The sequence below is a fragment of the Dyella marensis genome, assembly GCF_900112865.1.
GTDB classification, from domain to species: Bacteria; Pseudomonadota; Gammaproteobacteria; order Xanthomonadales; family Rhodanobacteraceae; genus Dyella_D; species Dyella_D marensis_A.
The window spans coordinates 226,384-449,108 of the sequence record NZ_FONH01000002.1 but is presented as its reverse complement, the minus strand read 5'-3'; the positions used below and the strand labels follow the sequence as shown (position 1 = coordinate 449,108).

The following is a 222,725-nucleotide window of genomic DNA, read 5'->3' as shown; positions in this document are numbered from 1 at the left end:
GGCCGGTGCGCGCTTGTCGGTCGAGCCGTGGATCACCAGCAGGAAGAACGCGGTGAGCACCAGTTCGGCCACGATGGCGGCGTGCAGCGAATAGCCGTTGGGCGAATGCTCGCCATAGCCGTTGGAAGCGAAGCCCGCGGTGGCGTCGAAGCCGGCCTTGCCGCTGGCGATCACGTACAGCACGGCCGCGGCGGCGATCGAGCCGATCACCTGCGCCACGATGTAGGGCACCACGTCCTTGGCCGGGAAACGGCCGCCGGCGCACAGGCCCACGGTCACGGCGGGATTGAAATGGCCGCCGGAGATGTGGCCCACGGCATAGGCCATGGTCACCACGGTCAGGCCGAAGGCCAGCGCCACGCCGGCGAAGCCGATGCCGAGTTCCGGATACGCCGCGGCCAGGACCGCGCTGCCGCAGCCGCCGAATACCAACCAGAAAGTGCCGAAGAATTCGGCGGTCAAACGCTTGCCAATGCTCATGAGCAGGTCTCCTTGCGAAGGCGGGAAGGGAAAAAGCAAAAAGTTCTTGTAACCCCTACGGCCCCGGTCGTCCTGTCCGGCGCGGCGCTAGCCTACGCAAACGTTGGAGGCATTGGAACAGCTGCGATGCTAGGTGGCCCCGAACCCGCCGTCATTCCGGCGCAGGCCGGAATCCAGTGGCGAAGCGCTTCGCAAGGACATGGAAGTCACGCATAGAGCTTTGTGCGCCAGGCGACCATCGAGCGATATCGCTACTGGATTCCGGCCTGCGCCGGAATGACGGCTTTGGGGCAGCATTCCGCTGTAGCGAGTGCTATGTTCCGCCAACTCCTTTCCCGCACGCCGTCTTCACGATGACGCAAGCCGCTCCGTCCGTTTCCCCGCTGGATTCCTCCGCACCGCGCTTGAACCGCAACGACCTGCGCACCCTGGCCCTGGCCGCCCTGGGCGGTGCGCTGGAGTTCTACGACTTCGTGGTGTTCGTGTTCTTCACCAAGGCGCTGGGCCAGCTGTTCTTCCCGGCCGACATGCCGGAGTGGCTGGCGCAGGTGCAGGTCTACGGCATCTTCGCCGCTGGTTATCTGGCGCGCCCGCTGGGCGGCATCGTGATGGCGCATTTCGGCGACCGCACGGGACGCAAGCGGATGTTCACGCTGAGCGTGTTCCTGATGGCCTTGCCCACGCTTTGCATCGGCCTGCTGCCGACCTACGCGCAACTGGGCGTGTTCGCGCCGATGCTGTTGCTGCTGCTGCGCGTGGTGCAGGGCGTGGCCATCGGCGGCGAGGTGCCGGGTGCATGGGTGTTCGTGGCCGAGCATGCGCCGCCCGGACGCGTGGGCTTCGCCTGCGCCAGCCTCACCTCGGGCCTGACCGCCGGCATCCTGATCGGCTCGCTGGTCGCGGCGGGCGTCACCGGCATGGGCGCGGAGAAAATGCTGGCCTACGGTTGGCGTCTGCCTTTCATCCTGGGCGGCGTGTTCGGCTTCTTCGCGGTGTGGCTGCGCCGCTGGCTGAGCGAGACGCCGGTGTTCGCCGAGCTGCGCGAGCGCAAGGAACTGGCCAGCGAGCTGCCGCTGAAGCGGGTGATGACTGGGCACCTGGGCGGCGTGCTGCTCAGCATGCTGGTGACCTGGATGCTTACCGCCGCGGTGGTGGTGGTGATCCTGATGACGCCGACCCTGGTGCAGAGCAGTTTCCATCTGCCGCAGAAGCTGGCGTTCCATGGCAACAGCCTGGCGGCGCTGATGCTGTGCTTCGGCTGCATTGCCGGTGGCGTGGCGGTCGATCGATTCGGGCGCGGCTGGTCGCTGCTGGTCGGGTCGGTGGCCCTGCTGGTCACCACGTACCTGCTGTACCGCGACCTGGGGCAGGGCGCCGAGCATTTCATGCTGCTGTATGCGCTGGCCGGCTTGTGCGTCGGCGTGGTCGGCGTGGTGCCCGCGGTGATGGTGGCTGCCTTCCCGCCGGCGGTGCGGTTCTCCGGCCTGTCGTTCTCGTACAACATCGCCTATGCGGTGTTCGGGGCGATCACGCCGCCGCTGATCGCATACCTGGCGGCGAAGCTGGGGCCGATGGCGCCGGCGCATTACGTGGCGGTGACGGCGGCGATCGGCGTGCTGTGCGCGGTGTATCTGCTGACGACGCGCCGGGAATTCCACGAGCGCTGAAAAGCGTCGGCGCGTAGGTTGGGGTGAGCCGCAGGCGAACCCCAACAGACCTCGCACGAATGCAGCCATGTTGGGGTTCGCCTGCGGCTCACCCCAACCTACGCCGGATGTTTTTCTCTAGAAATCGAGTTCCTGCGTAGCGCACAGATAATCGATCATCGGCGCCAACCGCTTATAGGTCTCCACCAGCCACGGCCGCAGCTCCGCCGAACACGCCAGCTTTTCGTCGAACCCTTCGCCCGCCGCGAAATCCTTCCGCTTGATGTCCTCGATCAGCTCGTGCGCCGGATCGAAGCCCCGCGGCGGCCGCGTCAGCGCCTCGCCCCAGAAGCCGAAATGCTCGCGGAAGGTCTTGCTCTGCGTCGCCCGCTTCCACGCCGCCGGGTTGTCGGCCAGGAACGCGCGGATGCGCTTGAGCGCATCCGATTCCGGATGCCACATGCCACCGCCGGCGAAGCAATCGCCCGGCTGGATATGCACATAGAACGACGGCGCCGGAATCTCATGCCGCCGCTCGTGGAAGAAGCGCGCCCCTTGCCACGGCTTGTACGGCTGCTTGTCGTTGGAGAAGCGCGTATCGCGATGGATGCGGAACAGCGAGCCGCCGTTCTTGCGCGCATCGGCGCGGTAGTGCGCACTGATTTTGGTCAGCGGCGCCTGCATGTCGGCGATCAACTGCAGGAACGGGTCGCGCACGTCGCGCTCGTATTCCGGCTTGTGCGCCAGAAACCATTCGCGGTTGTTGTTGCGGTCGAGGGCGCGGAGGAAACGGAAAGTGGCAGGCGTGAAATAAGCGTTGGCCATGGTCGATGAAAGTCAGGCGGGCAGGGGCGCAAGGTCGGCGGCGAGCTGTTCGCCCCAGACCTGCAGTTGATCGAGCAGGGCGAGCTTGCCGGCGTCGCTCGCCAGTTCGCCGCGCAGTTGCTCGATGCGGGCGAAATAGTCGGGCAGGGTGAGGCCGGTCAGCGCGGTGGACTTGAACAGGCGGTCGCGACGGAACGCATCCCAGCGTTCGCGTTCCTCCGGCGCCAAGGTCTCGGGCCAGTTGCGCGCGCGGTAGCGGAACAGCAGCTCGGGATAGCGCGGATCGCGGAACGGGAACTGGTGCGTGCCCAACTGTTCCGGCGGCGTGGCGCGCACCTCGGCCAGCAGGCGCTTGTCCGCGTCCGGCAGGAAGCCGCCGTAGATCGCCAGCTCCGGATCGGCCGGCGGCGGCAGGTCGCCCGCGCGCTGGAACACGCGGCGCAACTTCTCGGCCAGGCCTTCGGCGGCGGCGAGGATCTCGCGATTCGCCAGGCAGGCCTCCACGTCCAGCTGCAGGCGCGCGGTGTCCGCACCCTTGAGCACCGACAGCGGCGCCAGCGCCGGCGAGCGGTTGGCGCGTACGGTGCGCAGCGGAATGCGTTCGACGCCTTCGGGCAGGTCGGCGCGGGCGGTGAACACGCGGTCGGCGATTTCTTCCTCGTCCAGCGCGAGCAGCAGCGAGGGATCGCCGGAGAGGTCGTACACGATGACCTCGCCCGGCCGGGTCGGATGCGCCGCGATCGGTGCCACCATGGCCAGGCAGTAGCGGCTGGCCGGATAGCGCGAGGAGACGTGCAGCACCGGCGTCATGTTCACCACGTCGAGCAGCTCGAACACCTTCTGCTTGCGGCGCAGGGCAAAGTGCCAGTCCCACAGGCGCGGCTGGCGCACGCGGATCAGCCGGGCCAGGTCGATCAGCGCGTGCACGTCGGACAGCGCATCGTGCGCACGTTCCTGGGTCAGGTGATTGGCGGCGGCCAGGTGCTCCAGCCGGAAGCTGAGCGTGCCGTCCTCGCGGGTGGGCCAGGCGATGCCCTCCGGGCGCAGGGCCGCGCACATGCGCACCAGGTCGATCAGGTCCCAGCGCGAATTGCCGTTCTCCCATTCGCGCCCGTAGGGCTCGTGAAAGTTGCGATACAGCATCTGCCGGGTGAACTCGTCGTCGAAGCGCAGCGAGTTGTAGCCCACGCCGCAGGTGCCCGGCGCGGCCAGCTGTTCGTGCACGCGGGCGGCGAATTCGGCCTCGCCCACGCCGTCGCGCTCGGCCTGCTGCGGCGCGATGCCGGTGATCAGGCAGGCCTCGGGGCTGGGCGGCATCTCGCGCGGCGGCTTGCCGAAGAACATCACCGGCGCGCCGACGATGTCCAGGTCCATGGTGGTGCGGATGCCCGCGAACTGGAGGGGGCGGTCGCGCCAGGGATCGGCGCCGCTGGTCTCGTAGTCGTGCCAGAAGAACGTCTGCATGCGGGGATGATCGCATGGCCGTCCAGGTGTGTCCGCTCGCACAGCACGACCGGCCAATGGGCATACGCCGCCCAGGGCGGGCTTCCGCTGCTGCTAGACTGCGCGCCCAGGAGGGAGCATGAGCCTAGCGAACGAAGAAAATCTGATCTGGATCGACCTGGAAATGACCGGTCTGGATACCGATAACGACTCGATTCTCGAAATCGCCACCATCGTGACCGACAAGGAGCTGAACATCCTGGCCGAGGGGCCGGTGTTTGCCATCCGCCACGAGCTGGAGCGCCTGGAGGCGATGGACGCCTGGAATCGCAACCAGCACCGCAAGTCCGGCCTGTGGGAGCAGGTCCTGGCTTCCGCCGACGACCATGCGGCGGCCGAGGCGGCCACGCTGGATTTCCTCAAGGCCTGGGTGCCGGCGGGCAAGTCGCCGATGTGCGGCAACTCGATCTGCCAGGACCGCCGCTTCATGCACCGGCAGATGCCGCGGCTGGAGCGCTATTTCCATTACCGCAACCTCGACGTGTCCACGCTCAAGGAGCTGTCGCGCCGCTGGTCGCCGAGCATCTGCAAGAACTTCAGCAAGGAATCCGCGCATACCGCGCTGTCGGATATCCGCGACTCCATCGAGGAGCTGCGCTACTACCGCCAGTTCATGGGCGCGCTGGGCGGTGCGGGTTGACGGCAGTACTGACCGGCAAGGAGTGACCATGTCCGTCGACGAACTCTTCGCCACCGTGCTCGACTGCGCCGGCCGGCGCCTCGTGCTGGACCGGCCGCGCGTGGTGGGCATCGTCAATGTCACGCCGGACTCGTTCTCCGACGGCGGCAGCCACGCGACCACGGAAGCCGCGGTCGCGCACGGCCTGCGGCTGGCGGAAGAGGGCGCGGACATGCTCGACATCGGCGGCGAATCCACCCGTCCCGGTGCCGCCGACGTGCCGTTGGAAGAAGAGCTGCGCCGGGTGATCCCGGTGCTCGAGCAGCTGGCCGCGCGCACCGCGCTGCCGCTGGCGATCGACACCTCCAAGCCGGAAGTGATGCGCGCGGCGGTGGCCGCCGGCGCGGGCATGATCAACGACGTCTATGCCTTGCGCCGCGAAGGCGCGCTGGATGCGGCCGCGGAACTGCGCGTGCCGGTATGCCTGATGCACATGCTGGGCGAGCCGCGCGGCATGCAGGACGATCCGCGCTACGACGACGTGGTGGGCGAAGTGCACCGCTTCCTCACCGACCGCCTGTTCGCCTGCGAGCTGGCCGGCATCGACAAGCGCAAGGTGCTGGTCGACCCGGGCTTCGGCTTCGGCAAGACGCTGGAACACAACCTGGCCCTGCTGCGGGCGCTGGAGCGCTTCGGCAACCTCGGCAGCGGCTGCTACGTCGGCCTGTCGCGCAAATCGATGATCGGCAAGCTCACCGGCCGCGAAGATCCCGCGCAGCGTGCGGCCGGTTCGCTGGCCGCGGCGCTCATCGCCGTGCAACGTGGCGCCCGTATGGTGCGCGTACATGATGTGGCCGCTACGGTCGATGCTTTGGCAGTATGGCGGGCCGTGGCTGCAGGGGAGCCCGCGGTGCGCCGGGACACGCGTCCGGCCGCGCCGCGCTGGCCGGACGACGAATAACTCAATCGCGCAGGCAGCGCGTCGAAAGGACCCCCATGAGCGAACGCAAATACTTCGGCACCGATGGCATTCGCGGGCCGGTCGGCCAGTGGCCGATCAGCGCCGATTTCATGCTGCGGCTGGGCCGCGCCGCCGGCATGGCGCTGGCGCGCGATACGCGCGAGGGGCGGCCGAAAGTGCTGATCGGCAAGGACACCCGCGTCTCCGGCTATATGTTCGAGGCGGCGCTGGAAGCCGGCCTGGTCGCCGCCGGCGTGGACGTGGGCCTGCTCGGCCCGATGCCGACCCCGGCGGTGGCCTTCCTCACCCGCTCGCTGCGCGCGCAGGCGGGCATCGTGATCAGCGCCTCGCACAACCCGCACCAGGACAACGGCATCAAGTTCTTCTCCGCCATTGGCGAGAAGCTGTCCGATGACGTGGAAGCGGCGATCGAGCTGGGCCTGGATGCCGAGTTCACCACCGAGGCGCCCGAGCGCCTGGGCAAGGCCAGCCGCATCGACGACGCGGGCGGGCGCTATATCGAGTTCTGCAAGCGCACCCTGGTCGACAGCGAGTTCACCCTGCGCGGCCTGCGCATCGTGCTGGACTGCGCCAACGGCGCGACCTACCAGGTGGCGCCGAAGGTGTTCGCCGAACTGGGCGCCGAGGTGATCGCCATCGGCCACAAGCCGGACGGCTTCAATATCAACCGCGGCGTCGGCTCGACCCATCCGCAGACCTTGCAGCTGGCCGTGCTGGAACATCACGCGGACATCGGCATCGCCTTCGACGGCGATGGCGACCGCGTGCAGCTGGTCGACCGCGAAGGCGTGCTGGCCGACGGCGACGACATGCTGTTCATCCTGGCCCGCGCCTGGGCTGCGCAGGGCCGCCTGAAGGGTCCGGTGGTCGGCACGCTGATGAGCAACTACGGCCTGCAGCAGGCGCTCGCCGCGCTGGACGTGGATCTGATCCGCGCCAACGTGGGCGACCGCTACGTGCTGCAGAAGCTGAAGGAACACGGCGGCCAGCTCGGCGGCGAGACCTCCGGCCACATCCTGTGCCTGGACCGCGCCACCACCGGCGACGGCATCGTCTCGGCGCTGGCGGTGCTGGAGGCGCTGGGCGGGCGCGACCTGGCCGAGGCCCGCCAGGGTCTCTACAAGATGCCGCAGATCATGATCAATGTGCGCGCCAACGGCGCGCGCGAGTCGCTGCACAGCGACGAGGTGAAGCAGGCGCTGGCCGAGACCGAGGAAGCCCTGCGCGGCCGCGGCAGGGTGGTGCTGCGCGCCTCCGGCACCGAGCCCCTGGTGCGGGTGACGGTGGAGGCCGCCGACGAGGCCGAGGTGAGGCGGATGGCGGAGCAGCTGGCGGAAGTCGTAAAATCCGCGGCCGAACGCTCGTGAGCCAGTGGGGGCGGCCGTAACAGGCCTTGCCCCACCCAGGTCGCCAAGGATTGGCCCGACGTGCCCCGCCCCTGCGGTGGCGGGTTCGACAAATCGACCGCACGCCTACCTGTGGATCACGACACCATGAATACGACCGTCAAGCGGGTTCCCACCCTCGACATCCGCCGTTACGACACCGACCGCGAGGCCTTCGTAGCGGAGCTCGGCGCTGCCTACCGCGAGTACGGCTTCTGCGGCATCAGCGGCCACGGCATCCCGACCGAGCTGATCGACAACGCCTACCAGGCATTCCAGCAGTTCTTCGCACTGCCGGCCGAGACCAAGCTGAAGTACCACGTGCCCGGCAGCGGCGGCGCGCGCGGCTACACCCCGTTCAAGGTGGAAACCGCCAAGGACAGCAAGTACGCCGACCTGAAGGAGTTCTGGCATGTCGGCCGCGAGATCCCGCGCGACTCCCGCTTCGCCGACGTGATGGCGCCGAACCTGTGGCCGGAGGAAGTGCCGGCGTTCAAGCCGTACGGCTACGGCCTGTTCGAGGCGCTGGACCAGCTCGGCACCCGCGTGCTGCGCGCCCTGGCCCTGCATATCGGCCTGCCGGAGAACTACTTCGAGGACAAGACCGACCTGGGCAATTCCATCCTGCGTCCGATCCACTACCCGCCGATCACCGAGGAGAACATCCCGAACGTGCGCGCGGGTGCCCACGAGGACATCAACTTCATCACCCTGCTGGTCGGCGCCAGCGCCGAGGGGCTGGAAGTGCTGGGCCGCGACGGCGAGTGGCTGCCGATCACCACCGAGGGCGACGCCATCGTGGTGAACATCGGCGACATGCTGCAGCGCCTGACCAACCACGTGTATCCGTCCACCACGCACCGCGTGGTCAATCCGCAGAACGCGAACGCGCGCAAGCCCCGCTATTCGGTGCCGTACTTTCTGCATCCGAATCCCGACGTGGTGCTGGACCCGCTGCCGCAGTGCGTGACGCCGGATAACCCGAGCCGCTACGACACCTCGATCACCTCGCACGAGTACCTGCTGCAGCGGCTGCGCGAGATCAAGCTGATCTGACGGTCATGCATGACTTCCGGTCGGTTCGCACCGGCCGGGAGTCCGCTAGCCTCGCGGCACTGGATCCTGGGATGCCGCGATGCGTGTTGGATTCTTGTTCGTCCTGATGCTGGCCGGCGGTGCTGCCTGCGCCGCGGATGCGCCGACGTCCATGCAGGCCATGCAGCCGCTGCTGGGCAGCTGGCATTGCGACGGGGTGTTCCCCGCCAGCGGCAAGAAGATCGCTTCGACCATCCGCTTCGATACCGATCTGGGCGGCGCCGGCCTGCTCAAGCATCACGACGACATCGCGCCGAACACCTATCGCGCGGTGGAGGCATGGACCTACGACGCCAAGGGCAGGCAGTTCAACGCCGCCATCGTCGACAGCTTCGGCGGCGCGCGACGTTTCAGCTCTGCGGGCTGGGAGGGCGACACGCTGACCTGGACGTCGGCGCCGGAAGTACAGCCGGCGCAGAAGTTCGTCTATGCGCGCACGGCCGATGGCACGTTGCGGGTGGATTGGCAGGTGCAGCGCAACGGCAGTTTCGCGGTCGGCGATACGCTTACCTGCAAGCGCGAGTAACTCACTGCGGCGCGGCGTGCCGGTAGCGCCGCGATTCGCGCGCCGACAGCCACAATCCCATGCGGTCCGGCATCAGCTTGACCAGCGACTTGATGAAGCGATTGACGCGACCGGTGACGCGCACGATGTCGCCGCGCTCGGCCGCGTCGCAGCCTTCGCGCACCACGTCTTCCGCGGTCTGCCACATGAAGCGCGGCATCTGGTTCATCAGCTCGCGGGTGCCGGTGACGTCGTGGAACTCCGACCAGGTAAAGCCCGGGCACAGCGCGCAGACGTGCACGCCGAGGTGGCGGTTCTCCAGCGCCAGCGATTGCGAGAACTTGATCATGTAGGCCTTGGATGCGCCGTACAGCGTATGTCCCGCGGTGCCCGGCACGTGGCCGGCCAGCGAGGCGACATTGACGATGCGGCCATAGCCGCGCTCGCGCATGCCGGGCAGCACGCGCCACGCCAGTTCGGTCGGCGCGGTCATCAGCACCTGGATGAAGGCCGCATGGTCTTCCCAGGCATTGGCCTCGAAGGTGCCGGGCAGGCCGTAGCCGGCGTTGTTGATCAGCCAGTCCACGGCCAGCTTGCGTTCGGCCAGCGCCTGCTGCAGCTGTTGCGGTGCGGCGGGGTCGGCCAGGTCGGCCGGCAGCACCGTCACCTGGCAGTGGTGCTTGCCGCGCAGTTCTTCCGCAAGCGCCTCCAGCCGCTCCGTGCGGCGGGCGGTGAGCACCAGGTCGTGGCCGCGCGCGGCCAGTTCGCGCGCAAAGGCGGCGCCGATGCCCGCGGAGGCGCCGGTGATCAGACTCAGGGGGCGGGACTGCGGCATGCCGGTTCCTTCGGTGCGGTGTGGAGAGCGCGATCTTGCTGTCAGTTGGCCGAACGCGCCAGCGGGCGCTACGTTGCCGGCCCCGGGGACGCTCGCTAAGCTGCCGCGTTTTGAACGAAGGGAGACGTGCCGTGCGCAAGAAGCTCGTTGCCGGTAACTGGAAGATGCATGGCAGCCGCTCGATGGCCGCCGCACTGGCCAGCGACATCGCGGCCGGCATGCCGGCGTCGGTCGACGCGGTGGTGTTCCCGCCGTTTCCCTATATCGCCGAGCTGGCCGCACAGCACGCCGGTTCCGGCCTCGGCTTCGGCGGCCAGGACGTAAGCGAGCACGAAGGGCAGGGCGCGTACACCGGCGAAGTGTCCGCGTCGATGCTGCAGGACGTCGGCGCGCAGTGGACCCTGGTCGGCCATTCCGAGCGCCGCCAGTACCACCACGAGAGCGACGAACTGGTGGCGCGCAAGTTCGCCGCCGCCCGCGCCGGCGGCCTCACGCCGGTGCTGTGCGTGGGCGAGACGCTGGCCCAGCGCGAGGCGGGCGAGACCGAGGCGGTGATCGCCCGCCAGTTGCTGGCCGTGCTGGCGCTCAACGGCGTGGCCAGCTTCGATACCGCGGTGATCGCCTATGAACCGGTCTGGGCGATCGGCACCGGCCGCACCGCCACGCCGGAGCAGGCGCAGCAGGTCCACGGATTCATCCGTAGCCAACTGGCCCGGGAGGATGCTATGATCGCCCGTCTGACTCGGCTGCTTTATGGCGGCAGCGTCAAGCCGGCCAATGCCGCGGAATTATTCGCGCAGGCGGATGTGGATGGGGGGCTCGTCGGGGGTGCATGTCTGACCTCGGCCGATTTCCTCGCAATCTGCGCCGCCGCGCACTGAGCGCACGGACTCCCTGGAAACCATGTTCGTCATCTTCAGCGTCTTCTACATCCTGATCGCCGCCGCGATGATCGTGCTGATCCTGATGCAGCGCGGCGCGGGTGCCGACGCGGGTTCCGGCTTCGGCGGCGGCGCGTCCGCCACCGTGTTCGGTGCACGCGGTTCGTCCAGCTTCATGACGCGCGCCACCGCCGTGCTCGCCGGGCTGTTCTTCCTGCTCAGCCTCGGCATGGGCATCTATCTCGGCCGCCATGGCGCGCCGCAGAACAATGGCGCCGATCTCGGCGTGGTGTCCGGTCTTGCCAACCAGCCGGCCGCCACGCAGAATGCGCAGCCCTCGGCGCCGGCCACCGGCGACGTGCCGCAGGCCACCAAGCCGGCGGCGAGCAGCGAAGTCCCGGCGGCCACTCCGGCCCAGAGCGCGGAAGTCCCGGCGGCGACCGCCCCGGCCAAGCCGACCAGCGCCGGAAAGAAGTAACAGCAAAACACCTGCCCAGGTGGCGGAATTGGTAGACGCACTACCTTGAGGTGGTAGCGACGCAAGTCGTGGGGGTTCGAGTCCCCCCTTGGGCACCAATTGAAGTTCCATAGCGTCCAAGGACGTCCACGGAATACACGAAACCCCGCGTAGCTGCGGGGTTTTTTGTTTCTAGGCGTCCAGGGGTGTCCAGTGGAGTCTTGGACTTTTGGGTAGGAATTTGGGCATGATTTGCTCAATCCTACCCAAAGCGGTCCCTCCCTATGCCACGCCTAGCTGACCCGCTTACTGAGCTTCAGATCCGCAAAGCCAAGGCTGCGGCCAAGGCCTACGCCCTCTCTGACGGCAATGGCTTGTCCCTACTGGTCAGCCCAGCGGGCCGTAAGACCTGGTCAGTGCGCTATCGCCTTCTGGATGGCACCCGGCCCGCGCCCTGCGTGATTGGGCACTACCCGGGCATGTCCCTGGCTCAAGCTCGCGTGCGCGCGATGGAAATACAGCGTGACGCGGCCCAGGGGAGGGCTACTCAAGGCCTGCGCAGCGTGGCCAGGAGGGCAGCCGCCGAGGAGACCGCGGAGGAGCAGGCCGAGGCCTTTGCCAAGCAGGAGGCTCAGAACGCGTCGCTCCGGTCCGTGTCCGGGCGTTGGCTTTCAGAAAAGCGCCCCACCTGGGCTGCTGAGACCTATCGCAAGGCACTCCTTGTCGTGGACTCCTACCTAGTGCCAGCGATCGGCGACATGGACATGCGAACGCTGGAGACCAAGGATGTCCGTCCCGTGCTGCTCAAGATGGCGGCCGAAACGCCTCAGCTGGCGCGCAAGGCTCGGCAGTACATCGGGAGCATCGTTGACCAGGCGATCAATGAAGGTCTGCGTAGAGATGAGAGCCGGCTCCGGCTTGATCGCATGCTGCCCAAGTTCCGCACTGGCCATATGCCGGCAGTGACGGATGACGAGAAAACCCTTGGCGAAATCATGCGGGCGGTCTATGACTACCCCAATCGCACAGTACGCGCGGCCCTCATCCTCGCATCCCTCACAGTGATGCGTCCTGGTGTCGTGGCCAGTGCTCGATGGCCAGAGATAGATCTGGATGCAGGGGAATGGAAGATTCCCGGCATGAACCCTGACGGCAGCAATCGAATGAAGACGGGTGAGGATTTCACTACCTCGCTGCCCGAGCAGGCGCTAGTGGTCCTGCGGGAGATGAGGGAGCGGACGGACGGGAGTGAGTATGTGTTCCCGCCGCAGGGACGTCAGAGCAGCCCTCACCTCAGTCGCGATGCCCTGAGCAAAGCCCTCCGGGACCTCGGATTCCAGGGCAAGCACACGCCACATGGTAACCGGGCCTCCCTGCGTACCTTGGGGCGGGAGCGGTTGGGGATCGATGTGGATGTGCTGGAGGCCCAGCTGGCGCATGCTCCGAAGGATGAGGTGGAGGCGGCCTATGCCCGGGTGAAGTTCCGAGAGAAGCGCCGGGAGGTCATGCAGGCCTGGGCGGACTACTTGGATGGGCTAATGGCGAGCGGGCAGGTTGTGCCGATAAAGGCGCATGTGGCCCGCTAGGCGTGGTGAGAGGGATCGAAAATCCTTATCTGGCGCGGTTCAAAAGGGTTCTTATGAAAAATAGCCCCAAAAATACCCCCGAGGCATCGGTGCTAGCGGCCGTTTAAAGGGCGAGTGCGCCTGCATCGCATTTTAACCCTGGTGAAATTTGATGTCGTCGGGGCGGGCTGTGTTACGTGATCCAGTCCAGGCTAAGCGCCAGTTGTCTCAACTATTGCAATGGAACTATTTAATGCTTGGTCATCGGTCGAAATGGTGGCGATGCATATATTGAAAAAAAACAATGACTTATGTCGAGGTTGGTTGGCGACACATTTGTCTGACGGCGGTATTGTGGACCACTTCGCAAAATTTCTGAGTTCAGTGATACTGCGAATTCAGGGACCGACACCAGGGGAATGCCGTGGCAGCGATGAACGCTGTTCGTGCTTGCAACTACTGGCTAGTTGCATGCCGGCAATACGCGGACGCATACTCACTCCGAGCGGGGCGGTGACGCGTGTCGCAGTTGAGGAAGCTGCTCGATCGGCTAGCGTCGTCCCCGCGGGATTTTACGTGGGACGAAATGTGTGCGCTGCTAGGAAAGCTCGGATTTCAGCAGTCAGGCGGAGCTGGTTCCAGAGTTTGCTTCTATGACCCCCGAGACCCGTCGAAGGTGATTCATCTACACAAGCCGCATGGTCGAAATCCGCCGACCGTACTGGTTTGCTATGTCAACGATGTAGCAAAGCGTCTAAGGGAATGGGGCTACTACAATGACTAAGTTTGTCTATAGAGGCCTGAGGGCCGTGATTGAGTATTCGTCGGATGACGAACTACTCATCGGTAAAGTTGCCGATATCGACAGCCTGATACTGTTCTCCGGAGTGTCCTTGGAGGAACTCCAGGAGGAGTTCGTGAGGGCGGTGGACGAGTACGTTGCCCATTGTGAAGCAATGGGGGTGGCGCCTGAAAAGCCGTGCAAGGGGACATTCAACGTTAGGGTCGGAGCTGACGTCCATCGTCAGGCTGTAACAGTGGCGAAGACAAGACATGTTTCACTTAACGAATTTGTCAAGGACGCACTGTGCCAAGCGATCGAGCGGCATATGCATCAAGAAGCGAGCGAAAAGATCTTCGCAAGCGCGGATTTCTTGATTGCCAGTGCACCCAGCAAGCTTAAGTCTGCTTGGCGAGAATCAAGAGAAAGTGTGGTCACGGTTTCAGAGATATCTGGCGAATCCACCTACCGGCATTGAGGGACAGGATGAGCGGGTCGAATCGCTTCCGGCTTGTTGGACATCGTTTTCAATCCATTAGTTTGGATGAAAGTATCATTCGGGCAGCCCTAAAAAAGGCTGGCGGAGAGATTGATCTGACGGTTTCAATTGGATACAGCAATGCAGGTCTGTCGGACGACACCTTTAATGAGCGGCCAGTGGTTGAGTTGGCTCAGCGAGTAAGAGTACAACTCCCTCGTCCCACCTCAGATGAAGGTGAGCATTCTGAAGTTGCTGTAATTTCTTATGTGGCTGGCTTTGTTGGCAGGGAAAAAGATGATGATGGTAATTTGGATATCTTCAACGAAGATATCTACGACTACCGGAGGCTACTCTTCTGGGCGACTCGTCCCTCGGCGCAATTGATCCTTTCGCTGAGTATGCTAAGAGATGTGGTCCTGCCATGGGATCCAGCTCAAGAGAAACGTAAATCGGCTACTAAGCCAGGAAAGCCTATTGGTAATCGTAAGCGAAAAGGTTCCTAAGACTAACGCGATTCTGTCGACACACCTGAGCGATTTTTCTAAGTGTAAGGATTGGCTGAAGACTGCTCGCTAAGAGGCGCCTGAATCGGTGGATTTCGACTTGAGTTGCGAGAGGCACCGTGAGTTAGTGCTTTGGTTTGCGAGCTATTCCTGATCAATCGCTCCCATCTTCCGAAAGATCCGAGACCAGAACGCGATGCGGTCGGAATGTGCGGTTTGCGCTACGCCCGGTGTTTCCGTCGCGATCCCATGGAGCAGAGTGTTCGTGCTGGCCTCGGCGGCCATCTGCCGAAACGCTTCAGCAGCCTTCTCGATGTTCGGGTGTGCTATCAACAGCGCCCCAATGACCAACTGGTCTACCCGCTGCTGAGCATCCAGTCGGAGTATGGCCTCTAGGGCCGTATTCGTTTGCTGCGTGAAGAAATCCGCAGCCTCTTCCCAGTTCGTTAGACCCACTTCCTTCTTCATGACGATCCTCGTAGGACTAGGCACTTAGACGAGGCAACAGTAACTGCCTTGCCGCCCTTATCGATATCGTGATCGACGCTAATGAGCAGGACAAGGCCGATCATCTGGTAACGTGACGATTCCTTGGTCATCTCCCCTTGCGTGTGAACAATCGAATCAGGCACATCCGTGAGCTTAATGGGCTGTCCCTGGAGGATCTCGCCAGGGCAGCAGGGACCACAAACCAACAGGTCAGTCTGTTGGAGACCGGCAAGAGACGGCTTACTGTTGAGTGGCTTTTCAAACTCGCTGGAGCGCTCGACTGCCATCCCTGGAGCCTAGTCGAGGAGCGTCAGGTTCCTGGCCTTGTAGATGCCGAGTCGCAGCTGCTGAAGCTTTTCGAATCTCTTCGTCCGCAGCAGCAGCGGACATTGCTCAAATTCCTCGGGGTAATGGTTAGTCCGCCCTCCGTCTGACTATCACTTTGTTGACAAACTCCAACATTTTGTATAAATGGTGGAAGTTGGTGGCTGCGTCAGTGGCGGCTCATGGGATACAGCAGGCCCCAAACGGCAGAACGCGTGAGGGGAGGGCGACCTATCCGGGCCGCTCAGTACGTTCGCATGTCAACCGATCATCAGCGCTATTCGACAGAGAATCAGCGCGAAGCCATCCAGCGGTATGCCGCGCAACACGGCATGGAAGTCGTCCGCACTTATACCGACGAAGGGAAAAGTGGTCTCAGCCTAGAAGGGCGCGACGCCCTCAAAAAGTTGATCGCTGACGTACAGTCGGGCGACGCGGATTTTAATGCCGTGCTCGTCTATGACGTCAGCCGCTGGGGCCGGTTTCAAGATGCGGACGAGAGCGCCTATTACGAGTACCTATGTCGACGCGTAGGCATCCAAATCTTCTATTGCGGTGAGCCCTTTGAGAATGATGGAACCCCCATGGCGACCATCATGAAGAGTATCAAGAGGGCGATGGCTGGCGAGTACAGTCGTGAACTCTCGCACCGGGTCTTTCTAGGGCAATGTCGCCTTATCGAACTGGGTTTCCGGCAGGGAGGGTCGCCTGGCCCAGGGCTGCGTCGCATGCTCGTAGATGGACATCGAAAAGAGAAGGGACTTCTGTCTGCGGGGGAGTACAAAAGCCTGCAGACAGATCGAGTCATCTTGGTTCCTGGACCACCTGAAGAAGTAGCCATTGTCCGAAACATCTATACACAATTTCTCGTGCTTCGGCGCAGTGAGCAGGAGATAGCTCGTGATCTTAACGCCCGAGGACTGCTCACTGATCGTCAGCGCTCATGGACGAAGGGTACCGTCCACACAGTCCTCACAAACGAGAAGTATTTTGGCGAGAACGTCTACAACAAGAACTCGTTCAAGCTCCAGCAACGGCACGTCCGCAATGGACACGATATGTGGGTGAGGTGTAAAGAGGCGTTTCAACCCATTGTGCCGAAGCAGTGGTTCCTTGAGGCACGCAAGATCATTCTCCGTCGTGCCAGATGCTGGAGCGATGACGAAATGCTTGCGCGTCTTCGAGATGTCTATGAAAAGACCGGATGGCTTTCCGGTCCAATCATTGATGAACAGGAGGGCATGCCATCCAGCAGATCATACGCTCGCCGGTTTGGCGGCTTACTTCGAGCGTACGAGTTAATCGGTTTCGACACTGGCCACGACTATCGATACCTAGGAGCGAAAGCGGATTGCTGCGCAAAGTGCGTGGAGAAGGTTTGTGGTGATGATAATTGAGAGATACCTACATTCAAGTTTGACGGTGTGGTGGATGTTGTCCTTGCCAATCGGCAAAGGTGTCGCATGACCTCTGGTCGAGGGCATCCCTGCGCGGGAGTCATCACCTGTTTCGTGGCTATCTTGGGCTCCCGCCCCTATTTCGGCGCTTTCGCGTGCGCGGAGGCATGGGCACATCATCGATATCGCCTAGGCCTAAGCCATCGAAGCCAGCCGCATTCATCAGGATGGTTAGGGTTTCAGGGTGGTCACGCGCCAACCATATGACGACATCCTTGCGGTCCATGATCTGGAGCATCAGGCGCCTGGTCACTGCGAGCCTGAGCATCTTCGCACCCTGAATATCCGTGGGCTCCTCAAGAAGCTGCTTGGCTATCGAGGACAATCGGAAGGCATCTTCTCCCAGTATGTCCTCATAGATTGGGTCTCGTTGAAGGTGCATTGCGGCAGCAGCGATGGCCCTACATTGCTTTCCACAAAGAAATCCAACCATGTCGAGAGAAGCGATCATCTGCTGCTCGCGTATCCAGCGTACACTGTTACCGCCTGGCATCGTCTGGTGCCCTCCTTGAAAGGTTGGCCAGATCGCGAAGCACTTGAAGTGATTCGAAGAGGTAGAAGCGAGCGCCTGCGCCCGGTTTCTCCTGGATAACATCCGGCCATGTCTTAGCGCTGATCGCCGGCAAGATCAAATAATCGATGGGTCGGTCTCCTTTCATATCCATACGGATGCCCACCAAGATATCCGCAGCAACCCGAAGGCTAGGCAGTATCCATCGAATCTTTTTCGGGCCGCCTGCACTGGAAGACTGCATTAGATAGAACGAAGCGGTCCATGTTTCATCAATGCGGAGTGCTCGCCCTTTTTGAGTGACACTCGATCCATCATCCTCCAGCGCGTCGCGGACACATCCCATCACGCTAGGTAGCCATACTTGAATGCGGTCACGCACGTCGCCGTACCCGAGGTATCGATCTTGGGTATAACCGATACGTCTGTAAGCATATCGAAGGCTGCCAAAACGATGGAGATATGTTTGTGCGGTGGGCACTTTGGGGTCTGCGTTCATTAGGCGGGTTGTGATACGGCCATCGCGCTTCCATAGGACGCGCAGTGCTTCAAGCAGCTCGTCGTCAGTTAGCTTCCTTACCCTTTCCTCGCGCCTTGCTTGTGCCGCTTGAAACAGCTCATGGGTCACTATCGCGGGGAATGCATTGTCGACACGGATCGGCTCCCTAGGTGGATCTTGTGCGTCAGGCTTAATCAGCCCGCGCGGGTTAGGTCGACCAAAAATAATGGTTCCGGTATAGCGCAGATCGTTGAGCATGTCGTTGATTGTGGACATGCGCCATGGTTCGCCGTTGGCATTCCGTTTGCCGCGTTTATTGAGCCGTTCGGTAAGGTCTTTAATGCTCGCGCCTGCGGCCGACTGCCTAAACATCCATTGGACCACCTCCACCTCTTCCGGTGGACCTGGCACCAGGCGCACGCGGTCAGTGGCAATGCTTTTGCGTTCTCCACGCTTCAAAATGCAGCGTGGTTTTCCCGATGCATCGACCAGCAAGCGGCTTAGGCCATATGCAGCTGGGCTGCCCATAACGAAGCCTTGGCGAACCAATCTAGCTTGGCCAGCAAAGACTTTGGCTGACAGCTCCCGGCTGTACTCCGCGGCCATCGATCGCTTGAGGCTCTTTAGGACTGATTGAAGCGGTCCATCATTGTCCCCGAAAGGCTCGGCCACATAGATAACGCGAATGCCATGCTGAGTACACAGGAACTCATAGAAGGCTGACTCATCGACGTTCTGGAACCGGCCCCAGCGGCTAACGTCTAGAACTAAAATGGCCACGCAGCCAGTGCAGTGATTCTGTACATCACTTAGAAGCCGCTGAAGGCCGGGGCGTCCTTCGACATCCAGACCGCTACGCCCCTCGTCCACGTAGCTTTGAGCAACGCGCATGTTGTGATCGGCAGCGTAACTAGCGATGGCGGTTCGTTGGTTGTCCACAGACATGTCCTGCTTGTCTGTAGACATACGGATGTACTCGGCCACGGGGACGGACGAGCCATCCTTGCCATAGCGGTGTTGGGCAGACATGGGTTTTTCAACGCTGGCGGGCTAGGATCGACGCTACGCCTTAGAAGTTGCAGTAGTTAGTCGGACTCTTCCGGAAGTGGACGGAATGAGGATTGTTCTGCTTCGGTGCACAAGCTATCGGTAGGGAGTTCCATGGTCGGGTGTCACTTTTACTTAGAAATCTACGCTCCTCTTGGCCTCAGTGGTATTGAGCCATATTTGCCCGAATGCCAGTTGTCGTTGGAGCCATGGGTCTCCGGCTTCAACGGCCAAGTGATATTGCGCTACACGGGCGGCGACGGCACGGAGTTCGACATGGATCCCTCAACGCGCGAAGTCATGAATGCGTCGGGTATATTGAATACCGGTTGGGCGGAAGCATGGCGATTGCTGGAATCACTTTCACATGTCCTATGCCGTGCAGGATTTCCGCACCAAATCGGAGCAGATGATCCGGCTACTGATAGGACGTTCTGGTTGACATACAAGTACACCCAAAGCGGTTCGGTACTTGAGTCATAGCACCAGCTCAGAAGTCCGTCACTGCCTTGCCAGCGAGGCTTTCCATTGCATGAACCACTCGCGGAGAGCTTTCAACGCCCGTTTCGTATCGCTTGAACTTCGGATGCGCCTGCTTGAACTCATCGAAGATGGGTGTTCTCTTATGCGCGACGCCACGAGGGAGGTTTCTGGCTGACCTATGGAAGAGTGATGTTCTCGTTCCATCGCCGGATGCAATTCATGAAGCGCGAAGAAATCTACCAGGCAATTTGGGCGACCCCGATGACCAAGCTCTCCAAAGAGCTTGGCGTTTCCGGAAGCTATTTGACTCGCGTTTGCGAAATTCTGAATGTGCCGAGGCCGGGCAGAGGGTATTGGGCCAAGCTTCAGGCCGGCGCGAATATGAAAGTTCCTGCTCTTCCTCCACAACGATTTGGTGAGCCCTTGGAGTGGTCCAAGGAGGGCGGGTATCAAGGTACGCAGCGCTTCACGGAGTCGGCGCCGGAGCCATCAGAGCCGCGGCAGAAACGCAGGGCATCGGGCACCGGAACGCACGCTTTGATTAATGGAGCACGGAAGCACTTTGAGTCTGGAAGGCCAGCTAGCGAAGGGGCCTTGGGCGAGGGAATTTTCCTGAAGCCTTATAAAAAGCTGCTTGTCGATATAACGACATCATCGCCAGCTTTGGTTAGAGCGCTTAGTGTGTCCAACGAACTATTCAACTCGCTTGAGTTGCGAGGTTTTCGTGTGGCTATAGCGCCTCACGCTGGAGGGTTGAGTCGGCCAGGTATCGATTGGCACGAGATACCCAAAGAGCCTCGATCTTACTATCCGACTATTTGGAAGCCATCTCGCCCGACAGTGGTGTATGTCGGTGAAATCGCTATAGGGATAGCAATTCTCGAAATGGCTGAGTCGGTGCTCATGCGGTATGTGGGTGGAGATAAGTACATCAGGGATTCCGACTACATTCCGCCGAAGTTGCGTCGTGGTGAGAGAGATTGGTCCTGGACGACAAACAAAGACCGACCTACAGGGCGATTTCGTCTCCAACTCTATGCGCCATACCATCATGTTTCTTGGACAAGGCATTGGCAGGAGACAGAGACTGATTCCTTAGAGAGCCAGATTCCCAGCATCGTCAATGAGATGAGGGCCATGGGCGATGAGCTGTCGAAACTCGTCCTGGCGGCGGATAGGAAGGAGGAGCTTAGGCGTCAAGAGTGGGAGCGAGAACTAGAGCTCATCGATCGCCGCGATGATCGGCTCGAAGCCAAGGAGTCGAGAGAGCAAAGTAGAGCCTCCTTAATCAAACTCATAAGGATGTGGGAACGCGCTGAGAGCACTAGGCGTTTCTTCGAATCCATTGAGGTGCGTTTGGGCGAATTGCCAGAAGAGATGAGGGAAGAGGTTTCCGCTCGGATAGCGCTAGCTAAGGAGTTCGCTAAGACTTCGAGTCCTTGGGACGTGTTCCTGGATTGGAGGACGCCCACGGAGCTATATGCCCCGCGCTACCCGAGAGACGATTCCGAAGAGTAGGTACTTCAAACATAATGCTCTTGACTGCATTAGGCAGTCGGCGCATATTTAGGTTGTCGCCGCCAATTCGGCGACCAGGTTTGGCGACCTGAAGAGATCAAGGCGCAACGGCGCCGAAGGCGCTTTTTTTGTGCCCGTTGCGCGCATGCCCGTCTTTTGCGGTGGGCGTGCAGGGCAGCCTTCGGGCTGGCCGGGTTTCCTTGATCCCCGGTTCGCCAACCCTGCACGTCCGCCACCTTGCCGCAACGGCGAGGCTGGTCCCGAAGACCTATGCAAGAGGTGGGTTATGACCGTGAAACCGAAGTCCGGATCCCGTGCCGTAGAGGCCGCCATTTTGGATGGTACGCGCCAAAACATCGACAACGAAATGAGCCTCACTCGCGAGGAAGTCAGTTGGATTCGCGAGGCTCTGTTGATTGGACTCTCGTGCCTGGGGCAGGTGGAGAAGGTCATCAGTGTCAGGCAAGTGGCGACACTAGCCGGGCATCAGTGGATGGATGTACTCGATGATATCCGTCACCCGACAGGCTCGGGCGGCGATGCCGTGTCTGCCTTCGCCACTGCTCTCACCACCATCGACCGCTGACTCTTTGAGCCGCGCAATGCAGGCATAGGGGCGACATCATGAGCAAGCAAACCAGCGTCAAACCCGTAACAGTCGGGCAGGGCTTCTGCAATATCCCCGTGGCGCAGTGCGACCTGATGCGGGTGGAGGATGGGGTGCCGCTGGAGTTCGCGGTCACTCAGCTCAATTGCATTCTTGATTGCATCAAGGAGCTGGCCGGCGACGGTGTCCAGGATGATGGCATCAGCTCGCGAAAAGCTTGGCTGATCGAGTTCTGCTTGGATGTGGCGCAGGGGCTCGGTCATACCATCGAGGTGTCCATTGAACGGGGTGGCACGCCATGATCATTGTGCCTACCGCTGTGATTCTGCAGTTCCCGCGCGGGGCGATCGTCCGCGAAGTTCCAGCCGGCGGGTTTCCCAAGCATTGGACTGGTTGGGACCAACACTTCTACGAGCACCTCCAGTGCTGCGACGGGTTAAGCCCGAAAGAGGCGTGGGCCAGGGTGGAGCAGGACATCGCCGATGAGCGGGCAGCTGATGCGCTGCCGCCGGGAGGGGACACGCTACTGTTCCTTGCGCGCATGGCTATGAGTCGGCTGCCGCGGCTTTAGTCTGTGTGGTTGGCAATGGTTTTGAAAAACAAGGGAATTTTTCCGCTGTCTGGCTGGGAGGCGCGTCTTGAATTGGTCCCCTCTCGTTGCATTTAAAATGGCGCTGCCGCGTCTAGGACGGCCATCCGAAACCCGGGCACCTTCCCCGGTTGGCGCGGCACCCCTTGAAGGGCGTAGAGGTGAGCGCAGATGAAAAAACCGCTTGAGCTTGTGCAGGAGGCTGGAAGGAACCTTCCAATCGCGGATCTTGCGCAAAGTGTCAGAGGCGCACAGGTCGTATCGAAAGCGAGCTGCGAGGTGAGGTGCGTGAATTCACGGCGCTTGAGAAGAGCATGGTTGATCGGTTGTTTGGATATTTTTCGAGTGAGGCCTACCAAAGGACCGCCGACAATGTCGCCCTGTTGTACTGCTACCTTTTCATCAGGTCCGATATGAAGATGGGGGATCTTCCTGAATGCTATGACCGTGCATTGATCAACCAGCTAGATTTTTCCCAGACCGCCGCTTGTGTGGGGCTGTACTCGATACTTATGTCTAAACGCGTTGGTCTGCAAGATGGCCAGCTAACAGATGTAGGTGGGTTTATTGTAAGAACTGCATTTGAGGCAGCTTCGCTGCGTCAGGCGGAGTCGCATCGCGATAGCACGGTGGCTAAAGCGCGCAAAGCAGTTAACGCTAAACACGGCGCACCTGGCGGCAGTAGATCGAAGCGAGATGCTATACGGGATATCTGGGCTTCCGGTAAGTACGATAGCCGAGACCGTTGCGCAGAAGAGGAATGCGGAGCTTTAGACATTTCCTTCTCTACTGCCCGCAAGGCACTTCGTAATACCCCGGAGCCAGGGCTAGCCGATGCGTAGTACGGGCTAGCCTGTGCATTGCAAGGAGCATTCTGCCGAACCTTCTGGGCGGGCAACCTGGGCACACCTAACCCAAGGGTGTATCCATGGAATCCATTCCCGTCCCAATCCGTTTCCTCCGTCTCCCCGATGTTCTCTCACGCACGCGCCTTAGTCGCTCCCAGATCTACCGCCTTGAGGCAGCCTCTCGCTTCCCGCGGCATGTGAAACTCGGCGCCGCCGTCAGTGCCTGGGTAGAGTCTGAGGTTGACCAGTGGTGTGCCGATCGCATCACCGCTTCCCGCGAGGTGGTGGCATGAGGCCGCGCCATCCAGACACGCGACCGCTGGCGCTTCTTCTCTGCGCCGTGCTGGCCCTGCTGCTATTGGGGGTGACGCGGTGACCGCTGCCCCCCTTCTTTCTCGCCTTAATGGCGTCCGGCAGCACGGCAATGGCTGGCGTGCGGACTGTCCCAATGGCCACGGCAAAGCCCGGGGCTCGCTCAGCATTACTGAGGCCGATGATGGCCGCGTGATGCTTCATTGCTTCGCCTGCCATGACACGCCGGGAATTCTCGGAGCACTTGGCCTGGAAATGGCGGACCTATTCCCTGAGCGAATCAAAGACCTGAGCCTAGAGGGCCGCAGGAAAGCCTCTGAGGCGTTCAAGCAGAATGGCTGGCGAGCCACCCTGGGCGTCCTGGCACGCGAAGCCACGGTGGTGGCTATTGCTGCGCAAGACATGCTTGGCGGTCGCACCCTGGTTGGTCCTGATCATGACCGCCTTAGGGTGGCCGAGGGGCGGATTCTGATCGCCCGGGAGGTTCTGGTATGAGCGCCCCCAATCCCGCAATTCGGTCCATTGAAGAGCGCGCCGAGCGCGACTTGGCGTTGCTGGACAAGATGACGCCGCGCCCGTTGGCGGATGCCATTCGCCGGGCAGGGGATGCCGTTGGACAGCATGAGACGACCTATGAGAGTTGCACGATTGCAAACACTAGGAATGCAACGCTGCAACAACATGCTGATGCGCCCGTCGCGCCACCTGTCATCCTGTCGATAGCGGAGCTGTTGGGGCGGCCCTTCCCAATTCGGGAGGTGCTATTGGCCCCGTGGCTCACTACACAGTCCCTGTCCATGATCTACGCCACCCGTGGCACGGGTAAGACGCATGTTGCCTTGGGCATCGCCTATGCGCTTGCCTCGGGCGGGGAGTTCATTGGCTGGCGAGCAAGCCAGCCCGTACGAGTGCTGTATATCGACGGAGAGATGCCCGGGGCGGATCTTCAGCAACGCCTCGCTGCGATCATCGCCAGCCGGATAGAGGAGGCTCCGGCCGACTATCTACGCATCATGACACCGGATGCGCAGCCCCTTGGGATCATGCCCAATCTGTATAGCCTGGAAGGTCAGGAGGCAATCAACGCGTGCATGGGAGACGCTCAGGTTGTCATCGTGGACAACATCTCTTGCCTGGTCCGCGGGGGCAAAGAGAACGAGGGTGAGAGCTGGGAGCCTGTGGCCTCCTGGGAGCTGGCACAACGTGCGGCGGGCCGTGCGGTGGTGTTTATCCATCACGCCGGCAAGGGTGGGGCGCAGCGAGGCACCAGCAAGCGCGAGGACTTGCTAGATATCGTTATCAAGCTAGGGCGACCGGCGGACTATGTGCCCAATGAGGGGGCGCGCTTTGAGGTCTATTTTGAGAAGGCTCGGTCACTGAGTGGTGATGATGTTGAGCCGTTTGAGGCAAAGCTGGAAACGCTACCGGACGGCACGCAGGCCTGGGCTACTCGGAAGGTCATAGATGCGACCGACATGCAGATCATCGAGATGCACGACCTTGGTATGACGATGGCTGAGATTGCCAGCGATCTTGGCGTGAATAAGTCCACTATCTCCCGAGCGGTGCGCCGCCTTCGGGACGAGGGCAAGTTGCCGTCCGATAAGACTAAGCCGAAGGCGCGCCATAACACGGGACAGGGGGCGGATGATGACCGCGATTAACATTCCCGACGCCCGTTGCACAGTTGCACGCCTAGAGAATGCAACAGCGAAACTTTCGCTAAAGCAGCTGGCTTGGCGGGCTTTATCCCCTTCAGCTGTTGCGGATGTTGCACACGTTACGCCAGTTGCATGTGTTGCAACAGTTGCGGATAGACCGGTCTACGATCTTCGGCTAGCCCTTTTAGCATTAGCCGGTCGCCACGGATTCAATGCCGTCCATATCCATAGGCTGCAAGATCCGGACGTGGCAGCTTGTGCTGGCCTGGATGACGCCCAACTTGTGGCTTATCTAGCACTGCTGGATGACTCGGCCGCGAGGTGGGCGGGGAAGAGGCCCGCTGGCCACGATGCCGCGATCCTGTGTCATCACTGCGGGCCGGTATGGGCCCATCCCGACATAGCTGCGGTACTACCCATTGTGGGCGGCTGGCCACGTGCTCTGGGATGTCCTTGGTGTGCGATTCGGAAGGCGGGAGCCTACATCCCCCGTCCGTCAGTGCAGTGCATGGGGTGCAGTGGCCACCAGTCAAGCGCGATCAATCAGGAGGCGGCTTTAGGGCAGTGCACCCACGGTAAGGGTTCGTACTATCCGATGCAGAAGCACACATGCGATTTGTTCTCGCCATCCGGCGGGGATTGAGCTATGGCCAATGGTGGGCGGACCATTGACGAGCGGGAGCGAGCAATCATCGACTTGGTCGCACAGCGGTTGGGAACGGCCATGTCTGTCCAATCGAGCTGGCGGACGTTCGATATCGATTGGGCTGACGGAGGCGGTCTTTCTGCGCGCTCAACGCGTGACTCAGAGTACTTCGCCGATAGGGAGCAGTATCTATCGGTACTGAAGCGCGAACGGCGACGCTTCATGCTGGCCGAAGACAAAGACGAGAACGATGAGACTGATGACACCGTTTCTAACACTGGGCAAGTTGCGCTGCTCGCAAAGCAGGCGAGTGCCATTCTTAAGAAGGTCAAGCACCGCAAGCCTAAGAAGTGGAAGCATCAACACTTTCAGGTTGCCCCGAGGATACGGCGAGACGTAGACGCCATTGCTGCTTTGGGATTCGCCAAACTGGCGGCACCCGAGGAGGCCATCCTCATGCTTTACGCAACGGAAGATGTGCCGCGGTATTGGCCCGTGGTGAAGCGGTGCGGACTTCGGGGAAATACGTCGTCGGCCCATATTCATGCCATCACCGACGCCATGCAGGCGATCCTGTTCGGGAACGCGGAGCTTGCCCAAGACAGGCGGGCGAAGGCATTGCACATGCGCGCTTCGGCCTACAGGGCGATCCTGGCCGACTACCTATCCCTCCTATGGATTTGGATCAGACGGGCCGCTGACGCCTATTCGCGTTCGCTTACGGGCCTATCTATCGGCCAGGTTCGGGCGGCCATGGATCGGATGGCAGGGCAGGCTTATGGCGATACCGCCGCCAACCTAGCTATCGCGCCATTGCAGACAACAGTAAACAACAACACCGATCCGGCGAACGAGGCTGGATTAAGAGGAGTGGGCCGCTGAGGTTTGTCAGGCCTAGTGCTAACACTTCATTGAGAACAATCGATATCAATGGTGCAATTCAGTTCAATACCTCCTTTGCTAAAGTAGATTTAAGTAGAAAATGGTGGCCTTTCTGTGGTCTCGATCACTCAATTTATCCGCATGCGAAGCGGACAGTTTGCGGACATTGACGCCAGACTGCTTGAGCTGAACGGGACTGAAAAACACCACGTCGCGACCTATGTATATAGGGGACAAGCCCGCTCGCTTGCCTCCTCCCGTCGCCGTGCCGGGTCATGCACGGCCCTTTGTAGTAACGGCATGTTCAAACCAAAAACCATTTATCGCTATGAGGACTTGACCATGGGCGGCAGCAGCCAACCGAAGAACACGACGACCACCACAATCACCTAGATCCCCGACTGGTTGAAGAGCGACTATCAGAACTTCATCAACCAGACCAACGCGGTGAACTAGCTTCCCTACTAGTCCTACCCGGGGCAGCTCAATGCAGCCCCCACCGAAGACCAGTACAAATCCCTCTGGCTGGCCCAGCAGGGCGCAGCGGGTCAGCTCGGCAGCCAGCAGAATCAGCAGAACGCCCTGCAGCAGATCTTGGGCGGCCAGTACAGCGTCAACCCTGGTGCCAATCCCCTCACGGGACAGACCACGCAAGTGGGGACGAACCAATACGCCGGACAGAACCCCTACCTCGGCCAGATGGTGAACCAGGCGCAGCAGAGCATCGTGGACAGCTACAACAAGAACACCTCTCCGGCGCTGGCGGCTTAGTTCGCCTCCAATGGGGCGTTCGGTGGTAGCGCCTACAACGATGCCATGCAGCAGTCCCAGAACACCCTCGCCTAGAACCTTGGGCAGGTATCTACGAGCCTCTACGGCCAGGACTACCAGAACCAGCAGCAGTTGGCAGAGAACGCCCTAAATCGCAATGTGCAGGCCCAGCAGACCGACCTGGCACGTAACGCCGGCCTCTATCAGCAGGACATCGCCAACCGCATGGGGGCTGCCCAGTAGAACGCAGGGCTCATCCTCAATGCCTCGCAAGGCGTCACGGGTGCGAATGCGCTGCAGAGCCAGTTCTTGGGGCAGTACGGCAGCTTGTCGCCGTTGATCCAGGACTACAACCAGGGCGCCATTAATCAGAACTACAACGACTGGTATATGCGCAACTATGGCTATGCCCAGCAGCAGCTCAACAACTATGGCAATGCCTTGAACTCGATCTCTGGCAACTTCACCGGCTCTGCGACCAGTGGCCTCAATCCCGCCTATAAGCCCCGTACTGCTGGCGGTGCGTTGGCCTCGGCTGGCGGTGGTGCCGCCGCGGGTGGTGCCATCGGCTCCATGATCGCTGGCGGTGCAGCTGGTTCCGTAGCTCCTGGCTGGGGTACGGCTATCGGCGCCGGCGTCGGCTTGCTCGGCTACTACTTGTGAGGTGACCTATGCCATTCAATTTCCTCACCGGTTAGCCGTAGATGGCCTATGACCCGTCGTCTCTCTCGCCCTATATGCCTCTTTGGGACACTGGCAACACTTAGGGTATGAACTATTCAAACGTCCTTGGCGGCGGAAATGCTGTGCCCGCATCGCAGGGAATCGATTGGTCGTAGCTGGGGCCATGGGCCCTCTCCCAGCAGGGCAGGCAGAGCACGGACATCTACGGCCTCCTTTCCGCTCTTGCGGGCGGTACGTCCGGCCTGCCAACTGGAGGCCAAGCGCCAACTGGATTGCTTGGCGGCGCTCTTCGGCGTCCACAGCTTGGCCAGGTCAATGGTCAACCGGCCGGCTACATCGGTCCTGGCTTGAACATTGGCACGCGCCCGGTAGGGGCTGCCGCTCGCCGAGCGATCCGCGGTCAAGGCTACTTTGGCAACTGAAAGGATTGACGACTATGGAAAACACACAGATCGCTGGCATTGACTACGTGAAGCAATACCGCGTCATCATCGATGGCACGTCACCACTTGCCTAGCTGCACAAAGAGGGAGCATCTGCATTCATGCAGTTCCCTCAGGAGGTTGGTTAGGAGGGTGGGTCTAGCCATCCGGTGCTGCATTGTTCTGGCATAAACATCCTTCACTCAAGTTTGCTTGGCTTCACTGTCGCCGGCTATGAAGATGATCCGTCGCCACTGACGGTATGGATCCCATATGCGCACGTCCTCGGAATCATTGAGGCGTGGGTGCCGGTTCCGAAGGTGGTTACCGATGGTGACGAGGACGGGAAGGTTGTCGCTATTGGCAGTGCCAGCGGAAAGTCGGCGTCCAGGCAGATCCACTAAATCCGTACTTTGATTCTCAATCAAAGCAAATCAAAAAATTCATTCGCTGAGGATAGACACATGTACAACATTCGACAGAACGGCTAGGAGGTATGAGCCATGGGACTCTTTGACTCAATGTTTGGCAGTGCCTAGCCTACGACCACGGGTTACGGTCTGGGCTTGTCTAAAGACGACTAGCGAGTACTCATTAACCAGGGCCTGCTTCGCGCAGGTTTGGGCATTCTCTCTGCGAACGGCCAGCCTGGCGTCACGCCTTTCTAGGCGATCTCCAGTGGCCTTCTCGGCGGCCTAGATAGTGTCCAGTCGGGCGCGGACGACCTACAGCGTCGCCGCTACACGGGTGCCATCGAGCAAGCGACCCTGGGGAATATGCAGTTTGCACAAGCCAACTCGAAGCGTGAGGCAGACCAAAAATTTGCGCTCCGGCAAGCCATCGCTAACAACACGGACGCCAACGGCAATGTAGACGTTGCATCAGCTGTCCGTGAGTACGGCAAGTCTTATCCCGAAGACGCTACGAATGCACTGTTCATGCTCCATGGCGGAAAGCCTGAATTGAGAGACACGCCCAAGGGAGCGATGCAGGTGTATCCAGATGGATTCAACTCATACCTTCAGGACGGGAGCGCTCAGCAATAGAGCAGTCGCCCCTCGCTATCTCTGCCGATCACCAACAGCGAGTCACCGTACGATGTTTCGCCGCAGATACTTGCTCGCGTCCAGCAGGTAGAATCTGGCGGCAACCCCGATGCCGTGTCCCCCAAGGGCGCAACTGGTTTACTGCAGGTGATGCCGTCCACAGCCGCCAGCGCCGGATTTGGTATCGCGCCTTCTAACGGAACGCCGCGGGACACGTACCGCGTTGGCCAGCAGTATCTTGGGGCACTTACCAACAAATACGGTACGGCGGGTGGTTTGGCCGCTTACAACTGGGGGCCGGGTAATTGGGACAAGGCTCTTGCGACTAATGGCGGCAATACGCAGGCCGCTCTGGCGAGCGCTCCTGCAGAGACGCAAAATTACGTACCCAAGGTATTGGAACTGGCTGGGCGGTCAGACGCCTCATCCGATGCCAACCTGCCACCGGGCCGCATTAGCTTTCAAACTCCGTCCAAGACGATCAATGCCGAGGATGAGAAATACGCAAAGCTGCTTAAATTTGGCGTGCCTCAGCCTGCCGCACTTGAGGCTGCTTATGGGGTAAAGCCGTAGACGGTCATGGGTAACGCCACAGCCGTACCCATGCCTGATGGCAATCTTCCTACCGGTCAACAATATTTGGATACGCTCCCACCTGCCAGGAAGCAGCTCGCACAGTCTGTTATTGATGGCCGTTATCCGATCCCAAAGGGATTCTCGTTGAAGAATCCGCAGTCTTGGCAGCTCATGCAGGATGTTGTGCAGGCTGACCCCGATTTCGACGCCACGAATTACGATGCGCGAGCCAATGCGGCGAAGCAGTTCACTAGTGCCACGTCGCCGAACGCTCCAGCCAATCAAATTCGGTCTGTATAGACGATTGCAAATCATCTGCAGACTATCTCAAGCATCATGCCCAAGCTCGACCTGAGCAGCGTTGCAGATTACAACCGAGCGAAAAATTGGTGGGCGACCAAGCAAGGAAAGACCGATCCTTAGTACACGCGTGCACTTGGTGCCTATCAACAGGCCGCCAAGTCCATAGGTGACGAAACGGCAAAGCTGTTTGCGGGGACGGGATCCGCACTGGCCGACCGCGAGCATGTCGCTCAGATGCTTGATCCGTCGCAGCCGATCGAAAAGCTCCAAGGATCCTTGGGCACCCTTGCGGATCTTGTTCAGGGGCGCCTTACGGCGATCAATGATCAAGCCGTAACCGCTCTTGGTCCAATGGCAGCTTCTCGGCTTAACATCCTTTCCACTGATCAACAGAAAGTGCTGGACGATATCAAGTCGCTTGCCGGCAATGCTCTCTATGGAACAGGAAAGGATCAAGGCAAGGCACAGCAGGGTAGTGCTCAGATGCAAAGGAGCGATGTCAAAGCCAAGCGCTACATGATTGGACAGGTACTCACTGTCAATGGCAAGAAATGGAGGGTGATTGGCTTGTCTGATCCGACCGATCCCGAAATGCAGGAGGTGCAGTGATGCCCAAGTTATCTGAACTCAACGGCCAGACTCAGAAGCTGTCCGATCTTTAGAGTCAGCCCGGAACGAGCGCTGTTGTTTCTTCCGAGCTGGCGCCGCCCGAGCGCTCGCTTTACCAAAGAGTCAACGACTTCGGCAACAATATGGGGGATGCCGCGCTTCATCATCTTGGCAATCTCCCTCTTGGCATTGCCTAGGGCGTCATGCACCTCAATGCCGCCAGTCCGATTGGTGGTGGCCTGAAGGGAATGACGCGCGACCTCGACAGCTATATCCAGCGACGCGAGCAGGCCTACCAGCAAGCCACGCCAGATACGGCAGGTTCGTATATTGGCGCCGGTGTAGGCGAGACGCTTCCCTGGCTGACTGGAATTGGCGAGCTTCGCGCGCTCGGTGTGCTGCCCAAGGCAACCACGTACCTAGGCAAGCTCGGCACTCTGGCAACGGAGGGGGCCTTGATTGGCGCCTCCCAGCCCGTCACCAGCGGCCCGCAGAACAACCTGCAGGATTTGGTGGAGGGTAAGGCTCCTACGCCCTCCTACGCTGACCAGAAGGCCTTGCAGATTGGGTTTGGCGCGGCCACGGGGCCGCTGATGAAGGTTGGCCTAGATACTGGCGGCCTACTGGGAGGTGGTGTCAAGAATGCCGTTCAACACATCACAAATCCCAGCGCCATTGCTAACGCCAATGTGGCGCGTATGACTGGTAACAATCCGGTGGTGGCCGGGCTCCTGCGTAGCGCGCCTCAGCTCGTGCCGGGAGAAAGCCCTTCGGTTGCTCAGGTGTTGCAAACGCCGGAGGCGGTGTAGGTAGAACGTGCGCTGCGCAACAACCCCGCGACAGCTCCGTCCTTTGCTGCCCAGGATGCAGCGAACAATAATGCACGCTTGTCGCTGGTGCAGCAGCTTGCCGGCACGGATGCTGACATGCAGGCTGCCAAAGCAAATCGCCGTACCGCAGTTGATCCGTTCGTGCAGCAGTACTTGACGGACTCACGCCCCATTGTTCGGTGGGCCGGAGCATAGGATGCATTCGACTCGATATTGAACAAGCCGGGGCGCATGTCAGCCAATGACTTTGACTCGCTCAAATCGGCCAGGAGTGTCGTTGACCAGGTGAAGAGCGGTGCCATGCAGGAGGATGATGCTTGGGCTGCGCTCAAGGATCTCGAAGACGGCGTGTTTAGCAAGAAGACGCAAGATGCATTTGCTCAGGCACGTCAAGCGATCGACAACAACATGGTTAACCCCAAGCCTGTTCTGGATGTCCTGCATACACTCAAGAATGGTCCGCTAGGCGTTCTTGGAAACAATGGTGCCCGGTTCGGTGAACTCATTGACTCCATCAATGGGGCTGCAAATATCCGTGGTAAGGTTGGAACGGACATGCTGGACGCCGTGAGGCAAGAGGCGTCCAAGATGCTCGCCAACACCAACGGCTAGGGTGCGCTCGGTTATGGGCCTGCTAGGGATTCGATTGTCAACGCTATCGAACGCGTCGCACCGGGCTATCGTGATTACTTGGCCACGTATGCAAGGGCGTCCGAGCCCATCAATACGATGGAAGCAGTTGGTGGGCTTCTTGACCCTAATGCTCCAGGTAGCCTTAACGCTTCTGGTGATCCGTAGCTTGCGCTGGCGAGGGTGAAGCAATTGCTTCGTCAGGACGACGACGCCTAGTACCCAATGGCACAGGCTGCTCGCACGTAGATGGAGAACCTACGCGATAGCCTTATGCGACGCTCTATCTCGGATGCCAAGGTAGCCGCATCGGGTCCGAGCACGGCGGCCGATTTATAGGCTACCGGGTTGCTCTCAAAGGCTATCTATGGGCCTAGCCTCGGGGTGAAGGGCGGCTTCCTAGGTCGCGCCATTGGTGCCGCCGCGGGCGGGATTCTCGGATCCTCGTTCGGTCCTGTCGGGACTGCCCTGGGTACCGCAGCCGGCCTTGGCGTTTCGGACACCATCGGAGCGATCAACAGCCGCATTGCCAATAGGGTTGGCTAGAAGATGGCCAACTCCACTGCGGCGGCTGATGCGATAGATGCCTACTTTGCTCGCCAGAGAGCGACGTAGCAGCAGGGCTTGTTGGGCCACTATGTCTATGGATTGCCGGCTATTGCCACGACTAGAAATCCGTAAGCCTCGCCATGCCTGGGAAATTCAGTGGCACTTTGTCTCACTTTGCGATCCGGGCAGCAAAGTGACGCCTCGCCGCTCGACCCGGTGGCTACGCTGCCGGACTCATGTTTTACCTCAAGCGAAAACTTAGGGGCCAAACCGCCAGTGCCGTGCGGCTGGCCCCTCCTTTTTTGCGTTTAAAGCCGCATGTCGTAAATCTGGTTGTCGATAACCATTTTTACTTGCCTGCCGTCAGACAGGATGACCGCTTTAGGGTGGTAACCGTATTGATACCGGTAGGTTGCGCAATGCAGAACCTTGCCGTCCGTGAAGACGATGGTTCTATCAAACTCGCATCCCTCGAAGGAATCACCTTTCTTCCCATCGGGGTCATACCACCCATCAATAGTCTTGCTGGCAATTATCGTGTAGCCGACGAAGTCGCCAAGATCGTCAGCAAGGCCTGCGAACGCAGGAGAGGTGACAAATAGGAAGCCTGCAATAAGGCTATGCAGGCCTATGCGTTTGCTCTTAGTGCGCATACGGGTTCTTCGTCCCTGCTTTTCCTGTATAGGGATTGACGTTGCCCTTGGTGGACCAGTTGTTTGACTTGGAGCTGTCGGCCCCGGTGCGATAATGGGACGGGACGTAGGTGCCAGTCTTGGTCGTGTGCCCGCTGACATGGACGACCGAGGCATGGCTACCGCCGTGACCACCGCCTTTGGCAACTGCGGCAAAGGAAAGAGTCAACAAGCAGCCCGCCAGCAAGATGCTGAGTTTGCGCATGAGTTGTTCCCCTGTGGTTGACCTGGCCGTTGCAGCCAGTTAGGGCCAATCCTATGCCCTGGCTAGCTGGGCCGGGTAGTGCCCATTAGACGATGCCGACTATAGGGGGTTTCCTACACGGGGTTTATTTGACTAGTGGAACCAATGCACCTTTGGCCTTATTGGCCCCCGTCTTGAATTACCCAAATCGGTTAATGTCAGCCCACTCACGAATGGGGGAGGGGGTATGGCAGAGGAACAGGGAGTGGAGGCGGCTGGTTTGCCGCCCCAGGGCGATAGTCAGATGGGAACGCCGACAGTTAGCCAAGTTTTGAAAGATTCAATCTCTGTAGAAGATTCAATCGGGCTGGCGCTAACCAAGATTGATGAGGCGCGACGCGCAGCTGAAGCAGTATTGATAGACATGAATAGTAAGGCTGACGCCTTGAATCTACTAAGCGGTACGGCGAGTTCGTCAGCGGCGCGAGTGGATGCTGTACAGACAACGGTTGAGGGGCAGCTTAAGGTAGTTCAGGCGGCGCAGGCAGAGTCCGAGAGACTTCGCGGGGAGCTTGCGCAAGCGGTAGCTAAGGCGAATGCAGATGTTTCGGGGATTGATGGTCTTAAATCGAGAGGTCAGTCTGCGTCCGACGATGTAGTGCGAATGGCTGCGGAAATATCCTCGGCTAAGTCCACGGTGGATGCTTCTTCCGGAGCCATTGCTGAGGCTTTAAAGACATCTCAGCAGGCATCCAAAGATACAAAGGCCCTTGCGGACAAGGCATCTAAGCTTGAAGCAGAAATTCTCTCTTATGAGCAGCGCCTGAAGAAGCTCATAGAGGAATCAGATCAGCAGTTAAAGACAATTGTTGGATTACTTCCTGGCGCAACGAGTGCTGGACTGGCGCACGCGTTTAATTCAAGGGCCGAAACATTCAAGATGCCTCAGAGGCGTTGGCAGTGGGTATTCATCGGATCGCTGTTCGCCCTGATTGCTTTAGGGTTGACGGGGCTTTGGCATGCTCTTACGTCGCAGACGGTACTTTCGTACGACGAGTTGGTACGTCTTTGGTTAGCCAGATTCCCTGTTGCGGCGGCTCTACTTTGGCTAACTCTGCACTCTGGTCGAGAGTCTGCGCTCGCCAAGCGACTGGAGGAGGACTATGGCTACAAATCTGCGATTTCGTCTTCCTTTGAAGGTTTCCGGCAGCAGATGAAGGAGGTGGGAGAGTTAGCCGGCGAGGGAAGTCCGTTGGCAAAACTTTGCCAGGACACGCTAGCCACAGTCTCCAACCCACCTGGGCGGATCTATGACCGGCATAAGCTGACAATTTCTCCGAGTCAGGAGATATCCACCATAGTGGCGGCTGTTGTGGCCACCATTAAGAAAGAATCAAAGAAGGACGACGGGTGATGAAGTGGGCTTGGGTGGGTCATGCTGCTTGATCGCCAAGACCTTTCCGCCGCTGTGTAACTAGTGTTATCTGACGTAGAAAGGGCGCCACATGGCGCCCTTCGGTGCAACGCCGATTAGCTCCTTAAGTTTCGTCAACCACGGGAGCCGTTGGCCCAACGGTTTTGGTTGCCTCGATGCCGCCGTCCCTTGCGCCAGTGGATGAATAGGTCTCACTGGTGCCGATGGGCTCGCCGTTGGCGGCCTTCAGTACGAAGTAGGGGCTTCCATCTTTCGCGGTAAGTCGGTTGTACCGCGCATCGTTAGGAGAGTTGACGCGTACAGAAGCGATGCCCGCTTCTGCACTTTGCTTCGTCGTATAGCGTTCGCTGGTAATGAGGGTCTGATAGTTGGCTGCTTGCAGTACAAAGTCGTACTGAGTGCCCGAACGCCTTAAGAGATATCGACCTGCCATGGCACGCTCCCTGTTCACTGAGGCAACTCCGGCCCCGACCACCGAGACCGGTAGCGCTCGGCGAACCTATCAGCTATCTATGGGGCAGGGGATAGGTCATGGGTTCTAGGGTAGTCCCGATGCAAGCGACACCCTTTGGGCATGAATTTGGGCATGAATTTGGAAGGCTGCTCATTTTTTATCTTGAAAATCAAGATGTTGACTTTCATATTGGGTCTCCCCTTGGCACCAATTGAAATTCCGGGGTGACATCCCGGTTCCAAAAAACCCCGCATTGCTTGCGGGGTTTTTGTTGCCGGACATCCAAGGTATTCAGAGACTGTCACCGACTTCCGCGACACCAGGAAAGCGGGGCCGCTTCACAGCGGCCCCGTGCATGCGAGCGGCGGGTTTATTTGCCTTGCTGCTCGCCTTGATCGGGCTGGCGCTGTCTGGTGTCCTTTTGCTCCTGAGACTGTTCATCTGCCTGCTTCTTCTGCGGATCGTTGGTCGGGTCGACCGGCGGTGCCTTCTGGGGAGGATTGTTGGGGTTGTTGGGGTTGTTGGAATTGCTCATGTCGTACTCCGCTGCGGCGAATGCCGCAGCTCGCACCGTGGCATAGTCGAAGTTGCCCCTGGGTGACGCGCTCGTTGTGAGGTCAACACGGTGCGCATAGGGCTGTGACGCTTGGGCGGGGTGTCGAGGATGTCAGCTCGGTTGCTGCCGAGCCTGGACGGAAGAGGCATAGCCATGGAAGCCGATCGATCTGCGATATTTCGAAGTGCCGCCGAGGTGGTGGGGTGCTTGATTGCTCCAATTTCCATCATTGTCGTCGGCATGGTGGAGTCGATTTTTTACGCGAGCTTCGATGTTGTAACCAGTGTCGTGTTTTCGTTGATTGCTTATGCGATGGCTCTCGGATTCACGGTGTTACTCGGTTATCCGCTTTATCGCCTGGTGGTGCGGATCAACGCTTTTCGCTGGTGGACCAGCATGCTGTCGGGCGCGGCCGTTGGAGCGCTGGTAACGATGCTTATCGCCCACCCCACGCACATTCTCTCAAGCGATGTTCCGATCAACGCTGCGGCCGCCGCCGTATCGGGCTTGTTGTTCTGGACGGTTCAATGGCGTGCCGAAAGAGCGAAGGCGGCAAGGGAGCAGTGACGGGCCTGCTCCGATCGATATGGACCCGTGATCAACCTCCCGTCTGGCCATGCGGCGCATCGACGGGCTTGGACTGCGGAGAGTCTTTCTGGTGCAGGAAGATCGACAGCACGATCAGCGAGAAGACGGCCAGGAATTCGCTCTGCCAGTTCTGGAAGGATTCGAACCAGAACGATGGATCGGTCGCATACGCGCTCAGCGTCATGGCCGGCTGGGCATGCGCGATGGCTTCTTCCAGGGCCTTGCGCCAGCTGCCGAGCAGGTGCCCGGCGAAGCACAGGCCGAACAAGGCGATGAAGGCGATCGACAGCGAATTGGCGTAGAGCCAGCGCAGGATGCCGCCGTGACGCCATGCCCTGGGCTGGAGATGCAGAGGCGTCGGTTTTGGCGTTTCGTCGTCGTCATCGAATGGCCGCGACTCGGCCGAGCCTTTCTGGCGCAGCCATACCGTCAGCAGCACATAGACACCCATCTGCAGGAATTCGCTCTCCCAGTTCTCGAACGTAGCGGCCCAGAAGTCGCCGCTGGCCAGGTAGGCGGCGAAGCCTATGCCCGATTGTCCGTGCCGGTGCAGCTCATCGTTGTGCGCGGCATGTCCGGTCAGGGCCTAGCCGAGCCAGGAGGTAAGCATCATCAGGATGACGGCGATGCTCAGGCCGTTGCGTTTCAGGAACGAGGCGTCGGTCATGGCGATCTCAACGTGGCCTGGTCGGGCCATCTTGGGCGCCATGCCGCAACGGGAATGCGCAGGTCGCACGAAGGCGAAATGAAGGTGGGCGGATGAGGCCGGCTTTGCCCTGGGCAGTAGCGGCTGGCGGCCTGTCATCCCTGTTTGTAGGGGTTCCCCTACACAACGACGCGCCTTTCACCTCTACACCTACCTACGACAAATCCGCAAACTATCTCTCGTCCGGCAAGTCAGGCTCCTTTGCCGATGCCCCGGACACTAAGGACGAAGCGGCTACGGATGGCTGCAAGCCCCACGGATGGGGCTTTTCTTTTTGGGGCACAGGAGTGCAGCCGGATCACGGCAACCCCGCATTTCGTGCCTGGAAGCGCAGCCCGCCTTATGGCGGGTTTTTTATTGCCCGATCCATAGGCCCGCGCGGCTGGTAAGGCTGTGCTGACGGGCTGTTCGATGGCGCACTCCAGCCGCTCCGGCGGCGATGCCGACGACGCTCATCGGAAATCCCTTACAAAGACTCGCGCTGTTCGCCGCTACGTGCTCATTGCGAAAAGGCGCAATCTGAATTCGTCCCGCGAGTCAGGCGGTGAGCTTCCCGCTCGCGCCAGCCGATGACCGGGGCGTTCTTCTGTATGGCTCATGCCCCTGAGCCCCAGGCTTTGGCGCCCCGCACCCCGGGGCGCCTTTTTGTTTGCGCGGAATAATCCTGGCAGTGCCCGCGGGCATGGCAGCGTCTCGCTGCCATGACATCAAAAGCCTAGGCCAAAACCCGTCTTGGAGGGCAAAACTGAGACTTGGCCCACAAATACGTAGTCCATCGCCTACACATCGCGGTGCCGCTCGCCGATAGGACGCATCCCCAAGCCAATGCATGCTTGTCATGCTGGCGAAGCGGGCGTTTGCACGGATGCGCGACCGATGGCCGGCGTACTTCATCCCAAAGGGGGCACGCACGATGATCATCTACGCGCTCAAGCCATCGACCGAAGGCCAGTGGAATATCTGCCGTTCGGGATTCTGCCTGTTCAGCGATCTGCGCCTGGGGCCGGCCATCACGCTGGCGCGGGAAGTCGCGCGCGACGAGCACTCGCGTTCCGGCCGCGCGGTCTGCGTGGAGATGCCGGGGCTCGGTTCGGCGATCCGGCTGGCCCAGTACGAAACCCGCGCGATCGGACCGCGTGCGGTCGGAGCGTTCGCCGTCGCAGGCTGATCCGCCGCCGCGACACCATCCGCTTCTTGTCATTCCTGCCCGGCCGCGGGCAAAGTGGCGCGATTCCCTCCCCAGGACGCGCCCATGCACCTGTCCCGCCGTCTCGCCGCCGCCGTGCTGCTGGCGTTCGCCATCGCACCCCTGCAGGCCGCCACGCTGCTCGTCAACGCCCGCGTGCATACGCTCGATCCGTCCAGACCGGAAGCCACGGCACTGGCCTGGGACAGCGAAGGCCGCCTGCTGGCAGTAGGCGATACCGCCGATCTGCAGCAGAAGTTCGCCGGCACCGAGTCGGTGGATGCCCACGGCGCGACGGTGATCCCCGGCCTGATCGATGCCCATGGACACGTGCTGGGACTGGGCATGATCCGCGGGCAGGCCGACCTGGTCGGTGCGCATTCCAAGGCCGAGATCGTGCAGCGCCTGAAGGATTTCGCGGCGAAGCTGCCCAAGGACGCCTGGTTGATGGGCCGCGGCTGGGACCAGAACCTGTGGCCGGATAAGCAATTTCCGAGCGCGGCCGATCTCGATCAGGCTTTTCCGGATCGCCCGGTCTTCCTCGAGCGCATCGACGGCCATGCTTCCTGGGCCAATACCGCCGCGATGAAGAAGGCGAGCAAGTCGCTCGACGGCGACTGGCAGCCGGACGGTGGCCGCATCGTGCGCGTCGGCACGCGCGCCACCGGCGTGCTGATCGACGGTGCGCAGCCGCTGGTGGGCAGTGCGGTGCCGCCGCGGACCCCGGCGCAGACGCGCGAGATGTATCGCCGCGCCTTCAAGGAACTGGTCGCGCAGGGCCTCACCGGCGTGCACGACGCCGGTGTCAGCCTGGACGATTTCCGCGTGCTGCAGCAGATGGTCAAGGAAGGCGATATCCCGCTGCGCCTGTATGAAATGGCCGACGGCAACCATGCCGCGCTGGAATGGCTGTGCATGCAGGGCGGCCAGTGGAGCGATGCCAGCGGCCGCCTGCGCATGCATACGGTGAAGCTGTACATGGATGGCGCGCTGGGCAGCCGCGGCGCGGCCCTGCTGCAGGACTACAACGACGACCACGGCAACCGCGGCATCTTCGTCACCTCGCCTGAGGATTACCGCGTCGCGGTGGACAAGGCGCACAAGTGCGGCGTGCAGGTGGCCACGCATGCGATCGGCGACCGCGGCAATCGCATGGTGCTGGATACCTACCAGGCAGCGCTGGGCAAGGACGCGCAGGGCGATCACCGTTGGCGTGTCGAGCATGCGCAGATCCTGGCGCTGGAGGACATCCCGCGCTTTGCCCGGCTGCACCTGATCGCCTCGATGCAGCCGACCCACGCCACCTCCGACATGCCGTGGGCGGCGCAGCGCCTGGGCGTGGAGCGCCTGAAGGGCGCCTATGCCTGGCAGCGCTTCCTGCACGAGCAGGTGCCGCTGGCCTTCGGTTCGGATTTCCCGGTGGAAAGTCCCAACCCGATGCTGGGCATCTATGCGGCGATCACGCGGCAGGATCTGAAGGGCCAGCCGCCGGGCGGCTGGCTGCCGGACCAGAAGGTCAGCCGCATCCAGGCACTGGCGGGCTTCACCCGCACCGCGGCCTACGCGGCTTTCATGGAACGCGAGGTGGGCATGCTGAAGGAAGGCATGCGCGCCGATTTCGTGGTGCTCAACGCCGACCCGCTGACCATCCCGCCGCGCCAGATCGCGGACCTGAAGCCGCTCAGCACCTGGGTGGACGGCAAGGCCGTGTACGAGGCCGGAAAAAACTGATGCCGCGAGACGGAACGGCGCAGCATCCATGGGATGCTGCGTAGGCCTTGGTCGATATCCCGACGAATGGTGCGTGGCCCAGCCGCGCGCGCAGGCAGGGCGGTATGGGAGAACGGGGAGATCAGGTATCTGGCGGAGAAGCTGTATCACGGAGACCCGGTTCGTCCAGGCGAGGGAGTCCCCGTCTGGACGATTTTCGGGACCGAGATGATGCGCAAGCTGGAAGACCTCGGCTTTGTGGCAAGAGCCTGGAACCTATACGAGCCGTCCAGCGGCATCGTGGGTAACTGCAATACCATTTTCGAGGCAGTCAAGCCCGGCCAGGGCGGGTGACCATCTGGCTTGCGCAGGCCCCGTGCCGTTCGGCACGGGGCCTTTTTACATCCGGCGGCTCCAGATTGCTGAGTCTCGGAACCTTCGATGGAGGTGCTGGGGTCAGCGGAACTCAAGCGGCCTTGCGAGCCACCACGCCGATGCTCGCCTGCGCCGTCTTCAGCGCCTCGGTCTTGTGGTCCGCGCTGACGTTCACGCCTTCGGCGCGGACGAATTCCACCTCGGTGATGCCGAGGAAGCCCAGCACCGCGCGCAGGTAGGGCTCCTGGAAGTCGAACGACTGGGCGGCGCTGCCCTGGCCGTAGAAGCCGCCGCGGCTGGAGGCGATGATCACGCGCTTGCCCTTGGCCAGGCCCTCCGGACCGTTGGCGGTGTACTGGAAGGTCTTGCCGGCGACCGCCACGCGGTCGATCCAGGCCTTCAGGGCGCTGGGCACCGAGAAGTTGTACATCGGGGCGCCGATCACGATCACGTCGGCGGCCAGGAACTCTTCCAGCACCTCGCTGCTGAGCACGGCGGCCGGATCGGCGGCGTCGGCCACCGGGCTCCAGTGCGGCAGCGGCTTGGCGGCCAGGTCGCGATAGCTCACTTCGACGCCCGGCTGTTCGCGGACCAGCTCGGCTACGATGGCGGCGGTCAGGCCGCGGGAGACCGAGTGGCTGCCCAGGGCGCTGGAATCGATATGCAGGAGTTTCATGGCGCTATGCCTCGTTCGGGGGCCGGTCGGTATGCCGGCGACGGGAATAACGATATTCTTGGAACAATCTCCCGATAAGACGGGTGATGACGAACTAATTGTTTCATATTGGAAACGACGATGAGCGTACTCGACGGCGCCCTGCAGGACCTCAACGACCTCTATTTCTTTGCCGCGGTGGTGGAGCACGGCGGTTTCTCGGCCGCCGGACGGGCCCTGGGGATTCCCAAGTCCCGCCTGAGCAAGCGCATCGCGCAGCTGGAGGACCGCCTCGGCGTGCGCCTGCTGCAGCGGACCACGCGGCGCTTCGTGGTGACCGAGGTGGGCGAGCGCTTCTATTCGCATTGCCGCGCCGTGCTGGAAGAAGCGCGCGCCGCCCAGGACGCCGTGGACGAGCTGCGCACCGAGCCGCGCGGCGTGGTGCGGGTGAGCTGCCCCAATTCGCTGGCGCAGACCATCGTCGCCCACGTGCTGCCGGACTTTTTGGCGCAGTACCCCAAGGTGCAGGTGCGCCTGCAGGCCACCAACCGCCGCGTCGACCTGATCGGCGAAGGCGTGGACCTGGCGATCCGCGTGCGCGCCAAGCTGGATACGGACGCCACCCTGGTGATGCGCACCTTCGGCCAGTCGCGCGTGCTGATCGTGGCCAGCCCGAAGCTGATGGAGCAGACGGGGCGCCCGAAGCTGCCGTCGGATCTGTCGACGATTCCCGCGCTGGCCATGAACGAGCACGAGGGCGCGCACAGCTGGGAACTGCTTGGCGCGGACAACGAGCGCGTGGTGGTGGACATCCAGCCACGACTGATCTGCGGCGATTTCTCCGTGCTGCTCGAATCCGCCCGCCGCGGCATCGGCGTCACGCTGCTGCCGGAATTCGTCTGCGCGCCGGCCATCACCAATGGCGACCTGGAAGTATTGCTGCCGGATTGGAGCGTGCCCGAGGGCACCATGCACTTCGTCTATCCGAGCCGCCGCGGCCTGCTGCCGGGCGTGCGCGCCTTCGTCGATTTCCTGGCCGAGCGCCTGCCGCAGGCCACGCTGCAGAAGCACGAGCAGTGCCGCAAGCGGCCATGCCCGGAAGTCTGAAGGCGGCCCCGCCGGAAAGCCGGCAAGCGCGCGCGTGCTAGCATCCCGTTTGGCCTTCCAAACCCTTAGAGCATCGATGCATATCGACACCAAGCTTCCGAAGGTGGGCACCACCATCTTCAGCGTGATGAGCCAGCTCGCCGTCGAGCACCAGGCAGTGAACCTGGGGCAGGGCTTTCCCGATTTCGAACCGCCGCAGGCATTGCGCGAGGCGATCGCCCGCGCGATGGCCGAAGGGCGCAATCAGTACGCGCCCGGCATCGGCCTGCCGACCCTGCGCGAACAGATCGCGCTGAAGACCGAGCGCATGTATGGGCGCCGCATCGACGCCGCCGGCGAGGTCACCGTCACCTCCGGCGCCACCGAGGCGCTGTTCGCGGCGATTGCCGCGGTGGTGCGCGCCGGCGACGAAGTGATCGTGTTCGACCCGGCCTACGACAGCTACGAGCCGGTGATCGAGCTGCAGGGCGCGAAGGCGGTGCACATCCCGCTCACCGTGCCCAGCTTCGGCGTCGACTGGCAGCGCGTGCGCGACGCCGTCACGCCGCGCACGCGGATGATCCTGATCAACAGCCCGCACAATCCTTCCGGCGCGGTGCTGTCCGCGGCCGACCTGGACCAGCTGGCCGCGATCGTGCGCGACACCGAGATCGTGGTGCTGTCCGACGAGGTGTACGAGCACATCGTGTTCGACGGCGCGCTGCACCAGAGCGTGCTGCGCCACGCTGAGCTGGCCGCGCGCAGCATCGTGGTGTCCTCGTTCGGCAAGACCTATCACTGCACCGGCTGGAAGCTCGGCTACGCGGTGGCGCCGGCGGCGCTGTCGGCGGAGTTCCGCAAGGTGCACCAGTACCTCACCTTCTGCACCTTCCATCCGGCGCAGGTGGCGTTCGCCGAATTCATGGCGAGCACGCCGGAGCATTACCTGGAACTGCCGGCGTTCTACCAGGCCAAGCGCGATCGTTTCCGCGCGCTGATCGCGCCGTCGCGCTTCAAGCTGCTGGACGTGCCGGGCGGTTACTTCCAGCTGGTCGATTATTCGGCGATCCGCGACGAACCCGACGTGACCTTCTGCGAATGGCTGGTGAAGCAGGGCGGCGTGGCGGCGATCCCGCTGGCGCCGTTCTACGAGACCGCGCCGGATACGCGTCTGGTCCGCCTGTGCTTCGCCAAGAGCGATGCCACCATGGACGCTGCGGCGGAGCGCCTATGCAAGCTCTGACCGTCAGCCTGGTGCAGGGCGCCACGCGCTGGCACGACGCGCCGGCCAACCGCGACTACTACGGCGCGCTGGTGCGCGGCGTGGCGGGGAAGAGCGACCTGATCGTGCTGCCGGAGACGTTTCTCTCCGGCTTCAGCAACGACACCCGCGCCAGCGCCGAGACCATGGACGGCGAGGGCGTGGCATGGCTGCGCGCGCTGGCGCAGGAAGTTGGCGCCACCCTGTGTGGCAGCCTGGCCATCCGCGAAGGCAACACGGTCTACAACCGCCTGCTGTGGGTGCGCCCGGACGGCAGCTTCGCGCAGTACGACAAGCGCCATCTGTTCCGCATGGCCGGCGAGCACACCCGCTACGGCGGCGGCCGCGAGCGGCTGGTCGTGGAGCTGAAGGGTTGGCGCATCCTGCCGCAGGTCTGCTACGACCTGCGCTTTCCGGTGTGGCTGCGCAACCGTCGCGCGGAAGCGGCGGCGGGCGGCATGGACTACGACCTGGCCGTGTTCGTCGCCAACTGGCCCGCGCCGCGCCGCCAGCCATGGCGCACGCTGCTGCGCGCGCGTGCGATCGAGAACCTCAGCTATGTGATCGGGCTCAATCGCGTCGGCGTGGACGGCAACGACTTGCCGTACGCGGGCGACAGTGCAGTGCTCGATGCCGTCGGCGAGCCGCTGATCGAGCTGGGCCCGCAGGAGCAGGTGGCGACGGTGACGCTGGATCCGGCGCCGCTGCTGGCGCATCGCGAGCGCTTTCCGGCGTGGATGGATGCGGATGAGTTTTCGCTGCAGCCGTGAGAGCGGCTTCGTTCCTCAAGATGCCGTAGCCCGCTTTTTGCTCGTCATTCCGGCGCAGGCCGGAATCCAGTAACGGTAACGCTCGATTGTCGCCCTGATGGCCCAGCCGGTTGCCGGCCACGCTATCGCGACAAGCAGACGATATCGAAACTGGATTCCGGCCTGCGCCGGAATGACGGAGAGGGTTTGCGACCTGTGCCCAAAAAAGCCGCCGAAAGGCGGCCTTTTCGTAGGTTGGGCTGAGCGCAGCGAACCCCAACAGACCTCGCACCGCCAGCGTCACGTTGGGGTTCGCTGCGCTCACCCCAACCTACGCCGTGCGTGTCAGAGGATACCCAGCACCGACTCCGGCGGACGCCCGAGCTTCGCCTTGCCGTTGGCGACCACGATCGGCCGCTCGATCAGCCGCGGGTACTGCGACATCGCTGCAATCAGGTCATGCTCGCTCAGCGCAGGATTGTCCAGGCCCAGCTCGGTGTATTCCGCCTCGCCCGTGCGGATCAGTTCGCGCGCCGTCATGCCGAGCTGGTCCAGCAACTGGACCAGCTCCTCCACGCTGGGCGGCGTGTCGAGGTAATTGATCACCTCGCACTGGCAGCCGCGCTCCTGCAGCAGCGCCAGCGTCGCGCGCGACTTGGAGCAGCGGCTGTTGTGGTAGATGCGGACCGCGTTCATCGCCGGAGCGATCCTCAGCGGTTGCCGCCGCGCGGACCGCCGCGGCCGCCGCCGTGCGGACGAGCGCCACCGCCGCCGTGGCGATTGCCGCCGCCCTGGGTCGGGCGATTGCCGCCCTGGCCGCCCGGACGGTTGCCGCCGCCGCTGCGTGCCTGCGGACGGCCGCCCTTGTTGCCCTGAGCGCCCTGGCCGCCGCCATAGCCGCGATTGCCGCCGCCACCGCCACCGCCGAAGCCGCCGTAGGGATTGCCGCCGCCCTGGGCCTGGCCGCCCGGACCGCGCTTGCCGCCACCGCTGCCGCTGCGACGATTGCCGCCGCCGTAACCCTGGCCCTGGCCACCACCGCTGCCGCCACCGCCTTCGCGGCTCTCGCCGGCGAACCAGGTGCGCACCGAGGGCAGTTCCTGGCCCGGCGCGACGCCGCGCTTGCCGCCGCCTTTGCGGCGGCCGGCGTTCGCATTCGGCCCGCGCTCGGGGCGGGCGACGTTGCCGTTCACTTCCTTGCCCGGGCGGCGGCGCTGCTGCTGCTTGCCGCGCGCGGGTTCTTCGCGGATGCGGTCGAAGGCGCGCAGCTCGCGCGCTTCGTCGGCATAGGCGCCGCTCCAGGCGCCGCCGGCGCCGCGCTCGGGGCGGTACTCGGTGACGTTGCGGGTGGCGCGGCGCTGGTGCAGCACGGGGCTGAGCGTCAGCACCGGCTGCGGCGCGCCGAGGCCGCTGACCTGGCGCAGTTCCTTCACGGCTTCCTCGCCCAGCGTTTCGCAATCGCCGCGGCGCAGCGCGCGCGGCAGCTGCACGCTGCCGTAGCGAATGCGCTTGAGGCGGCTGACCAGGAAACCCTGCGAATCCCACAGGCGGCGCACTTCGCGGTTGCGGCCTTCGCGGATCACCACGCGGAACCAGCTGTGGCTGCCGCCGCGGCTGATCACGCCGATCTCGTCGAAGCGCGCGGGGCCGTCTTCCAGCTCCACGCCCGACTTGAGCTTCTCGATGATTTCGTCCGGCACCTCGCCATGCACGCGGCACAGGTACTCGCGTTCCAGGGCGCTGCGCGGATGCATCAACGCGTTGGCCAGCTCGCCGTCGGTGGTGAGCAGGAGCAGGCCGGTGGTGTTGATGTCCAGGCGGCCCACGGCGACCCAGCGCGCGCCCTTCAGGCGCGGCAGCTGTTCGAACACGGTGGGACGGCCTTCGGGGTCTTCGCGCGTGGTCACCACGCCTTCGGGCTTGTGATAGACCAGCACTTCGGTCTCGTCGCGATTGTCGGTGGCGACGACGAACTGCTTGCCGTCCAGCACCACGCGATCGCCGGCATGCACGCTGGCGCCGATGCCGGCCGCGCTGCCGTTGACTTCGACTTCGCCGGCCTGGATGCGCTGCTCGAGCATGCGGCGCGAGCCCAGGCCCGCATTGGCCAGCACCTTGTGCAGGCGTTCTTCCAGGGCGGGCGCGTCGGTGGTGCGCGTGTCGCGCTTGAGGGTCAAAAGGGATTTCTGCGGCGCATTCATGCGCGGTACTCCTCGGTGTCTTTCGTGGCGTCGCCGTTACCGGCGTCCGCTTCGTTCGCTGCCTCGTCGGCAGTGAGGGTGGATGGTTCGGCGGGGGTTTCCTCGCCGGTGTCGGAAGACGCGGTTTCGATCGCAGCGGCTTCGTGGTGTTCTTCGACCGGGGCGGCGGGAGCCGCTGGCTCCGTGACGCTTGCCGGTTCGGCTTCGGGCTGCTCGCCGGCGACGTGGAACTCCTCCTCGCCTTCGGTGCGGCCATCGGTGCCGTCTTCGTGCTGGTTTTCTTCGTGGGCGCCTTCTTCGTGCCGGCCTGCTTCGTTCTCAGTCGCCTCGCCGGCCGGTTCTTCGGCCTCGGCATCCGGATCGGCATCCGGATCGATCGGCAGGTCGCGCACCACGCGCGCCGGCAGGTCCTCGATGAAGCGCAGCTGCGGGTCTTCCATGTCGCGAATCTCGGACAACGGCGGCAGCTCGTCCAGCGACTTGAGGTTGAAATAGTCCAGGAACGCACGCGTGGTGCCGAACAGGGCAGGCTTGCCCGGCACGTCGCGATAGCCCACCACGCGGATCCACTCGCGCTCCTCCATCGTCTTGATGATGTTGGAGGACACCACCACGCCGCGGATCTGCTCGATCTCCGGGCGCGTGATCGGCTGGCGGTAAGCAATGAGGGCCAGCGTTTCCAGCAGGGCGCGCGAGTAGCGGCTGGGTTTTTCCGTCCACATGCGCGAGATCCACGGATGGACCTCCTGGCGCACCTGGTAGCGGAAGCCGGAGGCGACCTCGCGCAGCTGCACGCCGCGGCCGGCGCAATCCTCGGCCAGCGCTTCCAGCGCCCGCGACAGCTGCTCGCGGTCGACCTCGTCCTCCTCGCCGAAGAGGTCGCCCAGCTGCTGCACGGTGAGCGGCTGGGTGGCGGCGAGCAGGGCTGCCTCGATGATGTTCTTCAGTTGCTCGATCTGCATGGCCTGATCGGTTGAGGGGCTTGGATGGGGGCTCGGATGGCCTTGGGGTCAATCGGCGGCCGACGCCTGCGCGGGCGCTTCGGCTTCGATCGATTCCTCGGCCTGGGTGACCTTCGCCTTCACATAGATCGGAGCCAGCGGCTCCTCCTGCACGATTTCCACCAGCATTTCCTTGGCCAGCTCCAGCATGGCCAGGAAGGTGACCACCACGCCGAGACGGCCTTCGGTCGGGTCGAACAATGTCTCGAAGCGGTGAAAGCTGGCGTCGCCGAGCCTGCCGAGCAGCTCGCCCATGCGCTGGCGCACGCTCAGCGCCTCGCGTCGGATGGCGTGATGCCCGAACAGTTCGGCGCGGTGCAGCACGTCCTTCAGCGCCAGCAGCAGTTCCTTCAGTTCCAGCGGCGGCGGCAGCTTGATCACGGTGCGCTCGCCGCTGTCGGCGTGCACCACCACCGTGTCGCGCTCCACGCGGGGCAGGGCGTCGATATCCTCCGCCGCGCGCTTGAAGCGCTCGTATTCCTGCAGCCTGCGCACCAGCTCGGCACGTGGATCTTCCTCGACGCCTTCTTCCACCGGCGGCCGCGGCAGCAGCAGCCGCGACTTGATCTCGGCCAGGATCGCGGCCATCAGCAGGTACTCGGCGGCCAGTTCCAGCCGCATGTCCCGCATCATGTCGATGTATTCCAGATACTGCCGGGTGATCTCGGCGATCGGGATGTCCAGGATGTCCAGGTTCTGCCGGCGGATCAGGTACAGCAGCAGGTCCAGCGGGCCTTCGAACGCCTCCAGGATGACTTCCAGCGCATCCGGCGGGATGTACAGGTCCTGCGGCATCTGCAGCACGGGTTCGCCGCGCACGATGGCCAGCGGCATTTCCTGCTGTTGCGGTACCGACGCGAAAGCGTCCTGCGGTGCTGTCACCGGCTGAGGCTCGACTGGCTCAGTGCTCATCAATACATGTCGTTGGGCCGCCCATGACGGCTTGCAGTGCGTTCAACACGTTCGGAACCGTTCGATTCCACCGGCATTCGCTGAAGGCTTCCCCCGCTCGCAGGTAGCGGCCATCCGGCGCGGCACCCGTGAAACTCCTTCTCGATCACTACGGGCGGCTGGCGTCCGTCGCGGCGCTTCATGACGAAACCGCGCCTGCGGCGGCATCGGTCAGGCTGGCCGTGAGCGATTCCTGCGTGCCGGGCCGGGAGGCGATCCACAGCCAAGCCCGATCGCGCGATGCACTGCGCCACGGCGTGAACAGGAGGTCGGCTGAGTGTCGGGCGGGTGCTCCGGCGGCGTCTGGCTCGATCGGCAGGCGCACCCTGTGACTCATGTGCGATCAAGGTTAACGGCTGCATGCGGCCAAGTCCAGTGTGCGTACGGCCTACCAAGCGCACGGGAGCATCGGCAGAATGCGCCGCAGCCAGCCTGCCGGGCGTTCGATCACCCATGTCGCCATGAACACGTTTACGCGTCGCCTGCCTGCGATCGGCGAAATGGGCAGCATGTGACCCGGTACGTCTGCCCCGGGCGCTGGGAGGTCAGGCCGGCATGCTGCAGGCCCTGGCCTGCAGCAAATACGAGCGCATCACAGGCCCGGCTGGGCGCTCCCGGCAACATGGGGGCAGAATTTTACGAAGTGGCACGACGCTTGCTTAACGCCAGGGGCAGGGGCGGTTGGACGTATTTGCCTCCAGTCCCAAGGGGACGCCATGGACCGGCGCAGGATCGGATCAATCTGCATTTCGGTACGGGTAGCTTGGTGCGTGCAGGAAGACATTCGCACGCGCGGTGGGGATCGGGCGGGACCAGATCGCTTCACGGGCGCTAGCGCCCGCCGCGAATAAGTTGGACAGACGCTGCGCAGCAGCGGGGACGGGAGGGAAAGGCATGACCAAAGCCGGCGGCAAGCACCTTAACGATGGTCCGGAGCAGCTGCGCCCCGCGCGGATGCGCATCGAGACGACCGTACTGATGAGCCGCGGCAGCCAGTCACAGCCGACGGAACTGGTGGACATCTCGGCGACGGGCGCGCTGCTGCGCCGCCCGCTGGGATGGCAGGGGGAAGTGGGGCAGAGCTGGATGCTGGACATGATCTTCGGTCACGACCTGCACATCCACCTGGAAGCCCAGGTGGCGCGCATCTCCGACCGGCACATCGGTTTCGCGTACACGCGCATACCGGAGGACAAGCAGGTCCCGCTGTGGAACCTGCTGGGCGGCTACGCCGACATCCTGGAGACCTGGCACGACGATTGATTCGTCGCGTCGACCGCTTGCAACAGCCCGCGCAGCGCGGGCGGGGAAAGCCAGGAGCCTGTCCGAACTCCCTGGGGAGGACAGGCTCCTCGCCGACTTCAGGCCGCCGGCGAGGCGGCCTTTTTCTCGTCGCGCAGCTCGCGGCGGAGAATCTTGCCGACGTTGCTCTTGGGCAGCGCATCGCGGAATTCGATCAGCTTGGGGCGCTTGTAGCCGGTGAGGTTCTCGCGGCAGAACTCCTTGAGCGCCTCCACCGTCAGGTTCGGGTCCTTGCGCACCACGAACAGCTTCACCACCTCGCCGGAATGCTCGTCCGGCACGCCGACCGCGGCCACTTCGGCCACGCCCGGGTGGGTCATCACGATGTCCTCGACCTCGTTCGGATACACATTGAAGCCGGACACCAGGATCATGTCCTTCTTGCGGTCGACGATGTAGACATAGCCGTTGGCGTCCATGCGCGCGATGTCGCCGGTATGCAGCCAGCCGTCCGCGCCGAGCACCTTGGCGGTCTCGTCGGGGCGTTTCCAGTAGCCCTGCATCACCTGCGGACCCTTCACCATCAGTTCGCCCACTTCGCCGATCGGTAGCGGCTGGCTGTCCTCGGACCAGATCGCCACATCGGTGGAGGGAATCGGCAGGCCGATCGAGCTGTTGTAGTCCTTCAGGTCCAACGGATTGATGCAGGCCGCGGGCGAGGTCTCGGTCAGGCCGTAGGCCTCGGCCAGGGTCACGCCGGTGACTTTCTTCCAGCGTTCGGCCACGGCGCGCTGCACGGCCATGCCGCCGCCCAGGCTCAGGTGCAGGCGCGAGAAATCCACTTCGGCGAAGCCGGGCGTATTGAGCAGGCCGTTGAACAGCGTGTTGACGCCGGTGAGTGCGGTGAAGCGCGATTTCTTCAGCTCCTTGACGAAGCCGGGCATGTCGCGCGGATTGGTGATCAGCCAGTTCAGGCCGCCCAGGCGCGTGAACACCAGGCCGTTCGCGGTGAGCGAGAAGATGTGGTACAGCGGCAGCGCGGTGATGATCACCTCTTCGCCGGGCTTGGCATTGGTGCCGATCCAGGCGCCGGCCTGCAGCATGTTCGCCACCATGTTGCCGTGCGACAGCATGGCGCCCTTGGCCACGCCGGTGGTGCCGCCGGTGTATTGCAGGAAGGCCAGGTCGTCGTGGCCCAGGTCCACCTTCGGCACCGGATGCGCGGCGCCCTGCGCCAGCGCGTCGCGGAAGCGCACCGCGTGCGGCAGCCGGTAGTCCGGCACCATCTTCTTGATGTGCTTGAGCACGAAGTTGATCAGCGTGCCCTTGAGGCCGAGCAGGTCGCCGATGCCGGTGGTGACGATGTGCTCGACTTCCGTCTCGGCCACCACCTGCTGCAGGGTGGCGGCGAAGTTGTCCAGCACCACGATGGCCTTGGCGCCGGCGTCTTCCAGCTGGTGCTTGAGTTCGCGCGCGGTGTACATCGGGTTGGTGTTGACCACCACCAGGCCGGCGCGCAGCGCGCCGAACAGCGCGATCGGATACTGCAGCACGTTGGGCATCATGATCGCGATGCGGTCGCCCTTGCCCAGCTTCAGCACACCCGTGAGATAGCCGGCGAACTGGCGGCTCAGCTCATCGATCTGTCCGTAGCTCAGTTCCTTGCCGAAACTGTGGAAGGCGGGGCGGTCGCGGAACTTCGCGAAGGCCTCTTCCAGTACCGCGGCGACGGAGGCGTAGGCATGGAGGTCGATCTGCGCGGGTACGCCTTCCGGGTAGTGGGCCAGCCACGGACGCTCGTTGCTCATGTTTATTCCCTGCTCCTGTATCGAATGCCCGCGCGCACGTGAGGCATCATGGTGTCGCGGCATTGGAGCATACGCCCGCGTACAGCGGCAAGCCGCGTCGCAGCGGGCTTTCGAGGGTTTCCAGAACGATGCGCAAGGTGCTTTTTCTGCTGGTTTTTGGTGCGCTGGCGCTGTGCCTCGCCGGTTGCCGCCGCACGCCCGACGAGCAGCGCATCCGCGCCGCGATCGAGGTGGCGCGCACGGCGGCGGCCGAGGTGGATGCCGGCGGATTGACCGGCGTGCTGACCGAGGATTTCGACGGCAACGGCGGCGCCATGGCCACCAAGGACCTGGGCAACCTGCTGCGCCTGGCCCGGTTCCGCGGCGAGACCGTGCATGCGGTGCTCGGTCCGATCGAGGTGGAGCCGCGCGGCGAACGCTATATCGCGCGCTTCACCGTCACCCTGGGCAGCGGCGGCAAGCTGTTCCCAGCGGAGCTGGGTGTGTTCAAGGTGGAGACGGGGTGGCGCAGGGAAGGGCGCGAGTGGCGCTGCTTTACCGCGAGCTGGGAGCAGCAGTTGTAGTGCTGCGACGCTGAGCCCCTCTCCCGTCGGGAGAGGGGTTGGGGTGAGGGTACGGGCGGAGTGATGCGTTGCGCTCCGCCCGTCCCCTCATCCGGCTGCCGCCACCTTCCTCGCTCCTCAGAGCCGCGCACATCCATGTGCGCTCCCCGCGTGCTCTCCCACGGGGACTACCTTCGGGTCGCCGGAGGGAGAAGGGTTCTAGCGTGGAGACTGAGAGGTAACTTAGGCCGCTTTCTTGCTCGCCAGCTGCCGCAGCACATACTGCAGGATGCCGCCGTGGCGGAAGAATTCCCGCTCCTTCGGCGTCAGCAGCAGCACCTTCACGATGAACTCCTTCCTGCTGCCATCCGGTGCGGTAGCGGTGACCTTGGCCACCTTCGACTCGCCGTCGTTCAAGCCGGTGATGTCGAATACTTCCTTGCCGGTCAGTCCCAGCGTCTGCGCGCTCTGGCCGTCCTCGAACTGGCAGGGCAGCACGCCCATGCCGACCAGGTTGGAGCGGTGGATGCGCTCGAAGCTCTCCGCGATCACCGCCTTCACGCCCAGCAGCAAAGTGCCCTTGGCCGCCCAGTCGCGCGAGGAGCCGGTGCCGTATTCCTTGCCGGCCAGCACCACCAGCGGGGTGTGTTCGGCCTTGTACTTCATCGCCGCGTCGTAGATCGCCAGCTGTTCGCCGCTGGGCACGTGCAGGGTGTAGCCACCCTCGACGCCGTCCAGCATCAGGTTCCTGATGCGGATATTGGCGAAGGTGCCGCGCACCATCACGTCGTCGTTGCCGCGGCGCGAGCCGTAGGAGTTGAAGTCCTTCGGTTCGACGCCCTTGCCGATCAGGAAGCGGCCCGCCGGGCTGTCCTTCTTGATCGAGCCGGCCGGCGAGATGTGGTCGGTGGTGATGGAGTCGCCGAACAGGCCCAGCACGCGGGCGCCGTGGATGTCCTCCACCTTGCCGACCTCGCGGGTCATGCCGTCGAAGTAGGGCGGGTTCTTGATGTAGGTGGAATCGCCCCACTGGTACACCGAGCCGTCCGGCGAGGCGATGTGGTTCCAGCGGTCGTCGCCCTGGAACACGTCGGCGTAGTTCTTGGCGAACATGGCCGGGTTGATTGCGCCGGCGATGGTATCGGAGATCTCCTGGTTGCTCGGCCAGATGTCCCTCAGGTACACCGGCTGGCCGTCGCTGCCGGTGCCGAGCGGATCCTTGCTCAGGTCCACGTCCAGCGACCCGGCCAGCGCATAGGCCACCACCAGCGGCGGCGAGGCGAGGTAGTTCATCTTCACCTCGGGATGCACGCGGCCTTCGAAGTTGCGGTTGCCCGACAGCACCGAGGCGACGGCAAGGTCGCCCTCGGCGATGCCCTTGCTGATCTCCGCCGGCAGCGGGCCGGAGTTGCCGATGCAGGTGGTGCAGCCGTAGCCGACCACGTAGAAGCCGACCTTCTCCAGCTCCTGCAGCAGGCCGGTCTTCTCGAGGTAATCGGTGACTACCTTGGAGCCCGGCCCGAGCGAGGTCTTCACCCACGGCTGCGCCTTCAGTCCCTTGGCCGCGGCCTTCTTCGCCAGCAGGCCGGCGCCGAGCATCACGGCAGGATTGGACGTATTGGTGCAGGAGGTGATCGCGGCGATCACCACGGCGCCATCGCCGAGGCGGAAGCTCTCGCCGTTCTTCTCCACCAGCACGCCGCTCTCGGACACCGCATTGGCCGGATTGCCGATTGCGGCGGAACCGCCTTCGTTGATGAAATTAGAGGTATCGCCATTGCGCGGACGGCGGTTCGCGGTGAGCGGGCCGAGCGCGTCGCGGAAGCTCTTCTCGACATCCTGCAGCAGCACGCGGTCCTGCGGACGCTTGGGACCGGCCAGCGAGGGGCGCACGTCGCCCAGGTCCAGTTCCAGCGTGGTGGTGAACTGCGCGTGCGGGGTGTTCTCGTCGTGCCACAGGCCCTGCGCCTGCGCGTAGGCCTTGACCAGCTCGATGTGTTCTTCGCTGCGGCCGGACAGGCGCAGGTAGTTCAGCGCTTCCTGGTCGACCGGGAAGATGCCGCAGGTGGCGCCGTATTCCGGCGCCATGTTGCCGATGGTGGCGCGGTCGGCCAGCGCCAGATCCTTCAGGCCCGGGCCGAAGAACTCCACGAACTTGCCCACCACGCCGAGCTTGCGCAGCATCTGGGTGACGGTGAGCACCAGGTCGGTGGCGGTGACGCCTTCGGCGAGCTTGCCGGTGAGCTTGAAGCCCACCACCTGCGGAATCAGCATCGACGACGGCTGGCCGAGCATGGCCGCCTCGGCCTCGATGCCGCCCACGCCCCAGCCGAGCACGCCGACGCCGTTGATCATGGTGGTGTGCGAGTCGGTGCCGAACACGGTGTCCGGATACGCCCAGGACTGGCCGTCCTTCTCGCCGGTGAACACCACGCGGCCGAGGTATTCCAGGTTCACCTGGTGCACGATGCCGGTGCGCGGCGGCACCACCTTGAAATTATCGAAGGCCTTCTGGCCCCAGCGCAGGAAGGCGTAGCGCTCCTGGTTGCGCTGGAACTCGATCGCCACGTTCTGCTCCAGCGCCGATTCCGAACCGTATACATCCACCTGCACGGAGTGATCGATCACCAATTCGGCCGGGGCCAGCGGATTGATCTGCTTGGCGTCGCCGCCGAGCTTGACCACCGCGTCGCGCATCGCCGCCAGGTCGACCACGCAGGGCACGCCGGTGAAGTCCTGCAGCACCACGCGCGCGGGCATGAAGGCGATTTCGGTGTCCGGTTCCGCCTTCGGGTTCCAGCGGGCGACGGCCTCGATCTCCTTGGCGGTGACGTTGACGCCGTCCTCGTGGCGCAACAGGTTCTCCAGCAGGATCTTCATCGAGTAGGGCAGGTGCTTGATGTCGAAGCGCTGGCCGAGCTTGGCGAGGCTGGCGATCTGGTACGAGCTGCCGTTGACCTTGAGGGTGTCGCGGGTGGCGAATGAATCCAGCATGGGTGAGCTCCTGTTGCTTGAGTCTGCGGCGCACGAGGCGTCGCCGGGGGATGCTAGAGCAGCTGGCGTGAGCGGGAGGCGCAAAGGCGAGCTTCCCGCTTCGCCGATCCCGGGGAGTTTGAGGCAAACCGCGCTACGCGCAAGTTACCGGCGGGGCGATTCGCGGTTGCCGTCATTGCAAGATATCGAACGCAGGCGGAAACAACGTCTTGCGTTGCGGCAGATGGCGTGCGGCTGGCAAAATAAGCGGCTGTGACGACGCTGCGGAAGCGGCTTGGGGACTGGCTTTGCGGTCTCCTCGCCAGGATCCGGCATCGTTCCGCTTCCCGCCACGCCAACGGACGAGAACCACATGCTCAACGCCTATCGCCAACACGTCGCCGAGCGCGCCGCCCTCGGGATCCCCGCGCTGCCGCTGACGGCCCAGCAGACCGCCGACCTGATCGAGCTGCTGAAGAACCCGCCCGCCGGCGAGGAGGCTTTCCTGGTCGACCTGATCAGCAACCGCGTGCCGGCCGGCGTGGACGACGCGGCCAAGGTCAAGGCCTCGTACCTGGCCGCCGTGGCGTTCGGCAAGGAGCCGTGTCCGCTGCTCAGCCGCGCGAAGGCGACCGAACTGCTCGGCACCATGCTCGGCGGCTACAACATCCATCCGCTGATCGAGCTGCTGGACGACGCGCAGGTGGGCGGCATCGCCGCCGACGCGCTGAAGAAGACCCTGCTGATGTTCGACTCCTTCCACGACGTGAAGGAAAAGGCCGACAAGGGCAATGCCAATGCCAAGGCCGTGCTGCAGAGCTGGGCCGACGCGGAGTGGTTCACCAGCCGTCCGGAAGTGCCGGCCAGCCTGACCATCACCGTGTTCAAGGTGCCGGGCGAGACCAATACCGACGACCTGTCGCCAGCGCCCGACGCCACCACCCGCCCGGACATCCCGCTGCACGCGCTGGCGATGCTGAAGAACAAGCGCGAAGGCGCACCGTTCCAGCCGGAGGAAGACGGCAAGCGCGGCCCGATCCAGCAGATCCAGGACCTGGCCCGGCAGGGCCACCTGGTCGCCTACGTCGGCGACGTGGTGGGCACCGGCTCCAGCCGCAAGTCCGCTACCAACTCGGTGCTGTGGTGGACTGGCGAGGACATCCCCTTCATCCCGAACAAGCGCTTCGGCGGCGTGTGCCTGGGCAGCAAGATCGCCCCGATCTTCTACAACACCATGGAAGATGCCGGCGCGCTGCCGATTGAGCTGGATGTCTCCCAGATGGACATGGGCGACGTGGTCGAGCTGCGTCCGTATGAGGGCAAGGCGCTGAAGAACGGCGAAGTGATCGCCGAGTTCCAGGTGAAGTCCGACGTGCTGTTCGACGAAGTGCGCGCCGGCGGCCGCATTCCGCTGATCATCGGCCGCGGCCTCACCGCCAAGGCGCGCGAGGCGCTGGGCCTGGCCCCGTCCACGCTGTTCCGCCTGCCGCAGAACCCGGCCGACACCGGCAAGGGCTACACCCTGGCGCAGAAGATGGTCGGCCGCGCCTGCGGCCTGGCCGAAGGCGAAGGCGTGCGCCCGGGCACCTATTGCGAGCCGAAGATGACCTCGGTCGGTTCGCAGGACACCACCGGCCCGATGACCCGCGACGAGCTGAAGGACCTGGCCTGCCTGGGCTTCTCCGCCGACCTGGTGATGCAGTCGTTCTGCCACACCGCGGCTTATCCGAAGCCGGTGGACGTGAAGACCCACCACGAGCTGCCCGCCTTCATCTCCACCCGCGGCGGCATCAGCCTGCGTCCGGGCGACGGCGTGATCCATTCCTGGCTCAACCGCATGCTGCTGCCCGACACCGTCGGCACCGGCGGCGACAGCCATACGCGCTTCCCGATCGGCATTTCCTTCCCGGCCGGTTCCGGCCTGGTGGCCTTCGCCGCCGCCACCGGCGTGATGCCGCTGGACATGCCCGAGTCGGTGCTGGTGCGCTTCAAGGGCGAGCTGCAGCCGGGCGTGACCTTGCGCGACCTGGTCAATGCGATCCCGCTGTACGCGATCAAGCAGGGCTTGCTCACGGTCGCCAAGCAGGGCAAGCAGAACATCTTCTCCGGCCGCATCCTGGAGATCGAAGGCCTGCCGAACCTGAAGGTGGAGCAGGCGTTCGAGCTGTCCGACGCCTCGGCCGAGCGTTCCGCCGCCGGCTGCACCGTGCGCCTGGACCAGGCGCCGATCATCGAATATCTCAACAGCAACATCACCCTGCTGAAGTACATGATCGCGCAGGGCTACCAGGACGCCCGCTCGCTGTCGCGCCGCATCAAGAAGATGGAAGAGTGGCTGGCCAACCCGCAGCTGCTGGAGCCGGATGCGGACGCCGAGTACGCCGCGGTGATCGAGATCGACCTGGCCGACGTGCACGAGCCGATCGTGGCCTGCCCGAACGACCCGGACGACGTGAAGTCGCTGTCCGACGTGGCCGGCGCGAAGATCGACGAGGTATTCATCGGTTCCTGCATGACCAATATTGGTCATTTCAGGGCCGCGTCGAAGCTGCTGGAAGGCAAGCGCGATATCCCGACCCGCCTGTGGGTGGCCCCGCCGACCAAGATGGACCAGCAGCAGCTGACCGAGGAAGGCCACTACGGCGTGCTCGGCACCGCCGGCGCGCGCATGGAAATGCCGGGCTGCTCGCTGTGCATGGGCAACCAGGCGCAGGTGCGCGAGGGCGCCACGGTGATGTCCACCAGCACCCGCAACTTCCCCAACCGCCTGGGCAAGAACACCAATGTGTACCTCGGCTCGGCGGAGCTGGCGGCGATCTGCTCGCGCCTGGGCCGGATCCCGACCAAGGAGGAGTACATGGCGGACATCGGGGTGATCAATGCGAATGGCGAGAAGATCTATCGCTATATGAACTTCGATCAGATTGCCGACTTCAAGCAGGTCGCGGATACCGTCGACGCTTAATCGTGGAATCCTTCTCCCATCGGGAGAAGGTGGCGGCAGCCGGATGAGGGTTCGGCCGGAGCGGTGCATATCACTCTTGCGCTCCGGCCGTACCCTCACCCCAACCCCTCTCCCGATGGGAGAGGGGCTTTCAAGAGCCCGGCGCATGCCGGGCTTCGTCGTTTATGCTTTGCGCCGCCTCGATGCGGGGCGGCGACGAGGCGCAGGCAGCAGGATGATTTCCACCCACCTATCGGCCGTCTCCCTGCGCGACCTGATCCTGGTCCAGGCCGTGCGCCGCCACGGCAGCTTCAACAGCGCGGCGCGCGCCATGCACATCAGTCCCTCGGGCCTGTCGCACCAGGTGCAGAAAGTGGAGCAGGCGCTGGGTACGCCGCTGTTCGAGCGCGGCGGCCGCCGCGTGGTGCCCACCGCCGGCGGGCAGCGCCTGCTGGAGCAGATCGATGCGGTGCTGCTGGCCGCCGACCATCTGCAGCAGGCGGCACGTGCGGGCGAGACCGCCTTCGGCGGCGAGCTGCGGCTGGGCGTGCTGGCCACGCTGGGGCCATATCTGCTGCCGCATCTGATCGCGCCGTTCCCGCAGCATTTCCCGGGCGCCCGGCTGAGCCTGTCCGAAGGCAAGCCGCGCGGCCTGCTGCGCCGCCTGCAGGAAGGCGAGCTGGACGCGGTGCTGGCGCAGCCGGCCCCGCCGGTGAGCGGCATCGCCATGCGCCCGCTGTTCTTCGAGCCCTGGGAAGTGATGCTGCGCGCCGACCATCCGCTGGCTGGCCGCCGCACCCTGACCCTGGAACAGCTCGATGCCGCCGACGCCACCCTGATGGCGGAAAGCCGCGCCGACGACGTGCTCGGCGGCGGCCATGTGCAGGACGTCAGCCTGGAAAGCCTGGCCGCCCTGGTCGGCCTGCGCGGCGGCTACGCCCTGGTGCCGGCGCTGGCGCACGAGCGGCTGGCCTCGATGCCGGAGGTGGCGCTGGCCAAGTTCAAGGGCCAGGCGCCGGGCCGGCAGATCGCGCTGTACTGGCGCGAAGCCTCGCCCTGGGAAAGCGACCTGCAGGCGTTCGCCGAGCTGCTGCGCAAGCTGGCCAGGCAGCGTCCGGGACTGAAGCTGATCGACGCCGCCTGAGCGGCTTCAGCCGTTGTCGAGCGTCACCCCGGTCAGCAGGCCGCGCGCCAGCATGCTGCACTGGCGCCGGTACAGCAGCAGCTGCCACTGGCGCCCGCCGATCTGCCGCCACAGCACCGCCGAGCGCACCGCCGCCAGCAGGCTGGCACGCACCTTCTCGACCACCTTCGGCTGCTGCAATTGCTGCGGGTTGCCGGTGACCATCACGCGCGGCTTCAGCGGGGACAGCGTGGCGGCGTACAGCTCGGCCAGGCGCTTGACCACCTGCGGCGAGTCCTGGCCGAAATGCTCGACCTGGCGCTGCGCCGCGACGATGCCTTTCTGCAGGTCGTCCAGCAGGTGGCGGTGGCGCGACAGGCTGCGCTCCAGCCGCATCACCGTGACGGCCATGCGGGTGACGCCCATGTCGCGGCCGGTGTCGTCCAGCTGCGCGATCAACTGGCGCAGGCCCAGGCGCACGCCGCCGATCTTGCCGTAGACGCTCACCACGGACGGCGCATCGATGCGGAACACACTGCTCAGGCTGCTCTCGAACGCGGTTTCGTCGCAGCGGCCGTCGTTGGCCAGCTGCTGGGCCAGCGCGGCAGCCTGGAACAGGCCGGCGAGAGCGAGCACGCGCTCCTCGGTCATGGCATAGGTTTCAAACACGTTGTGCGGACTCTTCGGGGACAGGGGCGGCGTTCCAGCCGCCGTAGGGAGCGTCGGTGCGGGCGATCACGGCGCCGCCGAGGCAGGCCGCGCCATCGTAGAAAACTACGGATTGGCCGGGTGTGACGGCGCGCTGGGCTTCGTCGAACACGACCTCGACGCCGTCGGCATCGACGCGCACGCTGCAGGCCTGGTCGTGCTGGCGGTAGCGCGTCTTGGCGGTGCAGCGGAATTCGCCGGCGGGCGCGGCGCCGGCGACCCAGGTCGGCGCTTCGGCATGCAGGCGGTGCGAATGCAGCCAGTGGTTCTCGCCGCCCTGGGCCACGTACAGCACGTTGGCGTGCACGTCCTTGCCGACCACGTACCAGGCCTCGCCGCTGGCGCCCTGGCGACCGCCGATGCCCAGGCCGTTGCGCTGGCCCAGCGTGTAGTACATGACGCCCTGGTGCTCGCCGATGCGCTCGCCCTCGGGCGTGCGCATCTCGCCGGGGCGGGCCGGGATGTACTGGCTCAGGAATTCGCGGAAGTCGCGCTCGCCGATGAAGCAGATGCCGGTGGAATCCTTCTTGGCATGCGTGGGCAGGGCCGCTTCCAGCGCCATGCGGCGCACCTGCGACTTCTCGATCTCGCCGACCGGGAACAGCGTGGCCGCCAGCTGGCGCTGGCCGAGCGCGTGCAGGAAATAGGTCTGGTCCTTGCTCGCGTCGACAGCGCGCAGCAGGCGGTATTGCCCGTCGCGCTGGTCCACGCGGGCGTAGTGGCCGGTGGCGATCTTTTCCGCGCCCAGCGCACGCGCTTCGTCGAGGAAGGTCTTGAACTTGATCTCGCGGTTGCACAGCACGTCAGGGTTCGGCGTGCGGCCGGCGCGGTATTCGGCGAGGAAATGCTCGAACACGCCGTCCCAGTATTCCGCGGCGAAGTTGCGCGCATGGAACGGGATGCCAAGTCGCCCGCACACCGCGACGGCGTCCTTGCGGTCGGCGTCGGCGCTGCAGGGGCCGTTGCGCTCGTCTTCTTCCCAGTTCTGCATGAACAGGCCTTCGACCTGGTGGCCGGCCTGTTGCAGCAGCAGCGCGGCGACCGAGGAATCGACGCCGCCGGAGATGCCCAGCATCACTTTCACGGATAGCGGTCCTCGGGCAGCAGGCTGCTCAGGGCCGACAGCGGCACGCGCTGGCCGGCCAGCCAGGCGTCGATGCTCTTGAGCACCAGCGGGCTGCGCAGCCGGTCGCCCAGCGCGGCCACCTCGGCGCGGGTCAGCCACAGCGCGCGGCGGATGCCGCTGTCCAGCGGGCGGGCCGGATCGTGCTTGACCGGGCTGGCGGCAAAGCTGAAACGCAGCACGCCGTGGCCATGCTCGGTGCTGCGCCATTGGTGTACGCCGACCAGTGCGTCGAGCTCGACCGTCCAGCCGGTTTCCTCCAGCGTTTCGCGCACGGCAGCGGTGATCAGGCTTTCGCCATCGTCCAGATGGCCGGCCGGCTGGTTGTAGGCCAGCCGGCCATTCACTTCTTCCTCCACCATCAGATAGCGCCCGCCGTCCGCCACCACGCAGGCGACGGTGACGCGGGGGCACCACACGGGGGACGGGACGGGGTTCGGGGAGGCATTCATGGGCGAGGGATATAGCGCCTAAAGCCGGCACTGGAAAAGATGACATTGTGCCATCACCTGAAAGTGCTATTCCGGAACGCGGAAACCATCGCGCGAGCCGGGCGGTATACTGGCCACAAGATCGAGACAGCGGAACTCATGGCGCACGAACCCGAACACGAGCAAGGCACAGGGCATGGCCTGGCATTGGAAACCTCCCGTCCGGAGGTGGCACGGCCGCCGCTGTTCCAGGTGGTCCTGCTCAACGACGATTTCACCCCCATGGATTTCGTGGTGGAGGTGCTGCGCAGCTTCTTCAGCCTGGACCAGGAGCGCGCGGTGCAGGTGATGCTTCACGTGCATACTCGCGGCAAGGGCGTGTGCGGGGTCTTCACGAGGGAGGTGGCCGAAACCAAGGTGACCCAGGTGAACGAATATTCACGTGCCCATCAGCATCCGTTGCTATGCACTATGGAAAAGCTGTGAGCGCCCCCATTTCGTGGTCATCGCGGCGCTAGCCGCCCTGCCATCCAAGCGGAGAAGGTCCGGATGTTCAGCAAGGATCTCGAAGTCACCATCGGCCAGTGCTACAAGCAGGCCCGCGAGCAGCGCCACGAATTCATGACGGTGGAGCACCTGCTGCTCGCGCTCACCGAAAACCAGTCGGCCCTCGGCGCGCTGCGCGCCTGCGGCGTCGACCTGCCGCGGCTCACCCACGAGCTGGAAAAGATCATCGCCGAGACCGTGCCGGTGCTGCCGCACGGCGACGAGCGCGACACCCAGCCGACGCTGGGCTTCCAGCGCGTGCTGCAACGGGCCGTCTACCACGTGCAGTCCTCCGGTCGCAAAGAGGTCACCGGCGCCAACGTGCTGGTGGCGATCTTCGGCGAGAAGGATTCCCACGCGGTGTACTTCCTGCACCAGCAGGAGATCACCCGCCTGGACGTGGTCAACTACATCTCGCACGGCATCGCCAAGATCGGCGACGAGCCCTCGTCCGGCATGCCGGGCACGGATCGCGAGGGCGAGGAAGGCGGCGATCCCAAGGGCAATCCGCTCAGCGAGTACGCCAGCAACCTCAACGAGCTCGCGCTGGAAGGCAAGATCGATCCGCTGATCGGCCGCCAGGACGAGATCGAGCGCACCATCCAGGTGCTGTGCCGCCGCCGCAAGAACAATCCGCTCTACGTGGGCGAGGCCGGCGTGGGCAAGACCGCCCTTGCCGAAGGCCTGGCCAAGCGCATCGTCGACGGCGACGTGCCCGAAGTGCTGGAAAACGCCACCATCTGGTCGCTGGACCTGGGCGCGCTGGTGGCCGGCACCAAGTACCGCGGCGACTTCGAGAAGCGCCTGAAGGCGGTGATCACCCAGTTGAAGAAGCAGCCGGGCTCGATCCTCTTCATCGACGAGATCCACACCATCATCGGCGCCGGTTCCGCCTCGGGCGGCACCATGGATGCGTCGAACCTGATCAAGCCGATGCTGGCCTCCGGCGAGCTGCGCTGCATCGGCTCGACCACCTTCCAGGAATTCCGCGGCATCTTCGAGAAGGACCGCGCTCTGGCCCGCCGCTTCCAGAAGATCGACGTGGTCGAGCCCACCGTGGCCGACAGCATCGAGATCCTGAAGGGCCTGCGCTCGCGCTTCGAGGAACACCACAACGTGGTCTACACCAACGAGTCGCTGAAGGCGGCGGTGGACCTGTCGGTGAAGCACATTCCCGACCGTTTGCTGCCGGACAAGGCGATCGACGTGATCGACGAAGCCGGTGCTCGTCAGCGTTTGCTGCCGCTCGACCAGCGCACCGGCAAGATCGACGTGCCGGAAGTGGAATACATCGTGGCCAAGATGGCGCGCATTCCGGCCAAGCAGGTCTCGGCCTCGGACCGCGACGTGCTGCGCAACCTCGAGCGCAACCTCAAGATGGTGGTGTTCGGCCAGGATGCGGCGATCGAGGCGCTGGCCTCGTCGATCAAGATGGCGCGTTCCGGCCTGGCCGACCCGTCCAAGCCGATCGGCTCCTTCCTGCTCGCCGGCCCGACCGGCGTGGGCAAGACCGAGGTCACCCGCCAGCTGGCGATGCAGCTGGGCATCGAGATGATTCGCTTCGACATGTCCGAGTACATGGAAGCGCATTCCGTCTCGCGCCTGGTCGGCGCGCCTCCGGGCTACGTCGGCTTCGACCAGGGCGGTCTGCTGACCGAGGCGGTGACCAAGCATCCGCATGCGGTGCTGCTGCTGGACGAGATCGAGAAGGCGCATCCGGATGTGTACAACATCCTGCTGCAGGTGATGGATCGCGGCGTGCTGACCGATACCAACGGCCGCGAGGCGAACTTCAAGAACGTGATCCTGGTGATGACCACCAATGCCGGCGCCCAGCAGGCGGCGCGCCGCGGCATCGGCTTCGTCAAGCAGAGCCATACCACCGACTCGATGGAAGTGATCCGCCGCACCTTCACCCCGGAATTCCGCAACCGCCTGGACGCGGTGATCCAGTTCAATGCGCTCGACTTCGAGCACATCCTGCGCGTGGTGGACAAGTTCCTGATCGAGCTGGAGAGCCAGCTGTCGGAGAAGCACGTGGCGCTGGACGTGGATGCCGACGCCCGCCGCTGGCTGGCCGAGCATGGCTTCGACCCGCAGATGGGCGCCCGTCCGATGGCCCGCGTGATCCAGGAGAAGGTGAAGCGTCCGCTGGCCGACGAGCTGCTGTTCGGCAAGCTGTCCGAGGGTGGCAAGGTGCGCCTGAGCGTGGCCGACGGCGAGCTGAAGGTCGACACCGAGGAAGCGGAGAAGCTGCCGGCGGTGGTTTCCTAAGCCGCGGTTTCGGCAAGGCAGAAAGAAAAGGCCGCGCTCAGCGCGGCCTTTTCGTTTTCGGAACCCGGCCAGCTGGCCGGTCCGGCAGTCCCGCCCATCCAGGCGGACGGCCGGGTCATCACTTCATGCGATAGGTGATACGACCCTTGGTCAGGTCGTACGGAGTCATCTCCACCTTCACCTTGTCGCCGGTGAGGATGCGGATGTAGTGCTTGCGCATGCGGCCGGAAATGTGGGCGGTGATCACGTGCCCGTTTTCCAGCTGCACGCGGAACATGGTGTTCGGCAGGGTCTCCATGACCGTGCCTTCCATTTCGATGACGTCGTCTTTGGCCATGCGTTCCGGTCGGTAAGGGAGCGGCCGTCGCGGCCGCGCAAGCGGGCGAGTATGCCACGGAATGGCGGATGGTTAAAGATTCATCAGCCGAAGTGTTCGTCCAGCTTGCGGCGGATCTCCTGCTCGACCATGCCCTTAAGCGGGGCCAGCATCATGCCCAGCTCGGCCCGGACCTGGATGGCGTCCGCCTCGACCTCGATCGAGCCGTTGACCCCGGGGCGCTGGAAGCTGAGGGTGTCGCCCTGCCACTGGCCTTCCATGCCGAACTTCTCGCGCATGCGCGCCGCCACCTGTTCGACCACGGCGCGGGCCTCGGGCACGGAAAGCTGGTGCGGGCGGCGGATGTCGATCTTCGGCATGACAGGTTCCTGCAGGGAAACCATGCATATTAGCGGCGATGAGTGCGCATGGCGCAGCGAACGCGCGGCATTCAGCGCGGGTCGCATGGAGCGGACGCGTCTATCTGCTAGAGTCGCCGCGGTCTCTAGACTGGTTCACAGATGCGCATCGAGTTTCCTCATTCGGCCCGCGAAGATTTTCGTTGGGAGCAGCCGCTGCTGAGGATCGGCAGCGCGCCCGACAACGATCTGGTGCTGGCCGTCAGGCAGGCCGGCAGCCACCATCTGCGCATCCAGCTGGACCGCCGCGGCTGGGTGCTGCAGGTGTTGCCGCAGGGGAACCGCATCTACGTCAACGCCCGGCCGGTGCGCGAACGGGCGCTGCTGCGTCCCGGCGACATCCTGAGCGTCGGCGATTGCCGCATGCTGCTGTGCTCCGACGAACAGCCCGCTGCCCGCCCCCCGCTCGAGGGAGTGTCGGATGCGGCCCGTTGCGCGGTGGCGCTGCGGGCGATGGGCGGGCCACTGTCGGGCAAGGTGATCGCGGTCGACGGCGTGCTCGAATTCGGCCCGCTCGGCCGCTATCCGCTGGAGCTGCCGCAGGACGAGACGGCCTCGTTCCGGCTGGCCTGGAAAGACGGGCAGGTGTGGCTGGAATCGCTGCAGGCTTCGGAGCGCTATCCGCTGCGCGTCAACGGTGCGCCGGTCGAGCGCGTCGCGCTGCACCCAGGGGACCAGATCGGGCTGGCCATGCATCGCTTCCTGGTCGACGCCCCCGGCATGGAGCGCGAGCCCGAGTTGCCGCCGCCTCCGCCCGAACCCTCGCACCTGCCGGAAGAAGACGCCGGACCGCGCGGCGAAGTGTGGTGGCTGATCGTCACGGCCGCCGTGCTGGCCTTGGGTATCGCGCTGATCCTGCTCGTTCGTTTCTAACGCAACGGTTTTCTACGGTTGACGCTGGGTTGTTGCGGCGCGGCATAATGCGGTGCTTATTCCCTTCATAAGGCGTCGCACGTGAGCAGGGTCTGGAACTTCAGCGCGGGACCGGCCGCGATTCCCACCGCGGTGCTGGAGCGCGCGCAGCGCGAGCTGCTCGACTGGAACGGCAGCGGCGCCTCGGTGATGGAACTGTCCCACCGCGGCAAGCGTTTCATCGGGCTGGCCGAGCAGGCCGAAGCCGACCTGCGCGAGCTGTTGAAGATTCCTGCCGACTACGCCGTGCTGTTCCTGCAGGGCGGCGCCACCCAGCATTTCGCGCAGATTCCGCTGAACCTGGCAGGCGAGGGCGACAGTGCCGACTACATCGTCAATGGCCACTGGGGCGAGAAGGCCGCCAGCGAGGCCGCGTCCTACGTGCGCGTCAATGTCGCGGCGAGCAGCAGGAACGAGCAGTACCTGCGCCTGCCGCCGCGCGCGAGCTGGCAGCTGGATCCGCGTGCCGCCTACGTGCACTACACGCCGAACGAAACCATCCACGGCGTCGAGTACCACGACGTGCCCGAGGTGGGCGAGGTGCCGCTGGTGGCGGACATGTCCTCCAACATCCTGGCCGAACCGCTGGATGTCAGCCGCTTCGGCCTGATCTACGCCGGCGCGCAGAAGAACATCGGCCCCTCCGGCCTGGTGGTGATGATCATCCGCCGCGACCTGCTGCAGCGCGCCGCGCGTCCGATGGCGAAGATTTTCCGCTACGCCGAGCACGCGGCGAACGATTCGATGCTCAACACGCCCAATACCTGGGGCTGGTACCTGGCCGGGCTGACCTTCCAGTGGCTGAAGGAGCAGGGCGGGCTGGAGGCGATGGCGCACCGCAACCGCGACAAGGCCGGGCTGCTGTACCAGGCGATCGACGGTTCGGGCGGCTACTACCGCAATCCGATCGACCCGGCCGCGCGCTCGCGCATGAACGTGCCCTTCACCCTGCACGACAGCGCGTTGGATGCGGACTTCCTCAAGGAGTCCGAAGCCGCCGGCCTGCTCGCGCTGAAGGGCCACAAGGCGCTGGGCGGCATGCGCGCCTCGCTGTACAACGCGGTGCCGCTGGAGGCCGTGCAGGTGCTGGTGCAGTTCATGCGCGACTTCGCCGCGCGACATGGTTGATCGGCATGGTTGATCGCTTTTACCGCCGCCGATCAGGCACTATGCGTTTCCCCGTTTGGACATCTTTACTCCCGAATCCCCGCTCATGACCGAACCCAAAGCCTCGCTCGAACAGGTGCGCGAACGCATCGACAGCATCGACCGCCAGATCCAGGAGCTCATTTCCGAGCGCGCCGGCTGGGCCCAGGAAGTGGCGCGTGTGAAAGGCGCGGGCCTGTCGGCGATCGACTATTACCGCCCCGAGCGCGAGGCCCACGTGCTGCGCATGGTGGTGGACCGCAACCGCGGCCCCTTGTCCGACACGGAGATGGTGCGGCTGTTTCGCGAGATCATGTCCTCCTGCCTGGCGCAGGAAGATCCCCTCAAGGTGGGCTTCCTCGGCCCCGAGGGCACCTTCAGCGAACAGGCCGTGCGCAAGCACTTCGGCCATGCCGCCTACGGGCTGCCGCTGGGCAGCATCGAGGAGGTGTTCCAGGAAGTCGCCGCCGGCCATGCCGATTTCGGCGTGGTGCCGGTGGAAAACTCCGGGCAGGGCATGATCCAGATCACCCTGGACATGTTCCTCACCTCCGAGGCCACCATCTGCGGCGAGATCGAGCTGCGCGTGCACCAGTGCCTGCATTCGCAGGGCGGCAGGATGGAAGACATCAAGCGCGTCTATGCGCATGCGCAGTCGCTGCAGCAGTGCAAGACCTGGCTGCGCATCAATCTGCCCGACGTCGAGTGCATCGCGGTCAGCAGCAATGCCGAGGCCGCGCGCATGGCGCGGCATGCCGACGATGCGGCCGCGATCGCCGGCGAGACCGCCGGCCGCGTGTATGGCCTGAAGACTCTCGCCACCGGCATCGAGGACCGCGCCGACAACACCACCCGCTTCCTGGTGATCGGCCGCTCGCTGTTCCCGCCCTCGGGCAACGACCGCACCTCGCTGCTGATCACGGTGAACGACAAGCCCGGCGCGCTGTACGACGTGCTCAGCCCGTTCGCCAAGCACGACGTCAGCCTCAACCGCATCGAATCGCGCCCCGCGCATACCGGCAAGTGGCAGTACGCGTTCTTCATCGACGTGTCCGGCCATGTGCAGGACGCGCCGATCCAGGCCGCGATGCAGGAAATGGGCGGCGCCGCCGCACAGGTGCGCGTGCTCGGTTCCTACCCGGTGGCCTTGCCCTGACTTTCTGCGGCGGCCTCGCGCCGCCGCCCGGAGATTCTCGTGACCCGACTCGACTGGTTGAGCCAGCCCGCCCGCGCGCTGCACGGCAATGTGCGCGTGCCAGGCGACAAGTCCGTTTCGCATCGTTCGATGATGCTGTCCGCGCTGGCCGAAGGCCGCTCGCATATCCGCGGCTTCCTCGAAGGCGAGGACACCCGTGCCACCGCCGCCGTGCTGCAGAAGCTCGGCGTGCGCATCGAGACGCCGAGCGAAGGCGAGCGCATCGTCGACGGCGTCGGCCTGCATGGCCTGCGTGGCACTGCGCAGGCGCTGGACTGCGGCAACGCCGGCACGGGCATGCGCCTGCTCGCCGGCCTGCTGGCGGGACAGGCCTTCGACAGCACCCTGGTCGGCGATGAATCCCTGTCCAAGCGCCCGATGCGCCGCGTCACCGAGCCGCTGGCCGCGATGGGCGCGCGCATCGACACCCAGGACGGCCTGCCGCCGCTGCGCGTGCACGGCGGCCAGCCGCTCAAGGGCATCCGCTACACGCTGCCGGTGGCCAGCGCGCAGGTGAAGTCGGCGCTGCTGCTCGCCGGCCTGTATGCGCAAGGCGAGACGGAAGTGATCGAGCCGCATCCGACGCGCGACTACACCGAGCGCATGCTGGCGGCGTTCGGCTGGCCGATCGAGTTCGAACCGGGCCGCGCGCGCCTCAGCGGCGGCCATCGCCTGCGCGCCACCGACGTGGAGGTGCCGGCGGATTTCTCCTCGGCGGCGTTTTTCCTGGTCGCCGGCAGCATCGTGCCGGGTGCCGAACTGCGCCTGCCGGCGGTGGGCCTGAATCCGCGGCGCACCGGATTGCTGCAGGCGCTGCGTCTGATGGGCGCGGATATCGCGGTGGAAAACCAGCGCGAAAGCGGCGGCGAGCCGGTCGGCGACCTGATCGTCCGTCATGCGCCGCTGCACGGCGTCGAGCTGCCGGAGGCGCTGGTGCCGGACATGATCGACGAGTTCCCCGCGCTGTTCATTGCCGCTGCGGTGGCGCAGGGCCGCACTGTGGTGCGTGGAGCGGCCGAATTGCGCGTGAAGGAATCCGACCGCATCGCGACCATGGCTGCCGGCATGAAGGCGATCGGTGCGCGCATTGAGGAAACGCCGGACGGCGCCATCATCGAGGGCGGCGCGCTGCGTGGCGGCGAGGTGGACAGCCATGGCGACCATCGCATCGCGATGAGCTTTGCCGTGGCCGGCCTGGTGGCGCAGGAGCCGATCCGCATCGCGGATTGCGCGAACGTGGCCACGTCATTCCCGGGGTTCATGGAGCTGGCCAACGGTTGCGGTTTCGATCTGCACGCTGCATAGAACCAGGCGCCCGGCGTAGGTTGGGGTGAGCCGCAGGCGAACCCCAACAGGCCTCACATCACAGACGCCCCGTTGGGGTTCGCCTGCGGCTCACCCCAACCTACGCGTGCCCGGGCTCGTCTGGACACCGCCCAGCGGTTAGGCTTGGCGGCCTCTGCACGAGGTCCTCATGTCCGCACAGCTTCCCCCCTTCATCGTCGCCATCCCCGCCCGCTACGGCTCCACGCGCCTCCCGGCCAAGCCGCTGCGCGAACTCGGTGGCGTGCCGATGGTGGTGCGCGTCGCCCGGCGCGCGCTGCAGGCCGGCGCCGCCCGGGTGGTGGTGGCGGTGGACGACCCGCGCGTCGCCGCTGCGCTGGCGGGGCAGGAAGGCATCGACATCTGCATGACCCGCGCCGACCACGCCTCCGGCAGCGACCGCCTGGCCGAATGCGCCGCGCATTACGGCTGGGCCGACGACGCCATCGTGGTGAACCTGCAGGGCGACGAGCCGTTCGCACCCGCCGCCGGCATCCGCGAGGTGGCGCGCGCGCTGGCCGAGGACGATGCGCCGATGGCCACGCTGGCCACGCCCATCCTCGATGCGCACGAGCTGTTCGATCCGAACGTGGTGAAGCTGGTGCGCACCGCGTCCGGCCGCGCGTTGTACTTCAGCCGCGCACCGCTGCCGTGGGCGCGCGACGCTTTCGCCGCCAGCCACGACCAGCTGCCGCCCGGGGTGCCGTTCCTGCGCCATATCGGCATCTACGCCTACCGCGCCGGTTTCCTGCAGCGCTACACGAGCCTCGAACGCACGCCGCTGGAACAGGCCGAATCGCTGGAACAGCTGCGCGTGCTGGAACATGGCCACCCGATTGCCGTGCGCCTGACGCCGGAGCCGTTCCCACCGGGCATCGATACCGAAGCCGATGTGATCCGCGCGGAGCAATGGCTGGCGGGGCAGGGATGAGCGCGCTGCGCATTCTGTTCGTCTGCCTCGGGAATATCTGCCGCTCACCGTTGGTCGAAGGCGTCGCGCGCCGGCGCTGCGCCGAGGCCGGCCTGGCCGTGGAAGTCGCTTCCTGCGGCACCGGTCACTGGCATGTGGGCGAGGGCGCCGATCCGCGCATGCTGAGTGCCGCGGCCGCGGCCGGCTTCGATCTCTCGGCGCATCGCGCCCGGCAGCTGCGGGCGGCGGACCTGGACGAGTACGACTTCGTGTTCGGCATGGACGGCGACAATCTGCGCGGCATCGGCCGGTTCGTCACGCCGCGCTCACGGGCCGAAACCGGCCGGTTCCTGACCTGGTCCGGCGCCGCGCCGCCGGAGGATTTTCCGGATCCGTACTACGGCGACGCCGATGGCTTCACCCGCTGCGTGGCGCTGGCCGAGCGGGGCGTGGCGGGACTGCTCGAGCGCCTGCGCCGCCGCTGAGCCACGCCATTGCAATGGCGACGCCGGCCTCCATAAGAGAGAGGCGAATCCCGTTAGAATTCCTCCTATGCAGCCCACTCCGCCGCAGGCCTTCGACGGCAAGGCCTTCGTCAGCACCCTGACCACCTCGCCCGGCGTCTATCGTTATTTCGATGCCGAGGGCGAACTGCTCTACGTCGGCAAGGCGGGCAATCTCAAGAAGCGGGTCGGCAGCTATTTCCTCAAGCCGCGGATGGAACCGCGCATCGCCTCGATGGTCTCGCAGATCGACCGCGCGGAGATCACCATCACGCGCACCGAGGGCGAGGCGCTGCTGCTGGAATCGCAGCTGATCAAGTCGCTGAAGCCGCGCTACAACATCCTGCTGCGCGACGACAAAAGCTATCCGTACATCTATCTGTCCAGTAAAGAGGACTATCCGCGGCTGGCTTTCCACCGCGGCGCCAAGAACCTGCCGGGCCGCTATTTCGGGCCGTACCCGAGCGCCTTCGCCGTGCGCGAGAGCCTCAACCTGATGCAGAAGCTGTTCAAGGTGCGGCAGTGCGAGGACAGCTATTTCCGCAACCGCTCGCGGCCATGCCTGCAGCACCAGATCGGTCGCTGCACGGCGCCTTGCGTGCAGCTGATCGCGGTGGACGACTACCGCAGCGACGTGCGCCATGCCGAGATGTTCCTGGAAGGACGCAGCAGCGCGGTGATCGACGAGCTGGTGGCGTCGATGGAGCAGGCGAGCAAGTCGCTGGAGTTCGAGCGCGCCGCGTCCATGCGCGACCAGGTCGCCGCGCTGCGCGGCCTGCAGGCGCAGCACCACGTGCACGGCGCCAGCGCCGACATGGATGTCATCGCCTGCCGCATCGAGGCGGGCATGGCCTGCGTCAGCGTGCTGTTCTTCCGCAACGGCATCAGCCTGGGCACGCGCGATTTCTTCCCGCGCCTGCCGCTGGATGCCGAGCCCGGCGACGTGATCGCCCAGTTCATCGCGCAGTACTACCTGGACCGGCCGGTGCCGCGCGAGCTGATCCTGTGCGAAACCATTCCTGACCAGGCGATCCTGGCCGAGGTGCTGACCCAGCAATCGGGCCGCACGGTGGAGTTGAAGGCCAGCGTGCGCGGCGAACGCGCGCGCTTCCTGCAGATGGCCGAGCGCAATGCGCAGGCCTCGCTCACCGCACGCCTGGCCAGCCGGCAGACGCTGGGCGCGCGCTTCGACGACCTGCAGCGGCTGCTGGAACTGGACGAATCGCCGCGGCGGCTCGAATGCTTCGACATCAGCCACACCATGGGCGAGGCGACGGTGGCCTCATGTGTGGTGTTCGGTCCGGAAGGACCGGAGAAATCGCACTACCGGCGCTTCAATATCGCCGGCATCACGCCGGGCGACGACTACGCGGCGATGCACCAGGCGCTGACGCGGCGTTTCCGCAAAGTAGCGGAAGGCGTGGGCGCCAGCCCCGACATCCTGCTGATCGACGGTGGCAGCGGGCAGGTGGCGCAGGCGCTGGACGTGCTGAAGGAGCTGGGCGTCACTGGCATCCGCGTGGTCGGCGTGGCCAAGGGGCCTGGCCGGCGCGCGGGCGAGGAGACACTGATCCTGGCCGACAGCGGCCGCGAGCTGCATCCGGGTCCCGCCTCGCCGGCGCTGCACCTGGTCGCCGCGGTGCGCGACGAGGCGCACCGCTTCGCCATCAGCGGCCATCGCAAGCGGCGCGAGAAAGCGCGCGAACGCAGCGTGCTGGAGGACGTGCCGGGCATCGGCGCACGCCGGCGCACCGCGCTGTTGAAAGCCTTCGGCGGCCTCGGCGGGGTCGAGGCCGCCGGCGTGGAAGAGCTGACCAAGATCAAGGGTATCGACCGTGGCCTGGCGGAGCGCATCTATGCGGCGCTGCACGGCTGAACCGACGTGGCTGCCACGGCAGCGCGCTAGACGGCGCATGCGACACTGCGCCCATGAGAGCTGAGCAACCTATGCGCATCAATCTGCCGACCTGGCTCACCTTGTTCCGCGTGGCGCTGCTGCCGGTGATGGTGGTGGTGTTCTACTGGCAGTTCCCGGGCCACAACATCACCGCCGCGGTGGTGTTCCTGCTGGCGGCCTTGACCGACTGGCTGGACGGCTACCTGGCGCGCCGGATGAACCTGACCTCGGCCTTCGGCGCGTTCCTGGATCCGGTGGCCGACAAGCTGATGGTGGCGGTGACGCTGTTCCTGCTGGTGGAATCGCATCGCGGCGGCTGGGCAGGCATCCTGATGGCGGTCACCGCGGCGGTGATCGTCGGGCGCGAGATCAGCGTGTCGGCGCTGCGCGAATGGATGGCTGAAATCGGCATGCGCGCCGCGGTGAAGGTGGCCTTCATCGGCAAGCTCAAGACCGTGATGCAGATGATCGCGCTGGTGGTGCTGATCGTGCAGCACGAGAAGAGTGCGGAGGCGCTGCGCCTGTATCACATCGGCGAAGCCCTGCTGGTGGTGGCCGGTGTGCTGACCATCTGGTCAGGCTTGTACTACCTGCGTGCCGCGTGGCCGATGCTGCGCGGCGAACCGCCTCGCCGCGAGCCGGTAAACGCCCCCAACGACCCCGTATGACAGAGGCTTGACGACCGCGCTTTAGCCATTACAATGCGCGACTCCGATGCGGGAATAGCTCAGTTGGTAGAGCACGACCTTGCCAAGGTCGGGGTCGCGAGTTCGAGTCTCGTTTCCCGCTCCAGGTTTCGATGAAAGCCCCGGTAAACCCGGGGCTTTTGCGTTTTCGGGCCAGGCTCAAAGCCGGGACGGGCGCTCGGTGAAAACGGTAACGGCGCGTAAAAAAGGCGGGCCGGCCTCTTCACAAATCCCGATCTTCTGCTATGATTTCCGACTCCGATGCGGGAATAGCTCAGTTGGTAGAGCACGACCTTGCCAAGGTCGGGGTCGCGAGTTCGAGTCTCGTTTCCCGCTCCAGTTTTTCAGCAAAACCTCGGATCGCCGGGGTTTTGTTTTTTAAGGCGAAGCGTGATCTTTCCGGTTACGATTCGCCGGCAATGGCCAGGTGGCAGAGTGGTCATGCAGCGGCCTGCAAAGCCGTTTACGCCGGTTCGATTCCGACCCTGGCCTCCATTGCAGATGAGTCAATGAGCCCGCCTTGTGCGGGCTTTTTGTTGTGCGCGCGATCGAGCTGGTAGCTGCTGGCTCATGCGGCGCGACGCGCGGGGCGGACCATTCGCGCATGCTAGGATGCGCCGCGATGTCGCGTGCAGCGCGAGATCTCCCGCAATGCCCGGATGGCGAAACTGGTAGACGCAAGGGACTTAAAATCCCTCAGCCGAAAGGCTATGCGGGTTCGATTCCCGCTCCGGGCACCATCCGACCGTCCTCACGCCTCTTTCTCAGTCTACCTAAGCCCTCGGAACCCGCATAACAGCGCCATTTGTGCGTCTCCATGCGTATCCGCTTGACTCCGAGCAGCGACGTAAGCGAGTGAGTAAATCAGTGAGTACAGTCCGGCCCCGAGCGAGTCGACTCGGAGCCTTACTCACATGCTTACGGACACCCTGGTGCGCGCGCTGAAGCCGCGGCACAAGGTCTACAGGAAGGCGGACGCCGGCGGCCTCTGCATCGAAGTGCGCCCGACCGGCGCGAAGAAGTGGCGCTTTCGGTACCGCTTCGCGGGACGCGCCAATATGCTCGATCTTGGCGACTACCCGCGCGTGTCCCTGCAGGACGCCAGGCGGGAGCGCGACCGCCAGAAGCACCTTCTCGCGCGCGGGGAAGACCCCAGCCAGGCTAGGCGCAAAGAGCAGCTTCTGGTGAACGTCGCCAAGGACGACACGTTCGAGGCGATCGCCAACGAGTGGTTGGGGCAGCAGGACTTCGAGCCGTCGACCGCCAGCAAGGCGCGCATGCTGTTCGACCAGCACATCTTCCCCTGGATCGGCCGCCGGCCCGTGCGCGGCATCTCCCCGACCGAGTGCCTGGCCCTGATCAGGCGCGCCGAGCATGCCGGCAAGTACGACATCGCCAAGCGGATCCGGCAGCGAATCGGCCAGGTGTGCCGATACGCCATCACCACGGGCCGGGCGAACGTGAACCCCGCCGAGAGCCTCAAGGGGGCGATGAAGATCGTGAAGGCGGTCCACCACGCCGCCTTGACCGACCGGAAGGAGGTGGGGGCTCTCTTGCGCGCTATTCAGGCCTACCAGGGCCATTTCGTCACCAGGATGGCCATGCAGGTGGCGCCTTACGTGTTCGTCCGCCCGGGCGAGCTCAGGCATATGGAATGGACCGAGCTGGACCTGGATGGCGCGGAGTGGCGGCTTCCGGCGGGCAAGATGAAGATGCGCGTGCCGCACATCGTGCCGCTGGCCAGGCAGGTCGTTGCCCTGCTGAAAGAGATCCAATCGCTGACCGGGCGCGGCCGCTACGTGTTCCCCTCGATGAGGTCGGGAAGCCGCCCGATGTCCGATAACACCATCAATGCGTCGCTGCGGCGCATGGGCTACACCAAGGACGAAGCGACCGCCCATGGCTTCCGCAGCACGGCCAGCACCATCCTGAACGAGATGGGCTGGAACGGCGACTGGATCGAGCGGCAGCTGGCGCACTGCGAGAAGGACGGTGTCCGCGGCAGCTACAACTATGCCCAGTACCTGCCCGGCCGGCGGGAGATGATGCAGGCCTGGGCAGACCTGCTGGACAGCCTGAGGGACGGCGGGAAGGTGGTGAATCTGAAGGGCCGGCGCGCCTGAGGCGCCGGCTACGCCCCTAGGGGCTGGCCACGCTCAAGAGCGCCCGTACGCGCCGGCCCGCGCTCCTTCTTTTCGCCCGGCTCCAGCTTTACCCGGCCATCGAGCACGGCCTGCATCCACTCGTCGATTTCCGACTCGAGCCAGACCGACGTCGTGCCCAGCTTGGCCTGGGCAGGGAAGGCGTTGCGCGCGATCCGCTTGTAGATCGCGGCACGGCTCAGGCTGGTCTTCTTTTGGACCTCGGGTAGCTTGATGAATCGCTTGTCGCTCATGCGCGTGATTCCTTGGGCGTCGCCGGCCAAGGCAAAGGCCTGGCGGCGCCGCTGACATAGAGGGGATGCTTGGGGCTGCCGTTGCGGTTGGCACCAAGGCAGTGCAGGGGCTTGCCCGACGCATGCAGGATCTCGACCACCCGCGCGGTGCGCTCCGGCGTGGCGAACAGGTCGCCCCAGCCCACGACGATCAGGTCGACCGACCTGGCCAGCTCAGCCAACCACCGGTCGTTATCCGGGCCGACGGGATCATCCATCCCGTCGAGGTCGCCTGGGTTCGGCGAGCGGCCGCCGGCGTAGCGGTTACCCACCCAGAACCCGCCGAATTCCCAGGTGATGGAGAAGTTGCGCATCCGGGTCTTCGTGTTGTCGGCCTTGAGGTGGTCCGCCGTGCTGGGGTTGTGGCACACCCAGCCGACGATAGGGCCCGGCGCCCAGCGCTCGCGGATCAGGTACCGCCATTGGCCGCAGGGCGAGATGACCGAGTCGTTCTGCAGGGAGAAGAGGTCGCTCATGCCTTGCCAGCCTCCAGCGGGAATCCATTGTGTTCGCGGCCGTCCAGCATGCGCCCAGCGGCCTTTTTTCCGAATCGCTGCAGCGGGCGATCCAGTGAGTAGGGGCTGGCCAGGGTCGCCCCATCGGTTCGACCGCGGTCATAGGTCGCCCATTCGCCCCATAGCTTGAACAGGAATGGCACGCCGGCCGCGGCACACTGGTCCCGCAGGGAGCGGTACCAGTCGGGGTGGGCAGGGCGCGCCTGGGGGCCGCTCTCGCCACCCGCGATTACCCAGTCGATTTGGCGCAATGCCTCATATACGTTCACGGCGCCGCGGCGCTCGAGATAGGCGCGATACGACTCGCCGGATGCCTGGTGAGCGTACGGAGTCCATCGGAAGTTGATCGGTCCGAGCATCGGCTCGATAGACAGGAACCGCACCATGGCGGGGACGCGCAGCAGCTTGGGAATGTCGCGGTCGGCCTCGGCCTGGTTCGCCACGGTGGCGCCGAGCCAGACGTTCGGCAGCGGGTTGCGCAGAGCGTTCGAACCCATACCAGACCAGCCGCCGGCTTCGTCGATCATGCGTTCGGCGTTGCCGATCCGCTTCGTCAGCAGTAGCCAGTCAAGGTGCGGCGTCGCACGGATCAGGTCGAACAGCTCGATGCGCCAAGATGCCGGCACCTCGTTGTCGAACACGTCGGCAAGGCTGGCGCAGAACACGCGCCGGCGCGCCGGTCGAAGTGGGCAGGTAGGATGCGCGGCGAATTGATCCCATCCCCCCCGATGCCCGCACCGGCATTCGAAGTAGTTGTCGGCCTTGTTCCAGCGGAGCGGCAGCTTCCAGTTGGCTGCCGAGGTGCGGCGCCGAGGCTGGCCAGCGCCCCATACGATCCCCTGCGCGCGTGCCGGCGTGCTGACCGAGGCGTAGCAGTGGTCGCACGCCGGCGAAACCTTCGTGCAGCCGATCCACGGGTTGAAGGTGGCATCTGCCCATTCGATCTTGGTGCCATCAGCCATGGTGCGCCTCCGGTGGCGCGAGCATCGCGGCATCGATTGCGGCGCGCGGCGTCGCGCCAACTCCGATCACGCGCTCAGAAGGGGTCGCCATGTAATAGGTCACAGCCTCGAAGTAGATCTCTTCGCCACCGGCGTCCTCGCAGGCGCGAACTGTGTTCGCTTCCGCTTCCAGCCAGTCGAGCCGCACGGTGTCGGCGTGCAGGCGCATGATGTGGGCACGCATGATGCGTAGCGCTTCGCCAGCGCGGTGGGGTAGTGGGCAGTCCTGGCTGGCCAGGGCCATGGCTTCGTCAAGCGTCATGCGGAGCGCGCCTCTTGGTAAATCCGGCGGAACTCCACCACCCACACCAATGGATTGGCGTTCCAGCCGCCGGCGCCGTTGATCTGCTCCCACAACAGTCGAAAGCCTGCGATGTGCTCCGCGCCCTTCGTTGCCATATAGCCCGTGGGCGCGACTCCCTCAGCTCGCGCGTCGGCCTCGCTGATGTCCTGCAGGCTCTCCACGCGTACGCCAGTCACTTCCAGGGTAATGCGGCTGGCCCAGCGTGGCATGTGGATGGATGGAACGAAGTTGCCGCGCTTGGCGGCCATGGGCATGCACCAGCCGGGCGACAGAGATTCGATGTGGCTCTCGGGGAAGTAGCGAACGGCGCTGTCCGCCTGGTACTCGACATTGACGTCGGCGCAGTCGCATTCGCCCATGAAGTGGCTGTGGGCAATGCTGGGGCGATGGGTTTCTTTGCCCCACAGGCGATCGCCAGGTCCGCCGAAGGGGCAGGCCGCAAGCAGACGTTCGTGGCTGATCTCATGCCACCGAGCATGGCGGTCGTGGAAGGCCCAGTCATAGCCGCGGGTGTCGCTGGGCTGGAACTCCGATATCTGGCCGAAGCCGAGCAGGCGATTGATGCCGCGGCGGGTGAGCGTCTTGCGGCCGTCGAGGGTCGGGAGGACCATGGGCCCACTGAACAGGATGGGGGATTCAAGCATGGCCAATCCAGTTGTGATTTTTGGGCATTACCAGGCCGGATACACCTGGGGCATCATCGAGAACCACGTGAGTTGGTCCGCGGTGGTGCATAAGGGCGGGGCGCTCGTTGGAACCAGCAACGGACGCCTTTACGACCGGCAGGGTCCGGAGCACATCACCGAAGAAGGCGTCCGTGCGGCTGTCCTCGACACCATCAAGAAGCTCGCGGACGATGACGAAGATGATTTGATCACCGAGTTTCGGAACGACTGACATCAGCCGGGAGGTTTCAGCATGGCTGGTGTGCTCGTGCCGCACGGTCACTATGGTGGCGCGGTACCCGACTGGATGATGGTTGGCGGTATTCTGATCTTTGTGCTGGTCTGGATCAGCAATATCCGCGACGCATGGATTGAAGCGAACGCGACGGCGCGATTTCGAGCCGTGATCGCCAGAGTCCAAGTGCTGGCCACGATGGCGTGGCGCCGGCTGTTCTGAGTACCTCATATGACCTCCTTAGCGGCGATCGGCTCGAGGTCGATGTGATAGACGATCACGGGAAAAGCGCCGCGGTCTCGGGCGGACATGAATTGCTTACCCATGCTGCAGATGCGGCCGGTGGCGTCGACGCAGAGAACCTGCGAAGAAGGAACGCCGGAGCGCATGAACCAGGACTGCGCCTTGTTCACCCACTGCTGGAAGGAATCGAAGCGAAAAAGCTCGCGGCCGAGCGTCACGGTGACGTGCCGCAACGCGGCGTTAGCGGCCGATCCAACCCCCGAGGAATCCTCGGCAGTTGCCAAAGAGGGCGAGTCAACCGTCAAGTAATCCTTGACAGGCGCTTTAATTGAGCCCGGAACCTTGCCGCCGTGCGTGCTCATGCCTTGTACCCCTGCAGATCCTCATAGCTTCGGATCATCTGGACGACGTCACCGGCGACCATCGCGTCTTGCGCGGTTTTGATCGACTCGCGCATCATGGTGGCGGCGAAGATCCCGGTGGGGATCGCGTCGTAGAGCGGGAGAAGTTCTTGCACGCGCTCGATCTCGCGCGGCAGCGCCTCGGCAAGTGATTCGCTCATGGCACTCCGACCTTGTCGCTGGCATCGCCGGGCAGTGGGGTATCGAAGTGCAGCGCGTTCTTGGCCTGCTGCTTGCGCTGGATTTTCCTCATGACCTCGGGCTGCGAGATCCGCGCCAGCTCGGTTTCGCCGGCGGCGTGCATGTTTAGGCCGGCGATCCAGCAGAAACCCGCAAGCGTCACCATCACGCCGCCGACTTCCTGCGCGGGGTCGCCGATGGGGCGACCGAAGACGTAATCGACCAGCGTAGCGACGCGCGAGCGGTCGTAGCCATGCGCCTGCAGCAGCTCAAGCACCTCTTCTAGCAGGCGGTCGCCGCGTTCGGTCATGTCGCTGTACAGCGACGGGATAAAGCACTGGCGCATCCATTCGGATACGCGCCACTGGAACGAGTGCTGCCCGGCGAGCGTCGGGGCGGCTGCGACCATGGCGCGATAGGCTGGCGCCATGGTGGCGATGGCTGCGGCGCATGCATCGAGGGATGCGCCTTCGGCCGGCGCCATCATGCTGTGCAGGACAATCAACGCAGCCTTACGCGCCAGCTCCATGTCTTTCGCTGATGGAACGGGCCATGCTGCGGCAGCCGCCGCGCCGATGATCTCCGGCATAGGTTCGAGCGGTACGACCTTCCATCCAGGTGGTGCGTCCTGCGACATGCCGGTGACGAGGTAATGATCGCGGGTAACCTTGAAGCCGGCCGCGTGCTCATGGCCGCCGCCGCCGTACTGGCTGGCAATCGCGGCCACGTCCATGCCCGCCTTCGAGCTGCGCAGGCTGAACCTCCGGCCGTCCGGCTCGTCGATGTAGACCGCGGCGAACGGCTCGCCTTGGGAGAGCGCTTCGCCGGCGTCGCTGGCGTACTGATAGGGCAGATTGATGGCTGGGACGTCGTGCCCGCCGATGGTCATGCGCTGGGCGTTGGGAAGCAGCTCCGCCAGATCCTTCCGGTGCTTTCGAAGGATCGCCTCGCCATCCTTTGCCAGCATATGCACAGGATCCTGCATCAGCCGATCCCAGAGCATGAAGTCGTAGGGGTGGCTCATCAGTGCCGCCATTAGGGTCTTCGTCAGTGGCATTTCGAACTGCCAGAGATCTTGATCCTGGATGTGCACCAGGAGCGGCGGCGCGCACTGGTCGGGGAAGAAGTGCTTCCAGGCCAGCATGCAGCCGGACTGCTCCATCGAGAACACAGTCAGCACGTTCGCAGGAAGGTCGATCAGCTGCTCCGCCGCGGACTTGTGGTGATCGATGATCACGACCCGGTGGGCCTTTGCGGCCATGGCGAGCAGGACGTCGCGCGGATAGCTGAAGTCCACGATGTAGACGGTGCGGCCAGCGACGTACGGCGCCGGCGCGCCGTAGCGCGCGGGGATGCACTCGGCATCGGGGTTCGCCTGGCGCACGACCCATGCCGCGCCGAAGCCGTCCAGGCAGTTGCCGTGGTAGATGCAGAGGGGTGGAAGGTGGTTACTCATCGGAAGCGTCCTGTTTGTCGGCCTTCTTCAGCCAGCGCTGCCTGCGGGTTTCGGCATGGCCCTGGGCGGCGGAGATGTCGCGCTGAGCGCGTGTGAGGGCGGCGGTGACCTGGGGCTGGCACCGGCCGTCGACGGCATGGTTGATGGCGGTGTCGATCAGGCGGGCGACCTGGGTGAGCGTGTCGCGCGCCCGCGCGCAGCTGGTGGCCCGGGCTCGAAGGGTGTCGGGGGAGTTCTTCACGATTCCACCTCGTGCTCGCGGCAGGCCTCGCTGAAGGCTTGGTTGACTGCCTGGAACTCGGCGGCGGTGCCGCCGCGGTCGGGATGAGCGGCGGAGCGGGCGCGCAGATGCGCGTCGCGGATCTCGGACATCCGCGCGTCGCGGGCGCAGCCGAGCACCTCGCTCCAGTGGATGCGCTGGCCAGCAGCCGGCCCAGGAAGGGCAGCGAAGCCCTCGAAGGCCCGGTTGAGTACCTCGGCGCCGCCGTGGCGCTCGATCGCGCGCATGGCTTCCAGGGTGGCGGCGACGGCGGCGAGGTTGTCGGCCACCCGATCGTATCTGTCGACCGCCATACATTTGGGTGGCACGGAGAGGTCGAAGCGATCGGTCCAGTAAACCGCCACGCCCGGATCATCCGGCTCGCGCTGGCCACTGCGCGGCAGGCCATCGAGGCGGAGCGCGAGGTTGGTGCTGATGACCAGGTCGTCGTCCGCAATTCCCATACGAACCAGCTCGGCACGGACGCGCCCGGTCGCTTCGGCGATCGTCACCTGGGCCTTGCCGCGGTAGCTGTTGGTGCTGCCATCGCCCATGCGGTATTGCGTGACGGTCTGGCGATTGAACCGGGCGCGGCTGCGATCCGCCGCCGGCGTACGCTTCCAGCCCACCGGCCAGGACAAGGGATAGGCCGGGATGGTCATGCGTGCACCCCGCGCAATTCCGGTGCTAGGCTGCCAGCCGAGCTGTACCACAGAGGGGTAATCACATGGCAGTGAAGAAAGCGGCCAAGGCCGCAAAGGCAGCTTCGAAGAAGGCCGGGACCAAGAAGGCAACAGCCAAGAGGGCGGTGAAGCCGCGTCGGCAGACCGTGCTGCATGACGACGGATCCATCCAGAATGCCGTCAACGTGATTGAGCGGGTTTTCAAACTTCCGAAGGGAAGCGTCCGGCTCATCTATCCCAGCGGAGTGAAGGCGCACATCGACAGCACCGTGGGCAATCTGAGGAAGCGTTGGGCGAAGCACGGCTGACCTGCAATCAGCTTTCGGATCCGGACAGCAGCAGGCGGCATCCAAGGTGTTCATGCCGCCTGCTCCTGGTCGGGAAGGGTGTCGAAGAGGGACGGCATCGCGAGCTCGCGCTCGGCCGCCTGCAGGTGCTTCACGCCGTCCATGAAGTAAGGCGTGCTGAGCTCCACGGCGCGGCCGCGGCGGCCAAGCTTCAGGGCACGGAACGGCACGGTGAACAGTCCGCCGAAGGGGTCGAAGACCAGGTCGCCCTTGTTGCTGAAGCGATTGATGAGGCGGTCGACGATGTCGAACTGCAGCGGGCAGATGTGGTTTTCCAGGCCCTTGCGCGTCTGCTCACCGTTGAGCGTCAGCATGCGGATGACGTCGTGCCACACGTCGGGGTGGTGGCTGCCGGGCGCCAGGGACATGAACGTCGCCGGCAGCGCGCCGCGCGCTTCCAGCTCCTCGCCGATGCGCACATGGGCCTCATAGTCGTAGGTGGCCGCCAGGCTGTACTGGGTGAACACCTTCGACAGCTGGTCCGGCGGCAGGCTGGCCAGCTCCTCCGGCGTCAGAAGGCGGTTGCCGCTGGAGCGCCAGAAGGCGTGTGCGTCGACCTGCCAGCGGGCGCGCGTGTATTCCTGCTTCGACTTGCGCACCCGTTCGTCGGCATAGCCGCGCGAGCGGTCCGTCTGAGGCTTGTGCAGGATCAGGATGTATTCCGGCGAGCCGGCGCCCATCTTGGTGGCGTCCTTGCACTGCTCCGACCAGCTGAGCCGATAGGTCTGGTTGTTCTCGCGCACGACGTCGGTGACGACGGTGATCAGGCCCAGGTAGTCGAAGCCGTGCCCTTTGATGCCCAGGTCGGGCATCCCGGCGTAGTGGGCGATGGCTTCGGCATGGAAGGGGCTGACAGTGGGCACGCCGGCGCCGGTGACCGCGCCGAACTGGATGCGATCCTTGACGTGGATGCAGGCGATGCGGCCGGGCTTGAGCGCGCGCAGCAGCTGCGGCGTCAGAAAGTCCATCTGCGCCCAGAAATGCTTATTGTCGTCGGTATGCCCCAAGTCGTTGTAGCTGGGGCTGTACTCGTAATGGTTGGCGAAGGGGATCGACGTGACGATCAGGTCGAGGCTGTTGTCCTCGATCAACCGCATCTCGTAGACGCTATCGTTATTGGAGACCTGCCATCCCTCGCCCGAAGCCTCGATCCGCTCCACGCCGATTGAGCGCTGCAGGATGTTGGCCATTGCCTGGTGACTCAGGCCGTACTCCCGAATGATGTCGCTCATCTTGTTGACCATCTCGACGTGACGCGCCCACTTCGCCTGCAAGGTCGCCAGCACCTCGCGCTCGCTTTCGGCATAGACGATCCAGACCTCGACGGGGCGCGTTTGCAGGAAGCGCTGGATGCGGTGGATGGACTGGATGAAGTCGTTGAACTTGAAGCCGATGCCGGCATAGACGGCCAGGTGGCAATGGCGCTGGAAGTTGCAGCCGCTGCCGGCGATCACCGGTTTGGCCGACAGGATCCGGATGTCGCCTTCGCTGAAGTCGATGACGGCCTGCTCGCGCTCGTCCAGGTCCTGGTCGCCGTAGATGCTGACCGCATCCGGGATGGCTTCCTGCAGCGCGTGGCGCTCGGCCTCCAGGTCGTGCCAGAGCAGCCAATGCTCGTCGGGCCGGCTGGCCAGGATCTGCTGGACCGCGGCGACGCGCGCGGGGAGGGTGTCGCGCTTCTCGCGCGCGGCGTTGCGCACGCCGAGGGCGGCATCCCGGAACAGGTTGCCCTGGCCGTCGCGGTCGGCGTCGGCGCTGGCGTGGTCGACCGGCACCTCCACGTAGTGCACCGTGATTTCCGGCAGCTGATAGCCGTCGTCGCTGAAACCGAGGTCGCTGGGCTTCTGCAGGAAGAGGGCCCAGCTGGCTACCCACAGCCAGAACTCTTTCTCCTTGTGCGGGTAGAGGGTGAGATTGTTGGCCTTGGTGCTGTCGCGCTTGAACCAGCGCGTGAGTGCCTGGCCAGTGTCCATGACGCCCAGGAAGCCGGCGTAGTGGATCAGTTCCTTGTAGCGGTTCGGGCTCGGCGTAGCCGTGGCGACGAAGCGGTACTTCACCTGGTCGAACAGCATCAGGAAGGTCTGGTAGGTCTTCGACCCGAAGCTGCGCAGCACGGACGCCTCGTCCAGGCTGGCGGCGGTGAAGAGGTTCGGATCGAGCTTGCTGTCTCGGACGCTCTCATAGTTGGTGAGGTAGATGCCGTCGAATGCCGGTTCAACCTCGGCGCTGGTGCGGACGAACCGCGTCTCCACGCCCAGCATGGCGGCGTCGCGCTTGAACTCCTGGCGCACGCCCAGCGGCACGACGATCAGCGCGGCGCCGCCGGCGTGCTGGCGCGCCAGGCGCAGGATCTCGATCTGCTGCGCGCTCTTGCCCAGACCGAAGGCCTCGAACAGCGCGCGGCGCCCGCCCTCGCATGCCCAGCGCACACCAGCACGCTGGTGCGGCAGCAGCAGAGGATGGATCTCGCTGTCCGCTACGGGAAATCCCGTCGCGGGAGCCATCTTGACCTTGCGCTCGAGGAATTGGCGGTAGGCGTCGGTCACTTGGACGTGTCTCGCTGGAAGCCGGAGCAGTTGTGCTGCTCCATGGGGAAGTGATTGCCGCGGCCGATATCGCAGTCGCCGATGCCGGCGGCGGGATTGCGGGGGTTGGGGATGAAGTGCGTGCAGTGACCGCAGCATCGGATCAGCGCGGCGCGCGGCGGCAGGTCCTGTGGCCAGGACTGCCATTCCTTCGGGAGGGCGCCGCCGCGCTGCTGCATGGCCTACGCCTCAATCTCGGCCCGGATAGCTGACGTCGTACTCGTCGCAATCGATGATCAAGTCCGCAACGCCGAAGTAGAGGGCAGCGAGCAGACGTTCCCAGCGATTGCGAATCGAGAAGTCACGGCCGACGGGCTGGCCTTCGAGGCGTGCGTGATAGACGCGACCGAAGGGGTGGCTGTCGTCCGTTTCACCTAGCAAGTGCACGGACACTCGGTTCTTGAACTGATGATCCTCGCGCCGGCTTTGCGTCAGGCGCGAAAGCGATCGCCCGCTCAAATAGTCTTCTTCCGGTTCTTCGTCGAACGCGATATGGATGAAGCGAGCCGAGACGATTCCCTCGTCCTCTTTGATGCGAACGTGCGGACGATCCCAGCCTTTCTCCGCTGCGTCTTCGGCGTGGGACTCGACGAATGCCTCAAGCAGTTCGCTCAGGCGAACCTGGGCGGGAATGGCATCCTCGCGCAGCACTTCGTCCAGCGCCGCATTGGCGCGGCGCAGAAAGTCATCGCCGATCGTGGAGGCCTGCCAGCGCTCGCGGAGGGAATTGATGATGAGGCTGTTGTAGCGCGTCAGCTCGAACATGTCGGACACGTTCGACGGCATGGCAGCCTTCACGGATGCCTTCACCGCGGTGCCGAAATCACCCCACGATTTGAACGATTCGTCGATCAGCTCCTTGAAGAGCTTTTCGACGGCCTTGTCGATGATCTCGGTGGGCTTGTCGCCGGTCGCGAAGGTATCAATGCGGTCGGCAAGCAGCTGCTGGATCGTGTTCCCTTGCATCTGAAATCCCTTGCCGGCTTCAGGCCGGCGTGTTGTGTCTGGTGGTGCCCGGCGCCCTACAACTCGGCGGCGCCGGGTCCTGTCTTCCGCCCACCAGTAGCCGAATAGGCGGGCCGTCTTGGCGCGGGAGCGGGGCGAACAGGCGACCGGCTAAAGCTCGTGCGGATTGCGCCTGTCCACGCATCCGCCGGTATGTCTTGCCCCTTGCGCTCCCTGTTGAATCGCGTTCATTGGCAGTGGCCGGTGCTGCACTCGACTTCACCCGGCTTGGACTCATGTCGATTTCAGAGGCTCGTGGGTCCGTGACGCTCTCGAAGCGCATCAGCCTGCGCATTCACTGCCGTACAGATCAGGACACTTGGGCTGGGCCGTTACGCCCGTTCGTTTGCCCAGTGCAAGGTAGGGACCCTCCGAGTGTTCACCGGCTCGGTTACCGGAAACTCCCAAGTGACCTGATCTGTACCCCTTGTGCCGCGCAGGAAGGGGTCACCTGGTGATGGCCTGGCGATGCTTTGCCGCAGCGGTACGCTCTCGCTCGTGCCGGGCCTTCCCGGCGCTTCAACACACGCTGTGAGTGACACATCAAGGGAGCTCAGCGCCGGGGTATTGCGAACCAGGAGAGACCTTCGGCGCTGCCATCCATCACTGCCGGTGTTACTGCCGCCACCGCCGGCTGGGCGGCCCTTACTGCCTCAGCTGGTGATGTGCAGGGCGGACTCGCCCCACCAGGATTCGATGGCGCGGCCGTCGGCGGCCTTGTAGCGGACGGAGTAGCTCGGCTCGGCGTTGGTGAACTCAGCGCGGCCGATCACCACGCCGGTTTCTCCGCTGGCGGTGATCGTCACATTGGTGCCGAGGGTGAATCGCAGATGGTCCATGTATTGCTCCTTCATTGCGGTTGAGGGAAAACAGGGCGTATTGCGGGTACGTGAGGACAGTTGCCCTACTACTTGCTGTCGCGCGCCGGAATCTGGATGAAGGGCGTGGCACCTCCGAGCTGGTACACGGGGAGTGCCCCGTTCCATTTCTCGATCGCGTTCAGTTCGGCCACGGCGGGGTTGTTGCGGAGCGCGGCGCCGCGTAGCTCGATGGCTTTCGCTTCGGCTTCGGCGAGCGCGAGCTGCGACTTGGCCTTGCCTTGGGCGACAGCGACTTCTTTCTCAGCTTCGGCCTGGGCCTGCGCCACCTCGTTCTTGCGCTGCTCCGCCATTTGAGTCGCCTGGATCTTGGCGTTGATGGCGTTGGTTACGTTCTGTGGCAGCCGCAGGTCGCCGATCCAGTACACCTTCTCGACTTCAATGCCGATGGCAGAGACCTGGCCTTTGACGTCGCGTTCGACGGCCTCGATCAAGTCGGCCTTACCGCGGCCGTACACGGATTCGATACCGATGGTGCTGGCCTGCTTGACCAGGGAATCACGGACCATGTTGCGCAGGTAGGTGTCGGTGATCTCGTCCACGCCCTTGCGGTAGGTCTGGAAGAGCTTCGTCACCTTGTCCGGCGCGATGTGGTACGTGATGCCGACGTCGGCATTCACGGACAGGCCTTCGACGGTGCCGAACGTTAGGGATTCGTCGCGATTCTCGGCGCGCTGCCATGTATACGTCTGGGTGAAGGTAGGAAACTTGTAGAGCTCTTCGTTCCAGCCGATCCAGTAGCGGCCCGGCTGCAGCTCCTGCATCTGTACGCCCTTGTCCGAGCCGTACAGGTTGAACTTCACGCCGACGTTGCCGGCGGGCACCTTCGAGCAAGCGGCGAGCAGCACCACCAGCGCAAGGGCGAGGAAGCGATACATGCGTTTCATCAGGCGGGATCCTTCGATGTGGGCTTGAACAGCCAACGGTGGGTGAGCCACAGCAGCACGACGGCCTGCATCAGGCCGATCAGCACGGCGGCTGTGGACGGAGCGGAGATGAGCCAGGGCCCGGAAAAGCCCAGGAACACGACCCAGAGGAGGAGAAGGGCGAAGTGGCGGATGCGCATGGCTCAGGCATCCGCCGGGCGGGGAAGGGAGAACCATTCCTCGAACTTGCCCAGCAGCCGCTCCAGTTCGAGCGTGAGCAGGGCGAACTGCGCGTCCATCTCGGCCGCGGCGTCCTGGTGGCTGTCGGGAAGCTCGTCGATCACGACGTCTAGGAATTTCAGCTTGCGGACCACGAGGTCCTCGCCGAGCACGAAGGACATGCGGTCATCGAAGACCAGACCGAGCTTGAACACCTGCATGCCAGCGCGAAGATGTTCCTTGACCTCTTCGCCGTCGAGGTCAGAGCGGCGCCCGCGCCAGATAGCGCCGGTGGAAGTGGCCGGGTCGCGCAGCTCGCACTCGTCGCCCAGGGCCAGGCCACCGGGCAGGTTGCCGGTGGCCAGCCAGTCGGTCATCAGCACGCGCGGGCCTTCCTCAGGCGCCAACGGCACGGCCGGGAAGCTGCCCAGCGCGGAACGAACCAGGTTGAGGACCGTCTCGGCCGCTTTCAGGCTGCCCGTGTCCAGCACGACCCATCCGTTCTTGGTGTCGACGTAGCCATTCAGGCGGGAGCTGCGCACAAAGGCGCGCGGCAGCAGTTCGGTCAGTAGGTCTCCCTTGATGCGCTTGCGCTCGCGGCTGCCGACCTTGCGGCCTTCGTCCTCGGTGATCTTCTGCACCTTGCGATACAGCGCGTCGTTGACCACTGCCGCCGGCAGCATCCTGTCTTCGCCGCCGGCGGTGAACATGGTGCAGGCGGAAACCGAGTGGGTGAGCGCCGCGTCATCGCCGCGGCCAATCGGCGGGACGAAGCCGCGTGTGCCCATCTCCAGGGGACCGCAAGGGGGCAGCCGGTTGTCAGCCAGAGCTTCATCCAGGCGAACGAGGTCCGCGGCGACGGCGGGCGAGAAACGGAACAGGGTGAGGGCGCGGAAGAACATGGGTTACGCCTCGTGGGTATCGGTTGGTTCTGTGGCGGCGGCCACGCTGTTGGCGACGGTATCCAGGCAGCCGGTCACGACTACCTGTCCGTCTGTGCGCACCGTGAATGGCGGCGCGTGTTCGGCATCGGGGCTGCTCAACCGGAAGCTGTCGGCAGAGAAGAGGGGGCCGGGAACCGTAATTACGCGCGGGCCCCAGTCCTTGCGCTCGCGCCGAAACAGGCGACGGATTCGGGTGAAGATGCGCCGGCGATGAAGCTCTTCGAGCGCCGCACGAGCCCGGCCGCCGTGGTCGCGCACAATAGGCGATGCCTCGTAGCGCACCGGCGAGCCCTTCGGGTGTACGCCGCGGCGCTTGTACGATTCGGCGCATGCGTAGAACTGCAGCGCATCCACGAACTTCTTGCTGACGAAGGGCATCAGGTATGCCCTCCGAGCGCGACGATGACAATCCAGCCGAAGACGATGGCCAGGTCCATCAGCAGCGCGGTCTTGGCCAGCGCCACCCAGTCGGCGCGCGTGGCGGGCTGCAAGGCGTGCAGGTCACGCATCGGCAGGCTCCAGGGAGAAGACGCCGGCCCCGGTGAGAACGGGGGCTTGTTCCGGGATCGTCGAGAGAGAGGGCGACGCCGGGGCCGGCAAAACGGAAAGGGGGAGGCGGGCCTTGCGGACCACCAGCATTCGCTGCAGCGCGGCCAGCTGGAAGTCAGCGGCGCGGCGTTCGATGGGCGACAGGTCGGCATAGGCGCTCATGCATCGCTCCGGCGCACGGCGGCGTCGAACTGGCTGCCGGTGATTTCGCTGCCAGCGTGGGACAGGTCCAGTTCGGTCGCCAGGTACACGCCATCCTCGGCGCAGTGGTACCCGACGCCGCCGAACGGGAGGTCGCCCCAACTGTTCAGGCCGCAGGCCGCATAGACCGGTCGGAGGTCGGCGACAGCGGTCGGCTTCAGAGCTTCGAATCGGGCGCGCAGTTCGACCTGCGAAGCCAGGGCTGCGCCGCGCCTGCCGCTCGTGACGCGCGGCCTCTGCACGCCGGTCAGCGGGTCAGGGACCGTCCACTGCTGCGGTTCCATGGGCGGGGTGAAGCGCAGGCCCAGGAAGCTGTTTCCGTGCAGCGTGGTCGAGTAGAGCGGCGAGCCGCCGAAGGCATCGGCGATCGCCTTGCCCTGCTGCTTGAGCAGGGCGCGCTGCGCGAGGAAGGTGCGGCTGGCGACAACGGCCGCCGGCGAGGTGAAGGCGAAATACCGGCGGGTCACTGTGCACCCCGCACGGCCAGATAGGCCTGGACCACCTTGCACACGGCGAGGCAAATCACGCCGACCGCGATCACCGCCAGAGCGAGGTTGAAGACGCCCTCGCTGATTGATTGCGGCTCGCCGTCCTCGCCGGGCACCGGCACAACGTGGGCGTCCTGCGCGGCGCGCTGGCGCCGCTTGATGAACAGCAGGTTCTCGGCGTGGGTGTGACCCGCGCTTACTTCAGGTCGCGCAGGTCCCCGACAGCCACGTCGTACCCCATCGCAGCCAGGCACGCCGGGATCGCGATCTTGTCCAGATACGCCCGGCGCTGCGCCGGCGTGATGTTCCGCGGGACGTTCGCCATATACGCGCACTGCACCTTCGCGCGATCCGGCACGGCCGAGTAGTTCGACGCGGAGGTACGCGGGGAGGCCGTTGCGCACCCGATGAGAGAAATGCAGATAAGCGAAAGCAGCATGGTTTTCATGGTGTTCCCCTGAGAGTGGTGCTCCTGGCGCAGCCGAGACGGGCGTTCCCTCGGTCGCCGGCGCAAGGTACAGGTGGGAGGGCACCGCCCGATTGGATGCCCTGATGTGCGTAAGAAAACGGGCGCTCACAGCGCACCTCCCGCAAGGCGCGCAAGGGCCTCGCGGCGGCGCCTCGCGACTTCGGTCACGCGCGCGCTCGCCGCGGTCCGCTCCTCGCTGGGGCGGGCGTCGTCGGCCCGCACATACTTGGAAAGGACTTCTTTCCAGTCTTCCCAGGCCGCGTCGTAGTCCTGGTCAGCCTTGACCAGCGCCGTGACATCGCCGGCGCGCAGCACTGCCGCGGCGACGAACTGGGCGTCGTAGGCGATACCGTTGATGGTGAGGTAGGCCATCGCGCCGGGCAGGCTGCGATCGCGGTCGCCGGCGGCGACCAGATGGCGGCCACCCTGCCGTGCCGCGGACTGGCGATGATGCTGGGCGAGCTCCGCGCGATGGGATTGCGCCTGCTCGTCCGGTGCGTCGTCGCGCCCTGTAAAGGACAGCCCGTCCCGAAGCGTGAGGCAGGCGTCGCGTAGCGCTGACATCTGCGCATCGCTGATGGTGCACACCTGCGCCCCGCCGACCAAGGCGGAGGTGAAGGTCAGCTGGAAGACCAGGTCGACCAACCGGCCGGTACGTTCCAGCACGACCGCTGCGCGCCGGAGCGTGTCCTGCAGGTCTTCGATGCCTTCCTGGCTTTCGTCGCCCTGGAAGCCGCCGATGAACAGGTCGGCGTCGTGGAGGGCCAGGGCGATCGGCCGCATCGGAGGAGGGAGCGTGGCAATGATCACCGCGGCACCTCCTGCCCTGCGGGAAGCTCGGGCTGGGGGATGTCGAGGTGGAAGAAGTCGGCGAAGCGGATCAGCTCATTCCAGGCCAGATCCACGCTGGCGTAACCGATCCAAGGGGAGCGGTAGTCGTCGATGCGGACGCGGTGGCGAGGCGCGCAGAAGAAAGCGAGCTTCGGCCCGTTGGGCCAGCGGCCCAGACAGAGCGACGCGCCCACCATCTCGTCGGCATCCGCTTCAACTTGAACGTGCATGGTGACGCCGCCGGCCAGCTCGAAGACGGCCTCGTTCGCGCCGAACCGCGGGCAGGGTGCCGCCTGGCTGGCGGGCTGTCCCTGGCACTTGCTGGTGCTGCTCTCCATGGCACACTCCTCAGGCTGTTTAGCGCTTGAGGACCGAGTAAACACTGTGTTTAGTCGGAAGTCAACAAAATGATTAGTTACGTTTACTCGGCTGGCGTGCCGACAAGCACTTTAGCCGCCTCGGCAGCTTGGAAGGGAGGGGATATGTATATGAAATACAAGCGAATTGCTGCAGTCGTTGCCGCTGTTTACTTCGTCGCCGGCTTGTTTACGATCGAGGCCGCAGATGCCCCCAGCCTGGGCTCAAACTGGCCGAACAGCGCCGACGTGAGCCGTAGCGCGTACCACCACGTGTATCGATGGCAGCGTCAAGGGGTGACGTATATCCAGGTCAACTCGGCGAGCGGCCAGCCAGAGTTGGCATTCGCCTACACGGCGACTGGAAGCCTTTTGCTTCCGGTGGGTGATCCGGACAAGGTCCATATCGATCTGTCATCGACAACTGCGCCGCTCGGAGGCCAGTCGATCTTCGACGACGGCATGGTCAGCGTTGTCCAGGGAGCGACGGGGTTCAATGTCATTGCCTCACCGACCAATTCATCGCAGCTTCGCGCGATGGATGAGTCCACGTGCAACGGTGACCCGATCGAGTGCAGTCGCGTTAACTAAGAGTCGCGTAGCAGGATCGCGAGGGTAGGGCGCTGCCGTTTCGTGCGGTTGTGATAGATGCCGTGATAAGTGGCGGCGATGCCCTTGATCTCAGGCGTGCCAAAATAGGGGGCCGGCAGCTTTGGCGCCGGCCCTTTTCCTGTTGTCGCACGCACAACAATTGCAAAGGATGCCTTGCGTTCCTTTCCCGCGACAATTCGCACTCGGATTTTCCGAGCCGCATATCTCGTCGCCAAGCGCACCGTGAAGTCGTAGACGAGCCTATAGACCAGCGTATTCATGTCTGCTGGGATCGCGCGCACGTTGCCTGAGACGCGAACGGCATAGCTGATTCCGGCCTCCTCCATTGCGCTTGCGATGGGTCCGATCGCAAGTGCGATGGGCAGGCCATGGGTATCCAGCGTTTGAACTTGCAGAAGCTCGACCGCTTGGCGGATATCGCGCCTCACCCCGCCCAACGCCAGCCACCGGTGGTTGGCCCGCACCGTGGCGGTCTGCCCGCTTCCAGTGGAGATGAGCTCTAGGTCATCTTCTTGCTGAAAGATCGCATAGGCCGACTCAAGAATGCTGGCGCTTTGGCGGGCCCTTATCTCGCCCCACGCCAGGTTCTGACGAGCGAGTTCCAGATGCTTCCGACTTTCGCGCGCTAGGGCAGAAGCGCGGAGCTGAAATTCGGTGATCATCGATCCGCCGATGAGCATTGCTGACCCAAAGATGGCCATAAAACATTGCATCTCCATCAGCGGCGCCCTAAGGACGTTCCGCATAGTGGCCTGTAGTGCTAGGTTGCACATGAGTAGCGCGCAGGTAGCTCCGAGCCAGCCATGGCGAATACCCATGACAAGCAAAGGGATAAAGATCAGAGCTCGAGTCGCCACAATGGCTTCTTCGCTTGTCGAAGAGCGATTAATCGCGACTAGGACCACCATGAAGAATGCGCAGTGGGCCAAGATCCATACGAAGCCAAATGTCGATTGCGTACGGCGGTCATTCTCAAAAGCGGCCGGTAGCTGTTGGCGAACGAGCCAGTAAATCGCCACCAGGCCAATAAGCAGGATTCCGAGAAAGTCCCCCAGGGTGAATGCTCCATACAACCCTGCCCACGACAAGGGCATTTTGAACTTAGGCATGAGCGTGAGGCTGTAGGTCGCCGCTGTAGCCGAAAGCAAGGACGCAAAGACACCGCCGACCAAGAAGCCCGCGATCGTTCGAGCTAGGTTTCTTACGTCGCCTGCCCAGTTGAGCCATTTCAGCAGTGCGGCCGGGGCAGCACTTGATATGACGGGGCCGACGAGCTGAACGACAAACCACGGTATTCCGAACTGCTCAACCATGTGCCCACGGTATTGGGCAGAAGCTATGAAGTCGCCGGCGACGATTGCCGGCCAATAGCGATAGGGAAGGAAAAGGAGCGCGACAAAACGTAGCCCGGCCGGGAGCAGCCAGGTCGAAACAGAAATCTCTCGCAGAAGAGCGTAAACAACAGCGTAGCCAACTAGCAGCAGCAATCCCTTAAAGCCGACCTTGCGCATGGCCTATCCGTTCAATGCGCGGCTGCAGTTGGGGCGGCTAGAACTGCGAAAAGCCGATGCTCCCAACAACACGCCCGCCAATTTCCAACCCCTGTATCTGCGCTGCCGACAGCTCGATCGAATCCTCGTACGAGTGCGTGCCGTGCAGGCGCAGACTCCCTTGCCCCTGAATTTGGAACCGCTTGATCTGAGGGATTGTCGCGAGCTTGTAGACGTAGATACCGTCGCCTTCAACGCGCCGAACATCGGTGTCTACAAATGCCAAGTCACCCTTGTCGATCACGCCTCGCAAAGAATCAGTCGGGTTTATAAACACCCGGATAGAAGACTTCAGCAAGGCATCAATGTTGTTTAGTAAACAGACTGGAATGTCAACAAATCGTATACGTTCCTTCGAATAGCCCTGGAGAAATTCGAAGGTGACGTAGTCGCCATTTTGAGTCGGCGTAGCCGCATGATTTGTAGCCTCGGTCGCGGGCGCGCTGTCGACTTTGGCTTCCTCGCCCGTGCGTCCATGTCGCGGTGGCTTGCCCGTTCCCAGATTGATCCAGTCTTCCGAGAACCCCTCAATCCCCCGCATCATGGCGATGTTGCGCATGTGCTGGACAGCCGCACGCCCGAACCGGCCTCGGCTGAGCCAGGTGGTGATGTGCTGTTGTGTCATCCCTTCCAGGGCGGCAAACTCGGGACGAGTAAAGCCGGCCAGATCCAGGAATGCCTTGAAGCGGTGCTCCAAGGCAGTCCGCTGGGACTCATTTGAGGCCGAAGCGCGTGTATCAACCATTTGTTTATGGTTGTTTACATCACCCAGGCGCGCAATAAACATTTCGTTTCCCAAGTAAACAAGGTGTTGACTGCCGACTAAACACAGTGTTTACTCGGCAGCATGAACTATGTCCAGCGCGCCGTTGCTGCATTCCCGTCCCAGGCCGCCTTTGCCCGGCAGATCGGCCGCCACCCCCAGGAAGTCACTCGCTGGATAAGGACCGGGAAGGTTCCGGCGAAGCACTGTCAGGCGGTCGAGCAGGCTGTCGAGCAGGCGCTCGCTAGTCGTGATCGTTCCCTTCCGACACTGGAGCCGGTGACGCGGTACGAGCTGCGTCCGGACGTCTTTGGCCATCAGCCGGGCGCGCCCGATCCGGAGGGCGCCTGATATGGGCAACCGGATTTCGTTCATAGCGTCCTTTTCCTTGTTTTCATCCTTGGACCGCACTCTCGCATCGATGCCGCGGAGGGCGCCATGAGTATTTCTACTCAGCCGCCTCGGTTTGAAACCAGTTCATCCTCGCGCTTTGTCGCGTCGTGCACCAAGTTCATCGCCAGAAGCCCGGGCCCCGCCGTAAAGACGATCGTCTGGCCGGACGGAATGTGCAGTACGGCTTTCGTGCCATCCCGGAATTGCATTTCGCAGCGAAGTGGCTGGCCATTGGCGTTTTTGATCAAGGTTCCTTGGGATTCGCTGTGGCGCGCTCCAAGCGCTGAAGCATCAATTCCTGCACGTCCATCTGGCAAAAGGCCGCTAGTAATGCTGTTTGCGTACTCGATGAGTTTCTCGCCGAGGACGAAGTTGCAATCGGCTGTTGCCCCGCGCTTCAAGCGATTGATTGTGACCTGCGCGCAGCCGACAGCCTTGGCAATTTTCATTTCCGAAATGCCCCGTTCCAGTAGGGCGTGGACTGCTTCTGCTGGCGTCATGCTCCTAGTTCCCCTGTTCAGTGTTTGGGCAAAGATTACGCGGCTAGCCTGTAGGTCGACCAGCTATGACGACCTGACCAGTTGGCCGCAGCTAAGCGGGGTAGCGCCATGAGTACCTTTACTCATGAGACCCGGTCGGAGCTGGTCTGCCGCATCGCGCGCGCGGCGTGGGACGCCAAGGCGATCAGCCTGACCGGCTTCTCCCGGGCGGTGGTGGCGTACTACTTTCTCAACACCCCCGAGTCCTCGGTCAACACCAACCTCCGGCAGCCCAGCGCGACGAACGCTGACCGGATGGAGGAAGACGAGAAGCACAACCGCCAGATCATCGAGCGGTTGATGAAGGGCACGGTGAAGACGTTCCCAGCGGACCTGGAAGAGGGCTGGGTGATGTCGCTGCCGGATGCGTACCGGGAGCAGGCGCTGCGCGAACTGGCCGCCCGGTACGGGCTGTTGCCGGCGCGCGCCGTGCACATCGCCGACTTCCAGGCCAACGCCGCCACGCTGATGAAGGCCGTGGCTCAGGTGATGGAGACGTTCGCGCCCATCGCTCAGGACGGCGTGATCAACCACCTCGACCGGCCGCACCTGAAGCCGTTCCTCGCGAGCATCGCCGATGCCCAGGGCGTGCTGGCCAGCCTCGCTCACCAGGCAGCGCAGGCGCTCGCCGACGAGACCACAACCCAAGTCGTGCGCTTGGCCGACCGCAAGCCCGGCGCGCACGGGGAGGGCAACTGATGGGCGCTCTCGGACCGCTAGGTGCGCATGAAGCGGCGCTTGCCGCCGGGAATCTCGAAGCCGCCTCTGATGACGTTGAGCGGGGTGCCGTCAGCGAGCCGGTACTCGGCCAGACCGGACATCTTGGCGTGAGGGTCAGCGAAGGTGCCGACGGAAATCTCGCTGGTGATTTCGTACACGACCGTTCGCTGGCCGAGGTCGTCAATGACGTTTATTGCCGTCCGCTTGGTAGCCATGGAGCCTCTCCCTTGCCCGCAGGTATCAGTGAACTCGATTGCGCCCTGGTGCGCATCCGGAACTATGCCACGCAGAACGAGCTGACGGCCGACCAGGTCCTCGATTGCTTTCTGGCGGGCGTCCAGGCGTCGCGCGTGATTGGGGCTGGCAAGGTCGCTCCGAGCATCGGCTGGCAGTCTGCGGTCGTGGTTGCTGAGGCCGCGGCTGGGGAGGGCGGCTGATGCATATGCGCCACAACACCACATTCCGGCCGGTCATTCCCCTCGAAGTTTCTCCCAGCGGCGATTTCGCGACCACGAAGCTTCCGCAAGGGTCAGCACTGCGAGGGCCAACACCAATCCCTTGCTGGTCCAGTAAAGGGCTCGAGGAACGTTCTCAGGCGCATGCCAGAAGGCCTGGGCTATGAGCAAGACCGTGAGCGCATACAGCCAAAGAGGTAGGGCCATGAATGCCCATCTGCGCCGGCTGCGAACGATCCAGAACGCCAGTCTGGTGTTGATCCTTCTCGTCAGCCTGTTGATCGGCCTCATGAGCCTTTCCTTGGCTGCGGTGACTGCCCTGTACGGCCTGAGCATTGGCGCCTCAATCGTTGGTGGTGCAGCGATTCTCGCTCATTGGCGAGCTGACGTCGCGCGCCTCGCTGCGCGCAAGCCCACTGGATCACAAGGGGAGGGCATCTGATGGGCGCGCTGGGACCGTTGGGCGAAAGCGAGACGACCGCTGCCGCCAGGCAGTTCACGTCGACATTCAATGCGGCGCAGGCTGCCGCAGTCGGTGAGGTGGCTACCGACCTGCATTACGTCGACCAGCCACGCAATGCATTCGTAATCAAGCCGGCGTTCCGACCGATTGGCGACGGCACTTGGAAATACGTGGGCGAGCGCGTTTTCGAATCGCCGCGATTTGCAGCCAACCCGACGCCAGCGATTAGGCAGCCGCTGGCGTCGGAATACACCGTTGCGGTTATTGAGACGCCGGCTGGCCGTTATGCCAACGGGGTGTGCCACGTGTTTGAACAACGGACTCCGCGCATGCACGGAGTTCTTCCGTCACACGAAGGTATTCGCTGATGGCTGTGGCTGCCGTCGGCGAGCCCTGGAGCCCCGCGGCCGTACGTTCGCGCTGCAGTTTCATGTGTGCGACCAGATCTTCCGTTGGCCCTTCACGCTCAAGCACCAGCAACATCAGCACTTCGTGCACGGCGTTTAAGCGGCCATGCAATATCTGCTGCTCTCTTTCGAGGATAGCGATGCGATCGCATGCCTCGACGAGGCTTGTTGGCTTGTTCATGGATTCCTCCCTGGTGGTGGTTGGTGGTGTCGCGCTTCCAGCCTACCACCTGGGGGAATCCGCCTCGATCAGCTTAGGCGAGCAGCGCCTTGGGAAGTTGCTTTCCTACGACCTGCCCAAGTTGGAAGGCTGCCGCGAGGCTCGCCGTTACCAACGCGCCCGCAATTTCGCTGTAGCGATCAAGGTCGTCCGCGTTGATGTTCCATGTGCCTGTCCATTCTTCAACCAATTCGCGAAGCCCTCTGAGGAGGCGCAGCGATTCGTGGAGGTTGCTGTGGATTCTCCCGGCTGCGTGGAGCTCAAGATCGTTGATCCACGTTCGATTCGATGTGTACGCATGCAGTTCTGCGTGAGCCAAGAACCGAAGGTCGTTCGCGGCGGCGTCGCCCACCACGACGCCATGCATCTTGTGGTAGTCGAGTCCTCGGCTGCCTTTCTTCTGGTCTCGCAGACCCTCGGCCATCGAAGTGCTACTGCGGAAGCACTTCCTTGCTTCCGTCGCTACCCATACGGCTTCGTCAAATACCGGCAGCAAGAAATGGCTCGCGTACGCCTGTCGTCGCTTTTGTTGACGACGATCAGTGAGCCACGGAATGACAAAAGCGGCAGCGACAGCCAAGAGGGTCGCGATAGCGCTTGCGGCCGTCCAGAACTGTGCGGGATCCATGGTCTTCGCCCAGAAGTCGGGCGGTTGGTTCGTGTGCGCGACGGACGTTGCGTGCGTTGGCGGCGCGCTAGTGGCGCGGGCCGGCTGGTTTGCAGCCTGGTCCATGCTGATTCTCCCTGTGTCCTGCCGGCAATGATGCTGGCGGGCCGCGCTCCGAGCAAGGCGGAGGTCTCCCATGGCCGGTAGCCGCCTCTCGCTGACCATCAAGTACGGCCGCGAGCTTCGCGACCTGTACCAGATGACCGCCGTTCGCTTGGCCGAACTGGATTTCATCGATCCTGCGCTGTGTGAGCGCGCGAGCAAAGCAGTCGCGGCCGCGGTGAATGCCGGAGCTGTCGGTTTCGTCCAGGTGGACCCGCTGACCAGGACCGTTTGCGTCGACATCGACGGACTCACCAGCGCGATCGGCGGAGCGTTCACCGACGCCGGCGTGCAACCTGCATTTCTAAAGCCTCTCATCCGGTACGAGTGCGGTTGGTTCCGACACATCGGTTGGCGCCTGTCGGGGCCGAGCGATCCCAGCCAAGCCAATTCCGGCTGGAATCCGACCCACATACTGGTGGACGAGTTCGGGGTGGCTGGGTGAGCAACCGGCATTCGACCATCGCCTGGGGCATCGCCATGCCCAGCACGCCGAAGTTCGTATTGATCTACGTGGCCGGCAGGGCCAACGACGACGGCGACGCCTACTTCACGATCGAGACGGCCTGCGCCAACACTGGGCTCGGCGAGCGCGTGGTGCAGAAGTCGCTCGCCCAGCTGGAGACCTGGAACTTCCTGGAGCGGGTCATGCGGCGCGGCCGGTCGACGGTGTACCGGCTGACGGATCCGCTGACCTGGGAACCCCCGCAGCTGGTGCACCCCCGCACCACGTGCACCCCCGCACCAGATGCACCCCCGCACGAGGTGCACCCCTGTGACGTGGAACCCCCGCACCACGTGCACCCCCGCACTGAGTGCACCCCCGCACCAGATGCGGGGGCCCCCGCACCAGGTGCACCCGCCCCCGCACCAGGTGCACCCATAAGCTCTTCTTTAGCTCTTCTATCTCTTGATTGTTCTTCCGCGAGCGCGCCCGAGCAGCCAGCCGAAGAGCAGGCGCCGCCGCCGGCACCGACGCGGAAGGCGCACGTGCTGGCAGCCATGGCGATGATCGAGGCCGGCATCCCCGGAATCCAGGTCAATCCCCAGCACCCGGACCTGATCGACCTGGCCGCGGTGCTGCCGCTGCGGGAGTTCACCGCTGCCGCTGCCGCGGCCGTCAAGAAGCGCGTTCCGAACATGTTCGCCTACGCCCTGGGGATTCTCCGCGGCCGCGCCACCGAGCTGGCCGACCGCGCCGGCGCCGCCCGCGCGCCGCCGGACGGGACCAGCCCCGCCGCCGTACCTCCGCCGAACGCCACCTTCGAAGGCAAGGACTATGCAGGATCCTCAACACCCGCAGAGCAGTTCTCCCCAGCCATGCGCGCCATCATCGACCAGCGGCTTAAGCGTGATGGTGATGCTGTCGTGCCCGAGGCACGGACAGTTTGAGACCTACCGCGCGCTGGCCGGCCACGCTGCCATCTCGTCGCTGTGTCCGCACTGCGCTGATGTCCGGAACAACGCCGAGCTGAAGGCGAAGGCGGAGCGCCGGAACCTGCAGGGGCGGCAGACGCGGATGCGCGAACTGCACACCTTGGCCCAGGTGCCGCGGCGATATGCCGACACCAGCCTCGACGACTACGCCATCAACAACGAAGGCCAGCGCCAGGCCCAGGCGATCGTCTACGCCTATGCGAAGACATTCCTGGAGCAGCAGGAGAAGGGCGGCAACCTGATCATGGTCGGCCGGCCGCGCACCGGCAAGACGATGCTGGCCTGCGCGGTGGCCAACTCGATCATCCGCGAGTTCCTCTGTACCTGCACGTTCGGCACGGTCTCGGACTACTGCCGTGAGGTGCGCAGCTCGTTCGGCGCGAGTCGCCGCGGCGGTCGGACCGAGAAGCAGATCATCCAGGACCTGCGCACCGTTGACCTGGCGATCCTCGACGACATCGGCGCCAGTGCCGAGGGAGCGCACGACCTCAAGGTGCTGTTCGACATCGTCGACGGCCGCTGGCGCGATGGCCGGCCCACGGTGGTCACGTCGAATCTCGACCTGGCGGAGATGCGCATGCACCTGGGCGACCGCCTCATGAAGCGCCTGGAGGACAACGCCACCGTCGTCGCCTTCAACTTCGACGGCTTCAACGGTCGGCAGGGGACGTTACTGTGAGCGAGATTCCTCCGAGCGTCCTGGCCCTGCTGAAGAAGGGCGCGCGCACCGCGGACCAGATCGCGACGGAACTTGGCGTCGCCGTCAGCACGCTTCGCAAGGTGCTCCCGAAGATGGAGTTGAAGGGGCTCATCAGGGCGACGCGCAGCGCGACGGGCAACAGGTACGGGGCGCCGCCGCGCATCTATTGGCTCGCCAGAGAACCGATGATCCAGCTCGGCAAGGCGCACCGCGCCGATGTCTACCAGGCCGGTCGCCGGATCGGCGAGCTGCTGCTGGAACACGGCGAGGTGGCCGTGTTCGTGGACGATCGCTGGAACATCGGCGTCGCGCTGCACCACGAAGGCAACTACCAGGACCTGCTGGCCAAGCATGGCGCCTGGCTGGTGGGGCGATACCGCCGCAAGGAAGGCGAGCAGATCCGCACGTCTTTCATCGCGGAAGATATGCTCGTTCGGCTGGAACAGATCGATGCAGCGCGGCTCGCGAGGGCTCACGCGTGAGCCGCTTCCAGTCCCGCCCCGATGGCGAGTACTGCCAGTGCCCGCGCTGCGCGCGGCGCGGCTATGGCCAGGACAGCTGGCATCCGGTCACGACCGAGTACTGGCCCATGAACCGCGGCCGGCTATCGCTGGCGCGCTGCAAAGCCTGCTGCGGCGAAGTGATGGCCCACAAGAACGGTGTCGTGCCGGCGGCGGAGGCAGCATGAGCCGCGAATGGATCAACAGCCGCCATGGATACCGCCTGTCGAAGTCCAACGGCGGCGGCACGCTGATCCTCTGCCCGATCCACAACCGGTGGCATCCGCAGACGCTCCGTGGTCGCCATGGCCCGACCGGGAAGGCCGTCCCCAACACTTGTCCGGATTGCAAGCAGGACGAGATCACGCTCGGCCTCAGCGGCTATGCGCTTGGCATTCCGTATCGAGAACGGCTGCGTCCCGAAAACCTCGCGCGCATTGAAGAGCACTGCGGCAAGAAGCTGTTGAGGTACCACAAGCGTGGCTAAGGGAAATCGCTCTCTTCGCTTTGCCTCGCTGGAGGAGATGTCGCCGGCGATGCGCGAACTCGCGCTGGCGGCTCTTGCCAAGGGCCGCGGCCGGGCTGCGGCGACGCCGATCACTCCGCAGGCGGACCCGATGGCGCCAATTGTCATCGACCTGCCGCTGCGCACACCGCTCTACAACCAGTGGGTCCGGATGCACTTCAGGTCGCGGATGCGGTACTGCCGCGCTGTGGCGGTGCAGATCGCGATCCACGCCAGCCGCCGCCCTGACGAACCGCTGCAGCAGTGCCGGATCACGGTGGAGCGCTTCTCCACCCAGAAACCAGACCGCGATGGGCTATGGGGCAGCCTGAAGGCTCTGCTCGATGCCCTGCAGCCGAAATCGAAGACCCATCCATACGGCCTCGGCTTCATCGTGAACGACTCGTCGTCGTGCATAGCCGAGCTCACCCCCACGCACGTGCCGGGCAGCGAGAAGCGCACCCGGGTCACCATCGAACCCCTCTGAGGACAGCCATGGCAGACGGCGGCAAGCAGTCCGGCTTCAACTTCCCGCGCAATCAGCTGGTCTCGGCGCTGCGCCCCGGCGAGATCGTCGTGGATTTCTTCGCCGGCGGCGGCGGCGCGAGCGAGGCGCTGCGCCAGGCACTGGGGCGCGACCCCGACGTCGCGGTCAACCACGATCCGCAGGCGATCGGCATGCACGCGGCGAACCATCCGTTCACGCAGCACCTGCCGGCGGACGTGTGGGAGGTCGACATTCTGCGCGAGGTTGCGGGCCGGCCGGTGGGGTGGTTCCACGCCTCGCCGGACTGTACGCACTTCAGCCAGGCCAAGGGCGGACAGCCGCGCAGCAAGGCGACTCGGTCGCTGTCGTGGGTGGTGCTGAAGGTCGCCGGCAAGCTGGCGCGCGCCGGTCTGACGCCGCGCATCATCAGCCTGGAGAACGTCAAGCAAATCCAGGGCTGGACGAGGCTGGTGGCGAAGCGCGACAAGGCCACTGGCCGCGTGGTGAAGCTGGACGGCTCGGTAGCGGCGCGTGGCGAACGCGTGCCTGTGCGCGACCAGTTCCTAGTCCCGGACAAGAAGCGCATGGGCAGCACGTGGCGCCAGTTCGTCGCCGCGCTTAGTGCGCTGGGCTACGTGGTCGAGTGGAGGATGCTCAAGGCCTGCGACTACGGCGCCGGCACGAGCCGCGAGCGGCTATTCCTGATCGCGCGGCGCGACGGGTCGCCGATTTGCTGGCCAGAGCCGACCCATGGCCCGAGCCGCGCGCATCCGTTCGTCACGGCGGCGGACTGCATCGACTGGTCGATCCGCGGCAACTCCATCTTCGACCGCAAGCGTCCGTTGGCCGACGCCACGATGCGACGCATCGCCAAAGGTATCCAGCGCTACGTGCTCGGCGCGGCCGAGCCGTTCATTGTCCCGCTGACACACCAAGGCGAGCGACGCCTACATGGCAACGGCGAGCCGTTGCCGACGATCACCGGCGCCAACCGCGGTGAGCTGGCCGCTGTCGCGCCCACGATGGTGCAGGTTGGCTATGGCGAGCGGCCCGGGCAGTCGCCGCGTGCGCTGAACCTGGAGAAGCCGCTGGGCGTCGTTGTCGGTGGCGGCATCAAGCATGCCCTGGCGTCCGCCATGTTGGTCGGGGTAGGCGGCCGCGCTGGTCAGACCGAGCCTCGCCCCGCCGGCGAACCGGGGTACACGCTGACCGGGAAAGCGGACTGCGCGGTCGCCACCGCTCACCTGGTGAAGTTCCGCGGCAGCAGCGCTGGCGCCCCAGTGGACGGACCGTCGCCGGTCATCACCAGTGGCGCCGGCGCCGCGCGGCCCGCCGGGGCTGCCCATGCCCTGGGCCTGATGACGGCATTCCTGGAGCAGGCGAACGGCGGTGGCCTCAACGGCGTGCCGGCCCGCGCGCGTGGCGCCGTGGAGCCGCTGTCGGCAATTACCGGCACGGGATCCCAGCAGCAGCTGGTCACCGCCAACATGGTCACGCTCCGGCGCAACTGCGACGGACGAACAGCCGATGGACCCATTGGGACCGTGTGTGCCGGAGCCGAGCATCATGCGGTGGTCACAGGGCACCTCACGGCCTTCGGCCAGAACGCGAAGGGCAGCGGTGCCGACGAGCCGATGCAGACTGCGCTCGGTGGGGCGACGCGCTTCGGCGTGGTGGAGTGCACGCTGAGCCCGGAACAGGAAGAGAGCGCGCTCAAAGTCGCCGCCTTCCTGATGCGCTACCACGGCACCGGCGGCCAACACGCGGGCTTGGACGAACCACTGACGACGGCCACCACCAAGGATCGCCTTGCGTTGGTGACTGTGACCATCCAGGGCACGCCGTACGTGATCGTAGATATCTGCCTGCGCATGCTCCGCCGCGAGGAACTGTTCCGCGCGCAGGGCTTCCCGGCCGACTACATCATTGACCGCACCGCCGACGGCACGAAGCTGAGCAACAGCGCCTCGGTGAAGATGTGCGGCAACAGCGTCAGCCCGCCGCCGCTGGCCGCGCTGGCCCGCGCCAACCTCGATCCGGTGCGCGAGCCGGAAAGGCTGGCCGCATGAGCAGCGGACCTTCGATGACTGAGCAGCCGCTCCGTACCGGTGACGCGTCATCGCTGCACATGCGGCTATCGGCCCTGTCCAACCTGCTCGGCGGCGTTCGGTACCGCTATGCCAGCGAAGAGAAGCTGCACGCCGTCATGGCCGGCCTGATGCGGGAGGCCGGGCATGCCTTCGAGCACGAATACCGGCTCGACCAGCACAACAGGGCCGATTTCTGGCTCGACGGACTGGTGATCGAGGTCAAGGTCGATGGTTCGATTGGCGACGCCATGCGCCAGGTGGAACGCTACATCGGTCTGCCGCAGGTGCGGGGTGTGCTGTTGGCCGGCACGCCTTCATGGGCCAGCACGCCGCTGCTCAAGCGGCCCGCCTTTCACGGCAAGCCCTTCCACATGGTCCGTCTGCAGAGGCAGGCCCTATGAACTACGGGTCCGTGCAGTATCTCAGTGGTGGATGGGTGGTGACCTGCGAGCCCCAGGTGCGTGCGCGCCTCAAGCGTGTGTTTCCGCGCGTGCCGCAACACGCCGCCGAGCACCTTCTATTGAGCGCCTCGCCCGAGAACAGCCGGGAGCTGTCCTGGTTCCTGACTCGCTACCCCATGTCGGTCACGGATGGCGACCGGTCGCTCATGGACCAGCTGGCCAATCAGCACGTGGAGATGGAGGCCAGCCTGCAGGAGCTCCTGGCCGGCCGTAGGCCAATACCTCAGTTCGAACTGGCCAAGCCGCCCCGCGACTACCAGCGGTACGCCGCCGCGCAGATGGACATTCGCGGCGGGCTGCTGCTGGCAGACGACCTTGGGCTGGGCAAGACGGTCACGGGCATCTGTCCGATGGCCGCGCCGGCGAACCTGCCGGCCGTGGTCGTGTATCCGGCTGCACTTCCGAACCATTGGCCCGAGAAGCTGGCGGAGTTCGCGCCGGCACTCCGTGTCCACCGGATCCGGAAGGGCAAGCCGTATCCGCTGGTGCGCCAGCGCGGCCAGCGGCTGCCCGATCTATGGGACACCATCCCAGACGTCATCCTGGTCAGCTACCACATGCTGCGCGGCTGGGCGGAGACCCTGGGCGAGCTGGTGCAGTACGCGGTGTTCGAGGAATGCCAGCAACTGCGCAGCCCCGGTACCGACATCTACAGCGCCGCGATGTACCTGGCGAAGCGTGCGCGGCTACGTATGGGGCTCACCGCCACTCCGATCTACAACTACGGCACCGAGTTCTACCACGTCGTCAACCCGCTAATCCCCGATTGCATGGGCACCTATGACGAGTTCGTGCGCGAGTGGTGCATCACGGCGCCGGGTGAAAAGGCCCGCCTGAAGGATGCGGAGCAGTTCGGTACCTACCTGCGGCGCGAGGGCATCATGTTGCGTCGCACCCGCAAGGAGGTGGGCCGCGAGCTGCCCGCCTTGTCCAAGGTCCCCTACGAGATCGAGGCGGACGAACGCGTTCTGGACAGCATCGCCGGCGACGCCGCCGCGCTGGCAAAGATCATCCTTTCCGCGAACGAGCGGTACCGCGGCGAGAAAATGCAGGCCGGAGGCGAATTCGACCGACTGGTGCGCCAAGCCACTGGCATCGCCAAGGCCCCACACGTGGCTGAGTTCGTGCGTCTGCTGGTGCAGAGCGGCCAGCAGGTCCTGGTGTTTGGCTGGCACCGCGAGGTGTACGCCATATGGCAGGAGAAGCTCGCCGAGTACAACCCCGTCATGTACACGGGCTCGGAGTCGCCGAGCCAGAAGCAGGCGGCGAAGGATGCCTTCGTCGCGGGCCAGAGCAAGGTGATGCTCATCAGCCTGCGCGCCGGCGCGGGCATCGATGGCTTGCAGCACGTCAGCAGCACTGTCGTGTTCGGCGAGCTGGACTGGTCCCCCGGCGTGCACGAGCAGTGTATCGGCCGCGTGCACCGCGATGGCCAGACCGAGCCGGTGATGGCCTATTTCCTCATCTCCGATAACGGGAGCGACCCCATCGTTTCCGAAGTCCTCGGCGTCAAGCGCGAGCAGATCGAGGGCGTCCGCAATCCGGACGAGAACCTGGTCGAGCGAATCGATACCGGCGAAAACCAGCTCCGGCGCCTCGCGGCGGAGTTCCTCAAATCCCAAGGCCAGCGCCCAGTCGATGACGCCACGGTGGTCCCGCTCCGCGTGCGCGAGGAGATCGAAGCATGACGAACGTAACTTTCCCCATTCGGCCGCAGGTGGCGCGCGACCCCGACGGCCGGATCACCATCTACGTCGGCGGTTCGTACCAGACCATGGAGATCGATGTGGCCATGGCCATGCACCGCGCCATGGGTGAAGTGCTCGCCATCTCTGGTTGCCGCGTCCTCACCTGCGTCTACTGTGGCAAGGAGTACCCGCAGGGCACGCCGGCGGCCGGCAATGCGGTGCTGACCGACCACATCAAGGTCTGCGAGAAGCATCCCCTGCGCAAGGCCGAGGCAAAGATTGCGCGCCTGCGCTCAGCGTTGATGGGCTTCATGGGGGTGTCCTCGGTCAAGGATCTTCGGAAGCTGGAAGCCGGCATTAATCTCCTGCCGGTGTCGAAGGAGGATCGAGCGATAGCCCTTGCCGCCATCCAGGAGTTGCTGGACGTGGCCGACGAGGAGGCGGTCGGCGATATGGCGTTGAAGGCCAAACGAATTGAGTTCCTTGCCTCGCTTCAGAGCAACCACTTCTATCTGACGCGCAATGCCGAGCAGGCGCCGAACTATCAGACCGCGAGCAAGTGGATCGAGGAAGAGCGGCAGGACTTCGACGACGTGCCGGCCGAAGAACTGCAGCGGATGAAGGACGCTGACACGATCTGGTGCCTCCATGTGTATCCGGACACGCCGATCGGCTTCTGGCGGATCTACGGCGCCACCATCGAATCGGTGATCGACCGCGCCATGGCCATGCTGGCCGACGAAGGTGGCCAGTAATGGGCTGGTCTATCGGATATGACCGCCGGTGGAAGCGTGACGTTGGCTATGGCGTGCCGGCGACTTGCGACTACCCCGGGTGCAACGCTGAGATCAACCGTGGTCTCGCGTATGTGTGTGGCGGTGAGCCATACGGCGGCGAACACGGCTGCGGCCTCTATTTCTGCGATGCCCACCAGCTGATCGCCGGCGACAGGCGCAACAACGTCCAGCTGTGCAGCCGTTGCTACGGCGGCCGAGGCGGTCCGTACAAACCCACTCCGGATACTCCGGAATGGATCCACCACAAACTGACGGATGAGAGCTGGAAGCGCTGGCGGGAAACGAACGTCCACGAGGTGGCGCAGCTCGTGTCCCAGCTTGCAAAGCAGCCTTTCACCGGTGCCCGAGCAGCCAGCCAGGAGGGGCCTACCCCGTGATCATCAAGCGAATTGAAGGATTCTCGAAGGTGTTCGGTGCACCGCCCGACTGGAACGGCGAGGACATGTCTTGTGGCGCCCTGCCGGTGCTCGAGGTGATGACGCCGGAAGGCCCTTTCATGGTGTCGGCCTGGGAGCCGACGGCAGACGAGCTGAAAGCCATCATCGCCGGGGAGACCATCAAGCTATGGATCCGAGGCACCGGGCATCCGGTGGTGGCGCTGACGGTCGGAGCTGTGTCATGACCGCTGACGGAGAAGCGGGCAAGGCCATGGAATTTATCCCGTTGCCCCTGGAAGACGAGGTAATGGCCGCCGTCAAGCGCTACCCAGGTCGCGTCACATACTTCATCCGTAACTCGGTGCTGTTCGTCTACCCGGGCATCACGACGGCCAAGGTGCGGCGAGTCCTCATGCGGCTGGAAAAGGTGGGGAGTGTGAAGCGCGTTCCTTCGGTGTATGCGCGCGATATCGCTTGGGCGGTGACCGAGGCTGGCCAGGCATGAAGCAGACGCCCCTCAAGCGAAAGACCCCGCTGCGCCAGGTGTCGGAGAAGCGGAAGTTCGCCGCTATGACGCCGGCGGTGCGGCGGCCCGCCAAGCTGGCGCCGGGCAAGGCCCTCAAGGCTGTTTCCATCCGACCCCGCGCGCGCCGCCTGCGGCAGGGCCGGAGCACTGACAAGCCGAACGCCGCCGAGCAAGCGCGGTTCGGCCATATCTGGGCCTTGGGTTGCGTGGCCTGCATGCTCGGCGACCAGCGCGGGTATGGCCGTGCGCAGGTCCATCACCTGACAATCGGTGGCAAGCACGGACAGAAGCGCCGCGGCCACGTCTTCACTATCGGCCTGTGCGGCTGGCACCACCAGGGCGAGCGCCCGCACGGCATGCACGAGCGGGACGCCCGGAAGCTGTATGGCCCCAGCTACGCGCTGCATGCCCGGGCCTTCCGCCAGGTCTATGGCCATGACGACGAGCTGCTCTCCTACCAGAACACCCTTATAGCGCGCCGCGTCGAGGCGCTGGCCGGAATCACCCAGACAGGGGCATCTTCATGAACTTTGCAAAGCTGCTGGCGCGCCTGAATCAGACGACTGTGAGATACGACATCGGCATGGGTGGTCGACCGGAACTCACTGCGCAAGACATTGCCGCGGCCCTTGGACTGGTCCAGCCTGGCATTGGCCGAGACCTGATGGAGATGATCTGGTGGCCGGAGGGCGCCAAGCTGCGAATCGCCTATCTGAACGCGGTGCTGACGGAAATGCAGCTCGTCGAGCACAACCGCCGCGAGCAGGCAATGTACAGCGCACTTGCCGGAGTGGCCGTCGGCCCACTTGGTGAAGAGCGTATCCGTGCGCACTCGGCCTACAGCCACGCTCATAGCCGGCGCTGGCCAGCTTGGATCAAGCGGCTCGATCCGTTGGAAGTGGCGGAAGGATATGAGGGCATTCGCGCGACGGTACTGCTGGAACTGGCACGGCCACGACATTGCCAGACATGCGAAGGGCGAGGCGAGATTTTCAAGCGAGACCTGGTCGTGGCGTGTGCGCGGTGCGAGGGATCAGGCACGCGTGAGTTCGGGCCAACGTGGCGCGCCGAGCAGATGGGCATGACCGAGCAGGCGTTCAAAAAGACCTGGGAGGGACCGTACCTCTGGTTGCTCGATCGGCTCCGCGGCGAGTTGGAAAAGGCCGAGAACTCCCTGCGTGGCGCTCTTGCCTAAAACCCAACTTTCGCGGTTACAACTACGTCAGTAAACTGCCTTGGACGCTTCGTGCGACCGAAGCAAATTCACTCCAAGCCCCGCCATTGTGCGGGGCTTTTTCTTGGGCTGGCGACGCCAGCGCCGCATTCCTGCGCGCCCATAGGTTGATATGCCGGGTAAGCCCTGCGGGGGACGTCCGGTCGCAGGGATCTATCCGTTGAACAGGGGCGATCATGGAACAGTCTGGATTGGCGCGTGAGGTTGCAGCCGCCGCGGCCAAGGTGACGCCGATCGCCGGCTTCATTCTCGGCAAGGCCAGTGGCTGGGGGCCGCAAGAGTGGTCCTACGTCTGCATGGCAGGGTATGCGGTGCTGCAAGCCGCTCACCTGATGTGGAAGTGGCGCAAAGAGGCGAAGAAGCCATGAGCGGGTCGCGCGGCAAGCTAGTGGCTGGTGCGCTGGCGCTGCTGCTGTCGACTGCTGCCGCGTTCGTGCAGCCGTGGGAGGGCAAGAAGAATGACCCCTACACGGACATTGCCGGTGTTCCCACGGTCTGCATCGGCCATACGGGCAGCGATGTGCAGGCGCGCCACTACTCGGATGCCGAGTGCGATGACCTACTGAAGGCGGACCTGGCTAAGGCCAATTCGATCGTGCGTCGGTGCATCACCGTGGCAATGACGACTGGTCAGGAAACGGCGCTGACCAGCGCGGCATTCAACATCGGACCATCGGTCGTGTGCGGATCGACCCTTGCCAGGCTGGCCAACAGCGGCGACTGGGCTGGCGCGTGTGCACAGCTCGATCGCTGGGTCTATGCCGGCGGTCGGCGTGTCGACGGGTTGGTGCGACGGCGTGCTGCTGAGCGCGCCCTATGCGAGGGCAGGGCATGACCATCTGGGCCAAGTTCGCAGCATTCCTGCTGGTGCTTGGCGCCGTCTATGCGTGGGGACATCACGATGGCGGCCAAGCCGGCGCCTTACGTCTGGCCGAAGTTACTGCGAGCCAGGCACGCCTCGCGCAAGGCGTTGCTGAGAAGGCCGCCGCGGCAGAGCGCATGGCCCGCGCTGCCGAACGGGCGCAAGCAGCTGCATTCAACGCGAAAGACCAGCAATACCAACAGGACCTTCGCCATGCGAAAGATGATGCGAGCCAGCTTGCTTCTGATCTGCGTGCTGCTCGCCAGCGGCTGCGCGGACCATGGCGATGTGCGGCCAGTGTGCCCAGCGCTGCAGCTGGTACCGCCGGACCTGATGCAGGAGCCGACGACCGAGCAGCGAGTGCGGGGCGAATTGTTGGAGCCGCCGCCGCATGTGACGCCCAGGTCCGCGGACTCCAAGCCATCCTGAGGGCGGAGCGGTCCACTGACGGTAGGTGAGGCAATGACCGGGTTCAGTCCCACCGTCGATGTTCAGAACATGATGGGCCGCATGTCGGCGTGCGGCGCACAGCAGTATGAGGGCATGAGAGACCAAGTCGTCTGGTGCAGTCGTGGGTAGGTTGAAGACGCTGCGGCCGCGGCTTGGGTCTCTCGGGGCACGCGTGCAGTGGGCGCCGACGCCGTCGGAGAAGCGCATCACTGGTCGCGCGCTTCAGCGCCGGCGGCAACGGATATGGACGCAGGACCCCCGTTGTGCCCATTGCGGGCGTGTCACCGAGTACCCGTCAGGCTTCGAGCTCGACCATCGCGTGCCGCTACATCAGGGCGGCGACGATGTCGACTCGAACTGCCAGGTGCTGTGCGCCGGCCCCGATGGATGCCATGCCCGCAAGACCGCCGGCGACGCAGGGCGTCGACCCGATCCACCGGGTGTTCGGCGCAGGTGAGAACGACTCTCATCATATATAGGGGGGGTAAAAAGTCTGGTCCGTTCAGGTAGCGGAAACCGACCGTCCTCTCACGTAGAGATTTTTTCCCCTTTTTGAAACCGCAATTTTGATGCGCAGGAAATCAAACAGCCCGCGCTGCTATGCGGTTTTTGATTTCTTCTGGAGTGCGTGACATGCCACGTGGAGGCCCTCGACCCGGAGCCGGGCGCAAGCCGCTGTCCGAGGCTGAGAAGGCGCGCGCGCGCGCCGGCCGGGCGGCGAAGCGGCGGCCAGGCGCTTCGAAGGGCAAGGCGCCGACTCGCACCTCGGTGAAGCCGAAGAAGGCCGCGCCGCCAGCGCGCTCGGCGCGACCGGCTGTGGAAGCGGGCGAGACGCCGCCGGAGCAGCTGGACCCGCTCAGCTACATGCTGAAGGTGATGAATAACCCTCGGGCGACGCCGGAGCGGCGCGACCGGATGGCCGTTGCCGCGGCCCCGTTCGTTCATGGCAAGGTGGCGGAGAAGGGTAAGAAGGATCAGCGCCAGGCCGGCGCCCAGGTCGCCAGCCAGGGCAAGTTCTCTTCGGCGGCGCCCCCGCGCAGCCCTCGCGTGAACTGATTGTATGGAGTGGACAACCGCCTGCCCGGACTGGGCGGATCGGCTGCGCGCGCGAAAATCGATCATTCCGAAGCCCATCTATCCGGATGAGGCCGAGGCGGCGCTCAACGTCTTCAAGCAGCTGCGCATAGTCGACGCGCCGCATAGCCCGACGTTCGGTGAGGCCTGCGAGCCATGGGTATTCGACTTCGTCGCGGCCATCTTCGGCGCGTACGACGCGGAGACGGGCAGGCGCCTTATCCGCGAAGCGTTCATGCTGATTCCGAAAAAGAACAGCAAGAGCACGATCGCAGCCGGAATCATGATCACCGCCCTCGTGCGCAACTGGCGCACCTCGGCCGAACTGATCATCCTGGCTCCGACGATCGAGATCGCTAACAACTCGTACAATCCGGCACGCGACATGGTCCGGGCGGACGAAGAGCTGAGCGAGTTGCTTCACGTGCAGGACCACGTCCGCACGATCACGCATCGCATGACCAACGCCACCCTGAAGGTGGTGGCCGCCGACAACGAAACCGTCGGCGGCAAGAAGGGCGCCTGGATCCTCATCGATGAGGAATGGATCTTCGGCAAGCGTCCGAAGGCCGGCAACATGTTCCGCGAAGCCACGGGTGGCCTGGCCTCAAGGCCCGAAGGCATCGTCATCAAGCTTTCGACGCAGTCGGACGAGCCGCCGGCGGGGGTGTTCAAGAAGGACCTGGCGCGCGCGCGCGCCGTTCGCGACGGCAAGATCGTCGATCCGAAGTTCCTGCCGGTCATCTATGAATTTCCGGAGGAAATGCAGAAAGCCAAGGCGTATCTGGACCCTGCCAACTTCCATTTTGTGAACCCGAACCTGGGGCGATCAGTAGACGAGGAGTTCCTTACTCGCGAATTGATGAACGCGCAGTTCGATGGCGAGGAATCCCTGCAGAGCTTCCTCGCGAAGCACTTCAACATCGAGATTGGCCTGGTCCAGGCGGATGACAACTGGGCGGGCGCCGAATTTTGGGAAGACGCCTCCGAGCAAGGACTGACGCTGGACCAGATCCTGGAGCGAATCGAGGTGGCCGTCGTTGGTATCGATGGCGGTGGCCTGGACGACTTGCTCGGCCTGGTTGTTCTGGGGCGCGAGAAAGAAACGCGGCGCTGGCTGCACTGGTCGCATGCGTGGGCCCACAAGGTCGTGCTAAAGCGGCGCAAGGACATTGCGACGAAGCTGGACGACTTGAAGAAGTTGGGCGACCTGACACTCGTGGAGCAGCCCGGCGACGACGTCGATGCGGTTGCCGAGATCATCTGTCGCATCCGTGACCTGAACCTGCTGGCAGAAGAGAAGCCGATCGGCGTCGACCCGGCGGGTGTGAATGACATTGTCGACGAACTAACCGCACCGGATTGCGGGTTCGAGATCGATCAGATCGTCGCTGTCTCGCAGGGTTGGCGATTGAACAGTGCGATCAAGACCACGGAGCGCAAGGTCGCCGGCGGCGAGCTGTTGCACTGCGGACAAGAACTGATGGCCTGGTGCGTCGGTAATGCCAAGGTGGTTCCCATCGGGAACGCCGTCCTGGTAACGAAGCAAGCCAGTGGCAAAGCAAAGATTGACCCGCTCATGGCCACATTTAACGCCGTGGCGCTGATGTCGCTTAACCCCGAAGCAAGAAACGCCTCTGTGTACGAGTCGCGCGGCATTCGCGTCCTGTAAGGAATCCCATGAGCATCTTCGACAAGCTTCCCTGGCGGGCGGCCAGGGAGGTGGCTGCGCGCGCGCAGCCCCGGTCGCGCGGCCCATCGGATGCCGTAGCACAGACCAAGGAATTCAGCGGCCTGAACGACCCAGCGCTGCTGGAATACATCCGCCGCGGCCAGGCTGGCGGCGACTACGGCCGGCGCATGGCCGAGCTCCGCAACATGACGGCACTTCGGTGTGTTTCGCTGATTTGCGAATCGATGGGCATGTTGCCCCTCAACCTGATCCGCAATGACGCGAGCAAGGCCCTCGCTATCGAGCATCCGGCCTATCGGCTTCTGAAGCGCAAACCGAATTCGTGGCAGACGCCATACGAGTTCAAGAGCCAGATGCAGCTCAACGTGCTCACGCACGGCAACGCCTATGCGCGAGTCGTGTGGTCCCGCGGCAACCCCATCGGGCTTTACCCCATGGATCCTCGGGCTGTGAGCGCCACGCTCTCCGACGACTGGCAGATTACCTACCGGTACACGCGGCCCGATGGCGCAACGGTCGATCTTGTGTCCAAGGAAGTCCTCCATCTGCGCGACCTGAGCGCCGACGGTGTGCTCGGCATGTCCCGTATGCGCCTGGCCCACGATGCCCTGGAGCTGGCGAAGGATGCCGAGCGGGCGGCCTCGCGCGTGTTCCGCACTGGCGTCATGGCCGGCGGCGCCATTGAGGTCCCCAAAGCGCTGTCCGACGTGGCCTATGGCCGCATGCGCCAGTCGCTGGACGAGGACTATGCCGGCGCGGAGAACGCGCAGAAGTGGATGTTGCTGGAAGAGGGCGCGAAGTCGAACCCGTTCCAGGCCACCTCGGCAGCATCGCAGCATATCGAGAACCGGAACGCCCAGATCGAAGAGGTTCTGCGCGCCTTCGGCGTGCCCAGGCCGCTGGCCATGATGGACGACACCAGCTGGGGTTCCGGTATCGAGCAGCTCGGCATCTTCTTCGTCCAGTACGGCCTGGCGCATTGGTTCACCTGCTGGGAGCAGGCCTGCGGCCGAGTCCTGCTCGATGACTCCGAGCTCGAGGACCTGATCGTGAAGTTCAACGAGCGCGCGCTCCTGCGCGGAACGTTGGCGGACCAGGCCGAGTTCTTCGCCAAGGCGCTCGGTGCCGGCGGCCAGCGCCCGTGGATGACGCAGAACGAGGTTCGCGAGAACTCGGACCTGCCCGAATCGAGCGATAGCGAAGCCAACCAGCTTCGAAACCCGATGACCCAACCGAGGAAACCCAATGAGCCTCCTGCCGCTGCCTGAGGTCCAGGCCGATGCGCGCCTGGCGCATATCAATTTCGACATCCGCCCCGATGCGCTGGAGTCGTGGGAGCCCGAGCTGCAGGCGGCCGCGTCGGATCCGGCGACCTCGATTTCGATTTATGGACCCATCGGTCCGACGTTCGACGGCACCGGCGTGACGGATCGCGCCGTGGCCGCTGCACTTCGGTCGATGGGGGACAAGGACGTCACCGTCAATGTGAACTCGCCCGGTGGCAACTATTTTCAAGGCGTCGCCATCTACAACCTGCTGCGGCAACACAAAGGCAAGGTCACGATCAATGTGCTCGGCATGGCGGCGTCTGCGGCTTCGCTGATTGCCATGTCGGGCGACGACATCCTGATGGGCGAAGGCGCCCGCATGATGATCCACAACGCCTGGGGGGTGGCCATTGGCAACCGCCATGACATGGCCGCCGCGTCGGAGCAGCTCGCGCCGCTCGATGCGGACATGGCCAAGGCCTACGCCGGCCGCAGCGGCATCGCCGCGGATGACGTCGCGTCGATGATGGACAAGGAAACGTGGATGTCCGCCGGCGACGCGATCGCGAAGGGTTTCGCGACGGGAAATCTCCCCGCGTCCAGCGTCAACAAGGACCGAAAGTCCGCCGGCACGCGGAAAGCCATGGCCCTCGTTGAAGCAGCCCTTTCCCAGTCCGGCATGTCGCGCTCCACGCGCCGCGACACCCTCAAAGCCCTGTTTACCGGCATGCCGAGCGCTGCCGAAACCGCCACGCCGAGCGCTGGCAACGACGACGAAATCGCAGCTCTGCTGCGAAACACCATCTCCACTCTGCGAGGCACAACCCCATGAACATGAAGACCAAAATCCCGCGCGGCCTGGTGTCGGTGCGAGCCGATGGCGGCTCGGCCAACGCCGGTGAACTGAAGACGTTGGTCGAGTCGCTCAACAAGGCCTTCGCCGACTTCAAGGCCGAACACAACCAGCAGCTGGAAGACATCAAGAAGGGCAACGCCGATGCCCTCCAGGCGCTGAAGGTCGAGAAGATCAACGACGAGATCGGCAACCTGCAGGCGTCCATCGACGACATCAGCACCAAGATCGCTGCGGCCCAGATGAATGGCGGCGGCCGCAAGCTGCGCGACGCGGCCTACTCGGAAGCGTTCCACGCCCACTTCCAGAAGGGCGAGGTCAGGGCCGACCTGAACAAGGGCGCCGCCGGCGAGGGTGGGTACCTCACCCCGGTCGAGTGGGATCGCACCATCACGGACAAGCTGGTGGAAGTGTCGCCCTTCCGGCAACTGGCAACGGTGCAGCCCGTGGGCGGCGACGGCTTCACGAAGCTGTACAACGTGGGCGGCACGGCCTCCGGCTGGGTCGGCGAAACCGATCCGCGCACCAAGACCGGTACGCCGAGCTTCCAGTCGCTGGGCTTCGGCTGGGGCGAGATCTATGCCAATCCGGCGGCGACGCAGCAGATCCTCGACGACAGCGAGATCGATCTGGAAGCGTGGCTGGGTGGGGAGGTGCAGATCGAGTTCGCGAAGCAGGAAGGCGTAGCGTATGTCGCTGGCAACGGCGACAAGAAGCCCTTCGGAATCCTGACCTACGTCACGGGCGGCGCCAATGCGGGCAAGCATCCGTTCGGCGCCATCCAGGCGGTCAACAGTGGCGCGGCGGCGGACATCACCGCGGAAGGCCTCGTCGACCTGATCTACGACCTGCCCACCTCCTTCACGGGCAACGCCAGATTCGCCGCCAACCGCCGCACCTTCGGCGCGATTCGCAAGCTGAAGAATGCGCAGGGTGACTTTCTTTGGCAGCCCGGCCTGACCGCGGGTCAGCCTGCCACTGTTTGCGGTTTCCCGACGAGCGAGTTGCCGGATATGCCGGACGTCGCCGCCAATGCGGTGGCGGCTCTGTTCGGTGACTTCAAGCGCACCTACCTGATCCTGGATCGCGTCGGCGTGCGGATCCTGCGCGACCCGTTCACCAACAAGCCGTTCATCCAGTTCTATACCACCAAGCGGGTCGGTGGCGGTGTGCATAACCCCGAGCCGATGCGCGCGCTGAAGATCTCGGCGTAAGCCTTCCAACAGCCTAAGAAGGTGGCCGGTTCGCCGGCCACCTTGGAGAGTGATATGGCGAAGTTCAGCAAGGCATTCAAAGGCGTCAAGGACGGCGATATCTACCCGACCAGCTTCGCAAAGGGCGCGGACTGTCCGCCGGAACTGGAGGAAGCCGCGGCATCCGTCGGCGCCCTCGCGGCGGATAAGCCACAGAAGCCTACCAACGACAACAGCAGTAAGTAGTCGCCGGCAATGAGCATCGTGTCTCTCGATGAAGCCCGCGCCCATTGCAGGGTCGATGCGGGCTACCCGGCGGACCAGTTGCAGGGATATCTGGATGCGGCGATCCATGCCGCGGCGGACTACCTCAATCGCGACATATTCGCCGACTCGGACGCTCTGGACGCGGCAATGGACGCTGTGCCTGGTGCGATCGGGCAGGCCAGCGACGCCTACGAGGCCGCCAGGGCTGCGGCAAGCGGAATGACCAATGCTGCTGCGGCGTCTGCAGCGTTGTCGATCGCGGAACAGCGGTGGGCGATTGCCCAGCATTTGGCGACGCGAACCAGATTCGGAATCGTGGCGACGCCATCGATCGCCGCGGCGATCAAGTTGACGCTAGGTCACTTGTTCGCGAACCGCGAATCGGTGGTCAGCGGCGTCAATGCGGCGGCGGTCGAGTTGCCGCTTGGCGTGCAGTACCTGCTAAGCCCTTACCGCAGGGTGATGATGCCATGAGCATTGCAGCGGGCGACCTCGATCGGCTGGTCACGATACGTAAACGCGCTGGTGTCGACGCGGCTGGCCAGCCACTCGATACCTGGGTCAATGTAGCGGTCAGCGTATGGGCCAACATCGGCGGCCAGACTGGCAAGGGCGCGATCTTCAGGCCGCAGGCCGATGTGCCGGCCGCGGTGAAGCGCTACAGCGTTCGCGTGCGCTATCGCACCGATGTCATGGAAGGCATGCAAGTCCTGGAACATGGCGCCGACGGATTGCCCGACGAGGCATCGGCCATGCGCATCGTATTGGTCCAGATGGACAAGGCTCGCCGCCAATGGACAGACCTCGTCTGCGAGGTGGGTGGCAACAATGGCTGATCCCATCAAGGCGAAGTTCGACACTTCTGGCTGGGAGCGCGGACTCCAACAGCTGCTCGGGCCGGCGCGGATTAGTCTCGCGCGCACCATGGCGGTGGCCGGCGGCCGCGTTCTACGCGACGAAGCGAAGGTGCTGGCGCCTGTCGGCACCCTCGAAGAAGGAAGCATCTATCCGGGCGCGTTGCGCGATGCCATCTACGTCGCCTACAAACCAGCGAGGTCGATAGATTCGGCGCAGGTCTATTCGGTCAGCTGGAACGCCAAGAAAGCCCCGCATGGACACCTACTGGAATTCGGCCACTGGCGAACGAACGTCTCCTACACGGGAAAGGACGGCGAGTGGTATTCGAACCCGAATGTGAAGCTCCCCAAGCCAGTTTGGATTCCGGGCCACGCCTTCCTTCGCCGCTCGTTGGGCGCGATGGATCGAGCACGGGCCGCGATGATGGATGCCGGCCGGAAGCGGCTCTTCGAGCTGCTGGCAGATCCGACCGCGGATGAAGAGGTCCCCAATGGCTGACGAAGACACCCTCGAAGCGGCGCTTGCTGCTTTGCTCGGGCCGCTCGTCGCTGGCCGCATCTATCCAGATACCGCGCCGGACGATCCCGAGTTCCCCTTGATCATCTACCAGCAGGTGGGTGGCAAGGCCTATCAGTACCTGGAAAAGAAGCTTCCAGATTACCGCCATGCGCGGATGCAGATCATGGTCTGGTCCAAGCGTCGACTTGAAGCGAGCCGGATATCTCTTGAAGTTGGGCGGCTGATCATCGAGAGCCCTCTTATCGCCGAGTCCTACGGCGAGCCGGCATGGATGCCAAACGACGTACTCCACATTCGCGGCACGCGTCAGGACTTCGGGATCTGGTTCCCTCGCTGATCCGCCCACTTCCGAAGCCACTTTCCACATGCCCGGCCCTGGCCGGGCACTTTCGTTTCAACGCCAGAGGAAACCACCATGAGCTCGATTTTCCCGAACGGCACGCGGTACTCCGTGTCGAAGACCCTGGCGGCGGCCGTCGCCATCAGCGCCATCAGCAACGCCAACCCCGCCGTTGCGAGCGCCGCCACGCCGCCGGCCGACGGCTCGATCGTCATTCTGACCAGCGGCTGGGGCGATCTGCAGCCGGTGGCGCGCACGAAGGGCGGCACGGCCAACAACTTTCAGCTGGAGCGTGTCGACACGACAGATACCGTCGACTTTCCGGCCGGGCAGGGCGCTGGTTCCTTCGCGCTGGTCTCCGACTGGTTCGAAATCGACCAGGTGCGCAACAGCGCAATCACCGGCGGCGAGCAGCAGTTCTTCACGTACCAGTACGTCAACGACAGGAAGAGCCTGCAGAAGCAGAAGCCGACGTTCAAGACGCCGGTGGTGATCACGCTGACGCTCGACTACGACCCGGACAAACCCTGGTACGACGGGCTGATCGCCGCCGACGAGCTGAAGGATCCGATCGTGCTGCGGGCGATCCTCCCGAACGGGCAGGAGATGTACTACTACGCCTACCCGTCCTTCAATCCCGAGCCGATCGGCCCGGCCAACGAGAACCAGACCAACACCGCGACGTTCTCGCTGCTGGTGCCCTCGATCCGCTATCCGAAGGTGGCCTGATGTTCAAGATCGAGCCGAATCCGACGTTCCCGGCCACCATTACGGTGGTCGGGCAGGGGCGCGAGCAGACCCTGGAAGTGGTGTACAAGCACCACACGCTCGAGGAGTACGAAGCGTTGCTCAACGATATACACGAGGGCCGGAAGACGGCCATCGAGGCGGCGCTGGAGTTGACCGAAAGCTGGAACGCGGATATGGAGCTTTCCGCCGAAACCCTCGACCGCCTGCAGAAGGTGCAGCCTGGTTGCGTCGGCCTGATCATCGGGGCCTTCGGCCAGGAGTTGATGGTCGCGCGCAAGGGAAACTGATCGACGCGGTGCGGGCGCTGTACTGGCAGCGCCCCACCGCGGCTCAGCAGTCGGCCGCTGGACTATGCGCGGAGGATTTTCCCGCGCCGGAAGTCGGCCTATGGCCAGAGAACTGGCCGCCCATCCAGCTTTTCCTGCGCATCTCCACCCAGTGGCGCGTCGGCGCCGGCGGCGCAGTAGGCCTGGACTACAACGTGCTCTTTCACGAACTCGACCGGGCAAAGCTGGGCGATGACGCCTACGACGACCTGTTTGCTGCGATCCAGCTCATCGAACAAACAGCGCTCGAAGAACTCTATAAGGAATAGCGATGTCCACTGAAGGCGAAAGCATCGGCACTGCGCGCCTTGATGTAGTGGTCGATACTGCACAGTTCGACACGGCGATTGTGTCGGCGGAGCGCCGTGTCAGTTCCATGTCGCAGTCGGCGCAGGCTGCTTACAACCAGCTATCTAGTGCCGAAAAGCGCCGAGTCGACGGCCTTATCAAGCAGGCTGACACACTCAACCTAACGCGGCAGCAGCAGATCCTCTATAACGCCGCAATCAAGGGCATACCAACCAGCATCCTCGATGAGCTGAAAGCAAAATTTGTTGCCGCGGAAGTTGCTTCGGCAAATGCGGCGAGTGGCGCCAAGGCTCTCGGCGATGCGTTGAAGGGATCATCGCTCAGTGATGCTCAGCTTCTAAAGGCCAACCAAGCGCTAGCCGCGTTTCGAGTCAATGTCGAAGCGGCGAACGCGGCAAATCTAAAGGCGCCGAGCCTCGGCGATCAGCAAATATTCAAGGCCAACCAGGCGCTGGTCGCCTACAGGGCAAATATCGAAGCAGCCAGTGCGGCGAATCTCAAGGCTCCTAGCCTGGGTGATGCCCAAATTTTTAAAGCCAACCAGGCGCTTGCTACCTACAGGGCGAATGCTGAAGCTGCCCGCGATGCCTCGCAAGCTCTTGCTGAGAGTGATGCCGCGCAGACAGCGCGTATACGGGAGATGGTGCAGGCATCGACGGCGCGCACAAGTGCCGAACAGGCGGCAATTGCTGCCAAACAAAAATCCGTCAGCGCGTCGGACCTTGAGCGCGCTGCAACGGACAAGCTGCGGAAGTCGGCTGACGATCGAAACAGCATTGCACAGCGGGCCCAGGCCATACTCGCCGCCGAGGCAAGGTCACGTCAGCAGTCGACTTCTTCAGTGCAGGCCGAAGCCGCTGAGCTACAGAAGCTGCTGGGCAAGATTGATCCCGTATCTTCGGCCCTCGACAAGCTCGATCGCATGGAGGGTCAGTTGCGGGCAAGCCGCGCCAAGGGACTTATCAGCAAGGACGACTACGACGCCTACGCGGCGAAGATCGCCAAGACCCGCGAAGAGGTGACCAAGGCGGATGCCGCCATGGGGCATTTCACCTTCAGCTCGGCCGGTGTGCGCCGCGAGATCGGTGTCATGGTGGGTGAGCTGGCGCGCGGCAACTTCTCGAACCTGGAAGGATCCCTGATTACCCTGGCCAACCGCGCCGGCGTGCTCAGCGCCGCGTTTTCACCGATCGGCGCTCTCGTCGGGGCAGCGGTGCTGGCGATCGGCGGCTTGGCCGCCGCCGCCATTGCCGGCTCCCTGGAGCAGGACAAGCTCAATGCCTCGATCATCGCCACAGGCAACTATGCGGGTGTGACGGCTGGCCAGGTCAATGCCATGGCCGAGCAGCTCGGGCGCACCACCGGTGGCACCGGCAAGGCCCGGCAGGAGCTGGAGCTCCTGGTGGCATCGGGCAAGGTCACCGGTGACCGGCTTGCCGAGGCGGCGCAAGGCGCGGCGGACTTCGCGTTTGTCACTGGCGAAAGCATCGACAAGGCGGTGGAGCACTTCGTCAAGCTGCAGGACGACCCGGTCAAGTCGATCAAGGGGCTAGACGAGCAGTATCACTTTCTGACGCTTTCCCAGTACGAAAACATCAAGGCGTTGCAGGAGCAGGGCGATGCGGAGGCCGCCGCGGCCATCAGCCAGACCGCTGCTGCCCAGGCATTTGCACAGCGAGCGGCGCAGGTTCGGTCCGAGCTAGGATCGATCCAGCGCGCATGGATCTCTGTCCGGGAAGCGGCATCAGAAGGCTGGGATGCCATCAAGGGTGTGGGCCGGCCCACGTCGCTGCAGGAGGATGCCGCACATTACAAGGAACTCGCCGACACCTACAAAGAGAACCTTATGGCTGCCTTCGGGCAGTCGGATTCCCAGGCCGAGGCAAACCCGGTCGTACAGCGCAACCGGCAATTGCAGAACTCGCTTGCGGCGGGCGCCGACCTCGAGCGTTGGGCAGCCCAGACGGAGGCCGACAACCAGAAAATCCGCACGGAAGCGAAGAAAGCCAGCGACGTTATGGACGGCTTTCTGAAATCCGCAAAGGCGGACAAGGACAAGGCCGCCGAATACGCTGCGGTGAAGAAGGCGACGGCAACGCTCATAGCAGCGAACCCGGCCGACCGCGCAACCTACGAGAAAAACGAGAGGGACGCTCTCAAGGAGATCGACAAGAAGTTCACCGACCGATCGGCTGCCTCTGCCACGAAGGCCGTCAATACCGCTGAGGAATCTGGCCAGGTCAAAGCGTTCAAGGAAAGCCTGGCTCAGCTGGACGATGCGTTCAAGAACAGCCAGCGGGAATTGGATGCAGCGCGCAAGTCGGGACTTTCTTCCGAGGCGCAGTACTACAAGGAATCGCAGGACCTGCTGTGGAAGAACGAAGCCGCGCAGATAACGGCTATCCAGGCGGAGATTGATCGACTCGAAAAGCGCAAGGTTGCCGGCGCGGATGGCATCAAGAACACAACTCGTATCGCCGACCTGCAGGCACAGGCCAGCAAGATCGAAGCGGATGCCATCTCGAAGAGCAATGCGCTGGGTGAACAGCAGCGTGCCTCCTATGAGAAGCGTCAGCAGGCGATCGATGCGTATCGTCTTGCTCTGGACAAGACCAATGATTCGCTCGAACTTCAGGTCAACGCAGAGATTGCCCGAATTGGCATGGGTGATCGCCAGTACACCATCCAGCAGCGCGTCAATCAGGCCTATCAGGAGCAGGCCGAGAAGCTCCAGGATCTGGCGCTCAAGCGGCAGGCGGGTTCCCGCGGCGAGGTCGGTGGCCTTGATCAGGACCAGTACGAGGCCGATGTGGCTGCGCTGCAGAGCGCGACCGAGCGGCGCGTGGCCATCATCCGTGACGGCTACGAGCGCATGGCCGCGGCCGAGTCTGACTGGCGCAATGGTGCAGAGCGGGGACTCGAAGACTGGGTGCAGCAAGCAGGCAACAGTTCGAGCCAGGTTGCGTCGTTTACCACTAACGTCCTGGATTCCACAACGTCCTTCCTTGTCGACCGCCTGACGTCTAAGAAGCAGACGCTCAAGGCATGGGTGGCAGATGTCCTAAAAGACTTGGCTACGATCGAGCTTCGCGTGGCTGCGTCGAGGTTGCTCAGCAGCATCGTCGGTGCCTTTACCGGCATGCCGTCGACGGGCGTAGCCTTGTCCGGCCCCGCGTCCTACACCGGCCAGGGGGTGGCCGGCGACATCGCCAACTTCGCGTTCAATGCCAAGGGCAACGTCTATTCGTCGCCCGACCTGTCGGCGTACTCGGGCAAGGTCGTCAATCGGCCGACGGTCTTCGCGTTTGCGCGCGGCGCCGGCGTGATGGGCGAGGCCGGTCCCGAAGGCATCCTGCCACTCACCCGGACCTCCGGCGGCAAGCTGGGCGTGCACGCGGTGGGAGGTGGCGGCGACGTGGTGTTCAATCAGACCGTCAACTTCAACGGCGATGGTTCGGTGACGGAACAGACCACTGGTGGGGGCCAGGGTGAACTTGGCCAGCAGCTCCTGACGCGCATGCGTGACACGGCGCGCCAGGTCGTGGTCGAGGAACAGCGCCCGGGCGGCATACTCTGGAGGATGCAGCGTGCCTGACATATTCACTTGGCGCCCGATCAACAATCCGGTAGGGCAGGTCACGCTCCGCGTGCGGAGGGCGCAGTTCGGCGACGGCTACTCGCAAGAGGTTCAGGACGGCATCAACAACAAGGTGCAGTCGTGGCCGTTGCAGTTCGTTGGCTCGCGCGCGGAAATGCAGGCCCTGTCCGACTTCCTGGACGCACACGCCGGTGCCATCGGCTTCCTATGGACGCCGCCGGTGGGCGTGCAGGGCCTCTACAAGGCCGCGTCCTACAGCCCTGGCTACGAGGGCGGCGACGTCTACACCATCTCCACCACGTTCGAACAGAAGTTCTCGCCATGACCATCGCCGCCGATGTCCAGAAGCTCGAACCGGGCGCCCTCGTCGAACTGTACGAACTCGATGCCACCTTTATCACCGGCGGTGGCGTCGGCGATGTGCTCCGCTTCCACGGCTATACCCAGCAGGGCACGATCCTGTGGCAGGGCCAGGAATACTCGCCTTGGCCGATCCAGGCCGACGGCTTCGAACTTACGCCGGACAAGCCGCCGATGCCGACGCTGCAGGTCGGCAACGCCAATGGCCAGATCACGGCGTTGTGCCTCGCCTACCAGGATCTGGTGGGGTCGCTTCTGATCCGGCACCGGACGTTCGGTCGCTACCTCGACGGTCAGCCTGGCGCGGATCCGGCGCAGGAATTCCCCCTCGACAAGTGGTTCATCGAACGGAAGGCCTCCGAAACGAACGAGGTCGTGCAGTTCGAACTGTCGTCCGCGCTGGACTTCGGCCAGCAGCAGCTGCCAGGGCGGAAGATCATCGCCAACTCATGCAGCTGGCTGCAGCGCGGCGGCTACCGCGGCCCGTATTGCGGATACAGCGGCCCGCCGGTGGCCAAAGCGGACGACACGCCCACCAGCGACCCAGCGCAGGACGCCTGCGGCGGCCGGCTGTCGTCCTGCAAGCTGCGCTTCGGGGCAAATAACCCGCTGCCGTACGGTTCGTTCCCTGCTGCTGGCCTGCTGCGCTCATGAACGACACGACGATGGACGCGGCGCGCGCGCATGCGGCGGCCGAGTACCCGCGTGAGGCCTGCGGCCTGGTGGTGATCGAGAAGGGCAAGGAGCGCTTCTGGCCGTGCCGGAATATGGCGACCGACGCCACCGAGCACTTCGTGCTGCACCCGGAGGACTACGCCGCGGCCGAGGACGCCGGCGAGGTGGTGTCGGTGGTGCACAGCCACCCAGACGCCGCCTCGCGGCCCAGTGAGCAGGACAGGGCCATGTGCGAGGTCTCGGGCCTGCCCTGGTACATCATCGGCATGCCCGACGGTAAGCCGAACGACATGCTGCGGCTCAACCCGGCCGGCTATGTGCCGCCGCTGGTGGGCCGCCCGTTCGTGCACGGGCTGCTCGACTGCTGGACCTTGTGCCGCGACTGGTACGCCATGGAGTGGGGCCTGGCGCTGCCTAGCCCGCCGCGCGCCGATGGCTGGTGGGACGATGGCCAGTCGAACCTCTACGGTGATGCCGCGCTGGTTGGCGCGGGCTTCCGGGTGGTCTGGCGTAAGGGGGAGAGCACGGCCCCGCCGCTGCAGCGCGGCGACCTTATCCTGATGCAGGTGCGCAGCCGCAATCTGGTTCCGAACCATGCCGGCGTATATCTGGGCGATGGCAACATGCTGCACCACATGCACAGCCGACTTTCCTGCCGCGAAGTATTTGGTGGTTACTGGCTGGAGACGGCCGTGTTGGCGGCAAGGCACCTCTCAACGGTCGTGTAGCCACCATCTACTTTGGACATTTGTCATTTTACTTGGTGCTTTTCCATCAAAACTTGACGCATTGGCGCAGATACTTTTAGCATTGCCGGCAAGTACCGGTGAGGATGCGCCATGGATGCCAGCGTAATTGCGAAATTGATGCGGCTTAATCAGGCATTTACGCCTGGTGCACCAGTGAATAACGCCGACCTGTTCGCCGGTCGCCTGACGCAGATGCATCGAATATTCACCGCCACCGGGCAACGGGGGTTCCACGTTGTGCTTTTCGGTGAGCGCGGCGTTGGAAAGACGTCTTTGGCCAACGTGGCATCGCGGACCTTCCAGCAACATGGTCAGATCGTCGCTCGGGTCACTTGCGATGCCGGAGACACCTTCACGTCGGTTTGGAGGAAGGCGCTACGGGAAATCACGTTCAATTCACAGCGGACCCCAGCAGGTTTCGCCAATCCAAGTGAGCACTTAACGACACCACTTTCCGAATACCTGCCTGCGGTAGCAAATCCTGACGACGTGCGTCGATTGTTAGAGGCGGCCGCGAGGGAGCGGCCGGTGATCGTGGTGCTAGATGAGTTCGATCGCATCCAAGACCGCCAATCTGCCACGCTTATTTCGGACACGATCAAAGCGCTCTCAGACTACGGTGTGAATGCTACTGTTTTGATCATTGGAGTCGCGGATTCGGTGGAGCAGCTCATTGAAGGGCACCAGTCCATCGAACGCGCGCTGGTCCAAATTCCAATGCCGAGGATGTCTTCCGACGAGATTCGGCAGATTCTGGATAAGGGCAGCCAAGTGCTTGGAATAAACTTCAACATCCAAGCACAAGAACGAATTATTGAACTCGCCCAAGGCGTGCCATTTGTGGCGCATTTGCTTGGGCTGCATAGCTCGGACGCCGCGCTTCGCGCGGGCTCCGAAGTTGTCAATGCCGGCTACGTCAGGTTAGGCATCGAGGCTTCGCTAGATCAATGGCACGAATCGATCAAGCGCGACTATTATGCAGCGACGAAGAGTCACCAGCCTGGGAATATCTATCGAGAGGTCCTGCTTGCGTGCGCGCTTGCGGAGCTTGATGAGCTAGGATGTTTTACGCCTGTGGCAGTACGGGAGCCGCTAAGCCAGATCCTCAACCGCGATATCGATATTGCGAATTTTGCCCAACACCTGAAGGCTTTTTGTGAACCGGACCGTGGTCCGGTGTTTGTACGGGATGGACAACATCGCAGGTGGCGCTACAGGTTTGTTAGCCCACTAATGCGCCCATACGTGGTCATGCGCGGCTACGTTGATGGTCTCCGGGCCGATGGTTCCTCTGAAGAGGAAAGGCAAGAGAGGTCCGGCAAACTCGACCTCTAACGGCGCGCGATCTGAGCAGACACCTAGAAAATTGAAAGCCCGCCATCGCGCGGGTTTTTTTGTGCCAGGAGAAACTATGTCGACAGCACGCGAGATCATTCTCTACGGGGTATTGCGCCAAAGGTTTGGCCGTAGCTTCCACTTTTACCTCGACACGAACACGGTCGGCGAGGCGATCTCTGCGCTCAAGTCGCAGCTCGATGGTTTCGCTGAATTCATGGCCTCAGCCAGAGGAAATGGCCTTGGATTTACGGTGTTCCTCGGAACAAAGAACCTGAAAGAGGATGAGTTGCTGAAGCCGTGCGATGGCCCGATCCGCATTGCGCCGGTCATCATCGGCAGCAAGAAAAGCGGCCTATTCAATGTCGTTCTTGGCGCGGCACTTATCGCCATTTCATTCATCCCAGGCGTGGGTCAGGTCACCGCGGCATACCTGCTGAGCACCGGCATCGGCATGGCCGCCGGCGGCCTGGTGCAGATGTTGTCGCCGCAGCCGAAGGGCCTCAAGCAGGCCGATTCGCCACAGAACCAGCCGTCGTACGTCTTCAATGGCTCGGTCAACACGCAGGCGCAGGGCAACCCGGTGCCGCTGCTGTACGGCCGCATGATCGTCGGTTCGGCGGTGATCTCTGCCGGCATTCGCGCCGAGGACTACGCGCCGGCGAGCGGCGGCGTCGGCACCGGCACGCCGCTGGGAAGCTTCAAGAAGAACTTCTACGACATCTGATCGCCGCTCCACACCTGCGCCGAATCCCACGCCCGCCTCGCGGGCTTTTTTGTGAGTGAAGCATGGCCAACCCGCATCTCATCGAAGGCGCCAAGGGTGGCGGCAGTCAGCGCACGCCGGTGGAGTCGCCGGATAGCCTGCGCTCGATCGCATCGTTCCGGATCCTTGATGCCGTGAGCGAGGGCGAGATCGGCGGCCTGGTCAACGGCCTGCAGTCGATCTACCTGGACGAGACTCCGCTGGCCAACGCCGATGGCTCCCTCAATTTCCAGAATGTGCACGTCGACCAGCGCACTGGCACCCAGGACCAGGACGTCATTCCCGGCTATGCCGCCGTCGAGAACGAAGTGGCTGTCGGCGTGGAGCTCAAGCAGGTGGCGCCGTGGGTGCGCTCGCTGACGAACCTGGAGCTTTCGGCCGTCGGCATCACGATCAGCGTGCCGCAGCTGTCGAAGGCGAACACCTCCAACGGCGACATCAATGGCTACTCGATCTCCTACAAGATCGAGGTGCAGACCGACGGCGGTGCGTATCAGCTCGCCTACAGCGGCGCGATCACCGGCAAGACCACCACCAAGTACCAGCGCGAGCACCGCGTGGATCTGCCGGCGGCGACTGTCGGCTGGAACGTGCGCGTCACGCGCCTCACGGCCAATGCCAACAGTTCGACTATCGCCGACACCACGACGATCGACAGCTACACGGAGATCATCGACGCAAAGCTTCGCTACCCTAACACTGCGCTGATCGCCATCAGCGGCGATGCCTCGCAGTTCTCGAACATCCCCGCGCGCGGCTACGACCTCTGGGGCCGCATCATCCAGGTGCCGACCAACTACGACCCGCACGCGCGCACCTACACCGGCGCCTGGGACGGAACGTTCAAGCTGGCCTGGACCGACAACCCGGCGTGGATCTATTACGACCTCGCCACGCACCCACGCTACGGCCTCGGCCACCTGATCACCGCGGCGCAGGTCAACAAGTGGGATCTGTACCGGATCGCGCAGTACTGTGACCAGGCCGTCAGCGACGGCAAGGGCGGCACTGAGCCGCGCTTCACCTGCAATGTGTACCTGCAGACGGACAGCGACGCGTATCAGCTGCTCTCCGACTTGGCCAGCCTGTTCCGCGGCATCAGCTTTTGGGCGAGCGGCGCGATCGGTGTGGCCGCCGACATGCCGCAAGATCCGGTGTACGCCTACACCGCGGCGAACGTCATCGGCGGCAAGTTCACCTATTCGGCCACGACCCGGAAGACCCGCTACACGGTCGCCCAAGTCACCTGGAACGACCCGGCCGACATGTACCGCGCCAAGGTGGAGTATGTGCAGCACCAGGCCGGCCTGGCGCGCTACGGCATCCAGCCCACCGCCATCACCGCTTTCGGCTGCACCTCGCAGGGCCAGGCTCAGCGCGCCGGCATGTGGGTGCTGCTGACCTCGCAGCTGGAGACCGACACCATCACCTTCCAGGTAGGCCTGGACGGCGCGATGGCGGCGCCCGGGCAGATTGTGCGCGTGCAGGATCCGGCGCGCGCGGGCAAGCGGCAGGGCGGCCGCATCACCGTGGCCACGACCTCCGTGGTGACCGTGGACCGCGCCCCCGACGCGGTGGTGGCCGGCGACAGCATGACTGTGGTCTTGCCCTCGGGCGTCTCCCAGACGCGCACGGTGCTCAACGTGGACGGCAGGAACATCCAGGTTTCGCCGGTGTTCACGGAGTTGCCGGCGGCGGAGGCGGTGTGGACTGTCGAATCGACCACGCTGGTCAACCAGCTGGTCCGCGTGCAATCGGTCGGGGAGGACAAGTCCAGCGACGCGCTGACCTTCACCATTACCGGTAGCCAGCACGTCCCGGAAAAGTTCGAGGCGATCGACAACGGCACGATCATCCAGCTGCCGCCGATCAGCCAGTTGCCGGCCAACCTGCAGGCTCCGCCGACCGACGTGGTGCTGTCCAGCCATGTGGTGATCACCCAGGGCATCGCCACTAACGTCATGACGATCAGCTGGACGCCGGCTGCCGGCGCGCAGCGCTACCAGGTCGAATGGCGCAAGGATGATGGCGAGTGGGTCAGCGCTGGCCAGGTCTCCGGCCAGTCGGCCGACGTGCAGGGGATCTACACTGGCAGCTACCTGGCGCGTGTGCGGGCGATCAGCCCGGGCGGCATCGCGTCGGTGCCAGCGCTGTCGCCGCTGACCGACGTCCTGGGCAAGACGGGCGCGCCGCCGGTGGTGGCCAGCCTGACCGCGGCGACGAAGGTCTGGGGCATCCACCTGCAGTGGGCATTCCCGGCTGGCGCCGAGGACACCCTACGCACGGAGGTGTGGCGCTCCAACACGCCGAACCTGGCCGACGCCACGAAGATGGCGGATCTCGCCTATCCCCAGAACACGCTGGAGATGGACGGGCTTGCGGCTGGCGCCTCGTTCTACTTCTGGGCTCGGTTGGTCGACAAGACCGGCAACATCGGGGCGTACTACCCGATCGGCGCCGGCGTGCACGGCCAGGCGAGCAGCAACCCGGCCGATTACGAGCCGATCATCGCCGGCCTGATCGAAGACACGAACCTTGGCCAGGAGATCCTCGGCGCCGTGCAGCAGATGACGCCGGAAATGGCCGGTTCGGCCTCGAAGTTCGCCGGCAGCAGGACGCGCTACGCCGGCGTGTGGTCGCAGCTGACGGCCCAGCAGGAGGGCGACATGGCCATGGCGGCGCGCGTCGACACCGTGCAGGCGACGGTGGATGACACCACGGCCATCGTCCAGGAGACGGCGACCACGGTGGTCGACTTGAACGGCAGGGTGAGCGCGACGTGGAGCGTGCGATGCCAGGTCACAGCCGATGGCCACATCTACGGCGCCGGCATGGGCTTGGGCGTGGAGCAGCAAGCGGACGGCACCTACCAGTCGCAGGTGCTGTTCCAGGCCGATCGCTTCGCGGTCATCAATGTGGCCAACGGCGTGACCACGCTTCCCTTCGTCATCCAGGGCGGCCAGGTGTTCATTTCGCAGGCGCTGATCGGTACCGGCTGGATCACCAACGCCATGATCGGCGATGTCATCCAGTCGACGGACTACGTCGCCGGCGTCACGGGTTGGCGCATCAGCAAGAGCGGCAATAGCTTCGAGCTAAATGGCTCCGGCGGCGGCGGTCGGCTCTCTATCACCAACCAGCTCCTGCAGGTGTTCGACTCAGCGGGCACGTTGCGCGTTCGCCTCGGCCTCTGGTAACCGCACTCCATTCAAGGCAATCACCCAACGAAGCCGCCGCAAGGCGGCTTTCTTTTTTTGAGGTAGCCACATGGCACAACAGACCATCAATCTCGGAACGCCGCCGGAAGGCGAGGATGGCGATACCAACTACGTCGCCTGGCAGAAGGCCAATGGCAACTTCACGGAGCTGTTCGGCAGCGTTTCGGACCTGTCGGCCAGCGTCAGCGGGCAGGCTTCGTTCAAAAACAAGCTGATCAACGGCAACTTCAATGTGTGGCAGCGCGGCACCTCCTTCGCCGCGGCCGCAGGCACGCGCTACTCGGCCGATCGGTGGGTATCCGTCGGCGTGGGCAGCACCTCGGCGTTGAGCCAGCAGACGTTTGCGCTGGGGCAGGGCGTCGTGCCGTGGGAGCCGTCGTACTTCCTGCGCACGGTCGTGGCGTCGTCGGCTGGCGCCTCCAACCTGGCGGCGCTTCAGCAGAACATCGAGGGCGTCCGCAACTGTGCCGGCCGCACCATGACGCTGAGCTTCTGGGCTAAGGCCGATGCCGCCAAAAACATCGCCGTGGAGCTCAGCCAGGTGTTCGGCACCGGTGGTTCGCCATCGTCCCAGGTCATCAACATAGGCACCACCACGGTGGCGCTGACCGCGGGCTGGGTGAAGAAGACGATCACCTTCACGATCCCGGCAATCGCCGGCAAAACGCTGGGCACGAACAACAACGACTATACGCAGCTGACGTTCTGGTTCGACGCCGGCACGACCTATGCGGGCCGCTCAAACGGCCTTGGGCAGCAGTCCGGTACGTTCGATATCGCGCAGGTGCAGCTTGAACTGGGGACCGCGGCGACGGCGTTCGAGCTGGTGCCGCCGGCGATCGAGCTGACTCAGTGCCAGCGCTACTGCTTCGCGGCGACGCTGCCCGCTGGTGGTGCGTTCGCCGCGGGTACGCAGTACAGCACGACGGGCGCACTTGCGCAGTTCAACACCCCAGTACAGATGCGCGCTTTCCCCACCCTGACCATCACCGGTCAGGGCATCGGATGGGTTGGCAACGGCACGCCGAATTCCGGAAATCCGACTATCGCTGGTAGTTGGAATGGCCAGTTCGTCCTGCTGTTCACCATCAGTGGCGCGACAACTGGCCAGTCTGGCTTCGCGGCCGGCAAGTCGGGCGGGACGACGCTCATGATCCTCGATTCGGAGCTTTGAAAATGCCCGACTACACCATCGTTCACACGATTTTCGGCGACAGCATCATTCGCAACAGCGACGGCGCCTGCATCCCGATCTGCCCTGGTAACCGTGACTACGACGAATACCTCGAATGGGTCGCCGCCGGCGGCGTGCCAGACGAGATCGATAACACCTGATGCCGAGTAGCGCTGTGGGCGACAAGTGAGGTTGCCATGGGTCAAGGTATCCAGGTTTTCAATGCGGCGGGCCAGCTGATCTTTGACACTCCAGATCGCCTGTCTCGCATCATTGGCAAGGTCGTGGTGGCGCCTGGCGCCTCGGGCTCCATCACGCTTCCCACGGGCTATGGCGACTACTGGTTCTTCGTCTGGCCAAGCTCCGGCACGACGCGCTACACCCCCGTCATCACCCTGAGCGGCAACACATTGAGCTATTCCCCGGCCACGATTTGGACTCCGGCGGTGGAGTGCACCATTCTCTACGGCGCTTACTGATATGGCTGACGCAGGGTTTACCGTCTATGGCGATAGTGGTGTCGCGCAGGTCGACAACACGTATGCGAACTTGTCTCTGGTGGAGAAGGGGACTCTCACCACCAATCAGTCGCTCTACGGCGCGTCGGTAACCTACGGGACGATCGGGCCGCGCAGTGATCTCGTTTCGCCGATCATTTGCGTGGGTGGATCGCTTTATGCCAGGCCGGAGACTTTCTACGGCGCCGGGCAGATCGGCTTCAATATCTCCGTCGCTGGGCCACTCGGAACCCAGGTTCCTTATTACATCTTCGACGTGCCGCGGGCACCGCCGGCGCACGGCTTCGGCCTGCAGGTGTGGAACGCAGCCGGCCAGTTGATTTTTGATGCCAGCGCGGGGCCGATGCGGGTGGTCGGGTTCGTCCAAAATGCGACGGGCACGACTATCTTCGCCGGCACCGCGGGGCGCGCCTATGCCGTGGCACACGTCATCCGCGGCTTTCGATCGGCGCGGGTGGAGGGCTTCAACGTGCGCGCGGTGTTCACCCAGGTTGCCAGCAACGTGGTCAACCAGAACCTGCTCATCGTGCAGGACCTCACGTCAGGCGACACGCCGGTGCTGTCGGCGAACCTAATGACGGCTCTCGTGATCGACGTGACCAATCTGTAGCTTCGGCTTCGCCTGATCGCCTTTCTTCACTAAGATCGTCGGCACGGCGCCAAGGGCGCGAATTGGCGAAGGGGAGTCCGAGTAATGGGCGAGATGAGGGATGACCATCGCGGCATCGAGATTCGCTGTGCACATGATTCGCGCGACGGAATGTTCCACGCATATTTCGATCTGCCGGCGATGCCGATGCGGGGTTTTCAGCAGAAGGAGAAGCGTGAGGTCCAGGCTGAGTCGTCCGTCGCTGTACTGATGATGGCCAAGCAAGCCATCGACGAGTACTTGGATTTCAGGGAATCCATCTAGCCGGCCGATCGGCGGGATATCCCAGAGTTTGAGACCGCCCGGGCGTAGCCTCTGAAGATGGACGAAGCCCGCACCACCTTGATCGCCGCCGTATCCAGCCTGTCCAGGCTGCTGATCCGGCTCCACGATCTCTCCAACTCGGCGCGCCGCCGTCAGGGAGGGCATGTTACCGCCGCGGCCCATGCGCACTGGACCGTCTCGGACCTATCGCCGCCGTCAGCCTGGCTCGATGCAGCCGCACCCAGTACGGCGATCAGCGGGGTGATCAGCTCGGTCATGCTGACCCAGGCCCACCTTCTGGCCATGATCGAGGCACCGGGTGACGTCGACCTCAAGTTGGCCATCCGGGCGCTCGAACATGTCTGCCATGGCGCACACTGGAGCGCCAGGGTGGAGGCCATCTCCAAGCGCCTTGGCGTCGAGCTCCCCGAATCACCCAGCCAATTCCACCACGGGGCGAGCCTCCACCAGGTCAGCCTTCCGCGCCGCGGCGAGCGGCACAGCTACCCCTGACCAGGTGTAGGCTGTATTCCCACCCCGTTGGCGCGCTCCCATGTGCTATTCCGCCCAGGTGAAGGCTGACTACGCCGCTTTTGTGCGCCTGTTCGGCGCGGTCATGGACATCCATGAGTTCGTTAAGCTCTTCGTGGAGAAGCGCGCCGATGGCGGCTGGACGAAGTTGCCCAGGGCAATGCGCGAGTCCTTCCGGAAGCCTGCGAGCGAGGAAGGGTTCGAGCTGGCCAAGATCGTGGCCGAGGGCGACCGGGAGCTCGAGGCGAAGTTGGTGGCCGAGCTGGCCGCCCAGCAGGAGCGACTGGCCAAGGCCGAGGCGGTGTTGGCCAGTCCGAAGCCCACCAAGAAGGCCACGGAGGACCAGCGCATCGCCGGCAACAAAGTGAAGGCGGCCCAGCGCAACCTGGACGACCTGCGCCGCGCGGAGCCGGACCCGAAGGATTCGCGAATTTACCCGGGCAGCTACGCCCCGGTGATGATCGCTGACGCCAAGACCGGCCTGCGTCGCGTGATCCCCATGCGCTATCAGTGCCGGTTGCCCGGCTGGAATGTGGCAATCGAGCGCAAGTACCCCGGCACGTACAATGCGCGCAGGGACAACTTGGAAAGCGCTTGGTCGAAGCTCTTCGGCTACCACCACGGCATCATGATCGTCACTACGTTCTACGAGAACGTGGAGCGCGAGGGGAAGAACGTGGTGCTGCAGTTCACCCCGAACCCTCCGCAGGACATGCTGGTGGCCTGCCTCTGGTCGCACACCACGGACCGGGACGGCGACGAGCTCTGGTCATTCGCGGCGATCACCGACGAGCCGCCGCCCGAAGTGCTGGCCGCCGGCCACGACCGCTGCATCGTCCCCATCAAGCCAGAAAACCTGGATGCCTGGCTCAACCCGGATCCGCGCGACCTGCAGTCGCTCTACGCAATCCTGGATGATCGGCCGCGGCCGTACTACGAACACCAGCTTGCCGCCTAGGCGGAGGTGGCCCAGCTCCACGGGGTCACTTAGTTGGATTGTGAGTAAGGCTGTGAGTAAGATTCGCCTACGCCTGCCATAGGCAGGCGTTTTTCCCTGGAATCTTGCCCAAATTAGGTCCCCGCTCCGGGCACCAGGCCTCCCTCTTGTCTCGCCGCCGCGCGTCATGACGCCGGCTCTCGCATGCGATCGAGAGCGCTGTCCGCTTCGTTCATTTGCGCGCCAGTTCGGCGGTTGCGCCATGAAGCGCGGCTGTCTGTCTTATGGCCGGCAGATCAAAAGCACATGGCGGCGCAGTCACGACAGTGAATGCCATGCACGTCTTTGTTCGGATTCCTTCACGACCGGCGTTGTCCCGCCTGGACCTATGCGGAGAATGGTCGGCGGAGTCGACCGATGAAAGAACTCAAAGGCGATTACAAAGGTTTCCAGTACGACATTTCTTTTGTCGGAAATGCGGAGCAGACCGTGTGCGTGTTCGCCATCCGCTTCGGCGAAGACATCGTCGACATTCGCTCGGAAATGTTCCTGGGGCTTCCGGCCGGAGCGGACGGCGAGCAGGCCATACGGCAGCGCATCCACGATCACATCGACAGCCTTGCCTGAGGGATGCCCTACGACGCTCGCGTCCGGATTTGTCAGGCAAGGGGGAAGGGCTGTGTCGTCGAACAGCAGGTGCATAGCGGGGCCTTCGTGCGGTAAAGCGCCGGAATCACTCCTAAAACCATGTCAGCACAAGGATCGCCGCCGTCGGCGCTCGCGCTCGTCCGTGCCGCTGCATTTCCCGGCGCCACAACACTTTCAGGCCTGTCAAAAAAGGCGAATATCATCACGGGGGCATAACACTCGCCGGCTTATGACGACACTCCGTAGGTCATGACTGACAGACCTGGTCGGGACGATCGAGGATACTTGCGTCAATCCAAGCGGTGGCGGTCGGCAGTCCGAGAAAGGGAGGCGAGAAGAAGCTTTTATGTTGGTGGACGGCACATACAGGGGGGTGCTTGCATCGCATGCGCATGCCGCCTACTTTCACGGGCTTGACCCACGGAGGGCGGCGGCGTGATCAATCTGGTTCTTATCGACGATCACGAGCTGGTCCGCACCGGGTTTCGGATGATCCTGCAGCAGCAGCCGGACGTGCATATCTGTGGCGAGGCGGGTACCGCGGAAGACGGCTTGAAGCTGATTCGCGCGCATGAGCCGGAAATCGCCCTGGTCGACGTGCACATGCCGGGCATGAGCGGCATCGAACTCACCGAACGCGTCGCGCGCGCCAAGCTGCCGACGCAGATCATCATCATCACGGTGGTGGACGATGCACGTTTCCCCAAGCGGCTTTTGGAGGCCGGCGCCACCGGCTATCTCACCAAGGGCTGCACGGCCGAGGAGCTGTTGTGCGCGGTGCGCCAGGTGGCCGGCGGCCGCCGTTATCTAGCCCCCGCGGTGGCCCAGCAGCTGGCCCTGGCCACGCTGGACGGCGAGGCCTCGCCGTTCGACGCGTTGTCGAGCCGCGAGCTGGAGGTGGCCATGATGCTGGTGCGCGGCAAGGCGCTCACCACCATCGGCGAGCAGCTCAACCTGAGTCCGAAGACGGTGTCCACCTACAAGCAGCGCCTGATGGAGAAGCTGCAGGTGGACCATATCGTGAGCCTCGCGCACCTGATGACGATCCACGGGCTGCTCGATACGCACAACAATCAGATCGGCGGAAACTGAGCGGCTGCGCGTTCGCGCAGTCCGTTCCAAAAGGGAACGCGCCGCCGCATCCGCACCATAAAAAAAGCCGGGCCATGGGCCCGGCTTTTTCGTTGCGCGAGACGGACGCTCAGCCGTTGGAGGCGTGGCCGTCCTTCTTTTCTTCTTCCGTCGCCTCGTCGCCGGGGGCGGCATCGGCGGCCTGAGGGATCGTCGGGGCTGCGGTCGGCTCGGCCACGTGGCCCAGCAGGTCGCCCTGCGTGGGCAGCTGGGTGGCGGGCGCGGGCGCGGCGGCTTCCGGCTGCTGCTCGTGGACGACGGTGGGCTGCGCCTGGACAACCGCCGGTTCCGGCGTGGCTGCGGGCTGGACCGGGACTTCGACCGTCGCGGTCCTGGCTTCGACCGCCTCGACCGCCGGCTCGAGCTTGGCCGTCTCCACCATCGGTTCGACCGGCGCGGCTTCGGCCGCAGGCGCCGCGACGACAGGTTCGGCGACCACCGCCTCGGCAACCAACAGCGGGGCGGGCTCCGGCGTCGCCACCGGCGCCGTCACGCGTACTTCGCTCTCCGCCACGGCGGCAGGCGGTGCCGAGACATCGGCGACGACCGGCGCGGCTTCCATCGCCGGCACATGCGCCACCACCGGTTCGGCGGGTGCTTCCGCGGCTTCCGGCTCGTCCGTCTTCGCGGGGAGCGGCGGCAGCGCGGGCAGGTTGAACGAAGCCGGTGCCGGCGCAGGCGTCTCGACCACCGGGAGCTCAAGTTCCCGTTCGGCGGCCGGCGCATGGTTGGCGGCTTCGGCCTCGATGCTGTCGGCGGCGATCACGGCCGTGGCGGCTGCCGCGGCAGCGACTGCCGGAGCGGCCGACGTGGCAGGACGCGGCTCGGCCTTGGCGGTCTCGCCCGTGCCGTCTTCCTCGCGATCCTCGTCATCCAGATCGAACTCGTTGTCCAGCTGGCCCTCGGACGCACCGGGCTGGCCGGCATCCTCGTGGCGACGGCGGCGGCGGCCACCGCGGCGACCACGGCGACGACGGGGCTGGCTGCCCTCGGCTTCGGCGGCGGCCGGATCCAGCGCGTCGGGCGCCACGGCGTCGGTTACCGGCTTGGCGACGAGTGCGGCTTCCTGCGCGGCTTCATCGGCTGGAGCGGCGACCGGGCGCGGCGCCTGGGCGGCGGGCTGCGGCGGCATGAACGGTTGCGCGGCCACCGGCTGCTGCACGGCGGCAGGCTGCTGCGCAGCGGGGCGGGGCTGACGCGGCTCCTGCGCCTGCGGCTGTGCCGGCTTGGCCTGCTCCTGGCGCGGCTGCTGCTGAGGCTGCTTGCGCTCGACCTGTGCCTCGGCCGCCTTCGGCTGCTGTTGGCGCGGCTGCTGCTGTTCCTGCTTGCCGGGCTGGCGCTGCTGCTGTTCGTTGCCGCGCTGGCGGTTGCCCTTGCCCTGCTGCTGCGCCTGGCCCTGGTTCTGTCCCTGGCCCTGCTTGCCCTGCTGCGGTTCGCGGCGCTGCTGCGGCTGTTGCTGCTGGCGGTTCTGCGGCTGGCCGCGGCCACGCTCGTCACGACGCTGGTTGCGCCCGCCGCCGGCGGACGGAGCCGCCTCGCGCCTGGCTACCGGCGCGGGCGCCGGGGCCGGGGTGCTGCGGAACCAGCCCAGGAAGCGGGAAATCAGGCCGCCGCTCGGCACGGGCGCGGCGGCGGGACGCGCCGCCGGCTGCGTGGGTTGCTGCGCGGCGACCGGAGCCTGCGCGGTTTCCTCGCGTACCGGAGCAGGCGAGGCGGGCACGATGCCGCTGACCGCCGGCTGCTCGCCGCTGCCCAGGGCCTGGCCCATCTTCGGGATCGGCGCGGCTTCCACCACGGTCCGGCGCTCGTAGCTGGGCTTGCTGTGCTCGCCCATCTCCGCTTCGCGGATGCGCTGGATCTGGATGTGCGGGGTCTCGAGCTGGTCGTCGGCCACGATCACCACGTGGACCTTGTTGCGCAGTTCGACTTCGACCACGCCGGCGCGCTTCTCGTTGAGCATGAAGTTGGCCACCGCCGGCGGCGCCTGCACCAGCACCTGGCCGGTGTTGTCCTTCATGGCGTGCTCTTCGATCAGGCGCAGGGTCGACAGCGCCAGCGATTCCACGCTGCGGATATGGCCATGGCCTTCGCAGCGCGGGCACACCACCTGGGTGGCTTCACCCAGGCTGGGACGCAGGCGCTGGCGGGACATCTCCAGCAGGCCAAAGCGCGAGATGCGGCCGACCTGCACGCGGGCGCGGTCCAGCTTCAGCGCGTCCTTCAGGCGCTCTTCCACTTCGCGCTGGTGCTTGGGGCTGTCCATGTCGATGAAATCGATCACGATCAGGCCGCCGGCGTCGCGGATGCGCAGCTGACGGGCGATTTCCACCGCCGCCTCGCAGTTGGTGTTGAACGCGGTTTCCTCGATGTCGCTGCCCTTGGTGGCCTTCGAGGAGTTGATGTCGATCGCGGTCAGCGCTTCGGTCTGGTCGATCACGATCGAGCCGCCGGATGGCAGGCGCACCTGGCGGTCGAAGGCGCTCTCGATCTGGGTCTCGATCTGGTAGCGCGAGAACAGCGGGGTGTCGTCGCGGTACAGCTTGAGCTTGCGCAGGGCATTGGGCATGACCTGCTGCATGAACTCGCGCGCGTCGTTGTACAGGGCTTCCTCGTCGATGAGGATCTCGCCGATGTCATTGCGCAGGTAGTCGCGCAGGGCGCGGATGAACAGCTTCGATTCCTGGTAGATCAGGAACGGCGCCTTCTGCGCGCTGGCGGCGGCCGAGATGGCCTTCCACAGCTGCAGCAGGTAGTCCAGGTCCCACTGCAGCTCCTCGGCGTCGCGGCCCATGCCGGCGGTGCGCACGATCAGGCCGACGTCGTCCGGAACGGTGAGGTGCTCCAGGGCTTCCTTCAGGGCCTGCCGGTCCTCGCCCTCGATCCGGCGCGAGACGCCGCCGGCCTTCGGGTTGTTCGGCATCAGCACCATGTAGCGGCCGGCCAGGCTGATATAGGTGGTGAGGGCGGCGCCCTTGTTGCCGCGCTCTTCCTTCTCGACCTGGACGACCACTTCGTGGCCTTCCTTGATCAGGTCGCGAATATTCGCCTTGTTGGGATCCAGGCCCGGCGTGAAATATTCCCGCGCGATTTCCTTCAGCGGCAGGAAGCCGTGGCGTTCCGCGCCGTATTCGACGAAGCAGGCTTCCAGGGAGGGTTCGACGCGAGTGATGCGGCCCTTGTAGATGTTGGCCTTTTTCTGTTCGCGGGAGGGGATCTCGATGTCGAGGTCGTACAGGGTCTGGCCATCGACAATGGCCACACGCAACTCTTCACGCTGAGTCGCGTTGATCAACATACGTTTCATTGTAATTTTCCTTGGCTTGCCGCGCGTCGCGTGCCGCGGTGGCGCCTTCTGGGCGGCCTGCCGGGGATCGCGCCGCTGCGGTGAAGCGGCAAAAAGACGGCGCCGTTGCCGGCTCCGGGGTATTCGTGGCATCACGCCAGCCGCGCCGGTTTGTTAAGCATCTCGCTTAACAATCGGACAAACGGCAACCCGAACCGTTACGATGAAAGGGAGCAGCGACCGGCTGCCGGGTGAGCGGCCGGCGCTATCCTCGCCGGCGTCACGGGCGGGCGTCCCGACCCGGACCGGAAGTTCGGCGGGCTGGGACGTAGCGCCGGCCGAGTATCCTATCTAGTCAGGTTTTTTTCAATGCAGACGGCAACTTCCCACGACGCACCTCACGGAGTGCGTCAAGTCGAGATCGGCCCCGAACGGGACGGCCAGCGGATCGACAACGCCCTCATGACCCTGCTCAAGGGCGTCCCGAAGAGCATGATCTACCGTCTGCTGCGCACCGGTCAGGTGCGTGTGAACGGCAAGCGCGCCAAGCCGGAAACCCGTCTCACCGCGGGCGATATGCTGCGGATTCCGCCGGTGCGGATGGCCCCGGAGAAGACCGGCGAGCAGCCGCCCTCGGCCGGGCTGATCGACGCTGTCGCCGAAGCGGTCATCTTCGAGGACAAGCACTTCCTGGTGATCGACAAGCCCGCCGGCATCGCCAGCCATGGCGGCAGCGGGGTCAGCCATGGGGCGATCGAACTGCTGCGCGCGGCCCGGCCGAACGAGCACCTGGAACTGGTGCACCGCCTGGATCGCGATACCAGCGGCGTGCTCGTGTTCGCCCGCACCCGCGCCGGCCTGACCGGCCTGCAGGCGCTGATCCGTTCCAACGAGGTGACCAAGCAGTACCTGTGCCTGATGGTCGGGCATCCGAACAAGGCCAAGTTCGACGTCAACGCGCCGTTGCTCAAATCCGTGCTGCAGGGCGGAGAACGGATGGTAAGAGTGTCCGATAACGGCAAGGCCTCGCTCACTTTTTTCCGCGAGATGGAGCAGTACCCCGGCGCCCGCCTGATGCAGGCCACCCTGGGCACCGGCCGCACCCACCAGATCCGCGTCCATGCCGCGCATGTCGGCCATCCGCTGGCCGGCGACGCCAAATACGGCGACAAGGAAGCCAACAAGCGCTTCCGCGAGCTGGGCCTGCAGCGGCTGTTCCTGCATGCCGCGCACCTGAGCTTCGAGCTGGACGGGCGCGCCTACGGCTTCTCGGCGCCGCTGCCGGAAGACTTGAAGAACTTCCTGGATGTGCTTGCGGTGAAAGGAAAATATCCCGAAGGCTATCGGCCTAGAGGAAGAAACGCGCACTGACTTCCAGCGAGCGCAGCACCGCGCCGCTCAAGCCGCTTTCCACCAGCAGCGCGCAGCCGGCGTGAGCCAGGGCGATCGGCAGCAGGCGGCGGGAGCGTAGAAAACACCAGGCCCACCACAGCTCGGCCAGGAAGCACAGCTGCATGAGCGCCCCGTTCGGGACATGCAGCAGGGCGAACAGGGTCGCCGCGCCAAGAATCGGCAAGGCCGATCCGCCCGGCCAGCGTTGCAGCCGGCGCAGCACCACCGCCAGCATCAGCCACTGCTGCAGCCCGGCCCAGCCGACATATAAGAAGGCATGCCGCCATTCCGGCGCGGCGAAACCGTGGCCGAGCAGGATCGGCAAGCCGCCGGCGACCGGCAGCAGGGCCAGCGGAGCCAGCCAGTCCGTCGTCTTGCCGCCCAGCCAATGCCAGTCCGCCGGGCGCTGCCGTATTTCCCGCCAGGCCGCCCAGACCAGGGCGGCGACGAAAGCGGTCGCGGCCGGAGCCGACGCATGCAGTCCCCACTGCAACCCGGCGATCAGCCAGAGCGGGCCCGCGGCCACCAGCAGAACATCCCAGGCCGGATGAATCTCGCGGCGCGCGGCATAGAGCATGAGCAGCAGATAGGCGGCACAGACCGCCCAGCCCACCCAGGCCGGTCCGGTGTCATCCGCCATGGGGGTCAGCACGGTGCCGGCCGGGACGACGATCGCCGCCGGCCAGAGTCCGTGCAGGCGATCGCGCAGCTGCAGCCAGGTTTCCACGGAGCCATCGCGCGGCAGCCAGACCAAGGGCACGGCCGGCATGGTGGGAGCGGCCGTCACCTGTTCAAGCAGGTCGATCTCCCGTCCCGCCGACAGATCGACGGTGGGCGCGGCGCCGGGTAAACGCACAGGCCGCTCGGCGACCAGCGATGCCTCGCGCAGTTCCAGCGTTTCGCCGGCGGGCAGCTGCACGCGCAGGCGGAACAGGTAGGCCACGGTCGCCGGCAGCGCGCACGCCGAACTGTCCGCATGCCGCCAATCGAGCTTGCGCAGATCGAATACGAACGTGGCCGCATCGCCGGCGGGAATCGCGTCGGTCTGCGCCACGCAGGCCGGCGCCTGCGCCTGGGGCTGGACGACCAGGGACAACTGTGCCGCCTTGCTGACGCGCATGACCAGCCACAGCTGCGGCCAATGCGCCAGATCCATCGGCCGCATCACCGGCAGGCCCAGCTCGAAGGTTTTCCCGTCGCGGCTGCTCACCTTCAGCCCGGTTGCACCGCCACGGACCGTGGCGTTGCCGAACGCCCGCCCGGCCACGAGGTCGCGCGGCTGTCGCAAGCTCCAGCGCCACAGCGGCTGGCCAGCCTGCAGCGCATGCAGCTCGCGTCCGGCCTCATGCCGCAGGTGGTTTTCCACCATCCAGCCGGCCAGCGCGCGCAGCCCCAGCAACAACAAGGCCGCCGCCAGCACGAAGCCGGCGGCGCGTACTGCGGGGAGCAGGCGCGCGCCCAAGCTCAACGCGCCAGCAAGGCCTCGACGCGCGCGGCGCAGATGAAGTCGTTGAGCGAAAGCCCGCCGACGTCATGCGTCGACCACAGCACCTGGCAATGGCCGTAACCGGCCTCGAGGTCCGGATGGTGGTCTTCCTGGTTGGCCATGAAGCCGACGGCGTTGATGAAGCCCAGCGTGTGATGGAAATCCGCGAACTTGAAGTCCTTCACGATCGCCTTGCCCTCCGCCGCTACCCGCCAGCCCGGCAGCCGCGCCAGCAGCGTCTCGATCTGCACGCCGTCCAGCGCGTGTTCCTTGCCCTTGCGCGGGGTGCAGTGCTGGCTGGCGAGGTCGGCTTGGCTCATGGTCGAAACTCCGGCGGATTCAAAACGCGAAGCGTCGAAGCTGCGCGGCGAAAAGTCAAAACCATGCAGTCCGCGCGAAAGAGGACTAAAATGGTGCTGTTTCCCGGCCGCCGCGGGCTCGCACCCGCCGCCGGCCCGTTTCCCCGGAGCAGGCATGATCGATATTTCCGAGCGCGCGCAGCGGCATTTCCTGCGCCTTCTGTCCCAGCAGGGCATCGACGGACTGAGCATCCGCCTGCGCGTCACCGCGCCGGGCACGCCTGCCGCCAATTGCGAACTGGAGTTCTGCGAGCCGGACGAGCTCACCGGCAACGAATGGACCATCGAGTGCGATGGCTTCCTGTTCCAGGTCGAGGGCGACAGCGCGCCCTGGCTGGACGGCGCCAGCATCGACTACGAATCCAACGCCACCGGCGGCCAGCTCAATATCCGCGCGCCGCGCATCAAGGGCGACATGCCCGGCATGGAAGCAAGCCTGGTGGAGCGCGTGCGCTATGTGCTCGACGCCGAGGTCAATCCGCGCATCGCCGCGCACGGCGGGCGCATCAGCCTGTTGGAAGTGAGCGCCGAGGGCGTGGTGGTGCTGCAGTTCGGCGGCGGCTGCCATGGTTGCGGCATGGTCGACGTCACGCTCAAGCAGGGCGTGGAGAAGACGCTGCGCGAGCGCGTGCCGGAGATCACCGAAGTGCGCGACGCCACCGATCATGCGGGCGGCAGCAATCCGTACTACAGCAAGCGGGAAGGGCAGTCGGCGCTGGGGTGATACACGGCGTAGGTTGGGGTGAGCCGCAGGCGAACCCCAACATCGTCACCTTCATACGTTTCGCAGCGTTGGGGTTCGCCCGCGGCTCACCCCAACCTACGCCGGAAATCAAAAAGGCCCGCGCGAGCGGGCCTTTTTCATGCGGCAGTCAGCGCGACTTACTTGTCGCCCTGGATATGCCCTTCGAGCGTGCCGAGCTTGGTCGGCTGCGACGAGAAATACGCCGCCACATCCTCGATGTCCTGCTCGGACAGCGTGGCGACGAAGCCCTTCATGATCGCGTTGTTGCGCGCGCCGCTCTTGTACTCGTGCAATGCACGCTGGATGTACATGTTGTACTGGCCGGCCAGGCGCGGGTACTGCGGGTCGACCGCGTTGCCGTCGGCGCCGTGGCAGGCGAAGCAGGCGGCGGCCTTCTGCTTGCCGGCTTCGATATTGCCGGCGGCCTGCGCCTGGAGGGATGCGAACGCCAGGACGGCGCCGAACGAAAGCAGGGTAAGCGCACGATTCATGCGGAATCCTCGGATCCTTGGGCTACTTATTTGGCCAGGCTGGACAGGTAGGCGGCGATGTCCTCGATGTCCTTGTCGGACAGGCTCTGTGCCTGGGCGCCCATGGTCGGGTGGTTGCGGTCGCCGGCCTTGTAGCCGTGCAGCGCGTTGACGATGTACTGCGCGTTCTGGCCCGCGATCTTCGGTACGGGATAGCGCGGATAGGCGTTTTCGTAACCCTCGACGCCGTGGCAGCCATTGCAGGTATAGATCAGTTTGCGGCCGGCGGCCTTGTCGCCTTCGGCATGCGCGCTGCCAGTGACGAGTAGAGCGGCAGCGACGGTCAGGCCGAGCAATTGCAGTCGAGTCATCATCATTCCCACGATTCCGACGGGTACATGGCGTTAAAGTCTCGGAAGTATAGTCGGTGGGTCCGAGCAGGGACAATAACGTCGAGGGGCTGGCGCACGGCCCCGCCGAAGACACTTGAAGATAAGGAGCGGGCATGGTGGGGAATGCGTCGAACGGCCGCCCGGCGGCCTTCCGCTGGGTGCTGGGCCTGGTCGCCTTGGCGTTGATGGGGAGCGCGGTGGCGAAAGAATCGCCAGCCACCTATCGCATCGTGGGCTATGTGGCCGACGCCGATCCGCTGCCGGCGATCGATCCGGCCAAGGTCGATGTCCTCAACTACGCCTTCGGTACGCTCGACGAGCAGGGCCATATCGTGCTGCGCAGTCCGCATGCCACGGCCTCGCTGGCCAGCCTGGTCGGGCTGCGCCAGCGCCATCCGGACTTGCGTATCGTGCTCTCGGTGGGCGGCTGGAGCGCGGGGCATTTCTCCGAGGCCGCGCTCACCGAGGCCTCGCGCAAGCGCTTCGCGGACGATGCGGCGAAGCTGATCGAGCAGCACGACCTCGACGGCCTGGACGTCGACTGGGAATACCCGACGCTCCCTGGCGGCAACATCAGCCACCGTCCCGAAGACCGCCGCAACTTCAGCCTGATGCTGGAAGCCGTGCGTGCGCGCCTGGAAGTACTGGGCAAGCAGCACAAGGGCCGCCACTACCTGCTGACCATCGCCTCGGCCGACAATGAATTCGTCGCCGGCATCGAGCTGGCGCGCGTGGCGCGCTCGCTGGACTGGTTCAACCTGATGGCCTACGACTTCCACAACAGCCTGACGCCGACCACCGGCCATCATGCCGGCCTGCATCCGTCGAAGTTCGATCCGCCCGATGACCGCGCCGCGGACAAGGCGGTGAAGCAGTACCTGGCGGCGGGCGTGCCGGCTTCGAAGCTGGTGCTCGGCGTGCCCTTCTACGGCCGCGCCTTCACCGACGTGGCGCCGGAACACAACGGCCTGCAGCAGAAGTACGGCAAGTTCTTCGGCGCGCCGTCGTGGCGCGAACTCACGGCCGATTACATCGGCAAGCACGGCTACGTGCGCTATTGGGACGAGCAGGCCCAGGTGCCGTATCTGTGGAATGCGAAGACGCGCAGCTTCGTCAGTTACGAAGACCCGCAGTCATTGCAGCTGAAGACCGGCTTCATCAAGTCGCAGCACCTCGGCGGCGCGATGTACTGGGAGCAGAGCCTGGACCAGGACGACCAGCTGCTCGACGTGCTGGTCAAGGGCCTGCACCAGCCCTGAGCTTCAGAACAGGCTCTTGAAGATATGGATGCCGGCGGTGTATTCGCCGGCGATGGTGCCCACGCATACCAGCAGGAAGTTGAGCAGGGTGCGCGCCACGCGGTTCTTCCACCAGCCGGTCCAGTGGCCGATGTCGTCGCGCAGGGTCTCGAAGTCGGCCACGCGCGGCTTGCGCACCCAGGCTTCGGCCATCGCACTGATCGCGCCGGACGGCACGCCGGGGCGGAACGGCTTGATCGGCCCGGCCACCGCGGCGGCCAGCACGCTCAGCGGATGGCCGCCGGCGACGATGGCGCCCAGCGCGGAGAAGCCCGCGGTGTACATCACCCAGTCGCGCAGCGCCTGCGCGCCCAGCGCCGCGTTGCGATGGAACGCGATCGCGATGGCGGCGAACACCAGCAGCACCAGGCCGATGGCGATCCACTTCGGCCAGCTCGATTTCACCGGCAGCGTGGCCAGCTCCGCGGCTTGCGCGGCGGCATCGCCTTGCTGGGTGCGCAGCAGTTCGCACAGGCCCTTCAGGTGGCCCGCGCCGATCACCACCAGCACGCGGCGAGGCTCGCCGCCGTAGCCGGCCAGTCCGGCTTCCTCGCGCAGGCGTGCGGCCATGTAGGCGTCGCGTTCGGCGATCAGGCTGCGATACAGCGGCTCGGACTGGCTGGCGAATTCGCTGAAGGCACTCTCCAGCATGTCGCCCTGCTTGAGCTTTTCGATTTCCTTTTCTTCGATCGCCTCGCGCTCGAATACGCTGGCGAACAGGCCGCCCATCAGGCCGAAGCGCTGCCAGAAGCCGACGCTGCGCCAGGCGCGCTTGAGCGTGGTGCCGACCTCGCGGTCGACCAGCCATACCGGTACGCCGCGCTGTTCGGCGCCGTCCATGGCCGCTTTCATTTCGGCACCGGGCTCGATGCCGAACTGGTCGGCCAGGCGCTTCTGGAAGGTGGACAGCACCAGGCTGGCGGCGACCATGCCGGCCTTGCCCTGGCGGATCACCTGGAACAGATCCATCTTCTTCAAGGCATCGGGATCGCGCATGCCCTGCGCACGGCTGGCACACAGCTCGACCGCCACCGCGTCGAAACGCTCGCGCGCCAGCAGTTCGCGCACCGCTTCCACGCTGGCGCGCGAGACATGTGCCGTGCCGAGCACCACGTATTCGACGCCGTCGCGGACCACGCGCTCGATGGGCTGGCCTTCGAGGGCGGCGGGCAGGGTGGTGTCGGTGGAATCCAGGCTCATGCGTCGTGTCGGTGCGGAAGGGAAATCACTGCATGGGGTCGGTGGCCGGAGGGCGCAAGCCGCCCGGCCACAGGTCACGCTTCAGTCGCGGAAGCGCTTGAGCAGATCGCCGTAGGCGTCGATGCGGCGGTCGCGCAGGAACGGCCAGATGCGCCGCACGTGTTCGCTGCGCGCCATGTCGATCTCCACCACCAGCAGCTGGCGCCCGTCGGTGCCGGCCTGGCCGAGGAATTCGCCCTGCGGCCCGGCCACGAAGCTGGTGCCCCAGAACTGGATGCCGGCGCCCACGCCCGACGGGTCGGGCTCGTAGCCGGTGCGGTTGCAGGCCAGCAGCGGCAGGCCGTTGGCCACCGCGTGGCCGCGCTGCACGGTGACCCAGGCTTCGCGCTGGCGGTCCTTCTCGGCCTGCTCGTCGTTCGGATCCCAGCCGATCGCGGTGGGATAGAGCAGCAGCTCCGCGCCGGCCAGCGCCATCAGGCGCGCGGCTTCCGGATACCACTGGTCCCAGCACACCAGCACGCCCAGGCGGCCGACCGCGGTGTCGATCGGATCGAAGCCCAGGTCGCCCGGCGTGAAATAGAACTTCTCGTAGAACGCCGGATCGTCCGGAATGTGCATCTTGCGGTACTTGCCGGCGATCTTCGCCGAGCGGTCGAACACCACCGCAGTGTTGTGGTACAGGCCGGTGGCGCGCTTCTCGAACAGCGAGGCGACCACCACCAGCTTGAGCTCCTCGGCCAGCTTGCCGATGCGCTCGGTGCCGGGGCCGGGGATGGTTTCGGCATGGTCGAACTCGCCCACCGACTCGTGCTGGCAGAAATACGGGCCGTTGTGCAGTTCCTGCAGCAGCACCAGCTCGGCGCCGGCCGCGGCGGCTTCGCGCAGGCCGGCCTCGATCGCATCGAGGTTGGCGTCGCGGCTGCCGCGGTGGGTTTCCTGCAGCAGCGCGACCTTGAGGGTCTTGCGGGTCATGGGAGTCCTGCTCGCTGGGGGCGAAAGGACGCAATTGTAGCGGAGTCGCCCGCGGCGTTCCGTCAAACCCGCTTGCCGTGTCGTCCCGCCTCAGCGGCCGTAGCGCAAGGTGACCTGCGCCGTGCCCACCGTGTGCTGGCGGATCATGAAACCGGCCTTGGCCGGCGATGCATCGGCCGGCAGGCCCAGGTCGGGCACGTCCAGCGCATGCACGGTGAATACGTAGCGATGCGGCTTGTCGCCCTGCGGCGGGCAGGGGCCGCCCCAGTGGGTGTCGCCGAAGTCATTGCGCAGCGCGAACGCGCCGGCGGGCAGGGCGCCGCCCTGCGGCAGGCCGGTGCTGGCCGCAGGCAGGTCGAGCACCACCCAGTGCCACCAGCCGCTGCCGGTGGGCGCATCGGGATCGTAGACAGTCAGCGCGAGGCTGCGCGCCTTGGCCGGCACGCCTTCCCAATGCAGCGCCGGCGCGAGGTTCTGTCCCGTGCAGCCGAAGCCGTCATAGGTAAAGCGCTGGGCGAAGCCGCCGTCCGCGCCGGCATCGACCGCCAGCTTGAAATCCGCTGCCTGCGCCGACACGGCGGCCGCGACAAAAAACAGGGTGCTCAACAAGGTGCGCATGGTGTCCTCCATCGAAGTGGAGCGCAGCATGCGCGCTTGTCGGCGCGCCGCATGCCCGCGAACGCGCAAGGCGTCGCCCGAAACGCTCAGGCGGCGAGGCCGTCGCGCGCGGCCGGGTTTTCTTCGCCGCGCAGTTCGGACGGCAGGCAGCCGAAACGTTCGCGGAAGCGTTCGGCGAAGCGCGAGGCCGACTGGTAACCGCATTCCAGCGCCACCCATTTGAGCGGTTGCGCGCTGCCTTGCACCAGGGCGAGCGCATGGCTCAGCCGCACTTCTTCCAGCACCGCGCGGAAGCCGGAGTGCTCTGCCGCCAGGCGCCGGCGCAGCGTGGCCGCACTCATGGCCAGGCGCGCGGCGACGTCTTCGGCGCGCCAGTCGTCGCCGGGCGCGGTGGCCAGGAGCATGCGCAGGCGTTCGGCGGTCGGTTCGTCTTCGCGCGGCACCGGCATGAAACCGGAGAAGGCCAGGGCCTCCAGCAATTCGCCGACGCGATAGCGCAGCAGGGCCGGCGTCAGCGCTTCGCGCAGGCCTTGTTCCGCATGCGCGAAAGCCTGGTCCAGCGCGGTGTTCGGCGACAGGCGCGCCCAGCGCCGGGGCGGCAGGTCGGCGCGCGGGTAGGGCAGGTCCGAGAGAATGCTCAGGCAACTGGCGGCATAGACGCCCGCCGGCGCGGGAATGTTCTCGATATTGAGCAGCTGCCCGGACGCCACCGCGAGATATTGGCCGGTAGCGACTTCCACGCTGTCGGCACCGTCATCGATCCGCTTGCTGCCGCTGCCGATGCGCACCACGGTCAGTTCGGCGAACGGTGCCGAAGCGATGCGCTGGCGCAGCCGCGTATAGATATCCAGGCGGGCCAGGCGGGTCATGACGGAAGGCCTTCTCGTAGGGAGAGCGCGTAGGTTGGGGTGAGCCGCAGGCGAACCCCGACGGGACTATCACCATGGTCGCCACGTTGGGGTTCGCCTGCGGCTCACCCCAACCTACGCCGTGTTTCAGCCGTAGATGCCTGCCGGCAACTGCATGGTGATGCAATGCAGGCTGCCGTTCTGCCAGATCAGCGGACGGCACGGTACCTGCACCACCTCGCGACCGGGATGGGCCGCACCGATGATACGCGCCGCTTCGTCGTCGGCCGGATCGCCATACGCAGGCACCAGCACGCCGCCGTTGACGATCAGATAGTTCGCATACGACGCCGCGAGGCGGCGGCCTTCATCGACGATGGGCTTGGCCCAGGGCAGGGGATACAGCTCGTAGGGCTTGCCGTCCGCCATGCACAGCGCGGCCAACTCGCCGGCCATGCGCGACAGTTCGTCGTGGTGCGCGTCGTCGAGATCGTCGCAGGCCTGGAACACGATGCGGCCGTCCGGCGCGAAGCGCGCGAGCGTATCGATATGCGCGTCGGTGTCGTCGCCTTCCAGATAGCCGTAGTCCAGCCACAGGATGCGGCTGGCGTGCAGGCCGTCGCGCAGGATCGCGCTCATCTCCTCGCGCGACTGCTCCGGATGGCGCTGCACCAGGCAGCGCCAGGTGGTCAGCACGGTGCCGGCGCCGTCGCTCTCGATGCCGCCGCCTTCCAGCGCCCAGTCGATGCGCCGGTGCGCGGCGCGACCGAACACGCCGGCCTTCACCAGGCCGGCCACCAGCGCATCGTCCTGCTCGGCGCCGAACTTGCCGCCCCAGCCGGTGAAGCGGAAATCGGTAAGCTGGAACGCGCCTCGGTCATCCTTCAGGGTGATCGGGCCGGAATCGCGCAGCCAGGTATCGTCATACGGCAGCTCGATCAGGCGGACGCGGCCCAGGTCCACGCCGGCCTCGCGCAGCTTGCCTTCGACGTGCGCACGCAGCTCGGCGTCGGCGACCACGACGATCAGCGGCTCGAAGCGGGTGACCGCGGCGGCCAGCGCCACATAAGTGGTTTCCACCTCGGCCAGGCGGTCCGCCCAGTCGGTATCCGCATGCGGCCAGGCGATCAGGACGGCCGACTGGGGTTCCCATTCCGCCGGCAGGCGCAAGGTGGCGTGGCTCATGTGGGGACTCGCGTAACAGGAGGAAACGCGAATTGTAGGGCGCCGCCGTGACGAATGGGCAGCATGAACAGCGAAACGGGCCGCGCATGGCGCAGCCCGTTACTCAGACGCTGGATAGGCGTACTGCCGAGGGCTGGGCCCTCAGTTCACCGATTCCGGATTCTTGTTGTTGCCGGCTGGCGTATTGAGCACCGCATGGATCACATGGCTGTGCTCGAAATACACGATGAAGTTCGAGTAATCCCAGCGATTGATCACCGGATGCTTGGCCGTGTCGCCGCCGCGCGGCGAGAGCTTGCGCTTGGGCGCGCCGAACTTCTGCTCGACCTGCTCCATGCTCATGCCGCGGGTCGGGAGGTTCATGCCCTGTTCCTGCTTCACGCGATTGATCAGCAGGTTGTCCGCCCGGGCCGGCTGCGGCGCAACGGCGCCGGCGGCGAGCAACACGAGCATGGGCAGGCTGATGCCGAACTTGGTCATGGTCCCCTCTCCACGTTGACGGGGGCAGTCAGGCTGCGCCTCCGCACGTCATATGTATGTCGAATGCCCCCGAGCGGCAGCGACGCGAGGCCGCTGCGCAGTGCGGCGTCGTTGTAGCAGAAACCGCGGCGGGGACGCTACGAGCAGGGCGTGCGACTGCGATGGGGTGGGCATTCCGGCCGCGGGGGCGGGTGCCGCGTCCGCTATGATGGGCGGCTGAGGGTGCCTGGACGCCCTATTCATGGATACGTTGTCCCGATGATCGCCTTCCGCCATTTCGCCCTGCGCCGCGGCGCCCGCCTGCTGCTGTCCGATATCGACCTGGTGATCCAGAGCGGCTGGCGGCTGGGCGTGGTCGGCCGCAACGGCTGCGGCAAGTCCAGCCTGTTCGCCGCCCTGCAGGGCCAGGTCGAGGCCGACGCCGGCGAGCTGGATCTGCCCTCGCGCCTGCGCCTGGCCTCGGTGGCCCAGGAAACGCCGGCGCTGCCCGATCCGGCCATCGAATACGTCATGGGCGGCGACGAGGAGCTGGCCATCGCCCTGCGCGACGAACTCGACGCCCAGGCGCGCGGCGACACCGAAGCCATGGCCAAGGCTCACCACCGCATCGAGGAGCTGCACGGCTACGATGCCCGCGCCCGTGCCGGCCGCCTGCTGCACGGCCTGGGTTTCGCGCCGGAGACGCACGAGCGTGCGGTGCGCGAGTTCTCCGGCGGCTGGCGCGTACGCCTGAACCTGGCGCGCGCGCTGATGGCGCCGTCCGAACTGCTGCTGCTGGACGAACCCACCAACCACCTGGACCTCGACGCCGTGCTGTGGCTGGAGGAATGGCTGCGCCGCTACCAGGGCACCTTGCTGGTGATCTCGCACGACCGCGAATTCCTCGACGGCGTGATCACCCACACCCTGCATCTCAACGAAGGCCGCGCCAAGCTCTACACCGGCAACTACAGCGCCTTCGAGCGCCAGCGCGCCGAGCAGCTGCGCCTGCAGCAGATCGCGCACGAGCGCGAGCAGGCCGAGCGCGCCCACCTGCAGTCCTTCATCGACCGCTTCAAGGCCAAGGCCAGCAAGGCCAAGCAGGCGCAGTCGCGCATGAAGCGGCTGGAGAAGATGGCCGGCACCGAGGCGGTGCGCGCGGAGCGCGCGTTCCGCTTTCAGTTCGCCGTGCCCGATCGCCTGCCCGATTCGATGCTGCAGCTCGAAGAGGTGGCCGCCGGCTATCCGGACGAGCACGGCGGCGAGCCCGCGGTGATCCTGCATGATGTGCGCTTCCGCCTCGAAGCCGGCGACCGCGTCGGCCTGCTCGGTCCCAACGGCGCCGGTAAATCCACGCTGGTGAAGACCCTGGTCGGCGAACTGGCTCCGCTGGGCGGCGAGCGCAAGGTGCACAAGGACCTGAAGATCGGCTACTTCGCCCAGCACACGGTGGAGAGCCTGCACGAGGGCTCCAGTCCGCTCCAGCACCTGCAGGACAAGGCGCCGGGTGTCGGCACGCAGGTGCTGCGCGATTTCCTCGGCGGCTGGAATTTCGCCGGCGACCGCGCCTTCGAATCGGTCGATGGCTTCTCCGGCGGCGAGCGCGCGCGCCTGGCGCTGGCGCTGATCGCCTGGGACAAGCCCAACCTGCTGCTGCTGGACGAACCCACCAACCATCTGGACCTGGACATGCGCGAAGCGCTGGCCGACGCGCTGGCCGACTTCGACGGCGCGCTGGTGCTGGTCTCGCACGACCGCCATCTGCTGGGCATGGTCTGCGACAGCTTCTGGCGCGTCGCCGACGGCAAGGTCGAGGGCTTCGACGGCGACCTGGACGACTATGCCCGCTGGCTGCGCGCCCGCGGCGCGGCGCCGAGGAAGACCGCCGGGGATACCGACGGCGCGCCGGCTGTCTCCGCCGCCGACCGCCGCCGCGCGGCCGCCGCGCAGCGCGAGAACGAAAAGGCCACGCGCCAGAAGGTGAAGAAGCTCGAGACGCGTATGGCCGCCATCGATGACGAACTGGGCAAGCTCGAAGCGAAGCTGGCCGAGCCCGGCGTCTACAACGGCTCCACGGCCGAGCTGATGAAGCTCGGCCAGCGCCAGGGCGAGCTGCGCCGCGAAAAGGAAACGCTCGAAGCCCAGTGGCTGGAGCTGTACGAGCTGCTGGAGGCCTGAGGCGATGGCGGACGCGGCGCGACCGCTGGAACTGTGGCTGCCCGACCTGCCGCGCTTCGAGCCGGACCATCCGCTGCGCGCCTGGCTGGCGCGCGCCGACCGCCTCGATGACGGCCCGCGCGGTTTCCTCGGCGGCCTCGCGGGCTATTTCGATTGCGCGGACGGTTTCGCGCCGGCCGCGCTCACCCGCGAACTGCTGGCGGGCGATGCCGGTGACGCGATCTGGCTTAGCGCCGATCCGGCCTGGATCCAGCCCGACCTCAACGGCGCCCGCCTGCTGGCCTGCGGCCAGATGCAGCTGAGCGTGGACGAGGCCCGCACCCTGGCCGAGTCGCTGCAGCCGGCGTTCGCCGATGCCGGCATGGCGCTGGAAGTCGGCACGCCGGACCGCTGGCACGTGCGCGTGCCGCCCGGCCTCGCGCTGCCGGCGTTCGCCTCGCCCGACCAGGCGCTGGGCGAAAACCTCGTGCAGCATTTGCCGGAAGGACCGCAGGGGCGGCGCTGGCGCGCGCTGCTCACCGAGGCGCAGGTGCTGCTGCATCAGCATCCCTTGAATGCCCGGCGCCGCGAGCGCGGCCTGCCGCCGGTCAACAGCCTGTGGCTGTGGGGCGGCGGCCATCTGCCGACCGAGGTGCGCAGCCAGCTGCATGCCTGCGTCAGCGATGACGTGCTGCTCGGCGCGCTGGCCGCGCGGGCCGGCGTCCAGGTCGTGCCGCGCACGCCGCAGGCGATCGCCGAGGCCGGCTCCGGCTGGCTGGTCGACCTGCAGGATCTGCAGGCGAGCGAACTTGCCGGCAGCTGGTGGCCGACGTTACAGCGCCTCGCCGCGGCGCCGCTGCAGCTGTCCTTCGCCAGCGGCGAGCGCTGGCTGCAGCGTCCCTGGCATCGCCTGCGCTTCTGGCGCGGTGGGCGCCGATGAGTCCCCGGCTCGATCTGCGTCGCCGCCTGCCGAAGGGCGAGCCGCAGGGCTGGAGCGACGCGGTGCATCCGGTGCTGCGGCAGATCTATGCCGCGCGCGGCGTGCTCGGCCCGGCCGACGCCGATCACCGGCTCGCCTGCATGCTGGCGCCGCACCAGCTCGGCGGCATGGAGCGCGCGGTGGAGCTGCTGATCGAGGCGATCCGCGGCGACTGGCGCATCCTGATCGCCGGCGACTACGACTGCGATGGCGCCACCGGCACGGCCGTCGCCGTGCGCGGCCTGCGCATGCTCGGCGCACGCCAGGTCGATTACGCGGTGCCGAATCGTTTCATCCATGGCTATGGCCTGAGTCCGGCGCTGGTCGAATCGCTGCAGCCGCGGCCGCAGCTGATCATCACCGTCGACAACGGCGTGGCGAGCGTCAGCGGCGTCGCCACGGCGCAGGCGCTGGGTATCCGCGTGATCGTCACCGACCACCATCTGCCCGGCGAGCAGTTGCCGGCGGCCGATGCGATGGTCAATCCGAACCTGGCCGGCGATGCGTTTCCCAGCAAGGCATTGGCCGGCGTCGGCGTGATGTTCTATCTGCTGCTGGCCTTGCGCTCGACACTGCGCGGGCAGGGCGCCTTCGCCGAAGGCAAGGAGCCGGACCTGTCCGTGCTGCTGGACCTGGTCGCGCTGGGCACCGTCGCCGACCTGGTGCCGCTGGACTACAACAACCGCGTGCTGGTCGAAGCAGGCCTCAAGCGCATCCGTGCGGGCCGCGCCTGCCCGGGCATCGCGGCGCTGGTCGATGCCGGCAAGCGCTCCGTCGCCACGCTGTGCGCCAGCGACCTGGGTTTCTCGGTGGGTCCGCGCCTCAATGCCGCCGGCCGCCTGGAAGACATGCGCCTGGGGGTGGAGTGCCTGCTCACCGACATTCCCGCTGTGGCGCGCCGTTATGCCGAGCAGCTGAGCGCGATCAATCAGGAGCGCCGCGAACTGCAGGCGACGATGGTGGCCGAGGCCGAGGTGATGGTCGCGCGCGCCGCCGATATCGATGCGGTCGGCGTGGCGCTGTTCGAACCTTCATGGCATGCCGGCGTGGTGGGCCTGGTCGCGTCCAAGCTGAAGGAGCGGCTGCATCGCCCGGCGATCGCCTTCGCCCCGGCCAGCGAGGACAACACCGGCGAACTGCGCGGCTCCGGCCGTTCCATCGCCGGCTTCCATATCCGCGATGCGCTGGCCGCGATCGACGCGCGCCAGCCAGGTCTGATCGAACGCTTCGGCGGCCACGCCATGGCCGCGGGGCTGAGCCTGAAGGCCGATGATTTCGCCCGCTTCGCCGCAGCTTTCGACGCCATCGCCCGCGACTGGCTCGACGAGGCATGCCTGGAGCACGTGCTGTATACCGACGGCGAACTGCCGCCCGGCGCCGCCACCCTGGAGCTGGCACGCCAGCTGCGCTACGGCGGTCCCTGGGGTCAGGCGTTTCCGGAACCGGTGTTCGAGAACGAATTCGCCTGCGCCAGCTGGCGCGTGATGGGCGAGACCCACCTGCGCCTGAGCCTGAGCGATCCGCGCGACGGCGCCGTGCTCGACGCGGTGATGTTCGGCGGCTACACCGGCCAGCCGCCGCCGTCGCGCCTGCGCGCCGCCTACGAGCTGACCATCAACGACTGGCAGGGCCGCGAGAGTCCGCGCCTGCTGCTGCGCCATATCGAGCCGCTGTGATTTGTTGCGTGCTTCTTCACGGCGCCTAGCTGTCCGCGCAACGAGCGGCGCGCTTGGATAAGGTCAGTCTCATCCATTGAGGAGCTGATGCCATGATCGTGCAGATGACCGGCCTGCCGCCCGGCGTGATCGGTTTCACCGCGCACAACCAGGTCACCGCGGCCGACTACGAGCGGGTGGTGATTCCGGATATCGAGGCGGCCTTCGCGCTCAACCGCAAGCTGCGGGTGATTTTCCATATCGACCAGGACTTCACCGGCTTCGACGCCGCCGCGATGTGGGACGACGCCAAGCTGGGCTTCCGCCATTTCAGCGGCTGGGAGCGCGCGGCCCTGGTCACCGACGTGGGCTGGATGCGCAACCTGGCCAAGGCGCTGGGGTTCCTGTCGCCGGGAGAGTTTCGGCTGTACGAGACGGCGCAGTTGGAAGAGGCGCGGAACTGGGTCAGCGCCTGATACGTAGGTTGGGGTGAGCCAGCGGCGAACCCCAACAGGCCCATCCAGCGCGACCGCCGCGTTGGGGTTCGCCTGCGGCTCACCCCAACCTACGTGATTGGCGGGGCGAAAAATTCCTCTTGCGCGGCGCAGCAAAGCTGTGCTCTAGTCGGCCACATGTCCTCGACCTTCGCCAGCCAGCGCCCCGCCTTCGCCGCCTACGCGGCGAACCTGCGCTCGTCCGCGAACGTCCTGAATAACAACGCCAATAACAATCCCCGCATCGACGGGTGGGCCGGCGTGTAGACACGAAAAAGTCTCGAGAATCACGCAAAAGGGCCCGCCACAAGCGGGCCCTTTCTTTTTTCCCAGTCCGCAGTTTTGCGCGTCATACACCCTCAGGAGCGTCAAACCATGTGTTCCATCTTCGGCATGTTCGACCTGCAACCCGGCGACGACCTCGCCGGCCTGCGCCGCCAGGCGCTGGAACTCTCGCAGCGCCAGCGCCATCGCGGGCCGGACTGGAGCGGCGTGTTCGTCGACGCCGGGGTGATCCTGGTGCATGAGCGCCTGGCCATCGTCGACCCGGCCAGCGGCTCGCAGCCGCTGCGCTCGCGCGAGGAGACCCTGGCCCTGGCGGTGAACGGCGAGATCTACAACCACCGCGAGCTGCGCGCCGCCAGCGGCTACGACTTCACCACCGGCTCGGACTGCGAAGTGATCAATGCGCTCTACCGCGAGCTGGGGCCGGAGGAATTCCTGGCGCGCGGCATCAAGCAGCTCAACGGCATCTTCGCCTTCGCGCTGTGGGACAGCGCCACGCAGCGCTACCTCATCGCGCGCGATCCGATCGGCGTCTGCCCGCTGTACTGGGGCCACGACGGGGAAGGGCGGTTGTGCGTGGCCTCGGAGATGAAGGCTCTGGTCGGCGTCTGCGCCGATGTGTCGGCCTTCCCGCCGGGCCACGTGTACGACAGCGCCACCGGCGAGGTGACGCGCTATTACCGCAAGCACTGGCGCTCCTACGAGGTGACCCACGGCCAGCAGCTGGAGCCGTCCGCACTGCGCGGCGCCTTCGAACAGGCCGTGCACCGCCAGCTGATGACCGACGTGCCCTACGGCGTGCTGCTCTCCGGCGGCCTGGATTCCTCGCTGGTCGCCGCCTGCGCCGCGCGCTTCGCCCGCGAGCGCATCGAGGACGACGACCGCAGCGAGGCCTGGTGGCCGCGCCTGCATTCCTTCGCGATCGGATTGGAGGGTTCGCCGGATCTCGCCGCCGCCCAGGTCGCCGCCGATGCGCTGGGCACCGTGCACCACGGCTTCGTCTACACCTTCTGGGAAGGCCTCGACGCGTTGCCCGAAGTGATCCGCCATATCGAGACCTACGACGTCACCACTATTCGCGCCTCCACGCCGATGTTCTTGCTGGCCCGGCGCATCAAGGCGATGGGCGTGAAGATGGTGCTGTCGGGCGAGGGCTCGGACGAGATCTTCGGCGGTTACCTGTATTTCCATAAGGCGCCGTCGCCGGAAGCCTTCCACGAGGAAACCGTGCGCAAGCTCGACGCCCTGCACAGCTTCGACTGCCTGCGCGCCAACAAGGCCATGATGGCCTGGGGCGTGGAAGCGCGCGTGCCGTTCCTGGACCTGGAATTCCTGGACGTGGCCATGGGCCTGGACGCCAGGTACAAGATGGCCGGCCACGGCCGCATCGAGAAGGCGGTGCTGCGCGAGGCCTTCCAGGGCGCGTTGCCGGATTCGATCCTGTGGCGGCAGAAGGAACAGTTCAGCGACGGCGTCGGCTACGGCTGGATCGACGGGCTGAAGGCGCATGCCGAGCAGGTGGTCAGCGACCGCGAGTTCGCCGCCGCCTCCACGCGCTTCCCGCACAACCCGCCGGCGACCAAGGAGGCTTACCTGTACCGCCGCATCTTCGAGCAGCACTTCCCCGGCGAGGCCTGCGCGGCCACGGTGCCGGGCGGCAAGTCGATCGCCTGTTCCTCGCCGGCCGCGCTGGCCTGGGACCCGGCCTTCGCCGCGGCGGCGGACCCGTCCGGGCGCGCGGTGCGCGGGGTGCACCAGCAGGCGCTGTAGGTTGGGGTGACAACCCCAACGGACCTTTCATGCTGTCTCGACGTCCGTTGGGGTCACCCCAACCTACCGTGGGCGAGGTGCGCCTGTTATCCTTTCCGGCCATTTTCCAAGCCTTATCCATCCATGATCGAGACCAATCCGATCCTCGCGCAGATCGCGGACCTCAAGGGCCGCGTCGAGTCGCTTAGGGGGTATCTTTGACTACGCCACCAAGCGAGAGCGCCTCGAAGAAGTAAGCCGCGAACTGGAAAGCCCCACCGTGTGGGACGATCCGCCGCGCGCGCAGGAGCTGGGCCGCGAACGCGCCCGCCTGGACACCATCGTCAGCGGCATCGACACGATGACTGCCGGCCTCGCCGACGCCAGCGACCTGCTCGAGATGGCCGTCGCCGACAACGACGAGTCCACCGTGCTCTCCATCGTGGACGACCTCGGCAAGCTCGACGCCCAGGTGGGCAAGCTGGAATTCCAGCGCATGTTCTCCGGCAAGATGGACGCCGCCAATGCGTTCGTCGACATCCAGGCCGGTGCCGGCGGCACCGAGGCGCAGGACTGGGCCGAAATCCTGCTGCGCATGTACCTGCGCTGGGCCGAATCGCGCGGCTGGAAGGCCGAGCTGCTGGAAGTCAGCGGCGGCGACGTGGCCGGCATCAAGTCCGCCACCTTCCGCGTCGAAGGCGACTACGCCTACGGCTGGCTCAAGACCGAGATCGGCGTGCACCGCCTGGTGCGCAAGAGCCCGTTCGACTCCGACAACCGCCGCCACACCAGCTTCACCTCGGTGTTCGTGTCGCCGGAAGTCGACGACGACATCGATATCGAGATCAATCCGGCGGACCTGCGCACCGACGTGTACCGCTCGTCCGGCGCCGGCGGCCAGCATGTGAACAAGACCGAGTCGGCCGTGCGTATCACCCACATGCCCTCGGGCGTGGTGGTGGCCTGCCAGACCGAGCGCAGCCAGCATGCCAACCGCGACCGCGCGATGAAGATGCTCAAGGCCAAGCTGTACGAGCTGGAGCTGCAGAAGCGCAACGCCGAGAAGGACGCGCTGGAAGCGACCAAGTCCGACATCGGCTGGGGCAGCCAGATTCGCAACTACGTGCTGGACCAGAGCCGCATCAAGGACCTGCGCACCGGCATCGAGCGCTCCGATACGCAGAAGGTGCTGGACGGCGACCTCGACGAATTCGTCGAGGGCAGCCTGAAGGCCGGCCTGGACGCGGGCGCCAAGCGCATCGACGCCTGAAGCCAGCCATCCGATCCACCTGACCACTGACGAGGTGCCCGCATGAACAGCAGCAAGATCTCCCGGATCCTGATCGCCTGTGCGGCACTGGCGGCAGGCATCGGCACGGCCGGCGCGCAGGAAAGCACCGGCCAGACCATCAAGCAGGATGCCAAGGCCGCCGGTCACGCGGTCGGCGACGCCGGCCGCGATGTCGGCCACGCCACCCGGGATACGGCCGTCAAGGTCGGCCACGGTGCGCGCGATGCGGGCGTCAAGGTCGGCCACGGTGCGCGCGATGCGGGCGTCAAGGTCGGCCACGGCGCGCGCGATGCCGGCGTCGAGGTCGGTCATGGCGCGCGCGATGCCGGCCTGAAGGTGGGACACGGCGCGAAGGATGTCGGCCTGAAGATCGGCCATGGCGCACGCGACGGCTGGAACGCCACCAAGCATGCGGTGAAGCAAGCCGTCGGCAAGGAAGATTGAATGCGCAGCGCATTGCTCGCGCTCCTGCGCGAGCCGGACACACAAGGAAGAGCCCTCGGATGAGAAGCGCCTCGATCGCCCTGTTCGTACTGGCCGTGCTGCCCACGGCCGCGTTGCGCGCCGAAAGCCGCCTGCTGCGTGGCACCGTCGGCAAGTATCCGGTCGTGATGCAGCTGGACGAGTCCGACGGCGACGTCTCCGGCACGTATTTCTACGAGAAGTACAAGCAGGACATCCCGCTGCGCGGCGCGCCCGACAAGCAGGGCTACAAGCTCAGCTCGGCCGCCTACGACAGCGATCAGGCGAAGTCGGATCGTTTCCTGCTCACCAGGACCGGCGACGGCTTCAAGGGCACCTTTACCAGCGGCAAGGGCGCCAGCCTGCCGGTCGAACTGCATGCGGTGGCCGCCGGTTCGGTGCCGGCGCCGCGGCCCGACCTGAAGTTCGCGCGTCCGCTGGCGGACTACGAAAAGCTGCGGCTGGCGGATCTCCATTTCGTGCCCGGCAAGCAGGAAACCGTCGGCGGCAAGTACCAGATCCAGTGGTTCTCCGAGCCGCTGTCCAAGGTCAGCATGTTCCATGTGACCGGTGGCTATCCGGACGCCGCCATGGCCGCGATCAACCGCACCATCGACGCCGGCTTCTACACCGGCCTGCAGTCCTACTTCGGCTGCGCGAACGGCGAGGGCGGTTCGGGCGTCGAGTCGCTGGAGGTATCCAGCCATTACCTCGACGAGCGCTTCGTCAGCTATGCCGTGTCCAGCAGCTGGAGCTGCTATGGCGCGGCCCATCCGGATTTCTCCGTCGACGGCACCACCATCGACGCGGCCACCGGCAAGGAACTGGCGCTGGAAGACCTGTACTGGCTCGGCACCGGCAAGAAGCCGGCCGAGCATTCCGACGCGTGGTCCCAGTACCGCGAGAAGGTCTACGCGCCGGCCGTGGTGAAGCTGCTCCAGCGGCTCTATCCGGACGCCATGAAAGGCGACGACGGTGACGGCTGCGACTACACCGATCCCGGCGTGTGGGATTTCGGTCCCTGGTATCTCACCGACAAGGGCCTGTACGTCGGCGCCTATTTCGCCCGCGTCGCGCGCAATTGCGACAACCCGGACTGGTCGGTCATCCCGTACAGCGTCCTCAAGAAGAACAATCCGGCCTTATTCGGCCATTAACCCCAGCAAGTCCGTCGCGCGCTGGCGTCGATGGCGATATCCACGGAAATATCATGAGCGAACCGACAGATAACCTGCCCATCGACGAGAACAAGTTGATCGCCGAGCGCCGAGAGAAACTCAAAGCGCTGCGCGGGCAGGGCGTCGCGTTCCCGAACGACTTCAAGATCGACGCCTTCGCCGGCGACCTGCAATCCGCGTACGAAGACAAGGACACGCACACCGCCGAGGCGATCGACGCGCTCGCGCGCCGCGTGAAGATGGCCGGCCGCATCGTGCTCAAGCGCGTGCAGGGCAAGGTCAGCTTCGTGCAGATCCAGGACATGTCCGGCCGCATCCAGCTGTTCATCCACCAGGGCACGGTGGGCGAGGCGACCTACGACGCCTTCAAGGGCTGGGATTCGGGCGACATCGTCGGCGCCGAAGGCGTGCTGATGCGCACCAAGACCGGCGAGCTGTCGGTCAAGGTCGACACGCTGCGCCTGCTGACCAAGAGCCTGCGTCCGCTGCCGGACAAGTTCCACGGCCTGAGCGATGTCGAGCAGCGCTACCGCCAGCGCTATGTCGACCTGATCGTCACCGAGGAGGCGCGCCGCGCCTTCGTGCTGCGCTCGAAGATCATCGGCTATATCCGCAAGTGGCTGGAGGCGGAACCCTATCGCTTCATGGAAGTGGAAACGCCGATGATGCAGATCATCCCCGGCGGCGCCACGGCCAAGCCCTTCATCACCCACCACAACGCGCTGGACCTCGACCTGTACCTGCGCGTGGCGCCGGAGCTGTACCTCAAGCGCCTGGTGGTCGGCGGCTTCGACCGCGTGTACGAGATCAACCGCAATTTCCGCAACGAGGGCGTGTCCACGCGGCACAACCCCGAGTTCACCATGCTCGAGCTGTACCAGGCATACGCCACCTACACCGAGATCATGGACCTGACCGAAGGCGTGATCCGCGATACCGCGGCCAACGTCATCGGCAGTACGCAGATCCATTGGGACGGCGCCGACATCGACCTCGGCCCGGCCTTCCGCCGCTGGTCGATGGAAGACGCCGTGCTGGAGCACAACCCGGAAATCCGCCGCGAGGAACTGCGCGACCGCGACGCCATGGCCGCGCACGCCAGGCGCCTGGGCTGCCAGGTCAAGGCCGGCTACGGCTGGGGCAAGCTGCTGCTGGAAATCTTCGAGAAGACCGTCGAGCACACCCTGATCCAGCCGACCTTCATCACCCAGCATCCGGTCGAGGTCTCGCCGCTGGCACGCGAGAGCGATACCGACAAGGGCATCACCGACCGCTTCGAGCTGTTCGTCAACGGCCGCGAGCTGGCCAACGGCTTCTCCGAGCTCAACGATCCGGAAGACCAGGAAGCGCGCTTCCGCGCCCAGGTGGCGGCCAAGGACGCCGGCGACGACGAAGCCATGCACTTCGACGCGGACTACATCCGCGCGCTGGAAGTGGGCCTGCCGCCCACCGGCGGCCTGGGCATCGGCATCGACCGCCTGGTGATGCTGCTCACCGGCGCTACGTCGATCCGCGACGTGCTGCTGTTCCCCTATATGCGTCCGGAGGCCTGAGCCATGTGGTACGCCATCGTCGGTACCGATATTCCCGATTCGCTGGAGAAGCGCGGCGCCGCGCGTCCGGCCCACCTGGCCCGCCTGCAGCAGCTGCAGGCGGAAGGCCGCATGCTGCTGGCCGGTCCGTTTCCGGCCATCGATGCGGAAGATCCGGGCAGCGCCGGCTTCAGCGGCAGCCTGATCGTGGCGGAGTTCGCTACGCTGGCCGATGCCCAGGCCTGGGCCGATGCCGATCCCTACATGGCGGCGGGGGTCTATGCTTCGGTCTCGGTCAAACCCTTCCGCAAGGTGCTGCCCTGACATGACTGCCTCGATGGCCGCCCAGATCCGCGAACGCCTGCAGGCCGCGCTGGCGCCGGTCGAGCTGGACGTGGCCGACGAAGGCCACAAGCACGCCGGCCATGCCAACGAGGGCAAGGGCCATTTCCATGTGCGCATCGTCAGCCCGGTGTTCGCCGGCAAGCCGCCGCTGAAGCGCCACCGCATGATCTATGCGGCGCTGGAAGGGTTGATGGACAACGGCATCCACGCGCTTTCCATCGACGCGCGCCCGCCGGATACCTGAAAGCCTTTGAGCGACGGGGACATAGGCCTTATCCTGCGGCCTCAATCTTCCCGATGGGATCCTTCTCCCTCCGGGAGAAGGTGGCGGCAGCCGGATGAGGGTGCGGGCGGAGCGTTGCACATCGCGCTTGCGCTTCGCCCGTACCCTCACCCCAACCCCTCTCCCGACGGGAGAGGGGCTTAGCCGAATCGCAAGCCCTATACCAAGCTGCCGCGGAACCCGCATGCGCCTGACCACGATCAAACTCGCCGGCTTCAAGTCCTTCGTCGACCCGACCACCCTGCACCTGCCGACCAATATGACCGGCGTGGTGGGTCCGAACGGCTGCGGCAAGTCCAACATCATCGACGCCATCCGCTGGGTGATGGGCGAGAGCGCGGCCAGCCGCCTGCGCGGCGACTCGCTCACCGACGTGATCTTCTCCGGCTCCAACTCGCGCAAGCCGGTGGGCCAGGCCACGGTCGAGCTGATCTTCGACAACAGCGACGGCACCATCCAGGGCGAATACGGCCAGTACGCCGAGATCTCGGTGAAGCGCCAGGTCACCCGCGACGGGCAGTCGGCGTATTTCCTCAATGGCGCGCGCTGCCGCCGCCGCGATATCACCGACCTGTTCCTCGGCACCGGCCTGGGCCCGCGCAGCTACTCGATCATCGAGCAGGGCATGATCAGCCAGATCGTCGAGGCCGCGCCGGAAGAACTGCGCGTACACCTGGAGGAAGCCGCCGGCATCTCCAAGTACAAGGAGCGCCGCAAGGAAACCGAGAGCCGCATCAAGTCCACCCGCGAGAACCTCGACCGCGTGCGCGACGTGCGCGACGAGGTGGACAAGCAGCTCGAGCACTTGAACCGCCAGGCCCGCGCCGCCGAGCGCTGGAAGGCGCTCAAAGAGGAACAGACGCGCAAGGAAGCCGAACTGCGCGCGCTGGAATACCGGGGGCTGAAGAGCCAGCACGACGGCGAGGGCGCCGGCCTGTCCGCCGCCGAGATCGAGATCGAGAAGCGCATCGCCGGGCAGCGCAACGTCGAGGCGCAACTGGAAAGCGTGCGCGAGCGCCACACCGCCGCCAGCGAGCACCTGGGCCAGGTGCAGGGCGAGGTGTACAAGGTCGGTGCCGAGATCGCCCGCGTCGAGCAGCAGGTGCGCTTCAACCGCGAGACCGCCGACCGCCTGCAGCGCGCCCAGGCCGAGGCCGAGCGCGAACACGAGGAACTGGCCGCGCACATCACCACCGACCGCGAGCAGACCGAAACCCTGCGCCTGGCACTGGCCGAGGGCGAGCCCCGGCTCGAAGCCCTGCAGCAGATGCAGGAGGACACCGGCGACGCGCAGCGCGACACCGAGGCCAAGCTGTCCGACTGGCAGCAGCGCTGGGACGTCTACACCCGCACCGCCGGCGAAGCCGCGCGCGCGGCGGAAGTGGAGCGCACCAAGCTGGCCTACCTCGACCGCCAGTCGATCGACCTGGCCAAGCGCCGCGAGGCGCTGGAAAGCGAGCAGAAGGCCACCGACATCGAGGCGCTGGACGCTTCCTTCGAACAATTGCAGGGCGAGCACGAGACCCAGCGCGAGCGCCTGGAAACCCTGGGCAGCCTGCTCGACCAGCACAAGCTCGGCCACGAGAAGGTGCTGGACGAAGAACGCCAGGTGCAGTCCGCGCTCAACGAGGCGCGCCAGCAGCTGCAGTCCGCGCGCGGCCGCCAGTCCTCGCTCGAAGCGCTGCAGCACGCCGCGCTGGGCCAGGAAGAAAGCGCCGCCAGCGGCTGGCTGGCGCGACTGGGGCTGGACAAGTCGCGCCGCCTGGGCGAATCGCTGCAGGTGGAAGCGGGTTGGGAAACCGCGGTGGAAACCGCGCTGGCCGGCTTCCTCGACAGCGTGCTGGTCGATGGCGCGCACGACTACGCCAAGGACTTCGGCGACCTGAAGAACGCCGACCTGGCCCTGCTGGACGCCGCCGAGGGTGGCGCCAACACCGCCGGCACGCTGGCCGCGCACGTGCGTGGCCCGGCCGCGGCGATCTCGATCCTCAGCCATGTGCTCACCGCGGAACATCTCGACGAAGCGCACCAGCGCGTCGCCGGCCTGTCCGCGCTGGCGCCGTACCAGTCGGTGATGACCCGCTCCGGCGAATGGCTGGGCCCCGGCTGGGCCCGCGTGCGCCGCGCGCAGGGCAACCAGGTCGGCGTGCTGGCGCGCGAGCGCGAGATGCGCCTGCTGGCCGAGCAGATCGCCACCCTGGAAGCGCGCATCGAGGAGGCCACCGGCCAGCTCGACGACCTGCGCACCAGCAAGTTCGAAGCCGAGCGCGCGCGCGACGACGCGCAGCGCGAGCTGTACAACGCCCATCGCCGTCAGTCCGAACTGGCCGGCCAGCTGCAGAGCCACCGCGGCAAGATGGAAACCGCCCGCGCCCGCGCCGAGAAGGTCAGCGGCGAGCTCGGCGAGATCATCAGCCAGCTGGACGAACTGCAGACCCAGACCCGCGACGCGCGCGCGCGCCTGGACGAGTCGGTCAACCACATGGGCGACCTGGAAGACCAGCGCCGCGAGCTGGAGAACGAGCGCCGCGCGCTGCTGGAATCGCGCGAGGAAGCCCGCATGAACGCGCGCGAGGCCGCCGACCAGGCGCATGCGCTGGCGCTGTCGATGGAATCGAAGCGTTCCGCGCTGGCCTCGCTGGAGCAGGCGCTGGCGCGCATGGATACGCAGATCCGCCAGATCGCCTCGCGCCGCGGCGAGATCGAGGAGCAGCTCGCCGCCGGCTCCGACCCCATCGCGGAACTGGAAGCCGAGCGCCAGACCTACCTGGACCAGCGCCTGCTGGTCGACAAGCAGCTGGTGGAAGCGCGCCGCGCGGTCGAGGACTGCGACGCCGAATTCCGCCGCCTGGAGCAGGAGCGCCAGCGCATCGAGCAGGGCCTCAACACGCTGCGCGAACAGCTGTCGCAGAAGCGCCTCGCCGCGCAGGCGCTGGAACTGCGTGCGCAGCAGCTGGCCGACGCGATCGCCGCCTCCGGCCTGGAACTGGAACCGCTGCTGGCCGAGCTGCCGGAAGATGCCGACGCCTCGCAGTGGCGCGGCTCGCTCACCGACCTCGGGCAGAAGATCCAGCGCCTGGAGCCGGTCAACCTGGCCGCGATCCAGGAACACGCCGAGCAGAGCGAGCGCAAGACCTATCTGGACAACCAGCTGGCCGACCTGACCTCCGCCATGGAAACGCTGGAAGGCGCGATCAAGAAGATCGACCGCGAGACCCGCCAGCGCTTCAAGGAAACCTTCGACCGCGTCAACGCCGGCGTGCAGGAGCTGTTCCCGCGCCTGTTCGGCGGCGGCCACGCCTACCTGGAACTGACCGGCGACGACCTGCTCGACACCGGCGTGGCCATCATGGCCCGCCCGCCCGGCAAGCGCGTCTCCAACATCTCGCTGCTGTCCGGCGGCGAGAAGGCGCTCACCGCGGTCTCGCTGGTGTTCTCCATCTTCGGCCTCAACCCCGCGCCGTTCTGCCTGCTGGACGAGGTGGACGCGCCGCTGGACGAGGCCAACGTGGGCCGCTTCTCCAACATGGTGAAGGAGATGAGCGAGAAGGTGCAGTTCATTTTCGTCAGCCACAACAAGGCCACCATGGAGGCCGCGTCGCAGTTGTGCGGCGTGACCATGCGCGAACCCGGCGTGTCGCGCCTGGTGCAAGTGGACCTGGCCGAAGCGGCCAAACTCGCTGGCGCAGCCTGAGGAACCGAAGCCATGACCATGCAACCCCTGCTCGCCTTCGCCTGGAACCCCGCGGTAGGCATTCCGCTGCTGATCGTGGGCGTGATCGCGCTGGGCCTGATCTGGCTGTTCGGCCAGCCCAGGAAGGAACAGGGCCGCCGCCGCATGCCGGCCACCGCCGGCGGCGAGGAGCGGCGCGAGCCGACCTTCGGCGACGACGTCGACGTGGCCGACGATGCGCCCGGATTCCATGCGCGCGACGACTTCCGCCTCGATCCCCTGGACGAACCCAAGCCGAAGCAGGGCGAGCTGGACATGGGTCTGCGCGAGGAGCTGGAAAAGCTCGGCGCGACGCTGTCCAGCGAACGCGTCACCCCTGCGCCGGTGAGCAGCAAGCCGATGGGCGCCGCCGCTTCGATCATCGAGGCGCTGCGCGCGCCACCGGAGCAGTTCCTGGCCGCGCAGGGGCATGTCGACGAGCCGCTGAAAGCCGCGCCGGTCGAAGCCGCACCGCGCGCGCAGGCGCCGATTCCGCCGCCGGCCGCTCCCGCACCGGCGCCTGCGGCGCCGCGCGTGCCGCCGCGTTCCGAAGTAGGCAACCGCCCGGCGCAGCTGCCGGTAGAGCGCATCGTCACGCTGTTCGTGGTGGCGCGCGAAGGTTCGGTGTTTCTCGGTCCCGACCTGATCGTGGCGGCCGAAAAGGCCGGCCTCGAATTCGGCGCCATGGGCATCTACCACCGCCTGCTCGACGGCAAGCGCGAACACGGCCCGATCTTCAGCGTGGCCAACATGCTCAAGCCGGGCAACTTCGACCTGAGCCGTCTCGATGCGCTGCGCACGCCTGGCCTGAGCTTCTTCATGACCCTGCCGGCGCCGATCCCCGCGCTCGACGCCTGGGACGCCATGCTGCCCACCGCGCAGCGGCTGGCCGAGCTGCTCGACGGCCAGGTGCTGGACGAGGAGCGCAATGCGCTGGGCCGCCAGCGCATCGCGCATATCCGCGACGAGCTGCGCGGCTGGGACCGCGACCACGAAGGCAAGGAAATCATCTTCGGGCGTTGAGTTCGCGGGCTTTCCTCGGGGCTTGCAGGCCTGCTCCCAGGTGGCGATGCCGCCGCGGAGCGGGCCTTTTCGTATCCGCACATGCCATCGACGGCCGCTCCGCCACCCCCTGCAATTTCAGGTCCGGCGCCGATGGGCGGGGTGGCGAAAGCCTGTGTTTCGCGGGAAAAACCGCGGTTCGGCATGACTCGATCGTAAAAAACACCATGCCGTAAGACACATTTATGCGTTTGCGTCTTGGCGGCGTCGCTCGCATGCCATACATTCCACCTGCCGAAAGGCACCGGTTTAAACCAAACCCATCAAAACTACGGGGAATGTATGGCCAAGAAAGCCGCCAAGAAGACCACCGCCAAGGCCGCCGCCAAGCCGGCCGCGCTGAAGCCGATCAAGGAAGCTCTGAGCAAGTCCGGGCTGGTCGCCCACCTCGCCGAAACCACCGGTGTGGTGGCCAAGGACGTGCGCGCTGTTCTCGGTGCGCTGGAAGGTGCCGTCGCCGGTTCGGTGCACAAGAAGGGTCATGGCTCGTTCACGCTGCCGGGTCTTCTGAAGATCACCGCGGTCAATGTGCCGGCCAAGCCGAAGCGCAAGGGCATCAACCCCTTCACCAAGGAAGAGCAGTGGTTCGCCGCCAAGCCGGCCACGGTGAAGGTCAAGATCCGCCCGCTGAAGAAGCTGAAGGACGCGGCGGTCGGCTGAGCCGTCTGCTCGTGAAAGACGCGGCAGCGCGAGCTGCCGCGTTTTTTTGTGCCTGCGTTTTGCCTGCCTGTCTCGTCGTGAGCTGCTGCATGTCTCCGAGGAATGATCCGTAAGAGGCTTGCGATCAAGTCGCGTCTCGGAATCCGCTCGCTGAATTGGCCGGCATCGCGATGGTTCCTGTTTGGACGTCCAAACACTGGAGGCCGCGACAGGCTGCGCTATAGTCCGTGCCAGCGCATGGCAGCGGCGTCGCCTATGGAAGCGAGTTCTTCACGGTGGAACGAACAGCACGGATGGCGGGTGGCCGTGCTGGAGGACGATCGCCAGCTGCGCGACGACATCCTCGTGCCCGGGCTGCGGCAATTCGGGTTCCAGGCGGTCGGCCTGGGCCGCGCCGCGGAGCTCTACCGCTGCATGCTGGAGGATCGCTTCGACCTGGCGGTGCTGGACCTGGGATTGCCGGACGAAGACGGCATCTCGGTGGCGCGCCATCTTCGCCAGTGCTCGGATATCGGCATCGTAGTGCTGACCGGCAGCCGCGCCGAGCACGAGGAGATCCGCGCGCTGACCGCCGGCGCGGATATCTACCTGCGCAAACCCGCCGGCGTGGCGCTGCTCGCGGCGAGCCTGCGCAGCGTCGGCCGGCGGCTGCGCATCGCATCGCGTCCTGTTGCCGTCCCGCATGACGAGGCGGTCGATGGCACGCTTTCCGGCGCCTGGCGACTGGTCACTGACGATTGGAACCTGGTGGCGCCCGGCGGTGCGGTCATCGCGCTGTCCGCCTCCGAGCGTTGCCTGTTGCGCCAGCTGCTCGATGCCGACGGCGAGGCCGTGGCGCGCGACTGCCTGATCGCCGGTCTGCACGGCGACGAGCCGGACTACGATCCGCATCGCCTGGAAATGCTCATCTACCGCCTGCGCCGCAAGGCGAGGGAGCAGGGCATGCCGGTATTGCCGCTGGTCACGGTGCGCGGCAGTGGTTACGCCTTCATCGCGCGCAGCTCGGTGCCCTGATATCGGCATGCGTGTCGGAATGCTCGTAAAGGCAGGGCTTGCCTCACGCGTATTGCGCGTTCCGTTCTCTGCCTGGCGGCACGCTTCTGCGCCGTGCTGCGGGTAAGTGCCTGCTTCGCGGGCATAGATGCACGTGGCGATGACTGCCTTCAGCCATTGCCGGGTGATGTTTGGTTAGCGCGCGTGAGTGATCCCCGTCCGCCCATGCGGAAAGCTGCTCGTGGCCGATGCAGATCGATGGCGATGAAGTGCCGCCTTGACCTGTGTCTCCGCCTTCCTTGCAGCCCTCATGGAGCAACGCATGCGCATTCACAGCAAGACATGGAACGGGTCTCTTCCGGTCGTCCCGTTCGGGCATGGCAGGGGCGGCCCACGCCGTCCGCGCCTGCGCCTGGCCGCCCCGCTGCTGGCCGCGGGAAGCCTGCTTGCCGGTGGCGTATCGGCGGACGAGTCCGGGCCGGTCGCCACGTTTCCGGCAGCGGCGGCCAGCGTCGGCGTGCCGCGAACGGCGGCGGAGGTCGCGGCGGACGGCAGCCATGCCGATGGCGGCGCCGTAGCCGGTGGCCGCGATGCCTCGGCGGTGGGCAACGGCGCGCAGGCGTCGAGCCATGGCACTTCCGCGTTCGGTGGCCATGCCAGGGCGGACAAGCTCGCCGCGTCGGCATTCGGCAGCAATGCCCGCGCGGCTGCGGCCCACGCCACCGCTGTGGGCGCCAATGCGCAGGCACTCGCGGCGACCGCGACCGCGCTCGGCGCGAATGCGCAGGCGCGTGCGAATACCGCGATCGCCGTCGGCTTCGAGGCGAAGGTGCGGGAGGGGGCGACCAACGGAGCCACCTTCGGCGTCCGCAGCGAGGTCCTTGCGCCCGATGCGGTCGCGCTGGGCGCGGGTTCCGTGGCCGATCGCGCCGGGACCGTGTCGGTCGGCCGCGCCGGCGCCGCGCGCCAGATCGTGCAGGTGGCGGCGGGCAGCGCCGCGACCGACGCGGTGAACAAGGCGCAGCTCGATGCATTGTCGTCGGAGGTCGGCGACGCCGCGCATTACTTCAAGGCCGCCGGTATGCACGACGGCAGCGACGACGCGCGCGCCGACCACAGCGGCGCGATCGCCGCGGGCCGCGACAGCCACGCCCGGGCGGGCGGCGCGACAGCCGTCGGTGCCGCCAGCGTGGCCGGCGGCTACGACAGCACGGCGCTCGGCCATGCGGCCCAGGCGCTGGCCGATGCTTCCACGGCCATCGGCAGCGGTGCACAGGCCTACGGTTTCGGTAATACGGCGCTTGGCGTTCATGCCACGGCCGATGGAGAAGACTCCGCGACCGCCCTCGGCATGCTCAGCGCCGCATCGGGTACCGGTGCGACAGCACTGGGTGCCGTGGCGGATGCGAGCGGGAAGGAAAGCCTGGCGCTGGGTTTCTTTGCGGAAAGTTCCGGTGAAGAAAGCCTTGCTGCCGGCACCTACAGCATGGCGAGCGGAGCATTCGCTATCGCCGCGGGTAGCGATGCGTACGCGCAAGGCGACGAAGCCATGGCGATCGGACGACTCTCTCATGCCGCCGGTGTGGCGTCCCTGGCCATCGGCGCCAGCAGCCTGGCGGCGGGAGCACAAAGTATCGCCCTTGGCCGTGACGCCCAGGCCGGGCGGGACTATGGCACCGCGGTCGGCGCCGCCAGTTATGCCCAAGGCCTGGGGGCCACCGCACTGGGGCAGGGAGCCACTGCCTTCGGCGACCAGTCGATGGCGCTCGGCTACGGCAGCGCGGCGCTGGGCGCGGGCGACCTGTCCGTGGGTGCTTCGACCGCGCGGGGTCAGTTCAGCGTCGCCATCGGCACGGGCAATGTCGTCGACACGTTCCATGCCACCGCCATCGGTTCGTCGAGCCGGATCGAGCGCGATTCGTGGAACAGCGTGGCGCTTGGCCATGAGGCAGCGATTCTCGGCGATGCTCCCGGTGCGATCGCTATCGGCACGGGGACCCGGGTCGGTACGCATGCCTTGGGAGGTTTGGCCTTGGGGTTTCTCGCCCAGGTCGAGGGAGCGCGATCGATCGCCATCGGCGGCCCGGCGCAGGTCGATGGTGGCGACGGCTCATCGGTTTATCGGTCCGCCGCGGCCAAGGGGGCTTTCGCCACGGCCTTGGGCAGCGCTGCGCTGGCCGAAGCCGATCGCGCCACCGCGCTCGGCTTCGGCGCCTACGTTTCCGCGACAGGCGCGATCGCGTTGGGTGCGCGCTCCATCGCCGATCGCCCGGACACGGTGTCGGTCGGGCGCAGCGGTTACGACCGGCAGATCGCTCACGTGGCTGCCGGCACGGAGGCGACGGACGCGGTCAACGTCCAACAGTTGCATCAGCTCATCGAAAGCGGCGGCGCTACCGGTCGGGCGGTGCAATACGACGCCACCAGTCGAGACCGGATCACACTGAAAGGCGCCGAAGGCACGGTACTCGGCAACCTGAAGGCGGGCGCCATCACCGCCGGCAGCAGGGAGGCCGTCCGTGGCGGACAGCTTTTTGAGCATGGCGACCAGATGGCGCAGATGTTCGGAGGCGGAACGACGATGACGCGCTTCGGCTTGTCCGGGCCGGTGTATGCCATTCAGGGCAGCCACTTCTACAGCGTCGGCGATGCGTTCAGTGCCGTGGACGGCAAGCTCGGCGAACTCGATTTCCGGGTGAACCGGCTGGAGGAGGGCGATAGTGCGCAAGGCCGGCTCGTCGTCCGCCTGCGTTCGGTAGCCGCGTCAACCTCGCCGCAGCAGGAGCAAGTCGCGGCACTGGCACGGCAATCGCCCCCATCGCCAGCATCCGCGCCCGCGAGCATGGGCCATCGCGCCGGTGGCGCAGCTCCTGCCGATGCCGTCAGCACGAGCCAGGTGCAGGAGGCAGTGGTGACCGCCAGACAGTATGCCGACGAGGCGATCCGACAAGCCTCGAGCGAGGCCAGGGCCTATACCGACCAGCGCGTGGCCGCCCTGGTCGCCAATGCGGATTTCGACGTCTTCAAATCCGATGTGACCGGCCGTTTCCGCTCGTTGTCCACGCGGCTCCATCGCGTGGGCGCGATGGGCACGGCGCTGGCCGGCATGGCCGGCGCGGTCGCGGCGGCTGCGGGAACCGGCAGCCGGATCAGCGCGGCCGTAGGCGGTTATCGCGGACAAGGCGCGCTTGCGCTGGGTTTCGCCCAACGCATACCCGGCAACGGTGCCGTGCTGCTCGGCGGCTCGCTCGCCGGCGGCGGCGAATCCAGCGGCACGCTAGGCGTGAGCTTCGGCTGGTGAGACCAGGGCGCGCTCCCTGCGCGGAGCGCGCCACCGCGTTGGCGGCCCGGCCGCGCGCATGCCGCGCGGCGACCGGGAGTCTCGGGCCTGCGCACGGCCGTGGCCGCCTCTTCCGAACACTGCTCATCCCTTTCAGAGGTACTTCGTATGAACCGACATCTGCTCCATTTACCGATGATCGCTGCTGCCACGATGCTGGCCATGCCGTTTGCCCAGGCTCACGCCGGCACGGATGCCGCGCGAGCGATACCGGGCGGCCTGCATCATCGCGCCGTAACCGAACGCTTCATCGTCACCTACCGGCAGGACAGTGCCGAGGCGCGCGACCCGCATGCCGCCGTGCGCAGCGTGAACTTTGCCGTCACCCGCGCCGGACTCGACAAACCCGTTCCTGGCGCGAAGAGGACTGGAGTGGAGCGGCTGTCCGCCGGATACGTGCGCAAGCTTGCCTTGGGTGGCGACCTGGTTCGCCTGTCGCGTCCGCTTAACGACGTGCAGGCGCATGGACTGATGCGAGCGATCTCGGCCGATCCCGCCGTGCTGCACGTCGAGCGTGATGCGCGCTTGTCTGCATTACGCGATTCGCCGGCCGCAACTGCCGTATCGCCTCGCATGCTCACATCCGACGATCAGCCGTTCCCCACCATCCGATGGAACTATGACGATCCACGCGGGGGCGCCAATATCGCCAAGGCCTGGGAGCTGGCCGACGGCAACGACGTCGTCGTCGCCGTGCTGGATACCGGCATCGCCTGGCATCCGGATCTGGATCTTTCGCTGGCCGATGCAGGCTACGACTTCATCCGCGACGCCTTCACCTCGGGGCGTCCTCTCGATGGCCGCGTTCCGGGTGGCTGGGATCCGGGTGACTGGAGCAATACGCCGGAATACGAAGAGTGCTTCGACGAACCTGCCGGGGAAGCCAGCAGCTGGCACGGTACGCGAATCGCCGGCATCGTTGCCGGGCTGGCCAGCAGTCCGCTGGGCGGCGTGGGCATCGCCCGGCGGGCGAAGGTGCTGCCGGTCCGCGTGCTCGGTCATTGCGGCGGCAATCTGGCGGATCTCGCCGACGCGATCGTCTGGTCCGCGGGCGGACACGTGAAAGGCGTGCCGGACAATAAGCATCCGGCACAGGTGATCACGCTGGGTCTCAGTGTTCCATCCGAAGACGGCTGCGACGAAGCCATGAGCCTGCAGGCCGCCATCGAGGAAGCCAATCGGCGCGGGACAGTGGTGGTGGCCGCTGCGGGCAATGGCAACGGCGAGGTGGCCTTGACGATGCCGGCGAGCTGCCCAGGCGTCATCGCCGTTGCCGCCAATGGCATTACCGGCCAGCGGGTCTCCGATTCAAATTTCGGATCCGGTATTGCGCTGGCGGCGCCGGGCGGTGGATGGACGGACGGCATCTCCAATGGCTTGATCTGGTCCACGTCCAATCATGGAGCGACGGTGCCTGCCGAGCCCGGCTATGTCGCTTCCACCGGCACGGGCCTGGCGGTGGCGCATGTCGCTGGCGTCGCGGCATTGATGATCGGTGCGGTGAAGCAGGCCTACCTTCCTGCGCTTACTCCCGAGCAGATACGCGAGTGGTTGGTGGGCACCGCACGTATTTTTCCTGTCGCTCCGGATCGGCCGGTCGGCGCCGGCATCCTCGACGCTCACGCCGCCGTGGTGAAGGCCTTGATGGGGAAAGCAGAGCCGGAGCCGGTCATGCGCCTCGAACGTGGCGTGCCCCAGCCGGGGCATGGCATCGCGGCAGGTGCGAGCCTGCTTTACGCCATCGAGGTTCCGCCGGGGGCGCGTTATTTGAATCTTCGCGCGTTCGGAGGCAGGGGCGACGTCACGCTCCATGCGAAAGCCGGCCAGGCACCCGTCGCCGACGGCACGGATGCGGACGCCGCCTCTGACCGGCCGGGTAACAACGAAGCCGTCGTGAAGCCCCGTCCGCAGCCAGGGATCTGGTATCTGCGCATCACGGCCAGGCAGGCGGTGGACAAGCTGAGCGTGCTAGGAAACTACGTACTCTGATCGTGTCTCTTCGTGCCGGAAGGCCCCGGCCTTGCGCCGGGGCTTGCCGATGGCCGCCAAGGTACGGATGTCTAAACGGCCGAACGCGCATGAGCTTATGCGCAGCGATCATTTCGCCGCCAAGGTTAAACCCGGCAACCTGCGTCCCAGGCCCATCCGCCCGAACGGGGTGCTAGCACGTCGCTGACGCTCTCTGAATGCGCCGCATGGGACAAAGCCGCCAGGGCCGGGTATGCCGATCGTTCCGCTCATCCGTTATCCCGCCTCCTGCCATCCGACCCTTCGCCGCCGGAGCACGACCTTGAAACGCCTTGGCCCGACCTTGCTGCTCGCCATCGCCATTGGCGCTCTCGCCTTCGGCAGCGCCGTCCAGGCGCAGGACAGCCGCCTGCTCAACGTTTCCTTCGACCCCACCCGCGAGCTCTACAAGGAGGCCGATGCCGCCTTTGCCACGTCCTGGAAGCGCCAGACCGGCAAGGACCTGCGCATCACCACTTCCAACGGCGGTTCGGGCAAGCAGTCGCGCGCGGTGCAGGACGGGCTGGAGGCGGACGTGGTCACGCTCGCCCTGGCCTGGGACATCGACGTGCTGGCGGACCGCGGCCTGCTGGCCAGGGACTGGCAGTCGCGCCTGCCCGAGCACAGCACGCCCTACACCTCGACCGTGGTGTTCCTGGTGCGCAAGGGCAATCCCAAGGGCATCCGCGACTGGCCGGACCTGGTCCGCGACGGCGTGCAGGTGATCACCCCCAACCCCAAGACTTCAGGCGGCGCACGCTGGAATTTCCTCGCCGCCTGGGGCTGGGCGCAGCGGCAGCCGGGCGGCAATGCCGACAAGGCGCGCGCCTACGTCGCCCAGCTGTACAAGCACGTGCCCGTGCTCGACACCGGCGCGCGCGGCGCCACCAACACCTTCGTCCAGCGCGGCATCGGCGACGTACTGATCGCCTGGGAGAGCGAGGCGCTGCAGGCCCGCCAGGAACTGGGCGCGGACAAGTTCGACGTGGTGGTGCCCTCGCTCACCATCCTGGCCGAGCCGCCGGTGGCGGTGGTGGACAAGGTGGTCGACAAGCATGGCACCCGGGCGGCAGCCGAGGCTTACCTCAAGTTCCTGTATTCCCCGGAGGGCCAGGCCCTGGTGGCCAAGCACTATTACCGGCCACGCGATACGTCCGTGGCAGCGAAGTACGCCACGATCTTCCCGCCGGTGAAGACCTTCACCCTGGCCGAGCAGTTCGGCGACTGGCGCAAGGCGCAGGCCACTTACTTCGCGGACGGCGGCATCTACGACCAGATCAGCGAAGCGGGGCGCTGAGGCATGTCCCGCCGCGCCTTGCCGGGATTCGGCCTCAGCCTGGGCATCACGCTGGCCTGGCTGGGCGGGATCGTGCTGCTGCCGCTGACGGCGCTGGCATGGAAGGCGGCGAGCCTGGGTCCGTCCGCCTGGTGGGCGCACCTGGGCACGCGCCGCGTCCTGCTGGCGCTGCAGCTCAGTTTTGGGGGCGCACTGGTCGCGGCTGTGCTGGATCTGCTGCTCGGCCTGCTGCTGGCCTGGGTGCTGGTGCGCTACCGTTTCCCGCTGCGCCGCGTGTGCGACGCATTGATCGACCTGCCGTTCGCGCTGCCCACCGCGGTGGCCGGCATCGCGCTCACCGCGCTGTACGCGCCGAACGGCTGGGTCGGCCAACTGCTGCAGCCGTTGGGCGTGCAGGTGGCCTATACACGCCTCGGCGTGCTGCTGGCGATGGTGTTCGTCGGCTTGCCGTTCGTGGTGCGCACGCTGCAACCGGTGATCGAGAGCCTGGAGCGCGAGGTGGAAGAAGCGGCGCTCACCCTGGGCGCCTCGCCGTGGCAGAGCTTCCGCCGCGTGCTGCTGCCCTTGCTGGCGCCGACCCTGCTGACCGGCTTCGCGCTCGCGCTGGCCCGCGCAGTGGGTGAGTACGGCTCGGTCATCTACATCTCCGGCAACCTGCCGCTGCGCACCGAGATCGTGCCCCTGCTGATCGTGCAGAAGATCGACGCCGGCGACGACACCGCGCCAGCTGCGCTGCTCGGCGCGGTGATGCTCGCGGTATCACTGCTGGTGCTGCTGACGGTGAACGGCCTGCAGCGCTGGAGCCGGCGTTGGAGCGGGGTGTCCTGATGGCTGCCGTAGCTGCCTACGCCGCGAATACCGCCCGCCGCTCGCGCAGCGGGCGCTGGCGGCATGCGCTGCTGATCGCACTCGCCCTGCTGTGTGTCGGCGTCCTGCTGGTGCTGCCTCTGCTGGCTGTGTTCGCCGAGGCCTTCGCCAAGGGTTGGGCGGTGTTCGCCGCCGCCGTGACGGATCCGGATGCGCTCGCCGCCGTGCGGCTGACCCTCACCGTCGCGGCCATCGCCGTGCCAGCCAATACCGTGTTCGGTCTGGCCGCCGCCTGGCTGCTGACGCATCACCAGTTCCGCGGCAAGGCGCTGCTGGGCGCGCTGATCGACCTGCCGTTCTCCGTGTCGCCGGTGGTCGCCGGCCTGGTCTGCGTGCTGGTGTATGGCGTGCACGGCTGGTTCGGCGGCTGGCTGGAGGCGCACGGACTACGCGTGATCTTCGCCTGGCCCGGCCTGGTGCTGGCCACGGTGTTCGTGGCGTTCCCCTTCGTCGCGCGCGAGCTGATCCCGCTGATGCAGGCGCAGGGCAGCGACGAAGAGCTGGCCGCGCGCACGCTGGGCGCCGGCGGCTGGCAGATTTTCTTCCGCGTGACCCTGCCCAGGATCCGCTGGGCGCTGCTGTACGGGGTGCTGCTGTGCACGGCGCGCAGCATGGGCGAATTCGGCGCCGTGTCGGTGGTGTCGGGGCATCTGCCCGGCCTCACCAATACGCTGCCCCTGCAGGTGGACCAGGTCTACAACGGCGGCAGCGATACCGCGATCGCCTCGGCTTTCGCGCTCGCCTCGCTGCTCGCCTGCCTGGGCCTGGTCACGTTGCTGGCGAAGCGCCTGATGGAATGGCGGCACGGCGGCGAACTGGCGCACTCCCTACGACGTTCCGAGCCTTCCGCATGAGCCTCTCGATTCGCCAACTCACCCGCCGCTACGGCGCCTTCGCCGCGCTGGACGACTTTTCCCTGGATATCGCCGAGGGCGAATTCGTCGCATTGCTGGGGCCGTCCGGTTCGGGCAAGAGCAGCCTGCTGCGCATCCTCGCCGGCCTGGACGATCCGGATCGCGGCGACGTGTTGCGCGACGGCACCGACCTGCTGGCCCTGCCGGCCCAGCGCCGCGACATCGGCCTGGTGTTCCAACACTACGCGTTGTTCCCGCACATGACCGTGGCCGACAACATCGCCTTCGGCCTGCGCGTGCGGCCGCGTGCGCGCCGCCCGTCGCGGCGCGACATCGCCGCGCGCGTGGAGGATCTGCTGCGCCGCGTGCAGCTGGAGGAACTGGGGCGCCGCTATCCCACGCAGCTCTCCGGCGGCCAGCGCCAGCGCGTCGCCCTGGCGCGCGCGCTGGCGGTGGAGCCGTCGCTGCTCCTGCTCGATGAACCGTTCGGTGCGCTCGACGCCCAGGTGCGTGGCACGCTGCGTGTGTGGCTGCGCGACCTGCAGCGCTCGCTCGGACTCACCACGGTGCTGGTCACGCACGACCAGGACGAGGCCTTGGAACTGGCCGATCGCGTGGTGGTGATGAATCGCGGACGCATCGAGCAGGTCGGCGCACCCAGCGAGATCTACCGCGAACCGGCCACGCCGTTCGTCCATGGTTTCGTCGGTCGTGCCAACCGGATCCGCGGTCACGTCGAGCGCGACCGCCTGCACCTTGGCGGGCACAGCTTCCAGGGCGAGCTGCCCGGCGATCTCGCCGGACGCGAAATCGAGGCCTGGCTGCGGCCGGAACACCTGGCGCTGGCCTCCCGCGGCCTCGGCGGGTGGACCGGCCGGCTGCAACATCTCGACCTGGCGGGTCCCGTGGCCCGCGCGCGGCTGGCCATGCACGGCGATGGGCTGGTTCTGGATGCCGAGTGGAACGCCGCCGAGGTCGCCGCGCACGGTCTGGCCATTGGCGAGGTGGTGACACTGCAGCCGCGTGAATTCACCCTGTTCGCCGATGTGCCCGGCGGCGTGCGGCGCCTGCGCTTCGTGCCGGCCCCGGCCGGACCGCATGCCGACTCGCATCCGATCGATTTCGCCGCCTGGCTGCATCGCAAAGCCTGAGTCCGCTCCTTTCGCTCGCCTGCCGCGCCTGTGACAAGGTGTCGCGGCGGGTCGGTTTTGGCCGCATGTCCACCATCGGAGCGCGCAGGCGACGTCCGTGCACGGGGCAGGGCCCTGCGGCTTGCCGCGACCGGCGCGTGAATTCCAGTCGAAACGTCGGAAATTTGGCGCTGAGTCTTTCAGGGGGCTTGCATCCACCCAGGCGGATAGACGTCTTTTCACGGCGGTCAAGCCGGGCCTGGAATTATTCCTATGACCAATGGCCTAGGCGTTCGCCATGGCACGCTTCTTTCTTACGTCATGCATAGGACAGATATCGGATGCACACTGACGCCGGTGCTTGACGCGTGGCAAAATAAGCATCCGGACGCGGTCGGTTTCCTTCAGCCTCACGCCACCAGCGATTCTCGAAACAACGAGCGTGAAGCGCATCACACATTTCAAGACTTGCTTCTTTGTTACCGGTCCGACGACGTAACGCACAGGCTTTTTCGTCCGATCATTGCGGCTTGATGCCCGGATGGTGGTTGAGCAGGCCGTCGGGGAGGCGACCCACACAGGGCTGACGATCCAGGCGACAGGTACAGGCGACAGGTACAGGCGGCCGGTGAAAACGGTCGGAGGACGATGGCGACGACGGGGAGGGAGGCTATGCGGGAGGAATCGATCCGGTTCGTATGGTGGCGCCATCTGCTGGTGGCTGTCGGCTATGCCGCCGTGTACGCCTTGCTGCGCAGCGTTTCGGTGTCCAACTGGAACCTGCCGGCCAGCCTGCGCCTTGCCGCGCTGCTGCTCGTGCCGATGCGCTATTGGCCCGCCCTGGTGCTGGGCGAAGCCATGCCGGTCGCCTACCAGGCATGGCTCAGCCATGGCATGTTCGGCTGGGCCTGGGCGAGTTTTGCGGCCTTCCCGCCGATCGCATTGTGCGCACCGTTCATGGCGTGGTTCCGCCGGCGCACGAGCGTCGTGCAGGCGGACGGCCGCATCGACGTCCCCGCCGTGCTGATCGCCGCGCTCGCCTGCGCCGTGCTGACTGCCGCAGGCAATATTGCCGCGCTGGCATCGGTGCATCTGCCCTCCGGGCAGGCGGCACCGGCGATCACGGCGCGCATCGTATTCGGTTACTTCCTGGGCAATTACCTGGGCGCCTTGACCCTGACCCCGCTCGCGCTCGTCGTACGGGGCTGGCTGGTCGAGACGCGTCCGGCCACGGCCTGGATGGCGCTGCGCCGCAGCGGCCTGCTGCGCGATGGCGCGATGAGCCTGGTGCTGCCGCTGATCGCACTTACCGCGATCGGCTATGCCAGCGAGAACGCGGATGCCATGCAGGTGTGCCGCATCGCGATGTTCGTGCCGGTGGCCTGGCTGACCCTGCGCCACGGCTGGCGCGGCGCGGCGATCGGCGGCGCGGCGGCCAGCTGCGCGGTGGCGCTTACCTCCACCATCGTGCGCGACCCCTCGGTGATCCAGGCGCAGGCGATCATCGCCTTTGCCATCTCCACCTTGCTGATGCTCGGCACGCGTCTGGCGCATACGGTCAGTGGCGAAGTCAGCGCGCAGCGCGAGCGCGTCGACCGCGAGTACGGCCTGTTGCTGGCGCAGCAGGGCCTGTACCAGGAAGAGCTGCGCATGAAGCATGCCGCCGAGGCGCTGGAGCAGGTGCGCCAGTCCATGCGCGACATGCAGAACCGTCTGCTCGATCGCCTGCGCGATCGCATCCCGGCCAACGAGGAGCGTGCCTATTCCCGCCAGGCCGCCTTGGCCCAGCACGAGATGCACCGCCTCACCAATGCGCTGTATCCGCGTGTGTGGCGCGAGCAGGGCGAGCCGTCGACGGTGCAGCTGCGCGACGGTCCGGTCGCGATGGCGGCGGCGGCGATCGGCGCCACTTACGAGTGCGAGCTGGTCGGGCAGGATCTGGATCATCTGGCCTCCGACGTGCACATGACGCTGTATCGCCTCGCTGGCGAGTCGCTGGTCTATGCGCTGAGCTGCCAGCCCACGCGCCATGTGGACCTGGTGATCCGCGGCGGTCATAGCCAGGGGATGCGCTGGGTGGTGATGCGGATGGATTGCCATCGCGCTTCGGCGACCGATGGCGGCGTGCGCCTGGCACAGGAGCAGCACAAGAAGGCGATGTCGCTGCTGGGAACCAGCGGGCAGGGGATCGAGACGATCCGCGAGCGCGCGCAGATTTATGGTGGCGATGCGCATGTGCGGGAGAATCCACTGGGGTTGCGGATTACGATTCTGCTGCATGACGCGTTGCGGGTCAGTCGCGCGGCGCCTTGAGAAGGGTTCGGTTTTGTCCTGATCGCATCGGACGCCGCTTCGCTCTTCTTTTCTTCTCTCCGTCTTGCGAGTCCATCGCACTTCTCCCTCTCCCCGCCGGGGAGAGGGTCGGGTGAGGGGGCTGGGCTCGCCCCGACGGTTCTGCTTTAGCCTTTTTTTGTCGTCATTCCTGCGCAGGCAGGACGAGCGCGTAGCGCGAAGAACGCCCGAAGGGCGGCCCCGAAGGGGCGAGCGAAGCGAGTCATCCAGTAGCGACCACGCCTAGTTGTCGCGTTGCGCGTAGCTTTGTCTCGCCGTTGGCGAGGGTTTCGTGCCGCTGCCGCGGCCCGACCTACTTTCTCTTGCTTGCCCAAGAGAAAGTAGGCAAAGAGAAGGGCACCCTGCACGGCGCCCTCCGCAGCTTCGCTGCTGCGGGTACGTGAGGGCTGGCCGGGCTTTTTGACGGGACATCCATGTCCCGTCAAAAAGGCGAGGACTCCTGTCCTCGCCCCCTTCGGGGCCTGATCGTCCAGCCCTCACCGCCGCGCCAAGGGGGGTGGAGATCAAGAGCAAGGTCAAAAGCCGGAGCAAGAGCGCAGAGCAAGAGCGCAAATGCCAACGATGATTTACTCCCACACAAAAATCGGGCGCGAGTGATAACACCCGCGCCCGATTATTTCGACTTGAATCAACGCATCAATTGACGCGCGAGCTGCATTCCACCGGATCGTTGCAAGTGGAGTCCACTGCCTGCAGCGTCATGACGCTGTTGGCCTGTGGCGTCACTTGGACTTTCACGTCGCTGTCCTGGTAGACGATCTCGCCCTGCGTGTTGGCAGGAGCAGGTTGCGGATCCTGCGGCGTGGCGACGCGGGAGGCGTCGGTGCCGATCGGGAGGACCAGGAAATTGCCGCCGTGTGCGGCGAACGCGGCACGCACGTTGCCGTTGAGGTCGTTGACCTGCACGTAGCGAATACCGTTGCGCACGAAGACATAGACATGCCAGCGCGGGCTCGAGCTGACGTCCGGCGCATTGGGCCATGCCTGGCCCAGGCCGCTCTGGCCCTGGCCGTTCTGATTGTCCGCCATGGCCGGTCCGCAGACCGCCATCCCCGCGAGCAGCGCGATGGCTGCGAGCGCCTTGAAACCAAAAGTCGGCAGATGCCGCATATGCGTCCCCTCCATTTGCTAACCAAATTAGGAAAGATGCCGTAAGAAAGCATCCCACTGCAACCAGCGCCATGTGGTGGCGCTGAGTGTGGTTTGCGCTTCCGGCCGATAAGCCACAAGTGGCGAAAATGTGATCTACGTCAAAATATTGATCAAAACATGACCAAATGGGCGCGAATTTCGGACTAGTCAATTGTGGCTAGTGGGAAATCCATCTGGGATTATCATTCGTTTCGTAACGATTATTTGTATTTCACTTCATTATCATCGTTATTTCACCCAGAGAAAAATGCCGCCAATCATGGCAATCAAAATACGCATGGCCACTATTCGATTCCCGGGCAAATCGCCTTCCTATTAATAAAAAGAGCCGCACGCGCCAGGCGCACAAAGCCGTTGCCGGGATTCCCGCTGCTCAGCGTTTCATCAATTTCGCCAATGCCATCGCATCGAACGGCGCGCGTACTTTCTGGTCGTTATCGAAATAGACATACACATCGCGCGAGGCGCGCTTCGGCGGCCTGGTGTCAGGAGACGCGCGCCGCGCATCGCGCGGTTGTGCGCCTCTCATCCACGCGCGCAGTCGCCTGGCCCATGCCCGCAGCGCGGCAGGTGTGTAGCCGCTGGCATAGAGTTCCTTGTCGCCATGCAGGCGCAGATACATGAATCCGCCGGTCACGTCCTCCAGCAAAGGCCAGCGTTGCGCTGTATCGGCCACGACCAGGGCGACGCCGTGACGGCGCAATTGCGCGATGAAGGCCGGATCGCGAAAGCTCTCGTGCCGCACTTCCAGCGCATGGCGCAGGCGGCGGCGCCGATCCGTTTCCCAGGCGCGGCGATCTTTCGCCAGATTGCCATGACGCTTGGCCAGCGCCGCGGCGCTCTCCGTGTCTTTCGGTAACTGCGCCAGAAAGTCTTCGAGCACGTCTTCGCGATAACGGAAGCTCGGCGGCAGCTGCCACAGGATCGGCCCGAGCTTCTCGCGCAGGCACAGCACGCCGGAGGCGAAGAAATTGGCCAGGCCTTCTTCCGCGTTGCGCAAGCGGCGAATGTGCGTGATATAGCGCGGCGCCTTCACCGCGAACACGAAGCCGCGTGGCGTGTCCTCGCGCCATCGCGCATAGCTGGAAGGACGCTGCAGGCTGTAGAACGAACCATTGATCTCGATGCTGGCGAGCTGGCGCGAGGCATAGGCCAGTTCCTCGCGCTGCGGCAACTCGTCCGGATAGAACACGCCGCGCCATGGCGCATAACGCCAACCGGAAATGCCGATGCGCGCCTTGGCCATGTGCGGCCTCGGCTAACGCACGCCCATGTCGCGCTTGGCGGCCTTGTCCGTGGCCTTTTCGCCTTCGCGGATCTTGCGGTCGCGGTCTTGTTGTCCCTTGCGGTCCTGGCGCGCTACCGCGTTGACGTTGCGGTCGCCGCTCCCATGGGGGCGCTTGGCGGGTGGCTTGGGCATGTGTCGATAACCTCTCTATCCATCCTCGTCTCTAATCAATCCTCGGCGCCGAACAGGCCCGCCAGCACCTGACGCACCGTCTGGCGCGCCACGGGACCGCGGTCGCTGTCGGGGCCGGCCAGCGCGGCCAGATACTCGCGTGCCTGTTGCCAGTTCACATGCGGCGGCAGGGGCGGCACATTCGGATCGGTTTCCGCCTCGATCACCACCGGGCAATCCGCGGCGAAGGCTTGCCGCCATGCATCCGTAATCTGTTCAGGGCGATCCACGCGCAGGCCACGAAAACCGAGCAGTTCGGCATAGCGCGCGTAGGGAAACGGCTCGACATCCTGCGCCGCATCGAACTTCGGATCGCCGGCCAGCGCACGCTGTTCCCAGGTCACCTGGTTCAGATCGCGGTTGGACACCACCAGCACGACGAAGCGCGGATCGCTCCAGCGCCGCCAGTATTGCTTCACCGTCACCAGCTCGGCATTGCCGTTCATCTGCATGGCGCCGTCGCCGACGATGGCCAGCACCGGGCGATCCGGCCAGGCCATCTTCGCGGCGATGGCGTACGGCACGCCGCCGCCCATGGTGGCCAGGCCGCCGGAAAGCGAGGCCAGCATGCCTTCGCGCAACTTCACGTCGCGCGCAAACCAGCCGGTATGCGAACCGCAGTCGCCGCATACGATGGCGCGATCCGGCAGGCAGTCCGACAGCTCCCAGAACACACGCTGCGGGTTGATCGGCGAGGCCGGCGCCATGGCGCGGCCTTCCAGCAGGCGCCACCACTTGCGCACATCGACCTCGATGCGCTCGCGCCAGTCGGCATTGCGCTTTTCGCTGAGCAACGGCAGCAGGCGGCGGATGGTTTGCGCGGCGTCGCCCACCAGGTTGACCTCGGCCGGATAGCGCAACGACATGTTGCGCGGCGCGATGTCGATCTGCACCGCGCGCGCCTGCCCATCCGGCGGCAGGAACTCCGAATACGGAAACGTGGTGCCGATCATCAGCAGGGTGTCGCAGCCGTTCATCAGCCGCCAGCTCGGCTTGCTGCCGAGCAGGCCGATCGGGCCAGTCACGTACGGCAGGTCATCCGGCAGCACGGTCTTGCCGAGCAGCGCCTTGGCCACGCCGGCATCGAGCCGTTCGGCCAGCTGGCGCACTTCGGTCGAGGCATCCAGCGCACCGGCGCCGACCAGGATCGCTACTCTTTCGCTCGCATTGATTACCGATGCCGCACGCTCCAGTTCCATGGCCGTGGGCTGCGGATGGGGCAGGGCAAGTCCCACGCCCGAGTACACGTTGCCATGCTTGCGCGGCGGACTGGGCACGGCCGGCATCAGCTGCAGATCGTGCGGCACGATGACCACGGTGACGGCACGCTCGGCCTGCGCGATGCGAATGGCGCGATCCAGTACATGGCGCACCTGCGCCGGCGTGGTGACGGTCTGCGCATAGTTGGCGACATCCTTGAACAGCGCCTGCAGATCCACCTCCTGCTGGTAATCGCTGCCCAGCGCCGCGCGCGCCTGCTGGCCGACGATCGCCAGTACCGGCATATGGTCCAGCCGCGCGTCGTACAAGCCGTTGAGCAGATGGATCGCACCGGGTCCGGAAGTGGCCAGGCACACGCCGATCCGGCCGGTGAACTTGGCGTGGCCGCAGGCCATGAATGCGGCCATTTCCTCATGGCGCACACGCACGTAGTCGAAGCGTTCTGCTGCCCGCCCCATCGCGCCCATCAACCCGTTGATGCCGTCGCCGGGATAGCCGAAGACGCGCTGGATGCCCCAGTCGCTGAGGCGCTCGAGGATGAAGTCGCCGACGGTCTGCATGCCGACGCAGTCTGGAGAGGCGGTGTTCAAGCGCGCGGCACGCAGGCGTGAACGGGCTGTTGCACGCGATGCGCGCGCACACGCCATGACATCAACCGCGAGCGCGTTCCTCACCCACGGAATGTCGTCGCACTCTTCACGGTCGACCAACACGCTGTCCACCTTGCGCTGACTAGATTTCCAGCGCACATCGACATCGGGAGCCAACGCATGAACGAACGGAACCGGCGGACGAACGCACGCATCGCCGCGAAGTTATCGACGGCCGTACTGCTCGCCTGCGGAAGCGGCGCCGCCGCCGCACAGCAATCGCCGGCGCTGGACAATGTGAGCGTGTGGCTTGGCGGTTTCTACGCCAACACCGACACCAAGATCAGCGCCAACGACCGCAACAATCTGGTCCGCGGCAGCGTCAACCTCGAGGACGACCTGGGCTTCCCCGATCACAAGTTGAGCCCGCGTGCGCGCGTCGACGTGCTGCTGGGCGAGCACCAGGGCTTCTCTTTCGACTACTACACGATCAACCGCGAAGAATCCCGCTACCTGAGCCGCGACATCAATTATCGCGGCGTCACCTACGGCGCCTCCGCCAAGGTCAGCGGCAAGCTCAATTTCGATTTCGGCAGCGCGGCGTATCACTGGTGGTTCGGCAATGGCAATAGCGTGTTCGGCGTCGGCGTGGGTGCGGCCTACTATGGTGTGAGTACGCGCATCAGCGGTGAGGCGACGGCGCTTGGCCAGACCGCGCAGGCAACCGCCAAGAGCGACGACAACGCCTGGGCGCCGATGCTGCAGCTGGGGTGGCGTTATGCCGTGAGCGACCAGTTGCGCGTATATGTCGACGCCTCTGGCGTGAAGAAGAATGGCCGCAAGCTGGGTGGCCATATTTATAACGGCGCGGTCGGCGTGGAATGGTTTCCCTGGAAGAATGTCGGCCTGGGCGCGGAATACGGCTATACCAAGATCAAGGTCAAGCAGGGCCACAATGCCTATGACGACCAGCTGGACATGAAGGTCAACGGGCCCTCGTTGTTCCTGAGATTGCGCTTCTGAGGCCCGACGGTAGCCGTAGGTTGGGGTGAGCCAAGGGCGAACCCCAACGGTGCGCTCCATCCATGCGTCCGTTGGGGTTCGCCTTTGGCTCACCCCAACCTACATCGGCTTTGGTTATCGCCGGCGATGGCCAGTCCGTTTGGCCGTCTTCTTCGCGGGCGCCTTTTCCTTCGTCCGCGTCCTCGCCTTCTTTGCCGGCGCCTTCTTCGCTGTTGGCGCCTTCTTCGCCGCCGGCGTCCGCTTGTTCTCCGACAGGCTCTTCTGCAGCAGCGACATGAAGTCCACCACATTGGTGGCGGTCTCCTCGGCCGGCTCTTCCTCGCGCTCGACCGGCCGCACCACACCCTTGGACTTCATGCGCTTCTCGATGGTCTTCTTCAGCCGGTCGCGATACTCGTCCTTGTAGTCCGAAGCCTTCCACTTCGCGCTCATCGCATCGATCAGCTGCGCGGCCATGTCCATCTCGCGTGTGGAGATGCGGTAGTGCGACGGCGGCTGGTCGGGGATGTTGTATTCGCCGGCGTCGATGATCTCCTGCGGATAGCGCAGCAGCATCAGGTACAGCGCCTTGTCGCGTGGCACCACCTCGCACAGGTATTCGCGCGAGCGGATCACCACCCGCGCGATGCCGACGCGGCCGGTGCGGGCGAGGATCTCGCGCAATAGCACATAGCCTTTCTCGGCTTTCTTGGCCGGCACCAGCACGTAGGGCTTCTCGACAAATTCGGGCCCGACGGCGCTGGCCTCGACGAAGGCCTCGATCTCGACCATTTCCTTGCTTTCCGAACGCGCGGCCTGCACGTCTTCCGGCTCCAGCACCACGTAGCTGCCTTTCTTGTATTCGAAGGCACGCACGATGTCCTTCCAGGGCACTTCCTCGCCGGTCTCGGTGTTGACGCGTTCGTAGCGGATGGGCGCGTTGTTGCGCCCGTCCAGCATGCGGAAGTGCAGGTCCACATTGCGCTCCGCCGGCATCAGCGACATGGGGATGTTCAGCAGGCCGAACGAGAGCGAGCCGTTCCAGATCGGGCGAGGCATGGCAGGGCCACCGGGGTTGCCGAGGGGAACCCCAGCAAAGCGTGGCGGGAGTAAAGCGAGCGTGACCGCGATGTATCGGCCATGGCATGCCTGGTGTATCGACCTGGTGGTCACGGGGCCGCCGCTAGGCTCGCCTGCGACTGCCGGCGCGGCTCGCCGCGCCCATCGCCACCGATGATCCGAGGCCGCGCATGAAACTCCAGGAGTATCGACGCAAGCGTAACTTCCGGCAGACCGCCGAGCCGTCGCCGAGCGCGAGGGCGAAGGCCGGCGGCAGCATCTTTGTGGTGCAGAAGCATGCGGCACGGCGCCTGCATTACGACTTCCGGCTCGAGATCGACGGCGTGCTCAAGAGCTGGGCGGTGCCGAAGGAGCCGAGCTTCGATCCCTCGGTGAAGCGGCTGGCGGTGGAGGTGGAAGACCATCCGCTGGCCTATGCGGATTTCGAAGGCGACATTCCGAAAGGCAACTATGGCGCCGGCCATGTCGACTGCTACGACCGCGGCGTGTGGTCGGCCGAGGGCGATGTCGACCAGCAGTTGCGCAAGGGGCACCTGCATTTCACCTTGCACGGAAAGCGCCTCAAGGGCAGCTGGCACCTCGTGCGGGGGCACCGGAAGGAGCGGCAGCCTTCGTGGTTCCTGATCAAGGCGCATGATCGCTATTCGGTAGAGGAGGGCGGCGAGCCTCCCTCCACGCCCACGGCAGGCAAGAGCGCGAAGAAGGTCGCGGGCAAGAAGACTGCCGCGAAAACCGCGGCGAAGACCGCCAGGCCGCGCCGCGCGAGCACCGCCCGGCGCAGCTCGCTGGCAACCCTCGCCAAGCAGGCCGCTGCCTTGCCCGGCGCGCGCAAGGCCGCCATCGCCGCCGAGTTCTTCGCCCCCGAGCTGTGCCGCCTGGTCGAGCAACCGCCGCGTGGCGAGTCATGGCTGCACGAAGTGAAGTGGGACGGCTACCGCCTGCTCGCCGCCATCGCCGACGGCGAAGTGACCTTGTGGTCGCGCAACCGCATCGCCTGGACCGGCCGCGTCCCGGCGATCGTGCATGCGCTGGAGATGCTGGGCCTGGACAGCGCGCGCCTGGACGGCGAGCTGATCGCCATCCGCCATGGCCATAGCGACTTCGGCACGCTGCAGCAGGTGCTCTCCGGCGAATCGCGCGCGCCGCTGATGTACGCGCTGTTCGACCTGATCCATCTGCAGGGCCATGATCTGAGCCGCGTGCCGCTGCGCCAGCGCAAGGAGCTGCTGCAGCGGCTCCTTGCCGCCGCACCGGACACGCAGGCGCAGCTGCTGTTCAGCGCCCACCATGTGGGCGGCGGCGAGCGCATGATGGGCCTGGCCGAGCAGTGGAAAGTCGAGGGCATCGTATCGAAGGCCGCCGATTCGCCGTACCGCGGCGGCCGCGGCGACGATTGGCGCAAGGCCAAGCTGATGGAGAGCGACGAGTTCGCGGTGGTCGGCTATACGCCGGGCAAGGGGACGCGCGAAGGCTTCGGCTCGTTGCTGCTCGGCCGGCCCAACGCCAAGGGCGGCTGGGATTTCGCCGGCCGCGTCGGCACCGGCTTCGGCGCGCAACAGCTGCGCGAGATCGCCACGCAGTTGCGCCGCCATGTGCGCAAGTCGCCGCCGGTGGAACGCGACACCATCGACCCGCTGCTGCGCAACGCCACCTGGGTGGCGCCCGCGGTGGTGGTGGAGGTGTATTTTCGCGGCTACGGCAACCATGGCCTGCTGCGCCAGCCCAGCCTGAAGGCGGTGCGCCTGGACAAGGGCATCGGCGACCTGGGTCAGGGCGACCGGCCCGCCGTATCCACCAGGCAGCGCGGCGACAAGGCGCCGGCCAGGCGCCGTATTTCATCCGCGAAGGAGCCAGCCATGGTCACCATCACCCACCCGGAGCGCGTGATCTATGCGGACCTGGGCATCACCAAGCAGGACGTGGCCGATTATTACCAGGCCGTGATGAAGTCCTTCCTGCCCGGCGTGGCCGGCCGCCCGGTGTCGGTGCTGCGCTGTCCCGAGGGCACCGCCGGCGACTGCTTCTTCCAGAAGCACATGATGCAGGGCCTGCACCATGTGCGCGGCGCCAGGCTGAAAGAGCAGCGCGGCGCCAGTGCGATCTATCTGTGTCCGCACGATGCCGAGGCGGTGCTGGAGCTGGTGCAGTTCGGCGCGATCGAATTCCACCCCTGGGGTGCGCTGGCCAACGATCCGGACCACGCCGATCTGATGGTGTTCGATCTCGATCCCGCACCCGACGTGAAGTGGCCGCGCGTGGTCGCCGCGGCGCGCCTGGTGCGCAAGCTGCTGGGGCAGGTGGGCCTGCAGTCCTTCCTGCGCGTCACCGGCGGCAAGGGCCTGCACGTGGTGGTGCCGCTGCGCCCCGCATGCGCGTGGCCGGCGGTGAAAGGCTTCGCGCACGCGTTCGCCGATGCGCTGGCGCGGGCCTGGCCGGACGAATTCATCGCCCAGGCCAGCAAGAGCCGCCGCGAGGGCCTGATCTTCGTCGACTACCTGCGCAACGCGCGCGGCTCGACCAGCATCGCTTCGTACTCCCTGCGCGCGCGCAAAGGTGCGCCGGTGGCGGTGCCGGTGCGCTGGGAGGAACTGGGCAAGCTCAAAGGCGGCGATGCCTTCGATATCCGCACGGCGGTGCAACGGCTGAAGCGGCTGCGCAAGGATCCGTGGGAGGGCTTCGGGGAGATCGAGCAGGGCGTGGAGGATATCGACGCGGGTCTGCTGTCGATGTAGCCGGCCGGGCGCAGGTTGGGCTGAGCCGAAGGCGAACCCCAACGTGGCGTCGTCATCAGGACAGGCAGGTTGGGGTTCGCTGCGCTCACCCCAACCTGCGCTGCGGCTTGCTTCGCTGCATTACGAATGCAGCATGTGCTTCATCCGGCTCATCTGGTCATGCCCGCTGCGCACCGAGATATTGGCATCGGCAATGATCGCCCGCGTGTCCGTCGTGACGTCGCCGTCTTCCAGCGCATCCTCGAACTTATGCTTGATGTGATCCTCGCCGCGCTCGACCTCGTCGATCACCGCCTCGTCGCTCTTGCTCAGGCTGTTGCGCAGATTGGTGAACATGCGATGCGCCGACGCCAGCACCGTGCCGCTGTCTTCCGGCTTGCCGCCGAGGAAGGCCACGCGCTGCTGCAGTTTGCCCACCACTTGTTCGCGCTCCGCCGCGCGGTCGCGGAACAGGCTGGCCAGCTGCGAGCTCTTGGCATCCTTGGAGGCCTCGCCGTAGCCGTCGGCGCTGTCGAGCGTGGTGGCGATCAGGTCGTTGAGAACCTTGACGTCATGTTCGTTGGTGGCAGTCATGAAAAGTCTCCGGTAAGGGTGGATGAACATGCGGTGGCCGGCAGCGGCGCATGGCACGGATGCTGCTGCATGGAAGTGCCACCGAAGACAGGAGAAAACGTCATGTCGTTGTCGATGATCCTCTTGATCGTGCTCATTCTTTTGCTGATCGGTGCCGTCCCGGCCTGGCCCTACAGTCGTGGCTGGGGTTACGGGCCCAGCGGCGGTCTCGGCGTGCTGCTGATCATCGTGGTCGTCCTGCTCCTGATGGGCGTGTTGTGATACGTCCCGTGCCGATGCGGCGGCAACGCCGCCGCATCGGTTATCGCAACATCCATGCCAGTGCCCGTCACCGCACGGCTGGCGACAATTCGACCTGCGCCTGCCCGAATGCAGGTGCAGCGCTGGTAGTAAGTGCAAGCATGAGAAGAAATTACACGCTTGCTTGCCAGCCCGGCAGGCAGGCAAGCCTGCGCCGGTCGCGCACGTCGATGCCGCATGCACGCTGTCTCGACGCAGCCTGGACGTTCGCGGGTCTGGGAGTTGTCGGCAGGCATGGTGCGGCACCGCGCTCACTGCTTGTGCGCAAGCTCGTCGCTCGAGGCGTAGCGGGCCAGCTTGTTGTAGATGGTCTTCAGGCTGATGCCCAGCACGTCGGCGGTGCGCGCCTTGTCGTGGTTGAAGTATTCCAGCGTGCCGAGCAGGGCGCGCTTCTCCATCTCTTCCAGCGACATGCCGACGTGCATGTCGAAGCGGGTCTTGTCGCGCAGCGGCGCCTCCATCGCCTCCGGCGAGGCCGGCACCTCGATGGTTTCCTCGGCCAGCACGAAGGCGCGCTGGATCACATGGCGCAGTTCGCGCACGTTGCCGGGCCAGTGGTGCGCCATCAGCCGCGCCACGGCCTCGGCCGAGAACTGCCTGGCGGTTTCGTAGCGCTCGTTGAGCTGATCCAGCAGGTGCGCGGCGATATAGGGAATGTCTTCCGGGTGCTCGCGCAGCGCGGGCATGCGGATGGGGAAATCCATCAGGCGGTAATAGAGGTCCTGCCGCAGCAGGCCCTGGTCGACCGCCTCGGCGGGCACGCGATTGCAGGCCGCCACCACCCGCACATCGACCGGCTGGCTCTTGTGCGAGCCCACGCGGGTGACGCGCCGCTCTTCCAGTACGCGCAGCAGGTGGGTCTGCAGCGCCAGCGGCATCTCGGTGAATTCGTCCAGGAACAGCGTGCCGCCTTCGGCCTGCTCGAAATAGCCGGCGTGATCGCGCACGGCGCCGGTGAAGCTGCCGCGCTCATGGCCGAACATCTCGCTGGGCAGCAGCTCCGGCGCCACCGCGCCGCAATTGACCGCGACGAAGCGGCCTTTGCGCCCGCTCAGTTCGTGCACGGCCCGCGCGGCCAGTTCCTTGCCCGTGCCGCTTTCGCCATGGATCAACACGGTGATGTCCATCGGCGCGACGCGCTCGATCTTGTCGAACAGCGCGCGCATCGCGCGGCTATGTCCGATCAGCGCGCCGCAGCGCGGCTCGCGGGCGCCCTCGGCATGGCGCAGCGCGGCGCTGGCGCGCGCGCGGTCCAGCAGTTCTTCCAGCTGCTCGCCGCGGATCGGCTTGACCAGGTAATCCGCCGCCGGCAGCCGTACCGTACGGATCGCGCTGTCCACCGTGGGATAGCCGGTGAGCACGATGGCTTGCCCATGGCGCGAGAGCGCGATGCGTTCGATCAGGTCCAGGCCATTGCCGTCGGGCAGGGAGATATCGACCAGCGCCAGGTCGTAGGTGTGCGCCATGGCGGCATCGCTGGCCGCGGCGAAGCTGGTGGCCGTGATGACTTTGCAACCCTTGAGTTTCGCGTGCGCACTGGTCGCTTGGAGGCATCCCGGATCGTCGTCGACTAGGAGGATCGTTGGTGCAATGGATGTCATGGGGTTCTCAAGGGAAGGTTAATCGCCGCGGTTCGCGCGATCGCGCGAGCCGGGCCTGCATGCATGGCAGTGGAGACGTATGCGCTCCACACGGGCGCTTCATGCAGGAATGGATGGTGCATGGCCCCGGGTGCACGCCTCGTCTAATTCGTGTGGACATGCCGATAGCACGAGGCTGCCGCGATGGCACATGGCTTGCTGGCTACGTATCGACGGCTTTCGTCGATGCTGCCGAGGAGGCTTCAGTCGCGATGTCCGAATTGCCGGTGGTGGTGCTGGTGCAAGACGAGCACGGCGACGTGGAGCGCGCGGCGGAACGCCTGCGCGGTGCAGGAATGCGCAACCCCATGGTTCATCTGCGCAACTTGTGCGAGCTGGCCGAATGGCGGACGGGGCGTCCATGGGAGATCGCGTTCCTGATCGTGCATGCGGATGCCTGTCACGAACTTGATACAGGCGAGACGCCGCCGCTGCTCCCGGCCTATCCGGCCTTCGCCGTGCACAGCACCGACGGCCGGCTGATGGCCTCGACCTGGTTGTCGCCTGGAACACGCGGCACGACGCCCAGGCCGTTCGACGCTTCCACGGTGATGCGTTCGCTGCAGGCGCTGGGCCTGCGCTGGCTGGTGGTCTGACCCGCGAACGGGGCTTGGCATACCGTCAGAACGGTTGCGTGTCCTTGCTCTCTACCTTCAGCCGGTTATCCACTTCGCGCACGCCGCGCACGCTTTCGGCGATCGCCTCCGCGTCGCGCCTGGCCTGCCGCGACGGCACCATGCCGGCCAGCACGACGCGGCCGTCGCGCACGCTCACTTCGATCTCGCTCGCATCCATGTCCGAGTCGCCGGCGAGGCGTTCGCAGATCGTGTCGAGCATGTCTTCGTCGCCTGGCGGCGAGCGGCGAGGGCCGTGGCCGCGGTAATGCTGTTCTTCGCCGGGCTGCGGCCCGTCCTGGCTCCAGCCCGCTGCATGGTCGCGGGAGTAGCCGCGAGCGTAGCGAGCGGGATCGCCGGGTTGCTCGCCCGAGGGGCGCGGATGAGCGTGGCCGCTGTACCCACGCGTCGAATCCTGCTGGGCGGCCGGGTAGTCGTCGTCGCCCGAATCCGCGTAGCCGGCGTAGCTCTCCGGGCGATTGACGTAGCGCGGGTCGCGTTCTTCGCCCCGGTGTTCGTGGTGTGGGCGCTGTCCGCGCGGATCTCGCTGCGATGGTTTCATGGCGTTCTCCTGGGGGCGGTGTTGCCTGGACAGGCATACAAGCGCCATGCCAACTGCTGCAGCTTCGGCGCACGCGTCGTGCGTTCACGCGATGCCGAGTCCGATTGCATGCCTGTTTCACCCCTGCCGCTCCATCCTGCCAGTGCCCGCCGAGGATGAGCACCATGAGCGACCGTGACCGCAAAGACTCGAAGCATCCGCTGGACTCGCCGCCGAAGGAGCGCGAGACCGAAGCCGAACGCGAGGCGCGCAAGCGCAAGGAGAGCGAGAACCAGGATCACTCGCTGGAGGAGACTTTCCCGGCCAGCGACCCGGTATCGCCATTCGTGCCGGCGAAGGCGCCGAAGGATGAATGACGACTAGGCTGCAGGGGAACAGGCCCCCTCACCGTCATTCCGGCGCAGGCCGGAATCCAGTAACGACATGCTGCATCGAGCGACAACGTCGATGCTCTGGCTGTGGATCTTGTCGCGACAATCGAATATCGACGCTGCTGGATTCCGGCCTGCGCCGGAATGACGGTGAGGGGGGCGTCGGGTTGCCGGCAAGGCCTGCCGCTGTGCCGATGCCTCAATCCACCCCCGCCAACGTATAAATCTTGCTGAGCAAGGCCCCCATGTCGAACGGCTTGGTCAGCATGTCCATGCCTTCCCCCAGCGGCGGCCCTTGTTCCAGCACCCACGAATCGGCGTAGCCGGTGGTGAACAGCACGCGCAGTCCCTGCCGGTGCGGCGGCGCGCGGTCGATCATGAGGCGGCCGTTGAGGCCGGGCAGGCCGACGTCGGCGATGGCCAGGTCCAGCGGCTGCGGCGAGCGCAGGATTTCCAGGCCGCGGTAACCGTTGTCGGCCTCGATCACCACGAAGCCCATCTCGCGCAGGCGCAGCGCCACCGGCTCGCGCACGGCCGGCTCGTCTTCCACCAGCAGGATGGTCGGCTGGCCCGGCAGCTTGCGCGGCCGTGCCGGCGCCGGCACAGCGGTTTCTTCCAGTTCGCGGGCGACCGGCAGGTAGAGCGTCACCGTGGTGCCTCGCCCCGGTTCGCTGCGCAGGCGCAGGCTGCCGCCCGACTGCACGGCGAAGCCGTACACCATCGACAGGCCGAGGCCGGTGCCATGGTCCTTGGGCTTGGTGGTGAAGAACGGATCCATCGCGCGCTTGAGCGTGTCCTCGTCCATGCCACAGCCGTTGTCGTTCACCGCGATCGCCACATAGCGTCCGCTGGCGAGGCTGGCGATGCGCTGCTGCCCGTCCAGGTTGTCGACCTGGCCCGCGGCGATGGCCTGCAGGCCACCGTCGCGCATGGCATCGCGCGCATTGATCGCCAGGTTGAGCAGGGAACTCTCGAAATGGTGCGGGTCGCAGCGCACTAGGCAGGGTTCGCGCGGAAAGTCCAGGCGCAAGGTGATCGACTCGCCGATGGTCTGCCGCAGCAACTGCTCCATGCCGAGGATCGACTCGCGCACGTCCACCGCGCGCGTCACCAGCGGCTGGCGCCGCGCGAAGGCCAGCAGGCGATGGGTCAGGGCGGCGGCGCGATCGGCCGCCTGGTGCGCATTGTCGATGAAGCGCACGGTGTCCTTCAGTTCGCTCTGGCCGGCGCGGAGCCTGGCTACTTCCAGCGAGCCGATGATGCCTTGCAGCAGGTTGTTGAAGTCGTGCGCGATGCCGCTGGTCAGCTGGCCCAGCGCTTCGATCTTCTGCGCCTGGAACAGCTGCGCGCGGGCTTCCTCCAGGTGCCGTTCGTTGTCGCAGCGCTCGGAGATGTCACGGATGACCAGCGCGAAACCCAGCAGGCGGTTGGACTGGTCGTGTACCGCGTCGACGATCACGCAGGCCTGGAAGCGGCTGCCGTCGCTGCGCACCTGCCAGCATTCGGCGGCGGCCTTGCCCTCCGCCCGGGCTTCCTCCAGCAGGCGCCGGGGCAGGCCGGTTTCCACTTCTTCCGGCGCGAACAGCAAGGCGCAGTGCCGGCCCACCATGTCCTCGGCCTGGAAGCCGTTGACCCGGCGCACGCCGCGGTTCCACTCGGTGATCAGGCCTTCGAGGTTGAGCATGCAGATCGCGCAGTCCGACACGCTGTTGACGAACAGGCGGAAGCGCCGCTCGCTCTCGCGCAGTTTTTCCTCCGCCATGCGCCGGTCGGTCATATCGCGCAGCACCTTGGCGAAACCGATCAGCTCGCCGTCCTCGCCGCGGATCGCATCCAGCGCCACATAGGCCCAGAAGCGGCTGCCGTCCTTGCGGATGCGCCAGCCTTCCTCGGCATGGCGGCCGGTGCGCGCGGCCATGGCCAGCTCGTATTCGGCGCGGCGGACGCGGCGTTCGGCGGTGGGATAGAACAGCGCGACGGGCTGGCCGATCACTTCCTCGGGCCGGTAGCCGAGGATGCGTTCGGCGCCCTTGTTCCAGCTGACGATGCGGCCCTCGGTGTCGAGCATGTAGATCGCGTAGTCCACGATGGAGTGGACGAGCAGCTCATAGGAGAGAGGCCTGGCGGTCGTCATGCGAGCTTCCTGAAACCGTTCCGGCTCGTCCAGCTCTTTCGCCGCGGTCGGCAGCAGGCCCGCCTCCTGCAGTCCCGGCTGCGGTGCGTCCCCTTGCCGGCGTTTTCCGGTGGTCACAGCGCTTGCGCGCGCCAGCCAGGGGCCGTGTCGTCGCCGGCGACCTGCTCGCGCGCCTCGTCGATCGCCGACAGCAGCTGGCGCCGGCCGTAGGGCTTGGGCAGGAAGGTGGCATGCGGGTGGCTCCAGCCGCTGAACGGATCCATGTCGCCGGAGACCACCACCATCGCGGCGCGCGAGCCCTGTTCGCGCAGCTTGTCCACCAGGTCGGTGCCGCTCATGCCGTTGCCCAGGTTTACATCGGTGAAGACGACGTCGATGTCGTCGCGCGACAGCGCGACGCGAAAGCCTTCTTCCGCGTTGCGCGCATGCACGACCTGGTACCCGGAGGAAGCCAGCAGCACGCTGGTGACTTCCAGGATTTCGAGTTCGTCTTCGATGACCAGGATGGTGGACATGCGGGCGTCGCGTGCTGCTTGGGGCATCGCGACTGTAGCGGCACGCGTGGTCACGGCAGCGTGACGGTCACGTGCATGCGGCAGTTCGCGAGCGTGCAGCGGTTGGCACGATGAATGCCGGCGTTTTTCCTCCGACGGAAAGAAAGTCGGCAGCGTGTCCATGCGCGAAGCTGGCCAGGGCACGTGAACCTGCAGCAGATGCCCGAGGGATCGCCGCAGACGCCGGTGCGTCCCCACCGCATGAGTGCTCTCGTGGTGGATGGCAGGGGCGCCGAGTGTCTATCGAACCGCCGGGCATTCACGTGCCATGCGCACCGCGGCGGGAACACTGCGATCGGGGCGAACGGGTGTCGCCCTCTGCTCCCCTGCGCCGGAGGAACCCGTGTCCATGGCCGAGAGCTCCCTGCGTTCCCGCGATGCAAGACGCGTGCTCGTCTACGCGCCCATGGGCCAGGCGCCCGGCGGCCACGAGCTGTCCTCCCACCTCTGGGTCGCCGAACGCCTGGCCGGCCTGCTGGGCATGAGCTATGGCGGCATCGGCCGCGACACCGAACGCCGCCCGCACGGCGAGCGCTACGTGGTGCCATATCGCACCTTGAATGCGCGCGAGGCGCGCCGCTTCGGCATCGCCGGGCCGAACGACCTGTTCGGTGGCGTGGTGAACGAAGATTTCGTCGGCACCAAGCTGATCAGCCACGGCCTGGTGCGTCCCGGCAGCGCCGCGCCGCCGGGCTGGTCGGAGCAGTTTGCCGAGCGCGTCATCGATGTCGTGTTGCCGGGCTATGCGGTGTTCACGCCGGAGGACCTGCGCATCGCCGCCGCCCGGCTGCTGCACGAGGGCAGCGTGCGTATCAAGTCGCCGTGGGATGCCGGCGGCCTCGGCCAGCACGTGGTGGCCTCGCTCGCCGACCTGGAGCCGTTGATCGAGCAGGCCGGGCCGGGGCCGTGGCTGGAAGACGGCTTCGTGGTGGAGCGCAACCTGGAGGAGGTGGCCACGGTCAGCGTGGGGCAGGTGGCGCTGGAGGGCATCCGCGCCAGCTATGTCGGCCGCCAGCGCCTGACCCGCAACCACGACGGCGTATGGGTGTACGGCGGCACCGATCTGCTGTGCACGCCGGGCGGCCTGGACACGCTGCGCCAGCTCCCGCTAACCGGCGATCAGCGCCTGGCGGTGGAGCAGGCGCGCTGCTATCACGACGAAGCGCTGCAATGCTTTCCCAATACGTATGCCTCGCGTGCCAACTACGACGTGGCGCAGGGCCGGGACGCCGGCGGCCGCTGGTATTCGGGCGTGCTGGAACAGTCCTGGCGCATCGGCGGCGCCAGTGCGGCGGAAGTGGAGGCGGTGGGTGCGCTGCTGGCGCATCCCGCGCGCCGTGCCGTCTGGGCCGCCACCCGCGAGAGCTACGACCCGCGCGAGCCGGTGCCGTCCGACGCCAAGATCGTGTTCCATGGGGAGGACGCACAGGCCGGCTTCCTGCTCAAGTACGTGAGGACCAAGCGCAGTGCCGGTACGTGACGACGTCATCCACATCAGCATGCGTGGCCGCGAACTGGCGGGCACGCTGATTTCCCCGGCGCCGCGCATGCCGGCCGTGCTGATGGTGCACGGCTGGGGCGGCAGCCAGCGCCAGTACCGCGCCAACGCGCACAAGGTCGCTGCCCTGGGCTGCGTATGCCTGACCTTCGACCTTACCGGCCACGTCGCCACCGCCAGCCAGCGCGACACCGTCTCGCGCGAGGAAAACCTGCACGACATGCTGGCGGCTTACGATTTCCTCGCTGCGCATCCGCTGGTCGAGCGCGATTCCATCGCCGTGGTGGGCAGCAGTTATGGCGGCTACCTGGCGGCCCTGCTCACCGAGCGCCGCCCCGTGTGCTGGCTCGGCCTGCGCGCGCCGGCGATCTATCGCGACGACGACTGGAGCGTACCCAAGCGCCTGCTGGCGCGCGTGCAGAAGCTCGGCGATTACCGCGGCCAGCCGATCGAAGCAAACGACAATCGCGCCCTGCGCGCCTGCTCGCGCTTTACCGGCGACGTGCTGATCGTCGAATCCGAACACGACGAGATCGTCCCGTCGCCCGTGCTGGCCAGCTACCGCAAGGCCTGCACGGAAACCCATTCGCTCACCTATCGCGTCATCCGCGGCGCCGACCACAGCCTGAGCGACGAGGCTTCGCGCGAGGCCTACAGCTCGATCCTGGTGCATTGGCTGGAGGAGATGATGCTGGGCGCGCGGGGACAGGTGCGCGCCGCGGCGGCGAAGGTGCGCGGGAGCGACAAGCAGGAGACACCGCTGCGGCGCGCGGGGCAGAGCTGAGGGTGAATGTCGACGCGCGTCAGCCCTTCATAGCTCGCCGTGCCCTTGTCCGCCGCTGGCGGATTGCAGATCATCAGTGGCGATGAGAACGCGCATTGCCCGCCTGAGCTTGGACAGGTTGATCGTCGGGGGCGGTGTGCAATCGGGTGCCTGAAGACTTCTTTTGTGGGACGAAGATGGGCAATCCGGAAAAAGCCCGGGATGCATGTAGCCGCTCGGCCCCGCTACGGCGACGAGATCTCCCTCGCAACTTGGTCCTGCCGGGCCGCTTCCACTTTCGTCGTCGCCGGTGGGTGGCATGGGCGGGCGGCAGGCTGAAGACGAAGCGCTGGTGACCGGCTCAGGTGCGGTGTAAGGATTGGGATTGGCGCGGGTATCGGCGTCGATGTAGTGGTGATTGTCGATCGTCTCGATCAATGCCAGGTTCAATCTGCGCTGCTGCATCGCGTGGTCCACTATGCGCACCACTCCCGTCGCCTCGAGAACATCGACAGAGGCAATCATGTTTGCCGGAATCGATCTGTCGCTTACGAATGTCGACTGCAGCGCGCTTTCGCTCATGAACGTTATTCCCCTGGAGACTTCTTGCAGCCAATCGGTGCAGACATTCGCATCTTCGGCACAGCCGGCGGCATGTGAGACCTCTCGTAAATGCCGTACGCTGAGATTAAGGTCGTAAAAGTCGTTGTTGGCGCGAATGCGATAGATGTATACGCGCTCCAGCCCTCTTTGAAACATAGTGGATTCGCTGATGCGGAGGGCTGCGGCCCGATACTCCGTGGTTGCAATGAATCCTGGATTGTTTGCCGGCCCGCGCGACCTGACGAATATGGAGTTGCTCATGTACCTTCTCAGGTCGAGGTTGGTCCCCCTCGTGGTGAAGCCGCTCGTGAAGATTTCTTCTGGAGGCCTGGTGTCGACGCGATAGACGAATTTGGGCTGGGCAAGGCATGGCATCGATACGACGGCGAACAAAGCCATCAACCACAGGTGCAGATAATTATTGGACAGGCTTCGTTGCATGGCGCTCTTCCATCTCATGGCGAGTGAATCCGAAATCTGTGCCGTCATAGCTCGTCGCGCCCTTGTCCCCCGCCGGAGGGCTGCAGCTCCAGGTCGGCCACGAGGACGCGCAACGCCCTGGAGCGTCTGGAGATATTGACGACGGGCAACTTCGCGCAATGCGCGGCATCGATACTTCTTTTCATGCGCGGAAGACAGACTGGAAGCATGCCGACCGCTATGACGCCGAACGCGCCGACGACCGCAAGCCTGTCACCGTCGCAGTCCGGTCCTGCAGCGCCTTCGTTGTTGTCGCTGCTCGACGCCTGCGGCGCTGGATTTGAACAGGAGGAAGGAGCGGATGAGGTGTCCGGGGCTGACCAGGCGATGGGGTAGGGGCTGAGGTTCGTATAAGAAGGATCGCGTTGGACAAAATCCTCGTTGTCCCACGTCTGGGTCATATCGATCTGCGGGGGAGCCGTAAACGAAGGTCCTGCCGTGTAGGTAAATGAAGAGGCGGAGATGATCATGTCTCCGGTGATCGACTGGTCGGTTACATACTGTTCGTGCGAATCGAAGCGATCCACGAGATCCTCCACGTCGAATGTCACGCTCCAATTCGCGCCCGCCGCCCGCATGCGCTGAAGAAGATCCCGCAGGCTGCTGTTGACGCTGTAGAAGTGTTGATCGACCTGGATGCGATAGATGTATCCGGAGTACGTACTCCTCGCCATGGACATGAGCGAAATGGCTGATTCCTCATCTCCGACGAGGTCTATGAATCCCGAGCTTTCTCCGTGCCCTCGCGCGAAAAGCCAGCTGTAATGGTTCATCAGATCGAGGTTGGCTCCCGGAGCAGTGAAGCCTTCGGCGAACACTACCTCCGGCGGCCTGGAGTCGATTCGGTAGAGGAACTGCTTTCTGCCCAAGGCCAGGCAAGGCAGGGCAGGAAGGGCGAGTAGCGCCGCGAGGCACACCTGGAGAATGATTTTCTTCATGATTGGAGTTCGAATTTCGGGCGACGGTGAAGATCGGTTTTCGACAGCACGATAGGTGTCCTCAGCTTTCGATCTTGATGCTGGCGATCAGTCGATGGTGTTGCGCAGCTGGCTGATTTCCATGTCGCATCCTTAATGGAAGAAACCTAAAACAATGACCGCCTCTTGCGGGTGTGGCCGATCCGATCTCGAGTCGGCCGGGCACCGAGAACGGGCATGGCGGGCCGGCTCGGCGGTGGGGGTCCAATGCAGTCCCCCCCGGGGGCGGAGATTCGAGATGCCTCGTGTGCTCACACGATCGCGTATCCAACTTGACGACCTGTTCATAGCCACAAATCCACCATCGATCGCACCACCGAGGCGCACCCAGGCGCACTCCCACCCATCGACATGCGGCAGCCCGCCGCGAGGAATTCCCTGATGGCCGTCCGCACCCGCTCCAAAGCCACCGCTGCCGCCGATCGCCAGCGCGCCGTGCAGCGTGAAATCGACGAGAAAGACAGCGCCAAGGCGAAGTCGGGCAAAAGCGCCGCCGCCGAAAAATCCGCCAAGCCCAAGCAGGCGACGGCGCGCAAGCAACCCGAGACGCCGCTACCTGAGCAGCACCAGGCCAAGCCCGGCAAGGAGCATCAGCTGCAACCCCGTCCGCACTTCAAGGCGCCGCAGTACAAAGGCAGCGACAAGCTCAAGGGCATGGCCACGCTGATCACCGGCGGCGATTCCGGCATCGGCCGCGCCGTCGCGGTGCTGTTCGCGCGCGAAGGCGCCGACGTCGGCATCGTCTATCTCGAATCCAGCGACGACGCCGAGGAAACGCGACGCCATGTCGAGCAGGAAGGCGGCCGCTGCCTGCTGATCCAGGGCGACGTCACCGATCCCGACTTCTGCCAGCAGGCCGTGGAGGAGACCGTGGAGGAGTTCGGTCATCTGGACGTGCTGGTCAACAATGCTGCGTTCCAGGAGCACGCCGATACCCTGGAAGACATCACCGAAGAACATATGGACCTGACCTTCCGCACCAACCTGTACGGGTACTTCCACATGGCCCGCGCCGCGTTGCCGCACATGAAGGCCGGCGCCAGCATCATCAATACCGGTTCGGAGACCGGCTTGTTCGGCAATCCGAAGCTGCTCGATTACTCCGCCACCAAGGGCGCGATCCATGCCTTCACCCGCTCGCTCTCCGCCAACCTGGTGAAGAAGGGCATCCGCGTGAACGCGGTGGCGCCGGGCCCCGTGTGGACGCCGCTCAATCCTGCCGACCAGCCCGCCAAGAGCGTGGCGAAGTTCGGCAGCAGCAATCCCATGGGGCGTCCCGCGCAGCCGGAAGAGGTGGCACCCGCCTATGTATTCCTCGCGGCGCCGAGCTGCGCCAGCTACATCTCCGGCGCGATCCTGCCGGTGATGGGAGGTCCGACCGGCTGAATGCAGGAGGGTAGGCAACGGCATGACCATGACCGAACTCACCATGCCCTGGTACATGTTCGTGGTCCGGGGCGCCATCGCCTACATCGGCCTGCTGGTGCTGCTGCGGCTGGCCGGCAAGCGCACCTTCGGCGAGCTGTCCGCCTTCGACATCGTGGTGCTGATCCTGGTCGGCGGCACCTTGCGCACGGCGATCGTCGGCGACGACAACTCGCTGCTCGGCGCCTTCATCGGCGTTGCCACCATCCTGGCGCTGGACCGGATCATCGCGTTCTTCACCGCGCGCACGTCGTCGCTCAATCGCCTGGTGGAAGGCGAGCCAGCGGTGCTGGCTCGCTATGGCCTGGTCGACCGCGAGGCGCTGCGACGCAATAACGTACCGATGGCGATGTTCGAGCGCGCGCTGCGCGCGCAGGGCGTGCGCAATGTCGGCGACGTGGTGGAGGCGCGGCTGGAGCCGAACGGCAAGATCACCATCCTGCACCGATGAACCGCGCCCACGCCAGCGACGCGGTGCGCCGCCTCGATATCGCACAGCCGGCCAAGGGGCAGCCCTCGCGCCGCGTGATCCTGGCCGCGCTGCTGGGTAATGGCGCGATCGCCGTGACCAAGGCGCTGGCCGCTTTCGTCACCGGCAGTTCGGCGATGTGGAGCGAAGCGGTCCATTCGGTGGTGGACACCGGCAATCAGTTCCTGCTGCTGCACGGCCTGCGCCGCGCGGCGGTGCCGGCGACGCCGCGGCATCCGTTCGGCCACGGCCTGGAGCTGTATTTCTGGGCGTTCATGGTGGCGATCCTGATCTTCGGCCTTGGCGCCGGCGTTTCCCTGTACCAGGGCATCGAGAAGATCCGCGCGCCGCATCCGATCCAGCACGCATGGGCCAGTTATGCCGTGCTGGTCGCCGCGGCGATATTCGAGGGCAGCGTGTGGCTGCTGGCGCTGCAAACCTTTCGCCGCCAGACGCGCCAGGCGCCGTTGCTGCAGGCGGTGCAGGCCAGCAAGGATCCGACGGTGTTCACGGTGCTGTTCGAGGACACCGCGGCGCTGCTGGGCATCCTGGTGGCGCTGGCGGGGGTGACGGCGTCGGTGTGGTCGGGCAATCCGGTGTATGACGGCGTGGCGTCGCTGGTGATCGGCTTGATCCTGGCCGCGACGGCGCTGCTCCTGGCGAACGAGTGCCGGAGTCTGCTGGTGGGGGAGGCGGTACGGCCGGAGGTGGTTGCCGATGTGCGACGGCTGGTGCTGGCGCAGGCGGAGGTGCGCGGCATCAATGAGCTGTTGACGATGCATTTCGCGCCGCGGGAGGTGTTGCTGAATATCAGTCTGTCGTTTGTGCCGTCGTTGTCGGCGGCGGCGATTCAGGAGGCGGTGAATCGCATGGAGGGGGAGATCAAGAGGGAGCATCCGGAGATCCGGAGGGTGTTTATCGAGGCGCAGTCAGCGCGGGGGGGATGATCGCTGGTGCGATGGGGGGCGCTGCTTGCGCTTTTTTTCGTCATTCCGGCGTAGGCCGGAATTCTGTTTCCGTGTCGCCTGATGGTCGCGTGGCGGCGACTTGGCCGCTACGCAGCGGGCGTTCCTTTTTTTGCTCGTCATTCCGGCGTAGGCTGGAATCCAGTTTCCGTATCGCCTGATGGTCGCGATCCGGTGACCTGGCCGCTTATGCAGCGGGCATTTCGGACGCCTGCCGGCGCCCGAGTTACTTTTTCTTTGCTGGCCCAAAGCAAAAGTAACCAAAAAGAAATGGCCTAAGAGCGGGACTGGGGCGAGCCTTGGTGCTGCGCTTTATTTGCCACACCCTTGCACCCCTCTCCCCTCCGGGGAGAGGGCAGGGTGAGGGGCCGGGCGGAGCGTCGTACGAAACCTCGCGATCCGGCGTAGGTTGGGGTGAGCCGCAGGCGAACCCCAACGCTGCGAGGCGTATGAAGGTGACGATGTTGGGGTTCGCCTGCGGCTCACCCCAACCTACGCGTGGCCTTACGGAGCGATGCCTTCCTCGGCCTCATCGAGGCGATAGCTGAGCGATTCCGCATAACGGCTCAGGTAATGCACGGCGGTGAACACGCCTTCCACGCAGGTCGGCGGCAGTGGCCATTCGCCCTGCTGCACCGGCACGTTGCATGCCTGCAGGTCGCGGAAGGTGTCGCTGTTGGCGAGGATGCCGGTAAGGACGTTGATGGCCATGCTGATGCTGGCCAGGTCGTTGTGGGTGCGGAGCTGGAAGCTTGAGTCGGTGTCGGCGCCGTGGAAAGGACGACCCAAGGGGCTGGTAGGGGCATGTTCGGTCAGAACATTCGGGCAAAACGTTCCCGTATCATTGCTGATAGCCATGACTAACTCCGTGTAAGTTGGTTGTGGTCAGCGGGCCGTATGGGTCACTACCCCATGCGGCCCGCGCTTTCGCTTCATCGCGGAAGGTCGTCGATGTGTATCCGAGACGCGGTGCATCGACGACCTGCTCAGGCTATCGAGATGCGCATGGCGTGTCTGTAGGGAAAGGCTGATTTGTGGTTGGCATTTGAGCCGCAGGCGAACCCCAACGTCGTCACCTTACATACGCCTCGCAGCGTTGGGGTTCGCCTGCGGCTCACCCCAACCTACGCCGGGATCGCGAGGTTACACGACGCTCCGCCCGGCCCCTCACCCTGCGCTCTCCCCGGAGGGGTGAGGGGTGCAAGGGTGTGGCAAGAGAAGCGCAGCGCCAAAGCTCGCCTCAGTCCCGGCTCTTAGGCCATTTCTTTTTGGTTACTTTTGCTTTGGGCCAGCAAAGAAAAAGTAACTCGGGCGCCGGCAGGCGTCCGAAATGCCCGCTGCATAAGCGGCCAGGTCACCGGATCGCGACCATCAGGCGATACGGAAACTGGATTCCAGCCTACGCCGGAATGACGAGCAAAAAAAGGAACGCCCGCTGCGTAGCGGCCAAGTCGCCGCCACGCGACCATCAGGCGACACGGAAACAGGATTCCGGCCTGCGCCGGAATGACGGAAAAAAGCGCAAGCAGCGCCTCCCCATCGCACCAGCGATCACCCCACTCCCCCAAAAAACGTCAAAAACATCACCACATCCGCCACCCCCATCGCCACCGTGGCCGCCCACCCGCCCCATCTCACCCACGGCGCCACCACCTGCGCCCCCATCACCCGGCGATCCCCCGCCAACAACACAATCACCGCCATCAACGGCACCGCCGCCACCCCATTGATCACCGCACTCCAGAACAACGCCTTCATCGGATCGATCGGCGTCAACGTCAGCGCCGTGCCCAGCACCACCGCCGCCACCAGCAACCCATAGAACACCTTCGCCTCGCCAGGCTTCTTCTCCAACCCGCAGGGACACTCCCACGCATCGGCGAGGAAATAGGCGGTCGCACCCGCCAACACCGGAATGGCCAACAGGCCGGTGCCGACGATACCCGCGGCAAACAAGGCAAATGCCAATGCCCCCGCCACCGGGCGCAGCGCAGCGGCTGCATCCACGGACGTCTGGATCTCCGTCTTGCCGTGCGCATGCAACACCACGGCGGCGGTCAGCATGATGCAGAACGCCACCGTGTTGGAGTACACCATCCCCACCACCGTATCCACGCGGATGCGCCGCCGCGCCTCGGGTGCCTGGGCCGGCTTGCGCTTGAGCGGCTCGCGCCCGGGATCGTGGCGCAGCTCCTCCACTTCCTGCGCGGCCTGCCAATAGAACAGGTAAGGGCTGATCGTCGTGCCAAGGATCGCGACGATGGTCACCGCGTATTCGGCCTTCAGCTGGATCTGCGGTATCACCAGTGCCGCCAGCGCCTCCTTCCACGGCACCTGCACCACGAACAGCGTGCCGACATAGGCGAACAGGCTGAAGGTCAGCACTTTCAGATAAGGCGAGTAGCGCGAGAAAGGTACGTAGACCTGCAGCGCCAGCGAGAGCAGGGCGGCCACCGTGCTGTACAGCAGACGCGGACCGCCAGCGAGCAGTTGCACCGCCGCGCCCATCGCGGCGATGTCGGCGCCCAGGTTGATCACATTGGCGATCGCCACCCATATCGCCAGGGTGCGCACCAGCCAGAGCGGAAAGCGCTGCGACATGTTGCGCGCCAGGCCCCGGCCGGTGGTGCGGCCGATCATCGCGCTGGCGGCCTGGATCGCCACCATCAGCGGAATGGAAAGCAGCACGGACCACAGCGTGCCGTAGCCGAACCTGGCGCCGGCCTGCGAATAGGTGGCGATGCCGCTGGGATCGTCGTCGGCGGCGCCGGTGATCAGGCCGGCGCTGAGGCGTTTGAGCCAGGAGGTGCTTTTGCGGTCTTTCGATGCGTGTTCGATCTCGGCAGCGGGGCGCGGCGTCTTGCGATCGGGCATATGGCTCGGCTCGGCGTGGGGAAATCACAGCTTCTGCCGCGCGCTTTCACGCATGCGTGAAATCCGCGGCGCCGCGTCGTGAGTGCGCTTGCTCGGGTTCGCTGACGTCATGTGCACTGCGTCTTCAGCCGTCATCGGTTAAAGCGCTGCACAACTTCATCGCACGGAGCCCGCATGCCGCAGCGGATTCCATTCCGGCCCGATGTAGCGGACCTGCCGCTGGCCAAGCCGCCGGAGCGCATTCCTACCGGCTCGCTGGCCACGGTGCGCCGCAAGGCGAAGCAATGCCGCGACTGCCCGCTGTGGATGCATGCCACCCAGACCGTGTTCGGCGAAGGGCCGGCCGATGCGCAGGTGATGTTGATCGGCGAACAGCCGGGGGCGCAGGAAGACCTGCAGGGCGCGCCTTTCGTCGGGCCGGCCGGACGCATGCTGGACAAGGCGCTGACGCAGGCGGGCCTGAGTCGCGAAGCGGTGTATCTCACCAATACCGTCAAGCACTTCAAGTTCGAGCCGCGCGGCAAGGCGCGCCTGCACAAGCGCGCCAACGCGGCCGAGCAGGCCGCCTGTCGTCAGTGGCTGGCGGCGGAACTGCTGCGGGTGAAGCCGCGCCTGGTCGTGGCGATGGGCGCGATGGCGGCGCAGGCGCTGTTCGGCGCGCGTTTTCGCATGACGCAGCAGCGTGGGCAATGGCAACCGTTGGCGGCGCAGGCCGAAGGCATCGCCACCTGGCATCCCTCCTATGTGTTGCGCACACGCGGTGGCGATGCGCGCGAGCGCGCCTATGCCGAGCTGGTGAAGGACCTGCGGCAGGTTGCCGCGCGCCTTGCCGCGGGATGAACGTGGTGCCGCTGTGGAAGAGCCCGTTGACCCTCTGCACGCATCGCTTTCAATCCCCGGTACGCAACATGCATTCGTGCGAGACGCCAGCATGCGCTCCGCGCAGCACTCATTCGCAACCCCGGAGATGAATCATGAACGATAACAAGCGTGGCTTCGGCTCGATGGACGAACAGAAACAGCGCGAGGCTTCCGGCAAGGGCGGCAAGGCCAGCCAGGGCGGCCAGCAGCAGAATGCCGGCGGCAAGGACATGCAGGACAAGAGCGCCGGCAGCCGCGGCGGCAGCCACGAGCAGCACGTCCAGGCCGGCGAGCAGAGCCACAAGCATCGCTGAAGCCAAGGGCGGGCACGGGACTGCAGAGCACCGCGGGACCGAGGCGCGTGGAGAACCGCATGAAGGCCAAAGACATGAAGGCAAAAGACATCATGACCCCGCAGCCGCGCTGCTGTTCGACGGACGACACGCTCGAGCACGCCGCGCGGATCATGCTCGAAGAGGACGTCGGCGAAGTGCCCGTGGTCGATGCGCAGCGGCATCTGGCCGGCGTGATCACCGATCGCGACATCGTGGTGCGCTGCGTGGCCAATGGCGAGCGCACGGACCAGTCGAGGGTGGGGCAGTGCATGACCGCACCGGCCAAGACCCTGCAGGAAGACGCTTCGCTGGAGGAGGTCGCCAACCTGATGAAAGGCGAGCGCATCCGCCGTGTACCCATCACCGACGGCAGCGGCGAAATCTGCGGCATCGTCGCGCTGGCCGACCTGGAACGCACCGACGCCCGATCGCTCAAGGCCGAGGTCTCCGAGCGCGTATCCACGCCGCACTGAATGGCGCGCCGCGCGGATGCCGCGCCGGTGCGCGAACCGTCCCTTGACGATGCACTTTCGACACGAGGCTTCCCATGAAACGTTTCAGCGCTTACGCGACGACCGTCCTCACCGCCAGCCTGCTGGCCCTGGCCGGCTGCACCGGCCGCAACGACAACACCGACCAGAACGCGGCACAACCGGGCGCTTCCACGCCGGCCTCGCCGGCCTCCGCACCGGCCACCACGCCGCCGCCTCCGGCACAGACTTCGCCGTCCAGCTCCACGTTGCCGCCGGCATCGCACACCTCGCCGAACCCCGCGCCGGCCACCACGGCCGCGCATTGACCTGACGACGGCGCGGCGGGATGTCCTGCATGAAACTTTTCTTCGATGTCGACGATAACCAGATGCACGTTACCCGCTGCGCCACGGCCAGGCTGTACGCGCCATCGACTTTTTCCTGGACCGGCATCGCCGGGCCGGGCGAAGTGCCCGCCCCCACGCCGGATCCGGTGAAACCGCCCGGTCCGCCGCCGCCGGATCCGGCCACGCCGATGCCAGACTCGCCGGAAATCCCGCCCATGCCCGGGCCTGTGCCGCCGCCGATAGTCGATCCCGATCTGCCGGCGCCGGTTATCGACCCCGTGCCGCCGCCGGACCAGCGGCCGCGGGCATGGTGCTAGGACGCCGCGCGCGCTTTTGATCGGGCGGTCTTGCGCGCCGTCGACGCGCCGACATAAGCCGCCAGATGCTCGCCGGTCAGCGTGGAACGCTCCGTCACCAACTGCGCGGGCGTGCCTTCGAACACCACGCGCCCGCCGTCATGGCCGGCGCCCGGCCCAAGGTCGATGATCCAGTCGGCATGCGCCATCACCGCCTGGTGGTGTTCGATCACCAGCACTGACTTGCCGCCGTCGACCAGCCGGTCGAGCAGGGCGAGCAGTTGCCCGACGTCGGCCAGGTGCAGGCCGCTGGTCGGTTCGTCGAGCACGTAGATGCCGCCTTTCTCGCCCATCTGCGTGGCCAGCTTCAGCCGCTGCCGTTCGCCGCCGGACAAGGTGGTGAGCGGTTGGCCGAGGCCGAGATAGCCCAGGCCCACGTCGGCGAGGCGCTCGAGGATGGCCCGTGCGGCCGGCACGCCGCTCTTGCCATTGCCGAAGAACGCCAGTGCCTCGTCCACCGGCATCGCCAGCACCTGGCTGATGTCCTTGCCGCCGAACTTGTACTTCAGCACCTGGGCCTGGAAGCGCTTGCCTTCGCATTCCTCGCACACGGTGGCGACGCCGGCCATCATCGCCAGGTCCATATAGACCACGCCGGCGCCGTTGCAGCTAGGGCAGGCGCCTTCGGAGTTGGCGCTGAACAGGGCGGGCTTGACCTGGTTGGCCTTGGCGAAGGCATTGCGAATCGGATCGAGCAGGCCCGTATAGGTGGCCGGATTGCTGCGCCGCGAGCCGCGGATCGGCGCCTGGTCGATCGCCACCACGCCGTCCTGGCCGGCCACCGAACCGTGGATCAGCGAGCTCTTGCCGGAGCCGGCGACGCCGGTGACCACCGCCAACACGCCCAGCGGGATATCGACGTTGAGGTTCTTGAGGTTGTGCGTTTTCGCGCCGCGCACTTTCAGCGCGCCGGACGGTTTGCGCACCGAGGATTTCAGGCGGGCCCGGTCGTCCAGGTGTTTGCCGGTCAGCGTGCCGCTGGCGCGCAGGTCTTCGACGCTGCCCTCGAATACCACCTTGCCGCCGGCCGAGCCGGCGCCGGGACCCAGGTCGATCACGTGGTCGGCGATGGCGATCGCCTCCGGCTTGTGCTCGACCACCAGCACGGTGTTGCCCTTGTCGCGCAGCTGCAGCAGCAAGCCGTTCATGCGCTGGATGTCGTGCGGATGCAGGCCGATGGTCGGTTCGTCGAACACATAGGTGACATCGGTGAGCGCGGAGCCGAGGTGGCGGATCATCTTGGTGCGCTGTGCCTCGCCGCCGGACAGCGTGCCCGCGGGCCGCTCCAGCGACAGATAGCCCAGGCCGATCTCCACGAAGGAATCGAGCGTGTGCAGCAGCTTGGCCAGCAGCGGCGCCACCGAGGGTTCCTTCAGGCCGCGCACCCAGGCGGCCAGGTCGCTGATCTGCATCGCGCAGGCGTCGGCGATGTTGAGCTTGCCGATCTTCGAGGAGCGCGCGCCCGCGCTGAGCCGCGTGCCGCCGCAATCGGGGCAGGTGCTGAAGGTGATCACGCGCTCGACGAAGGCGCGCACATGCGGCTGCATCGCATCGACATCCTTGGCCAGCATCGATTTCTGGATCTTCGGGATCAGCCCCTCGTAGGTGAGGTTGATGCCGTCGACCTTGATCTTGGTGGGCTCCTTGTAGAGCAGGTCGTGCAGTTCCTTCTTGCTGAACTTGCGGATCGGCTTGTCCGGATCGAAGAGGCCGCAGCCGCTGAAGATGCGCCCGAACCAGCCGTCCATGCTGTAGCCGGGGATCTTCAGCGCGCCCTCGTTGAGCGACTTGCTGTCGTCGTACATCTGCGCCAGGTCGAAGTCGGTGACGGCGCCGCGGCCTTCGCAGCGCGGGCACATGCCGCCGGTGCGGCTGAAGGTTTCCTTCACCGTCCGGGTTTTCGCACCGCGCTCCACCGTCAGCGCGCCGACCGCGTTCACCGTGGCGACATTGAAGGCGAACGCGCTGGGCGGGCCGATATGCGGCTTGCCCAGGCGGCTGAACAGGATGCGCAACATCGCGTTGGCGTCGGTGGCGGTGCCGACGGTGGAGCGCGGGTCCGAACCCATGCGCTCCTGGTCGATCAGGATGGCGGTGGTCAGGCCTTCGAGCACGTCGACATCGGGACGTGCGAGCGTGGGCATGAAGCCCTGCACGAAGGCGCTGTAGGTCTCGTTGATCAGGCGCTGCGATTCGGCGGCGACGGTGCCGAACACCAGCGAGCTCTTGCCGGAGCCGGACACGCCGGTGAACACGGTCAGGCGGCGCTTGGGGATGTCGACGCTGACGTCCTTGAGGTTGTTCACGCGCGCACCGTGGACGCGGATGAGGTCGTGGCGGTTGGCGGTCTGGTCGGCCTTGCTCATCATGCATCCTCTCAAGAGCGTAGGTTGGGGTGAGCCACCGGCGAACCCCAACGAACCTCAAACGTTGCAGCCACGTTGGGGTTCGCTTTGCTCACCCCAACCTACGCCATGCGCATTCGCTCAGCGCAGCTGCTGGATCCGGATCATGTTCCCGGCCGGATCCCGCACCGCGCAATCGCGAACGCCATACGGCTGGTCCGTCGGCTCCTGCACGATGTCCGCGTCGCGCGCCTGCAGCTTCTCGAATGCTTTTTCCAGGTCGTGCGTGCCCAGCAGGATGATGCCGAAGGTGCCCTTGGCCATCATCTCGGCGATGGTGCGCCGCTCGTCGTCGGTGATGCCGGGGCTGGCCTCCGGCGGATACAGCACGACGTTGACACTGGGCTGGCCGGCGGGGCCGACGGTGATCCAGCGCTTGCCGCCGTAGCCGACGTCGTTGCGCACCTCGAAGCCGAGCGTGTCGCGGTAGAAGGCGAGGGCGGCGTCGGGGTCGTTCTGCGGGAGGAAGCTCGAATGGATGGTGATGTCCATGGCACGGTCTCCGGGGCTGAGTGGGGTTGGCGTGGTGTTGTCCACGGCGCTCAGTCTAGGTGCGGCTCGGTTTCCGGCGCTTCTCGATTCCTGATCGGTCGCGTGACCTGGCGGGCGACGCAGGAGGGCAGGCCGATGGTGGCTTCGGCCTGCTGCCTGCGGTAGGCGCTGGGGGACATGCCGACCAGTTCGGTGAAGCGGGTGCTGAAGGTGCCGAGCGAGGCACAGCCGACTTCGAAGCAGACCTCGGTGACGCCGAGGTCGCCGCGGCGCAGCAGGGCCATGGCGCGTTCGATGCGGCGGGTCATCAGGTAGGCGTACGGGGATTCGCCGTAGGCGAGGCGGAACTGGCGGCTGAGGTGGCCGGCGGACATGCCGATGTCGGTGGCGAGCGCTTCGACGTTGAGCGGTTGTGCGTATTCGCGGTCGATGCGGTCGCGGACGCGACGCAGGCGCGCCAGGTCGCGCAGGTGCTGCGGTGGGGTGGGTTTGGCGCTCATCGCGTGGATCGTGTCACGCGATCATGGGGGGCTCAAGTGTGACTCCTCATTCGGCGCGAACCGGCATCCGCTCCGCTCGTCATTCCTGCGCAGGCAGGACGAGCGCGTAGCGTGAAGAACGCCCGCAGGGCGGCCCCGAAGGGGCGAGCGAAGCGAGTCATCCAGTGACGACCACGCTCGATGGTCGCGTTGCGCGTAGCTTTGTCTCGCCGTTGGCGAGGGTTTCGTGCCGCTGCCGCGGCCCGACCTACTTTCTCTTGCTTGCCCAAGAGAAAGTAGGCAAAGAGAAGGGCACCCTGCACGGCGCCCTCAGCAGCTTCGCTGCTGCGGGTACATGAGGGCTGGCCGGGCTTTTTGACGGGACATCCATGTCCCGTCAAAAAGGCGAGGACTCCTGTCCTCGCCCCCTTCGGAGCCTGATCGTCCAGCCCTCACCGCCGCGCCAAGGGGGTTGAAGATCAAGAGCACGAGCAAAAGCGCGCAAGCGGAACGCCGCGGGCTGCGCCGCGTGCTCTCAGTTCGATTTTTGCGACGGCCTCCATCCCCCTCTCCCCACCGGGGAGAGGTTTGGGGTGAGGGGCCGGGGCTCGCGGAAACGTGTGCACATGCCAATTGGCCTTTGAAGCATGCAAGTGTCGTTGCATTCATCGCTCGCATGAGCACGGCGCGGATCAGCCAGCACTCCCGACACTGGCCTCCCTTGACGCCACCCCGGCCCGAAATCACCTGTCTTCATCGGCACAGATACGGATACTGGAGTCATTCCGTGATCGGGCGCACGCATGCACTGAGGTGTCCGCACGGTTCGTTGCGATGTCTCGCACGCCGTGGTTGGCAAGTTGCCAGGCCGCGGTCTGCAATCATCGTTCGCAAGCGCCTCCCCGTGTTGTCTTTGCCGGGCGCGAGGCTTCCTGTCGTCCTTCTGTTCGCTCCGTTGGTTCTCATGTCACGTCAAACCTCTCTGCTCGCGCGGGAACGGATCCCGCAGCGCCTGGACCAGGGATTGGAATGGATCGACGATCCGCGCTTCGCGTTTCCCTTCCTGCTGCGCAAGGGCGGCTACGGTTATGTCGCTTCGCTGCTCGTGCTGCTGCATGAGGCGGGTGAATGCGAAACGCAGTTCGCCGCGGTGGCGGATGGGATCGCCGAAGGTGTGGCGGTAGTGATGCCGCGAGCTTGCGTGCCGTTGCGGCGCGGGGCGTTTGCGTGGGATCTGCCGGCGCTCGATGCGTCAGGTTGCCATGACATGAGCGCCACGTTTCGCTCCAGCCTGGAGGGCACGCTCGGTTTTGTGGGCATGCTGCAGGCGTGGCTTGGCGTGGATGCGTCGCGTACGGCGATCGCGGGGTTCGGGCAGGGCGGTCTGCTGGCGGCGTCGGTGGCGCTGGATGCGACGCAACCGGCGCATGGCCTGGGCGTGCTTGGCGGGCGCCTGCCGCTGCCTGGCGAAATGCTGGCGATGGGGGCCGGGCATGGGCACCTGCATGCTTTCGTGGGACACGGCGTGCTGGACGAGCGGATGCCGCTGGAACACGCCGAGCGCACCGTGGCGCAACTGGCCGGGCAGGGCAGCGAATGCCGGCAGCGGCGTTACCTGGCCAAGCACGAACTGACGCCGCAGATGCGCGGCGACTTCGCGGCCTGGTTCAACGAATCCTGGCTGGATCGCACCGTGCTCGCTTCGCCGCTGGCGAACGGCGACACCAGCTTCTGGGGTTGATCGACAAGCGCTTGACCGGGCGCCCCGCTTCGTACCGTCGCCTTGCGCGGCGCTGCGAAGCGGGGCGTTTTTTCATGCCGCCGCGCGGAAGGCCTGGCGCAGCGGCGTCACCTTCGCCGCCTGTTCGGTGCGATAGGTGCCGGGGGCCTGGCCGGTCCAGCGGCGGAAGGCGCGGGCGAAGTTGGCCTGGTCGGTGTAGCCGACCAGGCCGGCGATGTCTTCCAGGCGCAGCGAGGGGTTGGCCATCGCGCGCAGGGCTTCGCGCTTGCGCACTTCGTCGACCAGGGTGCGGTAGCTCCAGCCTTCTTCCTGCAGCCGGCGCTTCAGCGTGCGGGTGGACACGCACAGCGCCTTGGCGGCGGCCTCGATCGGGAACGGCAGGTCCAGGCGGCGCTCCAGCAGGTGTTCGACCCGGCCGGCCCAGTCGCCGGGGCGGCGCACGCGCGCATGTTCGAGTTCGCACTGCTGCTGCAGCACGGCCAGCAGGGCGGCGTGCGCGCTGGCGATCGGCGTGGCCAGGCTGGTGTTGGACACGATCAGCCGCACCTGGCCAGGATCGCCGGCCAGCGCCGGCATCGGGTGATGGCGGGAGGCGGCCACGGCGCGGGTCAGCGCGCGGGCGGGCAGGTACAGCGCCATGGCCTGCGGCGGCAGGCCGGCCAGCTGTTCGCACAGGCCCAGGGTGAAGGCGACGAAGCGGTCCATGGCGAAGCTGCGGCCCGGCAGCAGCGGGTACAGGTCGCGGATGGTGAATTCCATGCCGCCCGGCACCACTGCCTGGCGGATCTCGAAACCGCCGGCGAGGGTGGGGGCGTAGCGGGTCCACAGCTTCAGCGCCTCGCCGAGGTTGGCGCAGCTCAGCAGGGCGAAGCCGAGCACGCCGTGTTCGGCGACCCGGCAGGCGCGGCCGGAAAGGTGGCCGAGTTCCGGCTGCCCCAGGCTTTCTACCCGGGCGCACCACTGGTCGTCCAGGCGCAGGGACACCGCCCCGCCCTGGCCGGCCTGGGCCAGCGGCCGGTCCAGCTCATCCAGAGCGTGAGTCACCGGTCCGCCGTGCGTGATGAGCAGGCGGCGCAGGGTGTAGACGTGGGTGGCGGGTACGACCAGGCGGTCGGGGGGCATCGGTGACATCGCGGTCTCCAGCACTCCGCGGGCTGCGGAGGGATGAGACGCAAGTCTCGGTTTTTACGCCGGAATGGCATTCGCGGGGGATGAATGAAGCATGCGTTTTCGATGTGGTGAGGTTCTTTGCTGAGCCCCTCTCCCTTCGGGAGAGGGGTTGGGGTGAGGGTACGGGCGGAGCGCGGAAGTGATGTGCGCCGCTCCGCCCGCACCCTCATCCGGCTGCCGCCACCTTCTCCCGGAGGGAGAAGGGTTCCACCTTGAAGGTCGAGGGGTCGCAACGTTTGCGCGTACCGCGACGCTGAGCCCCTCTCCCTTCGGGAGAGGGGTTGGGGTGAGGGTGCGGGCGGAGCGTGGAAGTGATGCGCACTGCTCCGCCCGCACCCTCATCCGGCTGCCGCCACCTTCTCTCCCACGGGGACTACCTTCGGGTCGCCGGAGGGAGAAGGGTTCCATCTTGAAGGTCGAGGGGCCGCAACGTTTGCGCGTACCGCGACGCTGAGCCCCTCTCCCTCCGGGAGAGGGGTGGGGGTGAGGGTGCGGGCGGAGCGCAAGGGTGATGTGCACCGCTCCGCCCGCACCCTCATCCGGCTGCCGCCACCTTCTCCCGGAGGGAGAAGGGTTCCACCTTCTTGAGGGGTGTCCACCATGTCCCCGAACACCTGTCCACCATGTGGCCGGTACATACACGGAGAAGGGGGGGGCAGGCGGAGCGCAACCGCGGATGTGCGCGGCTCCCTCCGGAACCCTGGCCTCAACTGACCCCACGCTGGCGCCTTCCGGAACTCCATTCGCCGGCGCAGGGCAGGGACACTGTCGCCATCGTCCGCACCCTTCCCGGTCAGGCCACCTCTCCGCGGCGCCCGCCCGGGCGGAGGTGCGGACGCTCTTTCGCCACAGGGGGCGACCGTCCAATGTCATGCAACCTTAAAGCGGCGCCAGTGCGCGTCCGCGGCTTTTCGCTGATCGAACTGATGGTGGTGCTGGCCATCGTGGCCGTGCTGTCCGCCATCGCGATCTCCTCGTACCTGTCGTACATCACCCGCAGCAAGGTGCGCACCGCCCAGGGCGACCTGGTGGCGCTGTCGCTGAATCTGGAGAACGCGCTGCAGCGGCAGCTGGCGTATCCGGTGATGAACACCACCAGCACGGCCGATACCGAGACCGGCCTGAAGGGCTGGCACCCGGCGCAGGGCAAGGACTTCACCTATACGGTCAAGTCCACCGCCGCCGGCTACCTGCTCACCGCCAACGGCACCTCCGGCCGGCTGGCGCAGTGCCAGCTGACCCTCGACGACGCCGGCCAGCGCAAGGTGCCGGGCGACTGCGGTTCGATCACCACATGGTGACCGGCCGGCATCCCCGCCGGCAGCGGGGCATGTCGCTGATCGAGCTGATGGTGACCATCACGTTGATGTTCGTCATCTGCCTGGTCGGCCTGCCGCTGACCAAGGCCTGGGTCGATTCGGCCCACCAGCGCGAGGCCGCGGGCATCCTGGCCGAAGGGCTGGGGCGTGCCAAGGCGCTGGCCATGCGCAATCCCTCCGGCATCGCCGATCCGGCCCAACCGGGCGCCTTCGTCTGCCTGAGCGGCAACACCATCGCGGTGGCGCGCCCGGACCAGAGCACCGCCTGCGGCAAGGGCACGCTGGCGTGGAGCGCCACGCTGCCGACCGGCAGTTCGATCGTGCTGGCCAGCAAGGCCGCCTTCCATTGCGTCGCCTACAGCGCCCGCGGCGCGGCGCTGGCCATGGACGTCGCCGCGGCGACGTGCACGACCACATCCATCGAGGCCCATGCAGGTGATGAAGATGCCTTCGTCGTATCCGTTCCCTGAGCGCCGGCCGCGGCGCAGCTCCGCCCGCCGCCAGCGCGGCGATGTCCTGCTCGAAGCGCTGATCGCCGTGCTGATCACCGCGATCATCGGCGCCGGCACCGCCTATATGACCGGACGCCTGGCGATCAGCGCCAAAGACCAGCGCCTGGAGGGCATCGCCTCGCAACAGATGCGCGAACTGCTGCAGCGCTACGGCGCCTCGCTGTGTCCCGGCGGGGCCAACCAGGGCATGGCCAGGCTGCGTTCGCCCAACGGCACCTTGTCCACCTTGCAGGTGATCTGCGCCGACGGCGCGGCGCGCACCGTCAACGGCATCAGCGTGCAGGGCACCACCCAGGTGTTGCTGTGCACCGGCGCCGATCCGGCCGGCAACAGCAGCGCGCCGTCCATCGCCGTCGGCAACGGCGACGTCACCGCCTGCGCGTCGTCGGATGACGGCGGCAGCGGGAATGGCAACGGCAATGGCAACGGCAATGGCAACGGCAATGGCAATGGCAATGGCAATGGCAATGGCAAGGACCACGGCCATGGTCACGGCTACGGAGACAGCGCGTCGTGAGAACCGGACAACTTCAGCGCGGCTACACCCTGATCAGCATGCTGGTCGGCCTGCTGATCGGCGTGATCACGGTCGGCGGCATGCTCATGCTCTACAAGTCGATGGTGGTAGTGGCCAAAGACGTGAAGACCCAGGCCATCCAGGACGGCGAAGTGGTCGCCAGCGTGCTCGGCGCGCAGGTGGGGCTGCAGGAAGCCGGCTTCGGCGTCAGCGCCACCGCCGGCCAGGACCTGATCGTCATCGCCAATGCCAAGTTCGACAAGGGCAAGCTGACCGGCACCGCTGCCGCCGGCTACGACAGCGCGGTGCGCGGCAATGCCGTGGTGTGGGGCTATAACCCCAGCGGTGCGAACGCCAATCCGGATCCGGCCGCCTATCGCTGCGGCGGCCTGGTGCTGCTGGGCGGTGCGAACGGCGCACAGCTGCTTGCGCTGCAGCCGATGGCCTGTACCGACGCCACCAGCTGGGGCCAGCTGACCTGGCAGACACGTGCGCTGACCTCGCCGGGCAACATGCAGGCCACCGGCCTGTTCGAAGCGCTCGCCAGCACCTGCTGGCCGTACACGCATACCGATGCGGTCAACGCGATGCAGCTGAACTACTACCCCGAACCGGCCAGCGCTTCCAGCAGCTTCGGCCGCGGCACCCAGCCGACCATGGCCGACCACGCCGCGTTCTCGGTGTGCCTGCCCAATTTCCGCCACTGACTTGAGCGATCGCGCCACCATGCCCAAGCACCGCCAGAGCAAATTCCGTCCGTACGACAGCGGCCGCCGCCAGCGCGGCATGGCCACCTTGTTGCTGGTGATCCTGGTCGGCCTGGCCATGACCGCCACCGCGTTCGGCGTGGCGCACGCGGTGCGCAGCACGCAGGAAGGGCAACTGAGCCTGCATGCGGTGACGCCCGCGCAGGACGGCGCCTGGGACGGCGCCGAAGCGGTGCGCCGCTATCTGCAGAAAGCCGACGAGAGCACGCTCGCCCAGCTCTCCGGCGCGCTGCGGATCACCGGCAGCACGCTCACCGCCAACGTGGTCAGCGTGGTCAAGGGCAAGGACGGCAAGGGCCGCAACACCTACCGCATTACGGTCGACCTGGTCGGCAGCGCCGCCGACGGCACCGCGGCGGCGAGCAAGTCCGTGCTGCAGGCGGTGTACGACGTCACGCCGCAGCCGGGCTCGGGCGGTTCCACCTCAGGCCTGCCCAACCAGCCGACGCTGATCAATACGATCAACATCTACAAGGATCTCAACCTCACCGGCGGCATCAAGGTGCTGGGCGGCAACAACGCCAACCTCAACGTGCAGGGCAACGTGACCCTGGACAGCGCCTCGGTGGACGGCATCAACACCATCCGTGCCACCGGCAACGTGACGGTGGGCAGCGGCATCCACGTCAACAACATCTACGCCAACGGCGACGTGACCGTCACCGGCGCGGCCAGCGCCGACCTGATCAGCGCGCTGGGCAATGTCACCATCAACGGCGGCGCCAAGCCGTTCGCGGTGCAGTCCAACGGCACGGTCACCTTCAACGGCGGCAGCGCGACCTCGGTCGACGCGATCGGCGACGTGATCGTGCCGGCCGGCGGCGTGACCATCTCCAGCATCCGCACCATGGGCAAGGTGGTGTGGACCGGCAGCGGCGGCAGCGCCGGCACCATCACCGCCAACGGCTCGGTGGTCTATGCCGGCGGCAACAACAACACGAAGATCACCGCCATCGGCGACGTCAAGCTGACCGGCGGCGGCGCGACGACGGTGATCACCCAGGGCAATACCAGCATGGAGAACTCCGGTTCGGTCGGCCAGCTGACCGGGCAGGGCAACCTCAGCGTGAACACCTGGACCGGCGTCACCGGCACCATCGGCGGCACCCTGACCAAGGGCTCGCAGTTCATGTCGGCCAACGTCACCGTGCAGCCGGGCCTGAAGGTGGACATCACACCGGTGGCGCTGGCCAAGCTGCCGGCGGTGACCGTCGACAAGCCCGCGATCGACGCCTATGCGCTGAAGGACTCGGCCAACTACGCGTTCGATTTCGTCGACGGCGCGATCCGCGTGACCGTGTCCAACGTCAACGGCATCGACAGCGGCACCTATTACCTGGGCTGGTATCCGCAGGCCAACGGCCGCGGCTACCAGGATTTCCTGTGCACCAAGCTGGTCCCCGGCACGCTCACCAGCGGCGGCAAGGGCCAGTGCATGAAGCCGACCACGCCGTACCGCACGATCTGCCAGGCCTTCTCCAACCAGAACGATTGCCTGAGCTACAGCAACGGTGCATGGACGCTCAACGGCAAGAGCTTCGCGCGCGGCGTGCTGTGGTTCCATGGCGATCTCAATCCGAGCACCGGCTATTACCTGGACAGCTTCATCGCCACCGGCAACATCAGCACCAGCGGCGCGCATCGCACCGACGCGCCGAACTACGCCGGCTACGACCAGATCTGCACGAACGCCACGCCGGCGGGGCTGGCCACCGGTTCGGGACTCACCGACCAGCAGGTGGCGGATTTCGCCGGCGTGTATCCGAGCAATTTCTGCGATATGGCCAACAAGACGCTGATCCCCAATTCGATCGGCAACGTCGCCCTGCTGGCCGGCGGCTACGTGGGCGATACCTTCTCCGGCGGCGACATCAATGTCGGCGCGTCCTCGGTGATCAACGGCTCGGTCATGGCCGGCAACACCATCAGCACCGGCGGCAGCACCAATATCAACGGCTATATCACCGCCGCGGCGCAGAACACGGCGGACACCAAGCCGGTCTCGCTGAGCGGCGCCACCTTGCTCGACTACAGCAAGTTGCCGGATACGTACCAGCCGGGCGCCGTGCCTTGCATGAAGAACTGCAACAACAGCACCCAGGCGACCAACGACAACCTGAGCACGATTACCTGGACGCGGTATCTCTGAAGCAGCTGGCAGCTCCCGTGTAGCTGGCATGGCCATCGAGCGGCCGGCTCCAGGGTCGTCATTCCGGCGCAGGCCGGGATCCAGTGGCGCCAATGCCCGGTTGTCGCTGAAGACGCAAAAGCTTTGCTTTTAGACCTCTTCGCTCCCTATGGCATGTCGCCACTGGATTCCGGCCTGCGCCGGGATGACGGCTGGCAGGGCGGCTTCGGAGCCTTGCCGACCACGCATGGACGCACCACAGCCCACGGAAAGGGCCGCGACGTATGATGCGCTTCCATGGAAAAGCCCGTTTATGTGTTCGGCCGGTTCCGCCTGGATCCCCTGGCCCGCGAGCTGCGGCGGGACGGTGAGCTCATCACCCTGCCGGCCAGCGCCTTCGACTGCCTGGTCTACCTGGTCGAGCACCGCCAGCGGCCGGTCGGCAAGGACGAGCTGATCGCGGCCGTCTGGGGCCGCACCGAAGTCAGCGACAACCTGCTGGCGCAGCACATCGTGCGGCTGCGCCGGCTGTGGGAAGGCGACACCTCGTGCATCCGCACGGTGCCGCGCATCGGCTATCACTGGATCGCGGAGACCGCGGTCGAAACCGTGGCGCCGGAAGCCG

The 222,725-nt window shown here is 65.4% G+C and carries 237 protein-coding genes, 5 tRNA genes and 1 pseudogene (2 of these 243 only partly in view); 160 read left to right on the top strand and 83 right to left on the bottom strand.

Annotated features, from left to right (window positions below; all coding sequences use genetic code 11):
• On the bottom strand, positions 1-480 hold the 5' portion of the coding sequence (gene aqpZ, locus BM172_RS04915; RefSeq protein WP_218154627.1) for an aquaporin Z. The gene continues 219 nt to the left of window position 1, outside the view; the window shows 480 of its 699 coding nt (coding positions 1-480); it begins with the start codon at positions 478-480; the stop codon falls past the left edge of the window.
• A 383-nt stretch (positions 481-863) separates the two neighbouring features.
• On the opposite strand from aqpZ, the gene BM172_RS04910 reads away from it, so the two are divergent.
• Positions 864-2,147, top strand: a complete 1,284-nt coding sequence (locus tag BM172_RS04910) for an MFS transporter (RefSeq protein ID WP_428844755.1) — start codon at positions 864-866, stop codon at positions 2,145-2,147.
• 117 nt (positions 2,148-2,264) lie between these two features.
• Here BM172_RS04910 and BM172_RS04905 read toward each other — a convergent pair whose 3' ends face one another.
• Both BM172_RS04905 and sbcB read right to left on the bottom strand, forming a co-directional pair.
• A complete protein-coding gene (locus BM172_RS04905) occupies positions 2,265-2,951 on the bottom strand; it encodes a DUF2461 domain-containing protein (RefSeq protein WP_026636449.1) in 687 nt (228 codons plus the stop codon).
• A 12-nt stretch (positions 2,952-2,963) separates the two neighbouring features.
• A complete protein-coding gene (gene sbcB / locus BM172_RS04900) occupies positions 2,964-4,415 on the bottom strand; it encodes an exodeoxyribonuclease I (protein WP_026636450.1) in 1,452 nt (483 codons plus the stop codon).
• Positions 4,416-4,533: 118 nt separating this feature from the next.
• Between sbcB and orn the strand changes: the two genes are divergently transcribed.
• From orn to BM172_RS04875, 5 genes are all read left to right on the top strand, one after another.
• On the top strand, positions 4,534-5,094 hold the full coding sequence (orn, locus tag BM172_RS04895) for an oligoribonuclease (protein ID WP_026636451.1): 561 nt from the start codon (positions 4,534-4,536) through the stop codon (positions 5,092-5,094).
• Between the two features lie 28 nt (positions 5,095-5,122).
• The gene (gene folP / locus BM172_RS04890) at positions 5,123-6,034 is read left to right on the top strand and encodes a dihydropteroate synthase (protein WP_026636452.1); all 912 of its coding nucleotides are present in this window, start codon (positions 5,123-5,125) and stop codon (positions 6,032-6,034) included.
• 35 nt (positions 6,035-6,069) lie between these two features.
• Positions 6,070-7,422, top strand: coding sequence for a phosphoglucosamine mutase (glmM, locus tag BM172_RS04885; protein WP_026636453.1), 1,353 nt, complete (start codon positions 6,070-6,072; stop codon positions 7,420-7,422).
• Positions 7,423-7,548: 126 nt separating this feature from the next.
• Complete coding sequence (locus BM172_RS04880; protein WP_026636454.1) at positions 7,549-8,496, top strand: isopenicillin N synthase family dioxygenase; 948 nt, start codon at positions 7,549-7,551, stop codon at positions 8,494-8,496.
• A 79-nt stretch (positions 8,497-8,575) separates the two neighbouring features.
• Positions 8,576-9,061, top strand: a complete 486-nt coding sequence (locus BM172_RS04875; RefSeq protein ID WP_143096463.1) for a hypothetical protein — start codon at positions 8,576-8,578, stop codon at positions 9,059-9,061.
• 1 nt (position 9,062) lies between these two features.
• Here BM172_RS04875 and BM172_RS04870 read toward each other — a convergent pair whose 3' ends face one another.
• Positions 9,063-9,875, bottom strand: a complete 813-nt coding sequence (locus BM172_RS04870) for an SDR family NAD(P)-dependent oxidoreductase (RefSeq protein WP_026636456.1) — start codon at positions 9,873-9,875, stop codon at positions 9,063-9,065.
• 131 nt (positions 9,876-10,006) lie between these two features.
• Here BM172_RS04870 and tpiA point away from each other — a divergent pair, with 131 nt between their 5' ends.
• The 7 genes from tpiA to BM172_RS22085 all read left to right on the top strand — a co-directional run bounded on the left by tpiA (position 10,007) and on the right by BM172_RS22085 (position 14,543).
• Positions 10,007-10,756, top strand: coding sequence for a triose-phosphate isomerase (gene tpiA, locus BM172_RS04865; protein ID WP_026636457.1), 750 nt, complete (start codon positions 10,007-10,009; stop codon positions 10,754-10,756).
• Positions 10,757-10,778: 22 nt separating this feature from the next.
• Positions 10,779-11,234 carry a preprotein translocase subunit SecG gene (gene secG, locus BM172_RS04860; RefSeq protein ID WP_026636458.1) on the top strand — a complete coding sequence of 152 codons (456 nt, stop codon included), beginning with the start codon at positions 10,779-10,781 and terminating at the stop codon, positions 11,232-11,234.
• A 13-nt stretch (positions 11,235-11,247) separates the two neighbouring features.
• Positions 11,248-11,332 (top strand) — tRNA-Leu (locus BM172_RS04855).
• Between the two features lie 165 nt (positions 11,333-11,497).
• Positions 11,498-12,799: a tyrosine-type recombinase/integrase gene (locus BM172_RS04850; protein ID WP_026636459.1), complete on the top strand. Its 1,302-nt coding sequence runs from the start codon at positions 11,498-11,500 to the stop codon at positions 12,797-12,799.
• Positions 12,800-13,364: 565 nt separating this feature from the next.
• Positions 13,365-13,562, top strand: a complete 198-nt coding sequence (locus BM172_RS22960) for a type II toxin-antitoxin system HicA family toxin (RefSeq protein ID WP_143096462.1) — start codon at positions 13,365-13,367, stop codon at positions 13,560-13,562.
• A complete protein-coding gene (locus tag BM172_RS04845) occupies positions 13,555-14,037 on the top strand; it encodes a type II toxin-antitoxin system HicB family antitoxin (RefSeq protein WP_051548993.1) in 483 nt (160 codons plus the stop codon). Before BM172_RS22960 ends, BM172_RS04845 begins: the two co-directional genes overlap by 8 nt.
• Positions 14,038-14,045: 8 nt before the next feature.
• Complete coding sequence (locus tag BM172_RS22085; protein ID WP_143096461.1) at positions 14,046-14,543, top strand: hypothetical protein; 498 nt, start codon at positions 14,046-14,048, stop codon at positions 14,541-14,543.
• 144 nt (positions 14,544-14,687) lie between these two features.
• On the opposite strand, the gene BM172_RS04840 is transcribed toward BM172_RS22085, so the two are convergent.
• Positions 14,688-15,011: a hypothetical protein gene (locus BM172_RS04840; protein ID WP_026636460.1), complete on the bottom strand. Its 324-nt coding sequence runs from the start codon at positions 15,009-15,011 to the stop codon at positions 14,688-14,690.
• 143 nt (positions 15,012-15,154) lie between these two features.
• Between BM172_RS04840 and BM172_RS22955 the strand changes: the two genes are divergently transcribed.
• Together BM172_RS22955 and BM172_RS04830 are read left to right on the top strand one after the other, a co-directional pair.
• Positions 15,155-15,466, top strand: coding sequence for a helix-turn-helix domain-containing protein (locus tag BM172_RS22955; RefSeq protein ID WP_366236310.1), 312 nt, complete (start codon positions 15,155-15,157; stop codon positions 15,464-15,466).
• Positions 15,467-15,538: 72 nt separating this feature from the next.
• Entirely contained in the window at positions 15,539-16,753 is a 1,215-nt protein-coding gene (locus tag BM172_RS04830) for a recombinase family protein (RefSeq protein WP_081805269.1), read from the top strand.
• 539 nt (positions 16,754-17,292) lie between these two features.
• Here BM172_RS04830 and BM172_RS04820 read toward each other — a convergent pair.
• Positions 17,293-18,852 carry a recombinase family protein gene (locus tag BM172_RS04820; protein ID WP_081805270.1) on the bottom strand — a complete coding sequence of 520 codons (1,560 nt, stop codon included), beginning with the start codon at positions 18,850-18,852 and terminating at the stop codon, positions 17,293-17,295.
• A gap of 720 nt (positions 18,853-19,572) precedes the next feature.
• On the opposite strand from BM172_RS04820, the gene BM172_RS22080 reads away from it, so the two are divergent.
• The 13 genes from BM172_RS22080 (at position 19,573) to BM172_RS04755 (ending at position 32,269) form a co-directional block, all read left to right on the top strand.
• Entirely contained in the window at positions 19,573-20,871 is a 1,299-nt protein-coding gene (locus BM172_RS22080; RefSeq protein ID WP_143096460.1) for a hypothetical protein, read from the top strand.
• A gap of 286 nt (positions 20,872-21,157) precedes the next feature.
• Positions 21,158-21,457 (top strand): hypothetical protein, encoded by a 300-nt coding sequence (locus tag BM172_RS04810; protein ID WP_026636464.1) that lies wholly within the window; start codon positions 21,158-21,160, stop codon positions 21,455-21,457.
• Positions 21,458-21,495: 38 nt separating this feature from the next.
• On the top strand, positions 21,496-21,780 hold the full coding sequence (locus tag BM172_RS04805) for a DUF3077 domain-containing protein (RefSeq protein ID WP_026636465.1): 285 nt from the start codon (positions 21,496-21,498) through the stop codon (positions 21,778-21,780).
• Positions 21,781-22,351: 571 nt separating this feature from the next.
• Entirely contained in the window at positions 22,352-22,909 is a 558-nt protein-coding gene (locus BM172_RS22075) for a hypothetical protein (protein WP_143096459.1), read from the top strand.
• Positions 22,910-22,995: 86 nt separating this feature from the next.
• Positions 22,996-23,208: a helix-turn-helix transcriptional regulator gene (locus BM172_RS22950; protein WP_081805271.1), complete on the top strand. Its 213-nt coding sequence runs from the start codon at positions 22,996-22,998 to the stop codon at positions 23,206-23,208.
• Between the two features lie 79 nt (positions 23,209-23,287).
• Positions 23,288-23,722 (top strand): DNA primase, encoded by a 435-nt coding sequence (locus BM172_RS22070; protein ID WP_143096458.1) that lies wholly within the window; start codon positions 23,288-23,290, stop codon positions 23,720-23,722.
• Positions 23,719-24,891 (top strand): AAA family ATPase, encoded by a 1,173-nt coding sequence (locus BM172_RS04785; protein WP_090423544.1) that lies wholly within the window; start codon positions 23,719-23,721, stop codon positions 24,889-24,891. Before BM172_RS22070 ends, BM172_RS04785 begins: the two co-directional genes overlap by 4 nt.
• 721 nt (positions 24,892-25,612) lie before the next feature.
• Positions 25,613-26,416, top strand: coding sequence for a hypothetical protein (locus BM172_RS04780; protein WP_143096457.1), 804 nt, complete (start codon positions 25,613-25,615; stop codon positions 26,414-26,416).
• Positions 26,417-27,514: 1,098 nt separating this feature from the next.
• The gene (locus BM172_RS04775) at positions 27,515-27,850 is read left to right on the top strand and encodes a hypothetical protein (protein WP_143096456.1); all 336 of its coding nucleotides are present in this window, start codon (positions 27,515-27,517) and stop codon (positions 27,848-27,850) included.
• 1,510 nt (positions 27,851-29,360) lie between these two features.
• The gene (locus tag BM172_RS04770) at positions 29,361-29,912 is read left to right on the top strand and encodes a transglycosylase SLT domain-containing protein (RefSeq protein ID WP_081805272.1); all 552 of its coding nucleotides are present in this window, start codon (positions 29,361-29,363) and stop codon (positions 29,910-29,912) included.
• Positions 29,913-30,452: 540 nt separating this feature from the next.
• Complete coding sequence (locus BM172_RS04765) at positions 30,453-30,827, top strand: hypothetical protein (RefSeq protein WP_026636470.1); 375 nt, start codon at positions 30,453-30,455, stop codon at positions 30,825-30,827.
• A 203-nt stretch (positions 30,828-31,030) separates the two neighbouring features.
• Entirely contained in the window at positions 31,031-31,636 is a 606-nt protein-coding gene (locus BM172_RS04760; RefSeq protein ID WP_143096455.1) for a hypothetical protein, read from the top strand.
• Positions 31,637-31,888: 252 nt separating this feature from the next.
• Positions 31,889-32,269 carry a hypothetical protein gene (locus BM172_RS04755; protein ID WP_026636472.1) on the top strand — a complete coding sequence of 127 codons (381 nt, stop codon included), beginning with the start codon at positions 31,889-31,891 and terminating at the stop codon, positions 32,267-32,269.
• 875 nt (positions 32,270-33,144) lie between these two features.
• Here BM172_RS04755 and BM172_RS04750 read toward each other — a convergent pair.
• Both BM172_RS04750 and BM172_RS04745 read right to left on the bottom strand, forming a co-directional pair.
• Positions 33,145-33,489, bottom strand: coding sequence for a hypothetical protein (locus BM172_RS04750; RefSeq protein ID WP_026636473.1), 345 nt, complete (start codon positions 33,487-33,489; stop codon positions 33,145-33,147).
• The gene (locus BM172_RS04745; protein WP_081805273.1) at positions 33,479-33,733 is read right to left on the bottom strand and encodes a hypothetical protein; all 255 of its coding nucleotides are present in this window, start codon (positions 33,731-33,733) and stop codon (positions 33,479-33,481) included. Before BM172_RS04745 ends, BM172_RS04750 begins: the two co-directional genes overlap by 11 nt.
• Positions 33,734-33,959: 226 nt before the next feature.
• On the opposite strand from BM172_RS04745, the gene BM172_RS22065 reads away from it, so the two are divergent.
• Positions 33,960-35,126 (top strand): hypothetical protein, encoded by a 1,167-nt coding sequence (locus BM172_RS22065; protein ID WP_143096454.1) that lies wholly within the window; start codon positions 33,960-33,962, stop codon positions 35,124-35,126.
• A 124-nt stretch (positions 35,127-35,250) separates the two neighbouring features.
• Here the strand turns inward: BM172_RS22065 and BM172_RS04740 are convergent, their stop codons facing one another.
• Both BM172_RS04740 and BM172_RS22440 read right to left on the bottom strand, forming a co-directional pair.
• Positions 35,251-35,580: a YegP family protein gene (locus BM172_RS04740; protein WP_081805274.1), complete on the bottom strand. Its 330-nt coding sequence runs from the start codon at positions 35,578-35,580 to the stop codon at positions 35,251-35,253.
• A gap of 391 nt (positions 35,581-35,971) precedes the next feature.
• Positions 35,972-36,136: a hypothetical protein gene (locus BM172_RS22440; protein ID WP_155964733.1), complete on the bottom strand. Its 165-nt coding sequence runs from the start codon at positions 36,134-36,136 to the stop codon at positions 35,972-35,974.
• 174 nt (positions 36,137-36,310) lie between these two features.
• Between BM172_RS22440 and BM172_RS04735 the strand changes: the two genes are divergently transcribed.
• Entirely contained in the window at positions 36,311-36,724 is a 414-nt protein-coding gene (locus tag BM172_RS04735; RefSeq protein ID WP_026636474.1) for a hypothetical protein, read from the top strand.
• Between the two features lie 31 nt (positions 36,725-36,755).
• Here BM172_RS04735 and BM172_RS04730 read toward each other — a convergent pair.
• Positions 36,756-37,412 (bottom strand): annotated as a pseudogene (locus BM172_RS04730) (DUF6766 family protein).
• Positions 37,413-38,280: 868 nt separating this feature from the next.
• Between BM172_RS04730 and BM172_RS04725 the strand changes: the two are divergent.
• From BM172_RS04725 to BM172_RS22875, 3 genes are all read left to right on the top strand, one after another.
• A complete protein-coding gene (locus BM172_RS04725) occupies positions 38,281-38,619 on the top strand; it encodes a hypothetical protein (RefSeq protein WP_231504243.1) in 339 nt (112 codons plus the stop codon).
• 84 nt (positions 38,620-38,703) lie between these two features.
• Complete coding sequence (locus tag BM172_RS04720; protein ID WP_026636476.1) at positions 38,704-40,368, top strand: amidohydrolase; 1,665 nt, start codon at positions 38,704-38,706, stop codon at positions 40,366-40,368.
• Positions 40,369-40,578: 210 nt separating this feature from the next.
• Entirely contained in the window at positions 40,579-40,701 is a 123-nt protein-coding gene (locus BM172_RS22875; protein WP_269320414.1) for a hypothetical protein, read from the top strand.
• 112 nt (positions 40,702-40,813) lie between these two features.
• On the opposite strand, the gene BM172_RS04710 is transcribed toward BM172_RS22875, so the two are convergent.
• A complete protein-coding gene (locus BM172_RS04710) occupies positions 40,814-41,398 on the bottom strand; it encodes an FMN-dependent NADH-azoreductase (RefSeq protein ID WP_026636478.1) in 585 nt (194 codons plus the stop codon).
• 120 nt (positions 41,399-41,518) lie between these two features.
• Between BM172_RS04710 and BM172_RS04705 the strand changes: the two genes are divergently transcribed.
• The 3 genes from BM172_RS04705 (at position 41,519) to BM172_RS04695 (ending at position 44,494) form a co-directional block, all read left to right on the top strand.
• Positions 41,519-42,484 (top strand): LysR substrate-binding domain-containing protein, encoded by a 966-nt coding sequence (locus BM172_RS04705; protein WP_035323823.1) that lies wholly within the window; start codon positions 41,519-41,521, stop codon positions 42,482-42,484.
• Positions 42,485-42,560: 76 nt separating this feature from the next.
• Positions 42,561-43,706, top strand: a complete 1,146-nt coding sequence (locus tag BM172_RS04700) for a pyridoxal phosphate-dependent aminotransferase (RefSeq protein WP_026636480.1) — start codon at positions 42,561-42,563, stop codon at positions 43,704-43,706.
• Positions 43,694-44,494, top strand: coding sequence for an amidohydrolase (locus BM172_RS04695; RefSeq protein ID WP_026636481.1), 801 nt, complete (start codon positions 43,694-43,696; stop codon positions 44,492-44,494). Before BM172_RS04700 ends, BM172_RS04695 begins: the two co-directional genes overlap by 13 nt.
• Before the next feature lie 324 nt (positions 44,495-44,818).
• Here BM172_RS04695 and arsC read toward each other — a convergent pair whose 3' ends face one another.
• The 4 genes from arsC to BM172_RS04675 are packed head-to-tail and all read right to left on the bottom strand — an operon-like array spanning position 44,819 to position 48,587.
• Complete coding sequence (arsC, locus tag BM172_RS04690) at positions 44,819-45,169, bottom strand: arsenate reductase (glutaredoxin) (protein ID WP_035323824.1); 351 nt, start codon at positions 45,167-45,169, stop codon at positions 44,819-44,821.
• Positions 45,170-45,183: 14 nt separating this feature from the next.
• Complete coding sequence (locus BM172_RS04685) at positions 45,184-46,674, bottom strand: pseudouridine synthase (protein WP_026636482.1); 1,491 nt, start codon at positions 46,672-46,674, stop codon at positions 45,184-45,186.
• Positions 46,671-47,636, bottom strand: coding sequence for an SMC-Scp complex subunit ScpB (gene scpB, locus BM172_RS04680; RefSeq protein WP_026636483.1), 966 nt, complete (start codon positions 47,634-47,636; stop codon positions 46,671-46,673). The genes BM172_RS04685 and scpB overlap by 4 nt, the downstream gene beginning before the upstream one ends.
• 48 nt (positions 47,637-47,684) lie before the next feature.
• Positions 47,685-48,587 carry a segregation and condensation protein A gene (locus BM172_RS04675; RefSeq protein ID WP_035323827.1) on the bottom strand — a complete coding sequence of 301 codons (903 nt, stop codon included), beginning with the start codon at positions 48,585-48,587 and terminating at the stop codon, positions 47,685-47,687.
• Positions 48,588-49,520: 933 nt separating this feature from the next.
• Between BM172_RS04675 and BM172_RS04670 the strand changes: the two genes are divergently transcribed.
• Positions 49,521-49,889 carry a PilZ domain-containing protein gene (locus BM172_RS04670; protein ID WP_026636485.1) on the top strand — a complete coding sequence of 123 codons (369 nt, stop codon included), beginning with the start codon at positions 49,521-49,523 and terminating at the stop codon, positions 49,887-49,889.
• A gap of 98 nt (positions 49,890-49,987) precedes the next feature.
• On the opposite strand, the gene BM172_RS04665 is transcribed toward BM172_RS04670, so the two are convergent.
• A complete protein-coding gene (locus BM172_RS04665; RefSeq protein WP_026636486.1) occupies positions 49,988-51,676 on the bottom strand; it encodes an AMP-binding protein in 1,689 nt (562 codons plus the stop codon).
• Positions 51,677-51,804: 128 nt separating this feature from the next.
• Here BM172_RS04665 and BM172_RS04660 point away from each other — a divergent pair, with 128 nt between their 5' ends.
• Positions 51,805-52,239 carry a hypothetical protein gene (locus tag BM172_RS04660; protein WP_035323828.1) on the top strand — a complete coding sequence of 145 codons (435 nt, stop codon included), beginning with the start codon at positions 51,805-51,807 and terminating at the stop codon, positions 52,237-52,239.
• A gap of 222 nt (positions 52,240-52,461) precedes the next feature.
• Here BM172_RS04660 and acnA read toward each other — a convergent pair whose 3' ends face one another.
• Positions 52,462-55,212 carry an aconitate hydratase AcnA gene (gene acnA, locus BM172_RS04655; RefSeq protein WP_026636488.1) on the bottom strand — a complete coding sequence of 917 codons (2,751 nt, stop codon included), beginning with the start codon at positions 55,210-55,212 and terminating at the stop codon, positions 52,462-52,464.
• Between the two features lie 352 nt (positions 55,213-55,564).
• Here acnA and acnB point away from each other — a divergent pair, with 352 nt between their 5' ends.
• Both acnB and BM172_RS04645 read left to right on the top strand, forming a co-directional pair.
• A complete protein-coding gene (gene acnB / locus BM172_RS04650; protein WP_026636489.1) occupies positions 55,565-58,156 on the top strand; it encodes a bifunctional aconitate hydratase 2/2-methylisocitrate dehydratase in 2,592 nt (863 codons plus the stop codon).
• Positions 58,157-58,370: 214 nt separating this feature from the next.
• Positions 58,371-59,279 carry a LysR family transcriptional regulator gene (locus BM172_RS04645; RefSeq protein WP_026636490.1) on the top strand — a complete coding sequence of 303 codons (909 nt, stop codon included), beginning with the start codon at positions 58,371-58,373 and terminating at the stop codon, positions 59,277-59,279.
• Positions 59,280-59,285: 6 nt separating this feature from the next.
• Here the strand turns inward: BM172_RS04645 and hflD are convergent, their stop codons facing one another.
• Genes hflD through BM172_RS04630 form a run of 3 tightly spaced genes read right to left on the bottom strand, consistent with a single transcriptional unit; the run spans position 59,286 to position 61,541 of the window.
• The gene (gene hflD, locus BM172_RS04640; RefSeq protein ID WP_026636491.1) at positions 59,286-59,909 is read right to left on the bottom strand and encodes a high frequency lysogenization protein HflD; all 624 of its coding nucleotides are present in this window, start codon (positions 59,907-59,909) and stop codon (positions 59,286-59,288) included.
• A gap of 10 nt (positions 59,910-59,919) precedes the next feature.
• Positions 59,920-61,050 (bottom strand): tRNA 2-thiouridine(34) synthase MnmA, encoded by a 1,131-nt coding sequence (gene mnmA / locus BM172_RS04635; protein WP_026636492.1) that lies wholly within the window; start codon positions 61,048-61,050, stop codon positions 59,920-59,922.
• Positions 61,047-61,541, bottom strand: coding sequence for an NUDIX hydrolase (locus BM172_RS04630; protein ID WP_026636493.1), 495 nt, complete (start codon positions 61,539-61,541; stop codon positions 61,047-61,049). The genes mnmA and BM172_RS04630 overlap by 4 nt, the downstream gene beginning before the upstream one ends.
• Before the next feature lie 138 nt (positions 61,542-61,679).
• Between BM172_RS04630 and clpS the strand changes: the two genes are divergently transcribed.
• Positions 61,680-62,006: an ATP-dependent Clp protease adapter ClpS gene (clpS, locus tag BM172_RS04625; RefSeq protein WP_026636494.1), complete on the top strand. Its 327-nt coding sequence runs from the start codon at positions 61,680-61,682 to the stop codon at positions 62,004-62,006.
• Between the two features lie 63 nt (positions 62,007-62,069).
• Complete coding sequence (gene clpA / locus BM172_RS04620) at positions 62,070-64,340, top strand: ATP-dependent Clp protease ATP-binding subunit ClpA (protein WP_026636495.1); 2,271 nt, start codon at positions 62,070-62,072, stop codon at positions 64,338-64,340.
• A gap of 118 nt (positions 64,341-64,458) precedes the next feature.
• On the opposite strand, the gene infA is transcribed toward clpA, so the two are convergent.
• Positions 64,459-64,677, bottom strand: coding sequence for a translation initiation factor IF-1 (gene infA / locus BM172_RS04615; protein ID WP_026636496.1), 219 nt, complete (start codon positions 64,675-64,677; stop codon positions 64,459-64,461).
• A gap of 83 nt (positions 64,678-64,760) precedes the next feature.
• Positions 64,761-65,036 (bottom strand): polyhydroxyalkanoic acid system family protein, encoded by a 276-nt coding sequence (locus tag BM172_RS04610; protein ID WP_026636497.1) that lies wholly within the window; start codon positions 65,034-65,036, stop codon positions 64,761-64,763.
• A 141-nt stretch (positions 65,037-65,177) separates the two neighbouring features.
• On the opposite strand from BM172_RS04610, the gene BM172_RS04605 reads away from it, so the two are divergent.
• The 13 genes from BM172_RS04605 to BM172_RS04545 all read left to right on the top strand — a co-directional run bounded on the left by BM172_RS04605 (position 65,178) and on the right by BM172_RS04545 (position 75,770).
• Entirely contained in the window at positions 65,178-65,948 is a 771-nt protein-coding gene (locus tag BM172_RS04605; RefSeq protein ID WP_026636498.1) for an FHA domain-containing protein, read from the top strand.
• Between the two features lie 81 nt (positions 65,949-66,029).
• A complete protein-coding gene (gene serC / locus BM172_RS04600; protein ID WP_026636499.1) occupies positions 66,030-67,115 on the top strand; it encodes a 3-phosphoserine/phosphohydroxythreonine transaminase in 1,086 nt (361 codons plus the stop codon).
• A gap of 85 nt (positions 67,116-67,200) precedes the next feature.
• Positions 67,201-68,289 carry a prephenate dehydratase gene (gene pheA, locus BM172_RS04595; RefSeq protein WP_026636500.1) on the top strand — a complete coding sequence of 363 codons (1,089 nt, stop codon included), beginning with the start codon at positions 67,201-67,203 and terminating at the stop codon, positions 68,287-68,289.
• A 39-nt stretch (positions 68,290-68,328) separates the two neighbouring features.
• On the top strand, positions 68,329-69,633 hold the full coding sequence (gene aroA, locus BM172_RS04590) for a 3-phosphoshikimate 1-carboxyvinyltransferase (RefSeq protein ID WP_026636501.1): 1,305 nt from the start codon (positions 68,329-68,331) through the stop codon (positions 69,631-69,633).
• Between the two features lie 169 nt (positions 69,634-69,802).
• On the top strand, positions 69,803-70,582 hold the full coding sequence (gene kdsB, locus BM172_RS04585; RefSeq protein ID WP_026636502.1) for a 3-deoxy-manno-octulosonate cytidylyltransferase: 780 nt from the start codon (positions 69,803-69,805) through the stop codon (positions 70,580-70,582).
• On the top strand, positions 70,579-71,046 hold the full coding sequence (locus BM172_RS04580; RefSeq protein WP_026636503.1) for a low molecular weight protein-tyrosine-phosphatase: 468 nt from the start codon (positions 70,579-70,581) through the stop codon (positions 71,044-71,046). Before kdsB ends, BM172_RS04580 begins: the two co-directional genes overlap by 4 nt.
• Before the next feature lie 67 nt (positions 71,047-71,113).
• Entirely contained in the window at positions 71,114-72,940 is a 1,827-nt protein-coding gene (gene uvrC, locus BM172_RS04575) for an excinuclease ABC subunit UvrC (RefSeq protein ID WP_026636504.1), read from the top strand.
• A 71-nt stretch (positions 72,941-73,011) separates the two neighbouring features.
• A complete protein-coding gene (gene pgsA / locus BM172_RS04570) occupies positions 73,012-73,629 on the top strand; it encodes a CDP-diacylglycerol--glycerol-3-phosphate 3-phosphatidyltransferase (RefSeq protein WP_026636505.1) in 618 nt (205 codons plus the stop codon).
• Between the two features lie 48 nt (positions 73,630-73,677).
• Positions 73,678-73,753 (top strand) — tRNA-Gly (locus BM172_RS04565).
• Between the two features lie 157 nt (positions 73,754-73,910).
• Positions 73,911-73,986: transfer RNA gene (locus tag BM172_RS04560), tRNA-Gly, on the top strand.
• Positions 73,987-74,068: 82 nt separating this feature from the next.
• Positions 74,069-74,142 (top strand) — tRNA-Cys (locus BM172_RS04555).
• Between the two features lie 158 nt (positions 74,143-74,300).
• Positions 74,301-74,387: transfer RNA gene (locus BM172_RS04550), tRNA-Leu, on the top strand.
• Positions 74,388-74,561: 174 nt separating this feature from the next.
• The gene (locus tag BM172_RS04545) at positions 74,562-75,770 is read left to right on the top strand and encodes a tyrosine-type recombinase/integrase (RefSeq protein WP_026636506.1); all 1,209 of its coding nucleotides are present in this window, start codon (positions 74,562-74,564) and stop codon (positions 75,768-75,770) included.
• A gap of 8 nt (positions 75,771-75,778) precedes the next feature.
• Here the strand turns inward: BM172_RS04545 and BM172_RS04540 are convergent, their stop codons facing one another.
• Genes BM172_RS04540 through BM172_RS04520 form a run of 5 tightly spaced genes read right to left on the bottom strand, consistent with a single transcriptional unit; the run spans position 75,779 to position 78,545 of the window.
• Complete coding sequence (locus tag BM172_RS04540; protein WP_035323831.1) at positions 75,779-76,042, bottom strand: AlpA family phage regulatory protein; 264 nt, start codon at positions 76,040-76,042, stop codon at positions 75,779-75,781.
• Entirely contained in the window at positions 76,039-76,557 is a 519-nt protein-coding gene (locus tag BM172_RS04535) for a DUF1643 domain-containing protein (protein WP_035323833.1), read from the bottom strand. Before BM172_RS04535 ends, BM172_RS04540 begins: the two co-directional genes overlap by 4 nt.
• Positions 76,554-77,558, bottom strand: coding sequence for a phage Gp37/Gp68 family protein (locus tag BM172_RS04530; protein ID WP_026636508.1), 1,005 nt, complete (start codon positions 77,556-77,558; stop codon positions 76,554-76,556). The genes BM172_RS04535 and BM172_RS04530 overlap by 4 nt, the downstream gene beginning before the upstream one ends.
• Positions 77,551-77,859: a hypothetical protein gene (locus BM172_RS04525; protein WP_026636509.1), complete on the bottom strand. Its 309-nt coding sequence runs from the start codon at positions 77,857-77,859 to the stop codon at positions 77,551-77,553. Before BM172_RS04525 ends, BM172_RS04530 begins: the two co-directional genes overlap by 8 nt.
• A complete protein-coding gene (locus tag BM172_RS04520; protein ID WP_026636510.1) occupies positions 77,856-78,545 on the bottom strand; it encodes an ASCH domain-containing protein in 690 nt (229 codons plus the stop codon). The genes BM172_RS04525 and BM172_RS04520 overlap by 4 nt, the downstream gene beginning before the upstream one ends.
• Between BM172_RS04520 and BM172_RS04515 the strand changes: the two genes are divergently transcribed.
• Both BM172_RS04515 and BM172_RS04510 read left to right on the top strand, forming a co-directional pair.
• The gene (locus BM172_RS04515; RefSeq protein ID WP_026636511.1) at positions 78,544-78,798 is read left to right on the top strand and encodes a hypothetical protein; all 255 of its coding nucleotides are present in this window, start codon (positions 78,544-78,546) and stop codon (positions 78,796-78,798) included. The two genes, BM172_RS04520 and BM172_RS04515, sit on opposite strands and share 2 nt — an antisense overlap.
• 21 nt (positions 78,799-78,819) lie before the next feature.
• A complete protein-coding gene (locus BM172_RS04510; protein ID WP_026636512.1) occupies positions 78,820-79,023 on the top strand; it encodes a hypothetical protein in 204 nt (67 codons plus the stop codon).
• A 5-nt stretch (positions 79,024-79,028) separates the two neighbouring features.
• On the opposite strand, the gene BM172_RS04505 is transcribed toward BM172_RS04510, so the two are convergent.
• From BM172_RS04505 to BM172_RS04480, 5 genes are read right to left on the bottom strand one after another with little or no spacing between them, the layout of a single operon-like run.
• A complete protein-coding gene (locus BM172_RS04505) occupies positions 79,029-79,406 on the bottom strand; it encodes a hypothetical protein (RefSeq protein ID WP_026636513.1) in 378 nt (125 codons plus the stop codon).
• Complete coding sequence (locus BM172_RS04500; RefSeq protein ID WP_026636514.1) at positions 79,403-79,606, bottom strand: hypothetical protein; 204 nt, start codon at positions 79,604-79,606, stop codon at positions 79,403-79,405. Before BM172_RS04500 ends, BM172_RS04505 begins: the two co-directional genes overlap by 4 nt.
• The gene (locus BM172_RS22435) at positions 79,603-81,081 is read right to left on the bottom strand and encodes a DHHA1 domain-containing protein (protein ID WP_177218782.1); all 1,479 of its coding nucleotides are present in this window, start codon (positions 81,079-81,081) and stop codon (positions 79,603-79,605) included. The genes BM172_RS04500 and BM172_RS22435 overlap by 4 nt, the downstream gene beginning before the upstream one ends.
• Positions 81,074-81,322 carry a hypothetical protein gene (locus BM172_RS04485; protein ID WP_026636515.1) on the bottom strand — a complete coding sequence of 83 codons (249 nt, stop codon included), beginning with the start codon at positions 81,320-81,322 and terminating at the stop codon, positions 81,074-81,076. The genes BM172_RS22435 and BM172_RS04485 overlap by 8 nt, the downstream gene beginning before the upstream one ends.
• Positions 81,319-82,002 carry a J domain-containing protein gene (locus BM172_RS04480; RefSeq protein WP_026636516.1) on the bottom strand — a complete coding sequence of 228 codons (684 nt, stop codon included), beginning with the start codon at positions 82,000-82,002 and terminating at the stop codon, positions 81,319-81,321. Before BM172_RS04480 ends, BM172_RS04485 begins: the two co-directional genes overlap by 4 nt.
• Before the next feature lie 65 nt (positions 82,003-82,067).
• Here BM172_RS04480 and BM172_RS04475 point away from each other — a divergent pair, with 65 nt between their 5' ends.
• Complete coding sequence (locus BM172_RS04475; protein WP_026636517.1) at positions 82,068-82,331, top strand: hypothetical protein; 264 nt, start codon at positions 82,068-82,070, stop codon at positions 82,329-82,331.
• A 50-nt stretch (positions 82,332-82,381) separates the two neighbouring features.
• Here the strand turns inward: BM172_RS04475 and BM172_RS04470 are convergent, their stop codons facing one another.
• The 15 genes from BM172_RS04470 to BM172_RS04410 all read right to left on the bottom strand — a co-directional run bounded on the left by BM172_RS04470 (position 82,382) and on the right by BM172_RS04410 (position 91,743).
• Complete coding sequence (locus tag BM172_RS04470; protein WP_026636518.1) at positions 82,382-84,916, bottom strand: DNA methyltransferase; 2,535 nt, start codon at positions 84,914-84,916, stop codon at positions 82,382-82,384.
• A complete protein-coding gene (locus BM172_RS04465) occupies positions 84,913-85,134 on the bottom strand; it encodes a hypothetical protein (RefSeq protein WP_026636519.1) in 222 nt (73 codons plus the stop codon). The genes BM172_RS04470 and BM172_RS04465 overlap by 4 nt, the downstream gene beginning before the upstream one ends.
• A 10-nt stretch (positions 85,135-85,144) precedes the next feature.
• Entirely contained in the window at positions 85,145-85,921 is a 777-nt protein-coding gene (locus BM172_RS04460) for a hypothetical protein (protein ID WP_026636520.1), read from the bottom strand.
• 692 nt (positions 85,922-86,613) lie between these two features.
• The gene (locus tag BM172_RS04455) at positions 86,614-86,799 is read right to left on the bottom strand and encodes a hypothetical protein (RefSeq protein ID WP_026636521.1); all 186 of its coding nucleotides are present in this window, start codon (positions 86,797-86,799) and stop codon (positions 86,614-86,616) included.
• 68 nt (positions 86,800-86,867) lie between these two features.
• Positions 86,868-87,725: a prohibitin family protein gene (locus BM172_RS04450; RefSeq protein ID WP_026636522.1), complete on the bottom strand. Its 858-nt coding sequence runs from the start codon at positions 87,723-87,725 to the stop codon at positions 86,868-86,870.
• Positions 87,725-87,904, bottom strand: coding sequence for a hypothetical protein (locus BM172_RS04445; RefSeq protein WP_026636523.1), 180 nt, complete (start codon positions 87,902-87,904; stop codon positions 87,725-87,727). Before BM172_RS04445 ends, BM172_RS04450 begins: the two co-directional genes overlap by 1 nt.
• Positions 87,905-87,907: 3 nt before the next feature.
• On the bottom strand, positions 87,908-88,825 hold the full coding sequence (locus BM172_RS04440; RefSeq protein ID WP_026636524.1) for a recombination-associated protein RdgC: 918 nt from the start codon (positions 88,823-88,825) through the stop codon (positions 87,908-87,910).
• A 3-nt stretch (positions 88,826-88,828) separates the two neighbouring features.
• Positions 88,829-89,245 (bottom strand): hypothetical protein, encoded by a 417-nt coding sequence (locus BM172_RS04435; RefSeq protein WP_026636525.1) that lies wholly within the window; start codon positions 89,243-89,245, stop codon positions 88,829-88,831.
• Positions 89,245-89,376 (bottom strand): hypothetical protein, encoded by a 132-nt coding sequence (locus BM172_RS22870; protein WP_269320415.1) that lies wholly within the window; start codon positions 89,374-89,376, stop codon positions 89,245-89,247. Before BM172_RS22870 ends, BM172_RS04435 begins: the two co-directional genes overlap by 1 nt.
• On the bottom strand, positions 89,369-89,578 hold the full coding sequence (locus BM172_RS04430; protein WP_026636526.1) for a hypothetical protein: 210 nt from the start codon (positions 89,576-89,578) through the stop codon (positions 89,369-89,371). The genes BM172_RS22870 and BM172_RS04430 overlap by 8 nt, the downstream gene beginning before the upstream one ends.
• A complete protein-coding gene (locus BM172_RS04425; RefSeq protein ID WP_026636527.1) occupies positions 89,575-90,084 on the bottom strand; it encodes a hypothetical protein in 510 nt (169 codons plus the stop codon). The genes BM172_RS04430 and BM172_RS04425 overlap by 4 nt, the downstream gene beginning before the upstream one ends.
• The gene (locus tag BM172_RS22430; protein ID WP_155964735.1) at positions 90,081-90,227 is read right to left on the bottom strand and encodes a hypothetical protein; all 147 of its coding nucleotides are present in this window, start codon (positions 90,225-90,227) and stop codon (positions 90,081-90,083) included. Before BM172_RS22430 ends, BM172_RS04425 begins: the two co-directional genes overlap by 4 nt.
• A 74-nt stretch (positions 90,228-90,301) precedes the next feature.
• Entirely contained in the window at positions 90,302-90,553 is a 252-nt protein-coding gene (locus BM172_RS04420) for a hypothetical protein (protein WP_026636528.1), read from the bottom strand.
• Positions 90,554-90,679: 126 nt separating this feature from the next.
• Positions 90,680-91,384, bottom strand: coding sequence for a hypothetical protein (locus BM172_RS04415; protein ID WP_026636529.1), 705 nt, complete (start codon positions 91,382-91,384; stop codon positions 90,680-90,682).
• On the bottom strand, positions 91,381-91,743 hold the full coding sequence (locus tag BM172_RS04410) for a hypothetical protein (protein ID WP_026636530.1): 363 nt from the start codon (positions 91,741-91,743) through the stop codon (positions 91,381-91,383). The genes BM172_RS04415 and BM172_RS04410 overlap by 4 nt, the downstream gene beginning before the upstream one ends.
• A 150-nt stretch (positions 91,744-91,893) precedes the next feature.
• On the opposite strand from BM172_RS04410, the gene BM172_RS04405 reads away from it, so the two are divergent.
• Entirely contained in the window at positions 91,894-92,352 is a 459-nt protein-coding gene (locus tag BM172_RS04405; protein WP_143096453.1) for a hypothetical protein, read from the top strand.
• Here BM172_RS04405 and BM172_RS04400 read toward each other — a convergent pair.
• Both BM172_RS04400 and BM172_RS04395 read right to left on the bottom strand, forming a co-directional pair.
• The gene (locus tag BM172_RS04400) at positions 92,349-93,884 is read right to left on the bottom strand and encodes an MASE1 domain-containing protein (RefSeq protein WP_026636532.1); all 1,536 of its coding nucleotides are present in this window, start codon (positions 93,882-93,884) and stop codon (positions 92,349-92,351) included. The genes BM172_RS04405 and BM172_RS04400 overlap by 4 nt on opposite strands.
• A gap of 37 nt (positions 93,885-93,921) precedes the next feature.
• Positions 93,922-94,710: a S24 family peptidase gene (locus BM172_RS04395; RefSeq protein WP_026636533.1), complete on the bottom strand. Its 789-nt coding sequence runs from the start codon at positions 94,708-94,710 to the stop codon at positions 93,922-93,924.
• A 60-nt stretch (positions 94,711-94,770) separates the two neighbouring features.
• Here BM172_RS04395 and BM172_RS04390 point away from each other — a divergent pair, with 60 nt between their 5' ends.
• Entirely contained in the window at positions 94,771-95,037 is a 267-nt protein-coding gene (locus tag BM172_RS04390; RefSeq protein ID WP_081805275.1) for a transcriptional regulator, read from the top strand.
• A gap of 101 nt (positions 95,038-95,138) precedes the next feature.
• Here BM172_RS04390 and BM172_RS04385 read toward each other — a convergent pair whose 3' ends face one another.
• Entirely contained in the window at positions 95,139-95,579 is a 441-nt protein-coding gene (locus tag BM172_RS04385) for a hypothetical protein (RefSeq protein WP_143096452.1), read from the bottom strand.
• Between the two features lie 108 nt (positions 95,580-95,687).
• On the opposite strand from BM172_RS04385, the gene BM172_RS04380 reads away from it, so the two are divergent.
• Complete coding sequence (locus tag BM172_RS04380; RefSeq protein ID WP_051548999.1) at positions 95,688-96,317, top strand: hypothetical protein; 630 nt, start codon at positions 95,688-95,690, stop codon at positions 96,315-96,317.
• A 17-nt stretch (positions 96,318-96,334) separates the two neighbouring features.
• Here the strand turns inward: BM172_RS04380 and BM172_RS04375 are convergent, their stop codons facing one another.
• Positions 96,335-96,553: a hypothetical protein gene (locus BM172_RS04375; protein WP_026636535.1), complete on the bottom strand. Its 219-nt coding sequence runs from the start codon at positions 96,551-96,553 to the stop codon at positions 96,335-96,337.
• Positions 96,554-96,565: 12 nt separating this feature from the next.
• On the opposite strand from BM172_RS04375, the gene BM172_RS04370 reads away from it, so the two are divergent.
• Together BM172_RS04370 and BM172_RS04365 are read left to right on the top strand one after the other, a co-directional pair.
• On the top strand, positions 96,566-96,775 hold the full coding sequence (locus BM172_RS04370) for a hypothetical protein (RefSeq protein WP_026636536.1): 210 nt from the start codon (positions 96,566-96,568) through the stop codon (positions 96,773-96,775).
• Positions 96,776-96,998: 223 nt separating this feature from the next.
• Positions 96,999-97,235 carry a hypothetical protein gene (locus BM172_RS04365; protein WP_143096451.1) on the top strand — a complete coding sequence of 79 codons (237 nt, stop codon included), beginning with the start codon at positions 96,999-97,001 and terminating at the stop codon, positions 97,233-97,235.
• 282 nt (positions 97,236-97,517) lie between these two features.
• Here BM172_RS04365 and BM172_RS04360 read toward each other — a convergent pair whose 3' ends face one another.
• Together BM172_RS04360 and BM172_RS04355 are read right to left on the bottom strand one after the other, a co-directional pair.
• Complete coding sequence (locus BM172_RS04360) at positions 97,518-97,844, bottom strand: hypothetical protein (protein ID WP_026636538.1); 327 nt, start codon at positions 97,842-97,844, stop codon at positions 97,518-97,520.
• 73 nt (positions 97,845-97,917) lie between these two features.
• Positions 97,918-98,616 carry a hypothetical protein gene (locus BM172_RS04355; RefSeq protein ID WP_026636539.1) on the bottom strand — a complete coding sequence of 233 codons (699 nt, stop codon included), beginning with the start codon at positions 98,614-98,616 and terminating at the stop codon, positions 97,918-97,920.
• Between the two features lie 70 nt (positions 98,617-98,686).
• On the opposite strand from BM172_RS04355, the gene BM172_RS04350 reads away from it, so the two are divergent.
• The 49 genes from BM172_RS04350 (at position 98,687) to BM172_RS04125 (ending at position 136,730) form a co-directional block, all read left to right on the top strand.
• Positions 98,687-99,097: a hypothetical protein gene (locus tag BM172_RS04350; RefSeq protein ID WP_026636540.1), complete on the top strand. Its 411-nt coding sequence runs from the start codon at positions 98,687-98,689 to the stop codon at positions 99,095-99,097.
• Complete coding sequence (locus BM172_RS04345; protein ID WP_051549001.1) at positions 99,094-100,044, top strand: helix-turn-helix domain-containing protein; 951 nt, start codon at positions 99,094-99,096, stop codon at positions 100,042-100,044. The genes BM172_RS04350 and BM172_RS04345 overlap by 4 nt, the downstream gene beginning before the upstream one ends.
• Positions 100,007-100,768, top strand: coding sequence for an ATP-binding protein (locus tag BM172_RS04340; protein ID WP_026636541.1), 762 nt, complete (start codon positions 100,007-100,009; stop codon positions 100,766-100,768). The genes BM172_RS04345 and BM172_RS04340 overlap by 38 nt, the downstream gene beginning before the upstream one ends.
• Positions 100,765-101,271 (top strand): DprA-like winged helix domain-containing protein, encoded by a 507-nt coding sequence (locus tag BM172_RS04335; protein ID WP_026636542.1) that lies wholly within the window; start codon positions 100,765-100,767, stop codon positions 101,269-101,271. Before BM172_RS04340 ends, BM172_RS04335 begins: the two co-directional genes overlap by 4 nt.
• Positions 101,268-101,477 (top strand): hypothetical protein, encoded by a 210-nt coding sequence (locus tag BM172_RS04330; RefSeq protein WP_026636543.1) that lies wholly within the window; start codon positions 101,268-101,270, stop codon positions 101,475-101,477. Before BM172_RS04335 ends, BM172_RS04330 begins: the two co-directional genes overlap by 4 nt.
• Complete coding sequence (locus BM172_RS04325; RefSeq protein ID WP_026636544.1) at positions 101,474-101,776, top strand: hypothetical protein; 303 nt, start codon at positions 101,474-101,476, stop codon at positions 101,774-101,776. The genes BM172_RS04330 and BM172_RS04325 overlap by 4 nt, the downstream gene beginning before the upstream one ends.
• Positions 101,777-101,825: 49 nt before the next feature.
• Complete coding sequence (locus BM172_RS04320) at positions 101,826-102,281, top strand: RusA family crossover junction endodeoxyribonuclease (protein ID WP_143096449.1); 456 nt, start codon at positions 101,826-101,828, stop codon at positions 102,279-102,281.
• Positions 102,282-102,289: 8 nt separating this feature from the next.
• The gene (locus tag BM172_RS04315; RefSeq protein WP_026636546.1) at positions 102,290-104,350 is read left to right on the top strand and encodes a DNA cytosine methyltransferase; all 2,061 of its coding nucleotides are present in this window, start codon (positions 102,290-102,292) and stop codon (positions 104,348-104,350) included.
• Positions 104,351-104,364: 14 nt separating this feature from the next.
• Positions 104,365-104,772, top strand: a complete 408-nt coding sequence (locus BM172_RS04310) for a hypothetical protein (protein ID WP_026636547.1) — start codon at positions 104,365-104,367, stop codon at positions 104,770-104,772.
• Positions 104,769-106,520, top strand: coding sequence for an SNF2-related protein (locus BM172_RS04305; protein WP_035323838.1), 1,752 nt, complete (start codon positions 104,769-104,771; stop codon positions 106,518-106,520). Before BM172_RS04310 ends, BM172_RS04305 begins: the two co-directional genes overlap by 4 nt.
• Positions 106,517-107,275: a hypothetical protein gene (locus BM172_RS04300; protein WP_026636548.1), complete on the top strand. Its 759-nt coding sequence runs from the start codon at positions 106,517-106,519 to the stop codon at positions 107,273-107,275. Before BM172_RS04305 ends, BM172_RS04300 begins: the two co-directional genes overlap by 4 nt.
• A complete protein-coding gene (locus BM172_RS04295; protein WP_051549003.1) occupies positions 107,275-107,694 on the top strand; it encodes a hypothetical protein in 420 nt (139 codons plus the stop codon). Before BM172_RS04300 ends, BM172_RS04295 begins: the two co-directional genes overlap by 1 nt.
• A complete protein-coding gene (locus BM172_RS04290; protein ID WP_026636549.1) occupies positions 107,691-107,939 on the top strand; it encodes a hypothetical protein in 249 nt (82 codons plus the stop codon). The genes BM172_RS04295 and BM172_RS04290 overlap by 4 nt, the downstream gene beginning before the upstream one ends.
• Positions 107,936-108,199, top strand: a complete 264-nt coding sequence (locus BM172_RS04285) for a hypothetical protein (protein ID WP_026636550.1) — start codon at positions 107,936-107,938, stop codon at positions 108,197-108,199. The genes BM172_RS04290 and BM172_RS04285 overlap by 4 nt, the downstream gene beginning before the upstream one ends.
• Positions 108,196-108,747, top strand: coding sequence for a Ref family recombination enhancement nuclease (locus tag BM172_RS04280; RefSeq protein WP_051549005.1), 552 nt, complete (start codon positions 108,196-108,198; stop codon positions 108,745-108,747). Before BM172_RS04285 ends, BM172_RS04280 begins: the two co-directional genes overlap by 4 nt.
• The gene (locus BM172_RS04275) at positions 108,744-109,415 is read left to right on the top strand and encodes a DnaJ-like cysteine-rich domain-containing protein (RefSeq protein ID WP_026636551.1); all 672 of its coding nucleotides are present in this window, start codon (positions 108,744-108,746) and stop codon (positions 109,413-109,415) included. Before BM172_RS04280 ends, BM172_RS04275 begins: the two co-directional genes overlap by 4 nt.
• Positions 109,416-109,630: 215 nt before the next feature.
• Positions 109,631-109,822: a hypothetical protein gene (locus tag BM172_RS22060; protein WP_143096448.1), complete on the top strand. Its 192-nt coding sequence runs from the start codon at positions 109,631-109,633 to the stop codon at positions 109,820-109,822.
• On the top strand, positions 109,819-110,289 hold the full coding sequence (locus BM172_RS04270) for a lysozyme (RefSeq protein WP_035323839.1): 471 nt from the start codon (positions 109,819-109,821) through the stop codon (positions 110,287-110,289). The genes BM172_RS22060 and BM172_RS04270 overlap by 4 nt, the downstream gene beginning before the upstream one ends.
• Positions 110,290-110,355: 66 nt before the next feature.
• Positions 110,356-110,745 (top strand): hypothetical protein, encoded by a 390-nt coding sequence (locus tag BM172_RS04265; protein ID WP_231504244.1) that lies wholly within the window; start codon positions 110,356-110,358, stop codon positions 110,743-110,745.
• Positions 110,746-110,887: 142 nt separating this feature from the next.
• The gene (locus BM172_RS22945; RefSeq protein WP_026636553.1) at positions 110,888-111,223 is read left to right on the top strand and encodes an HNH endonuclease; all 336 of its coding nucleotides are present in this window, start codon (positions 110,888-110,890) and stop codon (positions 111,221-111,223) included.
• 311 nt (positions 111,224-111,534) lie between these two features.
• The gene (locus tag BM172_RS04255) at positions 111,535-111,822 is read left to right on the top strand and encodes a hypothetical protein (protein WP_090423541.1); all 288 of its coding nucleotides are present in this window, start codon (positions 111,535-111,537) and stop codon (positions 111,820-111,822) included.
• A 4-nt stretch (positions 111,823-111,826) separates the two neighbouring features.
• Positions 111,827-113,512: a terminase large subunit gene (locus BM172_RS04250; protein WP_026636554.1), complete on the top strand. Its 1,686-nt coding sequence runs from the start codon at positions 111,827-111,829 to the stop codon at positions 113,510-113,512.
• Positions 113,513-113,520: 8 nt separating this feature from the next.
• Positions 113,521-114,801 carry a phage portal protein gene (locus BM172_RS04245; RefSeq protein WP_026636555.1) on the top strand — a complete coding sequence of 427 codons (1,281 nt, stop codon included), beginning with the start codon at positions 113,521-113,523 and terminating at the stop codon, positions 114,799-114,801.
• A complete protein-coding gene (locus BM172_RS04240) occupies positions 114,779-115,633 on the top strand; it encodes a head maturation protease, ClpP-related (RefSeq protein WP_026636556.1) in 855 nt (284 codons plus the stop codon). The genes BM172_RS04245 and BM172_RS04240 overlap by 23 nt, the downstream gene beginning before the upstream one ends.
• A complete protein-coding gene (locus BM172_RS04235) occupies positions 115,630-116,868 on the top strand; it encodes a phage major capsid protein (protein ID WP_026636557.1) in 1,239 nt (412 codons plus the stop codon). The genes BM172_RS04240 and BM172_RS04235 overlap by 4 nt, the downstream gene beginning before the upstream one ends.
• 54 nt (positions 116,869-116,922) lie before the next feature.
• Positions 116,923-117,093: a hypothetical protein gene (locus tag BM172_RS22425; protein ID WP_177218780.1), complete on the top strand. Its 171-nt coding sequence runs from the start codon at positions 116,923-116,925 to the stop codon at positions 117,091-117,093.
• Between the two features lie 9 nt (positions 117,094-117,102).
• The gene (locus tag BM172_RS04230) at positions 117,103-117,588 is read left to right on the top strand and encodes a head-tail connector protein (RefSeq protein ID WP_026636558.1); all 486 of its coding nucleotides are present in this window, start codon (positions 117,103-117,105) and stop codon (positions 117,586-117,588) included.
• Positions 117,585-117,950 carry a head-tail adaptor protein gene (locus BM172_RS04225; RefSeq protein WP_035323843.1) on the top strand — a complete coding sequence of 122 codons (366 nt, stop codon included), beginning with the start codon at positions 117,585-117,587 and terminating at the stop codon, positions 117,948-117,950. The genes BM172_RS04230 and BM172_RS04225 overlap by 4 nt, the downstream gene beginning before the upstream one ends.
• Positions 117,943-118,470 carry an HK97 gp10 family phage protein gene (locus tag BM172_RS04220; protein ID WP_026636559.1) on the top strand — a complete coding sequence of 176 codons (528 nt, stop codon included), beginning with the start codon at positions 117,943-117,945 and terminating at the stop codon, positions 118,468-118,470. The genes BM172_RS04225 and BM172_RS04220 overlap by 8 nt, the downstream gene beginning before the upstream one ends.
• Positions 118,463-118,828, top strand: coding sequence for a tail completion protein gp17 (gp17, locus tag BM172_RS04215; protein WP_026636560.1), 366 nt, complete (start codon positions 118,463-118,465; stop codon positions 118,826-118,828). The genes BM172_RS04220 and gp17 overlap by 8 nt, the downstream gene beginning before the upstream one ends.
• Positions 118,829-118,906: 78 nt before the next feature.
• Complete coding sequence (locus BM172_RS04210) at positions 118,907-119,560, top strand: phage tail protein (protein WP_051549009.1); 654 nt, start codon at positions 118,907-118,909, stop codon at positions 119,558-119,560.
• Complete coding sequence (locus BM172_RS04205; RefSeq protein WP_026636562.1) at positions 119,560-119,868, top strand: phage tail assembly chaperone; 309 nt, start codon at positions 119,560-119,562, stop codon at positions 119,866-119,868. The genes BM172_RS04210 and BM172_RS04205 overlap by 1 nt, the downstream gene beginning before the upstream one ends.
• Positions 119,869-119,876: 8 nt before the next feature.
• A complete protein-coding gene (locus BM172_RS04200) occupies positions 119,877-120,176 on the top strand; it encodes a DUF1799 domain-containing protein (RefSeq protein ID WP_026636563.1) in 300 nt (99 codons plus the stop codon).
• 2 nt (positions 120,177-120,178) lie between these two features.
• Entirely contained in the window at positions 120,179-123,811 is a 3,633-nt protein-coding gene (locus BM172_RS04195; protein WP_051549011.1) for a phage tail tape measure protein, read from the top strand.
• A complete protein-coding gene (locus BM172_RS04190; protein WP_026636564.1) occupies positions 123,804-124,139 on the top strand; it encodes a phage tail protein in 336 nt (111 codons plus the stop codon). Before BM172_RS04195 ends, BM172_RS04190 begins: the two co-directional genes overlap by 8 nt.
• The gene (locus BM172_RS04185) at positions 124,136-124,828 is read left to right on the top strand and encodes a phage minor tail protein L (RefSeq protein ID WP_026636565.1); all 693 of its coding nucleotides are present in this window, start codon (positions 124,136-124,138) and stop codon (positions 124,826-124,828) included. The genes BM172_RS04190 and BM172_RS04185 overlap by 4 nt, the downstream gene beginning before the upstream one ends.
• A complete protein-coding gene (locus BM172_RS04180) occupies positions 124,825-125,577 on the top strand; it encodes a C40 family peptidase (protein WP_051549013.1) in 753 nt (250 codons plus the stop codon). The genes BM172_RS04185 and BM172_RS04180 overlap by 4 nt, the downstream gene beginning before the upstream one ends.
• Positions 125,578-125,688: 111 nt before the next feature.
• On the top strand, positions 125,689-126,933 hold the full coding sequence (locus BM172_RS04175; RefSeq protein WP_081805277.1) for an ATP-binding protein: 1,245 nt from the start codon (positions 125,689-125,691) through the stop codon (positions 126,931-126,933).
• Between the two features lie 76 nt (positions 126,934-127,009).
• On the top strand, positions 127,010-127,660 hold the full coding sequence (locus BM172_RS04170) for a tail assembly protein (protein WP_143096446.1): 651 nt from the start codon (positions 127,010-127,012) through the stop codon (positions 127,658-127,660).
• Positions 127,661-127,722: 62 nt separating this feature from the next.
• Entirely contained in the window at positions 127,723-130,896 is a 3,174-nt protein-coding gene (locus BM172_RS04165) for a TipJ family phage tail tip protein (RefSeq protein WP_026636567.1), read from the top strand.
• Between the two features lie 70 nt (positions 130,897-130,966).
• Positions 130,967-132,091, top strand: coding sequence for a hypothetical protein (locus BM172_RS04160; protein ID WP_051549016.1), 1,125 nt, complete (start codon positions 130,967-130,969; stop codon positions 132,089-132,091).
• Between the two features lie 2 nt (positions 132,092-132,093).
• The gene (locus tag BM172_RS22420) at positions 132,094-132,252 is read left to right on the top strand and encodes a hypothetical protein (RefSeq protein ID WP_155964737.1); all 159 of its coding nucleotides are present in this window, start codon (positions 132,094-132,096) and stop codon (positions 132,250-132,252) included.
• Between the two features lie 36 nt (positions 132,253-132,288).
• Positions 132,289-132,570: a hypothetical protein gene (locus BM172_RS04155; protein WP_035323846.1), complete on the top strand. Its 282-nt coding sequence runs from the start codon at positions 132,289-132,291 to the stop codon at positions 132,568-132,570.
• Position 132,571: 1 nt separating this feature from the next.
• Positions 132,572-133,219, top strand: a complete 648-nt coding sequence (locus BM172_RS04150; RefSeq protein ID WP_026636568.1) for a hypothetical protein — start codon at positions 132,572-132,574, stop codon at positions 133,217-133,219.
• An 84-nt stretch (positions 133,220-133,303) separates the two neighbouring features.
• Entirely contained in the window at positions 133,304-133,522 is a 219-nt protein-coding gene (locus BM172_RS04145; RefSeq protein WP_026636569.1) for a hypothetical protein, read from the top strand.
• 57 nt (positions 133,523-133,579) lie between these two features.
• Positions 133,580-134,035 (top strand): hypothetical protein, encoded by a 456-nt coding sequence (locus BM172_RS04140; protein ID WP_026636570.1) that lies wholly within the window; start codon positions 133,580-133,582, stop codon positions 134,033-134,035.
• 40 nt (positions 134,036-134,075) lie between these two features.
• The gene (locus tag BM172_RS04135; RefSeq protein ID WP_026636571.1) at positions 134,076-135,011 is read left to right on the top strand and encodes an SOS response-associated peptidase family protein; all 936 of its coding nucleotides are present in this window, start codon (positions 134,076-134,078) and stop codon (positions 135,009-135,011) included.
• 396 nt (positions 135,012-135,407) lie between these two features.
• Positions 135,408-135,617, top strand: a complete 210-nt coding sequence (locus tag BM172_RS04130; protein ID WP_026636572.1) for a hypothetical protein — start codon at positions 135,408-135,410, stop codon at positions 135,615-135,617.
• A 456-nt stretch (positions 135,618-136,073) separates the two neighbouring features.
• Entirely contained in the window at positions 136,074-136,730 is a 657-nt protein-coding gene (locus BM172_RS04125) for a response regulator (RefSeq protein WP_026636573.1), read from the top strand.
• Between the two features lie 109 nt (positions 136,731-136,839).
• On the opposite strand, the gene rne is transcribed toward BM172_RS04125, so the two are convergent.
• Positions 136,840-140,073: a ribonuclease E gene (gene rne / locus BM172_RS04120; protein WP_081805278.1), complete on the bottom strand. Its 3,234-nt coding sequence runs from the start codon at positions 140,071-140,073 to the stop codon at positions 136,840-136,842.
• Positions 140,074-140,421: 348 nt separating this feature from the next.
• Between rne and BM172_RS04115 the strand changes: the two genes are divergently transcribed.
• Complete coding sequence (locus BM172_RS04115; protein WP_081805279.1) at positions 140,422-141,423, top strand: RluA family pseudouridine synthase; 1,002 nt, start codon at positions 140,422-140,424, stop codon at positions 141,421-141,423.
• On the opposite strand, the gene BM172_RS04110 is transcribed toward BM172_RS04115, so the two are convergent.
• Positions 141,401-142,906 (bottom strand): CPBP family intramembrane glutamic endopeptidase, encoded by a 1,506-nt coding sequence (locus BM172_RS04110; protein ID WP_026636574.1) that lies wholly within the window; start codon positions 142,904-142,906, stop codon positions 141,401-141,403. The two genes, BM172_RS04115 and BM172_RS04110, sit on opposite strands and share 23 nt — an antisense overlap.
• A 2-nt stretch (positions 142,907-142,908) precedes the next feature.
• Positions 142,909-143,250 carry a 4a-hydroxytetrahydrobiopterin dehydratase gene (locus tag BM172_RS04105; protein WP_026636575.1) on the bottom strand — a complete coding sequence of 114 codons (342 nt, stop codon included), beginning with the start codon at positions 143,248-143,250 and terminating at the stop codon, positions 142,909-142,911.
• Between the two features lie 154 nt (positions 143,251-143,404).
• Here BM172_RS04105 and BM172_RS04100 point away from each other — a divergent pair, with 154 nt between their 5' ends.
• Positions 143,405-144,013 carry an NfuA family Fe-S biogenesis protein gene (locus BM172_RS04100; protein WP_026636576.1) on the top strand — a complete coding sequence of 203 codons (609 nt, stop codon included), beginning with the start codon at positions 143,405-143,407 and terminating at the stop codon, positions 144,011-144,013.
• A 158-nt stretch (positions 144,014-144,171) separates the two neighbouring features.
• On the opposite strand, the gene BM172_RS04095 is transcribed toward BM172_RS04100, so the two are convergent.
• On the bottom strand, positions 144,172-144,525 hold the full coding sequence (locus tag BM172_RS04095) for a c-type cytochrome (RefSeq protein WP_026636577.1): 354 nt from the start codon (positions 144,523-144,525) through the stop codon (positions 144,172-144,174).
• Between the two features lie 26 nt (positions 144,526-144,551).
• Complete coding sequence (locus BM172_RS04090) at positions 144,552-144,875, bottom strand: c-type cytochrome (RefSeq protein WP_026636578.1); 324 nt, start codon at positions 144,873-144,875, stop codon at positions 144,552-144,554.
• Between the two features lie 134 nt (positions 144,876-145,009).
• Between BM172_RS04090 and BM172_RS04085 the strand changes: the two genes are divergently transcribed.
• Positions 145,010-146,155 carry a glycoside hydrolase family 18 protein gene (locus tag BM172_RS04085; protein WP_051549018.1) on the top strand — a complete coding sequence of 382 codons (1,146 nt, stop codon included), beginning with the start codon at positions 145,010-145,012 and terminating at the stop codon, positions 146,153-146,155.
• A 3-nt stretch (positions 146,156-146,158) separates the two neighbouring features.
• Here the strand turns inward: BM172_RS04085 and BM172_RS04080 are convergent, their stop codons facing one another.
• From BM172_RS04080 to BM172_RS04055, 6 genes are all read right to left on the bottom strand, one after another.
• Entirely contained in the window at positions 146,159-147,394 is a 1,236-nt protein-coding gene (locus BM172_RS04080) for a TraB/GumN family protein (RefSeq protein ID WP_026636580.1), read from the bottom strand.
• An 81-nt stretch (positions 147,395-147,475) separates the two neighbouring features.
• A complete protein-coding gene (locus BM172_RS04075; protein WP_026636581.1) occupies positions 147,476-148,366 on the bottom strand; it encodes a carbon-nitrogen hydrolase in 891 nt (296 codons plus the stop codon).
• A 90-nt stretch (positions 148,367-148,456) separates the two neighbouring features.
• The gene (locus BM172_RS04070) at positions 148,457-148,984 is read right to left on the bottom strand and encodes a YbhB/YbcL family Raf kinase inhibitor-like protein (RefSeq protein ID WP_090423550.1); all 528 of its coding nucleotides are present in this window, start codon (positions 148,982-148,984) and stop codon (positions 148,457-148,459) included.
• Between the two features lie 86 nt (positions 148,985-149,070).
• Positions 149,071-149,853 (bottom strand): helix-turn-helix transcriptional regulator, encoded by a 783-nt coding sequence (locus BM172_RS04065; protein ID WP_051549020.1) that lies wholly within the window; start codon positions 149,851-149,853, stop codon positions 149,071-149,073.
• 126 nt (positions 149,854-149,979) lie between these two features.
• Positions 149,980-151,017: an agmatine deiminase family protein gene (locus BM172_RS04060; protein ID WP_026636583.1), complete on the bottom strand. Its 1,038-nt coding sequence runs from the start codon at positions 151,015-151,017 to the stop codon at positions 149,980-149,982.
• Between the two features lie 141 nt (positions 151,018-151,158).
• The gene (locus BM172_RS04055) at positions 151,159-151,497 is read right to left on the bottom strand and encodes a hypothetical protein (RefSeq protein WP_026636584.1); all 339 of its coding nucleotides are present in this window, start codon (positions 151,495-151,497) and stop codon (positions 151,159-151,161) included.
• A 258-nt stretch (positions 151,498-151,755) separates the two neighbouring features.
• Between BM172_RS04055 and BM172_RS04050 the strand changes: the two genes are divergently transcribed.
• From BM172_RS04050 to BM172_RS03945, 23 genes are all read left to right on the top strand, one after another.
• The gene (locus BM172_RS04050; protein ID WP_026636585.1) at positions 151,756-153,654 is read left to right on the top strand and encodes an ABC-F family ATP-binding cassette domain-containing protein; all 1,899 of its coding nucleotides are present in this window, start codon (positions 151,756-151,758) and stop codon (positions 153,652-153,654) included.
• 4 nt (positions 153,655-153,658) lie between these two features.
• Entirely contained in the window at positions 153,659-154,573 is a 915-nt protein-coding gene (locus BM172_RS04045) for a phosphoglycerate mutase (RefSeq protein ID WP_026636586.1), read from the top strand.
• Positions 154,570-156,288 carry a single-stranded-DNA-specific exonuclease RecJ gene (recJ, locus tag BM172_RS04040; RefSeq protein ID WP_026636587.1) on the top strand — a complete coding sequence of 573 codons (1,719 nt, stop codon included), beginning with the start codon at positions 154,570-154,572 and terminating at the stop codon, positions 156,286-156,288. Before BM172_RS04045 ends, recJ begins: the two co-directional genes overlap by 4 nt.
• 92 nt (positions 156,289-156,380) lie before the next feature.
• Positions 156,381-156,743: a SpoIIAA family protein gene (locus BM172_RS04035; protein ID WP_026636588.1), complete on the top strand. Its 363-nt coding sequence runs from the start codon at positions 156,381-156,383 to the stop codon at positions 156,741-156,743.
• Positions 156,744-156,899: 156 nt separating this feature from the next.
• Positions 156,900-157,028 carry a hypothetical protein gene (locus BM172_RS22865; protein ID WP_269320416.1) on the top strand — a complete coding sequence of 43 codons (129 nt, stop codon included), beginning with the start codon at positions 156,900-156,902 and terminating at the stop codon, positions 157,026-157,028.
• Positions 157,029-157,136: 108 nt separating this feature from the next.
• Positions 157,137-158,816, top strand: coding sequence for an asparagine synthase B (gene asnB, locus BM172_RS04030; RefSeq protein WP_026636589.1), 1,680 nt, complete (start codon positions 157,137-157,139; stop codon positions 158,814-158,816).
• A gap of 123 nt (positions 158,817-158,939) precedes the next feature.
• Positions 158,940-160,065 (top strand): peptide chain release factor 2 gene (prfB, locus tag BM172_RS04025; protein WP_143096445.1). Its coding sequence is split into 2 segments (ribosomal slippage): positions 158,940-159,014 and positions 159,016-160,065, totalling 1,125 coding nucleotides; the frame shifts between segments, so codons are not numbered across the junction.
• A 42-nt stretch (positions 160,066-160,107) separates the two neighbouring features.
• A complete protein-coding gene (locus BM172_RS04020; RefSeq protein WP_026636591.1) occupies positions 160,108-160,530 on the top strand; it encodes a hypothetical protein in 423 nt (140 codons plus the stop codon).
• 59 nt (positions 160,531-160,589) lie between these two features.
• On the top strand, positions 160,590-161,705 hold the full coding sequence (locus BM172_RS04015; protein WP_026636592.1) for a hypothetical protein: 1,116 nt from the start codon (positions 160,590-160,592) through the stop codon (positions 161,703-161,705).
• 53 nt (positions 161,706-161,758) lie between these two features.
• Complete coding sequence (lysS, locus tag BM172_RS04010; RefSeq protein ID WP_026636593.1) at positions 161,759-163,279, top strand: lysine--tRNA ligase; 1,521 nt, start codon at positions 161,759-161,761, stop codon at positions 163,277-163,279.
• Between the two features lie 3 nt (positions 163,280-163,282).
• Positions 163,283-163,582: a YciI family protein gene (locus BM172_RS04005; protein ID WP_026636594.1), complete on the top strand. Its 300-nt coding sequence runs from the start codon at positions 163,283-163,285 to the stop codon at positions 163,580-163,582.
• A 1-nt stretch (position 163,583) separates the two neighbouring features.
• Positions 163,584-163,847, top strand: coding sequence for a BolA family protein (locus BM172_RS04000; RefSeq protein ID WP_026636595.1), 264 nt, complete (start codon positions 163,584-163,586; stop codon positions 163,845-163,847).
• A gap of 223 nt (positions 163,848-164,070) precedes the next feature.
• The gene (gene smc / locus BM172_RS03995) at positions 164,071-167,580 is read left to right on the top strand and encodes a chromosome segregation protein SMC (protein ID WP_026636596.1); all 3,510 of its coding nucleotides are present in this window, start codon (positions 164,071-164,073) and stop codon (positions 167,578-167,580) included.
• Positions 167,581-167,592: 12 nt separating this feature from the next.
• Entirely contained in the window at positions 167,593-168,621 is a 1,029-nt protein-coding gene (zipA, locus tag BM172_RS03990) for a cell division protein ZipA (RefSeq protein WP_026636597.1), read from the top strand.
• Between the two features lie 321 nt (positions 168,622-168,942).
• A complete protein-coding gene (locus tag BM172_RS03985) occupies positions 168,943-169,320 on the top strand; it encodes an HU family DNA-binding protein (protein WP_026636598.1) in 378 nt (125 codons plus the stop codon).
• Between the two features lie 300 nt (positions 169,321-169,620).
• On the top strand, positions 169,621-170,334 hold the full coding sequence (locus BM172_RS03980; protein ID WP_026636599.1) for a response regulator transcription factor: 714 nt from the start codon (positions 169,621-169,623) through the stop codon (positions 170,332-170,334).
• 301 nt (positions 170,335-170,635) lie between these two features.
• Positions 170,636-173,614, top strand: coding sequence for a YadA-like family protein (locus BM172_RS03975; protein WP_035323850.1), 2,979 nt, complete (start codon positions 170,636-170,638; stop codon positions 173,612-173,614).
• Positions 173,615-173,761: 147 nt separating this feature from the next.
• Positions 173,762-175,642 carry a S8 family serine peptidase gene (locus BM172_RS03970; RefSeq protein WP_026636600.1) on the top strand — a complete coding sequence of 627 codons (1,881 nt, stop codon included), beginning with the start codon at positions 173,762-173,764 and terminating at the stop codon, positions 175,640-175,642.
• Positions 175,643-175,943: 301 nt separating this feature from the next.
• The gene (locus BM172_RS03965) at positions 175,944-176,957 is read left to right on the top strand and encodes a sulfate ABC transporter substrate-binding protein (protein ID WP_428844753.1); all 1,014 of its coding nucleotides are present in this window, start codon (positions 175,944-175,946) and stop codon (positions 176,955-176,957) included.
• Between the two features lie 3 nt (positions 176,958-176,960).
• Positions 176,961-177,785: a sulfate ABC transporter permease subunit CysT gene (gene cysT, locus BM172_RS03960; RefSeq protein WP_026636602.1), complete on the top strand. Its 825-nt coding sequence runs from the start codon at positions 176,961-176,963 to the stop codon at positions 177,783-177,785.
• A complete protein-coding gene (gene cysW, locus BM172_RS03955; RefSeq protein ID WP_051549025.1) occupies positions 177,785-178,678 on the top strand; it encodes a sulfate ABC transporter permease subunit CysW in 894 nt (297 codons plus the stop codon). Before cysT ends, cysW begins: the two co-directional genes overlap by 1 nt.
• A complete protein-coding gene (locus BM172_RS03950; protein WP_081805282.1) occupies positions 178,675-179,829 on the top strand; it encodes a sulfate/molybdate ABC transporter ATP-binding protein in 1,155 nt (384 codons plus the stop codon). Before cysW ends, BM172_RS03950 begins: the two co-directional genes overlap by 4 nt.
• Positions 179,830-180,480: 651 nt before the next feature.
• Positions 180,481-182,121, top strand: coding sequence for an MASE1 domain-containing protein (locus BM172_RS03945; RefSeq protein WP_026636603.1), 1,641 nt, complete (start codon positions 180,481-180,483; stop codon positions 182,119-182,121).
• 675 nt (positions 182,122-182,796) lie between these two features.
• Here the strand turns inward: BM172_RS03945 and BM172_RS03940 are convergent.
• From BM172_RS03940 to BM172_RS03930, 4 genes are all read right to left on the bottom strand, one after another.
• Positions 182,797-183,270 carry a hypothetical protein gene (locus BM172_RS03940; protein WP_026636604.1) on the bottom strand — a complete coding sequence of 158 codons (474 nt, stop codon included), beginning with the start codon at positions 183,268-183,270 and terminating at the stop codon, positions 182,797-182,799.
• A gap of 415 nt (positions 183,271-183,685) precedes the next feature.
• Positions 183,686-184,558, bottom strand: coding sequence for a DUF72 domain-containing protein (locus BM172_RS03935; RefSeq protein WP_026636605.1), 873 nt, complete (start codon positions 184,556-184,558; stop codon positions 183,686-183,688).
• A gap of 12 nt (positions 184,559-184,570) precedes the next feature.
• Positions 184,571-184,732, bottom strand: coding sequence for a hypothetical protein (locus BM172_RS22415; RefSeq protein ID WP_155964739.1), 162 nt, complete (start codon positions 184,730-184,732; stop codon positions 184,571-184,573).
• Between the two features lie 35 nt (positions 184,733-184,767).
• A complete protein-coding gene (locus tag BM172_RS03930; RefSeq protein WP_026636606.1) occupies positions 184,768-186,552 on the bottom strand; it encodes a thiamine pyrophosphate-requiring protein in 1,785 nt (594 codons plus the stop codon).
• A 210-nt stretch (positions 186,553-186,762) separates the two neighbouring features.
• Between BM172_RS03930 and BM172_RS03925 the strand changes: the two genes are divergently transcribed.
• On the top strand, positions 186,763-187,605 hold the full coding sequence (locus BM172_RS03925; RefSeq protein ID WP_035323852.1) for a porin family protein: 843 nt from the start codon (positions 186,763-186,765) through the stop codon (positions 187,603-187,605).
• A 114-nt stretch (positions 187,606-187,719) separates the two neighbouring features.
• On the opposite strand, the gene BM172_RS03920 is transcribed toward BM172_RS03925, so the two are convergent.
• Positions 187,720-188,643 carry a non-homologous end joining protein Ku gene (locus tag BM172_RS03920; protein ID WP_026636608.1) on the bottom strand — a complete coding sequence of 308 codons (924 nt, stop codon included), beginning with the start codon at positions 188,641-188,643 and terminating at the stop codon, positions 187,720-187,722.
• Positions 188,644-188,834: 191 nt separating this feature from the next.
• Here BM172_RS03920 and ligD point away from each other — a divergent pair, with 191 nt between their 5' ends.
• Positions 188,835-191,396, top strand: coding sequence for a DNA ligase D (gene ligD, locus BM172_RS03915; protein ID WP_026636609.1), 2,562 nt, complete (start codon positions 188,835-188,837; stop codon positions 191,394-191,396).
• Between the two features lie 120 nt (positions 191,397-191,516).
• Here the strand turns inward: ligD and BM172_RS03910 are convergent, their stop codons facing one another.
• Positions 191,517-191,969 carry a PA2169 family four-helix-bundle protein gene (locus BM172_RS03910; RefSeq protein WP_026636610.1) on the bottom strand — a complete coding sequence of 151 codons (453 nt, stop codon included), beginning with the start codon at positions 191,967-191,969 and terminating at the stop codon, positions 191,517-191,519.
• 69 nt (positions 191,970-192,038) lie between these two features.
• On the opposite strand from BM172_RS03910, the gene BM172_RS03905 reads away from it, so the two are divergent.
• On the top strand, positions 192,039-192,230 hold the full coding sequence (locus BM172_RS03905; RefSeq protein WP_231504246.1) for a DUF3309 family protein: 192 nt from the start codon (positions 192,039-192,041) through the stop codon (positions 192,228-192,230).
• A gap of 290 nt (positions 192,231-192,520) precedes the next feature.
• Here BM172_RS03905 and BM172_RS03900 read toward each other — a convergent pair whose 3' ends face one another.
• Positions 192,521-193,870: a sigma-54-dependent transcriptional regulator gene (locus tag BM172_RS03900; protein WP_081805284.1), complete on the bottom strand. Its 1,350-nt coding sequence runs from the start codon at positions 193,868-193,870 to the stop codon at positions 192,521-192,523.
• Positions 193,871-194,121: 251 nt separating this feature from the next.
• Between BM172_RS03900 and BM172_RS03895 the strand changes: the two genes are divergently transcribed.
• Positions 194,122-194,505 carry a hypothetical protein gene (locus BM172_RS03895; RefSeq protein WP_026636611.1) on the top strand — a complete coding sequence of 128 codons (384 nt, stop codon included), beginning with the start codon at positions 194,122-194,124 and terminating at the stop codon, positions 194,503-194,505.
• 25 nt (positions 194,506-194,530) lie between these two features.
• On the opposite strand, the gene BM172_RS03890 is transcribed toward BM172_RS03895, so the two are convergent.
• Positions 194,531-195,085 carry a BON domain-containing protein gene (locus BM172_RS03890; RefSeq protein WP_026636612.1) on the bottom strand — a complete coding sequence of 185 codons (555 nt, stop codon included), beginning with the start codon at positions 195,083-195,085 and terminating at the stop codon, positions 194,531-194,533.
• 164 nt (positions 195,086-195,249) lie between these two features.
• On the opposite strand from BM172_RS03890, the gene BM172_RS03885 reads away from it, so the two are divergent.
• Positions 195,250-195,441 carry a hypothetical protein gene (locus BM172_RS03885; RefSeq protein ID WP_026636613.1) on the top strand — a complete coding sequence of 64 codons (192 nt, stop codon included), beginning with the start codon at positions 195,250-195,252 and terminating at the stop codon, positions 195,439-195,441.
• A gap of 214 nt (positions 195,442-195,655) precedes the next feature.
• On the opposite strand, the gene BM172_RS03880 is transcribed toward BM172_RS03885, so the two are convergent.
• On the bottom strand, positions 195,656-197,590 hold the full coding sequence (locus BM172_RS03880) for a hybrid sensor histidine kinase/response regulator (protein ID WP_026636614.1): 1,935 nt from the start codon (positions 197,588-197,590) through the stop codon (positions 195,656-195,658).
• A gap of 113 nt (positions 197,591-197,703) precedes the next feature.
• On the bottom strand, positions 197,704-198,105 hold the full coding sequence (locus tag BM172_RS03875) for a response regulator (protein ID WP_026636615.1): 402 nt from the start codon (positions 198,103-198,105) through the stop codon (positions 197,704-197,706).
• A gap of 388 nt (positions 198,106-198,493) precedes the next feature.
• On the opposite strand from BM172_RS03875, the gene BM172_RS03870 reads away from it, so the two are divergent.
• Both BM172_RS03870 and BM172_RS03865 read left to right on the top strand, forming a co-directional pair.
• Positions 198,494-199,624 (top strand): DUF3182 family protein, encoded by a 1,131-nt coding sequence (locus tag BM172_RS03870; RefSeq protein WP_026636616.1) that lies wholly within the window; start codon positions 198,494-198,496, stop codon positions 199,622-199,624.
• Positions 199,611-200,426, top strand: a complete 816-nt coding sequence (locus tag BM172_RS03865) for an alpha/beta hydrolase family protein (protein WP_197022889.1) — start codon at positions 199,611-199,613, stop codon at positions 200,424-200,426. The genes BM172_RS03870 and BM172_RS03865 overlap by 14 nt, the downstream gene beginning before the upstream one ends.
• A 27-nt stretch (positions 200,427-200,453) precedes the next feature.
• Here BM172_RS03865 and BM172_RS03860 read toward each other — a convergent pair whose 3' ends face one another.
• A complete protein-coding gene (locus BM172_RS03860) occupies positions 200,454-201,449 on the bottom strand; it encodes an enterotoxin A family protein (protein ID WP_026636617.1) in 996 nt (331 codons plus the stop codon).
• 44 nt (positions 201,450-201,493) lie between these two features.
• The gene (locus BM172_RS03855; protein ID WP_026636618.1) at positions 201,494-202,426 is read right to left on the bottom strand and encodes a hypothetical protein; all 933 of its coding nucleotides are present in this window, start codon (positions 202,424-202,426) and stop codon (positions 201,494-201,496) included.
• Between the two features lie 420 nt (positions 202,427-202,846).
• Here BM172_RS03855 and BM172_RS03850 point away from each other — a divergent pair, with 420 nt between their 5' ends.
• From BM172_RS03850 to BM172_RS03840, 3 genes are read left to right on the top strand one after another with little or no spacing between them, the layout of a single operon-like run.
• Entirely contained in the window at positions 202,847-203,851 is a 1,005-nt protein-coding gene (locus BM172_RS03850) for an SDR family oxidoreductase (protein WP_026636619.1), read from the top strand.
• A gap of 22 nt (positions 203,852-203,873) precedes the next feature.
• Positions 203,874-204,341, top strand: coding sequence for a DUF421 domain-containing protein (locus tag BM172_RS03845; protein WP_026636620.1), 468 nt, complete (start codon positions 203,874-203,876; stop codon positions 204,339-204,341).
• Positions 204,338-205,306: a cation diffusion facilitator family transporter gene (locus tag BM172_RS03840; RefSeq protein ID WP_081805289.1), complete on the top strand. Its 969-nt coding sequence runs from the start codon at positions 204,338-204,340 to the stop codon at positions 205,304-205,306. The genes BM172_RS03845 and BM172_RS03840 overlap by 4 nt, the downstream gene beginning before the upstream one ends.
• 522 nt (positions 205,307-205,828) lie before the next feature.
• Here the strand turns inward: BM172_RS03840 and BM172_RS03835 are convergent.
• Positions 205,829-206,113 (bottom strand): hypothetical protein, encoded by a 285-nt coding sequence (locus BM172_RS03835; RefSeq protein ID WP_090423540.1) that lies wholly within the window; start codon positions 206,111-206,113, stop codon positions 205,829-205,831.
• Between the two features lie 762 nt (positions 206,114-206,875).
• Positions 206,876-208,198, bottom strand: a complete 1,323-nt coding sequence (locus tag BM172_RS03830) for an Nramp family divalent metal transporter (RefSeq protein ID WP_081805290.1) — start codon at positions 208,196-208,198, stop codon at positions 206,876-206,878.
• 174 nt (positions 208,199-208,372) lie between these two features.
• Between BM172_RS03830 and BM172_RS03825 the strand changes: the two genes are divergently transcribed.
• The 5 genes from BM172_RS03825 (at position 208,373) to BM172_RS22660 (ending at position 210,531) form a co-directional block, all read left to right on the top strand.
• The gene (locus BM172_RS03825) at positions 208,373-209,038 is read left to right on the top strand and encodes a UdgX family uracil-DNA binding protein (protein WP_026636624.1); all 666 of its coding nucleotides are present in this window, start codon (positions 208,373-208,375) and stop codon (positions 209,036-209,038) included.
• A gap of 134 nt (positions 209,039-209,172) precedes the next feature.
• Entirely contained in the window at positions 209,173-209,373 is a 201-nt protein-coding gene (locus tag BM172_RS03820) for a KGG domain-containing protein (protein WP_026636625.1), read from the top strand.
• Positions 209,374-209,432: 59 nt separating this feature from the next.
• On the top strand, positions 209,433-209,867 hold the full coding sequence (locus tag BM172_RS03815; RefSeq protein WP_051549028.1) for a CBS domain-containing protein: 435 nt from the start codon (positions 209,433-209,435) through the stop codon (positions 209,865-209,867).
• Between the two features lie 74 nt (positions 209,868-209,941).
• Positions 209,942-210,193 (top strand): hypothetical protein, encoded by a 252-nt coding sequence (locus BM172_RS22410; protein WP_035323856.1) that lies wholly within the window; start codon positions 209,942-209,944, stop codon positions 210,191-210,193.
• Between the two features lie 29 nt (positions 210,194-210,222).
• Positions 210,223-210,531: a hypothetical protein gene (locus tag BM172_RS22660; protein ID WP_197022890.1), complete on the top strand. Its 309-nt coding sequence runs from the start codon at positions 210,223-210,225 to the stop codon at positions 210,529-210,531.
• On the opposite strand, the gene BM172_RS03800 is transcribed toward BM172_RS22660, so the two are convergent.
• The 3 genes from BM172_RS03800 to BM172_RS03790 all read right to left on the bottom strand — a co-directional run bounded on the left by BM172_RS03800 (position 210,528) and on the right by BM172_RS03790 (position 213,967).
• Positions 210,528-212,936 carry an ATP-binding cassette domain-containing protein gene (locus BM172_RS03800; protein WP_051549030.1) on the bottom strand — a complete coding sequence of 803 codons (2,409 nt, stop codon included), beginning with the start codon at positions 212,934-212,936 and terminating at the stop codon, positions 210,528-210,530. The two genes, BM172_RS22660 and BM172_RS03800, sit on opposite strands and share 4 nt — an antisense overlap.
• Positions 212,937-213,056: 120 nt before the next feature.
• On the bottom strand, positions 213,057-213,467 hold the full coding sequence (locus BM172_RS03795; protein WP_026636628.1) for a VOC family protein: 411 nt from the start codon (positions 213,465-213,467) through the stop codon (positions 213,057-213,059).
• Between the two features lie 50 nt (positions 213,468-213,517).
• The gene (locus tag BM172_RS03790; RefSeq protein WP_026636629.1) at positions 213,518-213,967 is read right to left on the bottom strand and encodes a helix-turn-helix transcriptional regulator; all 450 of its coding nucleotides are present in this window, start codon (positions 213,965-213,967) and stop codon (positions 213,518-213,520) included.
• Between the two features lie 943 nt (positions 213,968-214,910).
• Here BM172_RS03790 and BM172_RS03785 point away from each other — a divergent pair.
• Positions 214,911-215,687 (top strand): alpha/beta hydrolase, encoded by a 777-nt coding sequence (locus tag BM172_RS03785; RefSeq protein WP_177218779.1) that lies wholly within the window; start codon positions 214,911-214,913, stop codon positions 215,685-215,687.
• 72 nt (positions 215,688-215,759) lie between these two features.
• Here BM172_RS03785 and BM172_RS03780 read toward each other — a convergent pair whose 3' ends face one another.
• Complete coding sequence (locus BM172_RS03780) at positions 215,760-216,818, bottom strand: helix-turn-helix domain-containing protein (protein ID WP_026636631.1); 1,059 nt, start codon at positions 216,816-216,818, stop codon at positions 215,760-215,762.
• A gap of 932 nt (positions 216,819-217,750) precedes the next feature.
• Here BM172_RS03780 and BM172_RS03775 point away from each other — a divergent pair.
• The 6 genes from BM172_RS03775 to BM172_RS03750 form a co-directional block, all read left to right on the top strand.
• A complete protein-coding gene (locus BM172_RS03775; protein ID WP_051549032.1) occupies positions 217,751-218,158 on the top strand; it encodes a type IV pilin protein in 408 nt (135 codons plus the stop codon).
• Positions 218,152-218,646, top strand: coding sequence for a pilus assembly FimT family protein (locus BM172_RS03770; protein WP_026636632.1), 495 nt, complete (start codon positions 218,152-218,154; stop codon positions 218,644-218,646). The genes BM172_RS03775 and BM172_RS03770 overlap by 7 nt, the downstream gene beginning before the upstream one ends.
• Positions 218,621-219,205, top strand: a complete 585-nt coding sequence (locus BM172_RS03765; RefSeq protein WP_143096442.1) for a hypothetical protein — start codon at positions 218,621-218,623, stop codon at positions 219,203-219,205. The genes BM172_RS03770 and BM172_RS03765 overlap by 26 nt, the downstream gene beginning before the upstream one ends.
• Entirely contained in the window at positions 219,202-219,912 is a 711-nt protein-coding gene (locus tag BM172_RS03760; RefSeq protein ID WP_026636633.1) for a PilW family protein, read from the top strand. The genes BM172_RS03765 and BM172_RS03760 overlap by 4 nt, the downstream gene beginning before the upstream one ends.
• A gap of 19 nt (positions 219,913-219,931) precedes the next feature.
• The gene (locus BM172_RS03755) at positions 219,932-222,121 is read left to right on the top strand and encodes a hypothetical protein (RefSeq protein WP_026636634.1); all 2,190 of its coding nucleotides are present in this window, start codon (positions 219,932-219,934) and stop codon (positions 222,119-222,121) included.
• 276 nt (positions 222,122-222,397) lie between these two features.
• Positions 222,398-222,725 carry the 5' portion of a winged helix-turn-helix domain-containing protein gene (locus BM172_RS03750; protein WP_026636635.1) on the top strand. It continues 1,994 nt past the right edge of the window, so the window shows 328 of its 2,322 coding nt (coding positions 1-328); it begins with the start codon at positions 222,398-222,400; its stop codon lies off the right edge, out of view.

Coding starts and splice junctions, on each gene's coding strand:
- BM172_RS04460 (WP_026636520.1), bottom strand. CDS start 85,921: ATGCAAGGGAACACGATCCAGCAGCTGCTTGCCGACCGCATTGATACC.
- BM172_RS04115 (WP_081805279.1), top strand. CDS start 140,422: ATGCAGACGGCAACTTCCCACGACGCACCTCACGGAGTGCGTCAAGTC.
- BM172_RS22085 (WP_143096461.1), top strand. CDS start 14,046: ATGAGCGGGTCGAATCGCTTCCGGCTTGTTGGACATCGTTTTCAATCC.
- BM172_RS04880 (WP_026636454.1), top strand. CDS start 7,549: ATGAATACGACCGTCAAGCGGGTTCCCACCCTCGACATCCGCCGTTAC.
- BM172_RS22875 (WP_269320414.1), top strand. CDS start 40,579: ATGCGCAAGCTGGAAGACCTCGGCTTTGTGGCAAGAGCCTGGAACCTA.
- BM172_RS04480 (WP_026636516.1), bottom strand. CDS start 82,002: ATGACCATCCCGGCCTATCCCTTGTCCTGGCCGGTGGGCTGGAAGCGT.
- BM172_RS04220 (WP_026636559.1), top strand. CDS start 117,943: ATGGCTGATCCCATCAAGGCGAAGTTCGACACTTCTGGCTGGGAGCGC.
- pgsA (WP_026636505.1), top strand. CDS start 73,012: ATGCGCATCAATCTGCCGACCTGGCTCACCTTGTTCCGCGTGGCGCTG.
- BM172_RS04410 (WP_026636530.1), bottom strand. CDS start 91,743: ATGGAGAGCAGCACCAGCAAGTGCCAGGGACAGCCCGCCAGCCAGGCG.
- BM172_RS04530 (WP_026636508.1), bottom strand. CDS start 77,558: ATGGCTGATGGCACCAAGATCGAATGGGCAGATGCCACCTTCAACCCG.
- BM172_RS04750 (WP_026636473.1), bottom strand. CDS start 33,489: ATGCGCACTAAGAGCAAACGCATAGGCCTGCATAGCCTTATTGCAGGC.
- BM172_RS03930 (WP_026636606.1), bottom strand. CDS start 186,552: ATGCAGACCGTCGGCGACTTCATCCTCGAGCGCCTCAGCGACTGGGGC.
- BM172_RS03875 (WP_026636615.1), bottom strand. CDS start 198,105: ATGTCCACCATCCTGGTCATCGAAGACGAACTCGAAATCCTGGAAGTC.
- BM172_RS04685 (WP_026636482.1), bottom strand. CDS start 46,674: ATGAATGCGCCGCAGAAATCCCTTTTGACCCTCAAGCGCGACACGCGC.
- BM172_RS04280 (WP_051549005.1), top strand. CDS start 108,196: ATGAAGCAGACGCCCCTCAAGCGAAAGACCCCGCTGCGCCAGGTGTCG.
- BM172_RS04605 (WP_026636498.1), top strand. CDS start 65,178: ATGCGCATCGAGTTTCCTCATTCGGCCCGCGAAGATTTTCGTTGGGAG.
- BM172_RS04365 (WP_143096451.1), top strand. CDS start 96,999: ATGAATGCCCATCTGCGCCGGCTGCGAACGATCCAGAACGCCAGTCTG.
- glmM (WP_026636453.1), top strand. CDS start 6,070: ATGAGCGAACGCAAATACTTCGGCACCGATGGCATTCGCGGGCCGGTC.
- BM172_RS04090 (WP_026636578.1), bottom strand. CDS start 144,875: ATGACTCGACTGCAATTGCTCGGCCTGACCGTCGCTGCCGCTCTACTC.
- BM172_RS03900 (WP_081805284.1), bottom strand. CDS start 193,870: ATGACATCCATTGCACCAACGATCCTCCTAGTCGACGACGATCCGGGA.
- BM172_RS03950 (WP_081805282.1), top strand. CDS start 178,675: ATGAGCCTCTCGATTCGCCAACTCACCCGCCGCTACGGCGCCTTCGCC.
- hflD (WP_026636491.1), bottom strand. CDS start 59,909: ATGACCGAGGAGCGCGTGCTCGCTCTCGCCGGCCTGTTCCAGGCTGCC.
- BM172_RS04705 (WP_035323823.1), top strand. CDS start 41,519: ATGAGCGTACTCGACGGCGCCCTGCAGGACCTCAACGACCTCTATTTC.
- BM172_RS03920 (WP_026636608.1), bottom strand. CDS start 188,643: ATGCCTCGCCCGATCTGGAACGGCTCGCTCTCGTTCGGCCTGCTGAAC.
- BM172_RS04295 (WP_051549003.1), top strand. CDS start 107,275: ATGGGCTGGTCTATCGGATATGACCGCCGGTGGAAGCGTGACGTTGGC.
- BM172_RS04445 (WP_026636523.1), bottom strand. CDS start 87,904: ATGCGCATCCGCCACTTCGCCCTTCTCCTCCTCTGGGTCGTGTTCCTG.
- BM172_RS04075 (WP_026636581.1), bottom strand. CDS start 148,366: ATGACCCGCAAGACCCTCAAGGTCGCGCTGCTGCAGGAAACCCACCGC.
- BM172_RS04385 (WP_143096452.1), bottom strand. CDS start 95,579: ATGACGCCAGCAGAAGCAGTCCACGCCCTACTGGAACGGGGCATTTCG.
- BM172_RS04785 (WP_090423544.1), top strand. CDS start 23,719: ATGAGCGCCCCCAATCCCGCAATTCGGTCCATTGAAGAGCGCGCCGAG.
- BM172_RS04140 (WP_026636570.1), top strand. CDS start 133,580: ATGGACGAAGCCCGCACCACCTTGATCGCCGCCGTATCCAGCCTGTCC.
- BM172_RS22415 (WP_155964739.1), bottom strand. CDS start 184,732: ATGCCCAAGCCACCCGCCAAGCGCCCCCATGGGAGCGGCGACCGCAAC.
- BM172_RS04455 (WP_026636521.1), bottom strand. CDS start 86,799: ATGGACCATCTGCGATTCACCCTCGGCACCAATGTGACGATCACCGCC.
- BM172_RS03860 (WP_026636617.1), bottom strand. CDS start 201,449: ATGCAACGAAGCCTGTCCAATAATTATCTGCACCTGTGGTTGATGGCT.
- BM172_RS04745 (WP_081805273.1), bottom strand. CDS start 33,733: ATGCGCAAACTCAGCATCTTGCTGGCGGGCTGCTTGTTGACTCTTTCC.
- ligD (WP_026636609.1), top strand. CDS start 188,835: ATGAAACTCCAGGAGTATCGACGCAAGCGTAACTTCCGGCAGACCGCC.
- orn (WP_026636451.1), top strand. CDS start 4,534: ATGAGCCTAGCGAACGAAGAAAATCTGATCTGGATCGACCTGGAAATG.
- BM172_RS03975 (WP_035323850.1), top strand. CDS start 170,636: ATGCGCATTCACAGCAAGACATGGAACGGGTCTCTTCCGGTCGTCCCG.
- BM172_RS04760 (WP_143096455.1), top strand. CDS start 31,031: ATGCACCTCAATGCCGCCAGTCCGATTGGTGGTGGCCTGAAGGGAATG.
- BM172_RS03825 (WP_026636624.1), top strand. CDS start 208,373: ATGCCGCAGCGGATTCCATTCCGGCCCGATGTAGCGGACCTGCCGCTG.
- BM172_RS04805 (WP_026636465.1), top strand. CDS start 21,496: ATGAGCAAGCAAACCAGCGTCAAACCCGTAACAGTCGGGCAGGGCTTC.
- BM172_RS04545 (WP_026636506.1), top strand. CDS start 74,562: ATGCTTACGGACACCCTGGTGCGCGCGCTGAAGCCGCGGCACAAGGTC.
- BM172_RS04265 (WP_231504244.1), top strand. CDS start 110,356: ATGGCGGCCAAGCCGGCGCCTTACGTCTGGCCGAAGTTACTGCGAGCC.
- BM172_RS03795 (WP_026636628.1), bottom strand. CDS start 213,467: ATGGACATCACCATCCATTCGAGCTTCCTCCCGCAGAACGACCCCGAC.
- BM172_RS04430 (WP_026636526.1), bottom strand. CDS start 89,578: ATGAGCGCCTATGCCGACCTGTCGCCCATCGAACGCCGCGCCGCTGAC.
- BM172_RS04725 (WP_231504243.1), top strand. CDS start 38,281: ATGCTTGTCATGCTGGCGAAGCGGGCGTTTGCACGGATGCGCGACCGA.
- BM172_RS04670 (WP_026636485.1), top strand. CDS start 49,521: ATGACCAAAGCCGGCGGCAAGCACCTTAACGATGGTCCGGAGCAGCTG.
- BM172_RS03820 (WP_026636625.1), top strand. CDS start 209,173: ATGAACGATAACAAGCGTGGCTTCGGCTCGATGGACGAACAGAAACAG.
- rne (WP_081805278.1), bottom strand. CDS start 140,073: ATGAAACGTATGTTGATCAACGCGACTCAGCGTGAAGAGTTGCGTGTG.
- BM172_RS03755 (WP_026636634.1), top strand. CDS start 219,932: ATGCCCAAGCACCGCCAGAGCAAATTCCGTCCGTACGACAGCGGCCGC.
- BM172_RS04820 (WP_081805270.1), bottom strand. CDS start 18,852: ATGTCTGCCCAACACCGCTATGGCAAGGATGGCTCGTCCGTCCCCGTG.
- BM172_RS04580 (WP_026636503.1), top strand. CDS start 70,579: ATGAGCGCGCTGCGCATTCTGTTCGTCTGCCTCGGGAATATCTGCCGC.
- BM172_RS04085 (WP_051549018.1), top strand. CDS start 145,010: ATGGTGGGGAATGCGTCGAACGGCCGCCCGGCGGCCTTCCGCTGGGTG.
- BM172_RS04710 (WP_026636478.1), bottom strand. CDS start 41,398: ATGAAACTCCTGCATATCGATTCCAGCGCCCTGGGCAGCCACTCGGTC.
- BM172_RS04375 (WP_026636535.1), bottom strand. CDS start 96,553: ATGGCTACCAAGCGGACGGCAATAAACGTCATTGACGACCTCGGCCAG.
- BM172_RS22865 (WP_269320416.1), top strand. CDS start 156,900: ATGTCCTCGACCTTCGCCAGCCAGCGCCCCGCCTTCGCCGCCTACGCG.
- arsC (WP_035323824.1), bottom strand. CDS start 45,169: ATGAACGCGGTCCGCATCTACCACAACAGCCGCTGCTCCAAGTCGCGC.
- BM172_RS04400 (WP_026636532.1), bottom strand. CDS start 93,884: ATGCGCAAGGTCGGCTTTAAGGGATTGCTGCTGCTAGTTGGCTACGCT.
- BM172_RS03895 (WP_026636611.1), top strand. CDS start 194,122: ATGTCCGAATTGCCGGTGGTGGTGCTGGTGCAAGACGAGCACGGCGAC.
- BM172_RS04015 (WP_026636592.1), top strand. CDS start 160,590: ATGAGAAGCGCCTCGATCGCCCTGTTCGTACTGGCCGTGCTGCCCACG.
- BM172_RS04660 (WP_035323828.1), top strand. CDS start 51,805: ATGCGCAAGGTGCTTTTTCTGCTGGTTTTTGGTGCGCTGGCGCTGTGC.
- BM172_RS22950 (WP_081805271.1), top strand. CDS start 22,996: ATGGAATCCATTCCCGTCCCAATCCGTTTCCTCCGTCTCCCCGATGTT.
- BM172_RS04175 (WP_081805277.1), top strand. CDS start 125,689: ATGGATGCCAGCGTAATTGCGAAATTGATGCGGCTTAATCAGGCATTT.
- BM172_RS04450 (WP_026636522.1), bottom strand. CDS start 87,725: ATGAAACGCATGTATCGCTTCCTCGCCCTTGCGCTGGTGGTGCTGCTC.
- uvrC (WP_026636504.1), top strand. CDS start 71,114: ATGCAGCCCACTCCGCCGCAGGCCTTCGACGGCAAGGCCTTCGTCAGC.
- cysW (WP_051549025.1), top strand. CDS start 177,785: ATGGCTGCCGTAGCTGCCTACGCCGCGAATACCGCCCGCCGCTCGCGC.
- kdsB (WP_026636502.1), top strand. CDS start 69,803: ATGTCCGCACAGCTTCCCCCCTTCATCGTCGCCATCCCCGCCCGCTAC.
- BM172_RS04225 (WP_035323843.1), top strand. CDS start 117,585: ATGAGCATTGCAGCGGGCGACCTCGATCGGCTGGTCACGATACGTAAA.
- BM172_RS04390 (WP_081805275.1), top strand. CDS start 94,771: ATGAACTATGTCCAGCGCGCCGTTGCTGCATTCCCGTCCCAGGCCGCC.
- BM172_RS04065 (WP_051549020.1), bottom strand. CDS start 149,853: ATGACCCGCCTGGCCCGCCTGGATATCTATACGCGGCTGCGCCAGCGC.
- BM172_RS04320 (WP_143096449.1), top strand. CDS start 101,826: ATGCGCGAACTCGCGCTGGCGGCTCTTGCCAAGGGCCGCGGCCGGGCT.
- BM172_RS03885 (WP_026636613.1), top strand. CDS start 195,250: ATGAGCGACCGTGACCGCAAAGACTCGAAGCATCCGCTGGACTCGCCG.
- BM172_RS04695 (WP_026636481.1), top strand. CDS start 43,694: ATGCAAGCTCTGACCGTCAGCCTGGTGCAGGGCGCCACGCGCTGGCAC.
- BM172_RS04780 (WP_143096457.1), top strand. CDS start 25,613: ATGTCTGTCCAATCGAGCTGGCGGACGTTCGATATCGATTGGGCTGAC.
- BM172_RS03830 (WP_081805290.1), bottom strand. CDS start 208,198: ATGCCCGATCGCAAGACGCCGCGCCCCGCTGCCGAGATCGAACACGCA.
- BM172_RS04315 (WP_026636546.1), top strand. CDS start 102,290: ATGGCAGACGGCGGCAAGCAGTCCGGCTTCAACTTCCCGCGCAATCAG.
- BM172_RS04005 (WP_026636594.1), top strand. CDS start 163,283: ATGTGGTACGCCATCGTCGGTACCGATATTCCCGATTCGCTGGAGAAG.
- BM172_RS04325 (WP_026636544.1), top strand. CDS start 101,474: ATGAGCCGCGAATGGATCAACAGCCGCCATGGATACCGCCTGTCGAAG.
- BM172_RS22435 (WP_177218782.1), bottom strand. CDS start 81,081: ATGAGTAACCACCTTCCACCCCTCTGCATCTACCACGGCAACTGCCTG.
- smc (WP_026636596.1), top strand. CDS start 164,071: ATGCGCCTGACCACGATCAAACTCGCCGGCTTCAAGTCCTTCGTCGAC.
- BM172_RS04150 (WP_026636568.1), top strand. CDS start 132,572: ATGGCTGACGCAGGGTTTACCGTCTATGGCGATAGTGGTGTCGCGCAG.
- asnB (WP_026636589.1), top strand. CDS start 157,137: ATGTGTTCCATCTTCGGCATGTTCGACCTGCAACCCGGCGACGACCTC.
- BM172_RS03770 (WP_026636632.1), top strand. CDS start 218,152: ATGGTGACCGGCCGGCATCCCCGCCGGCAGCGGGGCATGTCGCTGATC.
- BM172_RS04035 (WP_026636588.1), top strand. CDS start 156,381: ATGATCGTGCAGATGACCGGCCTGCCGCCCGGCGTGATCGGTTTCACC.
- BM172_RS04080 (WP_026636580.1), bottom strand. CDS start 147,394: ATGAGCCTGGATTCCACCGACACCACCCTGCCCGCCGCCCTCGAAGGC.
- BM172_RS04245 (WP_026636555.1), top strand. CDS start 113,521: ATGAGCATCTTCGACAAGCTTCCCTGGCGGGCGGCCAGGGAGGTGGCT.
- BM172_RS04395 (WP_026636533.1), bottom strand. CDS start 94,710: ATGTTTATTGCGCGCCTGGGTGATGTAAACAACCATAAACAAATGGTT.
- infA (WP_026636496.1), bottom strand. CDS start 64,677: ATGGCCAAAGACGACGTCATCGAAATGGAAGGCACGGTCATGGAGACC.
- folP (WP_026636452.1), top strand. CDS start 5,123: ATGTCCGTCGACGAACTCTTCGCCACCGTGCTCGACTGCGCCGGCCGG.
- BM172_RS04195 (WP_051549011.1), top strand. CDS start 120,179: ATGTCCACTGAAGGCGAAAGCATCGGCACTGCGCGCCTTGATGTAGTG.
- BM172_RS04355 (WP_026636539.1), bottom strand. CDS start 98,616: ATGGACCAGGCTGCAAACCAGCCGGCCCGCGCCACTAGCGCGCCGCCA.
- BM172_RS04095 (WP_026636577.1), bottom strand. CDS start 144,525: ATGAATCGTGCGCTTACCCTGCTTTCGTTCGGCGCCGTCCTGGCGTTC.
- BM172_RS04180 (WP_051549013.1), top strand. CDS start 124,825: ATGAACGACACGACGATGGACGCGGCGCGCGCGCATGCGGCGGCCGAG.
- BM172_RS04510 (WP_026636512.1), top strand. CDS start 78,820: ATGGCTGGTGTGCTCGTGCCGCACGGTCACTATGGTGGCGCGGTACCC.
- BM172_RS03780 (WP_026636631.1), bottom strand. CDS start 216,818: ATGTCACCGATGCCCCCCGACCGCCTGGTCGTACCCGCCACCCACGTC.
- acnA (WP_026636488.1), bottom strand. CDS start 55,212: ATGCTGGATTCATTCGCCACCCGCGACACCCTCAAGGTCAACGGCAGC.
- BM172_RS03850 (WP_026636619.1), top strand. CDS start 202,847: ATGGCCGTCCGCACCCGCTCCAAAGCCACCGCTGCCGCCGATCGCCAG.
- BM172_RS04765 (WP_026636470.1), top strand. CDS start 30,453: ATGCTTGATCCGTCGCAGCCGATCGAAAAGCTCCAAGGATCCTTGGGC.
- lysS (WP_026636593.1), top strand. CDS start 161,759: ATGAGCGAACCGACAGATAACCTGCCCATCGACGAGAACAAGTTGATC.
- BM172_RS22420 (WP_155964737.1), top strand. CDS start 132,094: ATGCCCGACTACACCATCGTTCACACGATTTTCGGCGACAGCATCATT.
- BM172_RS04535 (WP_035323833.1), bottom strand. CDS start 76,557: ATGAGCGACCTCTTCTCCCTGCAGAACGACTCGGTCATCTCGCCCTGC.
- BM172_RS04235 (WP_026636557.1), top strand. CDS start 115,630: ATGAACATGAAGACCAAAATCCCGCGCGGCCTGGTGTCGGTGCGAGCC.
- BM172_RS03935 (WP_026636605.1), bottom strand. CDS start 184,558: ATGGCCAAGGCGCGCATCGGCATTTCCGGTTGGCGTTATGCGCCATGG.
- BM172_RS04610 (WP_026636497.1), bottom strand. CDS start 65,036: ATGCCGAAGATCGACATCCGCCGCCCGCACCAGCTTTCCGTGCCCGAG.
- acnB (WP_026636489.1), top strand. CDS start 55,565: ATGCTCAACGCCTATCGCCAACACGTCGCCGAGCGCGCCGCCCTCGGG.
- BM172_RS04300 (WP_026636548.1), top strand. CDS start 106,517: ATGACGAACGTAACTTTCCCCATTCGGCCGCAGGTGGCGCGCGACCCC.
- BM172_RS22425 (WP_177218780.1), top strand. CDS start 116,923: ATGGCGAAGTTCAGCAAGGCATTCAAAGGCGTCAAGGACGGCGATATC.
- BM172_RS04675 (WP_035323827.1), bottom strand. CDS start 48,587: ATGAGCACTGAGCCAGTCGAGCCTCAGCCGGTGACAGCACCGCAGGAC.
- BM172_RS22440 (WP_155964733.1), bottom strand. CDS start 36,136: ATGAGCAATTCCAACAACCCCAACAACCCCAACAATCCTCCCCAGAAG.
- BM172_RS22065 (WP_143096454.1), top strand. CDS start 33,960: ATGGCAGAGGAACAGGGAGTGGAGGCGGCTGGTTTGCCGCCCCAGGGC.
- BM172_RS04700 (WP_026636480.1), top strand. CDS start 42,561: ATGCATATCGACACCAAGCTTCCGAAGGTGGGCACCACCATCTTCAGC.
- BM172_RS04870 (WP_026636456.1), bottom strand. CDS start 9,875: ATGCCGCAGTCCCGCCCCCTGAGTCTGATCACCGGCGCCTCCGCGGGC.
- BM172_RS22870 (WP_269320415.1), bottom strand. CDS start 89,376: ATGCGTGACCTGCACGCCTTGCAGCCCGCCACGCGCGCCGACTGGGTG.
- BM172_RS04645 (WP_026636490.1), top strand. CDS start 58,371: ATGATTTCCACCCACCTATCGGCCGTCTCCCTGCGCGACCTGATCCTG.
- BM172_RS04475 (WP_026636517.1), top strand. CDS start 82,068: ATGGCAGTGAAGAAAGCGGCCAAGGCCGCAAAGGCAGCTTCGAAGAAG.
- BM172_RS04060 (WP_026636583.1), bottom strand. CDS start 151,017: ATGAGCCACGCCACCTTGCGCCTGCCGGCGGAATGGGAACCCCAGTCG.
- BM172_RS03925 (WP_035323852.1), top strand. CDS start 186,763: ATGAACGAACGGAACCGGCGGACGAACGCACGCATCGCCGCGAAGTTA.
- BM172_RS04840 (WP_026636460.1), bottom strand. CDS start 15,011: ATGAAGAAGGAAGTGGGTCTAACGAACTGGGAAGAGGCTGCGGATTTC.
- BM172_RS22060 (WP_143096448.1), top strand. CDS start 109,631: ATGGAACAGTCTGGATTGGCGCGTGAGGTTGCAGCCGCCGCGGCCAAG.
- BM172_RS04275 (WP_026636551.1), top strand. CDS start 108,744: ATGAACTTTGCAAAGCTGCTGGCGCGCCTGAATCAGACGACTGTGAGA.
- BM172_RS22080 (WP_143096460.1), top strand. CDS start 19,573: ATGAAGCGCGAAGAAATCTACCAGGCAATTTGGGCGACCCCGATGACC.
- BM172_RS04525 (WP_026636509.1), bottom strand. CDS start 77,859: ATGACGCTTGACGAAGCCATGGCCCTGGCCAGCCAGGACTGCCCACTA.
- BM172_RS03815 (WP_051549028.1), top strand. CDS start 209,433: ATGAAGGCCAAAGACATGAAGGCAAAAGACATCATGACCCCGCAGCCG.
- zipA (WP_026636597.1), top strand. CDS start 167,593: ATGACCATGCAACCCCTGCTCGCCTTCGCCTGGAACCCCGCGGTAGGC.
- BM172_RS04270 (WP_035323839.1), top strand. CDS start 109,819: ATGAGCGGGTCGCGCGGCAAGCTAGTGGCTGGTGCGCTGGCGCTGCTG.
- BM172_RS03800 (WP_051549030.1), bottom strand. CDS start 212,936: ATGAGCAAGGCCGACCAGACCGCCAACCGCCACGACCTCATCCGCGTC.
- BM172_RS03845 (WP_026636620.1), top strand. CDS start 203,874: ATGACCATGACCGAACTCACCATGCCCTGGTACATGTTCGTGGTCCGG.
- BM172_RS04070 (WP_090423550.1), bottom strand. CDS start 148,984: ATGCGCACCTTGTTGAGCACCCTGTTTTTTGTCGCGGCCGCCGTGTCG.
- BM172_RS04440 (WP_026636524.1), bottom strand. CDS start 88,825: ATGTTCTTCCGCGCCCTCACCCTGTTCCGTTTCTCGCCCGCCGTCGCC.
- BM172_RS04500 (WP_026636514.1), bottom strand. CDS start 79,606: ATGAGCGAATCACTTGCCGAGGCGCTGCCGCGCGAGATCGAGCGCGTG.
- BM172_RS04505 (WP_026636513.1), bottom strand. CDS start 79,406: ATGAGCACGCACGGCGGCAAGGTTCCGGGCTCAATTAAAGCGCCTGTC.
- BM172_RS04845 (WP_051548993.1), top strand. CDS start 13,555: ATGACTAAGTTTGTCTATAGAGGCCTGAGGGCCGTGATTGAGTATTCG.
- BM172_RS04905 (WP_026636449.1), bottom strand. CDS start 2,951: ATGGCCAACGCTTATTTCACGCCTGCCACTTTCCGTTTCCTCCGCGCC.
- BM172_RS04630 (WP_026636493.1), bottom strand. CDS start 61,541: ATGAATGCCTCCCCGAACCCCGTCCCGTCCCCCGTGTGGTGCCCCCGC.
- BM172_RS03840 (WP_081805289.1), top strand. CDS start 204,338: ATGAACCGCGCCCACGCCAGCGACGCGGTGCGCCGCCTCGATATCGCA.
- BM172_RS04145 (WP_026636569.1), top strand. CDS start 133,304: ATGGGCGAGATGAGGGATGACCATCGCGGCATCGAGATTCGCTGTGCA.
- BM172_RS04135 (WP_026636571.1), top strand. CDS start 134,076: ATGTGCTATTCCGCCCAGGTGAAGGCTGACTACGCCGCTTTTGTGCGC.
- BM172_RS04055 (WP_026636584.1), bottom strand. CDS start 151,497: ATGACCAAGTTCGGCATCAGCCTGCCCATGCTCGTGTTGCTCGCCGCC.
- BM172_RS04170 (WP_143096446.1), top strand. CDS start 127,010: ATGTCGACAGCACGCGAGATCATTCTCTACGGGGTATTGCGCCAAAGG.
- BM172_RS03985 (WP_026636598.1), top strand. CDS start 168,943: ATGGCCAAGAAAGCCGCCAAGAAGACCACCGCCAAGGCCGCCGCCAAG.
- secG (WP_026636458.1), top strand. CDS start 10,779: ATGTTCGTCATCTTCAGCGTCTTCTACATCCTGATCGCCGCCGCGATG.
- BM172_RS04540 (WP_035323831.1), bottom strand. CDS start 76,042: ATGAGCGACAAGCGATTCATCAAGCTACCCGAGGTCCAAAAGAAGACC.
- BM172_RS04130 (WP_026636572.1), top strand. CDS start 135,408: ATGAAAGAACTCAAAGGCGATTACAAAGGTTTCCAGTACGACATTTCT.
- BM172_RS04420 (WP_026636528.1), bottom strand. CDS start 90,553: ATGAAAACCATGCTGCTTTCGCTTATCTGCATTTCTCTCATCGGGTGC.
- BM172_RS04665 (WP_026636486.1), bottom strand. CDS start 51,676: ATGAGCAACGAGCGTCCGTGGCTGGCCCACTACCCGGAAGGCGTACCC.
- BM172_RS22410 (WP_035323856.1), top strand. CDS start 209,942: ATGAAACGTTTCAGCGCTTACGCGACGACCGTCCTCACCGCCAGCCTG.
- BM172_RS03890 (WP_026636612.1), bottom strand. CDS start 195,085: ATGAAACCATCGCAGCGAGATCCGCGCGGACAGCGCCCACACCACGAA.
- BM172_RS03970 (WP_026636600.1), top strand. CDS start 173,762: ATGAACCGACATCTGCTCCATTTACCGATGATCGCTGCTGCCACGATG.
- BM172_RS22960 (WP_143096462.1), top strand. CDS start 13,365: ATGTGTGCGCTGCTAGGAAAGCTCGGATTTCAGCAGTCAGGCGGAGCT.
- BM172_RS03870 (WP_026636616.1), top strand. CDS start 198,494: ATGGCCGAGAGCTCCCTGCGTTCCCGCGATGCAAGACGCGTGCTCGTC.
- BM172_RS04185 (WP_026636565.1), top strand. CDS start 124,136: ATGACCATCGCCGCCGATGTCCAGAAGCTCGAACCGGGCGCCCTCGTC.
- BM172_RS04165 (WP_026636567.1), top strand. CDS start 127,723: ATGGCCAACCCGCATCTCATCGAAGGCGCCAAGGGTGGCGGCAGTCAG.
- recJ (WP_026636587.1), top strand. CDS start 154,570: ATGAGTCCCCGGCTCGATCTGCGTCGCCGCCTGCCGAAGGGCGAGCCG.
- pheA (WP_026636500.1), top strand. CDS start 67,201: ATGACCGAACCCAAAGCCTCGCTCGAACAGGTGCGCGAACGCATCGAC.
- BM172_RS03940 (WP_026636604.1), bottom strand. CDS start 183,270: ATGCGGCATCTGCCGACTTTTGGTTTCAAGGCGCTCGCAGCCATCGCG.
- BM172_RS04875 (WP_143096463.1), top strand. CDS start 8,576: ATGCGTGTTGGATTCTTGTTCGTCCTGATGCTGGCCGGCGGTGCTGCC.
- BM172_RS04240 (WP_026636556.1), top strand. CDS start 114,779: ATGAGCCTCCTGCCGCTGCCTGAGGTCCAGGCCGATGCGCGCCTGGCG.
- clpS (WP_026636494.1), top strand. CDS start 61,680: ATGGCGCACGAACCCGAACACGAGCAAGGCACAGGGCATGGCCTGGCA.
- BM172_RS03910 (WP_026636610.1), bottom strand. CDS start 191,969: ATGACTGCCACCAACGAACATGACGTCAAGGTTCTCAACGACCTGATC.
- BM172_RS04850 (WP_026636459.1), top strand. CDS start 11,498: ATGCCACGCCTAGCTGACCCGCTTACTGAGCTTCAGATCCGCAAAGCC.
- BM172_RS04250 (WP_026636554.1), top strand. CDS start 111,827: ATGGAGTGGACAACCGCCTGCCCGGACTGGGCGGATCGGCTGCGCGCG.
- BM172_RS04360 (WP_026636538.1), bottom strand. CDS start 97,844: ATGAACAAGCCAACAAGCCTCGTCGAGGCATGCGATCGCATCGCTATC.
- BM172_RS04755 (WP_026636472.1), top strand. CDS start 31,889: ATGTCAGCCAATGACTTTGACTCGCTCAAATCGGCCAGGAGTGTCGTT.
- BM172_RS03785 (WP_177218779.1), top strand. CDS start 214,911: ATGTCACGTCAAACCTCTCTGCTCGCGCGGGAACGGATCCCGCAGCGC.
- BM172_RS04350 (WP_026636540.1), top strand. CDS start 98,687: ATGGCCGGTAGCCGCCTCTCGCTGACCATCAAGTACGGCCGCGAGCTT.
- BM172_RS04810 (WP_026636464.1), top strand. CDS start 21,158: ATGACCGTGAAACCGAAGTCCGGATCCCGTGCCGTAGAGGCCGCCATT.
- BM172_RS04100 (WP_026636576.1), top strand. CDS start 143,405: ATGATCGATATTTCCGAGCGCGCGCAGCGGCATTTCCTGCGCCTTCTG.
- BM172_RS04740 (WP_081805274.1), bottom strand. CDS start 35,580: ATGGCAGGTCGATATCTCTTAAGGCGTTCGGGCACTCAGTACGACTTT.
- BM172_RS04380 (WP_051548999.1), top strand. CDS start 95,688: ATGAGTACCTTTACTCATGAGACCCGGTCGGAGCTGGTCTGCCGCATC.
- BM172_RS04515 (WP_026636511.1), top strand. CDS start 78,544: ATGGCCAATCCAGTTGTGATTTTTGGGCATTACCAGGCCGGATACACC.
- BM172_RS04735 (WP_026636474.1), top strand. CDS start 36,311: ATGGAAGCCGATCGATCTGCGATATTTCGAAGTGCCGCCGAGGTGGTG.
- BM172_RS04230 (WP_026636558.1), top strand. CDS start 117,103: ATGAGCATCGTGTCTCTCGATGAAGCCCGCGCCCATTGCAGGGTCGAT.
- BM172_RS04155 (WP_035323846.1), top strand. CDS start 132,289: ATGGGTCAAGGTATCCAGGTTTTCAATGCGGCGGGCCAGCTGATCTTT.
- BM172_RS04050 (WP_026636585.1), top strand. CDS start 151,756: ATGATCGCCTTCCGCCATTTCGCCCTGCGCCGCGGCGCCCGCCTGCTG.
- BM172_RS03765 (WP_143096442.1), top strand. CDS start 218,621: ATGCCTTCGTCGTATCCGTTCCCTGAGCGCCGGCCGCGGCGCAGCTCC.
- BM172_RS04045 (WP_026636586.1), top strand. CDS start 153,659: ATGGCGGACGCGGCGCGACCGCTGGAACTGTGGCTGCCCGACCTGCCG.
- clpA (WP_026636495.1), top strand. CDS start 62,070: ATGTTCAGCAAGGATCTCGAAGTCACCATCGGCCAGTGCTACAAGCAG.
- BM172_RS04305 (WP_035323838.1), top strand. CDS start 104,769: ATGAACTACGGGTCCGTGCAGTATCTCAGTGGTGGATGGGTGGTGACC.
- BM172_RS03905 (WP_231504246.1), top strand. CDS start 192,039: ATGGAAGTGCCACCGAAGACAGGAGAAAACGTCATGTCGTTGTCGATG.
- sbcB (WP_026636450.1), bottom strand. CDS start 4,415: ATGCAGACGTTCTTCTGGCACGACTACGAGACCAGCGGCGCCGATCCC.
- BM172_RS03880 (WP_026636614.1), bottom strand. CDS start 197,590: ATGACGACCGCCAGGCCTCTCTCCTATGAGCTGCTCGTCCACTCCATC.
- BM172_RS04160 (WP_051549016.1), top strand. CDS start 130,967: ATGGCACAACAGACCATCAATCTCGGAACGCCGCCGGAAGGCGAGGAT.
- BM172_RS22660 (WP_197022890.1), top strand. CDS start 210,223: ATGAAACTTTTCTTCGATGTCGACGATAACCAGATGCACGTTACCCGC.
- BM172_RS04310 (WP_026636547.1), top strand. CDS start 104,365: ATGACTGAGCAGCCGCTCCGTACCGGTGACGCGTCATCGCTGCACATG.
- cysT (WP_026636602.1), top strand. CDS start 176,961: ATGTCCCGCCGCGCCTTGCCGGGATTCGGCCTCAGCCTGGGCATCACG.
- BM172_RS04520 (WP_026636510.1), bottom strand. CDS start 78,545: ATGCTTGAATCCCCCATCCTGTTCAGTGGGCCCATGGTCCTCCCGACC.
- BM172_RS04205 (WP_026636562.1), top strand. CDS start 119,560: ATGTTCAAGATCGAGCCGAATCCGACGTTCCCGGCCACCATTACGGTG.
- BM172_RS04720 (WP_026636476.1), top strand. CDS start 38,704: ATGCACCTGTCCCGCCGTCTCGCCGCCGCCGTGCTGCTGGCGTTCGCC.
- scpB (WP_026636483.1), bottom strand. CDS start 47,636: ATGCAGATCGAGCAACTGAAGAACATCATCGAGGCAGCCCTGCTCGCC.
- gp17 (WP_026636560.1), top strand. CDS start 118,463: ATGGCTGACGAAGACACCCTCGAAGCGGCGCTTGCTGCTTTGCTCGGG.
- BM172_RS04405 (WP_143096453.1), top strand. CDS start 91,894: ATGAAATACAAGCGAATTGCTGCAGTCGTTGCCGCTGTTTACTTCGTC.
- BM172_RS04435 (WP_026636525.1), bottom strand. CDS start 89,245: ATGCCCTTCGTCAGCAAGAAGTTCGTGGATGCGCTGCAGTTCTACGCA.
- BM172_RS03945 (WP_026636603.1), top strand. CDS start 180,481: ATGCGGGAGGAATCGATCCGGTTCGTATGGTGGCGCCATCTGCTGGTG.
- BM172_RS04105 (WP_026636575.1), bottom strand. CDS start 143,250: ATGAGCCAAGCCGACCTCGCCAGCCAGCACTGCACCCCGCGCAAGGGC.
- BM172_RS04830 (WP_081805269.1), top strand. CDS start 15,539: ATGGGATACAGCAGGCCCCAAACGGCAGAACGCGTGAGGGGAGGGCGA.
- BM172_RS04210 (WP_051549009.1), top strand. CDS start 118,907: ATGAGCTCGATTTTCCCGAACGGCACGCGGTACTCCGTGTCGAAGACC.
- BM172_RS04465 (WP_026636519.1), bottom strand. CDS start 85,134: ATGCAGCAGCGCGGCGGCGCCCTCCCGAAGGAATGGCAGTCCTGGCCA.
- BM172_RS03790 (WP_026636629.1), bottom strand. CDS start 213,967: ATGAGCGCCAAACCCACCCCACCGCAGCACCTGCGCGACCTGGCGCGC.
- BM172_RS04340 (WP_026636541.1), top strand. CDS start 100,007: ATGGTGATGCTGTCGTGCCCGAGGCACGGACAGTTTGAGACCTACCGC.
- BM172_RS03855 (WP_026636618.1), bottom strand. CDS start 202,426: ATGAAGAAAATCATTCTCCAGGTGTGCCTCGCGGCGCTACTCGCCCTT.
- BM172_RS04020 (WP_026636591.1), top strand. CDS start 160,108: ATGAACAGCAGCAAGATCTCCCGGATCCTGATCGCCTGTGCGGCACTG.
- BM172_RS04285 (WP_026636550.1), top strand. CDS start 107,936: ATGACCGCTGACGGAGAAGCGGGCAAGGCCATGGAATTTATCCCGTTG.
- BM172_RS04000 (WP_026636595.1), top strand. CDS start 163,584: ATGACTGCCTCGATGGCCGCCCAGATCCGCGAACGCCTGCAGGCCGCG.